The sequence below is a fragment of the Nocardia aurantia genome (assembly GCF_009604425.1).
GTDB lineage: Bacteria > Actinomycetota > Actinomycetes > Mycobacteriales > Mycobacteriaceae > Nocardia > Nocardia aurantia.
In genome coordinates, this window is sequence record NZ_WEGI01000001.1 from 461374 (window position 1) to 692059 (window position 230686).

Annotated in this window: 135 protein-coding genes and 1 tRNA gene (2 of these 136 running past the window's edge); 80 read left to right on the forward strand and 56 right to left on the reverse strand. The window is 69.3% G+C overall.

The annotated features are described in order from the left end of the window. A protein-coding gene (locus tag NRB56_RS02125) for an N-6 DNA methylase (RefSeq protein WP_227837064.1) crosses the window boundary here: on the reverse strand, positions 1 to 1202 show its 5' portion. The gene continues 394 nt to the left of window position 1, outside the view; 1202 of the gene's 1596 nt are visible here — the first part of the coding sequence; it begins with the start codon at positions 1200 to 1202; its stop codon lies off the left edge, out of view. A gap of 559 nt (positions 1203 to 1761) precedes the next feature. Here NRB56_RS02125 and NRB56_RS02130 point away from each other — a divergent pair. Further along, a complete protein-coding gene (locus tag NRB56_RS02130; protein WP_153338741.1) occupies positions 1762 to 1953 on the forward strand; it encodes a hypothetical protein in 192 nt (63 codons plus the stop codon). 167 nt (positions 1954 to 2120) lie between these two features. Here NRB56_RS02130 and NRB56_RS02135 read toward each other — a convergent pair. Next, positions 2121 to 2193: transfer RNA gene (locus NRB56_RS02135), tRNA-Arg, on the reverse strand. Positions 2194 to 2230: 37 nt separating this feature from the next. Beyond that, positions 2231 to 3715, reverse strand: a complete 1485-nt coding sequence (locus tag NRB56_RS02140; RefSeq protein WP_153338742.1) for a flavin-containing monooxygenase — start codon at positions 3713 to 3715, stop codon at positions 2231 to 2233. A 160-nt stretch (positions 3716 to 3875) separates the two neighbouring features. Here NRB56_RS02140 and NRB56_RS02145 point away from each other — a divergent pair, with 160 nt between their 5' ends. From NRB56_RS02145 to NRB56_RS02155, 3 genes are all read left to right on the forward strand, one after another. Next, positions 3876 to 5510, forward strand: coding sequence for a long-chain fatty acid--CoA ligase (locus NRB56_RS02145; RefSeq protein WP_153338743.1), 1635 nt, complete (start codon positions 3876 to 3878; stop codon positions 5508 to 5510). 81 nt (positions 5511 to 5591) lie between these two features. After that, positions 5592 to 6992 carry an AMP-binding protein gene (locus NRB56_RS02150; protein WP_153338744.1) on the forward strand — a complete coding sequence of 467 codons (1401 nt, stop codon included), beginning with the start codon at positions 5592 to 5594 and terminating at the stop codon, positions 6990 to 6992. 122 nt (positions 6993 to 7114) lie between these two features. Beyond that, positions 7115 to 7957, forward strand: coding sequence for an SAM-dependent methyltransferase (locus NRB56_RS02155; protein ID WP_227837065.1), 843 nt, complete (start codon positions 7115 to 7117; stop codon positions 7955 to 7957). 24 nt (positions 7958 to 7981) lie between these two features. Here NRB56_RS02155 and NRB56_RS02160 read toward each other — a convergent pair whose 3' ends face one another. Together NRB56_RS02160 and NRB56_RS02165 are read right to left on the reverse strand one after the other, a co-directional pair. Beyond that, positions 7982 to 8374, reverse strand: a complete 393-nt coding sequence (locus tag NRB56_RS02160; protein WP_153338745.1) for an SCO5389 family protein — start codon at positions 8372 to 8374, stop codon at positions 7982 to 7984. 57 nt (positions 8375 to 8431) lie between these two features. Next, entirely contained in the window at positions 8432 to 9475 is a 1044-nt protein-coding gene (locus NRB56_RS02165) for a nitronate monooxygenase (RefSeq protein ID WP_153338746.1), read from the reverse strand. A 355-nt stretch (positions 9476 to 9830) separates the two neighbouring features. Here NRB56_RS02165 and NRB56_RS02170 point away from each other — a divergent pair, with 355 nt between their 5' ends. The 6 genes from NRB56_RS02170 to NRB56_RS02195 all read left to right on the forward strand — a co-directional run bounded on the left by NRB56_RS02170 (position 9831) and on the right by NRB56_RS02195 (position 39753). After that, complete coding sequence (locus NRB56_RS02170; protein WP_153339027.1) at positions 9831 to 10538, forward strand: M23 family metallopeptidase; 708 nt, start codon at positions 9831 to 9833, stop codon at positions 10536 to 10538. Positions 10539 to 10603: 65 nt separating this feature from the next. Then, positions 10604 to 11587 carry a helix-turn-helix transcriptional regulator gene (locus tag NRB56_RS02175; RefSeq protein WP_227837066.1) on the forward strand — a complete coding sequence of 328 codons (984 nt, stop codon included), beginning with the start codon at positions 10604 to 10606 and terminating at the stop codon, positions 11585 to 11587. 712 nt (positions 11588 to 12299) lie between these two features. Further along, entirely contained in the window at positions 12300 to 19775 is a 7476-nt protein-coding gene (locus NRB56_RS02180; protein WP_153338748.1) for a non-ribosomal peptide synthetase, read from the forward strand. Positions 19776 to 20064: 289 nt separating this feature from the next. Next, positions 20065 to 37245 carry an amino acid adenylation domain-containing protein gene (locus tag NRB56_RS02185; RefSeq protein WP_406603427.1) on the forward strand — a complete coding sequence of 5727 codons (17181 nt, stop codon included), beginning with the start codon at positions 20065 to 20067 and terminating at the stop codon, positions 37243 to 37245. 152 nt (positions 37246 to 37397) lie between these two features. Next, entirely contained in the window at positions 37398 to 38402 is a 1005-nt protein-coding gene (locus tag NRB56_RS02190; protein ID WP_153338750.1) for an alpha/beta hydrolase, read from the forward strand. A 100-nt stretch (positions 38403 to 38502) separates the two neighbouring features. Further along, positions 38503 to 39753, forward strand: a complete 1251-nt coding sequence (locus NRB56_RS02195; RefSeq protein ID WP_153338751.1) for an Nramp family divalent metal transporter — start codon at positions 38503 to 38505, stop codon at positions 39751 to 39753. A 6-nt stretch (positions 39754 to 39759) separates the two neighbouring features. Here the strand turns inward: NRB56_RS02195 and NRB56_RS02200 are convergent, their stop codons facing one another. Then, positions 39760 to 41274 (reverse strand): aldehyde dehydrogenase family protein, encoded by a 1515-nt coding sequence (locus NRB56_RS02200; protein ID WP_153338752.1) that lies wholly within the window; start codon positions 41272 to 41274, stop codon positions 39760 to 39762. Positions 41275 to 41591: 317 nt separating this feature from the next. On the opposite strand from NRB56_RS02200, the gene NRB56_RS02205 reads away from it, so the two are divergent. From NRB56_RS02205 to NRB56_RS02215, 3 genes are read left to right on the forward strand one after another with little or no spacing between them, the layout of a single operon-like run. Next, a complete protein-coding gene (locus tag NRB56_RS02205) occupies positions 41592 to 42623 on the forward strand; it encodes an ATP-binding cassette domain-containing protein (RefSeq protein ID WP_153338753.1) in 1032 nt (343 codons plus the stop codon). Beyond that, on the forward strand, positions 42620 to 43429 hold the full coding sequence (locus NRB56_RS02210; RefSeq protein WP_319942443.1) for an ABC transporter permease: 810 nt from the start codon (positions 42620 to 42622) through the stop codon (positions 43427 to 43429). Before NRB56_RS02205 ends, NRB56_RS02210 begins: the two co-directional genes overlap by 4 nt. A gap of 38 nt (positions 43430 to 43467) precedes the next feature. Beyond that, on the forward strand, positions 43468 to 44286 hold the full coding sequence (locus NRB56_RS02215; protein WP_153339029.1) for an ABC transporter permease: 819 nt from the start codon (positions 43468 to 43470) through the stop codon (positions 44284 to 44286). 758 nt (positions 44287 to 45044) lie between these two features. Here the strand turns inward: NRB56_RS02215 and NRB56_RS02220 are convergent. Next, positions 45045 to 46253 (reverse strand): TetR/AcrR family transcriptional regulator, encoded by a 1209-nt coding sequence (locus NRB56_RS02220; protein WP_153338754.1) that lies wholly within the window; start codon positions 46251 to 46253, stop codon positions 45045 to 45047. 140 nt (positions 46254 to 46393) lie between these two features. Between NRB56_RS02220 and NRB56_RS02225 the strand changes: the two genes are divergently transcribed. Next, positions 46394 to 47197, forward strand: coding sequence for an enoyl-CoA hydratase-related protein (locus NRB56_RS02225; RefSeq protein WP_153338755.1), 804 nt, complete (start codon positions 46394 to 46396; stop codon positions 47195 to 47197). Positions 47198 to 47287: 90 nt separating this feature from the next. Then, positions 47288 to 48313 (forward strand): SDR family oxidoreductase, encoded by a 1026-nt coding sequence (locus NRB56_RS02230; RefSeq protein ID WP_153338756.1) that lies wholly within the window; start codon positions 47288 to 47290, stop codon positions 48311 to 48313. Here the strand turns inward: NRB56_RS02230 and NRB56_RS02235 are convergent. Further along, positions 48260 to 49516 (reverse strand): lycopene cyclase family protein, encoded by a 1257-nt coding sequence (locus NRB56_RS02235; RefSeq protein ID WP_153338757.1) that lies wholly within the window; start codon positions 49514 to 49516, stop codon positions 48260 to 48262. The two genes, NRB56_RS02230 and NRB56_RS02235, sit on opposite strands and share 54 nt — an antisense overlap. A gap of 147 nt (positions 49517 to 49663) precedes the next feature. Between NRB56_RS02235 and NRB56_RS02240 the strand changes: the two genes are divergently transcribed. After that, positions 49664 to 50608, forward strand: a complete 945-nt coding sequence (locus NRB56_RS02240) for an esterase/lipase family protein (protein ID WP_319942446.1) — start codon at positions 49664 to 49666, stop codon at positions 50606 to 50608. A gap of 30 nt (positions 50609 to 50638) precedes the next feature. Here NRB56_RS02240 and NRB56_RS02245 read toward each other — a convergent pair whose 3' ends face one another. After that, entirely contained in the window at positions 50639 to 51115 is a 477-nt protein-coding gene (locus NRB56_RS02245; RefSeq protein ID WP_153338758.1) for a hotdog fold domain-containing protein, read from the reverse strand. Positions 51116 to 51604: 489 nt separating this feature from the next. Between NRB56_RS02245 and rpsJ the strand changes: the two genes are divergently transcribed. The 13 genes from rpsJ to NRB56_RS02310 all read left to right on the forward strand — a co-directional run bounded on the left by rpsJ (position 51605) and on the right by NRB56_RS02310 (position 58893). Then, on the forward strand, positions 51605 to 51910 hold the full coding sequence (rpsJ, locus tag NRB56_RS02250; RefSeq protein WP_003938093.1) for a 30S ribosomal protein S10: 306 nt from the start codon (positions 51605 to 51607) through the stop codon (positions 51908 to 51910). A gap of 20 nt (positions 51911 to 51930) precedes the next feature. Continuing rightward, complete coding sequence (gene rplC / locus NRB56_RS02255) at positions 51931 to 52596, forward strand: 50S ribosomal protein L3 (protein WP_153338759.1); 666 nt, start codon at positions 51931 to 51933, stop codon at positions 52594 to 52596. Beyond that, positions 52593 to 53270: a 50S ribosomal protein L4 gene (rplD, locus tag NRB56_RS02260; RefSeq protein ID WP_319942447.1), complete on the forward strand. Its 678-nt coding sequence runs from the start codon at positions 52593 to 52595 to the stop codon at positions 53268 to 53270. The genes rplC and rplD overlap by 4 nt, the downstream gene beginning before the upstream one ends. After that, positions 53267 to 53572: a 50S ribosomal protein L23 gene (rplW, locus tag NRB56_RS02265; RefSeq protein WP_319942448.1), complete on the forward strand. Its 306-nt coding sequence runs from the start codon at positions 53267 to 53269 to the stop codon at positions 53570 to 53572. The genes rplD and rplW overlap by 4 nt, the downstream gene beginning before the upstream one ends. A 33-nt stretch (positions 53573 to 53605) precedes the next feature. Next, the gene (gene rplB / locus NRB56_RS02270; protein ID WP_153338760.1) at positions 53606 to 54436 is read left to right on the forward strand and encodes a 50S ribosomal protein L2; all 831 of its coding nucleotides are present in this window, start codon (positions 53606 to 53608) and stop codon (positions 54434 to 54436) included. A gap of 14 nt (positions 54437 to 54450) precedes the next feature. After that, positions 54451 to 54732 carry a 30S ribosomal protein S19 gene (gene rpsS / locus NRB56_RS02275; protein WP_153338761.1) on the forward strand — a complete coding sequence of 94 codons (282 nt, stop codon included), beginning with the start codon at positions 54451 to 54453 and terminating at the stop codon, positions 54730 to 54732. Then, complete coding sequence (gene rplV, locus NRB56_RS02280; RefSeq protein ID WP_153338762.1) at positions 54729 to 55184, forward strand: 50S ribosomal protein L22; 456 nt, start codon at positions 54729 to 54731, stop codon at positions 55182 to 55184. The genes rpsS and rplV overlap by 4 nt, the downstream gene beginning before the upstream one ends. Beyond that, the gene (gene rpsC, locus NRB56_RS02285) at positions 55185 to 55985 is read left to right on the forward strand and encodes a 30S ribosomal protein S3 (protein ID WP_153338763.1); all 801 of its coding nucleotides are present in this window, start codon (positions 55185 to 55187) and stop codon (positions 55983 to 55985) included. 3 nt (positions 55986 to 55988) lie between these two features. Beyond that, positions 55989 to 56405 (forward strand): 50S ribosomal protein L16, encoded by a 417-nt coding sequence (rplP, locus tag NRB56_RS02290; RefSeq protein WP_153338764.1) that lies wholly within the window; start codon positions 55989 to 55991, stop codon positions 56403 to 56405. Next, positions 56405 to 56644 carry a 50S ribosomal protein L29 gene (gene rpmC / locus NRB56_RS02295; RefSeq protein WP_019931194.1) on the forward strand — a complete coding sequence of 80 codons (240 nt, stop codon included), beginning with the start codon at positions 56405 to 56407 and terminating at the stop codon, positions 56642 to 56644. Before rplP ends, rpmC begins: the two co-directional genes overlap by 1 nt. Further along, a complete protein-coding gene (gene rpsQ, locus NRB56_RS02300) occupies positions 56641 to 56937 on the forward strand; it encodes a 30S ribosomal protein S17 (RefSeq protein WP_153338765.1) in 297 nt (98 codons plus the stop codon). Before rpmC ends, rpsQ begins: the two co-directional genes overlap by 4 nt. A gap of 146 nt (positions 56938 to 57083) precedes the next feature. Beyond that, positions 57084 to 57677 carry a hypothetical protein gene (locus NRB56_RS02305; RefSeq protein WP_153338766.1) on the forward strand — a complete coding sequence of 198 codons (594 nt, stop codon included), beginning with the start codon at positions 57084 to 57086 and terminating at the stop codon, positions 57675 to 57677. 91 nt (positions 57678 to 57768) lie between these two features. Beyond that, a complete protein-coding gene (locus NRB56_RS02310; protein ID WP_194290693.1) occupies positions 57769 to 58893 on the forward strand; it encodes a DUF6585 family protein in 1125 nt (374 codons plus the stop codon). 43 nt (positions 58894 to 58936) lie between these two features. Here the strand turns inward: NRB56_RS02310 and NRB56_RS02315 are convergent, their stop codons facing one another. From NRB56_RS02315 to NRB56_RS02330, 4 genes are all read right to left on the reverse strand, one after another. Beyond that, positions 58937 to 60175, reverse strand: a complete 1239-nt coding sequence (locus tag NRB56_RS02315) for a hypothetical protein (protein WP_153338767.1) — start codon at positions 60173 to 60175, stop codon at positions 58937 to 58939. 198 nt (positions 60176 to 60373) lie between these two features. After that, on the reverse strand, positions 60374 to 60979 hold the full coding sequence (locus tag NRB56_RS38205; RefSeq protein WP_194290694.1) for a maleylpyruvate isomerase N-terminal domain-containing protein: 606 nt from the start codon (positions 60977 to 60979) through the stop codon (positions 60374 to 60376). A 485-nt stretch (positions 60980 to 61464) separates the two neighbouring features. After that, positions 61465 to 64068 carry a hypothetical protein gene (locus NRB56_RS02325; protein ID WP_153338769.1) on the reverse strand — a complete coding sequence of 868 codons (2604 nt, stop codon included), beginning with the start codon at positions 64066 to 64068 and terminating at the stop codon, positions 61465 to 61467. 200 nt (positions 64069 to 64268) lie between these two features. Further along, on the reverse strand, positions 64269 to 65009 hold the full coding sequence (locus NRB56_RS02330) for a CPBP family intramembrane glutamic endopeptidase (RefSeq protein ID WP_153338770.1): 741 nt from the start codon (positions 65007 to 65009) through the stop codon (positions 64269 to 64271). 180 nt (positions 65010 to 65189) lie between these two features. Here NRB56_RS02330 and NRB56_RS02335 point away from each other — a divergent pair, with 180 nt between their 5' ends. Beyond that, positions 65190 to 67319, forward strand: a complete 2130-nt coding sequence (locus NRB56_RS02335) for an MMPL family transporter (RefSeq protein ID WP_194290695.1) — start codon at positions 65190 to 65192, stop codon at positions 67317 to 67319. 260 nt (positions 67320 to 67579) lie between these two features. Here NRB56_RS02335 and NRB56_RS02340 read toward each other — a convergent pair whose 3' ends face one another. Continuing rightward, the gene (locus tag NRB56_RS02340; RefSeq protein ID WP_153338771.1) at positions 67580 to 68530 is read right to left on the reverse strand and encodes an RluA family pseudouridine synthase; all 951 of its coding nucleotides are present in this window, start codon (positions 68528 to 68530) and stop codon (positions 67580 to 67582) included. Between the two features lie 121 nt (positions 68531 to 68651). On the opposite strand from NRB56_RS02340, the gene NRB56_RS02345 reads away from it, so the two are divergent. Continuing rightward, positions 68652 to 70499: an ABC transporter ATP-binding protein gene (locus tag NRB56_RS02345; protein ID WP_153338772.1), complete on the forward strand. Its 1848-nt coding sequence runs from the start codon at positions 68652 to 68654 to the stop codon at positions 70497 to 70499. Then, positions 70496 to 72235 carry an ABC transporter ATP-binding protein gene (locus tag NRB56_RS02350; RefSeq protein WP_153338773.1) on the forward strand — a complete coding sequence of 580 codons (1740 nt, stop codon included), beginning with the start codon at positions 70496 to 70498 and terminating at the stop codon, positions 72233 to 72235. Before NRB56_RS02345 ends, NRB56_RS02350 begins: the two co-directional genes overlap by 4 nt. 57 nt (positions 72236 to 72292) lie before the next feature. Here the strand turns inward: NRB56_RS02350 and NRB56_RS02355 are convergent, their stop codons facing one another. Next, a complete protein-coding gene (locus NRB56_RS02355; RefSeq protein WP_153338774.1) occupies positions 72293 to 73000 on the reverse strand; it encodes a siderophore-interacting protein in 708 nt (235 codons plus the stop codon). A 109-nt stretch (positions 73001 to 73109) separates the two neighbouring features. Further along, positions 73110 to 73574 carry a hypothetical protein gene (locus NRB56_RS02360; protein ID WP_153338775.1) on the reverse strand — a complete coding sequence of 155 codons (465 nt, stop codon included), beginning with the start codon at positions 73572 to 73574 and terminating at the stop codon, positions 73110 to 73112. Between the two features lie 153 nt (positions 73575 to 73727). On the opposite strand from NRB56_RS02360, the gene NRB56_RS02365 reads away from it, so the two are divergent. The 4 genes from NRB56_RS02365 to NRB56_RS02380 are packed head-to-tail and all read left to right on the forward strand — an operon-like array spanning position 73728 to position 78272. Next, a complete protein-coding gene (locus NRB56_RS02365; protein ID WP_319942449.1) occupies positions 73728 to 75017 on the forward strand; it encodes a SidA/IucD/PvdA family monooxygenase in 1290 nt (429 codons plus the stop codon). Between the two features lie 49 nt (positions 75018 to 75066). Next, positions 75067 to 75402 carry an acyl carrier protein gene (locus NRB56_RS02370; RefSeq protein WP_264766987.1) on the forward strand — a complete coding sequence of 112 codons (336 nt, stop codon included), beginning with the start codon at positions 75067 to 75069 and terminating at the stop codon, positions 75400 to 75402. A gap of 42 nt (positions 75403 to 75444) precedes the next feature. Then, the gene (mbtM, locus tag NRB56_RS02375) at positions 75445 to 77079 is read left to right on the forward strand and encodes a long-chain-fatty acid--ACP ligase MbtM (RefSeq protein WP_153338777.1); all 1635 of its coding nucleotides are present in this window, start codon (positions 75445 to 75447) and stop codon (positions 77077 to 77079) included. Continuing rightward, positions 77076 to 78272, forward strand: coding sequence for an acyl-CoA dehydrogenase family protein (locus tag NRB56_RS02380; protein ID WP_153338778.1), 1197 nt, complete (start codon positions 77076 to 77078; stop codon positions 78270 to 78272). The genes mbtM and NRB56_RS02380 overlap by 4 nt, the downstream gene beginning before the upstream one ends. 130 nt (positions 78273 to 78402) lie before the next feature. Here NRB56_RS02380 and NRB56_RS02385 read toward each other — a convergent pair whose 3' ends face one another. After that, the gene (locus NRB56_RS02385; protein ID WP_153338779.1) at positions 78403 to 79050 is read right to left on the reverse strand and encodes a GNAT family N-acetyltransferase; all 648 of its coding nucleotides are present in this window, start codon (positions 79048 to 79050) and stop codon (positions 78403 to 78405) included. Between the two features lie 127 nt (positions 79051 to 79177). Here NRB56_RS02385 and NRB56_RS02390 point away from each other — a divergent pair, with 127 nt between their 5' ends. Genes NRB56_RS02390 through NRB56_RS02410 form a run of 5 tightly spaced genes read left to right on the forward strand, consistent with a single transcriptional unit; the run spans position 79178 to position 94536 of the window. Then, a complete protein-coding gene (locus NRB56_RS02390; RefSeq protein ID WP_153338780.1) occupies positions 79178 to 79933 on the forward strand; it encodes a thioesterase II family protein in 756 nt (251 codons plus the stop codon). Between the two features lie 19 nt (positions 79934 to 79952). Next, entirely contained in the window at positions 79953 to 81266 is a 1314-nt protein-coding gene (locus NRB56_RS02395; protein ID WP_153339035.1) for a beta-ketoacyl [acyl carrier protein] synthase domain-containing protein, read from the forward strand. Beyond that, complete coding sequence (gene nbtC / locus NRB56_RS02400; protein ID WP_153338781.1) at positions 81259 to 84813, forward strand: nocobactin polyketide synthase NbtC; 3555 nt, start codon at positions 81259 to 81261, stop codon at positions 84811 to 84813. The genes NRB56_RS02395 and nbtC overlap by 8 nt, the downstream gene beginning before the upstream one ends. Positions 84814 to 84850: 37 nt before the next feature. Further along, the gene (locus NRB56_RS02405) at positions 84851 to 89884 is read left to right on the forward strand and encodes a non-ribosomal peptide synthetase (protein ID WP_153338782.1); all 5034 of its coding nucleotides are present in this window, start codon (positions 84851 to 84853) and stop codon (positions 89882 to 89884) included. After that, positions 89869 to 94536: a non-ribosomal peptide synthetase gene (locus NRB56_RS02410; protein ID WP_153339036.1), complete on the forward strand. Its 4668-nt coding sequence runs from the start codon at positions 89869 to 89871 to the stop codon at positions 94534 to 94536. Before NRB56_RS02405 ends, NRB56_RS02410 begins: the two co-directional genes overlap by 16 nt. 60 nt (positions 94537 to 94596) lie before the next feature. On the opposite strand, the gene NRB56_RS02415 is transcribed toward NRB56_RS02410, so the two are convergent. Then, entirely contained in the window at positions 94597 to 95574 is a 978-nt protein-coding gene (locus NRB56_RS02415) for an ABC transporter substrate-binding protein (protein WP_227837068.1), read from the reverse strand. Positions 95575 to 95720: 146 nt separating this feature from the next. Here NRB56_RS02415 and NRB56_RS02420 point away from each other — a divergent pair, with 146 nt between their 5' ends. From NRB56_RS02420 to NRB56_RS02445, 6 genes are all read left to right on the forward strand, one after another. After that, complete coding sequence (locus NRB56_RS02420) at positions 95721 to 96692, forward strand: ATP-binding cassette domain-containing protein (RefSeq protein WP_319942450.1); 972 nt, start codon at positions 95721 to 95723, stop codon at positions 96690 to 96692. Next, entirely contained in the window at positions 96689 to 97459 is a 771-nt protein-coding gene (locus NRB56_RS02425) for an ABC transporter permease (protein WP_319942451.1), read from the forward strand. Before NRB56_RS02420 ends, NRB56_RS02425 begins: the two co-directional genes overlap by 4 nt. Further along, on the forward strand, positions 97456 to 98220 hold the full coding sequence (locus NRB56_RS02430) for an ABC transporter permease (RefSeq protein WP_153338783.1): 765 nt from the start codon (positions 97456 to 97458) through the stop codon (positions 98218 to 98220). Before NRB56_RS02425 ends, NRB56_RS02430 begins: the two co-directional genes overlap by 4 nt. Positions 98221 to 98537: 317 nt before the next feature. Next, positions 98538 to 99701: a glycosyltransferase family 4 protein gene (locus tag NRB56_RS02435; protein WP_227837132.1), complete on the forward strand. Its 1164-nt coding sequence runs from the start codon at positions 98538 to 98540 to the stop codon at positions 99699 to 99701. Further along, positions 99698 to 101818: an amylo-alpha-1,6-glucosidase gene (locus NRB56_RS02440; RefSeq protein ID WP_319942452.1), complete on the forward strand. Its 2121-nt coding sequence runs from the start codon at positions 99698 to 99700 to the stop codon at positions 101816 to 101818. Before NRB56_RS02435 ends, NRB56_RS02440 begins: the two co-directional genes overlap by 4 nt. A gap of 56 nt (positions 101819 to 101874) precedes the next feature. Then, positions 101875 to 102456 carry a Uma2 family endonuclease gene (locus tag NRB56_RS02445; RefSeq protein ID WP_153338784.1) on the forward strand — a complete coding sequence of 194 codons (582 nt, stop codon included), beginning with the start codon at positions 101875 to 101877 and terminating at the stop codon, positions 102454 to 102456. A 19-nt stretch (positions 102457 to 102475) separates the two neighbouring features. Here NRB56_RS02445 and NRB56_RS02450 read toward each other — a convergent pair whose 3' ends face one another. After that, a complete protein-coding gene (locus tag NRB56_RS02450; RefSeq protein WP_153338785.1) occupies positions 102476 to 104500 on the reverse strand; it encodes a M13 family metallopeptidase in 2025 nt (674 codons plus the stop codon). Positions 104501 to 104626: 126 nt separating this feature from the next. Here NRB56_RS02450 and NRB56_RS02455 point away from each other — a divergent pair, with 126 nt between their 5' ends. The 5 genes from NRB56_RS02455 to NRB56_RS02475 all read left to right on the forward strand — a co-directional run bounded on the left by NRB56_RS02455 (position 104627) and on the right by NRB56_RS02475 (position 108164). After that, entirely contained in the window at positions 104627 to 106480 is a 1854-nt protein-coding gene (locus NRB56_RS02455) for an ABC transporter ATP-binding protein/permease (protein WP_153338786.1), read from the forward strand. Between the two features lie 239 nt (positions 106481 to 106719). Then, on the forward strand, positions 106720 to 107088 hold the full coding sequence (gene rplN / locus NRB56_RS02460) for a 50S ribosomal protein L14 (protein ID WP_319942495.1): 369 nt from the start codon (positions 106720 to 106722) through the stop codon (positions 107086 to 107088). Positions 107089 to 107090: 2 nt separating this feature from the next. Further along, positions 107091 to 107405 carry a 50S ribosomal protein L24 gene (gene rplX / locus NRB56_RS02465; protein ID WP_153338787.1) on the forward strand — a complete coding sequence of 105 codons (315 nt, stop codon included), beginning with the start codon at positions 107091 to 107093 and terminating at the stop codon, positions 107403 to 107405. 2 nt (positions 107406 to 107407) lie between these two features. Then, positions 107408 to 107974, forward strand: a complete 567-nt coding sequence (rplE, locus tag NRB56_RS02470) for a 50S ribosomal protein L5 (protein ID WP_153338788.1) — start codon at positions 107408 to 107410, stop codon at positions 107972 to 107974. A 4-nt stretch (positions 107975 to 107978) separates the two neighbouring features. After that, positions 107979 to 108164, forward strand: a complete 186-nt coding sequence (locus NRB56_RS02475; protein WP_153338789.1) for a type Z 30S ribosomal protein S14 — start codon at positions 107979 to 107981, stop codon at positions 108162 to 108164. A gap of 132 nt (positions 108165 to 108296) precedes the next feature. Here NRB56_RS02475 and NRB56_RS02480 read toward each other — a convergent pair whose 3' ends face one another. Continuing rightward, the gene (locus NRB56_RS02480; protein WP_153338790.1) at positions 108297 to 109505 is read right to left on the reverse strand and encodes a Fic family protein; all 1209 of its coding nucleotides are present in this window, start codon (positions 109503 to 109505) and stop codon (positions 108297 to 108299) included. 130 nt (positions 109506 to 109635) lie between these two features. Here NRB56_RS02480 and NRB56_RS02485 point away from each other — a divergent pair, with 130 nt between their 5' ends. The 16 genes from NRB56_RS02485 to NRB56_RS02560 all read left to right on the forward strand — a co-directional run bounded on the left by NRB56_RS02485 (position 109636) and on the right by NRB56_RS02560 (position 165103). Next, positions 109636 to 111510 (forward strand): hypothetical protein, encoded by a 1875-nt coding sequence (locus NRB56_RS02485; protein WP_153338791.1) that lies wholly within the window; start codon positions 109636 to 109638, stop codon positions 111508 to 111510. A 109-nt stretch (positions 111511 to 111619) separates the two neighbouring features. Then, positions 111620 to 111838: a hypothetical protein gene (locus NRB56_RS02490; RefSeq protein ID WP_153338792.1), complete on the forward strand. Its 219-nt coding sequence runs from the start codon at positions 111620 to 111622 to the stop codon at positions 111836 to 111838. Next, complete coding sequence (locus tag NRB56_RS02495; protein WP_153338793.1) at positions 111835 to 112260, forward strand: PIN domain-containing protein; 426 nt, start codon at positions 111835 to 111837, stop codon at positions 112258 to 112260. Before NRB56_RS02490 ends, NRB56_RS02495 begins: the two co-directional genes overlap by 4 nt. A 240-nt stretch (positions 112261 to 112500) precedes the next feature. Continuing rightward, positions 112501 to 112899: a 30S ribosomal protein S8 gene (rpsH, locus tag NRB56_RS02500; RefSeq protein ID WP_019931153.1), complete on the forward strand. Its 399-nt coding sequence runs from the start codon at positions 112501 to 112503 to the stop codon at positions 112897 to 112899. Between the two features lie 14 nt (positions 112900 to 112913). Beyond that, positions 112914 to 113453 carry a 50S ribosomal protein L6 gene (rplF, locus tag NRB56_RS02505; RefSeq protein ID WP_153338794.1) on the forward strand — a complete coding sequence of 180 codons (540 nt, stop codon included), beginning with the start codon at positions 112914 to 112916 and terminating at the stop codon, positions 113451 to 113453. 3 nt (positions 113454 to 113456) lie between these two features. Continuing rightward, positions 113457 to 113873: a 50S ribosomal protein L18 gene (gene rplR / locus NRB56_RS02510; RefSeq protein WP_153338795.1), complete on the forward strand. Its 417-nt coding sequence runs from the start codon at positions 113457 to 113459 to the stop codon at positions 113871 to 113873. A 34-nt stretch (positions 113874 to 113907) separates the two neighbouring features. Next, positions 113908 to 114549, forward strand: coding sequence for a 30S ribosomal protein S5 (gene rpsE / locus NRB56_RS02515; RefSeq protein ID WP_153338796.1), 642 nt, complete (start codon positions 113908 to 113910; stop codon positions 114547 to 114549). 1 nt (position 114550) lies between these two features. After that, positions 114551 to 114736 carry a 50S ribosomal protein L30 gene (gene rpmD / locus NRB56_RS02520; protein ID WP_153338797.1) on the forward strand — a complete coding sequence of 62 codons (186 nt, stop codon included), beginning with the start codon at positions 114551 to 114553 and terminating at the stop codon, positions 114734 to 114736. Continuing rightward, positions 114733 to 115179 carry a 50S ribosomal protein L15 gene (gene rplO, locus NRB56_RS02525; protein WP_153338798.1) on the forward strand — a complete coding sequence of 149 codons (447 nt, stop codon included), beginning with the start codon at positions 114733 to 114735 and terminating at the stop codon, positions 115177 to 115179. Before rpmD ends, rplO begins: the two co-directional genes overlap by 4 nt. A 104-nt stretch (positions 115180 to 115283) precedes the next feature. Then, a complete protein-coding gene (gene secY / locus NRB56_RS02530) occupies positions 115284 to 116603 on the forward strand; it encodes a preprotein translocase subunit SecY (protein WP_319942453.1) in 1320 nt (439 codons plus the stop codon). Further along, positions 116600 to 117145: an adenylate kinase gene (locus NRB56_RS02535; protein ID WP_319942454.1), complete on the forward strand. Its 546-nt coding sequence runs from the start codon at positions 116600 to 116602 to the stop codon at positions 117143 to 117145. Before secY ends, NRB56_RS02535 begins: the two co-directional genes overlap by 4 nt. 5 nt (positions 117146 to 117150) lie before the next feature. Then, positions 117151 to 117951, forward strand: a complete 801-nt coding sequence (map, locus tag NRB56_RS02540; protein ID WP_153338800.1) for a type I methionyl aminopeptidase — start codon at positions 117151 to 117153, stop codon at positions 117949 to 117951. Positions 117952 to 118547: 596 nt separating this feature from the next. Beyond that, positions 118548 to 159191, forward strand: a complete 40644-nt coding sequence (locus tag NRB56_RS02545) for a C2 family cysteine protease (protein WP_153338801.1) — start codon at positions 118548 to 118550, stop codon at positions 159189 to 159191. A 59-nt stretch (positions 159192 to 159250) separates the two neighbouring features. After that, positions 159251 to 160408 (forward strand): type VII secretion system-associated protein, encoded by a 1158-nt coding sequence (locus NRB56_RS02550; protein WP_194290696.1) that lies wholly within the window; start codon positions 159251 to 159253, stop codon positions 160406 to 160408. 39 nt (positions 160409 to 160447) lie between these two features. Next, positions 160448 to 164293 (forward strand): WXG100-like domain-containing protein, encoded by a 3846-nt coding sequence (locus tag NRB56_RS02555; protein WP_153338803.1) that lies wholly within the window; start codon positions 160448 to 160450, stop codon positions 164291 to 164293. Between the two features lie 414 nt (positions 164294 to 164707). Further along, the gene (locus NRB56_RS02560) at positions 164708 to 165103 is read left to right on the forward strand and encodes a hypothetical protein (protein ID WP_153338804.1); all 396 of its coding nucleotides are present in this window, start codon (positions 164708 to 164710) and stop codon (positions 165101 to 165103) included. A 128-nt stretch (positions 165104 to 165231) separates the two neighbouring features. Here NRB56_RS02560 and eccCa read toward each other — a convergent pair whose 3' ends face one another. The 3 genes from eccCa to eccD are packed head-to-tail and all read right to left on the reverse strand — an operon-like array spanning position 165232 to position 172205. Further along, positions 165232 to 169278 carry a type VII secretion protein EccCa gene (eccCa, locus tag NRB56_RS02565; protein ID WP_153338805.1) on the reverse strand — a complete coding sequence of 1349 codons (4047 nt, stop codon included), beginning with the start codon at positions 169276 to 169278 and terminating at the stop codon, positions 165232 to 165234. Positions 169279 to 169312: 34 nt separating this feature from the next. After that, positions 169313 to 170734: a type VII secretion-associated serine protease mycosin gene (mycP, locus tag NRB56_RS02570; RefSeq protein ID WP_227837070.1), complete on the reverse strand. Its 1422-nt coding sequence runs from the start codon at positions 170732 to 170734 to the stop codon at positions 169313 to 169315. Next, positions 170727 to 172205, reverse strand: coding sequence for a type VII secretion integral membrane protein EccD (gene eccD, locus NRB56_RS02575; RefSeq protein WP_153338806.1), 1479 nt, complete (start codon positions 172203 to 172205; stop codon positions 170727 to 170729). The genes mycP and eccD overlap by 8 nt, the downstream gene beginning before the upstream one ends. A gap of 207 nt (positions 172206 to 172412) precedes the next feature. Between eccD and eccA the strand changes: the two genes are divergently transcribed. After that, positions 172413 to 174230 carry a type VII secretion AAA-ATPase EccA gene (eccA, locus tag NRB56_RS02580; RefSeq protein ID WP_153338807.1) on the forward strand — a complete coding sequence of 606 codons (1818 nt, stop codon included), beginning with the start codon at positions 172413 to 172415 and terminating at the stop codon, positions 174228 to 174230. Here the strand turns inward: eccA and NRB56_RS02585 are convergent. The 3 genes from NRB56_RS02585 to eccB are packed head-to-tail and all read right to left on the reverse strand — an operon-like array spanning position 174214 to position 177779. Then, positions 174214 to 175014, reverse strand: coding sequence for a hypothetical protein (locus NRB56_RS02585; RefSeq protein ID WP_153338808.1), 801 nt, complete (start codon positions 175012 to 175014; stop codon positions 174214 to 174216). The genes eccA and NRB56_RS02585 overlap by 17 nt on opposite strands. Positions 175015 to 175025: 11 nt before the next feature. Beyond that, entirely contained in the window at positions 175026 to 176099 is a 1074-nt protein-coding gene (locus NRB56_RS02590) for a glycosyltransferase (RefSeq protein WP_153338809.1), read from the reverse strand. Between the two features lie 39 nt (positions 176100 to 176138). Then, the gene (eccB, locus tag NRB56_RS02595; protein WP_319942496.1) at positions 176139 to 177779 is read right to left on the reverse strand and encodes a type VII secretion protein EccB; all 1641 of its coding nucleotides are present in this window, start codon (positions 177777 to 177779) and stop codon (positions 176139 to 176141) included. 81 nt (positions 177780 to 177860) lie between these two features. Here eccB and eccE point away from each other — a divergent pair, with 81 nt between their 5' ends. Continuing rightward, complete coding sequence (gene eccE, locus NRB56_RS02600) at positions 177861 to 179552, forward strand: type VII secretion protein EccE (protein WP_153338811.1); 1692 nt, start codon at positions 177861 to 177863, stop codon at positions 179550 to 179552. Between the two features lie 85 nt (positions 179553 to 179637). Here the strand turns inward: eccE and NRB56_RS02605 are convergent, their stop codons facing one another. From NRB56_RS02605 to NRB56_RS02690, 18 genes are all read right to left on the reverse strand, one after another. Then, positions 179638 to 179967, reverse strand: a complete 330-nt coding sequence (locus tag NRB56_RS02605) for a hypothetical protein (RefSeq protein WP_153338812.1) — start codon at positions 179965 to 179967, stop codon at positions 179638 to 179640. 40 nt (positions 179968 to 180007) lie between these two features. Beyond that, the gene (locus tag NRB56_RS02610; RefSeq protein ID WP_153338813.1) at positions 180008 to 180346 is read right to left on the reverse strand and encodes a WXG100 family type VII secretion target; all 339 of its coding nucleotides are present in this window, start codon (positions 180344 to 180346) and stop codon (positions 180008 to 180010) included. 63 nt (positions 180347 to 180409) lie between these two features. Next, positions 180410 to 181189: an ESX secretion-associated protein EspG gene (locus NRB56_RS02615; RefSeq protein ID WP_153338814.1), complete on the reverse strand. Its 780-nt coding sequence runs from the start codon at positions 181187 to 181189 to the stop codon at positions 180410 to 180412. Next, a complete protein-coding gene (locus tag NRB56_RS02620) occupies positions 181189 to 182229 on the reverse strand; it encodes a PPE domain-containing protein (protein ID WP_153338815.1) in 1041 nt (346 codons plus the stop codon). The genes NRB56_RS02615 and NRB56_RS02620 overlap by 1 nt, the downstream gene beginning before the upstream one ends. Before the next feature lie 36 nt (positions 182230 to 182265). Continuing rightward, on the reverse strand, positions 182266 to 182571 hold the full coding sequence (locus NRB56_RS02625; protein ID WP_153338816.1) for a PE domain-containing protein: 306 nt from the start codon (positions 182569 to 182571) through the stop codon (positions 182266 to 182268). A gap of 51 nt (positions 182572 to 182622) precedes the next feature. Then, complete coding sequence (locus NRB56_RS02630) at positions 182623 to 183918, reverse strand: hypothetical protein (RefSeq protein WP_153338817.1); 1296 nt, start codon at positions 183916 to 183918, stop codon at positions 182623 to 182625. Further along, the gene (locus NRB56_RS02635) at positions 183915 to 184223 is read right to left on the reverse strand and encodes a type VII secretion target (RefSeq protein WP_319942455.1); all 309 of its coding nucleotides are present in this window, start codon (positions 184221 to 184223) and stop codon (positions 183915 to 183917) included. The genes NRB56_RS02630 and NRB56_RS02635 overlap by 4 nt, the downstream gene beginning before the upstream one ends. A gap of 90 nt (positions 184224 to 184313) precedes the next feature. Further along, the gene (locus NRB56_RS02640) at positions 184314 to 184622 is read right to left on the reverse strand and encodes a YbaB/EbfC family nucleoid-associated protein (RefSeq protein ID WP_153338818.1); all 309 of its coding nucleotides are present in this window, start codon (positions 184620 to 184622) and stop codon (positions 184314 to 184316) included. A gap of 52 nt (positions 184623 to 184674) precedes the next feature. Continuing rightward, the gene (locus NRB56_RS39590) at positions 184675 to 186900 is read right to left on the reverse strand and encodes a BPTI domain-containing protein (RefSeq protein ID WP_153338819.1); all 2226 of its coding nucleotides are present in this window, start codon (positions 186898 to 186900) and stop codon (positions 184675 to 184677) included. A gap of 48 nt (positions 186901 to 186948) precedes the next feature. Continuing rightward, positions 186949 to 187767, reverse strand: coding sequence for an ESX secretion-associated protein EspG (locus tag NRB56_RS02650; RefSeq protein WP_153338820.1), 819 nt, complete (start codon positions 187765 to 187767; stop codon positions 186949 to 186951). Position 187768: 1 nt separating this feature from the next. Beyond that, positions 187769 to 189895 carry a BPTI domain-containing protein gene (locus NRB56_RS02655; RefSeq protein ID WP_153338821.1) on the reverse strand — a complete coding sequence of 709 codons (2127 nt, stop codon included), beginning with the start codon at positions 189893 to 189895 and terminating at the stop codon, positions 187769 to 187771. Further along, a complete protein-coding gene (locus tag NRB56_RS38615) occupies positions 189892 to 190401 on the reverse strand; it encodes a hypothetical protein (protein ID WP_227837072.1) in 510 nt (169 codons plus the stop codon). Before NRB56_RS38615 ends, NRB56_RS02655 begins: the two co-directional genes overlap by 4 nt. Continuing rightward, the gene (locus NRB56_RS02665) at positions 190394 to 191179 is read right to left on the reverse strand and encodes an ESX secretion-associated protein EspG (protein WP_153338822.1); all 786 of its coding nucleotides are present in this window, start codon (positions 191177 to 191179) and stop codon (positions 190394 to 190396) included. The genes NRB56_RS38615 and NRB56_RS02665 overlap by 8 nt, the downstream gene beginning before the upstream one ends. After that, complete coding sequence (locus NRB56_RS02670; RefSeq protein WP_153338823.1) at positions 191176 to 192957, reverse strand: hypothetical protein; 1782 nt, start codon at positions 192955 to 192957, stop codon at positions 191176 to 191178. Before NRB56_RS02670 ends, NRB56_RS02665 begins: the two co-directional genes overlap by 4 nt. A gap of 146 nt (positions 192958 to 193103) precedes the next feature. After that, on the reverse strand, positions 193104 to 193463 hold the full coding sequence (locus NRB56_RS02675) for a YbaB/EbfC family nucleoid-associated protein (RefSeq protein ID WP_194290697.1): 360 nt from the start codon (positions 193461 to 193463) through the stop codon (positions 193104 to 193106). Positions 193464 to 193474: 11 nt separating this feature from the next. Then, a complete protein-coding gene (locus tag NRB56_RS02680; RefSeq protein ID WP_153338825.1) occupies positions 193475 to 193966 on the reverse strand; it encodes a YbaB/EbfC family nucleoid-associated protein in 492 nt (163 codons plus the stop codon). A gap of 12 nt (positions 193967 to 193978) precedes the next feature. Further along, a complete protein-coding gene (locus tag NRB56_RS02685; protein WP_153338826.1) occupies positions 193979 to 194650 on the reverse strand; it encodes a hypothetical protein in 672 nt (223 codons plus the stop codon). Between the two features lie 20 nt (positions 194651 to 194670). Next, complete coding sequence (locus NRB56_RS02690; protein WP_153338827.1) at positions 194671 to 196194, reverse strand: hypothetical protein; 1524 nt, start codon at positions 196192 to 196194, stop codon at positions 194671 to 194673. 201 nt (positions 196195 to 196395) lie between these two features. Here NRB56_RS02690 and NRB56_RS02695 point away from each other — a divergent pair, with 201 nt between their 5' ends. From NRB56_RS02695 to NRB56_RS02710, 4 genes are all read left to right on the forward strand, one after another. Then, the gene (locus tag NRB56_RS02695; RefSeq protein WP_153338828.1) at positions 196396 to 197640 is read left to right on the forward strand and encodes a hypothetical protein; all 1245 of its coding nucleotides are present in this window, start codon (positions 196396 to 196398) and stop codon (positions 197638 to 197640) included. A 159-nt stretch (positions 197641 to 197799) separates the two neighbouring features. Further along, entirely contained in the window at positions 197800 to 198147 is a 348-nt protein-coding gene (locus NRB56_RS02700) for a hypothetical protein (RefSeq protein WP_153338829.1), read from the forward strand. Positions 198148 to 198159: 12 nt separating this feature from the next. Beyond that, positions 198160 to 202218, forward strand: coding sequence for a WXG100-like domain-containing protein (locus NRB56_RS02705; protein ID WP_153338830.1), 4059 nt, complete (start codon positions 198160 to 198162; stop codon positions 202216 to 202218). Then, positions 202215 to 203513, forward strand: coding sequence for a hypothetical protein (locus NRB56_RS02710; RefSeq protein WP_153338831.1), 1299 nt, complete (start codon positions 202215 to 202217; stop codon positions 203511 to 203513). Before NRB56_RS02705 ends, NRB56_RS02710 begins: the two co-directional genes overlap by 4 nt. A gap of 1 nt (position 203514) precedes the next feature. On the opposite strand, the gene NRB56_RS02715 is transcribed toward NRB56_RS02710, so the two are convergent. Next, positions 203515 to 203715: a hypothetical protein gene (locus NRB56_RS02715; RefSeq protein WP_153338832.1), complete on the reverse strand. Its 201-nt coding sequence runs from the start codon at positions 203713 to 203715 to the stop codon at positions 203515 to 203517. 172 nt (positions 203716 to 203887) lie between these two features. Then, positions 203888 to 204586 (reverse strand): hypothetical protein, encoded by a 699-nt coding sequence (locus NRB56_RS02720; protein ID WP_227837073.1) that lies wholly within the window; start codon positions 204584 to 204586, stop codon positions 203888 to 203890. A 661-nt stretch (positions 204587 to 205247) separates the two neighbouring features. Here NRB56_RS02720 and NRB56_RS02725 point away from each other — a divergent pair. The 4 genes from NRB56_RS02725 (at position 205248) to NRB56_RS02740 (ending at position 210734) form a co-directional block, all read left to right on the forward strand. Continuing rightward, positions 205248 to 205643 carry a hypothetical protein gene (locus NRB56_RS02725; RefSeq protein ID WP_194290698.1) on the forward strand — a complete coding sequence of 132 codons (396 nt, stop codon included), beginning with the start codon at positions 205248 to 205250 and terminating at the stop codon, positions 205641 to 205643. Between the two features lie 65 nt (positions 205644 to 205708). Further along, positions 205709 to 208024, forward strand: a complete 2316-nt coding sequence (locus NRB56_RS02730) for an Hsp70 family protein (protein WP_153338833.1) — start codon at positions 205709 to 205711, stop codon at positions 208022 to 208024. A 180-nt stretch (positions 208025 to 208204) separates the two neighbouring features. Continuing rightward, complete coding sequence (locus tag NRB56_RS39595; RefSeq protein WP_194290699.1) at positions 208205 to 210286, forward strand: nucleic acid/nucleotide deaminase domain-containing protein; 2082 nt, start codon at positions 208205 to 208207, stop codon at positions 210284 to 210286. Positions 210287 to 210329: 43 nt separating this feature from the next. Continuing rightward, the gene (locus tag NRB56_RS02740) at positions 210330 to 210734 is read left to right on the forward strand and encodes a hypothetical protein (protein ID WP_153338835.1); all 405 of its coding nucleotides are present in this window, start codon (positions 210330 to 210332) and stop codon (positions 210732 to 210734) included. 132 nt (positions 210735 to 210866) lie between these two features. On the opposite strand, the gene NRB56_RS02745 is transcribed toward NRB56_RS02740, so the two are convergent. The 7 genes from NRB56_RS02745 to NRB56_RS02775 all read right to left on the reverse strand — a co-directional run bounded on the left by NRB56_RS02745 (position 210867) and on the right by NRB56_RS02775 (position 225497). Beyond that, positions 210867 to 211367, reverse strand: coding sequence for a hypothetical protein (locus NRB56_RS02745; RefSeq protein WP_153338836.1), 501 nt, complete (start codon positions 211365 to 211367; stop codon positions 210867 to 210869). Positions 211368 to 211402: 35 nt separating this feature from the next. After that, entirely contained in the window at positions 211403 to 212878 is a 1476-nt protein-coding gene (locus NRB56_RS39995) for a zeta toxin family protein (protein WP_406603428.1), read from the reverse strand. Next, a complete protein-coding gene (locus NRB56_RS02755) occupies positions 212875 to 213861 on the reverse strand; it encodes a hypothetical protein (protein ID WP_153338838.1) in 987 nt (328 codons plus the stop codon). Before NRB56_RS02755 ends, NRB56_RS39995 begins: the two co-directional genes overlap by 4 nt. 52 nt (positions 213862 to 213913) lie before the next feature. After that, positions 213914 to 223699, reverse strand: coding sequence for a zeta toxin family protein (locus NRB56_RS02760; RefSeq protein ID WP_153338839.1), 9786 nt, complete (start codon positions 223697 to 223699; stop codon positions 213914 to 213916). A 27-nt stretch (positions 223700 to 223726) separates the two neighbouring features. Further along, positions 223727 to 224248: a YbaB/EbfC family nucleoid-associated protein gene (locus tag NRB56_RS02765; RefSeq protein ID WP_153338840.1), complete on the reverse strand. Its 522-nt coding sequence runs from the start codon at positions 224246 to 224248 to the stop codon at positions 223727 to 223729. Positions 224249 to 224318: 70 nt separating this feature from the next. Next, entirely contained in the window at positions 224319 to 224636 is a 318-nt protein-coding gene (locus tag NRB56_RS02770; RefSeq protein ID WP_153338841.1) for a hypothetical protein, read from the reverse strand. A 63-nt stretch (positions 224637 to 224699) separates the two neighbouring features. Then, on the reverse strand, positions 224700 to 225497 hold the full coding sequence (locus NRB56_RS02775; protein ID WP_153338842.1) for a hypothetical protein: 798 nt from the start codon (positions 225495 to 225497) through the stop codon (positions 224700 to 224702). A gap of 120 nt (positions 225498 to 225617) precedes the next feature. Between NRB56_RS02775 and NRB56_RS02780 the strand changes: the two genes are divergently transcribed. Both NRB56_RS02780 and NRB56_RS02785 read left to right on the forward strand, forming a co-directional pair. After that, positions 225618 to 226172, forward strand: a complete 555-nt coding sequence (locus tag NRB56_RS02780; RefSeq protein WP_227837074.1) for a hypothetical protein — start codon at positions 225618 to 225620, stop codon at positions 226170 to 226172. A gap of 22 nt (positions 226173 to 226194) precedes the next feature. Beyond that, positions 226195 to 227427, forward strand: a complete 1233-nt coding sequence (locus NRB56_RS02785) for a hypothetical protein (RefSeq protein ID WP_153338843.1) — start codon at positions 226195 to 226197, stop codon at positions 227425 to 227427. Between the two features lie 122 nt (positions 227428 to 227549). Here NRB56_RS02785 and NRB56_RS02790 read toward each other — a convergent pair whose 3' ends face one another. From NRB56_RS02790 to NRB56_RS02800, 3 genes are all read right to left on the reverse strand, one after another. Beyond that, positions 227550 to 228332 carry an ESX secretion-associated protein EspG gene (locus NRB56_RS02790; protein WP_153338844.1) on the reverse strand — a complete coding sequence of 261 codons (783 nt, stop codon included), beginning with the start codon at positions 228330 to 228332 and terminating at the stop codon, positions 227550 to 227552. Then, entirely contained in the window at positions 228329 to 230233 is a 1905-nt protein-coding gene (locus tag NRB56_RS02795; RefSeq protein ID WP_153338845.1) for a hypothetical protein, read from the reverse strand. The genes NRB56_RS02790 and NRB56_RS02795 overlap by 4 nt, the downstream gene beginning before the upstream one ends. A gap of 76 nt (positions 230234 to 230309) precedes the next feature. Beyond that, positions 230310 to 230686, reverse strand: partial view of an Hsp70 family protein gene (locus NRB56_RS02800; RefSeq protein ID WP_194290700.1) — the final stretch only. 1909 nt of this gene lie beyond the right edge of the window; only the last 377 of its 2286 coding nucleotides appear in the window; the start codon falls outside the window, past its right edge; its stop codon occupies positions 230310 to 230312.

Sequence of the window (230686 nt, forward strand, 5' to 3'; positions counted from 1 at the left end):
GTCCGGATGAGCACGTCACCGGCGCGCGGGATGGTTTCCCGGGTGCGGATGGTGAGCGCGCCGACTCGTTCCAGTTCGGCGATGGTCACCGTGGAGTGCCGCGGTGGAGAGTCGGGAGCGGCGAATCGGGGAAGGCCCTGCCCAATCTGCGTGTAGAGAACCTGTAGACGCCGGGTCACGCCGGCGATGTCCTCGGCATCGGCCTCAACTCGAGCCACGACATGGCGCGACGGAAGCAGATTCGTGTCGCCGTCGAGCAACTCCACACGCGCGACCGACCGGGAAATTTCCGGTGAGGCGTCGGTGAAGAGCTGCTGCCATACCGCGCGCTGGTACGGCACATCGCGCGGGTCGGAGACCCCGGACAGGTTGACCATGCGTACAGGGGCGTAGTCGGGTGTGCCGTAGGGGCGGCGAAGCACCCAGAGACAGAGCTCGGTGTCGGGTGAAGGTCCCATGCCCTTCGGCAGCGCGATCACGTCGCGCAATACACCGGAGCGGACCAGGGCGGCGCGAATTTGCTGACCCCAGGCTTGGAAGCAGGTTCGGGCAGAGACGGCGACAACGGCGACGCCACGCGGACGCAGGTAGGCATAGCACTGCTGCACCCAGGCCAGCTCGCTATCGCGACTGGTAGGCACGCCGAACTCCCAGCTTGTCCCGGCGTCCGCCCGCTCGGATGCCTGTTTCGGCGGGTCGAGCGACGGGACGCAGACCGCACCGGCGGCGGCGCCGAGAGGGCTTCGACCGACCGTGTGGACCCGTTCGCCGAACCTGGCGGCGACAGCCTCCAAAAGGGGGGCTGAACCGCCCGCCGGGTCGATGACGACGGGTACTTCGACATCTCTGGTGTTCATGGGTTGTTCCGCGGCTATCGCGCGAGGCAGCAGTGACGCGATGATCCTGGCCAAGAGTTGTTCCGGGGACAGTCTTGGTTCGTCGGTGGCCTCGGCTTCCTGGGCATTGAGGAGGTGGGTACCGGTGTCGGTACGACCGGCCGTCGCAAGCTGCTCGGCCTTCCCTGTCGCGGTCAGCCAGGCCTCGACTTCGGCGCGCGAGAACGTTGGGCTGGCTGAGGTTCCGCCGTTTGGCTGCGGGAAGTCGGGATAGCGCTTGCGCCAGTTCGAGACCGCGGCGCGGCCGACGCCGGCCAGCCGCGCGATGGCGGCCGCTGTCAATGCGTCGGGTTCGTCGAAGCTCATGGCGACGAACGTACACATCCAGAGCTGTGTACGCAAATTAGTTGCATGCTATGGAGAATTCCTGTTGACGCTCATTATCTACGTTCACATCACTGCTGTCGTTTTATCAGGCGGTCCGTCGGCGCCGCCGCCCCAACTCGTCCTCTCCGGACGCCAGATATGAGCATCGAACCACCGCGCTTCGCATCACACGCCAACACCGCGGACACCGCCTCCTCCATGGCTGCCACGGCGAGCTGACCGCGCACCACGGCCGCGACCTCCGGAAACCGCTGCCTTCACTCCAGACCACGCAATTTGCGACCGGCAAGATCCGCTGTTGGTCCAAGCTGGCTATCCGCGAACCAGCGACGGGAACGGCGGTCCAATGAGTGCGTCGCGTGTTCCGGATGGGCATCTGACCAGCTGGTCGCTCGCCGACTTCGCGACTTGCATGAGCGTCGCGGCGGCATCGAATGCCGACGCGCCCGCCATCGCGAAACCTGTTGTCCCAACGCCAGCAGATCTCGATCCTGCGGCAAGCCCACAAGAATGACCCCGACGACCCCTTCACCAAGGAATGCGTGGCGCCTACACCGATCTCGACGCCGAGAAGACCGCCGCACTGTCGGTCATCGCCGCGCTCGACGCCGCCGACCACACCGAACCACATCACCCCGGCATCGCCGACACCGCGCTTCTCGATGCCCTGGCGCTCAACCTTCCCGCCGCGCCGGAACCATTGCTACACAAACTATTTGAGATCAATTAGCTCGCCATCCGGTTGCACGACAACTGTGACCAGGTGACCATCACCATCACACTGCCCGCCGACCACATCCCGGACATCGCCCACACAGCGGAAAGGATCACCACTGTGAACACCACACAACCGACAGCCCCACGCGGCAGAAACAGGTTGTGTAGATCCAGTACGTGTGCCCCCGGCAGGATTCGAACCTGCGGCCTACCCTTTAGGAGAGGGTCGCTCTATCCCCTGAGCTACGGAGGCGGACCCGGTCAGACTACCGGGTGGGGGTCGGCGGGGGCTACAGCGGCAGGTCGGCTGGGGCGGTGGCGGGGTAGGTGTCGTAGGCCGTGGGGTCGAAGCGGCGGGTTTTGCGGCGGAAGAGGACGGTGGCGCCGGGCCAGTTGTTGGTGATTCGGCCGGAGGCGTTGCGGTACCAGCTGGCGCAGAGGTTCCAGGGGGTTCGGGCCAGGCGGGGTTGGAGCCAGTCGTCCCAGGACTGTTCCGCGGTGGGGCGGGCGGCGAGCGATGTCCGGGGGTGGGTGGACAGGTAATCAACGGCCTGACGGATGTAGCGGGCCTGGGCTTCCAGCATGTAGATGATGGAGCCGGAGCCGACGTTGGTGTTGGGGCCGTACATCAGGAACATGTTCGGGAAGCCGGGGACGGACATGCCCAGGTAGGCGCGGGCGCCTTCGGGGGACCAGACGTCGGCGAGTTTGCGGCCGGCGGCGCCGGAGACGGTCATGGGGGCGAGGAATTCGGTGCCCTTGAAGCCGGTGCCGTAGATGATCACGTCCACCTCGTGGTCGACGCCGTCGGCGGTGCGGAGGCCGGTGGGGGTGATCGCTTCGACCGCGGTCGTTTCCACCGTGACGTTGGGCTGGGTCAGGGCGGGGAAGTAGTCGTTGGAGAAGAGGGCGCGTTTGCAGCCGGGTTCGTAGTCGGGGGTCAGTTTGGCGCGGAGTTCCGGGTCGGGGACCTGGCTGGCTCGGTAGCGGTTCGCGATGGCCACCACGGGGTTTCGGAGCCAGGGCATGTCCGTGAGGGCCAGGGCCATCACTTCGAAGAACAGCCAGATCGCGAAGCGTTCGGCCAGGCGGGTGAGGGGGAAGCGGCGGAACATCTTGTGGTGGCGTGGGGTGTATTCGGTGTCGAATTTCGGGAGGATCCAGGCGGCGGAGCGCTGGAAGAGGGTCAGGTGGCCCGCCAGTGGCTGGATCTGCGGAATGTATTGGATCGCACTGGCTCCCGTGCCTATGCAGGCTACTCGTTTGCCGGTGAGGTCTACCTCGTGGTTCCACTCCGCCGAGTGGAATGCCGGGCCCGAGAAGGTGCCTACGCCAGGGATATTGGGGAGGGCGGGGCGGGAGAGCTGGCCCACGGCGGGGATCAGGATGTCGGCGGTGAGGGTTTTGCCGGTGGCGGTTCGGATCTTCCAGACACTGTGGGGCTCATCGAATTCCGCGTCCGTCACCTCCGTGCCGAAGCGGATTCGGGAGACCAGGTCGTATTCCGTTGCCACGCTTCGGATGTAGTCGTGGATGTCGCGTTGCTGCGAAAAGCGCCTCGGCCAATCGGTTCTCGGGGCGAAGGACCACGAGTACAGGGGGGAGGGGACGTCGCAGGCGGCGCCGGGGTAGGTGTTCTCGCGCCACACCCCGCCGAGGTCCGCCGCGCGCTCGACGATCGTGAAACTGTCGATGCCCGCTCGGCGCAGTTCCAGGGCCATGCCGAGGCCGGCGAAGCCGGCGCCGATGATCAGGATGGAGGGGGTGGTGCTCATGTTTCGAAGGGTAGGCCCGTGACCCGGGCTTCCGAAGAGATCCGGGGCCACCGATCGATATTTCCGGCCAGTCTCCTGTCCGACCGGAGCTTCGACTATTCTCGCCGGATGTGACCGGTTTCACTCGATGGGGAGCCGGACCGAAGGAGGACTGACACGCATGTTGAGCACGATGCAGGACGAGCAGCTGTCGCTGGCGACCCTGTTGCGGTACGCCGCCACGTTCCAGGGGGACTCCACGGTCTCGACCTGGACCGGGGACGGGGTTCGCACCATCACCTATCGCGAGCTGGGGGCGCTGGGCGCGCAGCTGGCGCACGCGTTGCGGGGTTTGGGCATCGGTGTCGGTGATCGGGTCGGCACGTTCATGTGGAACAACAACGAGCACATGTGCGTGTACGCGGCGGTGCCCGCGATGGGTGCGGTGCTGCACGCGCTCAATATCCGGTTGTTCCCGGAGCAGCTGGTGTACGTCGCGAACCATGCCGAGGATCGGGTGGTCGTCGTGGACGGGTCGCTGGTTCCGATGTTCAACCAGTACCTGCCGGCGTTGCGGACGGTGCGGGACGTCATCGTCGTCAACGGGGATCCGGCGACCGTGCAGGCGCCGGAGGGGGTGACCGTGCACGCCTGGGGTGAGCTGCTCGGTGGGCAGCCCACCGAGTACGACTTCCCGATTCTCGACGAGCGGTCGGCCGCGGGGATGTGCTACACGTCGGGGACCACGGGGGACCCGAAGGGGGTGGTGTATTCGCATCGGTCCAATTGGCTGCACGCCATGCAGGTGATCTCGCCGAACGGGATGGGGTTCACCGCCGCGGATCATGTGCTCGCGATCGTGCCGTTGTTCCACGCCAACGCGTGGGGGCTGCCGTATGCCGCGATGATGTCCGGCGCCGATGTGCTGATGCCCGATCGGTTCCTGCAGCCGGGACCACTGTTGCAGATGATGGCGGCGCAGCGGCCCACCTTCGCGGCCGCGGTGCCGACCATCTGGGGTGGGGTGCTGGCTCAGCTGGACGCGGCGCCGCAGGACATCGCCCATTTGCGGACGGTGGTGGTCGGCGGGTCGGCGTTGCCGCCGGCGATGATGCACGCCTTCCAGGAGAAGTACGGGGTGCGGTTGCTGCACGCGTGGGGGATGACCGAGACGTCGCCGCTGGGTAGCGTCTCGCATCCGCCTACCGGGGTGCCGGTGGAGGAGGAGTGGGAGTACCGGTACAGCCAGGGGTTGTTCCCGGCCTCGGTGCGGGCCCGGCTGGTCGGTGACGACGGGGCGGTGCTGCCCAACGACGGTAAAGCCGTGGGGGAGTTGGAGGTTCGCGGGCCTTGGATCACCGGGTCGTATTACTCGCCGGACGGCAAGGAGGTCGATCCGGACAAATTCGACGACGGGTGGCTGCGGACCGGTGACGTCGGCAAGATCACGCCGAACGGGTATCTCACGCTGGTGGATCGGACGAAGGACGTGATCAAGTCCGGCGGTGAGTGGATCTCGTCGGTCGATCTGGAGAACGCCATCCTCGGGCATCCCGCCGTGGCCGAGGCCTCGGTGATCGGGATCCCGGACGCGAAGTGGGACGAGCGGCCGCTGGTCGCGGTCGTGCTCAAGGAGGGTGTCACCGCGGAGCCCGCGGAGTTGCGGGAGTTCCTGGCCGACAAGTTCGCGAAATGGCAGCTGCCGGAATATTGGACGTTCATCGACGAGGTTCCCAAGACCAGTGTCGGCAAGTTCGACAAGAAGCGGCTGCGGGCGCGGTACGCGGATGGGGACCTGGAGGTCGTGAAGCTCTGACGGCCGCGGGCGGGACGGGCCGGGGGCGGTTACCCTGGGCCCCGTCCCGCCATCGGCGGCGTGGGGGAAGGAGTTACCGGCGTGAGCGGTCAGGGGCCGGAGGCGGAGCGACCCCGCGGAGGCTTCCCGGGCACGCCCGGCGTGAGCGATCCGGGGGCGCTGGTGAGCCTGGTGCGGGCGCTGGGCCGGCGGGCCTGGGCCGAGGCCGAATATCTTCGACTGTGCGCGGTCGCGGGACTGGTCGGGCCGCGTTCGGTGGGGGCCTATCCGGCGGCTGCCAATGCCCTGTTCCGGTATGGGAGTTTGGTTGCGGCGCTGAGTTTTTCGGCGCAGCGGTGTGGTGGCCGGGCGGCGTTGATCGACGAGTCGGGGGCGTTGAGTTACGCCGAGGTCGACGATCGGTCCAATCGGCTGGCCAACGAGTGGCGCACGCGCGGGCTGCGCGCGGGGGAGACGGTCGCGCTGCTGGTCCGCAATCATCGCGGGCTGTTCGACGCGTTGTTCGCCGCCGCCAAGTGCGGGACGCGAATCCTGTTGCTGAATCCCGATTTCGCGGCGCCTCGGCTGGCCGAGATCGCGGAGCGGGACGGGATGGATCTGCTCGTGTACGACCAGGAGTTCGAGGCGGCGCTCGGCACGCTCAGCCCGCGTCGCGGGGCGTATCGGGCCTGGACCGATTCGCCTCATCTGCGCAGTCTCGAAACCCTCGTCGCCGCGGGGTCTTCCGAGCCGCCGCCGGTGCCCGCGGAGCTGGCGCGGGTGGTGTTGCCGAACGGTGTTGTCGCGGCCGGGGCGCAGGCGTGGTCGTTGCGGCCGCTGGGGGCGTTGCTGAGCCGGGTGCCGCTGCGGGCCCGCGAGGTCACGGAATGTCCGGTGCCGCTGTTCCATTCGCTGGGTTTCGCGATGGCGCTGGTGTCCGTCGGCCTGGGGTCGACGCTGGTGATCCGCCGCCGGTTCGAGCCGCGCCGGGTGCTCGACAGCATGGCCCGCAATCGGGCCACCGCGCTGATCGTGGCGCCGGTGATGTTGTCGCGGCTCACCGATCTGGACCCCTTGTCGTTCACCGAGAGCGATCTGTCCGCCTTGCGGGTGGTGCTGGTCGGTGGGTCGCGGCTCGGTGGTGATCTGTGCCGGCGCACCGCTCATCGGCTCGGCTCGGTGCTGTATCACGTGTACGGATCCACGGCGGCCGGGTGTGTCGCTGTTGCCACGCCCGCCGATCTGGCGGCCGAACCTCGTTGTGCCGGTAGGCCGCTGCTCGGCACGGTGGTGCGGATCGTCGACGAGGCCGGGGACACGGTGCCCACCGGTACCAGCGGCGCCATTCTGGCCGGGAATACCGTCCCGGCGGGGGACGATCGGCTGGTGCCCACCGGCGATCTCGGCCGCTTCGACGCCGCCGGACGGCTTTTCGTGGACGGCCGGGCCGCCGGGGTCACGGGCTCGGGCAATACCGCCGTCCCGGAGGATTCGCGCAGGTAGACTTCGCCGCCGAATGTCCTGGAAGGCGGGATTCGGCCGTGGGTATCCGATCGGCCGAATCCCTGCCCGAAGCCGGCTGGACCGAATACTCTGTTCCACGACCTGCGGCGAAGAGGAAAGCGATGTCGGACAGCCGAACCGGGGCCGAATCCCGGTTGTCGACGAAGGTCGACGTCTCGGTGCCGCACCCGGCCCGGGTGTACGACTATCTGCTGGGCGGCCGCGACCACTACCCACCCGATCGCAATCTCGGGGACGCGATCATCGCCGACGTACCGGACGTCCAGATCGCCGCGCGGGCGAATCGCGCCTTTCTCGGGCGTGCGGTGCGTTGTCTGGTGGGGGAATTGGGGATCACGCAGTTCCTCGACATCGGTACCGGGATTCCGTCCGCCGGCAATACGCACGAGGTGGCCCAGGCGCTGGATCCGGCGGCCCGGGTGGTCTACGTGGATCACGATCCGATCGTGATGGTGCACGCGCGGGCGTTGCTGAAGGGCACGCCGCAGGGGCGGACCTCGTTCATCCACGCGGATCTGCGGGATCCGGAGACGATCCTCGCCGACCCGTGCCTCACCGCGAATCTGGATCTCGAACGGCCGGTGGCGATCATGCTGGTCGCCATCATGATGTACATCCTGGACAAGGATGGGCCGCAGGCGATCGTCGCGCGCCTGCTGGACGCGGTGCCGCCCGGAAGTTGTGTGGTGATCACCCATTTGACCGGTGACACGAATCTCCGGGGCGTGCTGCGCATCGTCGAACTGGGGAAGCGCAGCGGCGTGAACCAGTGCGCGCGCAGTCGCGCCGAGTTCGAGAGTCTGTTCGCCGGAACGGAATTGGTGGCCCCGGGCATCGCGCCGGTGTCGGGCTGGCGGCCGGATCTGGCCGGTACCACCGAGGTCGACCTCGCGGGTGCGGCCGACTCCGCACTGCTCTGGGCGGGCGTCGGCCGCAAGCGCTGAACGTGTCCCGTCAGGACGGGTTCGTCAGCAGTTGCGCAGTTCCGGGCTCTGGTTCAGCAGCTGGGCCCGGGTGGAGATGAAGGTGGAGTAGGTGTCGTTGCCGACCGAGCTCAGGGGGAAGGCCGCGACCCGATGACAGTTCTGGAAGGCGAGTTTCACACCGAAGTGCCGCTCCAGACCGCCGCGGATGGCGTCGGAGGCCAGGGCCCGCAACAGCTGGCCGCGGGCCGCCTCGTCCGGCGGGGCCACCAGGTTGTCCGCGTATTCGTCCGTGCCCGAATGCAATTCGGACACGACGCGGCTGACCACTTCGTAGGCGTAGGGCAGTGAGCTGCGGACGCAGTCGACGAATTCGTCGTCCGAGACCTCACCGCGTTCGGCACGTTCGAGCAGCGCGGATGGAACGTCCAGTGACATAACGCTCTCCTTGTGGGATGGCGGATGATGTCACTCGATTCTAAACGAAAAACGTTGTCAACAAGACTGGAACCGTCGTGAAAGTGCCGCTTCCAGAGCATCTTTCGTTTCGCGCGCGAGCCGGGCCACCAGCTCGCCGGCGGGTGCGTCGGTGATGAGGGTGTGGGTCTGTCCGGACCACATGTTGATGTTTCCGGCATCACCGGCGGCCCGGGCGGACTGTCGCAACGGTCCGGTCGCGTAGTGGATCTCGGGATACGCGGACGGCGCGCTGGGGTGTCCGACGATGAAATCGTTGCGCAGGCCGCGCGCCCGGCGGCCGGTGAATGCGCGCGTGAGCATCGTCGGGATGTCCCGTACGAGCGCTTCGCGGTGCGCCGGCACCGTACCGGCCTCGGGGCAGCGCAGGAAGGCGGTGCCGAGTTGGGCGGCGGCGGCGCCGGCGGCGAGCACGGCGGCGATCCCGGCGCCGGTGGCGATGCCGCCGGCGGCGACGACCGGCCGATCCACCGCCGCGGTGAGTAGTTGCAGCAGTGCCAGGGTCGACAACGGGTCGCGATCGTCGGCGGCGGGATCGTCGGTGAAACCCGCGCGGTGCCCGCCGGCCTCGGCGCCCTGGGCCACCAGTACGTCGGCCCCGGCCTCGATCGCGAGCCGGGCCTCCCCGACCGCGGTCACCGTCACCCACACCTCGGTGCCGGCCGCGTGCAGCCGGCCTATCTCCGCCGCGGACGGGCTGCCGAAGGCGAACGAGGCCACCGGGACCGGCTCGGCGACGAGCGCGTCGAGTTTGGCGGCCCAGTCGTCGGTCTCGAATCGTGCCTCGCCGAGCGGGAATTCGCGGCCCAGCCGGTCGAGGTAGCCGGCGTATTGCTCCGGCGGCGTGGGCGTGCCGGGAACGAACAGGTTGACCCCGAACGGTGCGGCGGTCGCCGCCCGGACCCGGGCGACGCGCCGTGACATCTCGGCGGCGTCGAGGTAGCCGGCGGCGAGGAAACCGAGCCCGCCGGCGTCGGACACCGCCACGGCCAGTTCCGGGGTGGACGGGCCACCCGCCATCGGCGACAGCACGATCGGAATCCGGACATCATCGAGGATCATGCCCACAGTGTTACTCCGGCGGATTGCCTGCTAGGGCACCGCCACGGGGCGCGATTCCGCTCCTACCTGCCGTTATTTCAGAAGGTTGCGAAATGGTCACGACAGAGTACAGTTTCTGTCACAGCGGATGCCGAATCGTTATCGAATCCTGAGTTTGGATCGCTGATCCCCCTGAGGGATTCGAGATTCGGCAGCAGACCGAGTTTGACCGACGCTAGGACGAGCCTTGCCGCAGCACCGTGTTACAGCGAGTTCCGTATCCGTGAAGGAATTGTTGGAGGACCTGCGTGCCGAGGGTGGAGCCGGTCGGAGTCCGCGTCGCCGTCCCGAATCGCGGCCGGGCGACCGCATGCGGATGGCCGCCGGCGCCGCGGTGGCGGCGGGTGCGCTGATCGGCACCGCCGCGCAGATCGCACAGGCCGCACCGCTGTCCAATTACGACGCCGACACCGTGGAGCCGGCCACCGCGGCGCAGCCGGTCGCCGTCCCGCAGGCGAGCGAGATCGCCGATGCCGCAACCGATCTCACGGCCGACCCGGCGGCGGAGCCGAGTCCCTTCGGGCTGCAGAATCTGCCGCCCGAGGTCGCGGGCCCGCTGGCCCAGGCCGAACAGGTCATCAAAAACCTGCAGCAGCAAGCGGTTCCGGCGGCCACCGTGCGGCCGGTCGCCGGTGTGATGACCTCGGGATACGGATCCCGTTGGGGCGCTTTCCACTACGGTGTCGATTTCGCCGATTCGATCGGTAGCCCGATTCATTCCGTCGAGAACGGCACGGTGATCGACGCCGGGCCCGCCTCCGGATTCGGCTTGTGGGTCCGCGTGCAGCACGACGACGGCACGACCGCCGTCTACGGGCACGTCAACGAGATCATGGCCCAGGTCGGGCAGCGGGTGCACGCGGGCGATGTGATCGCCACCGTCGGCAACCGCGGCGATTCGACCGGACCGCATCTGCACTTGGAGATCTGGGATCCCGATGGTTCCCGGATCGATCCGCAGCCGTACCTCGCGGCTCGGGGGGTTGTTCTCTCGCAACAGCAATGGGGTCCCGGACAGGAATAAAGACAATGGTGGGAATCGGAGTAGCCGTCCGTCAGCAGCACAGTCTGATGACGACGAACGGTTCGATGAGTTTGACGAGTTTTCAACAGCTGTTCGAGCATGATTCCCCGCACGGGCGCACCTACGCGGCGCTGGTGGCACATCCGCGATCCACGCTAGCGGAATTGGCGGCCCATCTGGACCGCCCCACCACCGCCGTCGCCGCCTCGCTCGAGGCATTGTGCGAGATGCAGGCCGTAGTGCGCATCGATACCAACGGCGTCGCCGTCTGGGATGCGCATGCGCCGGAAGTGTTGTCGGAGGCGGAATCCCGGCGCCGGCAACAGGAGATCGCCCGGATGCACGCGGCCGCGGCCCGGCTCGGCGAGACCTTCCGCTCGGTGCGGCGTTCGTCGCGCGGTGCGGGCACGACCGCCCCGATCTACGAGATCCGGGACATGGTGGCCGAATTCGAGGAATTACAGCAGTCCGCGCGTAGCGGCGTGCGGCTGGTGGAACGCGGCCCGTTCCTCTGCGAGGGCGAGCGGGCGGAGCGGCTGTTCGAACTGAAATCGGCGCGGATCGCCTCCGGCGTCCGTTATCAGACGCTCTATCAGGACAACATCTATCAGGACGCTGACCGGCTGCGGTTCGCGCTGTCCACCAATTCGGCCGGGGCACAGGCCCGTACCCTGCCGGATCCGCCGCTGAAGGTGATCATCGCCGACGGCGAGCGGGCGGCGCTGATGCTGCACCACGACGAGCGCCGCGGCGATCCGATCGGCATCCGGGTCGGCGCCTCGCCGATGCTGGACCTGCTGATCCACACCTTCGACGTGCTCTTCGCGATGGCCGCGCCGATCTCGGTCAACCCGAACGAGCCGCTGGAGGAACGGGATCGCGCGATCCTCACGCTGATGGGTCTGGGCGCCACCGACGACACGATCGCGCGGCGGCTGGGCATGTCCCGGCGGACCGTGGTGCGGCGCACCGCGGCCCTGCTCGAGCGGCTGGGGGCGAGTACCCGGTTCCAGGCCGGCGTGCAGGCGATGCGGCGGGGCTGGCTGTAGGGGGTGGCGAGTCCGGCGATTCGCCGGGCCGCGGGCGGTACCACCCTGTCGTGCCGGCTCTACGAGCTCGCCGACGGTGATCCCGGCCGTCCCCGGTACTCGCGACCGGCGGCGTGCTCGACTACGCCGAACCGGCCGTGCGGGCGTCGCGGCCGGCCCGGTCGCTGATCGACCGTGGCGTCGCGGCCGGCCCGCTCGCTGATCGACCGTGGCGTCGGCCCGGGGGCCGGCGTCCCGCTCCGGCTGGACCGGGGAGCCGACCCGGTGGTGGTGGTCCGCGCTACGCTCGTCGTGATGTAGATCACGGCGCCGTACCGTACTCGGGGTAACGCCTCACGGTGTCGCCGACGATGGATGATTCGAATGTCGCGGCAGGTCGGACACCGGCATGTGACAGCGGTTGAACGGGCATGTACTGTCCGGACAGTCCGCTGGACGCATCGCGGCTTGTGGTGTGACGAGCAGATGCGAGGCGCCGAATCGTGCGCAGCCCGTACCCCTGCTCGGATCCCGCATGCCGATGTCCATGTGTCGGGCAGGGACTGGTTGGCTACTCACGATATCGGAGCACTTGTGGACTGACGTATGGACTTCGGGGGTCGTCGGGAACTGCGTACGTTGGTCGTTACCCGAACGGTCGGCCGGGGAAACCCGGTGCCGGCGGACAACGCCGCGGTGATCGTTCGATCAGGTCGAGAGGTGAAGCACACGGATGGAAACCGCCGGTCGTTCTGCTCGCGGAAATCGTCGTCGCCGGTCGAGCATTCCGCTGTTCGGGCAGCTGCTCACCGCCGCGGTCGAGTCCGCGGCCGACTCGGTGGCCGTTCGCTACGCGGATGCCGGGAGCCCCGGAGCCGTTTGTGAGCTTACCTATCGAGAGCTGGACGAGGCCTCGTCGCGGGTGGCCCGGGAGCTGATCGCCCGGGGCGTCGGCGCCGGGGACGTGGTCGCGATCGGCATCGCCCGCTCCCTCGAGTCCGTGCTCGCGGTCTGGTCCGTCGCGAAGACCGGCGCCGCCTACGTCCCGGTGGATCCCGCGTATCCCGTGGACCGGATCGCGCACATCGTCACCGATTCCGGTGCGGTACTGGGCCTCACCACCGGCGCGTACCGGCACGGGCTCGGCGACGGCGTGCCGTGGCTGGTGCTCGACGACGACGCCACCCGCGCGTCGATCGCGGCCCGTCCGGCGCATCCGATCTCCTACGCGGACCGCGCGCGCCCGGTGACCGAGCAGCATCCGGCCTATGTCATCTACACCTCCGGTTCGACCGGACGGCCCAAGGGCGTGGTGGTCACCCACACCGGTCTGGGCGGTCTGGTCGCCGCGGAGCGCGAGCACTACCGGGTCGACGCGAATTCCCGTGTGCTGCATGTCTGCTCGCCGAACTTCGACGTCTCGGTGCTGGAGCTGCTGCTGACCTTCTCGGCCGGCGCGACGCTGGTGGTGTCGCCGCCGTCGGTGTTCGGCGGCTTCGAACTGGCGGATCTGCTGCGGCGCGAACGGGTGTCGCACATGCTGATCACCCCCGGCGCGCTGGAATCGGTGGATCCGGCCGGACTGCCCGACCTGCGCGTGGTGGTCGTCGCCGGCGACAAGTTCGGCCCGGAACTGGTGGCCCGCTGGGCCCGGGACGGGCGGCTGTTCCACAACGGCTACGGCCCCACCGAGGCGACCATCCTGGCCACCTCCACCGCGCCGCTGGCCGGGGACACGCCGATCACCATCGGCACCGCGGTCCCGGGCGTCGGCGCCTTCGTACTGGACGGCCGGCTGCGGCCGGTGCCCGCGGGTGTGGTCGGCGAACTGTATCTGGCGGGACCGGCACTGGCACAGGGCTATCTGAATCGGCCCGGCCTGACCGCGGAGCGATTCGTCGCGTCCCCCTTCGAGCCCGGCGCGCGGCTGTACCGCACCGGTGACCTGGTGCGCCGCAACGAATCCGACGGCACCATCGAATATCTCGGCCGCTCCGACTTCCAGGTCAAGATCCGGGGTTTCCGAATCGAGCTGGGCGAGATCGACAATGCCCTCACGGCACATCCCGACCTCGACTACGCGGTGACCATCGGACGGCAGTTGCCCTCCGGCGCCACCGCTCTGGTGTCGTACGTGCTGCCGCGCCCGGACGCGGTGGTGAACATCGCCGCACTGACCGACTTCCTCGCGGAAACGTTGCCGGCGTACATGATTCCGGCATCGATCATGACGCTGGACGAGATCCCGCTGACCCCGGTCGGCAAGCTGGACCGGGCCCGGCTGCCGCAGCCGCGGTTCGCGGTGCGCGAGTTCCGGGCGCCGTCCACCCCCGTCGAGGAGATCGTCGCGGATGTGTTCGCGGCCCTGTTGCTCGGTGAGGACGAGGCGCGGGTCGGCGCCGACGACGACTTCTTCGAACTGGGCGGCAATTCGCTGCTGGCGGCGCAGGCCGCCGCGCGGATCGGCGCCGCGCTGGGCGCGCGGGTGCCGGTGCAGACGCTGTTCGAGACCCCCACGGTGGCCGCGCTGGCCCAGCGGGTGGAGCGGCACGCCGGCGCCGGGGCCGGGCAGCAGCTGCGGCCGATGCCGCGGCCCGAGCGGATTCCGTTGTCCTACGCGCAGCAGCGGATGTGGTTCCTGAACCGCTTCGACCCCGCGGGCGGGGTCAACAACATCCCGGTCGCGGTGCGGCTGACCGGACGACTGGACCTGGCCGCGCTGCGGGCGGCGGTGCGGGATCTGGTGCAGCGGCACGAGGTATTGCGCACGGTGTATCCGGATCTGGACGGGGACGGATACCAGCTGGTGCTGCCGCTGTCGGATCCGCGTGCGGTGCCGGAACTTCCGGTGATCGACGGTACCGACGCGGAATTGCCCAGCGTGATCGCCGAGGCGGTGACCGAGGGTTTCGACGTGACCGCGACCCCGCCGCTGCGGCTGCGCGCGATCCGGCTCGGCGAGGCCGATCACGTGCTGGTCTGCGTGGTGCACCACATCGCGGGCGACGGCTTCTCGATGGCGCCGCTGACCCGGGACCTGATGACCGCCTACCTGGATCGGCTGCGCGGCGGCGCGCCGGAGTGGGCCCCGCCGGCGGTGCAGTACGCCGACTATGCGCTGTGGCAGCGGGAGACCCTCGGCGCCGAGGACGATCCGGAATCCTTGCTGGGCCAGCAGATCGCCTTCTGGCAGCGCGAATTGGCCGCGCTGCCGGAGCAATTGGACCTGCCGACCGATCGGGTCCGCCCGGCGGTGGCCACCAACCGCGGCGCGACCGTCGACTTCGAGATTCCGGCCGAGGTGCATTCCGGCCTGAACGAGCTCGCGCACCGGAACAATTCGACGCTGTTCATGGTGCTGCACGCGGCGCTGGCGGTCCTGCTGGCGCGGCTGTCGGGCACCCGCGACATCGCCGTCGGCACCCCGGTCGCCGGTCGTGGCGACGCGGCACTGGACAATCTGATCGGCATGTTCGTCAACACCCTGGTGCTGCGGACCGCCGTCGAGCCGGGGGCGAGCTTCGAGGACCTGCTGGCGCGGGTGCGCCGCGGCGACGTCGAGGCGTTCGGGCACGCGGACGTGCCGTTCGAGCGGCTGGTGGAACTGCTGGATCCGGCGCGCTCGGCGGCCCGGCATCCGCTGTTCCAGGTGATGCTCACCTTCCAGAACCTCAGCGCGCCCCGGCTGGAACTGCCCGGCCTGGCCGTCTCGGCCGTGGATCTGGCAGTGCCGCTGGCCAAGTTCGACCTGCAACTGGCGGTCGCCGAGCGCACCGACGATCGCGGCGGCGCGCGCGGGCTGTCGGCGGCGTTCACCTACGCCACCGACCTGTACGACGGCATCACCGTGGCCGACTTCGCCGAACGGTTCGGCCGGTTGCTGGCCGCCGTGGTGACGAAACCCGAAGCGGCCGTGGGCGATATCGATCTGCTGGCGCCCGGCGAGCGGGAACTGGTTCTGCACGAATGGAATTCGCCCGGCGTGAAGGTGCCGCCGGTGACGCTGGTCGACTTGATCGGCACCCAGGCCCGGCGCCGTCCGGCCGCGGTGGCGGTCCGTTACGGCGACACCACCGTCACGTTCGGCGAACTGCAGCAACGCGCCGACCGGATCGCGCGGGCGCTGATCGCGCGCGGCGTGGGCCCGGAATCGCTGGTGGCAGTGGCCGTTCCGCGCACCGAACAGCTGCCGGCGGCGCTGCTCGGCGTCTTGGTCGCGGGCGCGGGTTATCTGCCGGTCGACACCACCTACCCGGCGCAGCGGCTCGAGTTCATGCTCGCCGACGCGGCGCCGGCCTGCGTGCTGACCACCGCCGAGGGCCGGGATTCGTTGCCCGCCACCGACATTCCGGTGGTGCTGCTCGACGAACTCGGCGACGGCCCCGGCGGCGCGGTGACCGACGCCGACCGGATCGCGCCGCTGCGCCCGGAGAACCTGGCCTACGTCATCTACACCTCCGGCTCCACCGGCGTGCCCAAGGGCGTCGGCGTGAGCCATCGCAATGTGCTGGAACTGTTCGCGAACACCCAGTTGCGCTTCGACTTCGACGAGACCGACGTGTGGACGTTGTTCCACTCCTTCGCCTTCGACTTCTCGGTCTGGGAACTGTGGTGCGCGCTGGCCAACGGCGGCGCGGTGGTGGTCGTCGACTACCTGACTTCACGCTCGCCGGAACTGTTCCGGGAGTTGCTGGTTCGCGAACAGGTCACGGTGCTGAACCAGACGCCGTCGGCGTTCTACCAGCTCGCCGAGGTCGATCGCGCGACCTCGTCGGCCGGCGACGGCGTGGCCGGCGCGGGCAAGTTCGCGTTGCGCTACGTCATCTTCGGCGGCGAGGCGCTGGATCTGCGCCAGCTGCAACGCTGGTACGACCGGCACGGCGTGGACGCGCCACGGCTGGTCAACATGTACGGCATCACCGAGACCACGGTGCACGTGTCGTTCCTGGCCCTGGACGAGTCGCTGGCCGAACATCCGGCCAGTGTCATCGGCCGCGCGCTGCCCGGCCTCGACACCTACGTGCTCGACGACCGCGCCCATCCCGCGCCGGTCGGTGTGGCCGGTGAGCTGTACGTGGCGGGCGCGCAGCTGTCCCGTGGTTACCTGGGCCGGCCGGGTCTCACCGCGGCACGATTCGTGGCGAATCCGTTCGGCGAGCCCGGTTCCCGGATGTACCGTTCCGGCGACGTCGGCCGCTGGGCCGGTTTCGGCGGCGAGGCGACCCTGGAGTACGCCGGTCGCAGCGACCAGCAGGTGCAGTTGCGCGGCTTCCGGATCGAGCTCGGCGAGGTCGAGGCCGCGCTGCTGGCCTGTGCGGGCGTCAGCCAGGCGGTGGCCGTGGTCCGTGCCGACGAGCACGCCGGCGATCGGCTGGTGGGTTACGTTGTCGGCGAGGCCAACACGTCGCCGGATCCGGCGGCCGGTGGCGCTCCGGACCCGGTGGCGCTCCGCGCGGCGGTCGGCGAATTCCTCACCGGCTACATGGTTCCCGACGTGATCGTGGTGCTGGACGCGCTGCCGCTGACCCCGAACGGGAAGCTGGACCGGAAGGCGCTGCCCGCGCCGGAATTCGCCGGTTCGGCGGGCTACCGGGCGCCGGGCACCCCGATCGAGCAGGCGGTGGCCGACGTGTTCGCGGGGCTGCTGCGCGGCGCCGACGCCGGGCCCGGGGTCGGGCTCGACGACGACTTCTTCGCGCTCGGCGGCAATTCGCTGCTGGCCACCCGCGCGGTGGCCCGGATCAACGAGGCCCTGGACACGCACCTCGCGGTGCGCGAACTGTTCGAGGCGTCGACGGTCGCGGCGCTGGCGGCCCGGATCGTGCCGGGCGCGGCGGCCGGTGCGGTGCGGCCGAAGCTCACCGCGGTGCGACGGCCGGCGGATGTCGCCGAGCGGGCGCGGATCCCGTTGTCGCTCGCGCAGCAGCGGATGTGGGTGATCAACCAGCTCGATCCGCAATCGCCCGCCTACAACATCCCGCTGGCGATCCGGCTCACCGGCACGCTCGACGTGCCGGCGCTGCGGGCCGCGGTCGCGGATGTGGTGGAACGGCACGAGGTGCTGCGCACCCGATACCCGGCCGACGGCACGGGCGGGCTGCCGTACCAGGAGATCCTGCCGGCCGCCGAGGCGCTGTCCGGCGGGCTGCCGGTGCAGACCGCGGCCGATCCGATCGCCCGGATCGCCGAGTCGATGGCGACCGGATTCGACGTCACCACCACGGTTCCGGTGCGGGCCACGCTGATCCGGCTCGACGAGGCCGGCGCGGATCACGTGCTGGCCCTGGTGGTGCATCACATCGCCGGTGACGGCGCCTCCATGGCGCCGCTGGCCCGGGATCTGGTGACCGCCTACGTCGCTCGTACGCAGGGCGGCGAACCCGGTTGGGCGCCACTGGAAGTGCAGTACGCCGACTACGCGCTGTGGCAGCGCGCGGTGATGGGCAGCGAGGACGACGAGAACTCGCTCGCGGCAGCGCAATCGCGGTTCTGGCGGACCGCCCTGGCCGGACTGTCGACCGGTCCGGTGCTGCGGCCGGACCGGCCGCGGCCGGCCGTGCCGTCGATGCGCGGCGCTTCGCTCGGCTCGGTGGTGCCCGCGGCCGTGCACGAGGGCCTGATCCGGATTGCCCGCGACCACAATTCGTCGCTGTTCATGGTGGTGCACGCGGCGCTGGCGGCCCTGCTGGCGCGGCAGTCGAACACGGCCGACATCGCGATCGGCACCCCGATCGCCGGTCGCGGCGAACGGGTGCTCGACGACCTGGTCGGCATGTTCGTCAACACCCTCACCCTGCGGACCGCCGTCCGGACCGCCGACACGTTCGACGCGCTGGTCGAGACCGCAAGGGAGACCGACCTTTCCGCCTTCGCCCACGCCGACCTGCCGTTCGAGCGGGTGGCCGAGGTGGTCGGCGGCGGCGCCCGGTCGGCCACCGCCGCACCGCTGTTCCAGGTGGTGCTGTCGTTCCAGAACACCGAGCAGCCGACGCTGGAACTGCCCGGATTGACCATCGCCGCAGTGGATTCCGACGCGGTCGCGGCGAAATTCGATGTGCAGGTGACGGTGGAGCCGCGGCACACCGCCGACGGCGGCGCGGACGAGCTGATCACCGTCTTCACTTACGCCACCGACCTTTTCGAGGAGTCCACGATCCGCGCGCTGGTGCAGCGGTTCGAGCGGATCCTGACCGCGGTCGCGGCCGATCCGCAGCTCGAGATCGGCGCGATCGAACTGCGCGACGGCGGCGAGAGCGGCCCGGTCGCGGCCGAGCGGGCCGACACCGCGAGCACCCTCGGCACCGCGCTGACCCAGGCGCTGACGGCGGCGGTCGAGGACGATCCGGAGGCCCCGGCGATCGTCGACGGCGAGGACGCGGTCACCTATCAGCAGCTCGACGCGCGCTCGTCGCGGCTGGCCCGCGCGCTGATCGGCCGCGGCGTCGGCCCCGGCACCGGCATCGCACTGCGGCTGGACCGCGGCGCCGACGCGGCCGTGGCCGTGTGGGCGGTACTGAAAGCCGGTGCCGCCGTGGTCGCCGCGGATGCGTCCGAGCCGGCGGCCCGGGTCGGCCTGACCACCTCGGCGGTGCCGGGAACGCACACCTCGGCGGTGCCGGGAATGCACACCTCGGCGGCGCCGGGAACGCACACAGGGGCGGGGCCGGGAGTGCACACAGTGGCGGCACGGACGGCCGGTGACGGCATCACGTGGCTGGCGCTCGACGATCCGGCGGTGGCCGCCGAGATCGCCGGGGAGTCGGCCCGTCCGGTCACCTACGCCAATCGCCTGCGCGCGCTGCGCGGCGCCGATCCGGCCTACGCCGGCGGCGACCTGGTGCTCGGCTACGACGATCTGGCCGGCGCGGTCGATCGGCTGCGGGCCCGCACCGAACTCACCTACGAATCCCGCACCTTCCGGACCGGGCCCGCCGAATCCCCGGCCCTGCTGCTGGAACTCGTGGCGGCGGGCACCGCGGGCGCGGCGGTGGTGGCCGGACCGGCCGAGCCCACCGGCGCGGCGCTGGGCGACGAATGGGTGACCCACCTGATCACCGACGCCGCCGGGCTGGCCCGGATCGACCCGGAACCGATGGCGGATCTGCTGGCGGTGGTCGTCGAACAGGGCGCGGCGCCGGACGGATTCGGCGCCGCCGAGACGGTCGTGACACTCGCCGAACTGCTGCCCGGGGCGGCGGCGAAGCATTGAGCGACCGGCGTCGATGGGCTATGGGGTGACCAGCAGGGCCCGTATCAGGCAATAATGGTCGCCAGTACCGGATCGGGCCGCGCTCGGTCCGGACATGTCAGCGCGGCGGTAACGAGAGTTGCCGCCGCGTGCGATGGATGCAGGTGGCGCTGCGAGGCGCAGGTACCGACGACAGGCAGGGTGAGATAGAGGTGGTTCGCGCGGTCGCACGGCGTTTCGTGGTTCGGGAAGTGGTGCCGGAATGACCCGCTCGACCCGCGTCCGGCCGACGCGCACCCGCAGAGCGCGGGTGACCACCCTGCCGCAGCTCATGGCGACGGCGGTCGAGGCCGATCCGACCGGTCTCGCGGTCGTCCACGCCGACGCCGCCGCGACCCTCGCGGAACTCACCTACGCCGAACTCGACGAACGATCGACCCGGCTGGCGCGTTTGCTGATAGATCGCGGGATCGGTCCCGAAGATCTGGTCGCGCTCGGCATTCCCCGCTCGCTGGATTCCGTGGTCGCGGTCTGGGCGGTAGCGAAGACCGGCGCCGGTTTCGTGCCGGTGGACCCGAACTATCCGGCGGACCGGGTCGCGCACATGGTCACCGATTCCGGTGCGGTGCTCGGCCTCACCGTCGAGGACGTGCGGGCCGACCTGCCCGCCGAGGTGCCGTGGCTGAGCATCGACGCCGCCGACGTGGCCGCGCTGCTGGGCCGCTACCCGGCCGATCCGGTCACCTACGCCGACCGGCTGCGGCCGCTGCGCGCGGAACATCCGGCCTACGTGATCTACACCTCGGGATCCACCGGCCGGCCGAAGGGCGTCGTGGTGACGCAGGCCGGACTGTCGAGCTTCTGCGACGAGCAGCGCGAACGGTACCGGGTCGACGTCGATTCGCGGACCCTGCATTTCGCGTCGCCGTCGTTCGACGCGTCGGTGCTGGAACTGCTGCTGGCCGTCGGCGCGGGCGCCACCATGGTGGTCGCGTCGCCGACGGTGTACGGCGGAGAGGAGCTGGCCGCGCTGCTGGTGCGCGAGGGCGTCACGCACGCGTTCGTGACCCCGGCGGCGCTGGCCTCGGTGGATCCGGCCGGGCTGGACGAACTGCGCGTGGTGGTGGCCGGTGGCGAGGCGTGCCCGCCGGAACTGGTGCGGCGCTGGGTGATCCCGATCGACCCCAACGGGACCGGGATCGGGCCGGACGGTCCCACCCGGGAATTCTTCAACGGGTACGGGCCCACCGAGGCCACGATCATGACCAACATCAGCGATCCGCTGGTGCCGGGCGAGACCGTGACCATCGGCCGGCCGATCCGCAACATCACCGAATACGTTCTGGACGAACGGCTCTCGCCGGTGCCGACCGGCGCGGTGGGGGAGCTGTACATCACCGGCGCGCAGCTCGCGCGCGGCTATCACCGCCGCCCGGGGCTGACCGCGGCCCGGTTCGTGGCCAATCCGACCGGCGGTGGCGAACGGCTCTACCGCACCGGCGATCTGGTCCGGGAGACCGCCGACGGCAGCCTGGAGTATCTGGGCCGCAACGACTTCCAGGTGAAGATCCGTGGTTTCCGGATCGAGCTGGGCGAGATCGACGCGGTGCTGGCGGCACACGACACCGTGGATTTCGCCGTCACGGTGGGCCACACCCTCGACAACGACGCCACCATCCTGGTCTCCTACGTGCACGCCGCGCCCGGCGCGGTGATCGACACCGCCGAGCTGAGCGCGTTCGCCGAGCGCAGCCTGCCCGCGCACATGGTGCCGACGGTGCTGACGGAGCTGGCCGAGATCCCGCTCACCCCGGTCGGCAAGCTGGACCGGGCCGCGCTGCCCGCGCCGGTGTTGCAGACCCGCGAGTTCCGCGCCCCGGCCGGGCGGCTGGAAACCGTTGTGGCCGAGGTGTTCACCGAACTGCTCGGTGCCGCAACGGCATTGGGCGCCGACGACGACTTCTTCGAACTGGGCGGCAATTCGCTGATCGCCACCCGGGCCGCCGCCCGGCTGGCCGCGCGGATCGGGGCCCGGGTTCCGGCGCGCTTGCTGTTCGAGGCCCCCACCGTGGCGGCGCTGGCACAGCGGCTGGCACCGCTCGAGGGCGAGGGCGCGCGGCTGCCGCTGGTCGCCGGGCCGCGGCCGGATCGGATCCCGCTGTCGCCGGCGCAGCAGCGGATGTGGTTCCTCAACCAGTTCGAGCTGGGCCGCGATTCGCCCGGCGCGGGCGACAACATCCCGTTCGCGCTGCGGCTGTCCGGCCGCCTGGACGTGTCGGCGTTGCAGAACGCGTTCGTCGACGTCATCGAGCGGCACGAGACGCTGCGCACGGTCTACCCGTCCGTCGACGGCATCGGCCACCAGGTGATTCTGCCGCTGGAGCAGGCGATTCCGGATCTGGAGCCGGCGCCGCTCGCGGAGACCGGGATCGCCGACTGGCTGTCGCTGTACGCGCTCACCGGATTCGACGTGTCCGCCGAGATCCCGCTGCGGGTCGGCATCGCGCAGCTGGGCCCGGCGGAACATCTGGTCGTCGTGGTGGTGCATCACATCGCCGCGGACGGCGCCTCGATCGCGCCGTTCCTGCGGGATCTGCTGGTGGCCTTCCTGGCCCGCCGCAATCACGCGATCCCGTCCTGGACGCCGCTGCCGGTGCAGTACGCGGACTACACGCTGTGGCAGCGCGCGGTGCTCGGCGAGGAATCCCAGCCGGATTCGCTCGCCGCCCGTCAGGTCGAGTACTGGCGGACGGCGCTCACGGGCCTGCCGGACCGGCTGGACCTGCCCTCGGACCGGCCCCGGCCCGGCGTATTGTCCGGGCGCGGAGCCGAATACGGCTTCACCGTCGACGGCCAGCTGCACGGGCAGCTGGAGGAACTGGCCCAGCGCAGCGGGACCACGCTGTTCATGGTCGTGCACGCGGCGTTCGCGGTGCTGCTGGGCCGGATGTCGAACACCACCGACATCGCGATCGGCACACCGGTGGCCGGCCGCGGCGAGGAGGGGCTGGACAACCTCGTCGGCATGTTCGTCAACACCCTGGTGCTGCGCACCGAGGTGGATCCGCGACGGGCCTTCGGCGATCTGCTCGCGGCGGTGAAACAGACCGACCTGGGCGCGTTCTCGCACGCCGACCTGCCGTTCGAGCGGCTGGTCGAGGTGCTCGATCCGGTGCGCTCGCAGGCGCATCACCCGCTGTTCCAGGTGGCGCTGTTCTTCCAGAACCTGGACCGGCCGCGGCTGGCGCTGCCCGGCCTGACCGTGACGCCGATCGACTTCGACGGCGCCGCGGCCAAATTCGACCTGCAGCTGACCGTGGTGCCCGGCGAGTCCGGGTTGTCGGCCGCGTTCACCTACGCCACCGATCTGTTCGACGAGCCGACCGTCGCGGCCCTGGCCGACCGGCTGGTGCGCGTCCTGGAGGCCGTTGTCGCCGACACCGAGCGGCCGATCGGCGACATCGATCTGCTGCAACCGGCCGAGCGGGTGCGAATCCTCTACGACTGGAACGACACCCGGTATCCGGTGGAACCCGAACTGCTGCTGGACGGGTACCGGCGCACGGTCGCGGCGTTCCCGGACGCGATCGCGGTGGTGTACGAGGGCGAGGAGCTGTCCTACGCCGAATTCGACGCCCGGGTCAATCAGCTGGCCCGCCTGCTGATCTCGCGCGGCGTCGGCCCGGAGACGCTGGTGGGCCTCGCGATTCGCCGTTCGGTGGACCTGGTGGTCGGCCTGTACGCGATCGTCGCGGCCGGTGGCGCCTACGTGCCGCTGGATCCGGACCATCCGCGCGAGCGCATCGCGCACATCCTCGACACCGCCCGCCCGGTGTGCGTGGTGACCACCGTGACCGACAGCGCCGCCATCCCCGACGGCACCGCGCTGCTGCGGGTGGACACCATGGATCTGGGCCGCTTCGATCCGAGCCCGATCCGGCCCGAGGAGCTACTTCGCCCGCTGCGGCGGGACAACCCGGCGTACGTGATCTTCACCTCCGGCTCCACCGGCCGCCCGAAGGGGGTCGCGGTCACCCACGCGGCCATCCACAATCAGGTCACCTGGATGCTCGCGGCCTACCCGCTGGGCACCGGCGACGTGTACCTGCAGAAGACGGCCACCACGTTCGACGTGTCGCTGTGGGGCTGGTTCCTGCCGCTGGCCGCCGGCGCGAAACTGGTGGTGGCCACCCACGACGGCCATCGCGATCCGCTGTACGTGTCGGAAACCATTGCGGCGCAAGAGGTCACGGTCACCGACTTCGTGCCCTCGATGCTCACCGTGTTCGCCGCGCACGCCGAGCCCGGTGCGGTCGGCTCGCTGCAGGACGTGTTCGTCATCGGCGAGGCGCTGCCGCCCGAGACCGTCACGGCGGTGGCCGAACTGACCGACGCCCGGGTGCACAACCTCTACGGCCCCACCGAGGCAGCGGTGTCGGTGACCTACTGGCCCGCCAGCGGCGAGGACCGGCCGACCGTGCCGATCGGCCTGCCGCAGTGGAACACTCAGGTCTACGTGCTCGACGCCCGGCTGCGGCCGGTGCCCGCCGGGGTGCCCGGCGAACTGTATCTCGCCGGTGACCAACTGGCCCGCGGCTATCTGCGGCGGCCCGACCTCACCTCGGATCGGTTCGTGGCCAACCCCTTCGGCGACGGCAACCGGATGTACCGCACCGGCGACCTGGTTATCTGGCGGGACGCCGTCGGCGATCTGCCGCCGCGGCTGGACTACATCGGGCGCACCGACTTCCAGGTGAAGTTCCGCGGGCAGCGCATCGAACTCGGCGAGATCGAGACCGCGCTGCTGGCCCAGCCGGGAGTGAGCCAGGCCGTCGCGGTGGTGGCCGCCGGACCGCTCGGCGATCAACTGGTCGGGTATGTGGTGCCGCTGCCGGGGCAGCAGGCCGATCCGGACCGGCTGCGCGAGGGTGTCGCGAAAACCCTTCCCGGCTATATGGTTCCGGCCGCAATCGTGGTGCTGCCGGAGTTCCCGTTGAACACCAGCGGCAAGCTGGATCGGAAGGCGCTGCCGCAGCCGCAGTTCGCCGGCCGCGAATTCCGCGCTCCCGCAACGGCATCGGAGCAGCTGGTGGCGGAGGTCTTCGCCACCGTGCTCGGCCTCGGGACCGCGGACGACCCGCGGATAGGTCTCGACGACGACTTCTTCGCCCTCGGCGGCAACTCGCTGATCGCCACCCAGGTGGTGGCGCGGCTCGGGACGGCCCTGGACGCCCGCGTCCCGGTGCGCGCGCTGTTCGAGACGCCGACGGTGGCCGGACTGGCCGCCGCGGTCACCGCGCTGCCCAAGGATCGGGCGATGCTGCTGCGGCGCGGCCCGGAACTGGGCTCCCTCGAACGGCCGCAACGGTTGCCGCTGTCGCTGGCACAGCAGCGGATGTGGTTCCTCAACCGGTTCGAGCAGGCCGACGGCCGGGCCACGGTCGGGCTGGCCGCCTACAACCTGCCGTTCGCGCTGCGCCTCACCGGCAGCCTCGACTTCGAGGCGCTGGCGGCGGCGCTGGACGACGTGATCGAGCGGCACGAGGTGCTGCGCACCGTCTACCCGGACACCCCCGACGGCCCGGAGCAGCACATCCTGCCCGCGTCCGCCGCCCGCGTCGCGCTCAAACCCGAACGGGTGCCCGGCGCCGAGGTGCCCGCCGCGGTGATGTTGCTGGCCGCCACCCCGTTCGATGTCACCACCGACACCCCGGTGCGGGTCCGGCTGCTCGAGATCGCCGATCTCGCGCCCGGTTCGCGCCGCGAATTCGTGCTGGCGGTCGTGGTGCACCACATCGCCGGGGACGCGTCCTCGATGGGGCCGCTGGTGCGCGACGTGATGATCGCCTACACCGCGCGGACCTCCGGGACGGCCCCGCAATGGCAGCCGCTGGCGGTGCAGTACGCCGATTACGCGCTGTGGCAGCGGGCCGTGCTCGGCGACGAGCGCGACCCGAATTCGCTTGCCGCGCAGCAGATCGAGCATTGGCGCACCGAACTCGACGGCCTGCCGGATCTGCTGGAGCTGCCCACCGACCGGCCGCGGCCCGCGGTGGCCTCGCTGGCCGGGGCCCGGGTCGGCGTCTCGGTGTTCCCGCCCACCCACACCGCGCTGGCCGAACTGGCCCGCGCCCAGGGCGCCACCCTGTTCATGGTGGTGCACACCGCTTTCGCCGTGCTGCTCGCGCGGCTGTCCGGCAGCGACGACATCGCGATCGGCACCCCGGTGGCGGGACGCGGTGAACGCGAACTCGACGATCTGATCGGCATGTTCGTGAACACCGTGGTGTTCCGGACCCGGGTCGATCGCGGCGAGTCCTTCACCGAACTGCTCCGGCGGCAACGGGAATCGGATCTGCAGGCGTTCGCCTACGCCGACGTGCCGTTCGAGCGCCTGGTCGAGGTGCTCAATCCGCCGCGGTCGACCGCGCACCATCCGCTGTTCCAGGTCGGCTTGTCGTTCCAGAACATGGCGCGCGCCGCGCTGGAACTGCCGGGCCTGAGCGTCGAGGGCGTCGACGCGCTGCTGGACGTGTCGCAGTTCGATCTGCACCTGATCGTCGCCGATCAGTACGGCGAGGACGGCGAGCCCGCCGGTATCGGGGGCTTCCTCACCTACGCCACCGATCTGTTCGACGAGACCACCGCCGCGGGTATCGCGGCGCGGCTGATCCTGCTGCTCGGCGCGGTGGCCGCGAATCCGGACACGCCGGTGGGCGATCTCGACATCCTCACCCCCGAGGAGCGGGATCAGCTGCTGCGCGCCCGCAACGAGACCACCCGCGAACTGCCCACTCCCGCCCGCCGCCGCGGCGACAACACGCCGCGGCCCGGCACCGGCCGGGACCTGGCCTGGCTGCTCGACCGCGCCACCGCCGTCGCGCCGCAAGCCGTTGCGCTGGTGGCGGATTTGGCCGACGGGTTCGAGGAGCTCAGCTACGCCGAACTGGACACCCGGGTCAGCCGGCTGGCCCGGCACCTGATCGGGCTCGGGGTCGGCCCCGAGTCGCGGGTCGCGCTGGCGATGCGGCGCTCGGTGGATCTCGTGGTCGCCATGTACGCGGTGGTGCGAGCCGGCGGCGCCTATGTGCCGATCGACCCGGACCAGCCCGCCGAACGCATCGGCTACATCCTCGACACCGCGGATCCGGTGTGCCTGCTGACCAATTCGGATACCGCCTTCGGCGGCGAGAACGAGCCCGGTCTGCGACTGTCGCCGAAGCGCTCCGGCGAACCGGCCCCGGCCGGCCGGCCGCGGCGGCCGCGCTCCCGGGTGGTGGTCGTGGACGAGCTCGACCTGTCCCGGCAGTCGTCGCTGCCGATCACCGACGCGGATCGCAACGGCCCGCTGCGGCCGGAGAACACGGCGTACGTGATCTTCACCTCCGGTTCCACCGGCCGGCCCAAGGGCGTGGCCGTCCCGCACAGCGCGGTGATCAACCAGTTGCTGTGGAAGAAGGCCGAATTCGGGCTCGACGCGGACGACGCGGTGCTGCTGAAGACCGCCGCCACCTTCGATCTCTCGGTGTGGGAGTTCTGGTCGGCGATCGTGTGCGGCGGCCGGTTGGTCATCGCGACGCCCGACGGACATCGCGATCCCGGATATCTCCACGACCTGATCACCCGCGCCGGGGTGACCACGCTGCACGTGGTCCCCTCGATGCTGGACGCGCTGTTCGCCGACGCCGCCGGCCGGTCGGTGCCGGAGCCCGCGGCGGTACCCGCGGTGCCGGTGTTCCCGGACCTCGGCATCCCGCACGATCCGGCCGACGCGCCGACCATCACCGTGCCGCTGGAGATGATCTTCGGTTCGGTCCGGGTCGGCGACGAACCGGACGCCGGAACCCGGGGCCGGCCCGGATCCCGGGGCGCGCCGGGCGGCGACACGGACCGCTCGACCTGGTCGCTGGAGCGCACTTCCGCCGCGGGCGCGCGTCGTTCGGCCGCCGAGACCGCGGCGGCCGGAGCCCGGTCCGCGGCGCGGACCGGAACCGGATTCGCTGGTCTGCGGCGGGTGCTGGCGATCGGCGAGGCCCTGCCCGGGGCGCTGGCCCAGCGGTGGCTGGCCGCCTATCCGGGCAGCCCGCTGTTCAACCTGTACGGCCCGACCGAGGCGGCGGTGTCGATCACCAGCCACCGGGTCACCGAGGCCGACCGGCCGGCGGTGCCCATCGGTGTGCCGGAATGGAATTCGCGGGTGTACGTGCTGGACACCCGGCTGCGGCCGGTGCCGGCGGGGGTCTCCGGCGAGCTGTACCTGGCCGGCGCGCAGCTGGCCCGCGGCTACTTCGGCCGCGCGGATCTGAGCGCGGACCGGTTCGTCGCCGACCCGTTCGGCCCGGCGGGCGCGCGGATGTACCGCACCGGCGATCTGGTGGCCTGGAACGCCGGTGGTGAGCTGGAATACCGGGGCCGCACCGACTTCCAGGTGAAGATCCGCGGTTTCCGGATCGAACTGGGCGAGATCGAGGCCGCGCTGCTGGCGCTGCCCGAGGTGGCGCAGGCCGTGGTGCTGGCCCGGACCGATCGGCGCAGCGGTGACCGCCTGGTCGCCTATCTGGTGCCGGCGCAGCCGGAACTCGATGTGGCGCAGGTGAAGTCGGAGCTGTCCGGCGCGGTGCCGTCCTATATGGTGCCGGCCTCGTTCGTCGTGCTGGACGCGTTGCCGCTCAACGCGAACGGCAAGCTCGACCGGAAGGCGTTGCCGGAACCGGAATTCGAGACCGTGGCCTTCCGTGCCCCCGCGACCCCGATCGAGGAGATCGTGGCGGGCGCGTTCGCCGAGGTCCTCGACGGCGGCCGAACCGGTGGCCGGCGGATCGGGCTCGACGACGACTTCTTCGCCCTCGGCGGCAATTCGCTGCTGGCGACCCAGGTGGTCGCCCGGATCGGCGCGGCCCTCGGCTCCCGGGTGCCGGTGCGCACCCTGTTCGAGGCCGCGACCGTCGGCGCGCTGGCGGCCGCGGTGGAACGCGGCGCCGGTTTGCACCCGCGGGTGCCGCTGGCCGCCGGGCCGCGCCCGGATCGCGTCCCGCTGTCGTTCGCGCAGCAGCGGATGTGGTTCCTCAACCAGTTCGATCCGGCCGCGGCGGTCTACAACATCCCCGCCGCGATCCGGCTGTCCGGAGCGTTGAACGTCCCGGCGTTGCAGCAGGCGGTGGCGGATCTGGTTGCCCGCCACGAGATCCTGCGCACCCGATACCCCGAGATCGAGGCGGGCACGCCGGTGCAGCAGGTGCTGGCGCCGGTGGACGTGCCGCTCGATCTGAGCCCCGAACGCCTGGGCGAGGAGCGGGTGGCGCACGAGGTCACCCGGCTGGTCGCCACCGGATTCGACGTCACCACCGACATCCCGTTCCGGATCCGGCTGTTCCAGCTCACCGCGACGGAATTCGTGCTGGTGTTCGTCGCCCACCACATCGCCGCCGACGGCTGGTCGATGGGCCCGCTCACCCGGGATCTGATGGCCGCCTACCTGGCCCGCTCCGCCGGCGCCCCGCCGACCTGGGCGCCGCTGGCGATCCAGTACGCCGACTACGCGCTGTGGCAGCGCACCGTACTCGGCGACGAGAACGATCCCGAATCCCTGGTCAGCGCCCAATTGGCGTACTGGACCAAGGAATTGGCGGAACTGCCGGACGAGCTGAACCTGCCCGCGGACCGGCCGCGCCCGCCCGCCCAGTCCAACCGCGGCGGCCGTACCGATCTGGTGGTGCCCGCGCCGGTGCACGCCGCGCTCACCGAACTGGCCCGCCGGCACAACGCGACCCTGTTCATGGTGGTGCACACCGCGCTCGCGGTACTGCTGGCCCGGCTGTCCGGCACCGAGGACATCGCGATCGGCACCCCGATCGCCGGCCGCGGTGAGCGCGAACTCGACGACTTGATCGGCATGTTCGTCAACACGCTGGTGCTGCGCAGCCGGGTGACGCCGGGCGGCAGTTTCGCGGAGCTGCTGGCCGCCAACCGGGAAACGGATCTGCGCGCCTTCGCGCACGCCGACATCCCGTTCGAGCGGCTGGTCGAGGCGGTGGATCCGGAGCGGTCCGCCGCGCGGCATCCGCTGTTCCAGGTGGCGCTGTCGTTCGAGAATCTCGCCGCGACCGGATTCGAGCTGCCCGGACTGAGTTTCACCGCGCTGGACCCGGCCGCCGACACCGCGAAATTCGATCTGCTGCTGACGATCCGGGAACAGCGCACCGCCGAGGGCGCCGAGGCCGGGCTCGCGGCCGAATTCACCTTCGCCCGTGACCTTTTCGACGAGGCCACGGTGGTGTCGATCGGCAACCGCTTCCAGCGGGTGCTGGCCGCGGTGGCCGCCGACGCGACCGTCGCGGTCGGCGATCTGGACATTCTCGACGCCGCCGAGCACGCGGATCTGGTCTACCGGGCCGGCGCCCCCGCCGTGCCGCCGCGCAGCCTGCCGGAGCTGATGGCCGCCGCGGTCGCCACCAACCCCAACGGGGCCGCGGTGGTGGCCGGCAACCGCAGCTTCACCTACAGCCAGCTCGACACCGCGTCCTCGAAGCTGGCCCGCCAGCTCGTCGCCTACGGCGCCGGGCCGGATGTGCTCGTGGCCGTGGCGATTCCGCGATCGGTCGAGGCGATGGTGGCGCTGTGGGCGGTGGCCAAGACCGGTGCGGCGTTCGTGCCGGTCGACCCCACCTATCCGCCCGACCGGATCGCCCATATGGTGTCGGATTCCCGTGCGCCACTGGGCGTTACGGTGCGATCGGTGCTGTCCGCGCTGCCCGCCCTGGACGGCGGCTGGATCGCGCTGGACGACCGTGCCTTCGCCGCCGCCGTCGACGAGTGGTCCGGCGAACCGCTGACCCCCGCCGAGCGGCACGGCGAACCGCGACCGGCCAACGCGGCGTACGTGATCTACACCTCCGGGTCCACCGGCCTGCCGAAGGGTGTCGTGGTCACCCACGCCGGTCTCGCGAACTTCGCGGCCGAGCAGGTGGAACGCTACGGCTTGAGCCGCACGTCGCGGGCGCTGGCGTTCGCGTCGCCGTCCTTCGACGCCTCGATCCTGGAACTGCTGCTGGCGCTGGGCGCCGGCGGCGCGCTGGTGCTGGTGCCGCCGCGCACGTTCGGCGGCGAGGAGCTGGCCGAGCTGATCCGGCACAACCGGGTCACCCACGCCTTCCTCACCCCGTCGGTGCTGGCGTCGCTGGACTCGGCGGCGCTGGGCGGGATGCAGGCGATCGTCGCCGGCGGCGAGGCCGTCCCGGCGGATCTGGTCGCCAAATGGGGCGGCCGCGGCGCCGGCCGCGCGTTCCACAACGGCTACGGCCCGACCGAGACCACCATCATGACCAACATCAGCGATCCGCTGACGCCCGGTGCGCCGGTCACCCTGGGCGGGCCGATCCGCGGTATGCGGTCGCTGGTGCTGGACGCGCGGCTGCGGCCGGTGCCGGACGGGGTGGCCGGTGAGCTGTACCTGGGCGGAATCCAGCTGGCCCGCGGCTATCACGACCGGCCGGGCCTGACCGCCGCGCGGTTCGTCGCCGACCCGTACGGCCCGCCGGGTTCCCGGTTGTACCGCACCGGCGATGTCGTGCGCTGGCGCCGGGGCGCCGCGCGGCCGGAGGTGGAATACCTGGGCCGCAACGACTTCCAGGTCAAGGTGCGCGGCTTCCGGATCGAGCTCGGTGAGATCGACGCCGCGCTCGCCGCCCAGCCGGGGGTCGGCTTCGCCGTCACCCTCGGCCGCGAAACCGCTACCGGCGCAACGATTCTGGTGTCCTATGTGCGGCCCGCGCCGGGTGCGGTGCTGGACACCGCGGCGCTCACCGCGGAACTGGGCCGCGGCCTGCCGGACTACATGGTGCCCACCGCGATCATGGTGCTGGACGAGATCCCGCTGACCCCGGTGGGCAAGCTCGACCGCCGCGCGCTGCCGGAGCCGGTGCTGGAGACCCGCGCCTACCGCGCCCCGGACACCCCGGCCGAGCGGGTCGTCGCCGAGGTGCTCGGCGAGGTCCTGGGCGTCGACCGGGTCGGCCTGGACGACGATTTCTTCGCCCTCGGCGGCGACAGCATCATGTCGATCCAGGTGGTCTCGCGGGCCCGGGCCCGCGGCGTGCACTTCCTGCCACGCGACGTGTTCACCGCCCGTACGGTGGCGGCGCTCGCGCGGGTCGCCGAGGCCGCCGCGGAATCCGCGGTGCCGCAGACGGGTCCGCTGCCGCTGCTGCCGCGCGCGGTGCGCCTGCTGGCCGTGGATCCGGCCGCCCGGGAGACCCGGGCCATCACCCTGGACGCCCCCGCCGACTGTGCGGCGGAACGGATCTGCGCGGTCGCGCAGGCCCTGCTGGACCGGCATCCGATGCTGTCGGCGCGCCTGGATCGTCAGGGCGACGAGGCGCGGCTGGTACTGCCGGAATCGGCCGGCGAGGTGGTACTGCGCGGCTTCGACCCGGCTCCCGACGGTGGTGAGGCCGCCGTCCGCGCACTCACCGCCGACCTGGACGTGTCGAGCGGCCGTAACGTCGCGTTCGGCCTGATCGCTCCCGCCTTCGACGGAACCGGTTCCGGCACACAGGTTCTGGTGGTGGTGGCGAACTGCCTGGTGGTCGACGACACCGCCTGGCGGATCATCGTGGACGAACTGTGCCTGGCCTGGTCGGGCGGTCACGCCGCACCGGCCGCGGCCGAGACCGGGCCCGCCGGGCCGACCCGCGCGCTGGTCGCGCGCGCGACCGCGCCCGCGACCGTCGCCGAAGTGTCCTGGTGGCAGCGATCTCTCGCCGGGCATCCGGCGGAACTGCCACTGCCGGGCGTGGATCCGTCGCGGCGCGGCCGGGTGTCGCTGGTGATCACCGCGGAAGGCGCGCAGGCCGTCGAGAAGGTCGCCGCCGCTTACCACACCACCGCCGAGGACGTGCTGCTCACGGCGCTGGCCCTGGTGCTGCGCCCCGACCCGAGCGGTGCCGCGGCCGAATCCATCGGCACCGTGGTGCAACTGCTCGCCGACGGCCGGACCGCCGCCGGGGGCACACCCGGCGACACCGTGGGCGGATTCACCGCCGCCTACCCGCTGGTGCCGAACCTCGCCGGGATCGACGTGGACGAGGCGCTGGCCGGCGGCCCCGCCGCCGGGCAGGCCCTCGCCCGGGTCAAGGAGCTGCGCCGGGCGGTGCCCGCGGGCGGCGTGAACTACGGCCTGCTGCGCTACCTCAACCCCGCGACCGCACCCGAACTCGCCGCACTCGCCCAGGGCCGCATCGCGTTCCGTTACCGGGATCTGCTGCCCGCACGGGTGCACCCGGAGCCGGCGGCACCGGATGTGTTGCTGGACATCACCGTCGACGCCACCGACGACGGGCTGCTGGCCCGCTTCGACCACGCCGACGACGTGCTCGACGTGGAGGCGGTCAAGGAACTGGCCGGGCACTGGGTGCGCGCGCTCGGCGGCCTCGCCGAACACGGAATGCGGCCGGACGCGGGCGGTTTCACACCGTCGGACTTCCCGCTGCTGGCGCTGACCCAGCCGGATCTGGACCGCCTGCGGGCGGACTACCCGGCCCTGGCCGACGCCTGGCCGGTGACCCCGCTGCAATCGGGCATGCTGTTCCACGCGCTGCTGGCCGACGCCTCGGTCGACGTCTACACCGTGCAGTTCACCGTCGATCTCGCCGGCAATCTGGACGTGCGGCGGCTGCAGGAGGCCGCGCAGGGTGTGCTGGACCGGCACGACAACCTCCGGGTCGCGTTCGCCTCCGACGCCGAGGGCAATCCGGTCCAGGTGGTCCTCGACCGCGTCGAGGCGTCCTGGCGGCTGATCGACCTGAGCCGCCTGGAACCGGTGGCGGTCGAGGCCGAACTGGCCCGCATCCAGGAGACCGACTACGCGACCCGGTTCGATATGCGCTCCGCGCCGCTGCTGCGGTTCGCGCTGATCCGCCGGGCGCCCGGCTCGTTCCGGCTGCTGGTCACCAGCCACCACATCCTGCTCGACGGCTGGTCGATGCCGTTGCTGATGCTGGATCTGCTGACCCTGTACGCCGTCGGCCCGCGCTCGCGGCGGCTGCCCAAGGTACCTTCCTACGGCGAGTACCTCGCCTGGCTCGTCGCTCAGGACATGGACGCCGCGCGCGCGGCCTGGCGGTCGGCGCTGTCCGGGCTCACCGAGCCGACGCCGCTCGCGCCGGTCGATCCGAGCCGCGAGATCTCGGCGGGCGTGGGGGAGACCGGTTTCGAGTTGTCGGCGGCCGACACCACCGAGCTGTCCCGCCTGGCATCCCGGCTCGGCGTCACCGTGAACACGGTGGTGCAGGCGGCCTGGGGCCTGCTGCTGGGCCGCAGCACCGACCGGGACGACGTGGTGTTCGGCGCCACCGTCTCCGGCCGGCCGCCGCAGCTGCCCGGCGTGGAGACCATGGTCGGCCTGTTCCTCAACGCCATTCCGGTGCGGGTGCGGCTGACCCACACCGACACCCTGGCGGGGCTGCTGCGCCGCCTGCAGGCCGAGCAGGCGGCCCTGCTCGACTACCACTACCTGGGCCTGCGCGACATCCAGGACGCCGCCGGGGTGGACGGGCTGTTCGACACGCTGGTCGTGTTCGAATCCTTCCCCGTCGATCGCGACGGGCTGGACAAGGCCGGCTCGATCGACGGCATGACCGTCACCGGCGTCGGCTCGGTCAACGGCACGCACTACCCGGTGACGGTGATGGTCGTGCTGGACACCCAGCTGCGGATCTCGCTGAAGTACCTGCGCGACGTGTTCGACGAGGCCACCGCGACGGCGCTCGCGCATCGCCTGGCCGCGCTGATCGGCCGGTTCGTGCGCACGCCGCAGGCCCGGGTGGCCCAGGTGGACGCGCTGCTGCCCGCCGAACGCGCGGATCTGGCGGCGCGCAACACCACCGTGGTGCCCGACCTGCTCGACGACGCCGGTCTGCTCGACCTGTTCGACGCCCAGGTGGCCCGCACGCCACAGGCGGCCGCGGTGCGGTTCGGCGCGACCACGCTCACCTACGCCGAATTGGATTCGCGCGCAAGGGCTCTGGCGCTGCTGCTGGCCGAGCGCGGGGTCGGCCCGGAAACGCGGGTGGCCGTGGCCATGCGGCGCTCGATCGAACTGGTGGTGGCGATCTACGCGGTGCTGCGCACCGGCGGCGCCTACGTGCCGATCGATCCGGACCATCCGGCCGACCGCAACGAGTTCGTGCTGGCGAACGCGGCGCCCGCGTGCGTGCTGACGCACAGCGCGCACGGCTTCGGCACCGCCGCCGCGATACCGGTTTTCGCGGTCGACACGCTGTGGCTCGACGAAACCGCTGTGCGCCACCGGTTCCCGGCCGTGCATCCGGACAACGTCGCCTATGTGATGCACACCTCCGGCTCCACCGGCCGGCCCAAGGGCGTCACGATCACCCACCGGCAGATGACCAACCAGTTCCGGTGGGCGCAGCGCACCTATCCGCACGGCCCGGGCGACGTGGTGCTGCACAAGACCCCGATCACGTTCGACATCTCCACCTGGGAGTTGTTCTGGCCCTTGCAGACCGGCGCGGCCGTGGTGATCGCCGAACCGGACGGTCACCGCGATCCGGCCTACCTGTCCCGGGTGATCGCCGAGAACGCCGTCACCACGGTGCATTTCGTGCCGTCGATGCTCGACGCCTTCCTCGATCCGGCGGCGAATCCGGCGCTGCGCGACACGCGTTCGCCGCTGCGCTGGATCTTCGCGGCCGGTGAGGCGCTGGCCGGGGACACCGCGGCGGCGGTCGCGCGCCGGCTGCCCGGCGCCGAACTGGTGAACTGGTACGGCCCGGCCGAGGCCACCGTCGTCACCGCGTACCCGGTGACAGGTCCGGTGGGCGCCTCGGTCCCGATCGGCGCGCCGGTGGCCAACACCCGGGTGCACGTGCTGGATCGGCAACTGCGCGCGGTGCCGCCGGGCGCCCCCGGTGAGTTGTACATCGCCGGTGTGCAATTGGCCCGCGGATACCTCGGCGCTCCCGCGCTCACCGCGGAACGGTTCGTGGCCGATCCGTCCGGCGCGGCCGGTGAACGGCTCTACCGCACCGGCGACGTGGTGCGCTGGCACGGTGGCGCGCTGGAGTACCTGGGCCGCAGCGACTTCCAGATCAAACTGCGCGGACAGCGGGTCGAGCTCGGCGAGATCGAGGCCGTGCTCGCCGCGCACGCGGCGGTCCGGCACGCGGTGGTCGCCCTGGTCCGCGAGGGCGGCGACCGGCTGGTCGCGTACGTGGTCCCGGCCGCCGGCGCGGTGCTGACCGCCGCGTCGGTCCTGGAATACGCCCGAAGGTCGTTGCCCGGCTACATGGTTCCGTCGGCGGTGGTGCTGCTGGGGCAGTTGCCGCTGAACGCCAGCGGCAAACTCGATCGGAAGGCGCTGCCGGCGCCGCCGCCGGTGACCCGGCCGTACCGGGCGCCGTCGACGCCGCTGGAGCAGGCCGTGGCCGGCGTGTTCGCCGAGGTGCTCGGCGCGGACCGGGTCGGCCTGGACGACGATTTCTTCGCGCTCGGCGGCAATTCGCTGATCGCGACCCGCGCGGTCGGCCTGCTGCGGTCGGTCACCGGCGCCGACGTCCGGGTGCAGTGGTTCTTCACCGGATCGACGGTGGCCGAGCTGACCCAGCGGGTGCTGGCCGCGCTGGCCGGTGAGCACGACTTCGACCTCGGTTCGGACGCGGCGCTCGAGGTGCTGCTGCCGATCCGGGCCACCGGCACCGGCGATCCGCTGTTCTGCATCCACCCGATGTACGGATTGTCGTGGAGTTACGCCGGTCTGGCGCGGTACGTGACGGACCGGCCGATCCTGGGCCTGCAATCGCCGGCGCTGTCCGAGGACGGCTATCTGCCGGTGTCGCTGCGGGACATGGCCGCCCGCTACGTCGCCGAGATCCGGCTCGTGCAGATGCGCGGCCCGTACCGGCTGCTGGGCTGGTCGCTGGGCGGTGTGCTGGCCCACGCGGTCGCGGCCGAATTGCAGGCCGACGGCGAGGAAGTCGCCCTGCTGGCGATGCTCGACAGCCATCCGGACATCGACGTCACCGATTTCCGGGCGGCGATCCGCGAGGCCCTCGCCGAGATCGGGATCGGCGCCGAGACACTCGTCGGCGACGACATCCACGAATTGAGTGACGAGGCCGTGGCCGCATTGCACGCGACCATCCCGGCGGACATGGCGGTGCTGACGCCGGACCGGGTGCGCCGCATCTATCGCAGTGCGGTCCGGTCCGCGGAACTGATCGCCGATCATCGGCCGTCCGTATTCCGCGGGCGCCTGGACTATTTCAGCGCGTCAGGGCATACGACCGCCGCGGCCGGGTGGCGGGACTACGTCGCCGGTGCCATCATCGATCACCCGATCGGCGTCGGTCACGATCAGATGACGTCGCCGACCGCACTGGCGGAGATCGGTCCCCGGCTGACCGACCTGCTCGCCTCTCCCGGCGCGGAACACGCCGGGGGTGACAACGATTCGGACACGGCCCGTCGGGCATGATGGGACGATCGCCGAGCGGTGCGAGCATGTGCCGGGACCCGGAAACGCAGAGCTGACAGTGAAGGTGTGAAACATTGATTCGTCGACACGTCCGGCGCAGCGGTCTACGGGCCGCCGCCATTTTCGCGGCCACAGGGATCCTCGCGGGAGTCATGACGGGCATCGGCGCGACCAACGCCTCCGCGACCGATCCGATCATCGCGTCCAAGAGCCTGCTCTCCGACCCAAGGTCCGCGGACGGGTCGTACATCAGCAAGGCGACCTACAAGGACGACCGCAGCATCCGGCTCTACGTCTACTCCGCGGCGATGGACCAGACCTTCCCGGTCGATGTGCAGCGGCCCGCGGACGCCTCGGTACCGCGCCCGACGCTGTATCTGCTCAACGGAGCCGGCGGCGGTGAGGACGACGCCTCCTGGCAGAAGCGCACCGATATCGTCAACGGCTTCCTCACCGACAAGGACGTCAACGTCGTCCAGCCGATCGGTGGCAAGTGGAGCTACTACACCGACTGGATCGCCGACGATCCGGTGCTGGGCCGCAACAAGTGGAAGACTTTCTTCACCGAAGAGCTTCCGCCGCTGATCGATTCGTCGCTCGGCACCAACGGCATCAACGCGATCGCCGGCCTGTCCACCTCCGGTACCGCGGTGCTGAACCTGCCGATCGCCAAGCCGGGGCTGTACAAGGCCGCTGCGGCGTACTCCGGGTGCGCGCAGACCGCCGATCCCGTCGGCCAGACCTATGTGAAGCTCGCCGTCCAGACCTGGGGTGGCGGTGACACGCTGAACATGTACGGCCCGGACAACTCGCCCGAGTGGGCGGCCAACGATCCGTTCATCCACGCGGACGAGTTGCGCGATCTGGACCTGTACCTGTCGACCGGCAACGGGCTGCCCGGCGTGTACGACACGCTCGACGGCCAGTACGCGCTGGCCGGTTCCTACGGTCTGGCCAACCAGATCCTGGTCGGCGGCATCATCGAGAGCGCCGTCAACCAGTGCACCCACAACATGAAGAACCGGCTGGATTCGCTGGGCATCCCGGCGACCTACAACTTCCGCAACAGCGGCACCCACTCCTGGGGTTACTGGAAGGACGACTTCAAGGACTCCTGGCCGGTGCTCGCCCACGGTATGGGCCTGGAGCAGGACTGATCCCGGCGATTCGGAAGCCCCGGCACCTCGGTGACCGGGGCTTCCGGCTTTTTCCGGGGGTTTGCTCGTACAAAATTTCGGCGAACCGTAAAATATTTTCATGAACACCGTAGTTGCCGCGTCGCGATCGAGGTTGCGTCGTGCCCGCACCGCGTCGACCCTGCTCGGGCCCGCGTTCGTGGCCGCCGTCGCCTATGTCGATCCCGGCAATGTGGCGTCGAATGTCAGCGGCGGCGCGCGGTACGGGTATCTGCTGGTGTGGGTGGTGGTGCTGGCCAATGTGATGGCCGCGCTGGTGCAGTATCTGTCGGCGAAACTCGGGCTGGTCACCGGGCGCTCGCTACCCGAGATGGTCCGGGAGCGGGCCGATCGGCCGGTGCGGCTGGCCTATTGGGCCCAGGCCGAGCTGGCGGCGATGGCCACCGATCTGGCCGAGGTGGTCGGTGGCGCCATCGCGTTGCAGCTGTTGTTCGGGCTGCCACCGCTGCTCGGCGGCCTGATCACCGTGGTGGTGTCGATGTTGTTGCTGGTGGTGCAGAACCGCGGCGGCCAGCAGCCGTTCGAGCGGGTGATCATCGGCCTGCTGGCGGTCATCTCGGTGGGATTCGTGGCGAGCGTGGTGCTCTCGCCGCCGTCGTTGTCGCACACCGTGAACGGACTGCTGCCGCGCTTCGACGGCACCCGGAGCGTGCTGCTGGCCGCGGCGATCATCGGCGCCACCGTCATGCCGCACGTCATCTATCTGCACTCCGGACTGGCCCGCGACCGGCACGGACATCCGGCGCCGGGGCCGCGGCGCCGGGTGCTGCTGCGGGCCACCCGCTGGGACGTCGCCGTGGCGATGCTGATCGCCGGGATCGTCAATCTCGCGATGCTGCTGATGGCCGCGCACACCTTCGGCGGCCGCGGCGACGTCGACACCATCCAGGCCGCTCATGCCGCGGTGCGCGACGCGCTCGGACCCGGTGCGGCCCTGCTGCTGGCGGTCGGGCTGCTGGCCTCGGGCCTCGCCTCCACCTCGGTGGGCGCCTCGGCGGGGGCGATGATCATGGCGGGTCTGCTGCGCCGCCGGGTGCCGCTGCTGGTGCGCCGGATCGTCACGCTGCTGCCCGCGCTGGTGGTGCTGGTCGCGGGCGTCGACACCACGCAGGCGCTGATCGTCTCGCAGGTGGTGCTGTCGTTCGCGATTCCGCTCGCGCTGATCCCGCTGGTCCGGTTCACCGGCGACCGCGGCCTGATGGGCGACGACGTCAACCACCGGCTCACCACCGCGGCCGCCTGGGTGATCACGACGGTGATCAGCGGGCTGAACCTGCTGCTGATCTATCTGACCGTCACCGGCCGGGACTGATCCGGCTCACCCGTGCCGCATCCGGAAGATGGCCTTGGCCATCCGCAGATGCCGCGGATGCCGGTCGAAGGTGGACAGGTTCACCGGGGCGCGGTAGCGGCGCTGCGCGATCGCGAGGGTGCGGCTGAACTCCCGCAGACCGGCCTCGCCGTGGGTGTGGCCGCGGCCGTACTCGCCGATGCCACCGAACGGCATGGCCGGGATGCCGGCGTAGGCCATGGACGAATTGAGTGTCACCACACCGGTTCTGAGACGCTCGGCCAGTTCCGCGCCGAACTTGGTGTCGCGGGTGAAGATCGAGACCGTGAGGCCGTGGTCGACGGCGTTGATGCGCGCCACCGCCTCGTCCATCGTCGGCACCGCGTTGATCACCAGCACCGGGCCCACCGATTCGGCGGTGATCGCCAGCCCGTCCTCGGGGACGTCGGTGAGCACGATCGGCTCCACGTACGGCTCGCGGATCGACTCCAGGCCGCCGACGACCGTGCGGCCGCCGCGCGCGATGGCGTCCTTGACCTGCCGCCGCACCTCCTCGGCCTGGGTCTCGCGGACCATCGGCCCGTAGGACGCCTTGCGATCGCCGCCGGGCCGCAGCCCCCGCGCCAGCTCCGCCACCTTGTCCAGCATCGGCTGGTACACCGACTCCGCGACGTACACCCGCTGGATTCCGGACGGGCTCTGGCCGGCGTTCGACATCGCGCCGAAGATCGCGGATTCGGCGGCGGCGTCGAGTTCCGCGTCCACGTCGACCACCATGGCGCCCTTGCCGCCGCGCTCCACCACGACCGGGGTCATGGTGCGGGAGCAGAGGGCGATCACGTCGCGGGCCCCGGCTTCGGAACCGGCGTAGGCGATCTTGTCCACGCCCGCTTGGCAGAGCGCGGCGCCGGTCGAGTCGTCACCCGTGATCGCTTGCAGCACCGGCTGATTCGGCGCCAGCCGACGCCAGCTCTCGGCCAGCCAGATGCCGACGCCGGGGGTGAGCTCACTGGGTTTGAACACCACCGCGTTGCCGGCGGCCATCGCGGTGGCGATCGAACCCATCGGTGTGAACACCGGATTCGTCCACGGCCCGAGCACACCCACCACGCCCAGCGGCAGATAGCCCACGGAGGCACGCTGATTGCGCGACAGCCAGCTGGAACCGAGCCGGCGCCGGCCCAGCGAGCGCTCGGCGTGCCGGGCCACCCAGTCCAGATTCTCCACTGCCAGCATCACTTCGATGGCGGCGTCGGCCTCCGGCTTGCCGGTCTCCGCGCAGACGAGCTCCACCAGCTCGCCGATCCGGCGCGCGACGGCACCCTTCCATTCCAGCAACCAGCGTTTGCGGTCGGCGAAACGCAGTGCCCCCCACCAGTTCTCGGCCGCGCGCGCGGCGCGGACGGCGGCCGCGACGGCGTCGGCCCCGGCGATGGGGTAGCTGCCGACGGATTCGCCGGTGCGCGGATCGTAGGACGTGAGTGCCGGGACTCGGCCCGGACCGGCTTGCGCCGCCGTGTGCGGCTGCGCAGACTCGACCATGAGGTCACCTCTCTGGCGATGATTGCGCCAGATTATGGGCGGTGCTGGTCAAGCGACAAGGAACCCTTATCCACGCAGACCGATCGGTTCGGCCCGGGACCAGCGCCGATTTACTGGATGACCGTCCGGTCCGTAAATTTGTGACGAAAGCCACATTTCGTGAACGAAGGCGGGCGCGACCGAGCGCCGGACCCCACGCCGATGCGGTTCCCGCCCTCGGGCCAGTAACATCGCGCGAGGTGGATGGGATCACCAAACCGGGGCGCGTGCGCGACTCGGATCGTCCGGTCGCCGCCCCGACGGATAGTGGAGAGTGGATGCCGAGCCTCGAGAAAACCGGCGCAGTGGATTCCGGCGCTGTCGATTCCGGACCCGTGCGGGCCGCCGAACCGGCGGTGCGGGTCGTCGACGTGCACAAATCCTTCGGTGAGGTCCATGCGTTGCAGGGCGTGAGCTTCACCGCCGCCCGCGCCGGTGTCCTCGGCATCCTCGGCCCGAACGGAGCCGGCAAGACCACCACGGTGAAGATCCTCTCCACCCTGCTGCGACCCGACTCCGGTACCGCCGTCGTCGCCGGGCACGACGTCGTCCGCGACGCCGCCGGCGTGCGCCGGTCGATCATGATGACCGGGCAGTACGCCGCACTGGACGAGAACCTCTCCGGCCGCGAGAACATCGAACTGTTCGGCCGCCTCATGGGTCTGACCCGCCGCGCGGCCCGGGGCCGCGCCGACACCCTGCTCGAGGAGTTCGACCTCGTCAGCGCCGGACGCCGCGCGGTGCGGCACTACTCCGGCGGTATGCGCCGGCGCATCGATATCGCCTGCGGCCTGGTCGTGCGCCCGGAGGTGGTCTTCCTCGACGAGCCGACCACCGGCTTGGATCCGCGCAGCCGCCAAGGCGTCTGGGACCTCGTCACCTCGCTCAAACGACAGGGCATCACGGTGCTGCTGACCACGCAGTACCTCGAAGAGGCGGACGTGCTCAGCGACAACATCATCGTCATCGACAAGGGCACGGTCATCGCCGAGGGCACCGCCGACGAGCTCAAGGAGCGCACCGGCGGCAGCTACTGCGAAGTGGTACCGCTGGATCCGACCCGGCTCGGCGCCGCCCTCACCGCCCTCGGCGACCTGGTCCCCGAGGCCGTGCGCAACGATGCCGCGAGCCACAGCGCCACGCAGACCGACCGGGTGTCCATCCCCGCCCCCGACGGCGCGAGCACCCTCGCCGAGGCGCTGCGTCGGCTGGACGCCGCCGGAGTCGAACTCGCCGACATCGGCCTGCGCCGCCCGTCGCTCGACGACGTGTTCCTCTCCATCACCGGACATTCGGGCGGCGGTCGGTGACCGTCTCGACCGCTCCCGCGGACGGGCTGTTCGACGCGTTGCCGCCGGCCCGGCCATCCTCCTTCGCCCAGTGGCGGGCCCTGACCGGCCGCATCGTTCGGACCATGGTCCTGCGCGGGGAACTGGCCTTCGCGGTGATCACCCCGCTGGTGTTCACGCTCGGCTTCTACCTGCCGCTGCGCTACGTCATGCGATTCCGCGGCATCGACTACGCGCAGTTCGTCATGCCGATCATCGTCCTGCAGACCATGTCGTTCACGATGATGTCCAACGCCCAGCTGGCGGCCTTCGAATCGCTGACCGGACTGCACAGCCGATTGCAGACCATGCCGATCGGCAGCCTGGTGCCGCTGGGCTCCCGGGTGTCCGCAGGCCTGGTCCGCTCCATCAGCTCGCTGGCCGCCGCCATCGGCTTCGGCTACCTGATCGGATTCCGGTTCGTCGCCGGCCCCGCGCAGGCCACGCTGTTCTGCGTCTCCTCGCTCGCGGTCGGCACGGTCCTGGCGATCGGGGCCGACGCGCTCGGCTCCCTGACCAAGAGCCCCGAGTCGCTGAGCCAGGCACTGACCCTGCCGACCCTCATCTTCGGCATGCTCTCCTGCGGATTCGTCCCGGAAAGCGGCTTCCCGCACTGGATCCGGCCCTTCGTGCGCAACCAGCCGATCTCCCAGTTCTCATTCGCGTTGCGGGACATGGCCGCCCACGGAGTGACCTGGCAGGTGGCCTGGGTACCGCTGGTGTGGCTGGGCGGCCTGGCGGTGCTCTTCGTGCCGCTGGCGATCTGGGCGAGTGTGAGGCGATCGTGAGCATTGTGCAGGAAATCCCCTCGTCGGCAACCGAATTCATGCTGTCCAAGCGGTCGGCGCTGCCGGTAGTGCAGGTGCGCTCCGAGCGCGCGCTGTCGACCTGGGCGCGGCACAGCGTGATCCAGTGCGGCCGGCTGCTGCGAGTGTGGAGCCGCGACACCATGACCACGGTGCAGACGCTGCTCTATCCCGCGTTCACCCTGCTGATGTTCCGGATCGTGCTGGGTGATTCGATCACCTCGGCCACCGGAATGCCCAGCGTCTACGGCACGGTCCCGATGATCACCCTCGTCGCCGCGATGGCCGGCGCGATAGTCAGCGCCCTGGGCTTCAAAGTGGAGAAGGCCGCCGGCCTACTGAGCCGATTCCAGACCATGCCGATCCACCGCGCCGCGGGCCTCACCGGCCGGCTGCTGGCGGAAGCCGTCCGAGTCCTGATCACCACCCTGTTCGTGATAGTCGTAGGCGTAGCGATCGGCTTCCGCTTCTGGAACGGATTCTGGGCCTCGATGGCGATGATCGCCATCCCGGTCCTGTTCGGCGCCGGTTTCGCGGTCCTGGTCACCGCCCTCGCCACCATCTCCGAAGGCGTAATGCTGATCAACATCTTGGGCATCCTCAACACCCTCCTGATGTTCTTCAACTCCGGCTTCGTCCCAGTGTTCGCCTACCCACGCTGGCTGCAAACGACGGTAGAGAACCAGCCGATGAGCACAGCAATCGACGCCATGCGCGGCCTGGCCTGGGACGGCCCGGTAACAGCCCCTCTACTGAAGACCCTGGCCTGGACCCTGGGCGCCATAGTCCTCTTCGCCTACCCCGCCATCCGCGGCTACCGCAAAGCCGCAGAAGGTTGAGCCGTTGGGCTAGGTGACGGGCTGTATTTTTGGCCTCCGCTTCGCTCCGGCGGGTTCGCGGCCCCCAAGTCTCGATCCTTCCCTCCTCCGGCTCCTCCGCTTCGCTCCCCCGCCTCCGTCAGTCCAGGATCGAGACGGGCCGCGAACAGGAGTGTTGGGCCTGCGAATTGGTGACCGCTGTGTTTTTGGCCTCCGCTTCGCTGCGGCGGGTTCGCGGCCCCTAAGTCTCGGTCCTTCCCTCCTCCGGTCAGTCGCTGCGCTCCCTCCCTCCGTCAGTCCAGGACCGAGCCGGGCCGCGAACAGGAGTGTTGGGCCTGCGAATTGGTGACCGATGCGCAGGTGCACCCCGGTGCCCGGTGACCCGGTCACCGTTCCGCAGCCGCACGTACCCCTGTTGCCGGGACTCGGTCACCGTTTCCGCAGCCGTGTGTACTCCACTCCCCAGGACCCGGTCACCGTTCCGCAGCCGTAACCCGCACCGTGGGTTTCGGTCACCGATACGCAGGGGTAACCCTCCTGTTCGCGGCCCGGCCCGATCCTGGACTGACGGAGGCGGGGGAGCGAAGCGGAGGAGCCGGAGGAGGGAAGGATCGGGCCCGCAGGGCCGCGAACCCGCCGGAGCGAAGCGGAGGCCAAAAACACAGCCTGTCACCCCCAAGCAGGCCCAACACCAAGCCAGCACCCCGCCCCCATCCGCACCCACACACAAGCCCGGACCCAAGACCCAAACCCCGCGACCCCCCCGCAGCGAAGCCAAGTTACAGCAAAGCTGCCGTCATCAAAGCCTGCACCCGAGCCAAACTCGCCGGCCGACTGTCATACCGAATACTCCGCCCAACATCAATCACCTGCGCAATCGCAGCATGCACCCGAAAGCGAGCCTCGATCGGATCCCCATCCAGCAAATGTGCCCACTCCAGCACATTCTGCCGCTGGATAGCCCGCAACTTCTGCTGTTCCGCCGCAGGCAGATTCGAGAACTCCGCAAAGTACACCGGCAAAATCTCCGGCATAGCAAAGGTGAGCCGAGCAAACCGAGCAGCCATCTGCACCGCCGCATCGGCCCGGCTGGACGCCTCGGCCAGCGCCTCGGCGTTGGCGATGGCCAGCCGTTCCCCGGTGCGATAGAAGGCAGCAGCCAGCAGATCCGACTTACTGGGAAAGTACCGATAAACGCTCGAGGCATTGATCCCCACAGCCGCCCCGATCTCCTCGATCCCGGCCTCGTGGTACCCCTGCCGCCCGAAGATCCGAATCGCCTCGACCAGCAACTGCTCCCGCTTGGAACTGGGCGGCAGCCCGCGGACCTCCGTGGTCGGCCGAGGTTCGGCAGGCGCCGGAGACAGTTCGGTGCGCGCGATCGACCACCCGATATCCGTCAGCAGATCGGTCAGCCGAGCAGCCGCCAGCGCCGTGTGATGAGCGGTGATACTACCGATCGCCCCCAGCACAGCCGTGCCCAGCAACTGGATATCCCCGGCCCCGCAGTCCGGCCGATTCGCCGCGATGGCGGATTCGAACACCCGGTGCAGGGTCTCGTAGCGCACCCGCACCCGCGCGCGATCGGCCGGCTCGAGATAACGCCCCTCCCACCGATACAGCCCGCCCCCGCGCCGAGCCTCGATCGTGTGCGCCGTGGCCGCCCGGATCAACGTGGTGAGCCGCGTTTCGGGCTCGGCAACCGGTTCGTCAGCGGCCTGCACGGCGTCGAGCAACGTCTGCGCGCCGAGTTCGGCGGCCGCGACCAGCAGCGCGTACTTGTTCGCGAAATGCCGATACAACGCCGGACCGGATATGCCCACCTCGGCCGCGATCTCGTCGACGCCGACCGGGTGGTAGCCGCGCTCGCTGAAGGCCCGGGCCGCGACACCGACGATTTGTGCCTTCCGGTTCTTCGGTCGCCGACGCGCCGGCGAACTGCCCGGTCGCGGGGTAGCGAGCGCGGACTCACTGCGATCCGCGACCATGCACCTCTCCTCCAGTTCGTCGGGCCCCAGCCTCCGGGGCCGTTGACAGCTCCGGGCGGTACCCTTTAAGTTAACCACAATTCGCTAATGTCCACGATTTCGCGCCGATGCGGGCGCGACGACGCCGCCCGGGGGCAGCCATGAGTACTGTCGACAATCGGACCACTCCGGTCGGGTTCTCCGCGATCCGGGACGACCGGGTACTGCGGGTCACGCTGACCAATCCGTCGCGCAAGAACGCCATCAACTACGACACCATGGTCGCGCTCGGCGATCTGTTCGGCACCGTCGGTACGGATCGCGCCGTGCGCGCGATCGTACTCAGCGGCGAGGGCGGCGATTTCTGCACCGGCGCCGATCTGGCCAACGCGCCCGCCGAAGCGCAGCGCGGCATCACCCCCGAGATCACCATGGACGCCGCGAATCGCATGGTGCGGGCCGTCGTCGACGCCCCCGTCCCGGTGGTCACCCGGATCCGCGGTGCGGCCGCCGGCATCGGGGTCGCGCTGGCGCTGGCCGGCGATCTCGTCTACGCCGCCACGGATTCCTATCTGCTGCTGGCCTTCATCAACGTGGGCCTGATGCCCGACGGCGGCGCGGCCGCCATGGTCGCCGCCGCCGCGGGCCGCGCACGGGCCGCCGAGCTGGCGCTGCTGGGCCAGCGGCTGCCCGCCGCCGAGGCCGCGACCTTCGGCCTGATCACCCGCGCGGTGCCGGATGCGGAACTCGACGCCACCGTCGAGGCCGCCGTTCGGAAGCTCGCGCACGGCCCCCGCCGCGCACTGGAACTCACCAAGCGTGCCCTGAACGAGGCCACGCTGTCCGCCCTCGACACGGCACTGGCCGCCGAGAAGAAGGGCCAGGCGGAACTGCTGACCTCGCCCGATTTCGCCGAGGGCGCGACCGCGATGCTGACCAAGCGCAAGCCGGTCTTCGGCGACTGACGCCGAAAGCGGGCCCGTCCAGCCCCGTGCAGTGAATTCTTCGCAACCCTGCCGAAAGTCCGATCCAGGGGTGCGGGATAGTCTTGCGCCATGGTCTACCTGGTCACCGGGGCCTCCGGTTGCCTCGGAAGGTATTTCGTCACCGAATTGCTCAAACGTAGCGGTGATGTGCATGTGCTGGTGCGGCCGGGCGCCGATTCCGCGCATCGGTTCGATCGGTGTGCCCGCGCGTGGGGCGCCGGTGACCGGGTCCGCGCGGTGCCCGGCGACCCGGCCGCGCCCGGACTCGGTATCGACCCGGAATGGCTTGCCGCGCATCGTGGTTCGATCGATCACGTTTTCCATCTCGATACCGGTCGCGATACCGTGCGACCGGGCGGCACCGCCGGGGTGGTCGAGATCGCCAACCGGCTGTCGGCCGGTGTGCTGCACCATGTTTCGAGCGTCGCGGTGGCCGGGGCGATGACCGGTCTGTTCACCGAGGACATGTTCGACGTGGGCCAGGTGCTGCCGACGCCGTATCACCGCGCGGTGTTCGAGGCCGAGCGCACGGTGCGCGACCGGTGTGCGGTGCCGTGGCGCAGCTATCGGCCGTCGATCGTGATCGGTCACTCCCGCACCGGCGAGATCGATCGGATCTCAGGTCCCTATCACTTCTTCGGGCTGTTGCGGAAGGCCGCACAGCTGCCGCGACTGCTGCCGCTGCTGGTGCCCAAGCTCGGCGAGACCAACATGGTGCCGGTCGATTTCGTGGTTCGCGCGCTGGACCATCTCGCGCACCGGCAGGCGCCCTCGGGCGCCACCTACCACCTGGTCGATCCGCGCCGGCAGGGCGCGGCCGAGGTGCTGAACCTGTTCGCCGACGAGGCCGGCGCGCCACGGCTGATCGAGGTGATGCCGAAGCGTTCGCTGGAGTCGATGTTGCGGACCCCGGGCCTCGGCTGGGCGCTGGGACATCTCGGTGCGCCGCCGGAAGTGTTGCGGCACAGCGAGTTCGACTGCTGGTTCGACGACCGCAACACCGCCGCGGCGCTGGCCGGGACCGATATCCGGGTGCCGCCGTTAGCGGCCTACGCCCCGATCGTCTGGAAGTACTGGATCGAGAACCGGTTGTGAGCCCGGGCCGCCGATCGGATGCGCGGCGTAGTAGCCCGACCACCGGCGGCGGTTCGTCCAGCCGACCAGGTCGTAGCGCCAGCGGAACGGCCAGGTCCGCGCGACCGTCAGGAACAGGGCCGCGCCGAGCGCCGCGTAATCGTCGTGGGCGGACAGCAGCGCGCGCTGCTGCCGCCCGGTGGCGGTGAAGAAGGCCTCGAACATGGCGATCGCCTGTCCGGCGGTGAGCCGGCCCATGCCGTGCAGCCCGCGGGTGCGCATCCAGTACACGAGCCGGGCCTGCCAGGGCCACAGCGCAGCCACCGGATCGCGGCCCGCCCGCAGCGCGTCGACCGCCGTGTCCACCAGTGCCAGCGAGGCGGCCACGCTGTAGCCGGTGCACGGATGCATCATGCCGCCGCGGGACCCGAACGGGATCGCCGCCGCGGATCGCGCGCCGGACACCGCGGTCGGCGGCGGCTGATCCAGCGGATAGTGCGCGGTCTCGGCGCGTTCGTCGCCGCGCAGCCGAACCCCGTGCACCGCAAGGCGATTCATTGTCCGGCGGCGTAACTCGCGTTGTGGCACACCGCCGCCGAGGCCCAGGCTGGTCTCCTCGAAGATCACCGTCCCGTCGCCGACCGGCACCGCGTAGAGGAACGACGGTGGCTCGTCCGGCCCGGCGCCGTTGTCCGGCCGCCAGTCCAGCAGCAGGCCGGAGTCGTCGGCCACCATCGGCGCGGCGAGCTCGGCATCGACGAAGATGCCGTGCGCGGCGGCCGTCGGCCGGGTTCCCGGCGCCGGCAGGCCCCGGGCGTCGACGACGGCCGCCGCGGTGACCGACGAACCGTCGGCCAGTTCCACCCGGTGGCCGCCGACGGACGCGGCCCGCCCGGTCAGCACGGTCACGCCGTCGAGCGGAAGCGCTTCGCGCAGAATCGCTTTGGACAGCACGCCGTACGGTCGATCGATCCGCAGCGGGCGGGTGGTCCACACCGTCGGCGCCGCGATGCGCGAGGCGACGACCCGATCGGGCAACCAGCCCGGCAATTCGTCCACCCAGCAGCCGTAGGTCGGGCCCCATACGCGCTCCGGTCGCGGATCCACCGCCACGACCGAGAGCCCGGCCAGCCCGGCTCGGTGTGCCAGGGCGCGTCCGGTGGGACCGAGCCCCACCACACACAGATCCGCGTCCCGGACATGCTGAGCAGTCATGTGTTTCATTCAATCAGCCTCGGTCGGGCATTCCGGGAATTCGGTCGGCGCCACGACGCGCGCGGCTCGATCGCTCGAAATTAACCGAATGATCGACCGTTTGCGCCGCGCGTGTCCGGGAAACCGGCAGTCGTGGGACATCTATTGTGGCCAAACGTGTCTCCCAAGCGACTGTCGCTCGTGTTCACGGTGGCGTGCGCGTTGATTGCTGCCCTGGCGGTGATGCCCCGGGGTGCGGCGGAGCCGGTACTCGGCCCGGCCCCGGACCTCGTGGACGGTCCGGCCGGGGCGAACGACTGGTCCTGCCGGCCGTCGGCCGCCGCGCCGAATCCGGTCGTTCTCGTGCACGGCGCGGGTACGGACGCGGCTCAGAGTTTCGCGCAACTGGCCCCCCGGCTGCACCGGGCGGGCTACTGCGCGTTCACCGCGAATTTCGGCCGCCCCCGGCTGGTGTCGGGCCCGGCCACCGGCCCGGAACGCCTGGACTGGCCCGGGACCGGACCGATGGCGGCCGCGCTGACCGGGCACGTCGTCTACGGCGTCGCCGATATCGCCGCGACCTCCGCGGAACTGGCCGCCTTCGTGGACCGGGTCCGCGCCGCGACCGGCGCGAAGCGGGTCGCGCTGGTCGGGCATTCGACCGGCGGCACGGTCATCCGGGAATTCCTGCATGCCCATCCCGCCGCGGCCGCCACGGTGGTCACCCTCGCCACCCCCTATCGCGGCTCCACCTACTCCGGTCTGGCCGCGCACTATCCCGACCTGGCGGCGCTCGGACTCGACGGGCCGCAGATCGCCGCGCAGGTGTACGGCACCGCCGGCGCCGAACAGGCCGTCGGCTCGCCGGTCATGACCCGGCTCGACGCCGAGGGCGAGACCGTGCCCGGGGTGCGCTGGACCGCGATCGCCAGCCGGGCCGACGAGGTGATCACGCCACCGGAGTCCGCCCTGCTCACCGCGCCGAAGGCGGCGGACCGCAACATCTGGGTCCAGGACACCTGCCCGGGCGATCCGGTCGCGCACGCCGACCTGCTCACCGACCCGCACGCCCTCGACCTCGTAGTGTCCGCGCTGGCCGATGCGCCGCCGGCGCGCTGCTGAGTCGTCCCGGAACGATGATCGCGTCCCGGCTCACTTCGGCGTGATCCAGATGGTGATGTCGGCGTGCACGACCTCCGCGCCGGACCGATCGTGGATCTCGACCGGCACCACCAGTTCCCGGCCCTCGGTCAGCGTCGCGAAATCGGGGACTTCCGGCAGCGCCGCGGTGGCGCGCAGCCCGGACTGCGCCTTCGCCAGGTACCGCACGCTCATCCCCTTCGGAATCCAGCGATGCGTGGTCGGGACGGTGGCCTCGCTGAGCATGCCCATCGCCACCTCGGCCAGATTGCAGGCGGCGATGGCGTGGAAGGTCCCGATGTGGTTGTGGATGCCGAACCACTTCGGCGCGACCACCTCGCAGTAGCCCGGTTCCAGCCGGATCACCGTCGGCAGCACGGTTCCGAAATACGGCACCCGGGCGACCATGCCCAGGGAGAACAGGGCATGCCCCAGCCGATTGTCGGGCAGTTTCTTCCAGCCGCGATAGGCCGCGGTCTCCTTCGTCATACCGACATCTTACTTTCGGGTAAGTTCGGTGGCGATACCCTTTCTCGAACGGATCGGCGCAGGTGGTGGCCGTGACGGCCGACACGGGGACCCCAATTTGGAGTCCGCGCCGGGGCTCGGGCATACTGTTCGGGTTGCCTGCGTCGGGTGGCGCATGTCTTCGGGCATGTGTGATCCATGATCGCGGGCGAGCAGTACCCACTCGTGTACACCGCCGGGTTCGGCGGGTACCTCCGGGACGGCGTTCCGAGGCCTGCGGGAATTTATCCGAGGCCGAAGAATGAGCGAGAAGGCGACACGCCCGACCGCGTGGACCGGAAGAACCATGACAGATGAACAGCGGCGAAGCGGATCGGGCACGTCCCGGTCGTGGTCTGAATGGATGCGTCTGCTGTTTTTCTTCGGGTTCGGGCATGCACAGAGGGTGGTCTCCGGAACTTTCGGACCACCGTCACACCGGAGCAACAAGCGGAGAAAAGGACACTCAGCGTGGCGGGACAAAAGATCCGCATCAGGCTCAAGGCCTACGACCATGAGGCGATCGATGCGTCGGCGCGCAAGATCGTCGAGACCGTGACCCGTACGGGTGCGCGTGTCGTCGGCCCGGTGCCGTTGCCGACCGAGAAGAACGTGTACTGCGTCATCCGCTCGCCGCACAAGTACAAGGACTCGCGCGAGCACTTCGAGATGCGCACGCACAAGCGGCTGATCGACATCCTCGACCCGACGCCGAAGACGGTCGACGCGCTCATGCGCATCGACCTGCCGGCCAGCGTCGACGTCAACATTCAGTGACAGTGACGGGGACAGCACACATGACTGACAACAAGAGTCGTCCGGCCGCCGGCATCCTGGGCACCAAGCTCGGCATGACCCAGGTCTTCGACGAGAAGAACCGCGTCGTTCCCGTGACCGTCGTCAAGGCCGGTCCGAACGTCGTCACCCAGATCCGCACGGTGGAGCGCGACGGCTATTCGGCCGTCCAGCTGGCCTACGGCGCGATCGACCCGCGCAAGGTGATCAAGCCCGTCGCCGGGCAGTTCGCGAAGGCCGGCGTCACCCCCCGCCGCCACATCGCCGAGATCCGCATCGCCGACGCCTCGCAGTTCGAGGTCGGCCAGGAACTCAACGCCGAGGTCTTCGAGGCCGGCACCTACGTCGATGTCACCGGCACCAGCAAGGGCAAGGGCTTCGCCGGCACCATGAAGCGCCACGGCTTCAAGGGCCAGGGCGCCTCGCACGGCGCGCAGGCCGTGCACCGCCGTCCGGGCTCGATCGGTGGTTGCTCCACCCCGGGCCGCGTCTTCAAGGGCATGCGGATGTCCGGCCGGATGGGTAGCGACCGGGTCACCACGCAGAACCTCTCGGTCCACAAGGTGGACACCGAGAACGGCCTGCTGCTGATCAAGGGCGCCATCCCGGGCCGCAACGGCGGCCTCGTGATCGTCAAGAGCGCAGTGAAGGGTGGTGCCCACGCGTGAGCACTGAGACCGAAACCAAGACGAACCTGACCCTCCCGGTCAAAGAGGCGGGTGGCAAGACCAACGGCACCGTCGACCTCCCCGCGGAGATCTTCGACGTGACCGCCAACATCGCGCTGATGCACCAGGTCGTCATCGCCCAGCAGGCCGCGGCCCGTCAGGGCACGCACGCCACCAAGACCCGGGGCCGCGTCTCCGGTGGTGGCAAGAAGCCGTACCGGCAGAAGGGCACCGGCCGCGCCCGTCAGGGCTCGACCCGTGCGCCGCAGTTCACCGGCGGTGGCGTCGTGCACGGCCCGCAGCCGCGCGACTACACCCAGCGCCTGCCCAAGAAGATGAAGGCCGCCGCCCTGCGTGGCGCCCTGTCGGACCGCGCCCGCAACGAGCGCATCCACATCGTGACCGAACTGGTCGCCGGGCAGACCCCGTCCACGAAGTCCGCCAAGGGCTTCCTGGCCGAACTGTCCGAGCGGAAGAAGTTCCTGGTCGTCGTCGGCCGTGAGGACCTCACCGCGTGGAAGAGCGTGGCGAACCTGCAGAATGTGCACGCCATCGCGCCGGATCAGCTGAACACCTACGACGTGCTCTACAGCGACGAGGTCGTCTTCAGCGTGGAGGCCCTGAACACCTTCGTGCACGGCCCCGCCGAAGCTGCACAGGAGGAGAGCAAGTGACCACCATCGCCGATCCGCGCGACATCCTGCTGGCGCCGGTCATCTCCGAGAAGTCCTACGGGCTGATCGAAGACGGCACCTACACCTTCGTGGTGCACCCGGACGCGAACAAGACGCAGATCAAGATCGCCGTCGAGAAGGTGTTCGGCGTGAAGGTGACCAGCGTCAACACCGCCAACCGTCAGGGCAAGCGCAAGCGGACCCGCTTCGGTTACGGCAAGCGCAAGAACACCAAGCGCGCGCTCGTGACCCTCTCGGCCGACAGCAAGCCCATCGAGATCTTCGGAGGCCCGGTCGCGTAAGCGGCAGGGGCTCCAGAAAGCAGAGAAGAACTCATGGCAATCCGTAAGTACAAGCCGACGACCCCGGGTCGCCGCGGTGCCTCGGTCTCGGACTTCGCCGAGATCACCCGCACGACCCCCGAGAAGTCGCTGCTGCGCCCGCTGACCAAGTCCGGCGGTCGTAACGCGCACGGTCGCATCACCACCCGGCACAAGGGTGGCGGCCACAAGCGTGCCTACCGTCTGATCGACTTCCGTCGGCTGGACAAGGACGGCATCCCGGCCAAGGTCGCGCACATCGAGTACGACCCGAACCGCACCGCGAATATCGCACTGCTGCACTTCGCCGACGGCGAGAAGCGCTACATCATCGCGCCGAAGGGCATCACGCAGGGCACCCGCATCGAGTCGGGTCCCGGCGCGGACATCAAGCCGGGCAACAACCTGCCGCTGCGCTCGATCCCGACCGGTACCACGATCCACGCCGTGGAGCTGCGGCCCGGCGGCGGCGCCAAGATGGCCCGCGCGGCCGGTATGAGCATCCAGCTGCTGGGTAAGGAAGGCGTCTACGCCGTCCTGCGTATGCCCTCCGGCGAGATCCGCCGCGTCGACGTGCGCTGCCGCGCCACCGTCGGCGAGGTCGGCAACGCCGAGCAGTCGAACATCAACTGGGGTAAGGCCGGCCGTATGCGGTGGAAGGGCGTCCGCCCGACCGTCCGCGGTGTCGTCATGAACCCGGTCGATCACCCGCACGGTGGTGGTGAGGGTAAGACCTCAGGCGGCCGCCACCCCGTATCCCCGTGGGGCCAGCCGGAAGGCCGGACCCGTAAGCCCAATCGCCCGAGCGACAAGCTCATCGTCCGCCGCCGCGGCAAGAAGCGTTGAGGAGGAGGTTAGACATGCCACGCAGCCTGAAGAAGGGCCCGTTCGTCGACGAACACCTCCTCAAGAAGGTGGACGTCCAGAACGAGAAGGGCACCAAGCAGGTCATCAAGACCTGGTCGCGTCGCTCGACCATCATTCCCGATTTCATCGGCCACACGTTCTCGGTGCACGATGGCCGTAAGCACGTGCCGGTGTTCGTGTCGGAGAACATGGTCGGGCACAAGCTCGGCGAGTTCGCGCCGACCCGGACGTTCAAGAGCCACATCAAGGACGATCGGAAGAGCAAGCGGCGATGAGCGAAGCGAAGAGCGAAGCGGCGCCGACGAGCGCAGCGAAGAGCAAGCAGGCTCAGCCGGCTGAGCCTCAGAATCCGACCGCGCGCGCGACGGCGAAGCATGTTCGCGTCACCCCGATGAAGGCTCGCCGGGTCGTCGACATGGTTCGCGGCCGCCGGGTCGAGGACGCGCTGAACATCCTGCGGTTCGCGCCGCAGGCCGCCAGCGAGCCGGTCGCCAAGGTCGTCGCCTCGGCGGCGGCCAACGCCCAGAACAACCTCGGCCTGAACCCGGCCACGCTGGTCATCTCGACCGCGTACGTGGACGAGGGCGCGACCCTGAAGCGGTTCCAGCCGCGGGCCCAGGGCCGGGCTTTCCGGATCCGCAAGCGGACCAGCCACATCACCATCGAGGTCGAGAGCGTCGCCAGCGCCGCCCCGGCTCGCAATCGCCGGAAGGGAGGGGCGAACTAAATGGGACAGAAGATCAATCCCCACGGCTTCCGCCTCGGCATCACCACCGACTGGAAGTCGCGCTGGTACGCCGACAAGCAGTACGCGGACTACGTGAAGGAAGACGTCGCGATCCGCAAGTTGCTGGCCACCGGCATGGAGCGGGCCGGCATCTCGAAGGTCGAGATCGAGCGCACCCGGGACCGCGTGCGGGTGGACATCCACACCGCGCGTCCGGGCATCGTGATCGGCCGTCGTGGCGCCGAGGCCGACCGCATCCGCGCCGAGCTGGAGAAGCTCACCGGCAAGCAGGTGCAGCTGAACATCCTCGAGGTCAAGAACCCCGAGTCGGATGCGCAGCTCGTCGCCCAGGGTGTCGCGGAGCAGCTGTCCAACCGGGTGGCGTTCCGTCGCGCGATGCGCAAGGCCATTCAGTCGGCCATGCGTTCGCCGAACGTCAAGGGCATCCGGGTGCAGTGCTCGGGCCGCCTCGGCGGCGCCGAAATGTCGCGCTCGGAGTTCTACCGCGAAGGTCGGGTGCCGCTGCACACGCTGCGCGCCGACATCGACTACGGCCTGTACGAGGCCCGCACCACCTTCGGCCGCATCGGCGTGAAGGTGTGGATCTACAAGGGCGACATCGTCGGCGGCAAGCGTGAGGTCACCGCGCCCACGGCTCCGTCCGGTGACCGTCGCGAGCGTCGCGAGCGGCCGAGCCGTCCGCGGCGGTCCGGTTCGTCCGGCACCACGGCGACCAGCACCGAGGCCGGCCGGGCCGCCACCGCGGTGGCCGAGGCGCCGGCAGAGAAACAGGAGGGCTGACCAATGCTGATGCCCCGCAGGGTCAAGCACCGCAAGCAGCATCACCCCGGTCGTTCCGGCATGGCCAAGGGCGGCACCGCGGTGACGTTCGGCGAGTTCGGCCTCCAGGCACTGGAGCCGGGCTACATCACCAACCGGCAGATCGAGTCCGCGCGTATCGCGATGACCCGCCACATCAAGCGTGGCGGCAAGATCTGGATCAACATCTACCCGGATCGGCCGCTGACCAAGAAGCCCGCCGAGACCCGCATGGGTTCCGGTAAGGGTTCGCCGGAGTGGTGGATCGCGAACGTCAAGCCGGGTCGCGTGATGTTCGAGATGTCCTACCCCAACGAGGAGACCGCTCGCGAGGCGCTGCGCCGCGCGATGCACAAGCTCCCCGTGAAGTGCAGGATCGTGACCAGGGAGGAGCAGTTCTGATGGCTACCGGGACTCCGGCCGCAGACCTGCGCGAGCTCACCGAGGACGAGCTCGTCGCCCGCCTGCGCGAATCGAAGGAAGAGCTGTTCAACCTGCGCTTCCAGATGGCTACGGGTCAGTTGCAGAACAACCGTCGCCTGCGCGTCGTTCGTCACGAGATCGCGCGCATCTACACGGTCATGCGCGAGCGCGAGCTCGGCCTGGCCTCTGGTCCTGCGGACAAGGGAGATGCGGCATGAGTGACGCGAAGGGCCCGGCGAAGACGCCGGCCAAGGAGACCGAACGTGGCAGCCGCAAGACGCGGGTCGGCTACGTCGTCTCGGACAAGATGAACAAGACGATCGTCGTCGAGCTGGAGGATCGCCACCGGCATCCCCTGTACGGCAAGATCATTCGCACCACCTCCAAGGTGAAGGCCCACGACGAGAACGAGATCGCCGGCATCGGCGACCGCGTTCAGGTCATGGAGACCCGCCCGCTGTCGGCCACCAAGCGCTGGCGGCTGATGGAGGTCCTGGAGAAGGCCAAGTAGGCCGCTCCACGGCACAGGTCGAATACGAAGGCCCGCTTCCCTTTCGGGGGAGGCGGGCCTTCGCCGTCGCCCCGGTTGTGATGTATGCGATTGCGGCGCCGCACAATTGGCGCAGTGGACGCTTGATCGGTTAACTTTGACGGGCTATGAGGAATGCTGCGACGACTTCCGGGGCCTGGCGGACGATCGACGGAGAGGCGGTGTCGTTCCGCGACGCCTCGGTGGCGTGGGCGCTCGCCGCGCACGAGGCGCTCGCCGAAACCGCCACCGGGTACGGACATTTCGTGACCATCGAAGAACTGGCCGAGCGGGTCCAGGAGATGTCGGGGGTGCGGACCACCGCGCCGACCCGCACCTGGATGGACGCGATCCTGCGCAAGGTGGCCCGGCGCTGCCACCGTGCGGGTGAGCCGCCGCTGACCGCGCTGTGCGTGCGCGCGAACCACACCGCCACCGACAGCTACAAATACGTCCTCGAGCTCGCGGCCCTGCCGATCCCGGACGATCTGGAAGTGCACGCCGCCTACGCCCGGTGGCAGTGCTACGCCACCCACGGCACCGACGTGCCCGCGGGCATTCCGCCGCTGACCCCCAAGGTCGCCGCCCGGCGCGCGGGCACTACCGCGAAGGTCCGCGCCGAGGCGCCGGTGGTCACACAATCGCGAATGCAGTTGTGCGAGGAGTGTTTCATCCAGTTGCCCGCCAGCGGCGTATGCGGGTTCTGTCATCCGCAGCGATAGCCGGAAAACGAATAATTCGGTCCAGCACTAGCGGTACTCGGACAGGTGGAATACGCTTCGGCGCGGAGAAATACCGCCTGATGGAGGATTGGTGACCACCCCGAGTACGCAGCGCGGCGCCGGGGGAACCGACGGCCGGCGAACGGTGCCCCTGACGCAGTTGATTCATTTGATGTCCTCGTTCGAGAACCTGGGCGAGCATCGGCAGACCTATCTGCGCGCTCCGGCCAGCGGGGATCCGATCGTGCGCGGCTGCGGGCTGGTGGCCGCCGGGCTCGCGGCGGTGAGTGTGCTGTGTATCGTCGCCGGCGCGCCGGCGGCCGCGGTGGTGGTGATCCTGTTCGCGTTGATTCCGACGGGATTCGCCGCCCTGCGTAATCGGCGTGGCCGGGATTCCCGGTTGGATCTGTTCGACCGCGGCCTCACCGTGTATCGCTCCGGTGAGAAGGTCGCCGGGTTTCACTGGACTACCGTCGAAGTCCGGCAGCAATCGATTCCGCTCAGCCAATCCGCCACGGCGGCAACCGATTACGCATTCGTGTTGTCCGGACCCGACGGAAGCCGCGCGGAGTTCGACGAGGGCGAGTTCGCCAATGCCCGGGAATGGGGTCCGCTGATCCAATCCTCGGTCACCGCCGCACAATTGCCCGGCATCGTGGCCGCCATCGACGGCGAGCAGACGGTGCGATTCGGTGATCTCGCCGTATCGCTGCTGGAACTGGCGCACGATGGCGCCCGGTATCCCTGGGAACGGATCCAGACCATCGACCCGCGTGGCGGAATCGTCCGCATCAAGGTCGACGGCCGCTGGATCTCGCTCGGCCCGGTCGGCGCCATTCCGAATTTCTATATCTTCAACGAGGTCATCGAGCGTCTGCGGGTCGCGGCGGTCGAATATCCCGATCCGTACGGGCCCCGCGCGGTGGTCGGCGCGCCCGCGGGCGATACCGCTACTTCCGCCGCGCCGGATGGGGGCGTGGGCGAGAACGGCCCTGAGGCCTCCGCTGAGGCCGGTTCGGAGACGGTTGCCCAGTCGGTCTCGCCGGCCGATACGGAACTCGGCAGCGAGGCCGCTGGCGACCCCGGCGCGGAGGCTGCCGGCGAGTCCGGTCCGGAGGGCACGGCCGAGCCGAGTCCGGAGCCGGCGGATGCGGAACGAATCATCGAGCGGCGCCACGAGATCGCGGTCACCGCGGGCGGTCGTTCCCAGAGCTGATCGCGTCGTGGTGAGCGCGGACCGCGAGTCAGCCCCCGCGTGACTATCCGGTGATCGCGTAATGCGGTCCGAGTTTGCGAGCCGAATCCAGGACCCGGACGACTGCCGCCCGGGACAGCCCGGTTTCGGTGCTGATGCTGGTCGGCGACGCGGATTGGTCAGCGAGTGTGAGGATTTCGGCCAACTGCTCGACCGGCAGGGTGGACATTCCGCGGTCGGAGATGGCACGCGCGGCCGTCCACCACTGGACGTCCTCGCCCTCCGGGATCGAATCGTCGAAGTCGTCGCCGACCGCGGCGAGCACCCGGGTGTCGGCATCGGCCGCGGTATCCGGACCGCGACCCGATCCGGCGGCACGCGACTTGCGCCGACCGGCCGCCGAAGCCGTTGCGGGCAGCGCGTTCTCGGTGATCGCGGCCCGATCCGCTTCGAGTTCGAGTTCGGCGAACAGGTCCGGTTCGGCCGGGAAGATCCGGTCCGAGCGCACGGTCGTGGCCGCCACCGGGGGTGTGGCCGGCTGCTCCGTCAATTCGGTGATGCCCTCGATCAACATCGCGTAGCGCGCGGAAACCCAAGCGTGCAACCAGATCACGACGCCGACCATGATCGGCGCGACCGCCGCCTCGGCGGCGTGGGCGATCCGGCCGGCGGCGATGTGCGGCCCGGCGTTCAACGCGATGGTCACGCCGAGCAGCCCCGCCTCCAGCAGAACCACCCGCCCGCGGTTGACGTCGCGCCCCCAGCGAGCGGCCGTGGTGGTGACCATCATGATCGTGATGATCGGGATCGAGATCATCGCCTCGAATCCGTAACTCAGCCAGTACAGCGGGTCGGTCATATCCCCGCTCGGTACCAGGTTGTGCTGCACGTTCACGCCCGCCCACACCATGCCGATGACGACCACGCCGATCAGCGCGCGCGACGACCATTCGGCCCGCCGGAACAGCTGTGCGAGACGGGCATCCGGACTGGAGACCCGCCGCCGGGCCGCCAGCGCCCGGCGATGCCAGCGATCGTCGGCTTCCTCGGAACGCCGGATCGAATCGGCCACCCGCCGATCCCGCCGCTCGGCGGACAGCTCCGCTTTCAGCGCGTCCCGGCGCTGCCGCCGCCGCTTCTCCCGCGTCCACTCGGCCAGCTCGCGTTCCGCGGCGAACTCGTCGTCCGACAACACATCGAAGAGTGCGGCATTCTGCTGCAGCGGCAGCTTCCCGCGTGCTGTCTTGACCTGCTGAGCCAGAGCAGCGATCTCTTCTTTGCCGGTCGGTTGGTCTTCGCGCATCGCTGGCCTTCCTGAGGCACCCGCGCGGGACTCCCGGTCGTCGAATCGGAGTGACCGGTGGAGCCCCGTTCGGGTGTTTGTCGAGCTACCCGGGGTCCTATGCTGCCCTCGACCGGGCGGCATCGCAATCGTTAACCGACCCATGACCCTGTTGCGCCTGTTCACTCCTGTTTCGGAAGATGCGATATCCGCCGAAGGTCAACCCAGAATCGGCGGCAGCGGCTCGCCGGTCCGCCCCGCGGCGGATTCGATGAACGCCACCGGATCCGGCACCGCGGCCAACACCTCGACGGTCCGCCGCACCCCGTCCCGCGGCGCCGGCGGCCCGCCGACCGCCGCGATCAGATCCAGCAGATGCACCGTGGCCTCGACGATCGAAACCTCGACGAGCGCACCGAAACTGACGCTCCCCACCTGCGGGTAGACCAACCCCACCGCCGAATCCACCTCCCGCAGCACAACAATCACCTCCGGCCCGGTGACCGTGAAGTACCGCAACAACCGCGCCGCCCCCACCCCACCCGCTTCCCGCGCGGCCGCGGCGATGTCACCGGCCCTCTCCCGCACCACCCCATCCGCGGCGTGAATGCGCCGCAGCAACCGCGCGCCCTCGGTGACCGCGGGCTCCGCCACGCGCGGCCCGCGAAAGAAGTCCAGCACCTTCGGATCCGGCGCCACATGCGCGAACAGATCCCGCACCGCCCACCCCGCCAGCCGCGTCGGCCGCTCCCACTCCGCACTGCTCAGCACCGCGCCCCGCTCGGCCCACGACCACCAGACCTGCTCCAGCACATCGACATCCATAGATCCCCCACGTCGTCGGATTCCGGCCGGCCCGACCGCACATCCATGCCACCACGTGTTTCGAAGCGTCGCAACGAAGTTCCCCGGGTGTCGGGCAGTACCTGCCGTCAGCCGCGATATGGAGTTTCTGCGCCTTTCCGCGCAGCCCGACGTCCCGCGCCACGGAGGCGGATTTTCGATCGAACCGAAGCGAACTACCGGACGGCCACCGCGATATTCTGCGCGGTCGATCGACCGCGCAGCCGACGTCTTGGTCGCGTCGTAGTTTCCGGCACGGTTCGGATCTCGGCAGTCGCGATCTCTGCCCGTAATTGCCGGTTTGCCCCAACGCTGTGTCCGGATCACGCCGCCGACCGCCGTCGCGCCGTGCGGACCGCTATACGTGTCGGCAGGATACCGACGAGGCGGACTGCTGTCCGGATGGCGGGGCCACCAGCCGTGCGGCATTGGACGCAGCCGTACGGCATTGGACGTCGCAGACAAGGCTAACCGCTGTAGGCGGCGGCACGGAGCCGGCGGGCTGCTTCCAAGATGCGGAGCACCGCGGAACCGGACATGCCGACCTCGGCGCCGATCGCGGCCGGGGTCCACGATTGGTCGGCGAAGGTGAGGATTTCGACCAGTTGCTCGACGGGCAGTCTGGACATTCCTCGGTTCGAGATGTCCCGGGCCACCGACCAGATCTCCACTTCGGCGATGTCGGTGTCGAAATCGTCGCTGTCGGAGTAGAGCGTGTCGGCGGGGATCGGGAGTGGCTGCGCGATCGAGCGGTCGGCCTCGGCCGTCCGTCGGCGACCGGTGGTGGGCTCGGATGTGGTGCGGGCGGCGGGCGGCTCGTCGGAGGAAACTCGGTCGGCGCGATCCCGCCGCGAGGGGCGCTCGGATTCGGCCGGGGCCGGACGCGGATCGGTCTTCTTGCGGGTGGGCCGCTCCTCCCGAGCGGGCATCTCGAGGCCGGGGAGTGCGGCCGGCTCCGGCTCTCGGGGTGCGCGCGGCGACTGACGAGTCTTCGATGCCGGAGCGGCGACTGCTACCAGCTGCGGCTCCGCGGTGACCGGAACCGCCGGCCGGACCGGTGCGGTGGCGGACTCCGGGGCGTCCGCGATCGCTACAGCCGTGTCGGTCCTGGAGAATGCAGCGGCCGGATTGTGGTTGTATCCGTTGGCTTTTCGCTCCGGGGCGGATTCGGCCACGAGGTGGTCATCCGTGGTGCGGCCGGTGCTGTGCGCCGACAGCCCGTGAAGTTCGTTGCCGCCGTTGATCGCTCGGCCGTTCTGTCCGCCAAGGCCGTCGTGGGCGCTCCGCTCCGATTCGCCGGCCCGGCCGGCATCTCGGTGATCGGATCCGTTGCGGCTGCTGCCGCCGCGGTAGTCGTGGTCACCTTCGCTGTTGCCGGCGACGCTGTTCGGTACGTCGTAGTCGCGACCGTTCGGGATCTGGCGAGCGGTGCCGTCGTTGCCGCTGTCCCGATCATCGTTCGCTCCCCGGCCGTTTCGGCCGCGATCCGCACGGTTGCCGATGTGGTCGTCTTGCTCGTCGCGAAACTCGTTGTGGCTGTGAGTTTCGCGGTCGACGTCGCTGATCGGGCCGGTATCGATCCGGTCGCTGTCGTAGGCGAGGCCGTTCGCTGCTCCGTGGCCGGTTCGGCTTTCGTGGTTGCTGGGTTCCTCGCGCTGCCACAGGCGGTCACTGTCGAAACCGTTGTGGCCGTACGACATGTCGACGTCGTACCCGTGGTCATCGTGAGCCAAGCCGTCGAGGTGATGTCCGTTGTGGTTGGGATGACTGCTCCCGTGGCGGCCGCTTCCGATATCGGTGAACGGAATGCCGTTCGGTCGGCCGTCGTGGCCGTCGTGGCCGTTGTGGCCGGTGCGGGTGTCGTGCCCGTTTGTGCTGCGGCGGTCCATGTTGCGGCCGTCCTGGCGGGCTCGGTCGCTCGAATCATGCAGGCCCGCGGGGTTTCCCTCTGGGTTGTGACCGTTCGGGCGGGCGTTGCCAGTGCGTGTGCCGAGGCCGTCGTACCCGTGACCGTTGGTGCCGCCATGGCCGTTGCGCGACGGGAAGTGGATCGGATCGCTCACCGGCCTGGGCAGGTCGGTCATGGGGATCGGATCGATCAGGCCGCTTCGGATGGTGCCGTTTCTCGGTTCGATCGGGAGGTGTCCGGCCGGGGGATCTTCGGGGGAGTGCGACGGCGTGGGGGCGGGGTGCGCGTGCCGATCGTCGAACGTGGTCGGAGTGTGGGGAATCGGGTGGGGGCGGTGCGGGTGCTCGGCGGGGACGGTCACCGGCCGGGGGTGCGGCGCGGGGCCGACGTGGGTGTCCACGACCGGGGCGCCGTCGATGAGGGTGGCGTAGCGGGCCGCGACCCAGGCGTGCAGCCAGATGATGACGCCGACCATGATCGGGGCGACCGCGGCCTCGGCGGCGTGCGCCATGCGGCCCGCGGCGATGTGCGGGCCGGCGTTGAGGGCGATCGTGACGCTGAGGAGGCCGATCTCCAGGAGGACGACCTTGCCGCGGGCCACGTCGCGGCCCCAGCGGGCGGCGGTCGTGGTGACGACCATGATGGTGATGATCGGGATCGAGATCATGGCTTCGAAGCCGTAGCTGAGCCAGTACAGCGGGTCGGTCATGTCGCCGCTGGGGACGAGGTTGTGCTGGACGTTGACGCCCGCCCAGATCATGCCGAGGACGACGACGGCGATGAGGGCGCGGGACGACCATTCCGCGCGCCGGAACAGTTGGGCCAGACGGGCATCGGGGCTGGAGACGCGGCGGCGAGCGGCGAGGGCGCGCCGGTGCCAGTGCGCGTCGGCCTCGTCGGAGCGGCGAATCGAGTCGGCCACCTTGCGATCACGCTGCTCGGCCGCGAGTTCATTCGTGACCGCGCGCCTGCGCTGCTGCCGCCGCTGGGCCCGGATCCATTCCGCGAGTTCGCGTTCGGCCGCTATCTCGGAATCCGACATGGCCTCGAGCAAAGCCGGATCGGTTTGCAGTGGCAGTTTGCCCCGGGCCGTTGCCACCCGCTGCCGCAGCTCGGCGATCTCAGAACTGCCGGCACTTCCGGACGACTGGTCGTCCACCATGGCGGGGGCCTTCCCGGAGCAGGTACAGTATCGACTATCGAAAATGTGTTCGTTCGAACATATGTGTGATCGGCAGTGAGAGTAATCCGTTACCTGTCGGTGGTCAACGCTTCCGTCGTTTCCGCAGCGTCCGAAGTACTTGTGGCGCGCCGTAATCGGCGTGGATGAGCGATTCGCGATATCGGAATTCGGGCGAGTCGTCAGCGCGCGGCGACATGCCATGCGAGCGCGGCGGCGAGGGCGCCCGCGCCGTTCAGCGACCAATGCAGTGCGATCGGCGCGAGCAGACTTCCGCTGCGCCGCCGCAGCCAGGTGAAGACGAATCCGGCGGCGCCCGTCGCCAGGACGGCGAGCAGGATGCCGCAGAGTTGCCCGACGATGCCGCCGCCGAGAATTGCGCTCAACCCGCGATTGCCGGAGGTGAGCCCGAACGAGGAAGTCACGTGCCACAACCCGAACAGCAGAGAGCCGGCCGCGAATACGCCACGAGCCCCGTACGCGCGGTCGAGCGCGCCGTGCAGGACCCCGCGGAAGGCGAATTCCTCGGGGATCACCGTCTGCAGCGGGATGAGCACCAGCGAGGCGAGCAGCGCGCTTGAGACGGTGGCGTACCGGTTGTTCAGGAAGAACGGCCGGGTGAACGGCAGTAGGATGCCGAGTCCGACCGCGGCGATCACGATCGCGGCCGCCACCAGCGCGTATGTGGTGCCGCGACGCCAGTGCCGGCGCCCCAGGCCGAGCTCCGGCCAGCCGATGCCGCGCAGCCGCATCAGCGCCACCAGCGCGGTCGCCGCGACCGGCACGGTGATCATCCCGGCCACCGCGCCGGCGGTGTGCGCGATCAGTTCGGTGCAGGTCAGGACGGCCACCACGACCATCACGTCGAGATGGGCGCGCAAGCGGCCCGGCCGCGGCCGGGCGTCGTGACTGCTCCGAGACATCGAGGTCAGTGTACGGACGATTGCCCGAAATCTGCCAGATCGGCTGAAAGGGGTGCGGTCGGCGCATTTCGGAAATACGCACCGGGTGCGGGGAAATTGCTGACTCTATACGTATATGTATACGTAGAGTGGCGGTGGGCGGAGTAGCCCGCGTCACAGGTTCTGGAGAGGAAACCGCACATGTTCGCACGGCTGGGCGCTCTGGTCGTCCGAAGGCCATGGCTGACGATCGGGGCCTGGGTGCTGATCGTGATCGTCGTCGCGCTCTCGGCACCCAAGTTGACCGCCACCACCGATCAATCCGCTTTCCTGCCTTCGCATTACGAATCCATTCAGGCATTGCAGTTGCAGGAGAAGGCATTTCCGAATGCCGAGTCCCCCGCGGCGATCGTCGTGTTCGAGCGCGCGGACGGTGCGCCGCTGACCGACGCCGACGCCGCCACGGTCGCCGCCGTCACCACGAAGCTCGGTGACGCGCACATCAAGGACGTCACCGGTATTCAAGCGGTGCCGCCGTCGGGCAACCGGCTGATCCAGATCGCCTCGGTCCAGATGACCAAGATCACCAGCCAGTCCGACACCCGGCAGAGCGACGCGGTGAAGGCGCTACGCACCGACCTGCGGGCCGGTATCTCGGGCACCGAGTTGAAGGCGGGTGTCACCGGCCAGGCCGCCCAGAGCCTGGATGCGCAGGACTCCTCGACCAAGGGCCTCGCGATCATCGGCATCACGACGGTCGTGCTGATCCTGGTGCTGCTGCTGCTGATCTTCCACAGCCCGGTGATCGCGCTGTTGCCGATCATCGTGATCGGCGCGGTCTCCAGTGTGGCCGACGGCCTGATCGCCATGGTGAGCAAGCTGTTCGACCTCAAGATCGACAATTCGATCAGCTCGATCCTGGTGGTGGTGTTGTTCGGCGTCGGCACCGACTACATCCTGTTCCTGATGTTCCGGTTCCGGGAGCGGCTGCGCGCCGGTGAGGACCCGAAGACGGCGATGGTGAACGCCGTGACCAGGGTCGGCGAGGCCATCATGTCGGCGGCGGGCGCGGTGATCATCGCGTTCATGGCGCTCACGCTGTCCACCCTGGGGATGTTCCGGGCGATGGGGCCGGCGCTGGCCATCGCCGTGGCGGTCGCGCTGATCGCCGGGCTCACCCTGGTGCCGGCGATCGTCTCGCTGCTGGGCACCAAGGTGTTCTGGCCCTCGAAGGCCTGGCGGCATCAGCCGCAGGGCACCCGGTTCGCGGCGGTGGGCGGTGCGCTGGGCCGCCGGCCCGCCCTGTTCGCGGTGGTGTCGGGTGGTCTGCTGATCGTGCTGGGCCTCTTCGCGCTCGGCTTCAACCCGACCTTCGACCTGACCTCCGGATCGACCTCCAACGCCTCGGAATCGGTGGTCTACAACAAGGAACTGCTGAAGGGCATGCCGGCCGGGGTCACCCAGCCCTCCGATGTGCTGTTGCAGGGTTCCGCTCCGCTGGATCCGGCCGCGTTGCAGGCGTATCGCGCGGCGCTGTCCCAGGTGCACGGCGTCGGTCAGGTCGCGGAACCGCTGCTGTCCCAGGACAAGACGGTCGCCGACTTCCGCGTCACGCTCGACTCGGCGCCGGAATCCGATGCGGCGCTGGCCACCGTCCGCGGCCCGCTCCGCGATGCCGTGCACGCCGCGGCGCCACCCGGCACCACCGCCGTGGTGGGCGGTCTGACCTCGATCTTCGTCGATTTCCAGGCCGCGATGAACCGGGACTACTCGATCGTGTTCCCGGTCGCCGCGATCATGATCATGATCGTGCTGGCGCTGTTGCTGCGCAGCCTCGTGGCACCGTGGTACCTGATGGCCTCGGTGTTCCTGGGCTTCGCCGCGACCCTCGGCGCCGCGGTGCTGGTGTTCCAGCGCTTGCAGCACGAGACGGGGCTGATCTTCACGCTCCCGGTGATCATGTACCTGTTCGTGGTGGCGCTCGGCACCGACTACAACATCCTCATGGTCGCCCGGCTACGTGAGGAGGCGCGCGACGGCAACGAGCCGAAACAGGCTGCGGCACTGGCGGTCCGGCACACCGGTCCGACGATCGCCGCGGCGGGTGTCATCCTGGCCGGCACCTTCGCCTCGATGATGCTGGCGGGCAACACCGTGCTGTCGCAGATGGGTTTCGCCATCTCGGTCGGCATCGCGATCGCGGCCTTCGTGATGGCGATGTTCTTCACCCCGGCGCTCACCGCGCTGATCGGTCACCGCGCCTGGTGGCCGGGACACGGTGACGCCCGGCGTGATCCGGAACCGGAACCGGTTACCGTCGGCCGTTCGTGATCGGGAGCCGGGCCGTCCCGTGGGGCGGCCCGGCTTCACATCTCCGGTGGGGTGGCCCGGCTCGCACCGCGCGGGGCTGCCCGATCGCGCGGGTCGACCCGCGTGCCGCCGCCCGTGAGTGGTTCGGCCGCACACCGCGAGAGGCCCGGTTCACATTGCCCGTGGTGGGCCCAGTGTCGCGCCCGCTGAGTCGGCCGGGCCTCGCACTTCTTGCGGAGTGCCCCGACTCCGCACTCGGACCGGGCAACTCCGCCGGGTGTTCAGCGCGGTGCGGCACCGTCGAATGTCGCCCACCGCAACGGATCCGCCCACGCCTCCAGTGTTCGCGTGGTATCGAACCGCCGTGGCTCCCGGCTCACCGGATCGGTGAATTCCAGTGTCGCGGCGAGTAATTGGAGCGGCCGGGTGAAATCGCCGACCGGTTTGTCGGTGAGTTCGGGATAGAAATCGTCGCCGAGGATCGGAATGCCCAGCGAATTCATGTGCAGCCGAAGCTGATGCGTCCGCCCGGTGTGCGGAATCAACCGGTACAGGCCGAGCCCGCCGCGCTGCTCCAGCAATTCCACCCGCGTTTCGGCATTCGGCTCGCCCTCGGTTTCGAAGGCGCGAATAATATTGCGTTCCTTGACGATCCGGCTGCGAATGGTCAGCGGCAGGGACAGCAGCGGATCCACCGGCGCTACCGCTCGATACTCCTTGTGGACCCGCCGCCGCTGGAACAGCGTCTGATACGCGCCCCGGCGCGCGGGATCGACCACGAACAGCACCAAGCCCGCGGTGGCCCGGTCCAGCCGATGCGCCGGCACCAGATCCGGTAGGTCCAGGTCGCGGCGCAGCCGGACCAGGGCCGTCTCGAGGATGTGCTGCCCGCGCGGGATCGTGGACAGGAAATGCGGCTTGTCGATCACCAGCAGATCCGCGTCGCGGTGCACGATCGTGATCTCGAACGGCACCGCCGTCTCCTGCGGCAGATCCCGGTGGAACCACACGGCCCCGCCCGGCATGTACACCGCGTCCGGCCCGATCGGCCCCTCGAGCCCGACGATGGATCCGGCGGCCAGCATCTCATCGATCCGCGCGGCGGCGACCCGCGGCAATCGCTCGACCAAATGGTCGCGGATGGTCGCCCACGAGCCCTCCTCGGGCAACCGCAAGCGCGCCGGGTCGAGACCGTGGCGCTTGGGGAGCGGGGGGACCTGCCTGCGTCGCATCATCTCGACGGTAGCCGCGGTCCGTTTCCCGCGTGCATCCGGGCTGGAGAAGTTAGCCTAACCTATCTTGACTGCCCGGATTGTGTGATGATGAGGGTGATTCGGCAAGGAGGCACATGTCATGACGGTAGAGGCCGCACCGCTGCCCGCGGCGGAAACGGGGAACCGGCCACCGCGATCTGTCGTGAAGGCGAACAAACGCCGGGAAGCGGAGGCGCGCAAGGAGATTCTGGCGCCGGTGCACCGGACGATGACGGGGGCGGCCGTGATCGTCGTCCTCACCTCGATCGGTGCGGTGGTCCCGTTCATCCTGATCGTCGAGGCCTGCCGGGAGTTGCTGGCCGCGCACATCGACACCGGCAAGGTGTGGCGCCTGCTCGGCGCCGCGGTCGTCGTGCTCGTGGTGCGGGCGCTGCTGCAGGCGGCGGCGCTGACCTGGTCGCATCTGTCGGATGCGCGGTTCCAGCTGGCGGTGCGCCGCTCGCTCGCCGCCAAGCTGACCCGGGTGCCGCTGGGCTGGTTCGAGCGCACCTCCGGTGAGGTGAAGTCCTACCTCCAGGACGATGTGGAGGCGCTGCACTATCTGGTGGCGCACGCCCGGCTGGATTTCGTCGCGGCGGTGACCGTCCCGCTGGTGAGCCTCGCCTACCTGCTCACGGTCGACTGGCTGCTCACCCTCGTGCTGCTGATCCCGCTGATCGTCTACGCGGTGCTGTACAGCCGGATGGCGGACGCCGACGCGCGCGACCGCACCGCCCGCTACCTCCGTTCCGAGCGCCGCACCCAGGAGGCCGTGCTCGAATTCGTCGACGGCATCACGGTCGTGCGCGCGTTCGGCCGGGCGGGCAAGGCGTACACCGCGTTCCAGGACGCGGTGCGGGAGCAGACCACGCGGCTGCGGCAGATGAAGATGCCCATCCTCACCGTGCAGTCGGTCTCCGATGTCGTGATCGCCCCGGTGTTCGTGATGTTCGTGGTGGTCGTGGCCGGTCTCGCGTTCGTGGGCATCGACTGGGTGGACGCGGTGGACCTGCTGCCGTTCATCCTGGTCGGGCTCGGCATCGGCAGTTCGCTGCTGGGCCTGGCCTACAGTTCGCAGTCGCTGCGCGCGGCCGGTGCGGCGGCGCTGCGACTGCACGAGTTGCAGCAGACCCCGGAACTGAGCGCCGGGGCCGGCACACCGGAACCGCGCGGCGACGAGCCCGCGGGAACGGTGCGCTTCGAGCACGTGAGCTTCGGCTATCGCGCGGATCATGAAGTCCTGCACGATATCTCGTTCGAACTGACGCCGGGGACGGTGACGGCGCTGGTGGGCCCGAGCGGTTCGGGCAAGTCCACCGTCGCCAAGCTGCTGCCCCGCTTCTACGACGTGGATTCCGGACGGATCACGCTGGGTGGCATCGACATCCGGGACTACTCCACCGAAGAGCTTTATCGCAGTGTGGGTTTCGTCTTCCAGGACGTGCGGCTGATCCGCGCCGGCATCCGGGAGAATCTGCGGCTGGCGCGGCCCGACGCCGACGACGCCGCACTCGAGCGGGCCGCCCGCGCGGCCCGCATCCACGATCGCATCGCGGCGCTGCCCCGCGGCTACGACTCGGAGATCGGCGTCGACGCGTCGCTGTCCGGCGGTGAGGCGCAACGACTCTCGATCGCCCGCGCCCTGCTCGCCGACACCCCGGTGCTGGTGCTCGACGAGGCGACCGCCTTCGCCGACCCGGAATCCGAAGCGGCGGTGCAGGATGCGCTGGCCACCCTGGTCGCCGGCCGGACCGTGCTGGTCATCGCGCACCGGCTGCACACCATCACCAATGTGGACCGCATCCTCGTGCTGGACGACGGCGCCCTGGTGGAACAGGGCACCCACGACAGCCGGCGCGACGCGGGCGGCCTGTATCAGCGGCTGTGGGAACTCAACGAGGCCGCCCTCGGCGAGGTCACCCTGGTCGGCACGGAGGAGAACCGATGATCCGCACAGTGTTGAGCCTGATCCCGGCCGAATACGCCCGGCTGACACCGCGTTTCCTGGCGGCGGTGGTGGCGCAGGCGATCTGCCAGGCCATCGCCTATGTACTGCTGGTGCCCGTCCTGAAGTCCCTGTTCGGCGACGACCAGGCCGCCGCCTGGGCCTGGGTGGCGCCGATGCTCGTCGCGGTCGTCGGCGTGCTGGTCCTCGGCTATCTCCAGTCCCTGCTGGGCCTGCGGATCGGCGTAGGAATGCAGGCCGACCTGCAGACCCGGCTCGGTGATCAGCTGAACACCCTGCCGCTGGGCTGGTTCGAGGGCCGGTCCGCGGCCGCGCTGTCGCATGTGGTCGTCGACGACGTGCGCGAGGTGCAGGGGCTCGTCGCCTACCTGCTGGCGAAGGTGATCGCCGGGGTCGTGGTGCCGCTCGGCGTGGCCGTCGGAATGTTGTTCGTGGACTGGCGGATCGCGGTGACGATGTTCGTGGCCGCGCCGGTCCTGTTCGCGGTCAACAGCATCGCGGGGCGGCTGTACTCCTGGTCGGACCGGCGCATCCACGACGCCGCGGTCGAATCCGACACTCGCGTGGTCGAATTCGCGCAGGCGCAGCCGGTGCTGCGGGCCTTCGGCGCGGTCGGGGCGCGCAATCGCGCCCTCGACGCCGCGCTGACCGGGCAGCGTTCGGCCATCGTCCGGATGGTGTTCACCGCCGTGCCCAGCCTTTTCGTGTTCACCATCCTGGTGCAGGCCGCGTTCCTGGTGCTCGCGTACGTGGCGGTCGAGCGGGTCACACACGGCCCGTTGTCGGCCGCCGCGGCCGTCGCCCTGGTGGCCGTGGGTTCGCGGTTCATCGAACCACTCACGCAGGCAGCGCAATTGGGCACCACACTGCGGTCCGGCGCCGCGGCGGTCGACCGGATCGCCGGTCTGCTGGCCGAGCCGGCGCTGCCCGAGTCCACCACCCCGGTGAACCCGGGCGCCGCGACGGTCGGCTTCGACACCGTGTCCTTCGGTTACGAGACCGGAAAGCCGGTGCTGGAAGACATCTCGTTCACCGTGCCCGCCGGCACCACCACCGCGATCGTAGGCCCCAGCGGTTCGGGCAAGTCGACGCTGCTGCGCCTGGTCGCCCGCTATCACGATGTGACGCGGGGCCGGATCGAGGTCGGCGGCGCCGATGTCCGGGAACAGCCCACGGTCACGCTGCTGGGTCAGCTGGCACTGGTGTCGCAGCAGGTGTACCTGTTCAACCGTTCGGTGATCGAGAACATCCGGGTCGGCCGGCCCGACGCCACCGACGAGGAGGTGCGCCGCGCCGCCGCGGCGGCCCGGGTGGACGAGATCGCCGAGCGCCTGCCCGACGGCTGGGACACGGTGGTCGGCGAGGGTGGTGCGTCGCTGTCCGGCGGTGAGCGCCAGCGCATTTCGATCGCCCGCGCGCTGCTCAAGGACGCGCCGGTGGTGCTGCTCGACGAGGCGACCAGTGCGCTGGATCCGCACAGCGAGGCGGTCGTGGTGCGCGGCGTGCATCAGCTGAGCCGCGGGAAGACGGTGCTGGTGGTCGCGCATCGGCTGGCGACCATCGCGCACGCGGATCAGATCCTGTTCCTCGACGGCGGTCGCATCCTCGAGCGCGGCACGCACGACGAATTGCTCACCGCCGGTGGCCGTTACGCCGATTTCTGGAACGAGCGCTCGCGGGCGGCCGGGTGGCGCCTGGAGCCGGCGCCGGTGGGCTGACCCGATTCCGGCACGACACATCGCCGGTGGCCGCGGAATTCGCGGCCACCGGCGATGTCATTTCCAGTACCCGCGCGCCTTGACGGCCGACTTCGGCAGCTCGTGGGTGGTCTGCAGGGTCTTCGCGATGGACCGGGTGGTGAAAGCGTCGCACGCGGCCCACACGAAAGCGTCCTTCGGGCAGTCGATGTCGCGCGCCAGTTCACGCATGAGCCGGCCGTCGTCGACGCGCTGGACCCAGGTCAGCTGATCCTTCGGCCCGGTGCGCACGGGCAGCGTGGTGTCGGATTCGTACTGCCACTCCAGCCAGATCCGGGCCGGGATGTCGCCGATCGCGTCGAGCAGCGAATTGACCGCCGGCAGCGAGGCGGTGTCGCCGAAGATCAGGAATTCGGCGGGCAGCGGATCGGGCAGCGTGAAATCCGAACCCATGACGGTGCATTCGACCTGGTCGCCCACGGCCGCGGCCCGCGCCCAGTTGGCCGCCGGGCCGTCGTGCAGGGCGAATTCGATCCAGAACCGGTCGCCGTCGGGATCCTGATCGATGATCGTGTACCCGCGGTGGTGCAGCGTCTCGCTGCCCTCCTCGGGAATCCACATGCGGACGAACTGGGTGGGGTGGACCGGATGATCCTTCAACAGGCCGCCGCCGGCGAAGCCGAGCCGCACATATTTGTCGGTCAAGGCCTCGGTGCTGGAGACCGTGAGCCGGTAGTCCTTCGCCCGCATCATCTTCAGGACGAAGCCGTTGTATCCCTTACCCATGGTGATTAGGTTAGCCTAAACAAACGCACCAGTCATCGGGCAATCCGGGCGAACGCATGCCGCCCCGGCGCCGAGTGCGGCGCCGGGGCGGCATGTGACGTGCGCCGCGTCAGCAGGACCCACCGACCGCGGCGCCGATCGTGCAGACCGAATCCTGGCTCAGCTTCCAGGAATCGCCGACGCGGACCCAGTGGATGGGGTACGAGAAGTCCGGGTAGCCCGGGGTGATCACGCGCAGGGTGGCGTCGATGCGATCGCCGGACTGCTGCGCGCCGACGACGTCCCAGTGCAGGGTCGAGGGCGAGATGGCAAGCGCCGCAGCGACCTTGTCCATGACCGCCACGCCGGCGTCGCCGGACTCCAGCTCGTTCGCCCGTGCGCCGCGCGATGCCGAGGAGTCGATCGCCAGGCCGAGCTTGCCGGTCAGCTCGCCGTCGCCGGGGGCGCCGGCGTCGGTGTGGACGATCGTGACCACCGGTGCCGCCGTGGCGAAGCCGGCCGCCCCCACCAGCGGCAGGGCGGCTGCGAAGGCGATCGACAGGAGGCGAATCGAGGACTTGTGGCGGAGGTTCATGCCGTACTCCAGATGATCTCGTTGCTGCGTACCCGTCTCCGGGTTTCGTGTACCACTGTGCAATATAAGGTAAGCCTATGCAAATATAGAAGGGCGGGGCGCCGCCGCGGATCGGTCGATCGCGGAACGTGGCACGAGGAAAGTGGAGATCGCGTGGAAACACTTCTGATAGTCGGCGCCGGCCCGAAGGCCCTCGCGGTCGCGGCGAAAGCCCGGGTGCTGCACGACCTCGGCCTGCCCGCGCCCCGGGTGGTCGTCGTGGAACGGCATGGCGTGGCGGCGAATTGGCTGCCCGACGGTGGCTGGACCGACGGTCAGCACCGGCTGGGCACCAGCCCGGAGAAGGATGTCGGTTTCCCGTACCGCTCCACCTGGGCCCGCGGCCGCAATCAGGACATCAACTCCGCGATGACCGCCTACAGCTGGACCTCCTTCCTGATCGAGCACGGCACCTACGCCGAATGGGTGGACCGCGGCCGGCCCAATCCGTATCACCGGGTCTGGGCCCAATATCTGCGATGGGTGGCCGGCCGGATCGACCTGGAACTCGTCCGCGGCACCGTGACCGGCGTGCGCGCGGCCGCCGACGGCTGGCAGGTCACCGTGACCGATCCCCGCTCGGGCGCCGACCGGCTCGATGTCGATCGGCTGATGTTCACCGGCCCCGGCGACAGCGGTTCCGCGCTGGCGGAACATCCACGGGTGCTGAGCATCTCGCGGTTCTGGGAGCTGGTCGGGCAGCGGCGCCTGCCGGTGGCCTCGCGGGTCGCGGTCATCGGCGGCGGCGAGACGGCCGCCGCCGCGCTGGAGGAGCTGGTCCGCCACGACATGCTCTCGATCGGCGTGATCTCGCCCACCCCGACCATCTACACGCGTGGCGAAAGTTATTTCGAGAACGTGCTGTTCAGTGATCCCACGGCGTGGACCGGGCTGACGGTGGCGGAGCGGCGCGACGCGATCCGCCGCACCGACCGCGGGGTGTTCTCGGTGAGCGTGCAGCGGAGTCTGCTGGGGGACAACCGGGTTCATCATCTGCAGGGCCGGGTGATCCGGGTGGCCGACCGCGGTGACACGGTCGCGCTGACCCTGCGCAACCAGTCCCGGTCCGATCAGATCCAGGGTTTCGATCTGGTCGTCGACGCGACCGGCGGTCAGCCGCTGTGGTTCCTGGATGTTCTGGAGCCCGGTGCGGCGGATCTGCTGGAGCTCGCGGTCGGCGGCCGGACCTCGGCGGCACGCATCGAGGCGGCGATCGACTACGACCTGTCGGTGCGCGGGCTGCCGGCCAAGCTGTACCTGCCGAATCTGGCGGGGGTGGCGCAGGGGCCCGGTTTCCCGAATCTGAGCTGCCTGGGCGAACTTTCGGACCGGGTGCTGGGCGCCCCGGTGCGCCCCGGTCGCGCCGACGCCGTGAACCGGGCCGGGGCGACCGCCGGACGATAGCGAAAAGTATTAGATTAGCCTATCCTTACCCGAGTGCTCGGGCCGCCCGATGAGCGTGCCGCCGATCGGCATTCCGCACGCCGCGACCCCCGAGCCGATGTCAATCGCATGGAAGGCACGGATCTTGGCAAGCAACAACGCCGGAATCAGCGAGGCGCTCGAGCAGATTCTCCGCGAGGAACTGCAGATCGACACCAGCCGGTTCTCCCGCGAATCGCATCTCATCGACGAGGTAGGCCTGGACTCCGTGGGGTTCGCCGTGGGCATGGTGGCCATCGAGGAGCGGCTGGGTATCGCGCTCTCGGAAGAGGACCTGCTCAGCTGCGATACCGTGGGCGACCTCGACGACATCGTCACCAACCGGGCGACGGAGCCCGCGCGCTGAGCGCGTGATCCGTTCCGCCACCGCGCAACCCGAGAGTGAACGATGAGCACGAGCACCTTCGCGGCCTCGAATCCGCTGGCCGCCGGTATTTCCCGAGTCCTGTCGACCTCCACGGCGGATCTCCGCGTCCTGGATCAGGAGACCGGGCAGTGGCAGCGTCACCCCTGGCCGGAGATCCAGGCCAAGGCCGAACGCATCGCGTCCGAGATCCTGGCCCGCGCCGGGCATGAGGTCGGCCGCGTCGGCCTGGTCGGCGAACCGACCCCCGAACTGGTCGCCGCGATCCAGGGCGCCTGGCTGGCGGGCACGACCGTGTCGATCCTGCCCGGACCGGTGCGCGGCGCCGATCCGGCCGCGTGGGCGCGGACGACGCTGAACCGCTTCGCCGAGATCGGTGTGCGCACCGTGTTCAGCCACGGCACGATCCTGCGGCTGCTGACGGGTGTCGAAACCCCTTTGCACGTCCAGGATGTCGCCGTCGCCGGGCGCAGCGGACGGTCGGCGGCGTTCACGCCGCAGGTGTCCGGGGACGGCGGCAGCCTCGCGGTGCTGCAGGGCACGGCGGGCTCCACCGGCACACCCAAATGGGTTGAGCTGTCCCGTGATACGGCGGTGGCGAATATCGACGCCGTGGTGGACCGGCTGGGTCTCACCGCCGCCGATGTCGGCTGCAGCTGGCTGCCGCTGTATCACGACATGGGCCTGACCTTCCTGATGAGCGCGTTCGTCACCGGCATCCCGCTGTGGCTGGCGCCGAACTCCGCCTTCGCTACCGGCCCGTTCAAGTGGATCGACTGGATGGGCGAGGCAGGTGCGACCTACACGGCGGCGCCGAATTTCGCCTACGACATCGTCGGCCGGTACGGGCGGCTGCTGAAGAACGCGGATCTGAGCCCGCTGCGCATCGCGATCAGCGGCGGTGAACCCATCGACTGCGCCGGATTCGGCCGATTCCTCGCCGAGACCAGCAAACTGGGTTTCGACCCCGCCGCCGCCGTGCCCGCCTACGGGCTGGCCGAGTCGACCTGCGCGGTCACGATGACCACACCGGGCGACGGCTTGCGCATCGATGAGGTGGAGGTGGAGGACCGCGGGGACGGCACCACGACCACCCGGCGCTATGCCCTACTGGGCGAACCGATCCCGGGCACCGAGGTGCGCATCACGCCGTCCGCGGTGCGGCCGCAGACGGTCCGCGGCCGCGAGGTCGGTGATGTCGAGATCCGTGGAACATCCATGATGGAAGGCTATTTCGGCGACGAGCGGCTGCCGGCGGAGCGCTGGTTCAAAACCGGTGACATCGGTTATCTGGTCGACGGCGCTCTGGTGGTCTGCGGCCGGGCCAAGGAGCTGATCATCGTCGCGGGCCGCAACATCTTCCCGACCGAGATCGAGCGCGCCGCCGCCACGGTGGACGGCGTGCGGGGCGGCCGCGTGGTCGCGATCGGCACCGGCGAGGGCGCCGCCCGGCCCGGCCTGGCGATCGCCGCGGAATACAAAGGCGCGGACGAGAGTTCGGCGCGCGCCGCGATCATCGAGCGGGTCGCGTCGGAGTGCGGCATCGTGCCCTCGGAGGTGATCCTGGTTCCGGCCGGTGGTCTCCCGATCACCACCTCGGGCAAGCTGCGGCGGCTGGAGGTCAAGAAACTCGTGGAATCGGCAGGAGCGGTCGGATGACGGAAACAGTTGTCGCCGAACAAGAGCCGGCGTCGGTGCGCAGCCTGGACGAATACCGCGAACTGCTGCGCGAGGTGTTCGACGAACAGGTCACGGCCTGGACCGAACAGGCCGAGGCCGACGAGCGCTTCCCGCGTCCGCTGATCGAGAAGCTCGGCCGCGCCGGTGTTTTCGCCGACAAGTGGGCCGCCGGAGCGCATCCCGATCTGCCGAAGCTGTTCGAACTGGCCTTCGCGCTGGGCCGGTTGGGTTCGGCCGGAATCGGCGTCGGTGTCAGCCTGCACGATTCGGCGATCTCGATCCTCCGGCGCTTCGGCCGGTCCGACCACCTGAAGTCGGTGGCCGAGCAGGCGATCCGCGGCGAGGCGGTGCTGTGCATCGGCGCCTCGGAGGCCTCCGGCGGCTCGGACCTGCAGATCGCCGAGACCGAGATCCGCAGCAGCCGTGGCGGTTACGAGGTGCGCGGCCGCAAGAAGTTCGTCTCGCTGTCGCCGATCTCCGATTACCTCCTGGTGGTGGGTCGCGATGTGAGCCAAGAGAGTTCGGCCGCGCACGGCAACGTCGCGCTGGTGCTCGTGCCGACCGCCCAGGTCACGGTGCTGGACCGCTACCGCAAGGTGAGCGCCGGTCCGCTGGACACCGCGCCCGTCGAGATCGACACCTGGGTGCCCGCCGAGGCCCTGATCGCCCGGCCCGGAACGGGTCTGGCGATGGTGAGCTGGGGTCTGGCACACGAGCGGCTGTCGATCGCCGGTCAGGTGGCGGCCTCCTGCGATCGTGCCATCGGTATCACGCTGGCCCGTATGAAGGACCGGACCCAGTTCGGTCACAGCCTGTACGACCATCAGGCGCTGCGGCTGCGGGTGGCCGATCTGCAGGCGCGGGTCGACGTGCTGCGGCACGCGCTGACCGGTATCGCGCTGGACAAGCAGATGAATCTGCGGACCGCCGCGGCGGTGAAGGTGACCGCGGCGCGGCTGGGCGAGGAGGTCATGTCGGAATGCATGCACATCTTCGGCGGCACCGGATTCCTGATCGACGAGACCCCGCTCGGCCGCTGGTGGCGGGACATGAAGCTGGGCCGGGTCGGCGGGGGCACCGACGAGGTGCTGTGGGAACTGGTCGCGGCGTCCATGAAGCCGAACATCGAGGAATACGCGTCCTGGGGCCTGACCGATACCCGGCGTGGCTGAACGGATCCGCCGCCGGGCCGCCCGTCCGGCGGCGCGGTGGGATCGGATCCGCACCGGTCCACCCGGGCCGTGGCAGGGCCCGCGGCCGAGCACCGATACGCTCGGCCGCGAAAACGGCCGCCGCCGAGCACTATTCGGGCCGGTGCCCGGGGATGTCGGCGGGGGTGCGGGGCAGCACGTACAGCGCCATCTTGCGATTGGTCATCTGATGCTCGCCCAGGAACGCGCACCCGGCGTGCTCGCAGAGCCGTCGCGCCTCGATATTCCGGTGATCCGGATCGAACATTATGCGGCGGCAATCGGATTCGAGTTCGAACAGCGCGGAGACGATGCGCGGCAACAACAACGGGCCGAAACCGCGCCGCGCCATCGCCTCGTCGGCGATGGCCGCGTGAATTCCCAGATCGAACGGATCGGCGGCATATCGCGGCGCGATGGAATCCTGTGCGGCGCGATAAATTTCGAGATATCCGATGGGCTTGTCCCGGAATACACACAGCACCGGTCGCGAATACGAACCGTCGGTCTGGGCCTTCAGGTGGCGGTACCACCTCTCGGTGGGCCAGTCCTGCTCCCAGCCGGCGATCAGCCGCGGCATGCGCATCCACTCCGCGATCAGCTCGGTGTCGGCGCTGTCCGGGTCGACCGTACGCAGCCGGAACGAGCCGTCGAGCGGGGGAACCGGCGGCGCCGGAACGGCCAGGACTTCGGGAGCCAGCCCCTCGCGCAGTTGCCGGGGCAACACATGGTCCGTCGTCACTGGTGTCGGGCGGGTCATCGGTGTCGGCTCCGTTCGGTCGGGATTGCAATCCAACGATTAATAAGGATAGCCTAGGCTAAGGTAGCCGGGCTCGGGTCACCTGGAATTCCACCCGGAGACCGGATGTCGATGTAGGAGAGTGGAAATGGCACAAGGACTCGGCTGGCTCAGGCAATTCCAGGCGCCGGGTTCCGCGTCGTGTGGTTCGCTGTTGATTTTCCCGCACGCGGGCGCCGGAGCGTCCACCTATCGGGTGCTGGCCAAGCGGCTGGCCGCCGAATTCGATGTGGTGGTATTCCAATACCCCGGCCGGCAGGACCGCGCCAAGGAGCCGGTGCCCGAGCTGTTGCCGGAGTTCGCGGCCGGCGCGTTCGAGGCCTTCCGCGACTCACCCCACCAGCGCGGGCTGCCGCTGACCCTCTTCGGGCACAGCATGGGCGCGCTGGTCGCCTTCGAATTCGCCCGGCTCGCCGAGGCCGCGGGACTGCCGGTGCGGCTGGTGGTCGCCTCGTCCTCCGCGTCGCCCGGCCGCACCGCGGCCATGCCCTCGCATCCCACCGAGGACGAGGCGCTGATCGACCGGTTGCTCGCGCTCGACGGCACCGATCCCACCGTGCTGGCGAACCGGGACATGCTGAAACTGGCGCTGCCCGTGCTGAAAGCGGATTACGGCGCCGTCGACCGATACCGGTGCCCGGCCGATATCGCCCTCGACGCACCGATTCTCGCGATCCGCGGTGATGCCGACGATTTCGTCACGCGCACCGAGGCCGAGGCCTGGCGGACCCACACCTTCGGCGATTTCCGGGTCTCCGAATTCGGTGGCGGCCATTTCTATCTCAACGAGCACATCGACGGGCTCGCGGATCTGCTGATGCCGCGCACCACCGCGTCGGCCTAGCGTGAGCACGAAAGACATGATGCGGACATCGATCCCGGACGACCCGATCGTGGTCGTGGGCATGGGGGTCGAGGCCCCCGGCGATATCGAGACATTGCCGGAACTCTGGTCGGTGCTGATCGAATCCAGGGAAACGATCGGACCGTTCCCGCGTGATCGGGAGTGGCCGCTCGGGCGGCTGCTCGGGCTCGGCGACCGATCCGGCTGGGGCGTGGTCCAGGACGCCGGTGGATTCCTCACCGGCGCAACCGAATTCGATCCGCTGTTCTTCGGCATCAGTCCGCGCGAGGCCGCGGCCATGGATCCGCAGCAGCGGGTGGCGATGCGGGTCGCCTGGCGGGCGCTCGAACACGCGGGACTCAATCCCGCTGCGCTGGACGGTGATTCGGCCGGTTGCTGGATGGGCGTCTCGCCGCTGGAATACGGCCCGCTGATGGCCGTGGCGAGCGAGTCCAGCGGCTACCGGCTCAGCGGTACCGCGCTCGGCTCGGTGGCCGGCCGGATCTCGCACGCGATCGGCCTCGCCGGCCCGTCGATCAGCGTCGACACCTCGTGCGCCTCCGCGCTGACCGCGATCCATCAGGCCGCCGCCGCACTGCGGGCAGGCGAATGCGACTGGGCGCTGGCCGGAGGGGTCTGCGTGATGGGCGCGCCCGGACCGTTCTACGACTTCGCCAAGAACAACGCGCTGTCCTCCGACGGCCACTGCCGGCCGTACGCGGACGAGACCACCGGCACACTCTGGGGTGAGGCCGCCGGGATGGTCGTGCTCGAACATCGTTCCCGGGCAGAACGTTCCGGCCACGTGATCTACGGGCAGCTGCTCGGCTCCCGGGTCAACCACAACGGCAAGGGGGCGCCGATCGCGGTGCCGCGCGCCGACGCCCAGCACCGCCTGATCGACGACACCCTCGCCGCCGCCGGCATCGACCCGGCGCTGATCGGGCTCATCGAGGGACACGGAACCGGTACCGCCGTAGGCGATCCCGTGGAGCTGTCCGCGCTGATCGGCACCTACGGGTCGGCCGCCGGGCAACCCCGGCTCGGCTCGGTGAAGTCCAACATCGGCCACACCCAGGCCGCCGCGGGCGTACTCGGCCTGCTCAAGATGCTGCTGTGCGGTGCGCACGGCACCATCGCCCCCAGCCTGTGGGCGGACACGCCGACCACGGCGGTGGACTGGTCCGCCACCGGACTGCGCCTGGCGGCCGCCGTCGAGCCGTGGGAGGCGATCGACGGTATCCGCTACGGCGCCGTCTCCGCGTTCGGAATCGGCGGCACCAACGCGCATCTGATCGTCGGCATGCCCGAGCTGGAGGAGGAGTATGTCTGACCATCGTCTTCCGGACGGCCGCACCGCGATTCTGCTGTCCGCCGACCGCGCCGAGGGGCTGCGGGCCGAGGCGCGCGCGATCCTGGACTATCTCGAACGGCATCCGCAGGTGACCCCGGAACGCGTGGCGCACATGCTGTTCCGTACCCGGATCGCCCGCCGGCACCGGGTCCTCGCCATGGTGAGCTCGCGCGCCGAACTGCTCGACGCGCTGCGTGCGGTGGCCGGAGGGACGGCGCATCCGGCGCTGGTGTCGGCGGCCGCCGCCGGCCGCCGCATCGGCTTCGTGTTCCCCGGCCAGGGCGGCCAGCGTCCCGGGCCGGGCAAGCTGTATTACGCGGTGTCCGAGGTCTATCGGGCCCGTGTCGACGAGTGCGCCGCGGCCTTCCGCACCGCGTTCGGGCACGACCGGCCGCTGCACTACCTGCTCGACGACACCGGCGAATACCACGACGTGGTCTCCGAGATGCAGCCCGCGATCCTGTTCCACATGCTGGGCCTGGCGGCCCTGTGGGAGGCGGCCGGGGTGCGGCCCGCGGCCACCGTCGCGCACAGCCTCGGCGAACTGGCCGCGATGGTGGTGGCCGGTGCGATGCCGCTGCGGGCGGCGATCGTGGTGGCGGGGCACCGATCCCGGCTCGCCGAGCAGCTGCCCGGCGCCGACGGCTACACCATGGCGGTGCTCGGCATCGACCGCGAACAGTGCGAGGAACTGCTCGCCCGGCAACCGGGCTGGGCCGAACTCGCCGTGATCAACGCGCCGAATCTCGTTGTGGTCTGCGGCGAGCGGGACACCGTCGACGCCCTGATCGCACAGGTGCAGGGCCGCAAGCGATTCGCACGCGGCTTCACCCTCCGGTTCCCCGCGCACACCTCGCTGATCACCGGTCTGCGCACCGAGTTCGAGGCCGCACTGAACGCGGATCTGCCCGGCGCGACCTTCGCGCCGACCGATGTCGCCTGCTACGGCTCGACACTCGGCGCCGCGATCGAACCCGATGTCGCACAAGCGCAGTACTGGTACTGGAACCTGCGCAACCGGGTGCGTTTCGACAAGGCCGTGGCGGCCGCGGTGCGCGACGGCGTCGACACCCTGATCGAGATGTCGGACCATCCCGTGCTGCAACTGGCCGTGCAGGACAACCTGTCCGCGCTCGGCGCCCCCGACACCCTGGTCCTGGGCACCTCGCTGCGCAGCGCCGCCGATCTCGGCGAATTCTCGCGCAACCTGGCGAGTCTCGCCGTCCACGACGCGAACTTCGCCTGGGACGGGCTGCGAGTCGGACCGTCGGAGCCGATGCCGTTGCCGCTGCGCGACTTTCCGCACACGCAGTGGGACCGCCGCCGGATCTGGGCCCCCTATGCCGCCGATACGGACACTAGCCCGGATCCCACCGCCGTTCGCCGGGTCGTGGAACACTGGCGGCCGATTCCCGTTCCGGCACAGACCTCCCCGCACCGCGTCCTGTTCGTGGACCACACCGGCGATTGCGCGGACCTCGCCTCCACCCTCGCCGCCGCCGCGGCCCGCCGAGGTGACGTGGCCACCGTGTTCACCGCCGGGCAACTCGCCGACGGTACGGCACCCCCGCGCGGCCAGGATCGCGTTGTCCTCCTGATGCCGTCGCCGCCAAACGGCGAAACCGACTCGGCGACAACCCAACTCACGGAATTCTTCGTCCAGCGGCGATGGCTGCCGGCGCTGGACGCGCTGCGTGGCGACGGCCAGTGCTGGTTGTTCACCGTCGCGGGCGAAGAGGTGGTGGTCACCGACTCGGTCGCCGGTCGCGGAGGCGACGCCATCGATCCCACCGCCCCGCACGCGGCACTGGCTGCCGGTTTCCGTTGTGTCGCAATGGAACGGCCCGGCCTGTTGTTGCGGCACCTGGATCTGGCTGGTATCGAGATCCACTCGGAGACAGCCGATCTGGTGGTCGCCGCTCTGTACACCACGGGGGAGTCGGAGCTCGCTGTGCGGCGGGGCACGTTGTTCGTCAAGCGGCTCGCGCTCGAGACGGCGGTGGCTACCGCGCCGGGCGAGCTGGATCTGAGCCATGTGCTGATCGTCGGCGGCACCGGCCGATTGGGTCTGCGCTGTTGTGAACACTTGGTCCGGTCCGGCGCTCGTCGGGTGACACTGCTCAGTCGCAGTGGCGAAACCGCTGACACGGCAACCGCTCTGACGCAGATCCGCCGGCTCGGGGCCGCCGAGATCGTGGTGGCTCGCTGTGATGTGACCGATCCCGGCGCGGTCGCCACGTTCGCCGCCGGCCTCGGCGATCAGCCGGTGACCCTGTTGTTGCACACTGCCGTCGGTTACGTCGACGCGCCGCTGGCCGAACTCACGGCCGCGGCTGTCGAGACCGCTGTGGCGGCGAAAGTCGTGGGCGCCGAACGGATTGTCGCGGCGGTACCGCGGTCCCCGGACTGCCGCGTGGTGCTGTTCTCCTCGGTCGTCGCGACGTTCGGTGGCGCCGGTCAGATTCTGTACGCCGCGACCAATCGCCTGCTCGACGTCGCCGCGCGCCGCTGGCGGGAGCGCGGTGTCGACTGCGTCTCGGTGCAGTGGGGTCTCTGGAATGCCGCGGGCCTGCTCGACGAGAACGGCTGGGCCCGGATCAAAGCCACCGGCCTGCTGCCGATGTTTCCGGCCGACGCCATCGCCGCTGGGCTGACACCGCGCGGCGGCGACGCCATGGTCCTGGCCGCTGACTGGCCACGGCTGTTCCAGGTCTTCGGCGCTTTCGGGCAGGCGTCGGTGCTGGCGGATCTGCTACCGGCGCATTTCCCCGGTGCCGGTGCCGGTGCGGCAGGCGGCCCGAACCGCTCAGGTATAGCGAACTCCACTGTGACGGACGCGTTTTCGTCATCGCCAACCGCCATCGGTGCGTCGCCGGGCGCGTGGGATACCCGGACCGCCGGCTCGGATACCGCCGGCACCAATCCTGCGCCGGCAGGCTCGCGCTCCGGCGACCGCGTGAGGACCGGTGGGGGCTGGAGCAATTTGCCTGGAGGTTTGCCAGGTGCGCCCGGGCCGCGCTCCGGCGACCTCATGGGGACCGACGGGGGCTGGGGCAGTGTGCCCGACGGTCTGCTGGGTGTGCCCGGCGCGCGCTCGGGCGACCTCGCGGGGACCTACGGGGGGCCGAGCAGCCTTCCCGGAGCTTCGCCGGGGTCGCGTTCCGGTGGACCGGTGGGCATGTCCGGCGGTTCGGTGACCGGTCCCGACGGGCTGGTGGGTGGGCGTGCGCCGCATCCGTCGCCCGGCCACGGCGGCGAAATGGCTTCGGCGGCAGGCGGAGCCGGGTCGGATGTTATGGGGGTCGGGGAGCGGGTGCGCGTCGAGCTCGAGGCGGTGATGGGGGCCGACGGCGAACTCACCGACGGCACCGTCCCGTTGGTGGCGCTCGGGCTGGACTCGGTGCAGGCGTTGGAGTTCCGGCGGCGCATCCAGTCCGTGCTGGATCGCGACATCCAGGTGGCGGACATCCTCGGCGGGGCGTCGCTCGACGATGTCGTGCTGATGGTGGCCGGTGCCGGTGTCTAGGACAAGTTTTCAATCAGGGCAGAGGAAGCGCAGAGATATGTCGGACAGCGACGCCACCGAAGCCGGTGTGGGCACACTCGATCGCCGGATGGCGCTGCTGCGTCGCCGCATGCGGGAGCAGGGACTGGCCGGCGGCGAGGCGCCCGCGGCGCTTCGGGCGCGTGCCGGTGAACGTCGGCCGCTGAGCGCGGGCCAGCAGCGGATGTGGTTCCTGCAGAGCCGCGATCCGGAGGACACGACCCTCAATGTCTGTGTGGCGTACCGGCTCACGGGACCGCTGGACGAGCGCCGGCTGCACGCGGCGGCCGGCGCCGTCGTGGCCCGGCACGCGATCCTGCGCACCACCTACGGCGTGGATGAGGCCGGTGAGCCCTATCAGGTGTTCGCCGACGATGTTCCGCTCGCCTGGCAGGTGCACGACCTCTCCGGCCTCGCCGCCGACGACCGGGCCCGGCGGGTCACGGTGCTGGCCCGCCGCGAGTTCGGCCACGCCTTCGACCTCGGCGCCGAGGCGCCGGTGCGGCTCACCCTGATCCGGGTCGCGGACACCGAACACGTCCTGGTGTTCGTCGCACACCACATCGGCTGGGACGACGACTCCTGGCAGGTGTTCTTCGCCGAACTGAACGCCGCCTACCGGGGCGAGCAGCCTGACGGCGGCGTGGCCGCGCAATTCGTCGACCTCGCCGTCGATTCCGAGGAGACGGCCGAGGCCGACCTCGACTACTGGCGTACCACGCTGCAACCGATCCCGGAGGCGCTGGAGCTGCCGGGCCTGCCCGTGCTCGCGCCGTCGACCCAGGCGCAGCGGCACGCGCTCCGGCTGCCGGACGGATTGCTGGACCGGGTGGACGTTTTCGCGCGCGCACATCACGCCAGCCGATTCATGGTGCTGCTGGCGGGATTCGGGGCGCTGATCAACCGATACACCGCCGCAACGGATTTCCTGGTCTCGGTGCCGGTGACCGAGCGGCGCGGCGCCGACGCGGAGGCGCTGATCGGCTACTTCGGCAACACCCTGCTGCTGCGCCAGACCGTCCGCGCGGCAGACGATTTCGGCGCGCTCGTCGCGGCGACCCGCGAGGTCTGCCTCGGCGCTTTCGCCCACCAGCAGCTCGGAATCGACCGGGTGGTGCGGGAATTGAACCCGCAGCGACTCGGTGGCCGCGACGGCGCCGAGCGGCTGGTCCGGCTCGGTTTCAGTGTCCGGCGCGACGCGTCGGGTTTCGATCTGCCCGGGATCGCCGCCGAGGTGATCGACATCGGCGCGCCGGTCGCCGCGCAGCTGCCGCTGTCGCTGACCGTGGCCGCCGACGCCGCGGGTGATCTGGTCGAGGCCGAATACTGGGTCGAGCGTTTCGATGTCGCGCTCGTGGAGCAGCTACTCGCGCACTATGTGCAACTGCTCCACAGCGCGCTGGCCGATCCGGCCCGGCCGGTGCGCACGCTCGACCTGCTGGGCGCCGGTCGCGAGACCGTGCTGGCCCGTTCGCACGGCCCGCGCGTCGACAGTCCCGCCGCCACCCTGGTCGATCTGGTGCAGCAGCGGGTCGCCGCGGACCCGGACGCGCTCGCGCTGATCTCCGACCACGAGAAACTCAGCTACAGCGAGTGGAACCGGCGTTCGAATCGCTTGGCGCACTGGTTGATCGGCTCCGGAATCGGCACCGAGGACATCGTGGCACTGCCGATGAGCGCATCGGTGGAATTCCTCGTCGCGGCGATGGCGGTGCTCAAGGCCGGCGGCGCGTACCTGCCGATCGATCCCGCGCATCCGGCGGACCGGATCGCCTACATGATCGAGGATGCCGCGCCCGCACTGGTTCTCGACGTGGCCGAACTGCGCGCCGCGGAGTCCGCGGCGGCGGGCCTCCCGGAAACCGATCCGGTGGACGGGGATCGGGTCCGGCCACTGCGGCCGGGACATCTCGCCTACGTCATCTACACCTCCGGATCGACGGGCGCTCCGAAGGGTGTGCCGGTGGCGCACCACGCCATCGCCGAGCACATCGCCACCTTCAGCGCCGAATGGGGCGTGACCCCGGACGAGCGGTGCCTGCAGACCGCGTCGGTGAGTTTCGATGCCTCCCTCGGTGACATCTTCGTCACACTGACCGTCGGCGGCTGCCTGGTCATCCCGAAACCCGGTGCGCTGGGCGACATCCGGTACATCGCGGACCTCATCACCACGCACGGCGTGACCGGTATGCAGATGGTGCCGTCGATGCTCGGCACCCTGCTGTTGCTGCCCGAGGTCAGCCGGTGGCGCTCGCTGCGCCGCGTCCCGGTCGGCGGCGAGGCGCTGCCCGGCGAGGTCGCCGACCGGTTCGCCAAGGTCTTCGACGCCGAACTGCGCAACCACTACGGCCCGACCGAGGCCGTGGTCTGCGCGACGCACCTGCGGGTCTCGGGCCCGCAGGGCGCCACGATCGTGCCGATCGGCGTCCCCAACGCCAATGTTGATGTCTACCTGCTGGATCAGTCGCTGCAACTGGTGCCGGACGAGGTGGTGGGTGAGATCTACCTCGGCGGTGACCAACTCGCGCGCGGCTACCTCGGCCGGGCCGGGCTGACGGCGGAACGGTTCGTCGCCGACCCGTTCGCGCCCGGCGCCCGCCTGTACCGGACCGGTGATCTGGCCCGCCGCAACGTTCGCGGCGAGATCGAATTCATCGGCCGCGCGGACGAACAGGTGAAGGTTCGCGGTTTCCGCATCGAGCTCGGCGAGATCGAGTCCGCGCTCACCACCCATCCGCACGTCGGCCACGCCGTCGTGACGGTGGTCGACGATCCGGTCGGCGGACCCGCACTGGCTGCCTACGTGGTGGGCGCCGGCGGCGCGGCCGTGGATCCGGAGCGGGTGCGCGCCCACGTCGCGGCGACGCTGCCGGAATACATGGTGCCCGCCTCGGTCACCGTCATCGATCGAATTCCGTTGACGGTCAACGGAAAACTCGACAAACGCGCGCTGCCGGACCCGGCGCCCGCGGCCCGCCGGGAATACCGCGAGCCCGCCACCGAGACCGAGCGCCGGATCTGCGCGATCTTCGCGGAACTGTTCGACCTCGACCGGGTCGGCGCCGACGACTCCTTCTTCGAGCTCGGCGGCCACTCGCTGCTGGCCGCGCGGCTGACCGCGCGCATCCGCGCCGACCTGGGCGTGGAACTGCCGGTGCGCACCGTTTTCGACACCCCGACCCCGGTCGGCCTGGCGGCCCGGCTCGACAGCGACCCGGACCGCGACCGCACCGGCGTCGAGACCGAGGCTCTGCACCGGGTCCGGGCGACCCGGCAGCCGGTGCTGGAACAGCCTCGCCCGGAACGTATTCCGCTGTCGTACGCGCAGCTGCCGATGTGGTACCAGTACCGGCTGGCGGGCCCGAGCCGGCTCGGCAACATCCCGTTCTCGGTGCGGCTCGAGGGGCCGGTGGACACCGCCGCGCTCACGGCCGCCATCGGCGACGTGGTCGCCCGGCACGAGTCACTGCGCACCGTCTTCCCCGAGGACGGCGGAATGCCGTACCAGGAGGTGTATCCGGCGCTGGACGTGCCGCTGCCGATCACCGAGATCACGCCGGACGACCTGGCCGGCGCACTGGCCGAGATGGCCGACCATCCGTTCGTCCTGGACAAGGAACCGCTGATCCGTACGGCCCTGTTCGACCTCGGCGGTGAGGTGCGGGTGCTGTCGATGGTCGCCCATCACATCGTCATCGACCACGCGTCGCTGAGTGTGCTGATGTTCGATCTGGTCGCCGCCTACCGGACCCGGATCGGCGCGCCGACCCCGCCGCGGCCCGAATTGCCCATCCAGTACTCCGATTACGCGCTCTGGCAGCGCGACGTGTTCGATCCGGACGGGGACGGCCTGCCGGTCGGCGCGTACGGCCGGGAGCTGGTCGGCTACTGGCGGACCGCGCTGGCCGGGCTGCCGGAGGAGGTGTCGGTCGGTCACGACCGGCCGCGGCCGGGCCTGCTCGGCAAGCGCGGCGTGATCGCGGTCCGCGGCATATCCGCGGACCGGCGTGCGGCCCTGGTGGCGCTGTCGGAACAGTCCGGCGCCACGGAATTCATGGTCTACCAGTCGGCTTTGGCGACCTTGCTGCATCGGCTCGGCGGCGGCCCCGACATCCCGATCGGCACGCCGATGGGCGGTCGCGTCGACGAGGCGGTCACCGATCTGGTGGGCCTGTTCGCGAACATGGTGGTGCTGCGCAACGATGTGTCCGGCGAGCCGACCCTGCGCGAAATGGTCGGCCGCGGCCGGGATGTCGTGCTCGACGCGCACACCTATCAGGAACTGCCGGTGCAGCGCCTGATCGAGGTGCTCAACCCGCAACGGTCGAGTTCCCGGCAGGCCCTGTACCAGACCATGATCCAGTTCCGCGGGGCCGACTGGGCCCCGGCCTCGGTCGATCTCGGCGGTAACGGGTCCACCACGCTGATCCCGTTGCCCGTCACGCTCGACATCGCACTGGTCGATCTGAACGTCAGCCTCGACGTCCGCGCCGACGGCGGGCTGGATGTGCTGATGGTCGCCAATGCCGATCTGTACGAACCGGATACGGCCGGCGTGCTGGCGGACGCGCTGGTGGACGTGCTGAGCGCGTTCGCCACCGTTCCCGACCGCCGGATCGGCGAGATCGAACTGCTCGACCCGGCCCGGCTGGAAGCGCTGCTGGCGCCGCCGGTGCCGCGCGCGGCGCCCGAACGGAGCACGGCCGCAACGAGTTCCGGTGAGACCCAGCGGAAGCTGATCGCACTGCTGGAGGAACTGCTCGACATCACCGGCGTCGGGCCCGGGGACGGCTTCTTCGCCCTCGGCGGCGACAGCGTGATCTGCGTGCAGTGGTCGTCGCGGGCCGCCGAGCGCGGCCTGCCGCTCACCCCGCAGCTGGTGTTCGAGCACGCCACCATCGCCGAACTGGCCGCCGCCGTGGATGCCGAAGCGGCGCAGGAGGTTCCGGCCGAGGTGGCGCGGCCCGCGGACGAGCGTCACGAGGCGATGAGCGTATCCGGCTTGGACGCCGCCACCCTCGCCGCCCTCGAATCGTCCTGGGAGGATCAGTGACCAAGCCCCGTATCGAGGATGTGCTGGCGCTCAGCCCGTTACAGGAGGGCCTGTACTCGCTGTCGTCGATGACCGGTGACGGTATCGACCTGTACACGATGCAGTTCGTCATCGACATCGACGGCCCGCTGGACGTGGCGCTGCTGCGCCGCAGCGCGGCCGAACTGCTGCTGCGGCACCCGAATCTGCGCGTCTCGTTCCGCGACCGCGACCTGCCCCGCCCGGTGCAGATCGTGCCCTCGCACGCCGAACTCCCGTGGTCGGAGCGGGACGCGGCGCCGGCGGAGTTCGCCGGCATCGCCGCCGCCGAACGGCGTCGCCCGTTCGACCTGAACCGCGGCCCGGCGCTGCGCATCGTCCTGCTGACCGTGCCCGGTGCCGAGCCGGCCCGCCGGCGGCTGATCCTGACCGCCCACCACATCCTGATGGACGGCTGGTCCACCTCGGTCTTCATCGGCGAACTGTTCGCCGTGTACGAGGCCGGCGGCTCCGCCGAGGCCCTGCCGCCCGCCCGGCTGTACCGGGACTTCATCGGCTGGATCGCGGCCCAGGACGCCGCGGCCGCCGCCGCGACCTGGCTCCGATACCTCGGCGGTATCGAGTCCCCGCTGATGCTCGCGGAGGGCGCCGTGCCGACCGGAACGGCGGTGCCGGAGAAGGCTTTCGGCACGCTGACCGCCGAGGAGACGCAGCGCCTGCAACAGTGGTCCCGCGCGAACGGCCTGACCCTGAACACCGCGGTGCAGTATGCCTGGACGGTGCTGCTCGGCCGCCTCGCCGACCGCGGCGACGTCGTCTACGGCACCACCATTTCCGGTCGGCCCGAACAGCTTTCGGGCGTCGAACGGATGATCGGCCTGTTCATCAACACGGTTCCGGTGGTGTGCCGCATCGACGACACCAGCGTGGTCGAGCAGTGCCGTCGCCTGCAACGCGATTCCGCCGCCATGCGCGACATCGGTTACGTCAGCCTGTCGTCGGTCCAGCGGGCCACCGGCCACGCGGCCCTGTTCGACACCCTGTTCGTCTTCGAGAACATGCCGATCGGCGACGCCATCAATCCCGTGACCAGCTCGACCGGCGTCACCTTCCGCCCGGTCGAGCTGGAGAGCCTCGCCCACTACCCCCTGACCGTGGTCTCGCACCTGTTCGGCCCGGAACTGGTCGTCGTCGTGGAGGCCCTCCCCGGCGCCCTCCCCGAACTGCCGTCCGCCGAACTCGGCGACCGCCTCCTGGCCATCCTCCGCCAACTCCCCGGCATCGGTGACGCCACCCCGGATGCACTCGATATCCTCACGCCCGCAGAGCGTTCCGAACTCGCCGCCGCCGCGAACCGCCCCGAATCCGTTCCGACCGCCCACACGCCGCGGGCGACCGACGCCACGTCCGCCGAATCGGCCACTCCCACCGCCACCGGGCAGCCCGACCGCCAGGCTGCCCGGTTCCGCGGCGAATCACCGTCGTCCACGCTCGAATCCGAGCTCGGTGGCACGGCGTGGAATCTGTTCGAGCGGCAGGTGCGGGCCACGCCGGACGCGGTGGCGTTGTCCTCCGGCGCGGGGGACCGCTATACCTACCGGGAGCTGCATGCCGCGGCGGCCCGGCTGGCGGACGAACTGGCCGACCGTGGTGCCGGACCGGAAAGTGTTGTGGCACTGGCCTTGCCGCGCTCGCCACGGTCGATCGTCGCGCTGCTCGCGGTGCTGGGTGCGGGGGCGGCCTATGTGCCGGTGGACATCACGCTGCCGCCGTCGCGGATCGGGTCGATCCTGCGCCAGGCCGGCCCGGTGCTGTCGATCGCCACCGCCGATACCGCCACGCTGCTCGCCGAATCGGGCAGTCCGATCCTGATCCTCGACGATCCGGTTGTCGTGCGGCGCATTTCCGAGCGGGATCCGCTCGCGCCCACGGTGATCCGCCGCGCCGGGCACGCCGCGTACGTGATCTTCACCTCCGGATCCACCGGCGAGCCGAAGGGCGTCATCGGCACGAACCGCGCGCTGGCAGCGTATTTCGCCGACCACCGCGATCGCGTCTACGCCCCGGCGACGGCCCGGCTGCACCGGCCGCTGCGCATCGCCCACGCCTGGTCGCTGAGCTTCGACGCGTCCTGGCAGCCGATGGTGGGCCTGTTCGCGGGCCACGAGATCCACCTGTTCGACGCCGACGAGATGCGCGACGCGCACCGATTGGTCTCGGGCATGGCGGAATTCGGGATCGACATGATCGACACCACCCCGTCGATGTTCGCGCAACTGGTCGCGGCCGGTCTGCTCGAAAACGCTCCGGCGGTGCTGGCGCTCGGCGGCGAGGCGATCGAGGCGGCGCTGTGGAGCCGCCTGCGCGCCCTGCCCGGCACCGCCGTCTACAACTGTTACGGGCCGACCGAGACCACCGTCGAGGCGGTGGTCGGCGCGGTCGCCGCGACCACAGCCCCGGCCATCGGCACCCCCGCCGTCACCGTCTCGAGCTACGTCCTCGACTCGCGGCTGCGGCCCGTCCCGCACGGCGTGGTCGGCGAGCTGTACCTGTCCGGCGGCCAGCTGGCGCGCGGATACATCACCCGCGCGGCCGGTACCGCCGAGCGGTTCGTGGCGGACCCGTTCCGGCCGGGCCGCCGGATGTACCGGACCGGAGATCTGGTGCGGCACCGGCACGACGGCGCGATCGCGTATCTGGGCCGCGCCGACGACCAGGTCAAGGTGCGCGGCTACCGCATCGAGATCGGCGAGATCGAGACGGCGCTGAAGCGATTGCCCGGGGTCGGCACGGCCGCCGTCGCGGTGATCCGCCGCGCGGGCAGCGCGACTCTGGTCGGGTTCGTGGTCCCGGTCGCCGGACGGACCCTCGACCCGGTGCGGCTGCGCGCGGCGCTGACGGACCGGCTGCCCGGATACATGGTCCCGGCGCGGGTGGCGGTCGTCCCGAAACTCCCGGTCACGGTGAACGGCAAACTCGACGGCCGCGAACTGATCCGGCGTGCCGAGGCGCTCCTGATCGGCGACGGCGCCGGTGCGGGCGCGGCGGCGGAAACCGAGACCGAGCGGATCCTCTGCGAGGTGTTCGCGGAACTGCTCGACGGCCGCGTGCCCGGTATCGATGAGGACTTCTTCGCCCTGGGGCTGGACAGCATCGTCGCGATCTCGGTGGTCAACCAGGCGCGGCGGCGCGGTCTCGCGCTGGGGCCGCGAATGGTGCTCACCGCGCCGTCGGTGCGCGAACTGGCCGCGGTGGTCGATGCGGCGGCGCAGGCCCCGACGGCCGAGGCCGGCGCCGAGCTCGGTGAGGTGCCGCCGCTACCGATCGTGTCGTGGCTGCACGAGTACGGCAACTTCCGCCGATTCACCCAGACCGTGCTGGTCCGGCTGCCCACCGATATCACCGACGCCCGCATCGCCGCCGTATTGCAGGCGTTGCTGGACAACCACGCGGCCCTGCGGTCGCGGCTGGTCACCACCGAGGCGGGCCCGCGGCTGGTGATCCGGGAGGCCGGCGCCGTGCGTGCCGAGGATCTGCTCACCCGGGCCGAATTCCCCGCTGCCGTAAGCGCTGCCGAGGACGCGATCCTGGCCGAATCCCGTGCCGCCTTCGACCGGATCGATCCGGAGCGCGGCGACATGGTGGCCGCGGTCCGGCTGGTCCGCGGCGGGGGACCCGATCTGCTGCTGCTGACCGCCCACCATCTGGCCGTCGATGTCGTGTCCTGGCACATCATCCTGGCCGGGCTGGCGGAGGCCGGGGCGCGGCTCGAGGCCGGTTCGCCCGCCGGGCCGCTCCCGGAGTCGACCTCGTACCGGCAGTGGTCGCGACTGCTGGCCGAGCGCGCGTCGGCCCCGGAAGTGCTTGCGCAGCGCGACTATTGGGCCGGCCGCCTGGCCGCCCACGATCCCGTGCTGGGCTCCCGGCTGCCGGATCCGGTCCGCGACACCTGGGCGTCGCTGCGGGTCACCCCCGCCGTCACGCCGGTCGAGGTGACGGCCCGGCTGCTGGCCGGTGTGACCAAGGCCGAGGGCATGCGGGAACTGCTGCTGACCGCACTGACCCTCACCCTCACCGGCTGGCAGCGAGAAGTGCACCGGGACAACGGATCCGGAGCCCTGATCGCGCTGGAGGGGCACGGCCGCGCCGACGCGCTGCTGGGCACCGATACCGCGAACACGGTCGGCTGGTTCACCAGCGTGTACCCGGTCCGCCTCGGCGCGGGCCCGGCCTCGGTGGATGTCGAACGCGCGGAAGCGGATCCGGCCGCGGTGCAACTGCTGCTGAAATCCGTCGCGGGTGAACTGGCGGCACTGCCCAACGAGGGCCTGGACTTCGGCCTGTTGCGCTACGGCGGTCCGGCGGCGGATCTGACGGCCGCGCCGCAGGTCGAGTTCAACTACGTCGGCCGCACCGATCTGGCCGGGCAGGGCGCGGCGGACTGGTCCCTGTGCACCGGACCGCTGCTCGACGCCCTGCCGCTGGATCCGGAGCCGGAGCTGCCGCTGCGGTACGCCCTCGATGTCATCTCCGCGGTCGCCACGACGCCGGAAGGTCCACAGCTGCTGACCAATTGGCGCTGGAGCGACCGGCTGTTCACCGAGGGCGACGCGCGGCGGCTGACCGAGCTCTGGCACCGCGGCGTGGCCGCGGTCGCCGCGGCGCTGCCCTGACCACCCACGCGTCGCGTCGGCCGCGAAGGCCGGGTGCCGCGATCCGCGCGCGTGCGGCCGTCAGGCGGCGGCCGCCGCGAGCGCGGGCTCGATCTTGTCCAGCAGGTACGGCAGCGACAGCGCGGTCGGCTGGTTGATACCGGCGATGTCCTGGGTGGTCAGTTCCGCGACGGCGTGCTTGCGCACGGCCGGCAGATCCGCGTACCCGGGCAGGTGCCGGTAGGTGTCCTCCAGGCCCGGCGAGGAGGCGGCGAGCAGCAGATCCGCCTGGAGTGCGTCGACCCGCTCCGGCGACAACTGGCTGCGACCGCCGTTGTTCGGCAGCTTCGTCAGCTGCTCCGGGATGTGCAGGCCGAGCTGGGTGAACAGCGTGGTCGAGCCGTCCTTCGGATCGATCAGCACCATCAGCTGATTCGGCGAGGCCAGCCAGGTGCTGGCGAACGTCCTGCCCTGCAGGCCCGGATACTTCTTCGCGAGCGCGCCGACCCGGTCGGTGACCTTCGCGACGGCGGCCGCGGCCTCGTTCTCCTTGTGCAGCACCTTGCCCAGCGCGGTCATCTGGTCCTGCCACGGCGTCACCATGGCCTTGCTCAGCGCGGGCAGCGTCGGCGCGATCTTGCTGAACGTGGCGTAGATCTTCTCGTCGGCGTAGAGGCCGTCGGCCAGGATCAGATCCGGGTTCAGCGCCGCGATCGACTCGGCGAGTCCGTTGTTGCCCAGTTCCTTGGCCTGGCTCAGCGAGGCGGGCTCCCAGGCCGTGCGGCTCTTGCTGACCTGGGCCACGTTGTCGATGTAGCCGACCGGCGTGACACCCAGCGACAGGGTCGCGTCGAGCCATTGATTGCCCAGCGCCACGACCCGTTTCGGCACCTGCGGGACGGTGGTCTCGCCGTAGGCGTGCGTGACGGTGACCGAGCCGGCGCCGGAATCGGCCTTGTCGCTGCTCGAGCCGCAGCCGGCGATGCCGAGAACGGCCAGGCCGGCGAGGATTCCGGCGGCCGTCCGCGCCCGGGCTCGGGACATTCGGGCAGATCTCATGGGTGGCACTCACTTTCCTTGCTCTGCGAGGCCGGTGTGCGCGGATCGGATCGCCCTGGCGCACCGGCTGTTGTTTAGGTTAGCCTTACCATTGATTTTCGGAGAAGCGCTGGGCCGTATCGGTCGGCGCGGGACGGAGAAACCGGGTGTCGGGATCAGGCGCGGCCGCCGAGGCCGCCATCGTGGTCGAGTCGGTCGAGAAATCCTTCGGTGACGTGAAAGCCTTGCGCGGCATCAGTTTCCGCGCGCCCGCCGGCAGCGTGCTGGGCGTGCTGGGCCCCAACGGCGCCGGGAAGACCACCACCGTCTCCGTCCTGTCGACGCTGATCCGGCCGGACGCCGGCCACGCGCGGGTCGCCGGTCACGACGTGGTCCGCGACGCGGCGAAGGTGCGCGCCGCCATCATGCTGACCGGGCAGTACGCGGCGCTGGACGAGGTGCTCACCGGCCGGGAGAATCTGGTGCTGTTCGGCCGCCTGCTGGGCCTGCGGCCCAAGGAGGCGAAGGGCCGCGCCGACGAACTGCTGGCGCGCTTCGAGCTGACCGAGGCGGCCGACCGGCGGGTCGGCCAGTACTCCGGAGGTATGCGCCGGCGCATCGACATCGCCTGCGGGCTGGTGCGATTGCCGAAGGTGGTCTTCCTCGACGAGCCGACCACCGGCCTCGATCCGGTGAGCCGGCAGGGGGTGTGGTCGCTGGTCCGCGAGCTGCGCGACCAGGGGGTGACGATCCTGCTCACCACCCAGTACCTGGAGGAGGCGGACGCGCTCAGCGACAACATCATCGTCGTCGACCGCGGCATCGTGATCGCCGAGGGCACCGCCGACGAGCTGAAGGCCCGGTCCGGCAGCAGCTACTGCGAGGTCGTGCCGGTCTCCGCCGGCGACGTCCCGGCGGTGGTGGCGGCGCTGTCCGGGCTGGGTGCGGTCGCGGTCGCCGAATCGGCCGACCGGGTGTCACTGCCGGCGCCGGACGGCCCGGCCACCCTCACCGAGGTGCTGCGCCGGATCACCGAGGCGAAGATCGACCTGATCGACATCGCGTTGCGCCGGCCGTCGCTGGATGAGGTGTTCATCGAACTCACTCGCGGTGGCGACAAGGTCGGAGCGGCCTCGTGAGCAGCGACGCGCAGTGGCACGTCTCCCCGGTGCAGCAATGGGCCGCGCTCAGCGGCCGCACGGTGCGGGCCGCGGTGCGCCAGGGCGATCTGCCCTTCGGATTCCTCGCCCCGATGATCTTCTTCGTGTGTTTCTATGTGCCACTGCGGCATTCGATGGAGACCGGCGGCGGCCGGTACGCGCAGTACCTGCTGCCGGTGATCGTGGTGCAGGGCATGTTCTTCACCGCGATGTCGGCCGGTGATCGCGCGGCCCGGGACACGGCCGGCGGCATGGGCACCCGGCTGCGGTCGCTGCCGGTCGGGGCCTGGCTGCCGGCGGCGGCGCGGATGTCGGCCAACGTGTTGCGCGGGGTGGCCGCGATCGCGGGCGCGCTGGTGATCGGCTCGGCCTTCGGCTTCCGGTTCCACGGATTCGGCGCTGCTGTCGTATTCGTCGTCCTCGCATTGGCTTTCGGCCTCGCGCTGGTCATCGGCGCCGATCTGCTCGGGGTGGTCACCGGCGATCCGGGCACCGGCGCGACCGTGCTGCTGATCCCGCAGTTGCTGCTGGTCATGCTGTCCACGGGATTCGTTCCGGCACAAGGCTTCCCGGGCTGGATCCAGCCGTTCGTGCGGAATCAGCCGGTCTCCCAGGCGGCGGCCGCGTTGCGTGGGCTGGCCGACGGGAAATACGTTGCGGCCCTGCCGATCACCATCGCGTGGATCGCAGGCCTGACCGTCGTGTTCGGTGCGGCAGTGGTGCTGGTGGAAGGGCGGCGGCGATGAGGGCCCTGATCTCGCAGACCCTGGTGGAGGCCGGTCGCCTGGTGCGCCGCTGGCCCCGTCAGCAGGATGTGCTCACCGCCACCCTGATCTTCCCGGTGCTGTTGCTGCTCATGTATCAGCTGGTGCTCGATCGGGCACTGACCGCCGCCTCCGGCACCGCCGCGGTGTACGGCTTCGTCCCGATGATCGCCGTCACCGGCGCCATGTACGGGGCGATGGGCACCGGCATGTCGCTGCACGCCGAGGCCGAGAGCGGCCTGTTGCGGCGGTTCTGGGTGCTGCCGATCCATCGCGCCGCGGGTCTGGCCGGCCGGCTGCTGGCCGAGTGCGCGCGCACCCTGGTGGCCACGGCGATCGTGCTGCTGCTCGGTGTCGCACTGGGACTGCGGTTCCAGCACGGCTGGTGGGGGCCGCTGGGCCTGCTACTGGTGCCGGTGCTGCTGATGCCGGGATTCGTCGCGCTGGTGGTCGCCGTCGCGGTGGGCAGGGCGGGCGCGCAGATCGTGCAGCTGTTCTCGGTGCTGATCCTGCTGGGGATGTTCTTCAACTCCGGCTTCGTCCCGGTCACCGATTATCCCGGTTGGCTGCAGCCGGTCGTCCGGGCCCAGCCGATGAGCTGCGCGATCGAGGCGATGCGCGACTTCATCCTCGGTGGCCCCCTCCTGGTTCCGGTGTCGCAGACCGCGGCGTGGTCGGCCGGGCTCGCACTGGTGTTCGGTGGGTTCGCGGTCCGCGGATACCGCAGGGCCGCGGCGGGGTGAACACGCTCGCGGTGAACGCGGGGGCACGATTACGAAACGCGCTCCGGCATATGTGCCGGAAAACGGGTCCGCATATTCTAAATTAAAACGCGAGAATTTGCGATCTTCACACCAGCTTCGGGAGCAGGCATAATTAGCACTCGTTGCACCGGAGTGCTATCGGTTGTGTTTCCTCAGTGAGGAGGATCATGAGCCCCCAGTTCTCTGCTTCACGATTGAATCGGCCGTCCGCGGCGGTCCCGTCGCCGCTCTCGCCGTTCGACAAACCGGCGGTCGGTGAGATCCTCGCCGATGCCCGGGCGCCATTGCACATCGCGATGGTGGTGCCACCCTATTTCGACGTTCCCCCCAAGGCCTACGGCGGAGTGGAAGCCGTCGTGGCCGATCTGGTCGACGCCCTCGTCGACCGCGGCCATCGGGTGACCCTGCTCGGCGCCGGTGAACCAGGCACCAAGGCCACCCGTTTCGTCTCGGTCTGGGACGAGATCCAGGCCGAGCGGCTCGGCGACCCGTTCCCGGAGGTGCTGCACGCACTCAAGATCCGCCGCGTACTGGAGGACATCGCCGCGCGTGACCGGATCGACATCGTGCACGATCACACCTTCGCCGGGCCGATGAACGCGGCGTTCTACCGAGACCTGAACGTGCCCACGGTGATCACCGTGCACGGGCCCGTCGACGGCGATTGCCACACCTACTACAGTGAGCTCCGCGATGACGTGGCCATGATCGCGATCAGCGATCGGCAACGGGAGATCGCGCCCGACCTGAGCTGGGTCGGACGCGTGCACAATGCGCTGCGGGTCGACGATTGGCCCTTCCAGCCGCAGAAGAAGGACTACGCTCTCTTCCTGGGTCGCTACAACCACTGCAAGGCGCCGCACCTGGCGTTGCAGGCCGCGCACGCGGTCGGTATGCCACTGGTGCTCGCCGGCAAGTGTTCCGAGCCGCCCGAGAAGGCGTATTTCGAGCAGGCGGTCCGGCCACTGCTCACCGAGGTCGACGTCGTGTTCGGCATGGCCGACGCGAACGACAAACGAAAACTGTTGTCCGAAGCCAGATGTCTGTTGTTCCCGGTGCAGTGGGAGGAACCGTTCGGCATGGTGATGATCGAGGCGATGGTCTGCGGGACGCCGGTGGTGGCGTTGCGCGGCGGTGCCGTATCCGAGGTGATCGTGGACGGCGTCACCGGGCGCATCTGCGACGATCCCGCCGAATTGCCGGCGGCGATCCGCGAGGTGCAGACCTACGACCCGCAGGCGTGCCGGGACCACGTCGTCGCCAACTTCGGCGCCGACACCCTCGGCCGCGGTTACGAACAGTGCTATCGCAGGGTTTTGCGGCAGCAGCGGGTTCCGCAGAGCACGCGCGATTTCACCGCTTTCACCCCCTGGCCGGTCGGCATAGTCCAGCCGGGTTCGTCGTCCGTCGTGCCCGGCGCGCCTGCCTTCACGGGCGGAATGGCGGGTGATTCGGCGTGACCGATGCCCCCGCCGCGCTCAATGCCGGTGAACCGGCGGGCCTCGGTGGCTGGGTCGGCCCGGTCACATTGGTCGAGGGAAGTACGTTCTGCCTCTCGGATCGCATCGGTGATGTCGAGCCGGGCACCTCGCACGGGTTGTTCTTCCGCGACGCGCGCGTGGTGTCCCGGTGGGAGTTGCGGATGGACGGGCAACGGCCCGAACCGTTGTCCGTGCTGAGTCCCGAGGCGTTCACCGCCCGGTTCGTGCTGCGCCGGCCCCCACGGGCCGGCGCGGCCGACAGCACGCTGCTGGTGCTGCGCGAGCGCCTGGTCGCCGACGGGCTGCGCGAGACCATCGTGCTGGAGAACCTCGGCCGCGAACCCACCGCGGTCGCGCTCGATCTGTATGTCGACGCCGATTTCGTCGACCTGTTCGCCGTCAAGGAGGGCCGCACCGGGCACGGCCGCGCCGAGGTGCTGGTCACCGACAACGAGTTGCTGCTCAACGACCGCGCGGATCGCACTCGCGGACTGTCGATCTCGTCGTCGGAGGTGCCGGTGATCCTGCCCGGCTCGCTGTCGTGGCGGGTGGTGGTCAAGCCCGGCGAGCGCTGGCAGACCGAGGTGCTGGCGCAGCCGACCCTGGCCAATCAGCTGGTGCACGTACAACTCCGGCCCGGTGAGCACTACGAATCCACCGAACCCGGTCGCAAGATCGAGGCGTGGCGCGACACCGCGACCACGGTCACCGCCGGCAACCCGCTGCTGTCGACGGTGCTGCAGCGCACCGAGAGCGATCTCGGCGCGCTGCGCATCCACGACGACACCCGCGAGGGCCGCACCTTCGTCGCCGCCGGCGCGCCCTGGTTCATGACCCTGTTCGGCCGCGACAGCCTGCTCACCGCGTGGATGGCGCTCCCGCTGGACATGAGCCTCGCGCTCGGCACCATGCAGCAACTGGCGGAACTGCAAGGGCAGCACGAGGATCCGCTGACCGAGGAGGAACCCGGCCGGATCATGCACGAGATCCGCCGCGGCCCCGCCAGCGGCGCGGTGCTCGGCGGCGAGACCTACTACGGCACCGTCGACGCCACTCCGATCTTCGTGATGTTGCTGGCCGAGGCGTGGCGCTGGGGCGCGGACCCGGAGGTGATCCAGCCCCTGCTGCCCGCGGCCGACGCCGCCCTGCAATGGATGACCCAATACGGCGACCGCGACGGCGACGGATTCCTCGAATACCAGCGCGCCACCGACCGCGGCCTGGTCAACCAGGGCTGGAAGGACAGCTTCGACGGGATCAACGACGCCGCCGGGCAGATCGCGCACAGCCCGATCGCGCTGTGCGAGGTACAGGGTTACGCCTACGCGGCCCTGCTGGCGCGCGCCGAACTGGCCGACGAATTCGACGATCCGGACATGGCCGAGGCGCTGCGCGATCAGGCGGCGGTGCTGCGCACCAAATTCGCCGAGGCGTTCTGGATCCCCGAAAAGGGCTGGTACGCGGTCGCGTTGGACGGCAACAAACACCGGATGGACGCGCTGACCAGCAACGTCGGGCACTGCCTGTGGACCGGCATCGTCCCCGACGAACACGCCAATCTGCTCGTGCGGTGGCTGTCCAGCGCCGAGATGAACTCCGGATTCGGTTTGCGCACATTGTCTTCCAACATGGGCGCGTACAACCCGATGAGTTACCACAACGGCTCGGTGTGGCCGCACGACACCGCGATCGTGGTCGCCGGCCTGCTGCGGTACCGGCACATCCCCGGCGCGATCGAGCTCGCCACCCGCCTCGCCGACGGGCTGCTCGACGCCGCCGCCTCCTTCGGCGGCCGGTTGCCCGAATTGTTCTGCGGTTTCCCGCGTTCCCGGTTCTCGGCGCCCGTCCCGTACCCCACCTCGTGCTCGCCGCAGGCCTGGGCCAGCGCCGCCCCGCTACTGCTGGTTCGTTCGTTCCTGGGCCTCGAGCCCGACGCCCCGCACCGCACCCTCACCGTGCTGCCCCATCTGCCCGCCCGCTGGGGCCGGATCGCCCTGACCGAACTCCGCCTGGGCGGCGCGGTCATCGATCTCGCGGTCGAGGGCAACAAGGTCACCACCGCCAACCTCCCCGACGACTGGCACCTCATCACCTAGGGAACCGCGAGTTCCGGGTGGCCCGGATGCGGGGTCCGGCTGGGTAAGCTCCGAGTATGCCGATCCAGCCGTTGGGTTCGCTGCCGCATGTGATGTCCGAGGAGCAGTATCGGCAGTTACCCGAAGCCGTCGCGCGTGAGATCGAGGTCGTCCATGGGCATGTGATCGTCTGTGAGTCACCCACTCCCGAACACAACCGCATTGCACGGCGGTTGGCCAACGAGCTCGAGCGGCTGCCCACGACTGAATCGTGCATCAGGGTGGACACCGATGTCGACGTCGTCCTCTGGCGGGTTCCGCGGTTCACGTTCCGTCGGCCCGACGTGGTCGTCTACCGGTGTCTGGACGAGCCCGGCAGCCAGCCGGAGGCTCACGACGCGTTGATCGTGGTGGAGGTGTCGTCGCCGTCCACCGCGGCCGAGGATCTGCTGGACAAGAAGGCCCAGTATGCCCGAGTCGGAATCCCGCTGTACCTGGTGATCATGCTGAACGAGAAGTACGAAATCGGTGAAGTGCTGGAATTTCGGCTCGACGCGCACGCCCGTGAGTACCGCTTGCACCGATTGCACCGCGACGGTCTGTTGCGATTGGAGCATGTCGTCGTGGGTGAGATCGTGCTCTCGGACCTCGTGCGGTAGGTTCCGAAACAGCTGCGGCTCAGAGGGTTACGCGCTGGTCCGGGGGGAGGTACATGCGGTCGGTCGGGCGGACGTCGAAGGCCGTGTGGAATTCGGGGATGTTGCGGACCACCTGGTTGCAGCGGAATTCGCCGGGGGAGTGCGGATCGGTGGCGATGCGGAGTTCCAGCGCCTCCGGGGTCTGCTGTTCCCGCCAGTTGCGGGCCCAGGCGCGGAACAGCGCGGGATGGTCCGGGGCGACGCCCGCCCGCTGGGCCGCGCGGCGATAGGCGGCCACCGCGATCGTCAGACCGCGGAGGTCGGCCAGATTCTCACCGACCGTCAGGGCGCCGGAGACGTGGTGGCCGGAGGTGAGGCCGGTGGGGACCAGCGCGTCGTACTGGGCGATCAGTTGCGCGGTCCGCGCGTCGAAGGCGGTGCGGTCCGCCGGGGTCCACCAGTCGCGGCGATTGCCGTCGGCGTCGTATTTGCTGCCCTGATCATCGAATCCATGGCCGATTTCGTGGCCGATCACCGCGCCCGCGGCACCGTAGTTCGCCGCCGGCGCGGCATCGTGATCGAAAAACGGGGGTTGCAGGAATGCGGCGGGGAAGGTGATCTGATTGGCGGAGGCGGTGTAGAACGCGTTCACCGTCTGCGGCGCGACCGGCCATTCCGATCGGTCCACCGCGCCACCCAATTTCGCGAAACCGCGCTGCGCCTCGAAAACCTCCACCGCGCGCAGGGATTCGACGAGTCTTCCGCGGGTGACGCGCAGCGCCGAATAATCGATCCAGGTGTCCGGGTAGCCCAGCCGGGCCTCGATGCGTTCCAGTTTCGCGACCGCCGCCTCCCGCGTTTCCGGCGACATCCAGCCCGTATTCCGGAAACTGTCTCGATAGGCGGCCACGATATCGGTGACCAGCTCCTCGGCCCGCTGTTTCGCGGCGGGCGGGAAATGCCGTGCCACATACAATGTGCCGAGTTGCTGGCCGATCGTCTCGTTGACGGTGCCGATCGCCGACCGCCAGAGTTCCGGGCGTTCCCGCATCCCGCCCAGTGCCGTGCCGAAGAAGGCGAAATTGGCGTCCGAGATCGCCCTCGGCAGATACCGGGCGTAACCGCGGATCAGGCTCAGTTTCAGATAATCCCGCCAGGCGGGGAGATCGGCCTCCGACCACAGGCCACCGGCCGCGCTGACGAACGACGGCTCGCCCACCACGACCGTCCCGAACAGTCCGGCGGGCCGGTCGGTGCAGCCGGCCAGCCATGCGTCCCAATCGAAACCCGGTGCGGTACCGGTCAACTCGTGCCAGGACATCCGGTTGTAGGTGGCGTCGTAGTCGCGGGTGCGGACGTTGTCCCAGAAGCCCGCCGCGATCTGCCGTTCCAGCCCGAAGACCCGCTGCGCGGCGCCGTCGGGATCCGGCAGCCCGGCGCCGGCGGCCAGTTGCCCCAGCAGCGCGCGGTAGCCCGAAAGCTGTTGCGCGAATTCGGGTTTGCGGTAGTACTGCTCGCCCAGGCCGAGGCCGGACTGACCGATCACCGGCAGGTGCCCGGCGGAGTCGCGGCGGTCCACCGAGACCCGGAGCCGGATCAGTCCGTCGATCGGCAGCCGGCCCATCACATGCGCGAGCTCCGAGCGGGTGGACGCGGCGTCGATCGTGTCGAAAAGATCCGCCAGCGGCGACATTCCGAGCCGCTCGATGGCCGCGAGATCCAGCCGGGCGTCGTAGATGTCCCGAATCTGCTGTTCGGCGCTGCCCGCGCGCGGATCGCGGATGCCCTCGACGATGTCGTGCAACTGCCGCTGCACCAGATCCGCCACCTCGCCGAAGGTTCCGTAACTCGCCTTGTCCGGCGGCAGCCGATAGTCGGCGAGCCACCGGCCGTTGACGTGCCGGAACAGGTCGTCCTGCGGGCGGATCGCCGCGCTCACCGCGGACGCGTCCGGTTCGGTGCGGGGCGCGGGCGGCGCGGAACATGACAGCAAACCGGCGGCGGAGGTCGCGCCCAGCGCGACGAGGAACGAGCGGCGGCTCGGCTGAACCGGACGACCGGACATCGGTGCTCCTCTCCGAACGGCGGATTCACGACAGCTCGACCCCTCGACGAGGCTACTGCCATGCGGCCCCGCCACCCGGCGGTTACACTCGCGAAACTTGCTGAAGATCGCTGATGGGAAGCCTGAATGGAAACTTCGCGGGACTGGGGAAACGAATTTCAAGAAACCTTGAAATGGCTCCTCATCACCTTCGCGATCACGGCCGTCGTCTTCGTGGCGATCCTCGCGGTGCTGTTCGCGACGACCCGCTGGGGGCGTCAGTTCTGGCATCTGAGCCGCGGGTTCTTCACCGGCCCGGGGGCCTGGAAGAACATCGGATTCGTGGGACTGCTGTTGCTGTCGGCCGCCGGTGCGGTCCGGGTGAACGTGCTGATCTCCTACCAGAGCAACGACATGTTCTCGGCGCTGCAATACGGCGCCCAGGCGATAGCCAAGAAGGACAGTGACGGGCTGAGCGCCGCCGAACACGCCTTCTGGCAGTCGATGGTGGTCTTCGCGATCATCGCGACCATCCATGTGATCCGCTCGCTGATCGACTACTACATCGGTGCGGCCTTCGAGGTGCGCTGGCGACTGTGGTTGACCGACAAGGTCGGTACCGACTGGCTCTCGGAACACGCGGACTACCGCGGCCGGTTCATCGATGACACCATCGACAACCCGGATCAGCGTATCCAAGAGGACATCACCACCTATGTGCAGCAGAGCCGGGCGCTGTCCATCGGGGCTGTGACGGCGGTCATCACGGTGGTGTCGTTCACCCAGATCCTCTGGGATCTGTCCGGTCCGCTCACCGTGTTCGGCGTCGAGATCCCGCGCGCGATGATGTTCCTGGTCCTGACGTACGTGCTGATCGCGACGGCGATCGCGTTCTGGATCGGCCGTCCGCTGATCCGGATCAACTTCTCCTATCAGCGGGCCACCGCGAGTTTCCGGTACGCGCTGGTGCGGGTACGCGACCACGCCGAGAGCATCGCCTTCTACCGCGGTGAGAATGTCGAGCATCGCGGCCTGGTCGGCTGGTTCGACGGGGTCATCAGGGCGTATTGGTCCCTGATCTTCCGGACCCTCAAATTCAGCGGCTGGAATCTCTCGGTCAACCAGACCGCGGTCGTGTTCCCGTGGATGTTGCAGGCGCCGCGCTTCTTCGCGGGCAACGTCACGCTCGGTGGCATGCAGCAGACCGCGTCGGCATTCGGCAACATCCACGATTCGCTGTCGTTCTTCCGGGAGAACTACGACACCTTCGCCGCCTATCGGGCCGCGTTGATCCGTCTGGACGGCCTGCAGGTGGCCAACCAGCAATCTCGGAGTCTGCCGACGATCTCGACCGCCGATCTGGCCGACGCGGTCGAGCTGGCCGGCATCGAGGTGCGCCGCCCGGACGGCGAGGTGCTGATCGAGGGCCTCGACCTGCGGCTGGTTCCGGGCGACGCGATGGTGGTGAAGGGCGATTCCGGCAGTGGCAAGACCACACTGCTGCGTACCCTCGCCGAGCTGTGGCCGTACGGTGCCGGCGAGTTCCGCCGGCCGGCCGGCAGCGGGACCTTGTTCCTGTCCCAGCTCCCGTACCTGCCCCTGGGTGATCTGCGTACGGTGGTCAGCTACCCCGCCGAACCCGGTGACTTCTCCGACGAGACGCTGCGTGAGGTGCTGAACAAAGTGCACCTCGGCCACATCGCCGACCGTCTGGACGAGGAAGCCGACTGGGCCAAGATCCTGTCCCCGGGCGAGCAGCAGCGCATCGCGTTCGCGCGCATCCTGCTGATCCGCCCGAAGGCGGCGTTCCTGGACGAGGCCACCTCCGCGGTCGACGAGGGCCTCGAACATTCCCTCTACACCCTGATCCGCGCCGAGGCCCCGGACACCATCCTGGTCAGCGTCGCCCACCGCAGCACGGTCGACCGCTTCCACACCCGCCGCCTCGACCTGGCCGGCGGCGGAGCCTGGACCACCGGCGAGATTCCGGCCCCGGCGTAGGACCTGTGCCGCGGCGAAGCCCCAGGTGCGACCCGATTTGGGCCGCACCTGGGGCTTCGCTACACTTAGCCGGTTGCCTGCGGGACACGTGTGCCCGCACTCCGCCCGTGAACCCGCAGCGTTCCCCGCTCTGAGCTGGGATTTTCGCGCTGACAGGCGCGCGTTTGGAGGGCAACTGACCATGTCCGTCGGGTCGGCAATCCGGCGTGCATATCGTCCAGGTCTTAGGAGGAGCTGAAGTGATTCAGCAGGAGTCGCGACTGCGCGTCGCCGACAACACGGGTGCCAAGGAGATTCTCTGCATCCGCGTGCTCGGCGGTTCGTCGCGTCGCTATGCCGGCATCGGTGACATCATCGTCGCCACCGTCAAGGACGCGATCCCCGGCGGCAACGTCAAGAAGGGTGAAGTCGTCAAGGCGGTCGTCGTGCGTACCACCAAGGAGCGTCGCCGCCCGGATGGTTCCTACATCCGGTTCGACGAGAACGCCGCGGTGCTGATCAAGGCGGACAACGATCCGCGCGGCACCCGCATCTTCGGCCCGGTCGGCCGTGAGCTGCGCGACAAGCGCTTCATGAAGATCGTCTCGCTGGCCCCGGAGGTGCTCTGACCATGAAGGTGCACAAGGGTGACACCGTGATCGTCATCTCGGGCAAGGACAAGGGCGCCAAGGGCAAGGTCATCCAGGCCTTCCCGGAGCGCAGCCGGGTCCTGGTCGAGGGCGTGAACCGGATCAAGAAGCATGTCGCGAACTCCGCGAACCAGCGCGGCGCCAGCTCCGGCGGCATCGTGACCCAGGAGGCGCCCATCCACGTCTCGAACGTGATGGTTGTCGACTCCGACGGCAAGCCGACCCGGGTGGGCTACCGCACCGACGAGAACGGCAAGCGGGTGCGTATCTCCCGTCGCAACGGGAAGGACATCTGAGCATGACTTCGACCGAGAACAAAGTGCAGCCGCGTCTGAAGCTGCGCTACCGCGCGGAGATTCGCGACGCGCTGAACAGCGAATTCAACTACGCCAACGTGATGCAGATCCCCGGCGTGGTGAAGGTCGTCGTGAACATGGGTGTCGGCGACGCCGCCCGTGACGCGAAGCTGATCAACGGCGCGGTCGCCGACCTGACCCTGATCACGGGCCAGAAGCCGGAGATCCGCAAGGCCACGAAGTCCATCGCGCAGTTCAAGCTCCGCGAGGGCATGCCGATCGGCGCGAAGGTCACCCTCCGCGGCGACCGCATGTGGGAGTTCCTGGACCGCTTGATCTCCATCGCGCTGCCCCGTATCCGCGACTTCCGTGGCCTGTCCCCGAAGCAGTTCGACGGCCACGGCAACTACACCTTCGGCCTCTCGGAGCAGTCGATGTTCCACGAGATCGACGTCGACCGGATCGATCGCCCCCGCGGTATGGACATCACCGTCGTGACCACCGCGACCAACAATGAGGAGGGCCGCGCCCTGCTCAAGCACCTCGGCTTCCCGTTCAAGGAGAACTGAGCATATGGCTAAGAAAGCCCTCGTCAACAAGGCCAACGCCAAGCCGAAGTTCGCGGTGCGTGGCTACACCCGCTGCCAGCGCTGCGGCCGGCCCCACGCCGTCTACCGCAAGTTCGGCCTGTGCCGCGTCTGCCTGCGCGAGATGGCCCACCGCGGCGAACTCCCGGGCGTCCACAAGTCCTCCTGGTAACAGCCTGCCTCACAGCTCCAGCCCGCAGACCATAGGTCTGCGGGCTGGATGCGTTGCGCTGGTGGCCTTTTCGCGACGGCTTTCTCCCCGAACGCAACCCGGTCGAACGTCGGACGGCATCGTGCCGACGGATCAGGCGCCGGCGCCCAGTTCCTGATCGATATCGTCGGCGGGCAGCGGACGATCGCTGCGATGCCCCCCGGTGGTCGGTTTCGAATGCCTGGTTGCCGAGTCGACCAGTTCGTAAGACGTGTTGCGGCCGCCGGATTCGGATCGGCGCAACATTTTCAGCTCGACCAATTCGTTGATGTCACGCAATGCCGTGTCCTGCGAGGTTTTCGTGATCACCGCCCATTTGTGGGTGGTGAGTTTGCCGGTGAAGCCGTCCAGGAGGCGGTTGAGCATGGTGGTTTGGCGGGCGTTCATCGGCACCGAGCCCCAGCGCCGCCAGAATTGGGCCTTCACCAGCACGGCGTCGATGGTGGTGTCGGCGTGGGCGATCGCGCGCTCGAGGGCGCCGAGGAACCACAGCAGCCATGCCGTGACATCCAGCGTGCTCTTCTGGGTTCGTTCGAGAATGGTGTAATAGTCGTTGCGTTCTCGCTGAATTTGCGCCGAGAGGCTGTAGAAACGTTGCGGGCTGCGATCGGCGCGGGCCAGCCAGAGGTCGCCGAGAGCCCGTGCGATACGACCGTTGCCGTCATCGAACGGGTGGATGGTCACGAACCGGAGATGCGCCAGAGCCGCTTTCACCAGTGCCGGCTCGCCGGTGTCGTTGTTGAACCAGTCGAGGAATCGCTGCATCTCCGCGTCGAGCCGGGCCGCCGGTGGCGCCTCGAAATGAACCTTCTGCCGCCCGTAGGCCCCGGACACGACCTGCATCGGCCCGTCCGAGTCGGAACGCCAGGCGCCGATGGTCAACCGGGAGATCCCGGAATATCCAGTGGGGAACAATCCGGCGTGCCAGCCGAACAGGCGATCCGCCGTCATCGGCCGGCCGTAATGCACCGTGGCGTCCAGGATCATCTCCACCACGCCGTCGACATGCCGGTCGGAGGGCACCGCGGCGCCGATGTCGACTCCGAGTCGGCGGGCCAGTGAGGACCGCACGGATGCGGCGTCCAGCAACTCACCCTCGATCTCGCTGGTCTTCACGACGTCTGTCGTGAGAGCGGCGAGTCCGGCCTGTTCCCGGACGTCGGGATCGGCATCGGACAATCGGCCGAGCAGCCGTCCGTGCCGGTCGGCGACCTCGGTGAGCGGGCCGATCACGCGGGCTGCGTCGTATCGCAGGCTCGGCCAGTCCGAGTCCTCCCAGATGTACTTCCGATGACCCGTCATGCGTCGATTGTACGTGTATTCACCGCATAATCTGCGGTGAATGTCGCCGGATCAGGCATCGCACCGGCTGCAACCGGTGCGATGTAGTTTCCCGGTGCCAACGGCGTGGGGCGCGTCTACCGTGGCTTTCGTGCGGACGCATTTCGAGCTGGATGAGAACGACGAGTACCTGGCGGCTCGCGCGTTGCTGGTGCGACGGTGCATGACGTGGGCGCGAGAGGAAGGATTGCCGGCCGATTCGGCGGTCATCGGGGCGGCGCTGGATTCGCGGCACCACAGCCGGGACGGACGGCTGGCGTATTGGACGCCCGAGTCGGTGCGGGTGCTGTTGCTGGACTGGTTTCCCGCGATGGTGCCGGCCGATCGGACGCCGGTCGGTGACGTCCTGCCTGCGGTGGGCACGCTGTTGCGTTATCTGGCGGCCGTGCGGCTGCTCGATCCGCGTGGTGCCGCGCTCGAGCCGTTGCTCAACGAGATCGCAACGCTCGAACCGGAATTCGTTGCCACGATGCGGGTTGCGAAACCGCACGGCAGGCCGGATCGGGTCGGCATGTCCGCCTTCGAGCAGGCGATCGCCGAGGTGGAGGAGCGGTTCGGGGATGTTGTCCGCGGTCCCGGGGTGATCGGCGGCGGGCAGCGGCTGTTCGCTCAGCCGCCGGTGGTGCTGCCGTCCCTGCGGCGGCAGGCGGAACTGGCAGCGGCGTCGCCGCTCGTGCACAAGCTGGGTGAACTGGTGGATTGGGTCGGCCCGGGCGGTCGTGGGCTCACCGGCACGGGGCAATTGCGGTTGGCCGATGCGCGGGAGGCGGTCGCCAGGCTCGAGACCGGTGACGAGATCGCGGACATCCGCAGCAGCGCCGAGTTGCCCAGGCTGTCGCTGCTGCTGGCGTGGGCCAAACAGATCCGGCTGATCCGGGTGGTCAAGGGCCGACTGGTTCAGGTGGCGAAGGCCCGCCCGCTGTTGAAGAATCCGTTGATGTTGTGGCACAAGGCATTCGAGGCGATCTGGGAGCTGGCCGACTTCATCTGCCTGCCGCTGTGGGCCGGTGAACCGCTCTCGATCCTGCACAACCTGTTCGATATCTCGGTCCCGGACATGCTGGCCGGCGTGTACGGCATGCCGCTGCCGGTGCCGCTGCGGCGGCTCGAACAGCCGTTGTGGCTGGAGGGCCTCGAACTGTTCCGGCTGTCGGACGCACCGGCGGAAGTACTTGCGGCCGAGCGGATTCAACTGAATGTCGACCTGCTCGCCGTTCTCGACGCGTTCGTGCGGCTGGGCGCGGTCGAGATCACGCACGGAGTGCCCGACGAGATGTATCTGTCCGATCTGGGCGAGGAGGGGCCGTGGTCGGATGCCCAGCTGTCCCCGGCGGAACTGCGCGAATTGAGGGCCGACCTGAGCAAGCCCGGCCCGCTGGTGGCATTCACCGAACTGGGCCTGGTAGCCATGCGGGACCGATTACTGGCCGAGGGCCGCGAGGCCGGTGTGGTGGGCGAACTGGTGGACGCGGGCCCGGCCGAGTTGCTGGGAGTCGTCGCGGACCACTACCCGGAGGACGCCGCGCGACTCGAGATCGGCGGCTGGCTCGATGCGCACGGCGGCGATGTGGAACCACTGTTGCAGGCGATCCGCGAGTGCCCGTTCCGGCTCCGCGCGGCCGCCATGCTGCACATGCTCGCGGCGGCGCTACCGGCCGAACGCACCCTGCTCCGTCGGCTGCGCGCCGATCCGGAACTCGGGCCGCTGGCCCTGACGGCCCTGATGGAGTCGGGTGAACTGGGGATGCCGGACCTGACGCCCGCCGAGGGCATACTCTGCACCGCCGAAAGCTTCCTGCAACTGAACGAATTCGGCGGTGCCGAAGCGGTGCGTGCGGAGCTGGAAGGTGTACCCGCGGCCGCTCGCCGAGATCTGGTCGACGCGCTGCGCGGGTCGGGTCATCCGGCGGCGCAGGCGGTGGGCGAGGTGACCGCGGCAATTCGCCGCCCGGCTCGAAAGCGCTGAGCGGCAAGGTATTTCGACTTCGATAGGACGACCTGGGCCTGTCTCCGGTGACCGATTCGGTCGTCATCCGGAGGTGGGGCTACCTCGCGTATCCCGGTATACTCGTGGTATGTCTGACATGACGACGATCAAAGTGCCCAAGTCCGTCCGTGACCGGCTGCAGCAAGTCGCCGCGTCGAACGATCTGACCCTGGCCGGCGCGATCGACCTTCTGCTGGAGAAGGCGGGTACTCGCCCGAAACCGACCACGGGGGGTTATCGCAGCGACCGGCCGCTGTCCGCCGAGGACATTGATCGGGAACTGGCCGGCGGATTCGGTGCTCGATGACGATCGTCGTGGACACCAGTGCGATCCTCGCGCTCTTCGATGAGTCGTACGTGGAACACAAGGACTTGGTACGAATCATTGATGCCAACGATGAACGGCTGGTCGTCTCTCCTCTGGTCGTAGCCGAAGCCGATCACATGCTGTACACGCGACTCGGCTCGCGGGCGGCACGCGATTTTGCGTCGGATGTGGCCGGTGGTGCCTATGAACTGGCCGAATGGACGTCCAATGAGCATGCCGCGGCGCTTGCGGTCATCGGGCAGTACCGTAACGACTATGTGGGCGTAGCAGATGCGTCGAATGTGGTCATTGCGGATCGCGAGCGCACCGATCGGATCATGACCCTCGATCAGCGGCATTTCCGGACCCTGCGCCCGCTGTGGGGTTTCTCCGCCTTCGTTCTCCTGCCGTACGACGCGTAACGTGCGGGGGTCTCGGGACCCCGATTTTGATGCCGCTCGGCTATTGCCTACACTTGACCGGTTGCTCGGGCACTGTCATGTCTGCGCGCGGATGCGCGCGGCCTCTGACCTGGTCCGGGTGGCTGTGCAGCATCCGGTCGGGCAGTCCCGGCCGGACCGACCGAATTGTCGTAGGCCCACGACCGCCGTTCTTCGACGGTGTTGTATGGGAACCGCGGCGAGAAAGGTAACGGTCAATCCATGACCATGACAGATCCGATCGCAGACTTCCTCACCCGTCTGCGCAACGCCAACTCGGCGTACCACGATCAGGTCAAGGCTCCGCATTCGAAGCTCAAGGCGAACATCGCCGAGATTCTGAAGCGTGAGGGCTACATCGCCGACTACCGCGTCGAGGACGCGCAGGTGGGCAAGACCCTGATCGTCGACCTGAAGTACGGGCCCAGCCGCGAGCGCTCGCTCGCCGGTGTGCGCCGGGTGTCCAAGCCCGGTCTGCGGGTGTACGCGAAATCCACCAACCTGCCCAAGGTGCTGGGTGGCCTCGGCGTGGCGATCATCTCCACGTCACAGGGCCTGCTCACGGACCGTCAGGCCAAACAGCACGGTGTGGGCGGGGAAGTCCTCGCCTACGTCTGGTAAGGGAGGTAGGAACAATGTCGCGTATCGGTAAGAAGCCGATCCCGGTTCCCGCCGGCGTCGAGGTGACCATCAGCGGTTCGACCGTGTCCGTGAAGGGCCCCAAGGGCACCCTCTCGCACGAGGTCGCGGCCCCGATCACCGTCGGCAAGGCGGACAACGGCGAGCTCGAGGTCGCCCGGCCGAACGACGAGCGGCTCAACCGCTCGCTGCACGGGCTGACCCGCACCCTGATCAACAACATGATCATCGGCGTCACCCAGGGCTACGAGAAGAAGATGGAGATCTTCGGCGTCGGTTACCGCGTGCAGCAGAAGGGCTCGAACCTGGAGTTCGCCCTCGGCTACAGCCACCCGGTTCCCGTCGAGGCGCCCGAGGGCATCACCTTCGCGGTCGAGGCTCCGACCAAGTTCTCGGTGTCCGGCATCGACAAGCAGAAGGTCGGCCAGATCGCCGCGGTGATCCACGGCCTGCGCAAGCCCGACCCGTACAAGGGCAAGGGCATCCGCTACGCCGGCGAGATCGTTCGCCGCAAGGTCGGAAAGACGGGTAAGTAAGCCATGTCGAAGAAGGTTCAGACCGAAGCTCAGAAGGCCGCGCGCAAGCCGCTCGGCAAGGACGCGTCCACCCGTCGCCGGGTTGCCAAGGGCAACCGGCACTTCCGACTGCGCAAGAAGGTCGAGGGCACCACCGAGCGTCCCCGTCTGATCGTGTTCCGCTCCGCGCGGCACCTGCACGTTCAGCTGGTCGACGACTCCGTGGGCAAGACCATCGCCGCCGCGTCCTCGATCGAGGCCGACGTGCGTTCCCTCGAGGGTGACAAGAGTGCCAAGGGCGCCAAGGTCGGCGAGCTGATCGCCGCCCGCGCGAAGGCCGCCGGTGTGGAGGCCGTGGTGTTCGACCGCGGTGGCCACGACTACCACGGCCGCATCGCCGCCCTGGCCGATGCCGCTCGCGAAGGTGGGTTGAAGTTCTGATGACCGAAATCAAGCGCAACGGAAGGAACGTCTGATGCCGGGACGTCAGCGGCACGGCGGAAACGGACCCGCCGGACAGAACAGCGGTGGCCCCAACGAGGGCGGCCGCGGGGAGCGTCGCGGCCGTCGCGACGATCGTCGTGACCAGAATTCCGCTCAGGAGAAGAACCAACTCGAGCGTGTTGTCGCGATCAACCGCGTGTCCAAGGTCGTCAAGGGTGGCCGGCGCTTCAGCTTCACCGCCCTGGTGATCGTGGGCGACGGCAACGGCCTGGTCGGTGTCGGTTACGGCAAGGCCAAGGAAGTTCCGGCGGCGATCCAGAAGGGTGTCGAGGAGGCTCGCAAGGGCTTCTTCCGCGTTCCGATGATCGGCTCCACCATCGTCCACCCGGTTCAGGGTGAGGCGGCGGCCGGTGTGGTCATGCTGCGTCCGGCCTCGCCCGGTACCGGTGTGATCGCCGGTGGCGCGGCGCGTGCCGTGCTGGAATGCGCCGGTATCCACGACATCCTGGCCAAGTCGCTCGGTAGCGACAACGCCATCAACGTCGTGCACGCCACCGTGGCGGCCCTGAAGCAGCTGCAGCGTCCGGAGGAGGTGGCCGCTCGTCGCGGTCTGCCGATCGAGGACGTCGCTCCTGCGGGCATGCTGCGTGCGCGCGCGGGACAAGGAGCCTGACATGGCACAGCTGAAAGTGACCCAGGTCAAATCCACGATCGGCGCCAAGCACAATCAGCGCGAGTCCATGCGCACCCTCGGTCTGAAGGGCATCCGGCAGACCGTTCTGCGCGAGGACACTCCGCAGACCCGCGGGCTGATCAACGTCGTGCGCCACCTCGTTGCCGTTGAGGAGGTTCAAGCATGACCGTCATCAAGTTGCACCATCTGCGCCCGGCGCCCGGCTCCAAGACCGACAAGATCCGCGTCGGTCGCGGTGAGGGCTCCAAGGGTAAGACGGCGGGCCGCGGTACCAAGGGTACGAAGGCTCGCAAGAACGTCTCGCCCGCCTTCGAGGGCGGTCAGATGCCGATTCACATGCGGCTGCCCAAGTTGAAGGGCTTCACCAACCCGTTCCGCACCGAGTACCAGGTCGTAAACGTCGGCGATATCGCCGAGCGTTTCCCGGCCGGCGGCGCGATCGGCAAGGCCGAGCTGGTCGAGGCGGGCCTGGTCCGCAAGAACGAGCTCGTGAAGGTCCTCGGCGAGGGTGAGATCGGCGTGGCCGTGCAGGTCAGCGCCGACAAGTTCTCCGGCTCCGCCAAGGAGAAGATCACCGCGGCCGGCGGCACCGCTACCGAACTGGCCTGACAGGTTAACTCGACGTCGGACGGGTGAGAGCCCGTCCGGCGTCGCTGTTAGAGTGCAAGTATCGCTTGCCGTCTTTCCCCCCATGTCGTTTGCCAGGAGGATCTGTGCTTTCCGCCTTCGCGTCGGCCTTCCGGACACCGGACTTACGGCGGAAGATTCTCTTCACGCTGGGCCTGATCGCGCTGTATCGCATCGGCGCGTCCCTGCCCTCGCCAGGGGTGAACTACAAGGCGGTGCGCACCTGTATCGACATCGTCTCCGGCGGTGACTCGGCGGGTATCTATCAGCTGATCAACATGTTCTCCGGCGGCGCGCTGCTGCAGCTGTCGGTATTCGCGATCGGCATCATGCCGTACATCACGGCGAGCATCATCATCCAGCTGCTGACGGTGGTCATCCCGCGCTTCGAGGAGTTGCGCAAGGAGGGCCAGGCCGGTCAGAACAAGATGACCCAGTACACCCGCTACCTGGCCGTCGCGCTGGCCGTGCTGCAGGCCACCGGCCTGGTGGCGCTCGCCGCCCGCGGCCAGCTGCTGCGCGGCTGCCCGCAGGACATCCTGGCCGATACCAGCGTTTTCGGCATGATCATCATCGTGCTGGTGATGACCTCCGGCGCGGCGCTGGTCATGTGGTTCGGCGAGCAGATCACCGAACGCGGTGTGGGCAACGGCATGTCGCTGCTGATCTTCGCGGGTATCGCGGCGCGCATCCCCGGTGAGGGCAAGTCGATCCTGGACAGCCGCGGCGGCCTGATCTTCGGCCTGGTCTGCGTGGCGGCCTTCGTGGTCATCGTCGGCGTCATCTTCATCGAGATGGGCCAGCGCCGGGTGCCGGTGCAATACGCCAGGCAGATCGTGGGCCGCAAACAGTACGGCGGCAGTTCGACCTATCTGCCACTGAAGGTCAACCAGGCCGGCGTCATCCCGGTCATCTTCGCGTCCTCGCTGCTGTACCTGCCGAACCTGGTCGCCCAGCTGACCCAGAAGGGCTCCACGAAGCCCAGCTGGTGGCAGGAGATCATCCAGAAGTACCTGGTCAACCCCGGCAATCCGGTCTATGTCGCGATCTACTTCATCCTGATCGTCTTCTTCACCTACTTCTATGTGGAGATCACGTTCAATCCGCGGGAGCGCGCCGACGAGATGAAGAAGTTCGGCGGCTTCATCCCGGGCTACCGTCCGGGTGACAAGACGGCCGACTACCTGAGCAAGGTGCTCAGCCGCCTGCTGCTGCCCGGCTCGATCTACCTGGGCGCGGTGGCCGTGCTGCCGAACCTGTTGCTGCACATCGGCGCCGGCGGTGGCGCCTCGAACCTCCCGTTCGGCGGTACCGCGGTCCTCATCGTCGTGAGCGTGGGCCTCGATACGGTCAAACAGATCGAGAGCCAACTGATGAACAGAAATTACGAAGGGTTCCTCAAGTGAGACTCGTACTGCTCGGGCCACCGGGTGCCGGCAAGGGCACACAGGCCGAATTGCTGTCGGACCAGCTGGGTGTGCCGCACATCTCCACCGGGAACCTGTTCCGCGCGAACATCTCCCAGGAGACCGCGCTGGGTCTGGAGGCGAAGAAGTACCTCGACGCCGGCGATCTGGTCCCCAGCGAGGTGACCAACCGCATGGTCGAGGCGCGCATCGCCGAGCCCGACGCCGTCAACGGCTTCGTGCTGGACGGCTACCCGCGCACCGTCGATCAGGCGGAGGCCCTGGAGAAGATGCTGAAGGAGTCCGGGCACGAGCTCGACGCCGTGATCAGCTTCGAGGTCGCCGACGACGTGGTGGTTCAGCGCATGCTGGGCCGTGGCCGCGCCGACGACACCGAGGACGTCATCCGCAACCGGATGCGGGTGTACCGCGAGGAGACCGAGCCCCTGCTGCAGCACTACGACGGCGCCATCGTGTCCGTCGAGGGTGTCGGCGATGTCGGCGAGGTCAACGCCCGAGTGCTGCGCGCCCTGGGTCGCTGACGCGAATGGTCTTCGGCCGCAAGCAGAAGAAGGTGGTGCCGTTCCGCACCGCCGGTGAACTCGACGCGATGGCCGCCGCCGGCGCCGTCGTGGGCCGGGCGCTGGTGGCGGTGCGGGCGGAAGCCAAACCTGGTGTGTCCCTGCTGGAGTTGGACGAGGTCGCGGAGCAGACCATCCGCGACGCGCACGCGGTGCCCTCGTTCAAGGGCTACCACGGTTTCCCGGCGTCGATCTGCGCGTCGGTGAATCAGGTGGTGGTGCACGGGATTCCGACCGCGGATCAGGTGCTGGCCGAGGGCGATCTGCTGTCGATCGACTGCGGCGCCATTCTCGAGGGCTGGCACGGAGATTCGGCCTGGACATTCGGCATCGGCGACATCATCGAGGCCGACCGGCTGCTCAGCGAGGCGACCCGATTGTCGATGGAGGCGGGTATCGAGGCCATGGTGCCCGGTAACCGCCTCTACGACGTGTCGCACGCGATCGAGCGGGGCACCCGCGCGGCCGAACGGGCGCACGGGCGCGCGTACGGCATCGTCGAGGGCTACGGCGGTCACGCCATCGGCCGCGAGATGCACATGGACCCGTACCTGCCCAACGAGGGCACGCCCGGGAAAGGTCCACTGCTGCGGGTGGGTTCGGTGCTGGCGATCGAGCCGATGCTGACCCTGGGCACCACCCAGACCCGGGAACTCGACGACGGCTGGACCGTGGTGACGGTCGACAACAGCCGGGCGGCGCACTGGGAACACACGGTGGCCGTCACCGAGGACGGCCCGCGCATCCTGACCCCGCGCCCGGAGTAGTTCAGACGCGCCCGCGGGAGTGGCGGGTCATGGTCGTCAACGGTACTGTCCCCGTCCAGCCGCAGGGCCGATCGCAGCTGGCGACGACGGTCCCCGGATTGCTGGGTGTGGCGGATGCCTGTGCGGGGTAACCACATTCAGGGCACTTGCCGAAGAAGTCGAGAATTTCGGTGGACGGGTGAGCCGCGGTCGGCTCGGTGGGCTTGCGCATTGTTCGTTCTTCCTGGCCGCGTGCGGCGGCGGGCGTCGGTGTTCGAGTGCTTGACTGCCCTGTCCAGTATTCCTGTGGTTTTCCGGCGACACGCCGAGCGACTCAGGGCCGCTGGATATTTCACAACGGACCCGCAAATCCCCTGGGTATTCACGATTCCAGACGGCCGGCGGCCCTTGGCGGTGTCGGCGTACAGCACGACCCGACATCATCGCAGTGCGGTGAACGCAGGACCAATTCCGCGTCGGCGTGGCGCCTCGGGTCGCACAAGCGCCACAATGTGAATTATCGTTTTCAACGAATGTCACGACACTGCTGGAGACCTGCCGCACGGCTCGACTTGGTTGGAGGACCCGTGACTGCGGTCGGTTTCGGTGCGTGAGCCATGAGTATCGATCTGCCTCCCGCGTTACAGCCGGTTTCCTATCTGGCGGGCGCGAAATGGCCGGACGGCGACGAGGACAAGATGTTCGCGCTCGCCGATGTGTGGCGGGAGGCGGCCAAGGCGATCTCGGGCGGCTCCGGAGATCTGGTATCCCAGGTCCAGACAGTCGAATCGGCGATCGAAGCCGCGTATGTGTCCGGCCCGGGCCGGGATTCGATGATGACGACCCTGAAGGGCATCACCGACGCCTCGAGTCAGCAGTCGCTGCAGGCCGTCGCGAAATCGCTGAACGATATGGCGGACTCGTGCGATCAGGTCGGTTGCGCGATCCAGTCCAACAAGATTCAGATCATCGTCGGCCTGGCGATCCTGCTGATCGATCTGTCCTGGGCCTTCCTGGCCGGACCGGGCGCACCGGCGCTGGAGGCCGCTGAGATCTCGGCCACCCGCGCGGCGTTGATGATCGCGCGGCGGATCGCGATGGAGATCATCCAGGCGGCCGCGGTCGGTGCGGTCACGCAGGCGGTCACCGATGCGCTCATCCAGTTGATCCAGATCGCACAGCACCACCGGAAGTCGTTCGACTGGAACGAATTCGGCATGGCCACGACCGCCGGTGCGCTCGGCGGCGCCTTCGGTTACGGCGTCGGCAAGGCGCTGAGCAAGACCTTCAGCAAGACGCTCGGCAACGCGATGGAGAACCAGTTCGGCGGCCGGGCGCGCGTGATCACGGAGAACGTGATCATGGGTCTCGGTGGCGGCGTGGGCGGCATGGTCGGTGGTTCGCTCGGCGCGATGGCGTTCACCGGTCATTTCGAACTGACCACGGTCGGTCTGCTCGGCGGTGTGGCCGGCGCCATGTCCGGCGGTGTCCGCGGATACCGGATGACCGCCGGGTCCGTGCACGTGCCGCAGGTCGAGGTGCCGAAGATCAGTGTGCCCGGACACGAGTCGATCCTGAGCGGCGGCGGTCCGCGACCCGAATCCCTCACGGTGCCACCGCCGGAGAAGCCGGGATCGATCGGCTCGCTCGGCACCGACGGATCCGGGAGCCCGAACGGATCCCTCGGCAGCACCAACGGATCGGACGGACTCGGTGCGCAGAACGGCGACACGCTCGGGGGCGGTAAGAACGGCACCGGTGGCAACGGCGTCGGTGGCAACGGCGTCATCACCGCCACCAACGGGAACCGTTCCGGCACCAGCGGATCCGTCATCGACGATCCGGCGGTCGTCAACGGCACCAACCGGGTGGAGACCGGAAGCCGGTCCACGCCGTCCGAATATCAATCGCCCACCGAACCGGTTGTGACGACGAATGGTGAGGCCCTCACCGGCAATCGTTCCGGCACCGGCGGTCTCGGCACGAACGAGACGAACACACCCGGCACCACGGGCAATCGGTCGGGGACCGGTGGCGGTCAGAACGAGCCGGTGCGCGAGCAGCCGTCCACCCCGGTGTCGAGCAGTGATTCGGTCGCCAAGCCGCCACCCGCGTCGCGCAACGACCTGGGCGGGCAGAACAGCATTCGTGCGCAGGACAGCACGTCCGGGCAGCCGAACCAGTCGCGTTCGACCGACAACTCCTCGGAATCGCCGTCGGCACAGCAGCAGCGGACGGGGACCGGCGCGTCCGGTCCCAGCCGCGCCGCTTCCTCGACGAACTCTCCCGAACCGAGTCCGTCGATCACCGCTCGCCGCAACGAGAGCACACCGACGGTCGGAAAGCGCGAGACCGATCCCGAGCAATCGCTGACGGTGAAGCAGACCAACGACGATGTGCCGAACCAGAACCGGTCCGAGCAGCGCGGTAATCAGTCGCGGCCCAACGAGGATCAGCGCGGTAACCCGCTACGGTCCACCGACGATCAGCGCGGTAACCCGTCGCGGCCCAACGAGGATCAGCGCGGTAACCCGCTACGGTCCACCGACGATCAGCGCGGAAACCCGCTGCGGTCCACCGACGATCAGCGCGGAAACCAGCGGTCGAGCGACGATCAGCGGATACGGGATCGTGACGACCCGGCACGTACTGTCGACCGAACCCCGAACAAGCCGACTCCGCCGTCCGAGACCACCCGCGGCCTCGGTAGACGCGACGAGCCGGAGTCCTCGGCCAATCGGTCCCTCCCACCGAGCCTGGACGATCAGCGACCGAGCGCCGCCGTGAAAACCGGTCTCGGCGACGACCACTCGATCCCCGGCGGCAAGCGCACCGACGACGATCGCGCCTCGATCGCCTCCGGCCACTCGGAGACGGTGGGCACACCGGGCCGGCCGTGGTCCGAGGTGACGGTGGGTGGCGAGCGGCCGATGGTCGAGCGCGGTACCGACGAATTCGTCCGGGAGCTACCGGAATTCAAAGGCACCGCACTGCTCGGCGACTCGGAGCACCAGAAGTTCACCGCCCACATCGACGAGCATCGGGTGCAGGTGTTCGATCACGACGGCAACCCGGTGCAATCCTTCGGTAAGTCGAATCCCAGTGGCCTGGCGGGCTTGGCGATTCTGCTGGAGGACCACGGCATCACCACCGTGAAGACGCTGGCCGGCGACCATGGGACCACCCCGGGGCAGATCAGACCGGCCGGCGGCCAATCGTATCGGCCCGGTGAGAAGCCCGGCGGCGCCCCGCCGCGCGAGGAGCATCGGCCGCTGTCGGAGGTCAACCGGCCGAAGCGGTCCTGGAAGGACAGTGCACGGGCGACCGGCGGGTCCGACAACGGCCACAAGACGCACAGCACAGACGGTTCGGGCGAAATCCACCGCAGCACCGGGTCGGTGGCGAAGGAGATGCTGCTGCGCATCCCCGGTGTCGGCCGGCTGTTCCGTTGGCTGTCAAGGGTTTTCGAAAGCGACCCCGCGAACCGCAAGACGCATTTCGACGGAACCGAGGATCCCGTACCGCCCCGGCGCGAGGATCCCGCGCACGAGAACGAGAGCTCGCAGCCGCTGCGCAATCGCCCGGACGGCAAGCCCGGCACCGGATTCCCGGAACCCCTGTTCCTCGACACTCGGGACGCCGAGCAGTTCCGCGTCGTCGCCCACGACGGCAAGCTGTACAGCGCGCGCACCGGCAAGCTGGTGCACACTCCCGACTCCCCGGCCACCCGATGGCCGACCCGCACCCGGCAGCACATGCTCATCCGGGACATGAACGACAACCTGTATCTGGCACCGGATCTGGGCTGGGTTCGCACGCATCAGGCGTTCGACAAGCTCGGGGTGCACACGGCCGCCACCGCGGAGGTCCACCGCGGTGTCCTGCAGTCGGTCACCGACCACTCCGGCGCGTACGTCCCGGACCGCGGCCGGGTGAACGACCTCGTGCACAACATGCTCGGCGACGTCGAGAAGGCCGACAGCTTCGAGCATTTCGACTACAACGGCAAGCGGGTCACCGAGAGCGACGACCACGCCTCGCAGCAGAGCCCGGAAAGTCACGACAGTCCGGGCCCGCACGACGAACCCGGTCACGACGACGGGCCGCCCCGGGATTTCCACGACGAAGCCCGGCAGGTGCTGGAGAACCACGAGAACCACGGCTGGAAGGATCTCAGCGACGAGGAGTTCGGTCCGGCCGTCAAGAACGCGCTCGAGCACGGCAGTGAGCACGAGGCGATGGCGGCCGCGATCGAGGTGATTCGCCGCGACACCGGTAAGACCCTGTACCGGCCGCAGGTGATGGCCGTGCTCGCCATGCAGCACGGGCCGATCGATATGGCCGCGGGTGAGGGTAAGACCCTGGTGTTCCTCGCGGACTCCATGATGAAGTCGTCCAAGGCGAAGGTCGTGCAGGTGTTCACCACCCGCGACAGCCTCGCCCGGGAAGCCTTCGACATCTACAAGAAGGCGCTGGAGCCGCTCGGATTCGACATCATCCGGATGAATCCGGATCGCGCCTACGAGCCGCCGGTCGAAGGCAAGCCGACGATCTACATCGGCACCCAGAACGACGCCGGATTCGGGCAGTTGCGCGGAAATATCGTGCCCGGCCGCCGGGCCGCCATCGATGAGATCGATGAGGCGCTGGTCCACGCCGACACCACCTACATCCTCTCCGACGGTCCGGCCACCGCCGCGGACGAGGGCACCGTCACCCAGGTCCGCAACACCCACGATTTCGTGGAACGGAACGTCGACGAGGGCAAGCTCACCCCGGCCGACTTCGGCCGGGCCGACGGGCAGATCGGCGGACGGGCGGTGCTCACCGACGCCGGGCGCGCCAAGATCGAGGAGCTGACCGGGCAGAAGCTGTCCGAGGCCGACGAGCAGCGGATCAACATGGCCGCGTCGGCCAAGTGGGAGTTCCTCGAGAACGACCACTACATCGTGCACGAGGGCCGGGTGCTGATCATCGATCAGACCACGCACAAGGTGATGTTCGATCCGGAGACCTCCACCGAGAGCCGCTGGAACGGCGGGCTGGCACAGGCGGTCGAGGCTAAGCACGGGCTGACGATCCGCTCCGACTCGGCGAGCTCGAAGAGCCTGACGGCGAGCGAGATGTTCTCCAAGAAGAACTACGACGAGCTGACGGGCGCGTCCGGTACCGCGAAGGGTGTGGCCGGCGAGCTGAAGGCCAACTTCGGCATGAACGACGTCGTCCAGATCCCGCGCAACAAAGAACTCGCGCTGAAGATCGGCGAGGACGCCGTGGCCAAGGACATGGCCGACAAGCACCGGATGATCGCCGACGACGTCGCCGAGAAGCAGGCCGCCACCCGGCAGCCGCAGTTGGTCATCGCGAACCGCAACAGCGAGGTCGCGCATATCTCGAAGCTGCTGGACGACCGCGGGGTCGAGCACATCGCCGTCGACGCGGCCTGGTTCGCGAAGCACGGAGCCAAGGCCGAGGACGACTTGCAGGAGATCTTCCACCAGGCAGGCGAACTCGGCAAGGTGCTGGTGATCAACCGGCAGGGTGGCCGCGGTGTCGACATCCCGGTCGACAAGGCGGTGAGCGAGGAGCAGGGCGGCCTGCACGTCATCATCACCAGCCGGTCCGCGGAATCCCGCGACATCGACATCCAGGCGGAGAACCGCGCCGCGCGTGGTGGGCAGAACGGTAGTGCCCGTTACTATGTCGCGGCCGACGACGACCTGTATGTGCAGACTGACCAGAGTCACGTCAAGACCGCGATCATCCGATACACCAACGCGACCAAGGCGCACGAGGAATCTCCCACGGCGGCCACCGAACAGGCGTTGCGCGAATCGGAAGAGCAACTGCGGAAACTGGTTCCGCAACTCCAGCATTCCGGGGCGGCGCGGCCGACGTCCGTCCGGCCGCCGGTCGTGCAGCAGGACGAGCCGGAAGCGACGCCGCCACAGTCGATCGTGGACGAGGAGTCGCTGCCGGAACCGGAACCGATTCCGCCACCGCCGGTGAACGATCAGTCGGGCACGCCTGCGATGAAAACGGTTGTGTCGCAGGATTCCTCGGCCGTGCAGGAGCCCGAGCACTCGCAGTCGCCGGTGTCGCCGGTATCGCCGTTGCTGTACCCGGAGTCGGATCTGCCGGTGCTGCCGTCGCCGGATTCACTGCTCGACGGACGGCCCGGGCCCGACTTCATGGGCCCGCCGCATCCGTTCGCGCTGCAGCCGCATTCATCGATGTCGGACGTCACCCAGCCGTCGCCGGTGTCGCCGGTGTCGCCGTTGGAGGCGCCGGTGCGGCAGCCGTTCGATTCCCCGGTGGCGGTGCCGACCGAGTTCTCGCAGTCGCCGCCGGGCTCCTTCGTGACGCATCCGACGGAGTCCCCGGTGGTGCATCCGACGGAATCCCCGCTGTCGCAACAGCCGAACTCCCCGGTGATCCAGCCCGCGACCACGCCGCTGATCCAGCCGCCGACCAAGCCGGTGATCCAGCCGCCGACGACGCCGGTCATCCACCCCGGCGAATCACCGGTGATCCAGCCGTTGGACTCGTCGGTGACGCGGCCCACGGAGACTCCGGTGATCCAGCCGGGGGAGTCCCCGGTGATCCAGCCGTTGGACTCGTCGGTGACGCGGCCCACGGAGACTCCGGTGATCCAGCCGACGGACGACGCGCTGGTGCCGCCGCCGGTCCCGGCGCACCAGCCGGTGCCCGAGACGACGGCCTCCGGTGCGCAACCGACCCGGCCGGCCGATCATCCGGCACCGGGCAATACCACCGAACATCCTGCGGTCGTGGGCAATCCGGCCCGGCAACGGACGAGCGTGGCACGCTTCCTCACCGAGGGTGTGCCGAATCAGCAGCTCGCCAGGGCGATCGGGCTCGATCATCGCGGCGCTGGTGCGCTCACCGGCCTTCTCCAGGATCCCGGGCCGCGACTGCAAGCGCTGGAAAACCTGCTCACCGATCTGACCGGCGCCGTGCCCACCGAGAAGAAGGCGCAGGTGCAGGAGCTCACCACCGTGCGGCGCCTGACGGATCTGCTGCGGGACGAGGGAATCGTGCGCGGGTCGACGGCGCCGACCGTCGCTCACGTGGACCGGCTGCTGCACGAATTCCACACCGGAGTCGTCGGCGGCGAGATATCCCCGCTGCACCGCACGCTGCTGCTCGACGTCCTGGACAAGCTGAAGGTGAAGGGCCAGGCGATCACGGTCACCCAGGCCCGCGACGCCTACCGGCAGTTCCTCACCCGGCCCGCCGCCACCCTCGGCGGCCGGGTGGTGCAGGTCCGCGATCTCCCGGCCGAATTCGACCGGCTCACCGCGTCTTCGGCGGTACTCCCGGCCCGACTGCTCATCGCGGGAGTCGGCCGCGACGGCCTGCGCCGGGTACAGGACCGGATGACATCGGATCTGCTGCCGAAGCTGCGCGCCGCCGATCCCGCTCTGGTGCACGAGATTCCGAAGGAGATGAATTTCGCCTGGCTGGGTGGTGAGCTCAGCCCGACAGCGCTGGCCAACATCAAGTCGTGGCTGAAGTCGGCGGGTGATTCGAACTGGTCGTTCACGCTGTGGACGCAGGGCGGCTACGACAAGGTCCGCGCCCAGCTGGCCGGGGACCCCGAACTCGCCGCCGCCGCGGACAAATTCATCGTCCGCGACGATCTGCGCGACATCGTCGCGGACATCGGTGGCGACGAACTGGCCGCCATGTACGAAGTGAGCCTGCAGGCCGGTGCGTTCAACCTGGTCTCGGACATCGGCCGTTACGCGGTGCTGAAATTGCGCGGCGGCGTGTACGCCGACGTGGACCTGGCCCCCGGTCCGGTGAAGCTGGCCGACCTCGCGCCGATGTATCTGCACGAGGACGACGTCCCGGTGTTCGGCCCGCTGATTCGCGACGGAAAATCCTTGAACCGCAAGGAATATCAGGACCTGCCGGTCGAGGAGAGGCTGCGGCGCGAGGTCGAGAATCAGTACCGGGACGGCTGGATGGGCAACCACTTCATCGTGGCGCCGCCGAATTCCCGGTACCTGGCCGATCTCATGACGGCGATTCCGGAAAAGCTCATCGAGCAGTACCACCGGTCGGACGCGGCCGCGATCCGCGCCGACCGCGAGCAGCTCGAGCAGATGTTGCGCGGATTGCTGCAGGCCGAGATCGAGAAGGGCCACAACGACTTCACCCGGGAATACCGGCAGTTGCTGGAATCGCTGCACAGCGGTGGCATCGGGGCCATTCCCGCCGCGGTGCTGCGCCTGCAACAACTCGCGACGCTGCGCGGCGCGCAGCCGCAACTGGCCCGCTACGCCGCCCATATCAGCGGCCCGCTGCTGATGCGGACCCTGAAGGGGCCGGCCGAGACCGTGCACGGCACCATCGCGAACTACGCCGCCCGGGTGTTCGGGTTGAACGCGCTGGTCTCGGCGGATTACGCGGCCGCGATGGATCCCGGCATCCTCGCCGCGTTCAAGGCCCTGGGCTGGCTGACCGCCGAGAGCGACGTGCAGCTCGACAAGACCACCACGACCACGACGACCACCTCGACGGCGACCCCGGCGACCGGCCCGGTCCACACCGCGCCGGTGGTCCCGGTCACGGCGACCACGGCCCACCTCCCGCCGGCTCCGGCCGTGCCGATCACCACCACCACCTCGACCGCGACCCGGCCCCCGGCGGCTCCGCTGGTGTCGCCCACCCACGATCAGCGCCGGGACGAGGCCCGGCTGCTGTTCGACGGCAAGTTCTCCGGGGCGCTGGACGTGGCCCGGCAGCGCGGCCGTGGCGCGGTGATCGACCTGCGGGACAACCTGTCCCGGTCGGCGGATCCGGTGGCGCGGGCGGCCGCGGCGGCGCTCACCCGGCTGCTCGCCGCGCCCGATCCGGAACGGGCCTTCACCGAACTGCGTGCCCGGCGCTGGTCCCCGACCGCGGCGCAGTTGCAGGCGTTGCACGCGGCCGGGCTCGAACCGGCCATGGTCGAGGCCAACGGGAACTGCCTGTTCGAATCCTTCGTGATCTCCTCGGGCAGTACGAAGGATCATCTGACCGTCCGGGACGAGGCGGTCGGCCACATCGTGGCGAACCGGGCGACGTTCCTCGCGCTCTATCACCCGGAGGGCGTCGCGGAGCAGGATCGCGCGGTGAGATTCGATCGGGACCTGCGGCAACTGCGGTCGTCCGGGGTCTACAACAACGATCTGGCCGATCTGTTGCCGCGGGCGATCACGGAATCGCAGCACACGACGATCGCGATCATCGATGATCGATGGCCGGCGCCGATCGGCGATCCGGCGACCGCCGGCGCGGTGCTGGTCCGCGTCGATTACGGTGGCGGCCATTATCACGCCGGCGTCCGGCCGGCGGCCGCCGATCTCGGCGGGCAGCGCGCTCGGCCCAGCGGACCGGCGCCGTCCACCGCGCCGCGGTCCGGTCCGGCATCCTGGCAGCCCATGGGCGATGTCGCCGATCCGATGTTCACCACCCTGGCCCGGATGTTCAATGCCGGTTCCGCGCACCAGGTCCGGTCGATGCTCGCCGCCGAACTCCAGCAGAATTCCGCGCATCATCGGCAGACGATGCTGTCCGAGCGCGCGCTGGCCCAGTGGGCCGCCGAGCGCACGCAACGACAGCGGTTCGACGCGCGCGCCGCTACCGACGCGGCGTTCGCGGCGGCGAACAAGGCGGCGGAAGATCAACGGCGGCAAGCGTTCGACGCGAATTTCGCGCGGGAATCCGATGCCCGGCTGCGCCGCGCGATCGCCCAATTGCACAATCCGGCACACGATTTCGAGCGGCATCCCGTCCTCGACGCCGACCTCACGCATCGGGAGTTGCTGGTCCTCGCGGGTCATCGGTTCGGTGTCAACCTGGTCCTGGAGCGGCCCGCCGGCCCGCCGGCCCGGATCGCGGAACCCCACCGGCGGCAGACCTTCCACGTGCGCCGCGCCGCGCCCGGCCGCTACGAGATCGGACTCAACGCCGACGGCTCGCTGTTCGCGGCGGTGCGTCCGATCGAGCCTGCCGCGCAACCGATTCCGGGCGCGATCCCGCGCGAGGAGATCCCGGCGCCGTTGACCCGGGTGCTCGCGTCGCGGGGGGTCCCGCTGCTCGACGGCGCGGTGCTCGGGCCCAACTACGCCGGGGAGAACCGGCCGATCCGGACCGTCACCCAGCTCGATCTCGGCCTGACCGAACGGGAATGGGCCGATCGCACGTCGAAGCTGAACACGCCGAAGTTCCAGTTCTCGACCCCGACCCACTACATGACGGCGGAGGAACGCGAGCAGCATCGCATCTTCGTCGGGCCGGACGGCCGGTTGTACCAGGCGCGCGACGGTGCTCCCTTCACCACCCCGGGCGCGAAATTCGTCATGGACGAATTCGGCAACCTGTACTCGGGCAACACCACGGTGGTGACGTTCCACTCCTCGTTCCTCGGCGGCCGGACCGTCACGGGCGCCGGGTATCTCGTCGTGGACAACGGCGTGCTGCGCGTGATGACCGACCACAGCGGCCATTACCGCCCGCGGTACGAGATGAACGACTACGCCTTCGATCTGCTGCGCCGCCAGGGCCTGGTACCGGCCTCGAACTTCGAACGCCGCGGCTTCGATCCGACCCATCGCACCGGCCTCGCCGGGCCGGTGCGGGAACGGATCGGTGAGCAGGCGCGGCAGGCCGCCGAGGTCGCCCGGTTGCGCCGGGTGCTGCTCGCGCAGGACGCGGTGCTGAGCCGGCGCGAGCGGCTCGCGAATTCGCCTGTGGTGCAGGGACAACTACAGATGGAGCGCGAGGAACTCGCGGCCCGCGACCGCGACCTCACCGCCTGGACGCAACTGCTGGCGCAGGGCAAGGTGCGGCCCTCGGTGGATCTGGACCTGTGGGCGCATCCCGCGCCGGCGTCCGAACAGGATCGCATCGTGCCGCCGGGGTTCCCCGCCCCGTCGCGCACCGTGACCGACGTCCGCACCCGCACAGGGGAACTGGTGACCTGGTGGCAGACCCACGGCCGCCGGTGGTGGCACGATCTGCACGTCACCGACCTCGCCCCGGAATACCAGCGCCGGCTGGCGATCGACTTCCCGGAACTGCGCAATGCCGAGGGCATTCCGGCCGAGGTCCGCAACACACTGAACCGCCTCTACATCGATGCGGAACTGGCGCACCTGGACGGAAGACCCAACCTGTCGCCGATGGAACAGCAACGGCGGCAGAACCTGCGGAACACGCTCGGCGCCCTCTACGACGCCGGGCTGGAGGCGTGGCTGACCGCCGGGCAGGCCGGGCTCGACCCGCCACCGGTCCACCTGCTGCGCTTCGAACCGGACGCGTTCGACGGGCGCGGTGTGGTGGTGCTGGGATTCGGTGACATCGATCTCGCGAGTTCGGTCGCCTGGCACGCGACCGGTCTCCAGGCCGCGCCGGTGTCGATGTCCGGTGAGTTGTCCACCGGCATGGCGCATTACGTCGAGACCGCGAAGGCGAATCCCACCGGAGAGTCGGCCGCCGTGGTCTGGCTGGACCATGGTGGAGCGACCGGATCCGGTTCGCGGACAGCGGTTTCCGGGACGCCACAGCAGGAGCGGGCCCGCCGGTTGCGGACCGCCTTGACGACCTTCGACAAGGCCCGCCGGACCGCCGCGGGCGGCGAGCCCGGCGTCCGGGTCCAGGTGTTCGACGGCGCCACGGCGACGAGGGGTCAGGTGACCGGCGCCAACGGCGCCACCGTCGGCGTGCACTACGCGGTCGCGGAGGTGATCTCGGAACTCGAGCGGCACGGCCATGTGGCGATGCCCGCGCTGAACGACACCGCCGATACGACGATCCCGACCGGCACCCCGGCGCCGGCGCAGTCGCATCCGAACCCGTCGCAACAGCACGACGAAGCGCCGCAGGTCGCCGGTGACACCGGTGCGCCGGCGCAGCAGCTGCGGAACTGGTTCGCGCGCAACGTCTTCAACGACGCCTTCGACCGGGCCGTACGCGGGCGGCCGGTGCGCGACGGCACGGTCACCGATCCGGAGCGCACCGATCTCACGGGCCTGTCGCGGGACGCGCTGGAACCGGTGGCGGGCCCCGGCCTGTTCACCGAGGGAACTCCCGAATCCGGCGCCGCCTGGCAGGATTACGAGGTCGCGGACTTCTTCCACTGGATGGAGACCGGTATCGCACCGGCCGACGCGATACCCGCGCCGCAACGCCACGACGGAATCGCCGCACCGGTCGCCGCCGCCACCGGGCAGCCGACTCAGCCGCACTCACAGGCGATTTCGTTCGACAACCTGCATCGCTACATCGCCCCCGCCGTCGAGGAGTGGATACCGGGTGACCGCACGGTGGTGCTGGACGACAACGGCACCGCGCACCGATTCGACGGCGACGGCTGGCGGCGCGTCGCCGGCCCGACGATCACCGCGCAGGGCACCGGCCGCGAATACATCGGCCTGGTGCCCTGGGATCAGGAGAACGACGACAACCCGATCTGGGTGAGCAAGGGAATCGTCGCGCGGGCCTTCGAGGAGCAGAAGGCGGGCTGGTTCTCCTCGAAGAAGTATCTGATGCCCAAGGCGGGCATGTTCTTCGACGGCGACGACGGACGCGTGGTAGCGCTGCCGCCGGGATCCCCGGTCACCGTCCGGCCGGTGGAGCTGTCCGACGGCACAGTGGACACGAGCCGGACCCTGGTCCGGGATCCCGGCGACCGGGACCCCCGTACCGCGTGGCGCCGGATGCCGACGGCCGTCACGGGGATCCGGATGTCGCCGTTGCGTACCTTCACCGATCCGCTGTGGGGTCCGCAGGGCCCGCGGGAATCGGATGTGCGCCAAGGCGAATTGGGCGACTGCTACCTGATCTCGAACATGATCGAGCTGTCCCGCAGCCCCGAGCTGCTCCAGGAAATGATGCGCGACCTGGGTGATTCGGTCGCGGTGCGGTTCTTCGACAAGAATCGCGACGAGGTCTGGATCAAGGTGTCCAAGGACCTCTACCTCACCCCTCGCGGCACCGCCCGCAACGCGGACGTCCGCGGCGGGGCACTGTGGCCCGCGATGCTGGAGAAGGCGTACGCGGTGTTCCGCGGCGGCGAGAAGGGTTACGTCGGAATCGACGGCGACTCCTCGCACGCCGCCGCCGCGGCCCTGATGCCGGAGACTCTGCCGGGCAGCGCCCGGCCGCGTCCCGGACGCACGGTGGGCGACAGCTATTTCCTGCATCCGATGCGGCTGGATCTCGACACGCTGCACCGAACACTCGGCGGCGACCTGGAATTCGCGCGCGCGATCGGTTCCATGCAGATCGAATGGAACGAGGCGATACAGGCGCACGTCGCCCGGGAACGCAATCCGTTCGGCCTCGAAGAGGACGAAGAACGGATGCAGTTGCTGCTGGCGCAGCACGGCGGTGATGTGTCCGCGGCCGTCCACGCCTTCATGGACCACATCCGATGGCAGAATCCGGCGCTCAGCGACGCGTTCCGGAATTTCGTGCAACGGCGGCTCACTCCGGATCAGCTGACTCGGTGGGCCCCGCAGATCGAACGGCTCGTCGGTCTCGCCGCCTCGGACGAACAGTGGCGCACCGCCACACCGGATCCGGTCGTGACGCAAACGGTCGCCGAACGCGTCCAATATGCCCTGGACCGTGGCGATCTGGTGATGATCGACACCCGGAGGTGGGGCGCGCGCCGCGAGGACCTCGTGGAATTCCCCGGCCTGGTCAGCACACACAGTTACGCGGTGCTCGGGGTCGAGCGGAACGCCGCCGGGGATCCGGTGTCGCTGGTCCTGCGCAACCCGTGGCGCCGGCACGCGCCGATCGGGGCCGCACCCGCGCAGCCGATGCCCGGAATCCGGTACGGCGCCGACGGTCTGCTGTACGTGGGGCTGGAACATCTCGGCAAGTTCGGCGGGATCACGGTCAGCGGCGCCGGCGCCCGGGGCCTGTTCGGCATCGACCGGGTGGCGGAGACCACCCTCGATCGCGCGGTGCGCACCGGCACCTCACCGGCCACCGCGGTCGGCGTTGTGCCGGCCGTGGCAGCCGAAACAACGCCCGGCCGTACGAGTTTGGCGACCTTCCTGTCCCGGGGCACACCGGAACAGCAACTGGCGAAGGCGATCGGCCTGCACCATCACAGCGACCGGATCACCGGCCGCTTCCAGGATCCGGGACCGCGGTTGCGGGCGCTGGAGTCGCTGCTCACGGACCTGGGCGGTGTCCCGGCCGGCGACGCGGCGCGGGTCCGGGAACTGACCATCGTCCGGCGACTGTCGGATCTGTTGCGGGACTCCGGAATCGTGGCCGGTACGACGGCCCCGGCCGTGGCGCACGTCGATCGGTTGATCTCCCGATTCCACACCGGGACTGCGCTCGGACCGGTGACCGACCTGCATCGGACGCTGCTGCTGGACGTGCTCGAGGCCGTGAAGGTGCCGGGACAGGCGACCTCGGTCGCCCGGGCCCGCGCCGCCTACTTGCAGTTCCTCACCAGACCCGGTGCGGTCCTGGGCAACAGGCGACTGACGGTCGCCGACGTCGTCACCGAATTCCCGCGGTCGACGGCCACGAGCGCCGTACTGCCGGCCCGGTTGCTCATCGCCGGTGCGGCGCGAGCCGGTCTCACCCGGACGCACGCGCGGATGTCCGCGGAGCTGATGCCGCAGCTGCGCGCCGCCGATCCCACTCTGGTGCACGAGATTCCGAAGGAGATGAATTTCGCCTGGTTCGGAGGTGAGCTCAGTCCGTCGGCACTGGCGAACATCAAGTCGTGGGTGAAATCGGCGGGCGACTCCGACTGGACCTTCACCCTGTGGACCCAGGGCGGCTACGACCGGGTCCGGGCCCAGCTGGAGCGGGATCCGGAACTCGCCGCAGCCGCGGGCAAATTCGTCGTCCGGGACGATCTGCGCGACATCGTCGACGACGTGGGCGGCGGCGAGTTGGCCGCGATGTACGAATTGGGTCTGCGGACAGGCGCTTTCAACCTGGTCTCGGACATCGGGCGCTACGCCGTGCTGAAACTGCGCGGTGGCGTGTACGCCGATGTGGACCTGGCGCCCGGGGACGTGAAACTCGCGGACCTCGCGCCGATGTACCTGCACGAGGACGATATCCCGATTCTCGGCCCACTGATCCGCGACGCGTCCGGTCTGGAGGATATGGATCAGACCCTGCCCCGCGCGGAGCAATTGCGGCGCAAGGTCGAGGAGTCCTACCGGGACGGCTGGATGGGTAACCACTTCATCGTGGCGCCACCGAATTCCCGGTACCTCGCCGACCTGATGACGGCGCTTCCCGGTCAGATCCTCGCCGAGTACCACCCGCAGGATCAGGGCCCGTTCCTGGCGGATCAGGCGCAGCTCGAGCAGATGCTGCTCGACGTGGTGGAGGCCGAGAGCAAGGGACAGCTCACCGACGTGGGCCGGGAATACAAGCAGTTGCTGGAGGAACTGCGCACCGGCGGGATCGCGGCACTGCCGGCCGCGCTGCTGCGCCTGCAGACGCTGGCGGCGCTGCGCGGGCTGCCGGTCGAATTGGCCCTGCTCGCCGCGTATCTCACCGGTCCGATGCTGATGCGGACCGATATGGCCAGGCCGGAGGCGCTGCACGGCGGCATCGCGCACTACGCCCGCCGGGTGTACGGACTGACCTCGATGTCCGACGCCGACTACGCCGCGGTCATGGACCCCGGCGTCCTCACCGCGTACCAGGCGCTGGGCTGGCTGACCGACGAGAGTGAGGCGCAACTCGGCAAGCAGGCGTCCGCGGCCGCCGGCACCGGACAGCCGGCGGCGGCGGTCGCCGCGACCGCGGCGGTGACGGCCACGACCACCGGTCATCCCGAGGCGGACTGGGTGGCGGCGCCCACGGCCGACCACGACGATCGGCGGGCCGCGGCGCGGTCGCTGTTCGACGGCGACTTCTCGCAGGCGCTCGCGTTGTCCCGCGGTCACGGTCGCTACAGCCTCGAGATCCTCCGGAACATCCTCGCCCGGCGCGGCGATGCCGAGGCCGCGGTGGCCGCCGCGGCGTTGGAGCGGATCCTGCGCGCCGACGACATGGACCGCGCGTTCGACGAGTTGCATTCGCTGGTCTGGGCTCCGGACCGGGCCCAGCTCCAGGCCGTGGCGGCCGCCGGCCTACAGCTGAAAACCGTTGAACCGGACGGCAATTGCCTGTTCCAGTCGTTCGTCGCGGCATCCGGCAGCCGGAAGGCCCATCTGCAGGTCCGCAACGAGGCGATCGCGCACATCCAGGCCGACCGAGCCGCCTTCTTCGCCCTCTACCATCCGCAGGGGGTGGCGGACGCGGACCGGGCCGCGCACTTCGACCGGGAACTGGCCGAGCTGCTCAGCAGCGGCGTCTACAACAACAACCTGGCCGACCTGCTGCCCAAGGCGATCTCCGAATCGCAGCGCACCACGATCGCGATCCTCGACGACCGCTGGGCCACCCCGATCGGCGACCCGGCCACGGCGACCGCCGTGCTGGTGCGCGTGGATTACGGTGGCGGCCACTATCATGCGGCGGTCCGGCCGGAGGTGGAACAGACCACGCCGGTGACCGCGCCGGCGACCGGCCCGGCGACCTGGGAGCCGGTGACCGCCGCGCGTGATCCGCTGTTCACCACGCTGGCCCGGACCTTCAACGCCGGTACCTCCGACGACGTGCGCTGGGCGCTCGCCGAGACCCTGGAGCAGGATTTCCGGAACTACCTGGACACCCTGCAATTCGGTCCGCTCGAGGCCGCCTGGGCGGAGGAACAGCGCCGCCGGCAGGAGTTCGACGACTGGGTCGCCGCCGAACCCGGCACGCGGGCACCGTATCTGGACGGGGAACGCCATCAGCGGGAGCAGTTCGATCGCGACCACTGGTTGCAGTCCGCCGACCGGATCCGGCAGGTGATCGCGTTGTTGCGCGATCCCGGCCACGATTTCGAGATCCACTCGTCCCGCAACGCCGATATGACGCATCGGCAATTGCTGATGCTCGCGAGCCACACGTTCGGCGCCAACATCGTCGTGGACCACGGCGCCGGGGCGGGCACGGTCGTGTCGGAGTTCCCGCAGGGCAAGACCGTTCATCTGCGCAGCACCACTCCCGGCAGCTACGAGATCGGGCTCAACGCGGACGGATCGCTGTTCTCGGCGGTCCGCCCGCGCGAACCGGCAGCGCATCCGGCGCCGGACGCCATACCGCGCGAACAGATTCCGGCCGCCTTCGACAAGGTGCTGGCGTCCCAGGGAATTCCGCTGCTCGACGGCGCGGTGCTGGGCCCGAACTACGCGGGCGAGAACCGGCCGATCCGAGTGCTCACGAATGTCGAACTCGGCCTGACCGATGCGCAATGGGCGGCGCGCACCGCGACGCTGAACACCCCGAAGTTCCAGTTCTCCACGCCGACGCACTACATGACGGCGGCGGAGCGCGAACAGCATCGCCTGTTCATCGGCCCGGACGGCCGCCTGTACCAGGCGTTCGACGGCGCCCCGTTCCACACGCCCGGCGCGAAATTCGTGATGGACGAATTCGGCAACCTGTACGCCGGTGACACCACGGTGGTGTCGTTCCATTCCTCGTTCCTCGGCGGCCGGACGGTCACCGCCGCGGGCTATCTCATCGCGGACAACGGCCGGCTGCTGGTGATGACCGACCACAGCGGCCACTACCGGCCGCGGCCGGAGATGAACGACTTCGCCCTGGACCTGTTGCGGCGCCGCGGTTTGCAGATCCCGCCGGGATTCGAGCGCCGGGTCTTCGACGAGACGCACAACGGCCTCAACGGCGCGGTGCGCGAGCGGACCGGGGAACTGGCCCGGCAGACCGCGGAGGTCGCGCGATTGCGGCGTCTGCTGGCCGCACAGGGCCGGGTGCTGCGGCAACGCGAAAGGCGTGCCGGCACACCGGAAACACGTCTGCAACTGCTGACGGAACGCGCACGGCACGAGCGCTCGCAGCAGGACCTCCAGGACTGGTCGCGACTGCTCGAACGCAATCAGGTGCGTCCGTCGACCGAGGTGGACCTGTGGTCGCATCCCGAACCGGTGTCCGAACAGGACCGGATCGTGCCGCCGGAATTCCCGCGCGCGGCACGGTCGAATCCGGACGCGGCCGACCGGACCCACCGGCTGGCCACCTGGTGGCGGCAGCACGGCCGGCAGTGGTGGAACGATCTGCGGTTCGCCGACCTGTCCCAGGAGTACCAGTACCGGCTGGCCCTCGATTACCCGGAACTCCGCAATGCCGACGGCATTCCGGCGGTCGTGCGTGACACGCTCAATCGAACCTATCTCGAGGTGGAGCTGCGCAAGCTCGCCGAGAACGCCACGCCGACACCGCGGCAGGGACTACGGCAGCAGAACCTGGAGAACATGCTCGGTGTCCTGTTCGACGCCGAACTAGAGGCCCGGCTGACCGCCGCTCGCACCGGAATCGCCACGCCGCCGGTGCATCTGCTGAAATTCGATCCGGACGCGTTCGACGGTCGCGGCGCGGTGGTGCTGGCCTTCGGCGACATCGACACGGCGTCCGCCGTCACCTGGCACGTGACGCGCGGTGACACCCCGCCGACCACGATCGCCCCGGAAACGGCCGCCGCGATGGCGCAGTTCGCGCGGGATTCGGGCGGGCCGCCGATCGCGTCGGTGGTGTGGTCCGACCATCGAGGGACAGGCGGAACTCGTTCGCCGGCAACATGGTTCGGAACCTCGCCGGCGGCCCGCACGAGCGCGTTGCGGAATGCGTTGTCCGCCTTCGGCGCGGCCCGTCGCGCGACCACGATCGACGAGGACGATGTCCCGGTGCGGATCGTCGACGCGACCATCGGTGCCGGCCCCGCGCGCACCGGAACCGAGGTGACGGATCGGGCCGGCGATCCCGCCGGGATCCGGTCCGCCGTAGCCGCTGGGGTCACGAAAACCGAAGGCGCACCGCACGTCACGGCATCCGCACCGTCGTCCGACCATACCGGGAGTACCGTTCCCGCGACCGCCGACGAGGTATCGGCGGCGATCGAATCGGCCCGTGGCCGTGGGTTTTCCGTGAACTTCCCGTCCCGCGCCACCTCGGACCGGCAGCTGGCCGAGGCGATCGGCCTGCACCACCGGCACGACCGGTTGACGGGCCGGTTCCACGATCCGAGACCGCAGCTGCGGGCGCTGGAGAATCTGCGCGCGGCCCTGTCCGGGCCGGCGCGTGCCGACCGGGCGGAGCATGTCCGGGACCTCACCACGGTCCGGCGCCTCGCGGATCTGCTGCGGTCCGAGGGCATCGTGCGCGGTTCGGCGCTGCCGACCGTCGCGCACGTCGATCAGCTGCTGGCCCGATTCGACACCCGCCGCACCGCGACCCCGATGCAGCGGGCCCTGCTGCTCGACGTGCTGGATCGGCAGAAGGTCCCGGGCCGGCGGCTGACGGTGGTCGAGGTCCGAAATGCTTACCGGCAGTTCGGCACCCGTGCGGTCGGGTCCCCACAGCGGCTCACCGTCGACGGTGTGTCCCGCCGATTCGACCAACTGACGGCCAGCGGCGCGGTGCTGCCGGCGCGGTTGCTCATCGCGGGTGTCGACCGGGACGGCCTGCGGCGGCTGCGCGATCTGATGACCGCGAACCTGATGCCGCAGTTGATCGCCGCGGACGCGAGCCGGGTGCACCCGGTACCGCGGGAGATGAATTTCGCGGTATCGGGGCGTGCGCTGACGCCGGCGGAGCTCGCCAATATCAAGGCGTGGATGACGTCGGCCGGTGAGACCGGATGGACCTTCGCGCTGTGGACCGAGGCCGGCAACGACCGGCTCCGCGACCAGTTGGCGAACGACCCGGAGATGGCCGCGTTCGCCGGCAGATTCACGGTGCGCGACGATCTGGCGGATGTCGTCGCCCGGGTCGGCGATCAGGCGCTGGCGGACACCTACCGGGCGGCCGTGAGCTCCGGCGATACGCGCGTCACGGCGGAGATCGGCCGCATCGCGGTGTTGCTTTCCCGCGGTGGGATATTCGCCGATCCCGGCCTGGCGCCCGGGGCCGTACGGCTGGCCGATGTCCAGCCGATGCAGTTGCACGAGAACGACATTCCGATCTTCGCGCCGATGCTCTTCGACCGCCCGGTGCCATCGGAGATCGAGGGGCTCACCCATTCGGAGCAGGTGCGGCGGGAGGTCGACCTGCAGTATCGGCGCGGGCAGATGAACGACCGGTTCATGGTCGCGCCGCCCGGTTCGCGGTACCTCGCCCACCGCCTGGCGATGATCGTGGCGGATCCGAACACCACCCAGCAGGCCGATTTCGACGTCGTCGCGAACACGATCTCGGACTACGTGCTGGACGTGTTCGGGCTGACCCTGGCGTCCGGGGACCATGCCGCCACGCTCGACGCGACGGTTCTCGCGGCGTTCAAGGCGTCGGCCTGGTCGACGAACAAGGGGACGGTGCCGTTCGCCGCGGTGGCGGCCGCCGATGCGGCTACGGCGACCGACACCACGCCCGCTTCGGTCACCCCGGCCGCCGTGAACCCCGTCACCCCCACGGCGCCGGTCACGACCGGGCGCCCGGTGTTCACCGCCGGGCCCGAACAGCTCCGGGACGCGGCGCGGGCGCTGTTCGACGGCATCTACTCCGGGCCGCTGGACCTGGCCCGGCGGCAGGGCCGCGACGGCCTCGTCACGATGCGGGACACGATCTCCCTACTCCCCACCTCCGAGGCCCGTGCGGCCGTCGCGGGCCTGGATCAGCTCCTGAACGCGACCGACCTCGAGGCCGCCGTCGCCGAATTGCGAACCTATCGGTGGGCCCCGAGTCACTCGCAGACCGCGGCACTGCGGGCGGCGGGCCTGACGCTGACCGAGGTCGCGGCCGCCGGCAACTGCATGTTCCAATCGTTCGTCGTCGCCTCGGAAAGTACGAAGCACCACTTGACGATTCGCGACGAGGCGCTCGACTACATCGCGGCGAACCGTGCGGTCTTCCTGGGGCTCTACCATCCGCGCGGCGTGGCCGACCAGAACCGCGCGCGGACGTTCGACCACGAACTGAAGCAATTGCGCACCGCCGGTGTCTACAACAACGATCTGGCGGATCTGCTGCCCCGGGCGATCGCGGAATCACAGGGAAAGACGATCGCGATCATCGACGAACGGTGGCCGACCCCGGCGGCCGACATCGCCGCCGCGGACGCCGTGCTGGTTCGAATCGACTACGGCGGCGGTCATTATCACGCGGCGGTGCGCCTCACCGCCGCGGCGGCCACCCAGCAACCGGCCACGGTCGCCCCGCGGTCCGGTCCCGCGGCCTGGGAACCGATGGGTATCACCGCGGATCCGATCTTCGCCACGCTGGCGCGGATGTTCGACGTCGATTCCGTGCGGGAGATACGGCGACTGCTCGCCGCCGAACTGCAGCGAAATCTTCCGCACTATCGGCAGACGATGATCTCGGAGGCTGCGGCCGCACAATGGGCGGCCGAACGCGTCCGGCGGCAGAACCATCTGGTCCGGGCCGCCGCGGATCCGGCCTGGGCCGCCGCCAACGCCGGCCTGGAGCGGCAGATCCGAGATGTGTTCGACCAGAATTTCCGGGACCGGACGAATACCCGCCTGCAACGCGCGCGCACCCAATTGCTCGATCCCACACACGATTTCGAGCCACATCCGGTGCGCGAGGGCGATCTCACGCACCGCGAGTTACTGGTGCTGGCGTCCCGCGCGTTCGGCGCCGATATCGTGCTGGAAAATTCCTCGGGACCGCCGATCCACGTCACCGAACACGAACGACGGGGCACTCTCCATCTGCGCCGCACTGCGGCGGGGCAGTACGAGATCGGTGTGAACGCGGACGGTTCGCTGTTCTCGGCGGTTCGCCCGATCGAGCCGGCCGCGGTGCCCGTGCCGGGAGCGATTCCGCGCGAGCAGATTCCGCCGCCCTTCGATCGGGTGCTGGCGTCGCAGGCGATCCCGCTGCTCGACGGCGCGGCGCTCGGGCCGCACTACGCCGGCGAGAACCGCCCGGTGCGGGTGCTCACGGATCTGAAACTCGGCCTGAGCGCCAGACAATGGGTCAAACGCACTGCGAATCTGAAACCTCTCCGGTTCCGGGGCAAACCCCCGACTCATTACATGACGCCGGAGGAGCGCGAGCAGCACCGTATCTTCGTCGGCCCGGACGGCCGGCTGTATCAGGCGCGGGACGGCGCGCCCTACCACACCACCGGCGCGAGATTCGTCATGGACGAATTCGGCAACCTGTATTCCGGGGACGGCGCGATGGCGCGATTCCATTCGTCGTTCCTCGGCGGCCGGACGGTCACGGCCGCAGGGTATCTGGCGGTGGACAACGGCTCGTTGCGCATCATGTCCGACCACAGCGGCCATTACGCGCCCCGGGCCACGATGAACGACTACGCCCTGGATCTGCTGCGCCGGCGCGGACTGCGGCCGGCGCCGAACTTCCAGCGGCGGCGCTACGACGACTCACGGCGCAGCGGTGTCGGCGGGCCGCTGCGCGAGCGGAGGGGGGAGCGCGCCCGGCAGACCGCCGAGGTGGCCCGCCTGCGCCGGATCATCGCCGCGCACGACGCGGTGCTCAGCCGGCGTGAGCGGTCCGCCGCCACGACGACGGTGCGCGGGCAACTCGCCACGGAACGGGGAGCGCTCACCGCCCGCCAGGCCGACGTCGACGCCTGGGCGGCCCTGTTGCACCAGGGGCGGGTGCGGCCCTCCGCCACGGTCGATCTCTTCGCGCACCCCGAGCCGGCCTCCGAGCGGGATCGCATCGTCCCGCCGGAATTCCCGATGGCGGACCGGAAGCTGACCGATGCGCGGGCACGCACCGCGGAACTCGCGAAGTGGTGGCGCGAACACGGCGAGACCTGGTGGGAGCATCTGCAATTCACCGATCTGGCGTCGGAGTACCAGCGCCGCCTGGCGATCGATTTCCCGGACCTGCGCAACGGTCACGGTATCCCCGCGGCGGTGCGAAACACCCTCAACCGCGCCTACATCGACGCGGAGTTGCGCAGGCTGGACGGGATCGGCACGCCGTCGCGGGAGCAGACGCAACGGCGGCGGAACCTGGAGACCGTGCTCGGCGTCATCTACGACGCCGAGCTCGAATCCTGGCTGAACTCCGGCCGGACCGGAACCCAGCCGCCGGTTCAGGTCCTGAAACTCGCCCCGGACAACTACGCCGGTCGAGGTGCGCTCGTACTGGGTATCGGCGACGTCGACCTCGCCGACACGATCGTGTGGCGGGCCGCCGCCAGCGATACCGCGCTGGCCTCGATGTCGCGCGAATTGTCCGCCACCATCGACCATTACGTCGATGTCAAGCAGTCGAATCCCGCCGCCGAGACCGCCGCCGTGGTGTGGGTGGACCACCGGATCCCGGCCGGAGCCGGCTCGCGCGACGTACCGCGGTCGCAGCGTTCCCGCCGGCTGGACAACGCGATGACCGCCTTCCGTGAGGCGCGCGTGGCCAATTCGACGACCGAGCCGACCATCCACCTGTTCGACGCGGGCCTCAACGGGAAGACCACCGCGAATCCGTTGCCCGGACAGGTTTTCGACGGCACCGGCAAACCGGTCGGAACGCACTTCGCGGTGGCGCCGGTTGTGCCACGCGACCGTGTGCCGGTGGCCCCGGTGGCGATTCCGCTGTTCCCCGGAATGACGCGGCCGGAAGACGACGAGCAGGATCTGTTCGAGGTGGTCTTCGCGACCACTGCGCTGCGAAGCTTGTTCGCGCGCAACGTGTTCAACGACCCGTTCGATCGGGCGGTGCGCGGCCGGCCGATGCGGGACGGGACCGTCGCCGATCCGGAGTTCGCGGACATGTCCGAGGACGCGCGGAATCCGCTGGCGGCGAAGGGTTTGTTCGTCGACGATCCCGCAACCGGTACGCAGTGGGGCGACAACGAGATCGCGGATTTCTTCGCCCGGGTGGAAGCCGAGGCCGGGCCCGCCACCACGGCACCGCAGGCCGCCCCCGCCACACCGGCGCCGTCGATACCGGCTGCGCCGCAGACCGAAGAGTTGCGGAAGCTGACATCCGTCACCGTTCTGCCGGCCGGCTGGAAGGTTCCGGCCGATCGAATGCTGGTGCCGGACATGACCGGTGCCACCCACCGATTGGATGTCGGCAGCCGCTGGCGGCGGACCGCCGGCGCACCGATCACCGACGCCGTCACCGGTCGCACATTCGTCGGACTGGTTCCGCTGCACCAATCCTCCGACACCAACCCCATCCTCGTGAACGAGGACATCGTCGCGATGGCGTTCACGACACCGAAGAACTGGTCCGGCGCGGATCATCTGGTGGCCACGTCCGGGATCTATTTCGACGACGACGGCTGGGTATCGTCGGCGGCGCCCGGCACCAAGATCCTGATCCAGCCCGTGGAGCAGCCCGACGGCACGATCGACAGGGACACGATCATGCTCCGCGGCCCCCGGTCGACCGGGTGGCGGCAGACACCGCGGCAGATCGTCGGGCCCACGATGCCGCAGTTCCTGAAAGCCACTGCCCCGCTGTGGAAATCGGGCGGTCCGAGCGTGATCGATGTCAGGCAGGGTGCTCTCGGTGATTGTTACCTGATCGCCAACATGCTCGAACTGGCGGGTCGCCCCCACATGGTCATGGACATGATGCGTGATCTGGGCGATTCGGTGGCCGTGCGGTTCTACAAGGCGGATCGCACCGAAGAGTGGATCCGGGTCTCCAAACAGCTGTACGGGAATGCCGACGGCACAGCCCGGCACGCGGCGGTCCGCAACGGAGTGTTGTGGCCGGCGATATTGGAGAAGGCGTACGCGGTGTTCGCCGGTAAGGACGAGGGCTATCGCGGTATCGACGGCGGCACGACCGAAGACGCCGCCGCCGCGATCGTGCCCGATCTGCTGGCGGGTTCGCTGCGCCCGCGTCCCGCGCGCACGGTCTACGATTCGTACTTCCTGCACCCGATGCGGATGGACCCGGATACGCTGCGCCAGTTGACCGGTGGCACCGGCGAATTCGCCGAATTGATCGAATCGTTGCAGGACGAGTGGGGCAAGGCTCTGCACGATTACTCCGTCCGGGAGAAGTACCCGACCGCGAACATCAGCGACGGCATCCTGATGCTCACCCTGTTGACGCAGCACAACTTCGACATGACGGCGGCGTCCCAGGACTACATCCAGCAGATCAAGAAGGACAATCCGGCGACCGTCGCCGGCTTCCGGAGCTTCCTGCAATGGCATCTGACCGCGGCCCAGCAGACCCGCTTCGCCACCGAGATCGACCGGCTGGTCGACTACGCCGGCCTCGAGGAATCCTGGCGCACCCGGACGGCGGATCCGATCGCCGCGCGCGTCGTCGCCGAGCGCATCGAATACGCCCTGGCAAGTGGCGATCTGGTCACACTCGGCACCCGCAACTGGGGTACGGCCGCCGAGGACATCGATGAATTCCCGGGCCTGGTCGGCGGACACGGATACGCGGTGGTCGGCGTCGCGCGTGACAACGCCGGTGATCCGGTGGGCCTGATCCTGCGGAACCCGTGGCAGCGGCACACTCCCGACGGCAAGGCGACCGCCACGCTGATGCCCGGCATCACCCACCAGGCGGACGGCGTGCTGACCGTGGGCCTCGAACACCTCAACAAGTTCTACGGATTGACCGTCGCCGGCTCCGGCGCCCAGGCACTGTTCGGTATCGATGTGGTGGCGCCGCACACGGTGCGCGCGATCTCGAGTACGCCCGGCGCGGCGCCGGTCACCGGGGCCGGCGCACCGATTTCGCAGCAGGCGCCCGACACCGAGCGAGCCGGGCCGGTGGATGCCCTCCACGCCGCGTTCCGGGCACGACCGGCGACCGCCCCCAGTGCCCGGACCTTCGACGCCGATGCGATCCGGGCGGCGATAGCCGACCGGGCCCCGGCCCGGATATTCGACGGCACCGGCGTTCTGGACGAGCTGAACGCGGCGATGCGGCAGGCGGCGGCGCAGCTCGACCGGGAGCGGCTGGTGGCGATGCCGTTGCACACGCAGTCGCGGTCCGACCGGCGGGCGGCGAAACACCGTATGCGGCAAGCGGTCGCGACCGGGCGGTTACGAGAATGGCTCGACCGCAACCTGTTCAACGACGCGTTCGATCGTGCGGTGCGGGGGCGGGCGGTGCGTGACGGTGCGGTCACGGATCCGGAGTTCGCGGATCTGGCGGGTGTGTCGGCGGATGCGCGGAATCCGTTGGCGGGGGCGGGGTTGTTCGTCGATGATCCGGCGGCGGGTGTGTCGTGGGGTGACGACGAGCTCGGTGACTTCTTCGGCCGCGCCGAGGCCGAGGCCGGGCACGGCTCGGCAGGCCCGGCCGGGTCGGTTCCGGTCACGATGCGGGCCCGAGCGATACCGGCTGCGCCGCAACTCGAATCGTTGCGGCAGCTGCCACGGTCCACTGCGGTGGCCGTCCAGGAACAGGTACCGGCCGATCGGCTGGTGGTGCCGGACATGTCCGGCACCGCACGGCGTTTCGGTGTCGGCAGCCGCTGGCGGCGGATCGCCGGTGCGCCGATCACCGACGCGAGTACCGGTAGCCGCTACGTCGGATTGGTTCCGCAGCACCGGCAATCCGATGCCGACCCGATCTGGGTGCACGAGAGCATGGTCGCGCAGGCCTTCACGACCTCGCGATCCTGGTCCGCGCCGGATCATCTGGTGGCCGGCTCCGGCATCTGGGCCGACGACAACGGCGTCCCCGGATCGCTGGCGGCCGGCACGAGCGTCCTGGTCCGGCCGGTGGAGCTCGCGGACGGCACGCTGGACCCCGACCGGATCCAGATCCGCGAGCATTCGGGCACCCGATGGCGGACGATGCCCCGGCGGATCTTCGGAAACACCGCGCCGCGACTGCAATTCTTCGATGTCCCGCTCTGGGGGCCGGACGGCAACCCCAGCATCGCCGACGTCCAGCAGGGCGGGCTGGCCGACTGCTATCTGATGGCGAACCTGCTCGACCTGGCGCGCCGCCCCGCGTTGCTGACCGAGATGATGCGTGATCTCGGCGATTCGGTGGCCGTGCGGTTCTACGACGAGGCGCGCGCCGAGCACTGGATCCGGGTGTCCAAGCATCTGTACGCCGGTCCCGACGGCTCGGCCCGGCACGCGATCGTCCGCAACGGGGCGCTGTGGCCCGCCATGCTGGAGAAGGCCTACGCGGTATTCGCCGGCCGGGACAACGGCTACCACGGCATCGACGGCGGCCGGACGGAACAGGCGGCCGCGGCGATCATGCCGGATCTGCTGCCCGGTACCGTCCGCCCCAGTCCGGCCCGGACGGCGGAAGATTCCTATTTCCTGCATCCGATGCGGATGGACGCGGACACGCTGCAGTCGCTGGCCGGTGGTGACCGGGAATTCGCCGAACTGATCGAATCGCTGGAGGAATCATGGGCGCAGGCTCTGCAGGATCATCTGCACCGGGAGCGGAATCCCTTCGCGAATTCGCACGACAACCAACTGATGTCGAACCTGTTGCAGCAGAACAAATTCGACCTGGATGCGTCGCTCGAGGGCTATCTGCGGCAGATCCGGGCCGATAATCCGGCGCTCGCGGGCGGTTTCCGGAGCTTCCTGCACGACCATCTGACCCCGGAGCAGCGGGCCCGGTGGGCCGACGAGACGGATCGGTTGATCGACCACGTCGGCCTCGACGAATCGTGGCGCACCCGAACGCCCGCTCCGGCCGTGGCGCGAATTGTCGCCGAGCGCATCAAATACGCTCTCGATCGCGGTGATCTGGTGACGCTCGGCACCCGCAACTGGGGGGCGACCGCCGAGGACACGGCGGAATTCCCGGGCCTGATCGGCGGTCACGCCTACGCGGTGATCGCCGTCGGACGCGACGCCGCGGGGGAGCCGGCGGCGCTGGCGTTGCAGAACCCCTGGCGCCGGCACACCCAGGACGGAACTCCGCTCGGCACGCTGATGCCCGGCATCCGCCACGATCCCGGCGGCGTGCTGATGGTGGGGCTCGAACATCTCGGCAAGTTCATGGGCGTGACGGTCAGCGGTTCCGGGGCGCGCGGCCTGTTCGGTATCGACCCCATCCCGCGAGATACGTTGGACCGCACGGTGCGTACCGCCGCCACCGCCTCCGACGAGACGCCCGGAACCGCCGCGGATACCGAGGCGCTGCGGAACTGGTTCGAGGGCAACGTCTTCAACGACGCGTTCGATCGTGCGGTGCGGGGCCGGGCGGTGCGCGACGGTGCGGTCACGGATCCGGAGTTCGCGGATCTGGCGGGTGTGTCGGCGGATGCGCGGAATCCGTTGGCGGGGGCGGGGTTGTTCGTCGATGATCCGGCGGCGGGTGTGTCGTGGGGTGACGACGAGCTCGGTGACTTCTTCGGCCGCGCGGACGCCGAGGCCGCGCTGACCGCACCGGTGCAGCAGCCCGCCGCCACGGCGCCGGCGGCCGCGAATCAGCAAGCACCACAACGAACCACGTTCGACGACCTGCACCCGTACGTCGCGCCGGCGATCGAGGAGCGGGTGCCCGCGGATCGCCTGGTGGTGCTCGACCGGGCCGGCGTCGCGCACCGATTCGACCTGGGCAGCGGCTGGCGGCGTGTCGCGGGGCCCCCGATCGTCGCGCCGGACGGCCGTGAGTACGTCGGGCTGGTGCCGCTGGACCGTCGCGGCGACCGCGACCCGATCGTGGTGAGCAAGAAGATCGCCGATCGGGCCTTCGTGGCGGAAGCATCCGGCGGATGGTTCTCGTCGACGAAATACCTGCTGGCCGGCTCGGGTATCTGGTTCGACGACGCCGCCGGGAATCCGGTGCACCTCGCGGTCGGCGACAAGGTCGCCGTCCGCCGGGTGGAGAACCGCGACGGCAGCCTGGATCCGGACACGATCATGATCCGCGACCCCGCCGACAAGAACCCGGCCACCGCGTGGCGCCGAATTCCCGCGCCGACGGCCGGAATCCGGTTGACCGCGCTGCGGAAGATCGACGCGCCGCTGTGGGGAGCGGAGGGGCCTCGGGATACCGATGTCGCACAGGGGAATCTGGGCGACTGCTACCTGATCACCAACATGATCGAGCTGGCCCGCACGCCCGGCCTGCTGCCCGAGATGATGCGCGATCTGGGCGATTCGGTGGCGGTGCGGTTCTTCGACAAGGATCGCAACGAGGCCTGGATCCGGGTGACCAAGGACCTGTACCTGACCCCCGACGGGACTGCGCGCAACGCTCCCGTCCGCAACGGGGCGCTGTGGCCGGCGATGCTGGAGAAGGCGTACGCGGTCTTCGCGGGCATCGACAAGGGTTACGTCGGAATCGTCGGCGGCACCTCGGATCTCGCCGCCACGGCACTGATGCCCGATGTGCTGCCGGGCGGCTTCCGGCCGCGGCCCGCCCGGACCGTCGGCGACACCTACTTCCTGCACCCGATGCGGCTGGATCTGGACTCCCTGGGCCGATTGACCGGCGGCGACGAGGAATTCACCCGCACGATCGGCTCGTTGCAGGGCGAATGGGGACGGGCCCTCCAGGCCCACGTGACGCGGGAGCGCGATCCGTTCGCGAATACCGAAGACGGCGAACTGATCCAGATCCTGACCGATCAGATCGGGCCGACCCTGGCGATGCAGGAATACCTCGCCGTGGTCAAGTGGCACAATCCGGCCCTCGGCGACGGATTCCGGAACTTCCTGCAGAAGCGGCTCACCACCGACCAGCTTGCCCGCTGGGCGACCCGGATCGACCGGCTCGTCGAGCATGTCGCCGTCGAGGAGTCGTGGCGGACCTCGACCCCGGATCCGGTGGTGTCCCAGGCCACCGCCGAACGCGTCCAATTCGCCCTGGATCGTGGCGATCTGGTGATGTTGGACACCAGGAAGTGGGGGACGGGCACCGAGAACATCACCGACTACCCCGGTCTGGTCGGCGGTCACGGATTCGCGGTCCTGGGGATCGCGCGCAACGGCGCCGGTGATCCGCTGTCGCTGATCCTGCAAAACCCTTGGCGGGCACACGTACACGCCGGCGAGACACCGGTACGGCCGATGCGCGGAATCCGCCACTACGCCGACGGCGTGCTGACCGTGGACCTGGAACACCTCAACAAATTCAACGGGCTCACCGTCAGCGGTGCCGGGGCCCGCGCGTTGTTCGGGCTCGACGAGGTCGCGGCGCCGACCTTCGATCGGCTGGTCCGCACTGCCGCCGCTACCGAACCTGCCGAAACAGCCACGCCCACAACCGGTCCGGCTCCCGTCGCCGACACCGTGGTGGCCGAGGCCGGCGCCACCCGGGCCGGTCGCTGGAAGCGGATGTTGCAGAGCGCGTTGCGCGCGATCCGATTCCGCGGACCACGGGTGCCACCCGGGCCGACCGCGGCCGTCGCGAACGACGCCGGCACCTCGGCCGCGGTTCCGGCCGAGACCGCCGAGTCGATCCGGTCGCAGACGGACGACACGCACACCGATCCGCTCGACGGACTCACCTCGGACGGTCGGCCGATCCGGTTCTCCGCCGCCGACGTGATCAGTAGTCCGCTGGTGGACAAGGACGGCCGCACCATCGGTGTCACCTTCATGCAGGGCCGGGACCTGACCTCGATGCTGAACTGGGCGAAGGCGCCGGCGGGACACGACATGGTGCTGAAGTCCCGGCCCGGTGACGACGACATGGTGGAGGTGGCCCGGCGCGGACTGGTGCCGGGCAAGTCGCTCGTCATGGCGCCCTGGGCGAAGGATTACGCCGCTCAGCAGACCACCGCCGGATACCGCGGTCCGGTCTACCTCGACACCCACGCCGGTGCGGACGGCTTCGCGGTCCACCTCCGGTCGGGTGTGAAGGTCTTCGTCGACGGCGCCACCTATGCGGCGATCGCCCGGTCGACGCGATCCTTCGAGGACGCGGTCGACGGCCGTACCGACACCTCGTTCGTGCTGCTGTCCTGCACGGCCGCAGCCGGTTCCGAGGCCGGAGACTTCTACGACGCGATCCGGGCGAACTTCCCGAGCACTCGCGTGTACGCGTCCGAGGGCATCGTCAGCGGATTCAACGCGCCGGGCGTCGGCGGTCTCCTCGGCGCCCACGACAACGCCGGGTGGGTCTCCTTCCACAACGGCAAGGGCACCCGGCACGGCAGGACCCGGTACCAGCAAGCGGATCTGGATGCCTTCGCGGCCGAAGCCACTGCGGCGCAGACGGTTCCGGACGCAGCGCAGACGGCGGCCACCGCGGCGACCGCGCCGGTCACGACCGGCGACCCGGATACCGCGACGATGGTCGCCGCCGCGCAGCCGGCCGATACCGGGCCCGTCGCGGCGGATACCGCGTCGGTCGCCGGCTCCGTCGCGGACGAAGTGGTGTCCGCACTGTCGGGCACCCGCGCGGTGGGCTGGCGGACGTATCTGAATTCCTGGCGCCTGCGCGAGGATTCGGGCAGCCTGCGCGGCACCAACTTCGCCGGCCTGCCGGTCCGTTTCCGGGCCGAGGATGTTGCCGCCCACACCCTGGTGAACAAGGACAACGCGGTCGTGGGCGTCACGTTCACCCACACGACCAAGGATGTCGACCTCGCGAAGAAGCTCATGACGGCCGACGCCGGGCTCGACCGGGTGTATCGGACGCAGCGCGCCCGGGGCTGGCGCGGCTGGATCGGCCGTTCCGTGCGCGGCCAGGCCGTCGCCGCGCCGTGGTACATGGACTTCTTCGGCGGCGGCGACGGCCCGGTCTTCCTCGACGCTCATGCCGAGGCGGACGGCTTCGAGATCCGGTTGAAATCCGGTACCACCCTGGTGATCGACGGGCGCACCTACGCGAAGGTGGTGGAGCAGAGCGCCGCGGTGCGGGAAGCGCTGAAGTCGAACCCGTACAAATCCTTCGTCCTGCTGTCCTGTAAGCCGGGGAAGGGCACCGCCGCAACAGATTTCGCGGCGGCGATGCGAAATGCGTTCTCGGGCGGCAACGCGATCCACGCGTCGTCCGCCACCGTGCGAACCGGCTGGCGGCTGTTCGAATCCGGCCGCACCGAGGCGACCATCAGCGCGGACAAGAACCGTGGCTGGACGTCCTATCTGTTCGGTAACGCGCTCGACAATCCGAACACCCGATATCCGGCGGCGACCACGGCCGCGGCGACCACGACCACGGCCGCCGCGACCGTGACCCCCGCGGCGGCCACGACGACCGAGCACCCGCCGACGACTGCCGCCGCTGCGTCGACATCGCCTGTCGTCGACGAGATCACGGTCGCCAAGTCGCTGTCGTCGGCCTGGTCGACCCGCAGCGCGCGCTGGCAGGCCGTGCTGAATTCGTGGCGGCTGCGCAAGGACTCCGAATCCGTCCGGGGTACCGACAGCTGGGGCCTGCCGGTACGGTTCCAGCTGAAGGATGTCGTCAGCTACCCCCTGCTGAACAAGGCCGACAACATCATCGGTGTCACCTTCGGGCACAAGCCGAACGAGGTGCTGCTCTCGCAGCGGTGGGCGGCGGCCGACAGCGGGCACGACCGGGTGTACAAGACGCGGTTCGACGAGGCGACCGGAGAATACGTTCAGGGCGACAATATCGCGGCGCCTTGGTACCCGGACTATCTGAACGGCAAGGACGGCCCGGTATTCCTCGACACCCATGCGGAGCCCGACGGTTTCCAGGTGCGGCTGGCTTCGGGTCTCACCGTGATGGTGGACGGGCGCAACTACGCGAAGATCGTCGAGAAGAACAACGCCGTGCGGGAGGCGTTGCAGTCCAATCCGTTCAGGTCGTTCGTGTTGCTCTCGTGCAAGCCCGGAAAAGGCACCGCGGCAAACGATTTCATGGCCGCGCTGCGTAACGCGTTCTCGGGCAACACCATCTATGCGTCCGCGGGGACCGTGCGGGTCGGTGTCCGGGAGTTCACGTCCGGGCGGACGGAGGCGACCGTCTCGGCGCTGAAGAACAAGGGGTGGACGACCTACCTGCTCGGGAAGACGCTGGACAATCCGCGCACGCGATACCCGGAGACCGCGAAGCAGACGGTGGCGCAGCGGATCCTGGGCGGCAGCACCGGGAAACCCTCGGCCGCTGCTGGTTCCGTCACGGAGGTGCAGAAGTCGGCGTCCTCGGCGCTGTCGAAGGAGGGGGCGCGCTGGCGGGGCTTCCTGGATGCGTGGCGGATGCGCAAAGATCCCGATGCCATCGAGGGGATCGACGAGTTCTGGGGAGCCCCGGTGCGGTTCCGGGCCGAGGATGTCGTCAGCCGTTCCATGGTGAACAAGGACGGCAAGGTACTGGGCCTGTCGTTCATGCACCGGGTCGACTCGATCGACCTCATGCGGCGATGGGCGGAAGCCGACAGCGGACACGACACGGTGTTCCGGACGGAGCGTGACGCGAAGGGTAACTGGGTCAAGGGAGACCAGGTATCCGCGCCGTGGAGCCCGGATTACGCCAACGGTGGCGACGGCCCGGTCTTCCTCGACGCCCATGCCAATCCGAGCTCTTTCCACCTGCGGCTGAAATCCGGCCTCAACGTCATGGTGAACGGCCGCAACTACGCGAAGCTGGTGCGGCAGAGCAACGCGGTCCACGAAGCGCTGCAGACGAACCCGCACAAGTCCTTCGTGTTGTTGTCCTGCGAGCCGGGCCGGGGAGCCGCCGCCGACGATTTCTCGGCAGCCATCAAGGACGCCTTCTCGGGCAATACGGTGCACGCCTCCGAAGCCGTCGTGGTGGCCGGCGTGCGCAAGCGCAACGGGCGGTCCATCGCGACCATCGCCGCGGAGCGCAACAAGGGCTGGCTGACCTTCCAGGGCGATCGCGTCCTGGGCAACCCGCGGACGCGCTATCCGTTCACCGGTGCGAACGCCGCACAGCCGGCCGCCGCCATCGCGGCTGTCGACACTGCGGCTGTCGACACTGCGACCGCAACCATGCCCGTCACCGCGGCAACGGTGAGCGCCTCGAACACCGAGGGCGTCGACGCGGCCCGTGGTCCGGGCGCCGTGGACCGGCCGATTTCGCACGGCATCGGCAGCACGGTGTCGTCGAAGCTGGGCTGGAAGACCTATCTGAATTCGTGGCGGTCCCGCACCGCCGCTGATGCGCTGCAGGGCAAGAACTTCCTCGGTGTGCCGGTGAATTTCCGCATGGCGGACGTGATCTCGCATCAGCTGACCGGCTCCGCGGGCAATCCCATCGGCCTCACCTTCGCCCACCTGCGCGACGAGGTCGATTCGCTGCAACGCTGGGCCCGCGCGGAGCGGCTGAACGACAAGGTGATTCGCACCCAGCCCGGTCAGCGGACACAGCAGGCGTTCGACGGAACGCTGCGTCACGGGCAGGAGGTGGTCGACGCGCCGTGGGCCTCCGACTACGGCGCCTACGCCAAGGGCCCGTTGTTCGTACAGGCGCACGCGGGTCCGAACACCTTCGAGATCCGGCTGCGGACCGGCACGACCGTCGAGGTGTCCGGTGCCACGTTCGCGAAGATCGTGGAGCAGTCGCAGTATTTCCACGATGCCGTGAACGACGAGGCCGAATGGGCGCGCCCGACCCGTTCCTTCGCGCTGATCGCGTGCAAACCCGCTCGTGGCACCGCCGCACGGGATTTCACCACGACGATGGCGAAGTCGTTCCCGTACCTGCGGGTGCACGCGTCGAGGGCCACGGTCTCCACGACGACGATGCGGAATACCGCGACCGGTGCCGAATCGCGACTGATCGGCGCGAAGGGCAACGCGGGCTGGGAAACCTTCACCCCGAACGGGGCATCGACGGTGGCCGAGGCGACCCGCCACCAACCGGCGGCCGTCGCGTCGCGGGCCACGGCGGCGACCACCACGCCGGCCACCCTGCCGAACACCGCCACCGCCGCCACGGGCACGGCGGCGAAGCCGGTGGTGTCGACGAGGTCGTCGGCTCGCGGTCCCGGATCGGAATGGGCGGCCCGGGGCCTCGGCCTGCAGGCGTATCTGAATTCCTGGCGGCTGCGCAAGGATTCCGACGCCGTCCGCGGCACCGACGCCTTCGGAATCCCGATGCGGTTCCACGCGGCCGACGTGGTCAGTCATCCGTTGCTGAACAAGAACGACAAGATCATCGGCGTCACCTACACCCACAAGGTTTCGGAAGTCCGGGTGACGCAGCAGTTCGCGGCCGCCGAGTCCGGGCACGACACGGTGTACAAGACGCGGCGGCCCACCTGGTTCTTCGGTCGCTCGACTCGCGGCGAGGCCGTCACCGCGCCGTGGAGCATGGATTACGCGGGCGGCGGTGACGGTCCGGTCTTCGTCGACACCCACGCCGAGCCGGACGGTTTCCAGCTGCGGTTGAACTCCGGAACCACGGTCTTCGTCGACGGTCGCAACTACGCGAAGATCGTGGCGCAGAGCAACGCGGTCCAGGAGGCGTTGCGGTCCAATCCGTACAAGTCCTTCGTCCTGCTGTCCTGTAAACCCGGAAAAGGCACCGCCGCAAACGATTTCGCGGCGGCGATTCGGAACACGTTCTCGGGCAACGCTGTACACGCTTCGGCCGCGACCGTCCGCGTGGGCTGGGCGCCCACCCGCGACGGGGAGCGCCGGGCGGTCATCAGCGCGGACAAGAACAAGGGCTGGAAGACCTACATGTTCGGCCGGTCGTGGGAGGTCGCCGGAACGCGCTATCCGGATGCGAAGGCCGGCACCGCGAAACCGAAGTCCGGGCCGGCGACGGCCACCGCACCCGCGACCGCCACGGTGAGCAAGACGGCCGGCACGGTGTCCTCGGGCCGGGCGATCTCCCACGCCGATCCCTCGAAATTGTCGCTGGCGCTGGGCTGGAAGACCTACCTGAACTCGCTGCGGGCGGGCAAGGCGAGCGATGCGCTGCGGGGCAAGAACTTCCTGGGCGTGCCGGTGAATTTCCGCATGCAGGACGTGGTCTCGCATCAGCTGACCGGCTCCGCCGGCAACCCCATCGGGGTCACCTTCATGCACAGCGCGGACGAGGTCACGTCCATGCAGCGCTGGGCGCGCGCGGAGCGGTTGAACGACAAGGTGGTCCGGACCCGACCGGGCCAGGATCCGCGGCGGGTGTTCGAAGGCGACCTGCGCGACGGGCAGGAGCTGGTCGACGCGCCCTGGGCGAGCGACTACGGCGCCGGCGCCAAGGGACCGTTGTTCGTGCAGGCGCACGCCGGTCCGAACCGGTTCGAGATCCGGTTGAAGACCGGGACCACCCTCGAGGTCGACGGCGCGACCTTCGCGAAGATCGTGCAGCAGTCGGCGTACTTCGACAACGCGGTGCGGGACGAGGCGGAGTGGGCCCGGCCATCACGTTCGCTGGCGTTGATCTCGTGCAAACCCGCACGCGGCACGGCCGCCCGGGATTTCACGACGACGATGGCGCGGGTGTTCCCCTACATGCGGGTGCACGCGTCCAGGGGAACGGTCACCACCACCACGAGTTGGAACAGCGCCAGGCCGGGCGTCGAATCGCGGCTCACCGGCGCCAAGGGCAATGCGGGCTGGGAGACGTTCACGCCGAACGGCAGATCGACGGTGCTGGAAGACACCCGGTATCAGCCGGCGGCGCAGGCCACGACGAACAATGCCGCACCGCAGACGATTTCGGCGGCGTCGCGGAACGGGCCCGGTACCACGGTCACCCCGGCCGTCACCTCGGGCCGCGGATCGAGGTGGTTCTCCGGCGGCCTGTCCCGGCAGAACTTTTCGACCTCGGCACGGCCGCTGACCACGGACACCGGAACGCCGGCACCGGTGTCATCACCGAAAACGCAGTCGCACAACGATTCCGATGCGATCGAGGGCGCCGACCAGGCCGGTGCGCCGGTGCGTTTCCGGGTGGCGGACGTGGTCAGCAACGTCCTGCGCCGGCCGGACGGCACCGTCCTGGGCGTGACCTTCACCCATACCGGCAAGAGCATCGGATTCGCGAAGCAATGGGCCAAGGCCGACAGCGGGCACGACACGGTGGTCCGGACCCGCCGCGGCTGGTTCGGCCGGTCCGTAGCGGGCAAGAATGTCCCGGCGCCGTGGAGCGTGGACTATCTCGGCGGTAAGGACGGGCCGGTCTTCCTGGACGCGCACGCGAGTCCGGACCGGTTCCAGGTGCAGTTGAAGTCCGGCACCCGGCTGGTCGTCGACGGCCGCAACTACGCGAAGATCGTGGCGGGTACGGCCGCGGTGCACGAGGCCCTGAAGTCGAATCCGCACAAGTCGTTCGTGCTGTTGTCGTGCCGGCCCGCGGCGGGCACCGCGGCGGCGAATTTCGCCGCCGCGATCCGGGGGGCGTTCTCGGACAACATCGTGCACGCGTCGACGGCCGATGTGCACGTCGGCCGGCGGGACTATCTGTCGGGCCGGACCGAGGCGGCGACCTTCGCGCTGAAGAACGCCGGCTGGACATCGTTCTCCGCGGCCGGGCGGGCGGTCGATCCGGGCACGCGCTATCCCCCCGGTGCGGATGTGACGTGGTCCCGCCGGTTGCTGCCGTTCGGCCTCCGGCGCGGCCGGGCCGCCGCCACCGTCCGGACCACGCCCGCCGGTGACCGGATCGTCGCGACCACCGGGGACGCCCGGGCGGCCGACGAGGCGTCCGGCGCCACGACACCGCCGCCCGCGATGCTGCGTGGCCGGGACCGCGACGGCAAGTCGGTCTACTTCCGGGCCGCGGACGTGGTGGCCAACCCGCTGACCGGATCCGACGGGGCTCCGGTCGGCGTCACCTTCATGTACCGGCAGGACGAGATCGACCTCGACCAGCAGTGGGCCCGCGCGGACAACTGGCGGGACATGGTGGTCCGGACCCGGCGGGGCGAGCGCACCCGGCACGTCTTCAACCGGCCGATGCGGCCCGGGGTGGAGGCGGTCGAGGCGCCGTGGGCCCAGGACTACCGCGCCGGGGCCGGGCCGGTGTTCATCAGCGTGCACGCCGATCCGGACCTGTTCGCGATCCGGCTGCGCAGCGGGGTGACCGTCGATGTCGACGGCGCCACCTTCGAGAAGGTGGTCGAGCAGTCGCAACTGTTCCTCGCCGCGACGAGTGCCGGGACGGCGACGGCCGGCTCGCCGCGCTCGATCGTGCTGCTCGCCTGCCGGGCCGCCGACGGTTACGCCGCAACGGATTTCGCGGCCTCTCTGCGCAACAACTTCCCCGCCACCAGGACCCACGCCTCCCGCGCCCGGGTCGGCGCGACTGTCCTCACCGATCCGGCGGGCAACGTCTACCGGCTCACCGGCGCTGACGACAACGCCGGGTGGGACACCATCCGCCCCGACGGCAGCAGGCGACGCAACAGCGGTACCCGGCATTCGCGGAACACCGAGTCCGGCAACGGTTCGCGCACCGTCGATCGGGCCGTCGCGAACTCCGGTGGTACCCGGACCGCGGGATCGGTGCGGTCCGATAGCGGCCCGAAGTTGTTCTCGCGGTTGCTGTCTCCGAAGGATCCGGGCTACGTGCCGCTGGACATCGGATGGAAGACGTATCTGAACTCGCTGCGAGCCGGCAAGTCGGGCGATGCGTTGCGGGGCAAGAACTTCCTCGGCGTGCCGGTGAATTTCCGCCTGGAGGACGTGGTTTCGCAGGCGTTGATCGGATCCGACGACAGGTCGATCGGTGTCGCCTTCATGCATCGCCGCAGCGAGGTGGCGGCGAATCTGAAGTGGGCGAGGGCGGACGGCTACCGCGACAAGGTGATCCGCGTGCAGCCGGGCGAGGACGCGAATGAGGTGTTCCGGCGGCCGAAGCGGTTCGGGGGCGAGATCGTGGACGCGCCCTGGGCCGATCGGTACCGAGACGGGAGCGGGCCGTTGTTCGTGCAGGCGCACGCGGGCCGGAACACCTTCGAGATCCGGTTGCGGACCGGGACGACGGTCGAGGTGAGCGGCGCGACCTTCGCGAAGATCGTGGAGCAGTCCCGGCATCTGCACGACGCGGTGAATGCCGGACAGCAGCCGTCCCGCGAATTCGTCCTGATCTCGTGCCGGCCGGCGGCCGGCACGGCCGCCCGGGATTTCACGACGACGATGGCGCAGACGTTCCCCGGACTGCGCGTGCACGCCTCCAAGGGCACCGTCTACACATCGGTGTCGTGGGACAAGGCCACACCCGACGACCGGCGCCGGCTCATCGCCGCCGAGAACAACGCCGGGTGGGAGACGTTCGCCGAGGACGGCACCTCGACCGTCGCCCAGGGCACCCGCTATCCGGGGACGACGGCGACCGCGGCGCCGAGTGCCGCGAACACGGCCGTCACCACGGCCGTCGCCGCGACCGTCGCTGCGGGGAGGCCGGACCGGCCGGCGTCCGCGAAGACGCTGTGGCGCGACGATCCCGCGGTCGGCAGGGGCACCGATCGCGCCGGAGCCCCGGTGGTCTTCCGGGTCGACGAGATCGAGAGCACTCCGCTGCGGAACAAGAACGGTGCGGTCATCGGGGTGACGTTCGCGTACCAGGACTCCGAGATCAAGTACCTGACGCGGTGGGCGAAGGCCGACGGCGGGCACGATCAGGTGACCAGGACACGCCACGGCTGGTCCGGCAGTTCCGTCGCGGGCAAGAAGGTCTCGGCGCCGTGGAACGTGGACTATCTCGGCGGCAAGGACGGCCCCATCTTCGTGGACACCCATGCCCGGCCGGACCGCTTCGCCGTGGCGTTACGGGACGGCACCCGGCTGTTGGTCGACGGAGCCAACTACGCGAAGATCGTGACGGCCAGCGCCGCGGTACACGAGGCCCTGAGGTCGAATCCGCACAAGTCGTTCGTCCTGTTGTCGTGCAGCCCCGCGAAGGGCAGCGCGGCGGTGGATTTCGCGACCGCGATCCGTCATTCGTTCTCGGGCAACACCGTACACGCGTCGGCGGCCGTGGTGGGCCTGGGTGTGCGGACCACGGACGGACGTCTCACGGCGACCGCGACCGCGTGGCAGAACGCCGGCTGGGTCTCCTACTCCGCCGCCGGTTGGCGCGACAATCCGCAGACGCGCTATCGGCCCGGTAAGGATCAGATCTGGAGCCGCCGGCTGCTGTCCCTCGGCCTCCGGCGCGGCCCCGGTCACCCGGCGCCGTCGGCGGCCACCCGCGATCCGGGGACGGCGGGCCCCACGACGACCACTGCGTCATCGACGAACGGTGCGGCGCAGCACAATCCGTCACCGGTACCGCACACCGCGCCTCAGCAGCCGGTCGCGCCGACCCGGCCCGCCACGCCCCTCTCGGCCGGTGCCGGTCCGGCCGGAACCGTCGTGACGCACGCCGCGGTGACGCCGACTCGGCCCGCCGCAACCGTGACTCCGCCGGCGCCCCTGGCGGGCGAAGTGGTCGGCGCGGTCGTGAGCGCCCGTGGCCGGAGTTGGCGAGAAGCGTTCCGGCGCATGTTCCCCGCTCTCTTCGACTCCGGGCCCGCACCGGTCACGGAGGTCGGCAGCGGTGCGCTGCGCGGAATCCTGCCGAGCGGCAGGCCGATTCGGTTCGATGCCGGCGATGTGGTGACAAATCCGTTGCGGGACAAGGATGGTCGCGCGATCGGTGTCACCTTCGACACCGGTGAGATCCTCGAGCTCGAGCAGGAGTGGGCCGCGGCGCAGGCGGGGCACGACGGGGTGTTGCGGACCCTGCCCGGCGCCGTGGAACCGCCGTGGGTCGAATCCCTCGACCGGCGACCGGGCGGCGAGCTGGTCGCGGCGCCGTGGGCGGCCGAATCGAACGACACGCGCACCGATCCCGGATATCACGGGCCGGTCTTTGTCGACGGGCACGGCCGGCCGGACGGGATGCGGGTGGTATTGAAGTCGGGGCGCACGGTGACGGTCGACGGCGCGACGTACGCCGCCGTCGTCCAGGCGTCCGAGTCCTTCCGGGAAGCGTTGAACGGGCGAACCGACAAGTCGTTCGTGCTGTTCCCCTGCGAGTCCGCGGCCGGATCCGCGGCCACGAACTTCTACCACGCGATGCGCCGGACCTTCCCCGACGCCACGGTCTACGCCTCGGCGGGCAAGGTCGCCGGATTCGCGGTGGACGGCAAGGCATTCCTGAGCGCCTTCGACAACGCCGGCTGGGTGTCGCTGCACAACGGCACCCGGAGACGACTCCCCGAGACCCGCTACAGCCGGCAGGAGATCGAGGACATCGCGGCGGGAAAGGTTCCGGCCCCGCCCACCGGACCGCCGGTCGAGGTGATCGCGAATTCCGATTTCACGGCCGTCGGCCGGGCCGCGCTCGACAACGCCGGATGGCTGGCATTCCGGTACGGAAGTACCAACCCGGAACTCGATCCACCCACCAGAACCTGACCCGGATGCAGGGCCGCGACCGTGGTTGAATGCACCCGACGACGAGAAAAGGCACGGTAATGACCGACGAACAGACAGATCCGCGGACCGACCCGGAGTGGGTGTTCCTGATCGATCCGGCCTGGCAGCCCGCCGAGGAGGGTGACCGCCCCCCGGCCGAGGCCGTGGTCGGTGGCTGGTTCGTGGACGCCGCCGGGGAGGTCGGCCGGTTCCATGCCAATCCGGACTACGAGCCGTCCACCGAGACCTCGCCCACCGATCCGGTCGACGCGACCCTGCAACTGGTCACCCAGGGCAAGGCCGGATCCGACGAGCTGATGTCGACACTGCGGGAGGCCGTGGTCGGCGTCGCGGTCGACGAGGACGACAATCCGGTGGTCGACGCCTCGCCGGACGGAGTGCCCTGTGTGCTGGTCACCACGGCGCCCGCGCACCGCGATCGCATCGAAGTGCAGCGGTGGGCCGAGGTGCACGCGGTGGAACTCGCCGCCGCACTGCCCGACGAGGGCATCGACGTGCTGCTCAATCCCGGCGCCCCGGCCTCGATGCGGCTGATCGCCTCGGCCGTGAAGGAGGCGTTCGAGGGGATGCCGATACCGGAGCCGGAGCCGGATTTCGCTGCGCCGCCGGAGGATCCGATCGGCATGCTGTGCGAGTCGATCTCCTACGTCGGCGAATTGTCCGACGAGATGATGGGGCACGCCGCCGACGATCTGATCGACCGGGTGAGTTACCCGGCGACGGTCGAGGAGTTCTATCCGGCGCTGCGGGAGGTGGTGACGGCGGGCGCGGTGCCCGGCGAGGCACTGGCCCGGGTCGGTGACCACGACGAGCCGGAGGTACTGGATTTCCTGAGCCGGCTGACCACCGAGCTGGAACGGCGGCAGCCGTGGCCGACACCCGCGCTGGTCATGGTCGACGGCCGGGACTGGCCGTCGCCGGGGGCGAGCGTGCCCATCGCGCAACTCGACGTCCCGCGCGACGAACTGGAGACCGCGGTGCACGCGCGGTTCACCGCCACCGGTGACGTCCCGTTCATGGTGCTGCGGTTGCGTTCCGGGCAGGTGGTCGGGCTGGCCGGTGACGGCGGAGCGGAGCAGTCCCGTTTCACCTTGCTGCTGCCGGATCTGCCGGACGGCATGGGATCCGCCGATGTCATCACCTACCTGGCCAGATATACCGGGCTGGAACCGGTGGCCCTCGGCGCCGGGCAGTAACAGCACCCGGTAACGGGCAGCGTCGACCGTGGACCCGAGATGATCGAGTTCCCCGACAGCCTGAAATGGGTCGGCTGGCTCGTCGGCATCGATCCGCCGGACGGCAACGAGGATCTGATGTTCGACATCGGCCGTGCCTGGAACGAAGCCGCGAAACAGCTTCAGGCACAAGTCGATCCGATCGCCGCCGCGAAATCCGCCGCGACCTCGGCCTATCCGGCCGGTGAGGGCGCGGACACCATCGCGCAGATGTTCGCCGAACTGCTCCAGGGCGACACCTCGCTGGCCACGCTCGCCAAGGCCTTCGACGAGATCGGCAATGCCGCTTTCGATTTCGGCACGAACATCCAGGAGGCGAAATGGATGATCATCGCGTCGTACATCCTGCTCGCCATCGAGATCGCCTGGGCCTGGATGTTCCCGCCGACCGCACCGGCGGTGGAGGCCGCGGCCGTGGCGGGCACCCGATCCGGCCTGCGCTGGCTCGAGGACGTGACGATCGACAAGATCGCGCAACTGGTCCTGAAGTTGCTGGGCCGCAGCGCGAATCAGCCGTGGACCAAGCTGGTCGTGAAGAACCTCGCCACCTACGCGGTCAAGGGCGCGGTGTCCGGCATCCAGGCGGTGCTCGTGGACGTCATCGTGCAGGGCGCGCAGATGGCCAACGGCACCCGCCGGCACATGGACGGCAACGAGGTGCTGGTGTCGTTCGGCGCCTCCTACCTCGGCGGCATGATGGGCCGCGCCGCGGGACACTGGGGCGCGATCGGGTTCGATGCCTCGATCGGCCGCTTCACCAACAACTTCGGGCGGGTCAGCGGCGCGTTCCGGGGCGTGATGGTCGGTGCGTTCGCCGGTGAGGTGAGCGTGATCGGCGGCGCGATCGGGTCGGCGCTGAACAGCGGCGACTGGCAGGGCGCGTTCAGCCCGGAAAGTCTGCGGGTGGGCGCGATCGGCGGCGCCTTCCGCGCCATCGGCCCCGGCATCGTCCGCGGCGGCGTCAGTCTCGCCCGGGTGCCGAGAACCTCTGCGGAGCACGGCTTCCGGCGGCACTTCCAGGTCGACGCCGAGGGCAACATCTACACCCGGGCGACCGAGGTGGAGGGCGCCGTCGGCGTGACGAACAACGCCGGGCTCGTGCGCCCCAATCCCGTGGCCCGGCCGGCGGTCAACGGCGCGCCCACCCCCGAGCAGCGCCGGCAGACGGCCGCGTTCGACCGCCAGGACGCCGCCGCACTGCGAAACCACGAGGCGCAGGTGCGCGCCGTACAACCGCTGCTCCGGGCCCAGCCGGACCCCGCCGTCGCGAATCCGCCTCGCGCTCAGGCCCTCGGCGATCCGGCGGGCCTGGCCACCGCGAACCGGCAGCCCGCCTGGGGGATGCGAATGGGCGGGCGCGCAAGAGATTTCGAGAACGAGGCGATCGCGACGCAGCGCACCGCCGACGCGGCACAGGTCCGGGCCGACACAGCGCAGCAGCGGGCCGACGGCCAACAGGCCCGTGCGACCGGCGCCCAGGCCGGCGTGACCCGCGCCCGCGCGGATCTGGTTCGCAGCCAGCGGCAGGCGCAGCAACTCCAGAATCAGTTGCAGACCGAACGGGCGCGACCGGCCCCCGACCCCAACCGGGTCGCCGACCTGCAACGGCGTTATCAGGCCGCGCAGAATGTGCAGGCCCGGGAGATGCAGAATCTCACCAACGCCCAGCGCAACGTCACCAACCTGCAAAGGCAGGCGGATCACGAACAGGTTCGCGCCGACGGCGTGCAGCGGCAGGCCGACGCCGCGCAGCGAGCCGCCGACCGGGCGCGGATCGTCCGGATCAATCGCGACACGGTCAACACCAGAGCGGATGCCGAGCGCACCAAGGTCTCCGCGCCCGGCGCCGACGAGGACACCTGGTGGAAGCGCGGGCTCATGGGCAGCGAACGCCTCGGCAAGCGTTACGGCGCGGGCGGCCCCGACGCGGACCGCTACATGACCAAGGGCACCGAGGTCCGCAGCAAGACCCGCCCGAAGCTGGAGAAGTACGTCTTCCCGATGATCGAGGAGTACCACGCGCCCGAAGCGCCACCCGAATCCGCCTGGGGGACAGTGGACTCGGGCACCGGAACGGGTTCGGGCGGGACCTCCGATTCCGGTTCGGGCACCGGCACGGGCGGCGGCCCGGATTCCGGATCCGGCAGCGGTGGTGGTTCAGGTTCCGGCGCGAGCACCGGTTCGGGCGCCGGCTCCGGCTCGGGCCACGATTCCGGTTCGGGTTCCGGTGCCGGTTCGGGCTCGGGCCACGATTCCGGTTCGGGTTCCGGTGCCGGTTCGGGCTCGGGCCACGATTCCGGTTCGGGTTCCGGTGCCGGTTCGGGTTCCGGCCTCGGCTCGGGCTACGGTTCCGATTCGGGTTCCGGTGCGGGCAGCAGTTCCGGCGCGGGTTCGGATGCGGGTTCCGGTTCGGGTTCCGGCACCGGGCACGGTTCGGGCCTCGGCCACGACTCCGGTTCCGGCTCGGGCGGTTTCGGTCACAGCTCCCATACCGGTTCGGGCTCAGGCGGATTCGGCCACGGCTCTCATACCGGTTCGGGCTCAGGCGGTTTCGGCCACGGCTCTCATACCGGTTCGGGTGGCGAAGGGCCCGGCCGAGCCGGACCGGGATCCGGCGGCGTCGAAGGCCCGGGCCGCGCGGGTCCGGGCGCCGGTGGAGGTCCCGGTCCGGGTGGCGGTGGCCCCGGCGGTGGCCCTGGTGGTGGTGGCTCGGGGCCCGGCGGTGGTGGCCCTGGTGGCGGTGGCCCCGGTGGCCCGGGTGGCCCCGGTGGCCCCGGTGGCCCGGGTGGTGGCGGTGGCCCCGGTGGCCCCGGTGGTGGTCCCGGCCGCGCCGGCCCTGGGGGCGGTCCGGGCGGTGGCTCTAATCCTGTTGGAGGCCCGGGCGGTTCGGGTGCCGGCGACCAGAGCCCGGGCACCGGCCCTGCTTCAGGCGACGGACACGGTCATGGTCACGGGTCGGGCTCAGGCGTCGGTTCGGGATCCGGCTCGGATTCCGGAAGCGGAAGCGACGGGCAGGGCGACAGCGATCAGCCGGACGATTGTGACGACCAGGGCGGTAGCGGTCCGGACGATTGTGATGACCAGGACAGTGGCGGTCCCAACGATTGTGATGACCAGGACAGCGGCGGTCCCGACGATTGTGATGATCAGGGCGGTAGCGGTCCGGACGATTGTGGCGATCCGGGCGGTAGCGGTTCGAACGGCGGAGAGGACTCCAGGGATCCCGATCATCCCGACGATGACGACGGCAGCCTGGACGACGGCAGACACGGCGACGACGGTCACCGTCACCATCGCGGCCATCACCACGCCGACAGCAGCCACCACGACGACGGCCATCACCACGCCGACAGCAGCCATCTCCACGGCGGTGGCCATCACCACGGCGACGGCGGCCATCACCAACTCGACGACGACCGCAGCCGTCACCACGGCAGTGGCAACAGCCGAGGTGACGGCAGCGGCAGCACCGCCGGCGATGTCCCGAGCGACACCCGTGGATACCACGGCGGTGCCGGCGGGGGATCCGGCGAAGGTCACGGCTCGACACACGATGGTGGTTCCGACCCGAATCCACCTGCCGGCTCGGGTAGCGGCAACGAGGGTCGAGATGCCGGCGGCCCGGGAGATTGTGGTGGCGAGCACAATCAGGGCTCGGGCAACCTCGGATCCGGCCCCGGCGGTCGAACCGGGCCCGTTATTCCTGGCCGCGATAGCGGCGAGTCTGAAAGTTCCAGCAGTACATCGGGTTTCGATGACGGCGGCCGTTCGGGCAACCGGGCCGGTACACCCGCAGACGGCGACAATCCCGATATCCTGTTCGACCCTGGGAATCTGATGCTCTGACCCGTCGGTCGTGAACCGGTGACCGGTGACAGACGGCCCGGCTGTCAGCCGCGAACCGGCGCCCGGAAGCCCAGGTGATCGGACCCGCCGATTGAGAACCCGGCTATCGGACCCGTCGGCTGGGAGGCGGTTTTCGGTCCGCTCATTGGGAGGCGGTTCCTGGATCGTCGGGTGTGAGGCGGTTTTCGGCTGGTTGGGAGGGGGTTCCCCGGACTGCCGGGTGGGAAGTGGCTCTCGGACCGCCGGTTCGAAGCGACGATCGGATCCCCACCGGCCGCGCGGAGATGCCTCGCGGACCGAGAAGCGCTGTCCCACCGAATGTTAAGACGCTGTTTCGTCCTGCGCCACCGGTGCCTTCGGACCGGGTTCGACGCGCGTGCGACCGTGACCCGGTAGCCGAGTGAAGAGGGGACCATGGCGCAGGAAATCATCATTCAGCCGGAGGAACTGCGCACGGCCGCAACGGAGATGGAGGCTGCGGCGACCGCCGTGCACGCGGCCGTCACCACCCTCTACGAGACGCTCACCAGGCTCGGTGACCCGATCAGCGTCACCGAGACCACCGCTGACGGTGTCCGGACCGGGACCGTGTCGGCCAACGCGAGTTCGAATCCGCCGTGGGGCCATGATTCCTACGCCAAGAAGTTCGCCAACGGCGACCAGGGTTACACCAAGGCCAGCGTGAATCTGCTCCAGGGCGGCTACGACATGGCCGCTACCCTGGCCGAATTCGCCAAGGGGATGCACCAGGCGGCCGAGGGCAGCAGTGACACCGAGGATGTCTCCACCAGTGCATTCAGCGGCGAATGAACCTGTTTCGCGTTCTCGGATGACCTGCTTCGCGTACTCGAGCCCGCGGTGATCCGAGCGTAGGGCAATGGGCCGGGACGTGGGACCGGGCGACCGGTCGGCGTCGGAATCGACCGGCCGGCAACGGTTCACAGTGGCGGTAGGTGGCTGATCTGGATCAGTTCCCGGCCCCGGCTGCGGGACACCAGCATGCCGCGGCCGGGTGGGTAGATCGCGGGGCGTACGTCGCCGAGCAGGACGCCCTCGTCCTTGGGCGTGCTCATCAGGATGCCGTCGACCGACATGTCCTTCATCGGCCCGAGCACGTTGTCGTAGAGCGCGCGGCTCGCGCCACCGGCGCGGCGGGCGATGATGAGGTGCAGGCCGATGTCGCGGGCCTGCGGCAGCAGTTCGATCAGCGGTACCAGCGGGTTGTTGGACGACACCATGTCGTAGTCGTCGACGATGACGTACACCTCGGGCCCGGTCCACCAACTGCGTTCGCGCAGCTGCGCGGGGGTGATGTCGGCGCCGGGGATGCGCTGCCCGACGAATCCGGCCACCTCCTTGATGGTGCCGATCGAGGTCTGCGACGAGGTCGAGTACCCGGCCAGATGTTTGCCCTCGATCGCGCCGAGCATGGTGCGCCGGTAGTCGATGAGGATGATGCGGGCCTGACTGGCATCGGAGTTCTCCACGATGCCCATCGCGATGTTGCGCAGCAGCGTGGTCTTGCCGGAGCCGACGTCGGCGAAGACCATCAGGTGCGGTTGTTCCTCGAAATCCAGGACCATGGGCTGCAATTCGGATTCGCCGAGGCCGATCAGCACGCGCCGGTGGTCGAGGACCGTGTTCTGTTCGCGCGCCGTCGCGAGCACCCGCTCGCGGGGCAGCTCCAGCGGCAGCATGCGCACCGGGGGGGCCTTCCGGTCGCCGTACATCGCGGCCATCCCGGCCTTGGCGGCGGCGACTCCCTCGGACAGGGTGGACGGGTCGACCGACGAGTCCAGTCGCGGCAATCCCAGCAGCATGTGCAGTTTCTCGCGGGTGATACCGCGGCCGGGCCGGTTCATCGGCACGTTGACGGCGGTGCGGCGGTCCATCTCGGAATCGGACGGATCACCGAGCCGCAACTCGATGCGGGTACCCACCTGATCCTTGATGGCGGCGCGGATCTCACCCCAGCGGTTGGCGCCGAACATCACGTGGATGCCGTAGGACAGGCCACGGGCGACCAACTGCTGGACCGCGCCCTCCAGCGCCTCGTAGTCCTCGCGGAAGCCCATCCAGCCGTCGATCACCAGGAACACGTCGCCGAACAGGTCCTCCGACAACGGATCCGCGGCCCGCTCGGCCGCCGGCTTCGTGGCGAGGTCGGCCTTGAGCCGGCGGAAGTCGCGCATGTTCTCGATGCCCAGCCGCAGGAACCGGGCCTCGCGCTGGCGCAGCAGCGCGGACAGTTCGGCGATGGTGCGGCGCACCCGGTCGATCTCGAGCCGGCTGGCCGCCGAACCCACATGCGGCAGATCGCCCATCGAGGCCAGGGTGCCGCCGCCGAAGTCGAGGCAGTAGAACTGGGCCTGCTCGGGGGTGTGGGTGGCCGCGGCGGCCATGATGATGGTGCGCAGCGTGGTGGACTTGCCCGACTGCGGGCCGCCGACCACCGCGACGTGCCCCTGCGCGCCGGACAGGTCGATGGTGAGCACGTCGCGCTTCTGCTCGTAGGGCTTGTCGATGATGCCGATCGGCATCCACAGCTTGCCGTGCCGGTTGCCCGGTGCGCGCCAATCCGGTTCCGGCAGCAGCATATCCACGGTCGGCGAGACGTCCAGCGGCGGCAGCCACACCTCGTGCGCGGGCCGCCCGTGCCCGGTGAGCCGCTCGACGACCACCTGCAGCAGCGTGCGTTCCACGCCGCCGGCGACCGGCGGCGGATCCGCGAGCAGCGCGTTCAGATCCGGCAGCGCCACCTCGACCGGTTCGGCCGGCTTCTCGGGAACCGTGGCGGCGACGGTCGCGGCGGTGAACACCTCGACCGTGCCGGACGCGGCCGTCACCGCGCCGCCGCCGCCGGAGGTGCTGGTGACCGGCGGCGTGTACGGGCCGGAGACGTAACTGGCGTTGAACCGCAACGGTTCCGCCGCATCGCTTTTCAGGTAGCCGGCGCCGGGCTGGCTGGGCAGGTGGTAGGCGTCGGTGATGCCGAGTACCTGCCGGGATTCGCTGGCGGAGAAAGTCCGCAGGCCGATCCGGTAGGACAGGTGGGAGTCCAGGCCGCGCAGCCGGTTCTCCTCCAGTCGCTGCGAGGCGAGCAGCAGGTGCACCCGCAGCGAGCGGCCGAGGCGGCCGATCATCACGAACAGGTCCGCGAAATCCGGTTTCTGCGAGAGCAGTTCGGAGAATTCGTCGACGATGACGAACAGCGCCGGCAGCGGATCGAGCTGGGCGCCGTTGGCACGGGCCTTCTCGTATTCGGTGACGTTCGCGAAATTGCCCGCGGCGCGCAGCAATTCCTGGCGGCGGTTCATCTCGCCGGCCAGGGCGTCGCGCATGCGGTCCACCATCGAGAGTTCTTCCTCGAGGTTGGTGATGACCGCGGCGACGTGCGGCAGCGGGTCCAGGCCGAGGAAGGTCGCGCCACCCTTGAAGTCGACCAGCACCAGGTTGAGCAGGTCGGGGGAGTGTGTGGTGACCATCGACAGCACCAGCGTGCGCAGGAACTCCGATTTACCGGAACCGGTTGCGCCGATACACAATCCGTGCGGGCCCATGCCGTTCTCGGCGGATTCCTTGATGTCGATCTCGACCGGGGTGCCGTCGGGGGTGATGCCGATCGGCACCCGCAACCGTTCCCGGGTCGAGCGCGGCCGCCACACCACATCCGGATCGATGGCCGTCGCGTCCGGGATCCGCAGCAACGACATCAGGCCCGGATTGGCGACGGTCTCGTCACCGAGGTTCACGATCTGCGCGGCGGAGGCGATCCGGTAGCGGGACATGCCGCGCGCGAAGGTCGCCGCCTCGGCCGGGCTGACCCGGTCGGGCCCGGCGAACTTCTCCACCGTGCCGCCGGTGCGCGCGCCGATGATGCTCTCCTCCACCACCAGTTGCAGGCCGCGGCGCACCGCGAGGCCGGTCTGCGGCGCGGTCAGGTCGAGGACGGTCACCGAATCCAGCCCGGCGTCGCTGACGGTGCGCTCGGCGCCGTTGACGTAGCCGTCGTCGATGACCACCACCAGGTGCAGCCGTCCGGGGGTCGGCGGCGCGTTGCGCAGGAACCGGCCGCGCTCCTGCAGATCCTCGGTGAGCGCGGTCTCCAGTTCCGACAGCGACTCGTAGACCATCCGGCTGCTGCCGATGCCGTCCTTGTCCCGCGGATGTTGCAGGTGCGGAAGCCATTTTGTCCACGCCCAGTCCTCGGAGTCGGGTTCGGCGGTGACGATCGCGAACACCATGTTGTCCGGGCCGTGGAAGATGGCCAGTTCCAACATCATCGAGCGGATCAGCGCGCGGCTGTGCACCCGCGGGCCCTCGATGTTGATGGCGGGGAAGGCGCGCAACGAGATCGCGGTGGGCAGGCCGTGCACGACGGAATGCGTCCGGACGAACCGGCGCAGTGCCACCGTCGACACCGGCTCCAGATCCTCCAGCGGACCGGTCTCCGGCCGCGCCAGCTTGGTGGCCAGCCGATGACTGCCGATCCCGATTCGCACATGCCCGAAATCGGGGTCGCCCGGCCGGCGCTCCCACATCCGCCGGGTGCCGATGAGGGCCTGCAGGTCGACCGGGTGCGGATGACTCCACGCCAGGGCCAGTCGCTGGGCCTGACCGGTGTGCCGGACATCCTTGCGCACCTGGTCCAGGTAGCGGAAGTAGTCCTTGCGTTCCTCGTTGAGCTCCGCCGGCCGTTTGCCGTTGCCGCCGCTGCGGCCCGCGAACATGCCGACCATAGACATCAGCATCATCATCGGGAACATCATGGTCAGCGGATTGCTCAGCATGGTCCGGCCGCCCATGGTGAACATCAGGCCCATCATGCCGACCGTGCCGACGATCATCACCAGCGGCATCAGCCGCTGCCACAACGGATTCGGGATCGGCGCGGTGATCTCCGGCGGCGCGTTGAGGATCACCTCGCCACCGGGCGAGCGGGGTGGCGCGATCCGGGCCAGCCGGACGAAACCCAGGGTACTCATGGCTATTCCTCGGTCGGGGTGCGGTCGGCGCGGGTCACAGGTCGTCGTCGCCGGGCAGGACGAGCGGGCGGCGGTGTTCGCGGCGGAACGGGATGGACACCGCCATCACGACGGCCAGCAGCGCCAGACAGATCAGCGCGCCGCCGACGCCGATCCGCAGCGGCCACGGATCCACCCGCGGCGGTGGCAGCGGCGCCGGAATGGCCCGGCCCGCCCCGGCCGCGCGGACGTCGCCGGGCGCGGGCAGGACCGCGGACAGTGCGGCCACCGGATCGATCAGCCCGGCGCCGATGCGGTCGTCGCGGCCGGGTCCCGGCCCGTGTGCGGTGCGCACAATCCGGTCCATGACCTGCGGCGCGGTCAGCGCGGGAAATCGGGAACGCACCAGAGCGGCCACCCCGGCGACGAACGCGCTGGAGAAGCTGGTGCCGTCGACCGGCGCCACCGGCCCGTCGGTCTGCGGGGTGCCGTTGACCAGGCCGGTGCCGCCGGGGGAGCTGTCCAGCGACATCAGGTTGCTGCCCGGCGCGGCCACCGAGACCCACGGCCCGTACAGGGTGTACGGCGAAGGCGCCCCGTCGAGTTCGACCGAGCCGACCGACAGCACGTACGGCGCGAACCAGGCCGGGGTCGCGATGGTCTTGACCGTATCCCAGCCGGCGGTGCCGTTCTGCGCCTTGCACGCGCCCTGGCTCTCCAGGTTGCCGGCCGCGGCGACCACCACCACGTCGTGGTCGTAGGCGTACTTCAGGGCGGCGCCGAGGGCGCCGTCGGCGGGGTTGTCGCCCGCGGAGGTGCAGGACACCTCGGAGATGTTGATGACGGTGGCGCGCATGTCGACCGCGTGCACGATCGCGAAGGCGAGGGTGGTCACCGTACCGTAGCCGCCGGCCGACATCCGGCCCTGCTTGTCGGCGCTGGAGGTGCCCTTGACCTCGTAGGCGAGGCTGGTCTGGCGGATGCTCAGGACGGCCGCGTCGGGGGCGACGCCGGAGAATCGGTCCTCGGGCGCGGGATGTCCCGCGATCAGGCCGGCCACCAGGGTGCCGTGGCCGTCGCAGTCGGTGGTGCCGTCCGAGTCCGACACGTAGTCGCCGCCGGGGACGAGCGACAGCCGGGGATGGTTGTTCACGCCGGTATCGATGACGGCCACCAATTGCCCTGCGCCCCGGCTGAATTGCCACGCCTGTTGCAGGCCCAGCGCCTTCTGCACGGGTGGCTCGGTGACCGGGGCGTTGCCGGTCCAGACCGGATGCGAGCAGACCAGGTGCTGCTGGCTGGGTTCCGGCGGCCGCACCGGCGCGCCGAGCACCAGCGCGTTCGGGTCGACCCCGGGCGGCCCCACCGCCTGCGCGCCGGGCATCGGCCCGCAGATCAGCAGCGCGACCACGCCCAGGGCGCACCCACCGCGCACGGCTGCGCCGGCGCGCTGGAAACGTGGTGCGCGACTACGCATTGCGGGCCATGCCGTAGATGTCGAGCACCCAGAAGGCCAGCGGTCCGATCACGCAGATGAAGAAGTATTCGAGGATCTCGCCGAACCGCTGCACCACCGGTGAGACCTCGACCCGCGGGCCGACCACCCCGAGCAGCACCGCGCCGGCCGAGAACACCAGCAGCGCACCGGCGGCGGGCAGCGCCAGCCCGTGCTGCCGCAGCCCGAGCAGGATCGGCAGGGCGACCAGGATCGCGCACCCACCCACCACCAGCGCCCCGGCCTGGGCCATGTCCGCGAACGCGCGGGCCCGCCGGGCCAGCACCAGGCCGGTGGCGACCGCCAGAGCCGCTCCCTGCCAGCGATGTTCGGGCGTGGCCGCCGTGAGAAGCGCACCGGTCACGACGGCCAGCACGATGCCGATCACCATGCCGGACTGGTATTCGTTGGCCAGTTTGGAGCGCAGGCCCAGCCCCGCCGCGGACGGGATCGCCGTCGCGCCGATCGCGCCGATGCCCTCGATGGTGGGCCGCTGTTCGTGGTCGCGCGGGTCGATGGCGCCACCGGCGGTCGGCACCGGGGGCACCGGCAGCCGGGCCGTCGCGACGGCCACCCGCGGCGCGAGCGTGATGCCCAGCAGGCCGCAGATCACCGCCACCGCACCGACTTTCGGGGCGTCGACGTGCCAGACGGCCATGACCCCGGACCCGGCGGTGCCGAACACGGCCGCCGTGATCAGCGTCGCGAACATCGCCGTCCCGGTGTTCACCAGGCGCAGCACCGGCACCGTCAGCAGCAGGGTAGCGGCGCAGCCGAGCAGGACGTGCGGGGTGCCGAGATCGCCGGGGACCATCAGCGCGGCCCCGGTTCCGGTGAGGATGAGACCGCACAGCGAAAGCGCGGTGGCCGTGCGGGTGTCGGCGTACATGCGCGCGGCGAGCGTGGCGGCCACCAGGGTCAGCAGGCCGGCGCCGAGACCCGTGGCGCCGGCCGCGATACCCCAGCCGTGCACGGTCGCCACGACCAGCAGCAGGGCCACGCCGAGGCTGCCCGCGATCGCGGCGCCCAGTCCGGTGCGCCCGGCGGCGTCGGAACTCCAACCGTGGAAGGAACTTTCGGTGAGTCGCGCGACCGCGTCGATCACGTCGTCGAACAACGCGGGCGCCTCGACCGTGTCGATCGTGCGCAGCACCAGCAGTTCGCCGTCGAAAACCTCTGCCTCGGTCAGTGATCGGTGCGGTTCGATCGGTTCGTGGCCCAGCCGGGACAATGTCCAGTGCTGTGCCTGCAGCGGGCCGCCGCTCTCGTCGTGTTCGGACAGATCCGGATTTCGGGATGCGATGATCTCCACGACATCCGGGATGAAATTGGCGATCGGTATCGCGGCCGGCAATGCCATGTCGACCTGTGTGTTGCCGCCGATAATCGAAACCCGGCACAGCTGTGGCTCGATAGCCGTTGACTCGATCACTGGACGTACTCCCGATGTCATGCCGGTCGTGCGTTCTGCAAGCTATCAGATGCCCCGGCGCCGTGCCGGACGGAACCCGGCCCGCGTGCACCGGAATCCAACCGTGCTGGGCACATTCGCCTCCGGCGTGGCAAAATTCATGTGCCGGGTTCACTTTTCACCTTAACCATAGGTGAACTGTGGGTGCCGGCCGGAGATTTCGGTTCACCTTCAGGGAGAGTTTCGAGTATGTCCGCCATTCGGCAAGCGCAACAGGTATTCGATGCGGGCGTGCTGTCCCTGGGTCTGATGGTCGACGGCCAGCAGGCCGCGAAGGATCTGGAGTACGCCAAGATAGCGTTCCGGCGGGCGACCGAAGTCGACCCCACGATGTGCGACGCGTGGCTCGGCCGGGCGGCCGCGGGCGATGTCACTCGTGAGGTCCTGGCCCAGCTGTACCGCACCTCGGCCACCGCGCTGCTGCGCGAGCAGCGCCGCATCGGGCTGGCGCCACGACAGCTGGTGGGCCGCTTCCAGATCGGTCAGTACATCGAATATCCGATCGCCAGCCTGGCCGAGATCTGGCTCGCCTGGGCCATGCAGCTGATCAACGATCAGGAGTACGACGAGGCCGAGAAGGTGCTCGACGAGCTGGCCGAGCGCCGCCGCGCCATGACCGACGATCCCGACCGCGCCATCGACGACCGGGTGTGCGCCTACACCCGCGCGGTGCTGCACTTCAACACCCAGCGCTGGCCGGACGTGATGTCGGTGCTGGCCGGTTCGGCGGAATGGCCCGACACCTATCTGGCGTCCGGCGCGCACATCATGGTCGGCACCGCGTGCGCGCACCTCGGGCTGTTCGGTGAGGCGATCCGGCGGCTGGACCTGGCCCAGAACGGACCGATCCCGGCCGCCCGCACCGCCGCCATGTACTGCCGCGGCCTGTGCCTGCGCGAACTGGGCAACGAGGACGAGGCGCGGGCCATGTTCGAGAAGGTCTACACGCAGGTCCCCAATTTCGAGTCGAACGCGCAGGCCATGCGCGATCCCAAGTTCCGGATCGTCGTGACCACCCGGGAGAACATCGAATCCCGCACCGACCGTTGGGATCCGGCCTCGGCGCCCTCGCTGGAGGAGGTCGCCGAGCAGGAGCATCAGGACAAGGCGGAGGCGATCCTGGCGGCCGCCCGCGCCGAACTGGATCAGCAGATCGGTCTGGGCGCGGTCAAGGTGCAGGTCGCCAAGTTGCAGTCGTCCGCGACGCTGGCGAAGATCCGCGCCGAGAAGGGGCTGTCCAGCATGCCGCGCGGTCAGCACCTGGCCTTCACCGGCCCGCCCGGCACCGGTAAGACCACGATCGCCCGCGTGGTCGCGAAGATCTACTGCGGACTCGGACTTCTCAAGACCGACAAGGTGATCGAGACCAAGCGCTCCGATTTCGTCGGCCAGCACCTCGGTTCCACCGCGATCAAGTCCAATGCCCTCATCGACTCGGCCATGGACGGCGTGCTGTTCGTGGACGAGGCGTATACCCTTATCCAGCAAGGACTTTCCGGCGGCGACGCGTTCGGCCGCGAGGCCGTCGACACCCTGCTGGCCCGGATGGAGAACGACCGCGACCGGCTGATCGTCATCATCGCCGGCTACGACGGCGAGATCGACCGCTTCCTGGCCGCCAACGACGGTCTGGCGTCCCGCTTCGCCAAGCGGGTGAAGTTCGACTCCTACACCCCGGACGAACTGTGCGACATCGGCCGGCTGATCGCGAAGAACCGCGATTCCACCGTCTCCGAGGACGCGATCGATCTGCTCCGCCACGCCTGCCAGGAACTGTTCGACGCCGAGCGGGTGGACCAGAGCGGCCTGCCGCGGCGCGGTATCGACATCGCGGGCAACGGCCGCTTCATCCGCAACGTGATCGAGAACGCCGAGGAGGAGCGGGAATACCGCCTCGCCAGCGACGACAGCCTCGATCTGCGGAACCTCGACGATGATGTCCTGATGCGGATCGAAGCCGCCGACATGGCCAAATCGCTGGAGAACCTGCTCAGTACTCTGGGATGACCGGGCCTCCGACCGGAGCGGGGAACAGGAACGGCTCGCCGAAGACGTGCAGCCACAGGCGCTCACAGAAGTAGCCGTGGGCGTCGGCGCCGATCGCGGCCTGGCGCATCCGGACCAGCGCCCGCTGCGGCAGCTTGGCGATCAGTGGGTTGCGGACCGCGAAAATGGCGCCGTAGCAATGTCTTCCGATCAGGTGCTTGGCGCACTCGTCGGCGAGGTCGGGCAGTTCGCACATGCTCAGGAAGTGCGCCATCATGTTGACGCCCTCGGGCAGGCGGTGCAGCAGGCGGTAGGTCCGGCCGATCCGCTCCGAGCCGGGATCGACCCATTCCAGCGTGGTCCAGGTGCACAGCGAGTACAGCTCCTCGCGCACCCGCAGACCCGGTACCTGGGACCGCTCCGGGGTCAGCAGGGTGCTCGGCGGATGCCCGATGTGTTCCTTCCAGGCCCAGCTCAGCCCCTGCACATCGGACCAGGTGTCGGCCCGGTCCAGCAGGGCCAGGAAATCCGGGCTGTGCTCGAACGGGTCGCCCTGCGCGAAGACGGTGTATTCGCCTGCGCCCGGCCCGTATTCGAGCATGTGGGTGAGGTAGGTGTCGGATTCCCGGCCGGCGTTGCGCAGCGGGAGGTACGTGGTCGCGCGCTCCAGGATCTCCATCGGCAGGTCCGGGCCGCCCTTGTTGTAGATGTGCAGGCGGAAGTTCTCGGGCACCCGCAGTACCCAGTCCAGCGGCTCGTTGTAACGAGCGATCACCAGATCGTGCGTGCCGGCGTTGTCGGTCATGGATTCTCTCCCTACATCGTGTAGAAGCCGTCGTCCCAGAGGGTCTGCAGCCTGCGGAAGTAGTAGTCGTACTGCGGCGCGATCGCCTCGGTGGAGAACTTCGACACCGCGTAATCGCGAATTCCCTGGTAGTCCAGCTTGTCCACCGATTCGGCGGCGTCGGTGAACTCGCGCAGCGTGCGGCATCGGAAGCCCTGGACGCCCTGCTGCACGGTCTCGCTGTAGGCGCCCCAGTCGGTGGTGATCACCGGTGTGCCGCACAGCATCGCCTCGACGTGCACGCCGCCGAACGGTTCCAGATACAGCGAGGGCGCGAAAACCGCACGGGCGCGGCTCATCAGCTCGCCGCGGCGCGCGACGTCCACGATGCCGACGTGTTCGCCGTAGGTCGGCGGCCGGCCGGCGCCCGCGAGCAGCAGGCGCGCACCGATCCGCCGGCACGCGTCGACGGCGATCTGGACACCCTTGGCCTCGATCAGCCGGCCGACGAACAGGAAGTAGTCGTCCTTCTCGGCGGAGAACGGAAAGTCGGCCACCTCGAAGTAGTTCGGGATCACCGCGTCGTAGAACTGGCCGCGATCGGACATGATCTTGGCCACGGTGCTGCGCGCGCCGTGCACCGCGTGCATCCAGGCGTAGCTCTCGAACACCCGGTACTTGGCGAACACCCCGCTGTAGCCGACGCCGAATTCGACGGTCTGCATCTCGGGGAACGCGTCGGCGATCGGCTTCTGCCCGGAACCGCCTATCACGCAAAGGAAGTCGCGCGGCTGCCGGCGCTTGCCGATTTCGGCGATCATCCGGGCGTTGGTGTGGATCCAGTGCCGGTCAGCGGGATTCCAGGAGAACCAGTCGAAGCCGTCGGCGAGGGTCTTCTCCCCGAACCAGTCCAGCTGATCCGCCTTCGTGAAGACGGTGACCAACTCGGTGCAGGCGGCCTCGTTCTCGTCCCCGGCGTACAGGTACACCTCGTGGCCGAGGCCCGTCATCATGTCGCAGAATTTGCGCACCTTCTGCGTGTACGCGCACGGCGTGTAGTACTTGGTGGTCTGCGTATACGGCAGCGCGGCTACGTGGAATCTCATCCGATCACTCAGGGTTGACGGGTCAGGGGGACAAGCGGCTCACGGGTTCCCGGTCGCGCCGCCGGGGGGTGAATCCTGGCTCGGACCACCGGTGTTCGGCGGCGGTCCGGAAGGTGGTGCGGTTCCGGGTGCGGGCGGTGCGTTTCCCGGACCCGGCGGGCCGCCCGGTCCGGGTGCGGCAGCCGCCGGCGGCGCGGCGGGTGCGGCCGCGGCGGGCGCCGCCGGTCGCGGCCCCGCCGGGTCGGCCGGGGCGTCCGCCCGGCCGGAACCGAGGGTGTCGTGGGCGACCAGGGCGGCCTGCCGGTCCAGCATCGGCCCGGCGGGCAACTGGTTCAGGATCTGCCAGGGCGCGAGTTTCGGCTGGGACAGGCCCAGCACTCCCGCGGTGTTGGCGTCGGGAATGCCGAAACGCACCCCGGTGTCGGTGACGTAGAACATCGTGTCGCGCCGCGTGCTGTCCGGCTCGATCCCGATCACCTGCACGAATTCGCCTGTAGCGGGCGGGATGTAGGCGGCGTCGGCGCGCTGCCCGTTCCCGCCGTCGACCAGCGTGACCGCGTGCGTGCCCTCGGCCAGCGGCACCTGCTTGCCGACCAGCAGCCCCAGCCGGGCGACCGGATCACGCCGCCCGCGGGCCCAGGTGACACAGGCCACGGGCTGGTCGTCGGCGGTCACGACGTGCGGCTGCTCGGTCGGGAACTGGTCCAGCGGAACGGAATTCAATACCGGGACGCCGCTGAGCGCGTCCGGCGGCACCGACGCGATCTCGGTCAGCCCCATCGAGCTCACCGAGCGCATGACCTCCGCGGCGAACGGCGACAGTTTCTGCACGCCGTTGGGGAGCACGAGGTACAGCTTGCTGGCGTTGAAGCTGTCCACCCGGATCACCGAGCCGACCATGAGCTTTCCCCAGCGCACCATGCCCTGGGTGCCGGGACCCGGGAGCGCCGGCACGGCCAGATCCGGCACCGCGACGGTCGCGTTCAGCACGCCGTCACCGACCGGCCGCGCGCGCATGCCACGCACGCCCAGCGCCTCCACGATCGCGGTGTTGCCCATGTCCACCCGCGCGTGCTTGCCCTCGTAGATCAGGTAGTTCACGCCGTTGCGGGTCACCAGCAACGCCTCGTCGGGCGCGGCCGCGCGCACCGCGGGCCCGAGCCGCGGCGGCCCGGCCACGACCGTGGTCTTCAGGCCGCCGGAGACGTCGTCACAGAGCGTCCAGGCGGACAGATCGTGGTCGGCGGTGCCGGGCAGCGCCGCGGGCACGCCCGGGACGCCCAGCAGCGGCCCGCGCGGCATGGCGGCCAGCTTCGAGTCCTTGACCGAGGTCGGCGATTCGGCGCTACCGGTGATCAACCGTGCCGACGCGAGATTCAGTACGGGGTGCAGGGTTTGGTCGACGACGGCGTAGAGCGCGCCGGACTCGGACCCCATCACGATCTTCGACTGCCCGACCTGTCCCTGCGGCCGGATGAACGACAGGATCGCGCAACCGGCCGTGAACAGTACGGCGAGCACGAGACCCGTTATCAGGGAACGGTATTGGATCCGCATCGGGTCGTGCAGCATCCGCACGTCGCGCCGCACCATCGCATGTTCGAAGCGCTGCAATAAGAATCGATAACCATTGACCTGCGCTCGGGTGGTCAACTGTGCCGGCACTGCAAACTCCTCCACCGAACCCAAGACACACAAATGTGGCAGCTGTGTGAGAGGCTACCGTAATGCGGGAGTGAGTGCCGATGGGAGATATACCGAATGGTTGACCAGTTGACATCCGGTGATCGCAGTGTTTTTCATCGGCTGCCGCTGTCCGTGCTGCTGCCCGCCGCCGCGGCGGGAACTACGGTGGGCACCATCATGATTGCCGCGCATGTCATGCTCCCGGCGGCGATCGCGACCGGCGTCGCGGTGATGCTGCTCGGAACGGTCCGTTTCCGCGGGAGAAATATCTGGCGAATTGTGGGAATGCGCTGCGCACTGCGGTGGCGGAAAATGCGCGGGAATGCTAGGGCGGCAACTTCCGAGCCATTCGATGTTCCGGTTCCCGAGGCCACCGGCGCGGTTTACGGAATGCGCTGGGACGGTGGCGCGCTGGTCACCGTCCTGCAGGTGGAGCCGCCCGGGGTGGCGGCGACGTTGCTGGCGCCCACCGAGATCCGCACACCCGACGAGGTGCCCCTGGCCGAGGTGGCACAGTGCCTGTCCCAGTTCGATATTCGGCTCGCCGCCGTCGACGTGATCGCGCTGGGGGTGCGCTCGCGCGGCACCCACGACGCGATCCGGATGTACGAGCGGATGCTCGGGCCGCTGCCCGCCATCGCCACCCGGACCGTATGGCTGGCACTGCGTTTCGACCCGCTGGACAACGCGGAGGCCATCGGCAACCGCGGCGGCGGGACCGAGGGCACCGTGCGCACCGCCCTCGTCGCCACCCGCCGGGTGGCGAATCGCCTGGCGCGGCACGGTGTCCGGTCCCGGGTACTGACCGCGGCCGAGATCAGCGAGGCGGACGCCGCCGCGTTGTACGGCGGCGCGCCCGAGCAGTGGCGTGAGGAGTGGGATTCGCTGCGCGGCACCGATATCGAGATGACCGGTTACGCGGTCCGGCCGGATCGGCTGAATTCCGAAGTGCTGGCCGGTATCTGGGCGGTGCCAGGCCTGTCGACCATGGTGCGGCTGCGGGTCGCCCCGGCCGCCGCGCGGCCCGGCGTCCGGCAGCCGGACAAGCGATTCGCGGTCACCGCGCTGGTCCGCCACGACACCCTGGGCGCCGATTCCGGCGCCGCCCGCAAGGCGCTGACGGCACTGGGCCTGCGGCCGCTCACCGGCGTGCAGCGACAGGTGCTGCTGGGCGGTGAGCAGCATCCGGACGCGGCCCACGGCTCCGCCACGACGCTGCGCCGGCTGGCCGTGCCGGCCGGCGGCTGCGGTCAGGTGATCGGCGCCACCGCGGACGGTTTCGGCGTCGCCGTGCCGGTGTTCGGGCCGAAGGTGCGGCGGGTGGAGGTGGTCGGCAGTCTGCGGCTGGCCCAGCAGACGACGTTGCGCGCCACCGCGATCGGCGCCCGGGTGATCGTGCACAGCAACCGGCCGGAGGCATGGGAGCACATGGTCGGCCTGGTCGGTGTGCCCGAGGCGCTGTCGGTGTCCTCACCCGGCGGCGGCGCGCAGCACACGGCCGCGGCGACCCTGATCGTCTACGACGGCGTCGCGTCCGCGGGCCAGGTCTCCGAGGCGACCGTGATGCACGTGCGCGAGCCCGGCGAGCTGACCGCGGTGATCCTCGGCGCGGACGTGATTCTCGTCGAATCCGAGGACGATCCGGACGAGGTGCACGTCCGCACCGGATCCGGCGAGTGGACGGTCCGGGTGGTGTCGATTCCGGACGAACTGCGCTACCTCGGTGGCGCGGATCCGGCCGCCGAGCGGCCGATGCAGACCGTCTGAGCCGCGGAACGACACCGCACCCGGCCCGGCGTGCGGTGACGGCGGGAACCGGGTGCGGCGGCGGGGAACGTCGCGGCTGTGGGTGTTACTCGTACTGCGAGAAGGAGTTCGAGACACCACGGTCGGCGGCCTGAGCGTTGGCCAGGGCGGTGCGCACCGCGTCGGACAGCGCCTGGATCATGCCGAGGGCGGTCTCCGTGCTGGTGTCGCCCTCCGCGCCGAACTGCCGGTCCCACTTGCCCACCGAGATCTGGAACGCGGACAGACCGGAGTTGCCCTGCCAGGCGGCCTCCAGCTTCTTGGCGGCGCCGTGGAAGTTGTCGGACTCGGCCGACAGGTCCTTCTTGAACTGGCCGAGCAGGTCGGCGAGTTCGGTCAGGACCGCTTCTTCGTACTTCATGTATTGGCTGGTCATGGCAGTCTCCCGAGAAAGGTCGAATGGAGGTGGCGGTCGATTAGGAGGACAGCGAGGTGTAGGCCGAACCCGAGTCGGTCTCGAGCTTGGTGAAGGTCTGGGTGTTGTCGCCTTCCAGACCGGTGTAGCTCTTGTTGCCGTGGCCGACTTCCTGGGTGATCTCGTCCAGGATGGTGTTCAGCTTCTTGGCCTCGTCGTCCCAGTTGGTGGCGGCCTTGGCGCACGCCGCGAAGGCGTCGCCCTGCCAGCCGCGCTTGGCGTCGTCGACGGCCTGGGTGATCTTCGCGATCTTCGCGCGCAGGGCGTCGACGGCGTTACCCATCTCGGTCTGCGCATTATTCGCACTTACGTCATAACTGATCTGGCTTGCATCGGCCATTGCGGCTACCTTCTCTCGGATCCGGTGCTGACATTCGGAATTCGAATGCCCCAGCAGGTCGTGCTAGGGCATCCACCTGCCTTCCGGCAACGATTCGACGAGCGAGGCGATCACCTGCGCGAGTCGACCGTCGGTGCCGGGGGCGAGCGTGGTCCAGGGGCGGCCGTCGGCGGTGACGCTGCCGCCGCCGATGATGCGCCCGGAGGCGGTGTCGTAGACGGCCGCCGCGGCCGCCGAGCGGACGGCCAGGCCGTCGTGATGGCTGTAGCAGACGAGCTCGGTGGTCGAAACTCGCTCGCGCAGAGCCAGTCCCAGGGTGACGGCATCCGCCTCCGGCATGCCCAGCCCGTACACGGCCTCCGTCACCTCGGCGGAGTCGAGCCGGTCCCGCAGTTCCTCGGTCGGCGCGCTGAACGGCGGAACATCGGCGGGCGCAACGGATCCGAGCACGGACAGCAGCGGCCGGGCCAGCGTGGCCGGGTCGTCGCCGGCCCAGACGGTCGAGACCTCCAGGTCGTCACCGGTGCGGACGGCCACCCCGTGCTCCAGCCCACGGCGGGCGAGGCAGAAGCGGATCAGGCTGTCCCCGCGCTTGATTCGCGCGACCAGCTGTCGTTCCGGCCGGGCCAGTACGAACAGCGCGGCGGTCAGTTCGTCGTCGCGCACCTCGCCCTCGCGGTCCAGGATGCCCCGGCCGGACAGGTCGGCGACGGCCGCGGCCCGGGCGGCGACGAGGTCGGCGTGCGCGGTGTGCCGGGAGCGCACACCCAGCACGGTCGGGAACGTCTGGACGCCGAGTGCGGCGGCGACGGCCAGCATGCCGTCGGTGGTGAGGGTCGCCATCAGGCCCCCTCGCCGGAGCTCGCGACCTGACTCGCGGTGCCGCCGAGAACGGCTGGGGCGGTGGCGAATCCGGCGTTCACCAGGATCGTCTCGCCGCTGTCGTCGGCCTCGGCGGAGTCGGCCCGGACCACCGAGGTGTCGGCGGGCGGCGCGACGGCGGCGGCCGGCGCCATGACCGGCGGCGGCGCGGTCATCGGCTGCGGCTGCACGGCCACCTGCGGGGTGGCGGCCGCGGGCGCGGTGGGCAGGGCGCCCGGCACGGCCAGTGGCCGCATCGCCAGCGCCTCGCTACCGACCGGCACCGTCGGGACCGGGGCCGAGGGCTGCAACGCCGAGAGGTCGATATGCGGCAGATCGGGTATCGCGGGCTGCCGCTGGAGCTGTTCCGGGCCCGCGACGCCGTCGGTCGGGGCCGAGCCGCCGGACCCGGCTCCGTCGCCGCCACCGTCGCCGCCGGGCTGTTCGGCGAGGAAGGCCGCGCCGTCGGACACCTCCGGCGCCGGCTCCTGCTGCCAGGGCCGGGCCAGATGTTCACTGGCCTCCTCGTACGCCTGCATGACGCGGACCGCCTGCTGCCGGACGGCGTCGAGTTGTTCCTCGGCGGCGTCCAGCAACCCGGCCAGGGGCGGGCCGAGCAGGCTGCCGCGCACCAGATCCTCGGCCGCGCGGACCGCCTCGGTGATCTCCACGATGTGCGGGAGGGTGTTGCGGGCGACCTCGTACGCGGCCGCCTGCCGGGCCGCGATCGCGGCGTTGGACCGGGCGGCGGCGGCGATCTTGTCCAGCCAATCCGACAGCACCGCAAGCTGATTCAGCCCGTCCTCGCTGGACGAGGAACCCCAGGCGTCGCCCATGACCGAGAGGATCGCGCGATACTCCGTGGCGGCCTCGCCCAACCCGACCGCGAGTGCGGCGTAGGCGAGGCCGGCCTCGACCGTCGGGATTCCGCCGGGGCCCGTGGTCAGTTCACGGGCCAGCTGCTCGGGCGGGACGGCGTCCCACACCGTGCCGGTGAAGCCGGTCTGGGGTGGTTCCACCATGGTCTCCTCGGTCCTGTGGGTCTTGCCCGGCAGTGGTCAGGACAAGCCGCGGAACACGTCGACGGCGTCGGAATCGGTGTCGCCGAACGAGTCCGAGTGCGCGCGCATGTTGGCGGCGATCTTGCGCAGTTCCCGCACGCCGCTGAGATACGAGTCGCGGAACGAGCCGCCGACCTCGTCGAGGGTGTCGCCGGTCCGCGCCGACACCGGGTCGATGGCGGCGGGCGCGGGGCCGAGCGAGTGGCCGGCGTTGGCGAGGCCGGCCTCCAGCTCGTCGGCGAGGGCGTCCAGACGCCCGGCGGCCTGCTTGGCCAGCTCGTGGTCGAAGGCGATCTTGCTCATGGCGTTCTCCTTGCCGGGGTACTGCGTAATCGGGTCGTCACGGTCGTCGGATCACAGGCTGAACGGGCTGTCGGGGTTGTCGGCGGCGGTGGTCACCGCGCCGATGACGGGGGCCGCGGCCTCGTCGGCATCGTCGCCGACCAGTTCGTCGCCGTGCCGGGCGTTCACCAGGCCGTCGGCGGTGCTGTGCGCCGCGCCGGCCCGGTTGGCGGCGGCCATCGCGGCACCACCGCCGGGGACGAACGGCGGCAGCGCCTCCTCCGTCACCGTCTCGCCGGGGGGCGGGCCGCCGGCGCCGAGCGGTGCGACGGCCGCGGTCTCCACGACGGTCTCCTCCTGGTAGGCAGCCAGCGGCGCGGGTGCGGCCGCGGCGCCGAATCCGCTGCGGGCCAGACCCGCGGCGGCCAGTGCGGACGCGGCGGTGCCTGCGAGCGCTCCGGATACGGCGGCCCCCAGCGCACCGGTGGCGGGTGCCGGGGCGGTGGCGGCGGTGGCCGGGGCGGCCACGGCACCCGCGATGGGCGACTTCGACACCGTCGTGCCCACCTGCTGCGCGGCCGAGATCAGCGGCTGCACGAACTGCTGCACCTGCTGTACCTCCGAGAGCAGTTGCTGCAGTGCGGATTGCGAGCCGGTCGCGGAGGATCCGTTGACGGTCACCGACGAACCGGCCTGCGACATGGTCGTGGAGTGCGCGGCCAGCTGCGCCTTGGTGCGGGCGGCGATCGCGCTCGCCTCCGTGCCGGACTCCAGCGCCGCGGCCAGCAGCGCCGCCTGTCCGGCCGGCGTGATCAGGGCCGGGCCGAGAGCCAGTGTGGTGGCGAGGAATCGGGCCGCCACCGCGGCCATCTCGGCGGCGCCGTCGGCGACGGTCAGCGAGGCGGCGCCGAGGACCGAATGGATCTGCCCGGCCTGGGTGGAGACCGCGGCCGAGCTGGCCTGGGTGGCCAGTCCGGCCGAGGTGGCCGCCTGGGTGCCCGAACCCTCCATCGACTGCAACAGCGACAGGCCCTGCTGGGCCCACTGCGCGACCGTGCTCAGGGTCTGAACGACGTTCTGCAGCAGCGACTGTGGATTGAAGGCGCCGTCGGCGCCGAGTTGGCCCGAGCCGAACCCGCTGAACAGATCGGTGATCGGCTTGACCAGCGCCCCGGGATCCAGCGGCGGCAGTGGAGGCAGCGCCGGAAGCGGTGGCAGAGCTGGCAACTGCGGCAATTCGGGCAATCCCATGGTCGCCAGGATCTGCTGAACGGGCTGGCCCAGCAGGGGCGCGGCCGGAGTGTTCTGCAGAGCGTCGAGAACCGTGGGATGCAGTGGTGCCGCCAGAGTTTCGGCGGCCTCGGTCACAGCGCCGCGAAACCTTCCGAGCTGTGCGCTTCGGCGTGCTCGTAGGCGGCGGCGGCTCCGTGCGAGGCCTGCGCGGTACCGGCCATCACGTTCGCCAGCTGGGTCACCGCGGTGAGGTGATTGTTCTGGGCGAGCGCGAAACTGGCGAGGAACTCCTGCCCGATCAGCCCGAAAACCGGCACCGCCGCGGCGATGCTGCTCGCCTGATCGACGGCGCCCGCGACGGCCACCGTGGCCGCGCTGCCCTGTGCGATATCGCCGTACTGCCGGAATACCTGGGGGTCCACCTTCAGGATGTCCACCACGGCTCCTCCTAGAGCTTGTTCACGCAATCAGAAAAGCAACGCACCGGTAATGTTAACGTGCCCAGTGGTTTCGGCAACTCCTACGGATGCTCATCGCTGAGAGTTCATCTGCCCGTTAAATTCCTCGATCAACGCTGCGCGCCTGGCCAGTGCCAGTCGTGCTGCCGCGGCTGCGGTATCTGTCACAGTGCGTGCGAACTCCGTCGGTGACATTTGTGAAATGTATTCCGACAGTTCGAGATCCAGTAAATTCGCGGCGCCGTCCACGGTGACCGTGACGCTGCCGCCCGCGGCGGTGTGCCGGATCCGGATGTCCGCGAGATCATCGGAGAGCTGCCGGATGTGACCCAGCCGCGCGTGCGCCGCGGCCTCCAATTGCGCCCACTGCTCACCGATCATCAACGCGTCCTTTCATATTCGATTTCACGGCCGCGGGCACCACCGGCGTTCCTCATCGATCGATGATCGAGCGCACACTCAGCGGATCGTCGCCGAGCGCCTCGTCGATGCCCTCTTTGCCGTCCAGATAGGAGGCGCGCTTGCGCTCCTTCTGCTGGTTCTGGCCACCGGCGCCCATGCCGCCCATGGGCATCCCGCCCATCGGCATGCCGCCCATGCCCGTCGGGGACATCGACGGATCCTGCGCTGCCGCAGCGGCTCCCGCGCGCGACGTGGTCGAATCACCCAGCGGGTCGGCGGCACCGCCGGTGGTCGAGGCGCGCGGGAACAGCTTGGAATCGGCGAGCGAATCCGTCCCCAGCCCACCGGGCCCGAGGGCGCCCCCACCGGCGCCCGCTCCGCCACCGCCACCGCCGCCGAGCGCCTCGGCCAGGTCGGACAGCGCACCGGAAGCGCCACTGCCGCCGTCGAAGTCGAACGGGCCGGTGATGCCGGAGGCGCCGAACGGTCCCGAGATACCGAACGGCCCGGACGCGCCGAACGGACCGGTGATGCCGGACGCGCCCAGCAGATCCTTCAGCGCCTCGAGCGCGCCGCTGGCGCCGCTGCCGCCGAGCAGATCCCGCAACAGCGAACTCAGCGGCCCCGAGGCCGCGGCCGCCGCGGCGCCGAACGGGGTCCCGAGGCTACCCAGCGACGAGGTGGGAGTCGAAGTGTCCGTGGGAGTTCCGACGCCACCCGCGGTACCGCCGCTGCCGGTGTCGCGACCGCCGGTGCCGCTGGCACCGAGGCCGAGATTGCCGAGGTCGCTCGGGCTGAGGCCCTTGCCGCTGGGTGCCCCCGCGCCGGATTGCCCACCGCCGCTGCCGGTTTCCCCTCCGCCGCCGCCGGTGCCGCTGGCACCGAGGCCGAGATTGCCGAGGTCGCTCGGGCTGAGGCCCTTGCCGCTGGGTGCGCCCGCGCCGGCGGAGCCGGCGCCGGATTCCCCTCCGCCGGTTTGGCCGCCGCTGCCGGTGTCTCCGCCTCCGCTGCCGCTGTATCCGCCGGTTCCGCTGCCGCTGTTGCCGTTTCCGTTGTTGCCGTTTCCGTTGTTGCCGCCGTTGTTGTTGCCGCTGCCGCTGCCGTTTCCGCTGCTGCCGCTGCCGTTGCCGGTGGAGCCGGTGCCTTCGCCGGGGTTGCCGGTGCCGTATTCGCCGGTGGCGCCGGCGGCGGTGTCTTTGTTGGGGTCGGCGAGGGTGGGGATGTAGGCGGCGATTTTGGGGAGGGCGGGGACGTAGATGGTGTTCCAGTGGTTTTGGACGGTGGAGAGGTTGTTGTCGTTGCCGGAGCAGCCGCCCCAGTGGCCCCAGTAGACGTCGGACCACCATTGGGGGAGGGTTTTGTAGAGGTTGGCGAAGAGGTCGGTGAGGTAGGACTCGGCGGTGTAGATGGATTTCATGCCGGTGCCGAGGTCCTGGGCGGATTGGTAGTAGTTGTCGACGGCGGTGAGGGCGGCGGCGGAGCCTTCACCGGACCAGGAGGCGGTGTCGGTGAGGGTGTTGTAGGTGGAGTTGTAGAAGTCGTCGGTGGCGGTGTTCCATTTGGTGGCCAGCTGCGACCATTGGGTGGCTTCGAGGGCGAGGGTGGGGTTGTTCTGTTTGATGGACATGGCCATGAAGTAGAACTGGGCGAGGTTGAACATGCTGCCGGGTTCTGCTTCGCCTGCGACGGAGGCGGCGTGGGGGTCGGCGTGGAAGTTGTGGTTGACGCCGGTGGGTCCGGAGGCGGCTTCGTTGGGCCAGTTGTCGGCGTTGGGGGTGAGGGGGTTGTTGGTGTCGAAGGTGATGGGTGTGGTGTTGGCGGGGTCGATGAGGTGGAAGTTGTCGACGTTGACTTGGTTGGCGGTTTCGTAGGCTTTGGCGGCGGCGGCGAAGGTGTCGCCCATGTCGGTGACGATTTTTTTGTGCTGGCGGAGGCGTTGGGCGAGTTCGCCCCATTTGTTTTGCAGGAGGTGGCGGAAGCTGGTGGCCGAGCCGATGGTGTCGTTGTCGGTGTGGAGGGTCGGGGGGTGGAGGTTGCGGGTGTTGTAGGCGTCGGAGGCGTAGGTGATCAGCGGTTTGGAGGGGGTGTGGAGGCTGGTGACGGTGGCGAGCAGGGATTCGATGGTGCCCAGCAGGGTTTGGCAGGCGGTGATGCAGGCTTGTGCGGAGCTGGCGTCGAACAGCAGTGATCCGTCGTTGGCGTTGCTCAGCAGCGTCGGCCACTGGGTCGTATCGGTTATCCCACCACTCGCACTCACCGCACACCTCGTATCTCGGCCCGCATACCAACCGTGGTTCTCTGATGGTCAGGCGTCGAAGACGCTCTCGCGCGTCAATTGCCGGGATTCGTCCTGCACGACGAGCAGCGTCTCCGAGATCGCGCGATCGATGCGGGCCCGCAGGCCCGCGGAGTCGACCCCGACCGCGGCCATCGGCGGTGCCAGGTCGATCACGTAGCGGCCGTCGCCGGGATGGTCCTCCCAGAACATTCGCGTCAACGACATACCGCGCGGGCCGAATTTCGAACGGCCCTGGCGGATCTCGATGATGCCCACCAGGGACTGGCTCGCCTGCTGCCAGTTCTGGCTGCGCCGGTCGACGTCGTTGTCACCGGTGTCGTAGAACCCGCGCTTGCTCCAGTGGTCGACCGTCTCCTCCTGGCCGTAGGTGAGCAGGTCCACCCGGGACTGCGACCCGGCCGTCATCTCCGGCAGCGCCTCGACGACCATCGACGACAGCGATTCGGCGGGTGCGTCGACGATCCGGTAGCGGTCGAAGGTGTCGACACTGTTGTCGCTGTAGCCCTGGACGAGGATGGCCCGATCGGCACACCGGTTGCCGACGAGGAAGAAACGCTGGCTGAGATCCTCCATGTTCGTGCTGTGCCAGGTCCGGACCTGTACTCGCACATCGGGATTCGCGGCCTGGGTGATCGCGTCGATCAGATTCGGATCCCACCGGGACTGCAGCGAGCGCCACACCGCCGACTTCAACCGCTCGAATTCCGCGTACGTGGTCAGCCTCGGATTGACGTACGTGAACGGGTAGGGCAGGTCGCGGTGCAGCACCCTCTCGCGCAGCACCAGGAATTCGAGGTCGGACAGGTGCCAGGTCTGTTCGCTCATCTCAGTTGCCTTCTTCCAGCTTCGTCAGCCTGGCCGGTTGGGTGGGGGTCACCGGCGTGACCGGCGTTTCCGGGGTACCCGCCACCACGTGGTCGTGGACCACGGGCTGTAGCGGCTCGATCGGGGCCGAGGCGCGCGGGAAGTAGTGCCCCGGCTCCTCCGGGCCGGTCGGGCCGACCGGCTCGGCCCGGCTCTCGAATTCGACGGGGGCGCCGTCCTCTTCCGCCGGCGCCAGGCCCAGTTCCACGGCCAGCCGCCGGCTCGCGCGATCGGTGGAGGTGCTCAGTTGCTGGATGTCGTCGCCGACCTCGGTCGCCGCCGCGCCCATGGCCTGCTGGAAGGTGAGCATGCCGTTCTGATAGGCCAGGCCGAGTTGCTGCAGGTCGGACGGAAGTTGTTGCAGCAGTTGGGAGGCCAGCTGCTCCAGGCCCGGTATCGACGAGGACAGCATCTGCAGGATGTCGCCGAACAGGCTGAGCAGATCCAGCGCCGCGCCGCTGGCGCCGGAGGCGCCGGACACACCGATCCCACTGGCGCCGAAACCGCTTGCCCCGGAGGCCGTTCCGCTGGCACCGGCACCCGCGCCGCCGCCGGTGGTGCCACCGCCGGTGGTGCCGCCACTGCCGTCGCTGGGTGTGCCCTGGCTGCCGCCTCCGCTGCCGGAGTTGCCACTGGAGCCGAGACCGCTGGTGCCCGAACCGGATCCGGTCTGGCCGCTACCGCTGGAACCGCTGTTGCCGCTGGAGCCCAGGCCGCTGTCGCCGCCACCGCCGGTCGGGGTGCCCTGGCTGCCGCCTCCGCTGCCGGAGTCGCCGCTGGAGCCGAGGCCGCCGGTACCCGCGCCGGTTTGGCCGCCGCTGCCGGTGTCTCCGCCTCCGCTGCCGCTGTATCCGCCGGTTCCGCTGCCGCTGTTGCCGTTTCCGTTGTTGCCGTTTCCGTTGTTGCCGCCGTTGTTGTTGCCGCTGCCGCTGCCGTTTCCGCTGCTGCCGCTGCCGTTGCCGGTGGAGCCGGTGCCTTCGCCGGGGTTGCCGGTGCCGTATTCGCCGGTGGCGCCGGCGGCGGTGTCTTTGTTGGGGTCGGCGAGGGTGGGGATGTAGGCGGCGATTTTGGGGAGGGCGGGGACGTAGATGGTGTTCCAGTGGTTTTGGACGGTGGAGAGGTTGTTGTCGTTGCCGGAGCAGCCGCCCCAGTGGCCCCAGTAGACGTCGGACCACCATTGGGGGAGGGTTTTGTAGAGGTTGGCGAAGAGGTCGGTGAGGTAGGACTCGGCGGTGTAGATGGATTTCATGCCGGTGCCGAGGTCCTGGGCGGATTGGTAGTAGTTGTCGACGGCGGTGAGGGCGGCGGCGGAGCCTTCACCGGACCAGGAGGCGGTGTCGGTGAGGGTGTTGTAGGTGGAGTTGTAGAAGTCGTCGGTGGCGGTGTTCCATTTGGTGGCCAGCTGCGACCATTGGGTGGCTTCGAGGGCGAGGGTGGGGTTGTTCTGTTTGATGGACATGGCCATGAAGTAGAACTGGGCGAGGTTGAACATGCTGCCGGGTTCTGCTTCGCCTGCGACGGAGGCGGCGTGGGGGTCGGCGTGGAAGTTGTGGTTGACGCCGGTGGGTCCGGAGGCGGCTTCGTTGGGCCAGTTGTCGGCGTTGGGGGTGAGGGGGTTGTTGGTGTCGAAGGTGATGGGTGTGGTGTTGGCGGGGTCGATGAGGTGGAAGTTGTCGACGTTGACTTGGTTGGCGGTTTCGTAGGCTTTGGCGGCGGCGGCGAAGGTGTCGCCCATGTCGGTGACGATTTTTTTGTGCTGGCGGAGGCGTTGGGCGAGTTCGCCCCATTTGTTTTGCAGGAGGTGGCGGAAGCTGGTGGCCGAGCCGATGGTGTCGTTGTCGGTGTGGAGGGTCGGGGGGTGGAGGTTGCGGGTGTTGTAGGCGTCGGAGGCGTAGGTGATCAGCGGTTTGGAGGGGGTGTGGAGGCTGGTGACGGTGGCGAGCAGGGATTCGATGGTGCCCAGCAGGGTTTGGCAGGCGGTGATGCAGGCTTGTGCGGAGCTGGCGTCGAACAGCAGTGATCCGTCGTTGGCGTTGCTCAGCAGCGTCGGCCACTGGGTCGTATCGGTTATCCCACCACTCGCACTCACCAAACGCTCCCGTCTCGATCGAGCCAGCTGCGCGGCTCGTATTCGTGGTCGTTCTCGTCACCGATCTCGGTCCGCTCCACCACATCCGGGGTCGGGAGGCCGAGTAGATCCAGGGCTCGTTCCTCGAACCCCAGCGCCGTCAGTTGGGTGCGCCGGGCCAGCCCGGCGCGGTTCGCGGCCAGCTTGCACAGCCGCAGCAGATCGTCGGCCAGATCCGCGGGATCGCGGCGCAACTGCGCCGGGTCGACGTGCAGTGCCATCGGCAGACCGGATTCCGTTGCGGTCACCAGGATCTCGCCGCCGCGCAGTGCCGCCTCGCCGGTAGTGTAGGTCGTGAAGACCGGTTCGTCGGGCGACGCTTCGGATTCGGGTTCCACCGGCTCGGCGGCGCGATCGTCCTCGGGCTCCGCCGATTCCGGCTCGGCGCCCTCGTAGACCGCGCCGTCGTGGAACGCGCCGGGGTATCCGTCGCCCTCGTCCTCGGGAAACCAGGTTCGGTCAGGCACTGCGCTCGTCCTCCACTGTCTGCAGCACCTTGGCGATGTCGGAGCCGATCATCGCCGCCAGCCGATGCGGGTCGGCCGCCACGGCGACCGGGGTGGCCGTGTCGCCGATCGCGTATCGGCCGTCGTCCACCAGATCTCGCCAGAATATGCGATGGCGGGTGATCCCGCGCGGCCCGAAAATCGAACTGCCCTGGAAGGTTTCGATGACACCGAGAACCCGGATCGGCAATTGCAGCCAGGCGTCGCTGCGCCGCTGCAGTTCGGTGTAATTTTCGTGCACTTCGGAACGCCCGTACCAGTGATCGGTGTCGCTGTTGTCCGGTGAACTCACCATCGGGGTGTCGGGCAACCGCCCCGGCGCGCAATCCGGCAGCGTTCCCACGATCGCGCCGGCCAGCCGCTCGGCCGTGCCCATGGTGATCACGAATCCGCCACTGTGCCACATGGTTTCGCCGGGAAGTTGCCGGATCAGCACGGCCACCGCGCCCTGCCGCGCGCCCAGCGCCCGCACCCGCGCCGCGGAGTTCTCGGCATCGGCCGGATCGACACTGTGCGCCAGCACCCGGACATCGGCGTGCGCCACCCGGCCGAGCGCGTCCTGCAGCGAACCGTCGTGCCGCTCCCACAGTTCGTTCCAGGTCCGATCGGCCATGCGGCGGTAGTCGTCGGCGTAGTGCTCACTCAGCAGCGCGCACAGCGGCGAGGGCAGCCGTTCGTCGAACAGCCGCTCCCAGGCGACGACCAGTTCGGCGTCGGTGAGATTCCAGGTGACGCTCACCGGTCCAGCACCGGACGGATACTGGGATCGAGTTCGCCGATCGCCTCGTCCAGATGCTCGGTCGAATTGAGCAGTTCGGAGCGCTTGCGCTCCTTCTCCTCGTCCTTCTTGCCGGCGGGCGAACCACCGAACGGGAAGTTCGGCTCGCGGCCCTCCACCGCCCCGGCCCGGCCGAGCCGCTCGCCCTCCAGCGACAACTTGGAGCGCGGGAACAACTTCGACTCCTCGCGCAGCAACTTCTCTTCCGCCGCAAGCGGATTCCCGCCGCCCAGGCCGCCCTTGCCGCCGAGGCCCGACAGCAGGCTGCGCTCCGCCCGCGCGAGATCGCCGGCCGCGCCGCCGAGCATGGGGTTGCCCATCATCGGCATCCCGGGGAACTCGGCGGACGGGTCGGCCAGCGGGTCGGTCGGGAGCGTCGGCAGGCCCTCGGTGCCGGTATCGGGGTTCGTCGCGAGGGCGTTCGTCAGTGGATCGGTGAGACCCGGGTCCGTGGTCTCGCCCGAGGTGTCCGTCGGAAAGACCGGCGGGTTCTCGCCTGTGCCCGTACCGCTGTCCCCGGTGCCGGACTCGCCGCCGCCCGGAATCGTGCTGCGCGTGGTGGTGGCCGGGTCGCCGGTGCCGGCGCCGGTGTCCCCGGTGCCGGTGTAGCCGCCGGTATTGTCGCCGGTGTTGCCGGAGTTGCCGTTCGACGGCGTGTACTCGGTGTCGGGCGGTGTCGTGCTGCCGTAATTCGTGGTGAAGTCGTCCGGATTCGCGTTCGTGATATCCGGGTTGCCGTTGTTCACGGTGCCGTCGGTCACGTCGGTCGCCTCCGAGAGCTTCACGACGTTGCTCGTGGTACCGGTGAAGTTGTCGTGGTAGTTCGTGGTGAACGCGGTCTGGTACTGCTGCAACATGGTTTCGACCGCGGCGGGCGTGAGCTGATGGCCGGTGCCGTCGGTGGTCGGCGGATTCGGCGTCGGCGGCGCGGTGAGCTTGGTGTTCTGCAGCCAGTCCGCGGTGAAGATCAGCAGGTCGCCCAGCTTGTTCATGTCGTCGGTGAGCACCTTCGACTGGGACGTGTACTTGGTGGTGGCGTTGATCGACGCGGTCGCCCCGTTGCCGGTCCACTTGTCCCGCACCGACGTGATCTTCGAGTTGAGCTTCGTGAAGACGGGAGCCAGCGCGATCTGCGCCAGCCAGTACCAGACGCCGCCCGCGTTCGCGACCGCCTGCGCGTCGATGCTCTGTCCGATCGAATACAGCTGCTGCCAGCTGAGATTGGTGCCGTGTTCGGGTGTGATGGAGATGCTGTCCATCGGGGTGTCCGGCCAGTTCGGGGTACCGCGCGGCGGGAGCGCCTGCACGAACGGCGCACCGGGCGGCGTCGTTCCGGCGGGATCGTTGAACGAGATGTTGGACAGGGCACTGGTGGCGCCGAAGTTCTCCGCGCTGGTGCCCTCGGCCGCCGCGTAGGCCTTCCCGGCCTCGACGAAGGCGTTGCCCATATCGGTGAGGATGGTGCGGTGCTTCTCCATGCGCTGCACCAGATCGGTGGCGATCTTCTTGTGGAAGACTCCCGCGAGGTCGGTGCCGGACGTGGTGTTCGCGACCGTGGGGCTGGCCGTCTGCAGGTTCTGCTGGATCCAGCTCTGCACGCCGACGATCGAATTCAGCGCGTCCTCGACGAAAAGCGCCGCCTGCTCCGCGATTCCGGGTTCGAGCATGAGATCGCCATTTTTCGCCGTCGTGCTGAGGCCGGCCCAACCGGTGTCGTCGACGAGGTTCGGATTAGCCACGGTCAACTCCCACGTGCGTTCTGTATGGACTATGTATCACAGGCCCGGCACAGACGCGCGTCGTGGGCCCAGTGCGTACCGCCTGTTAACCCACTGTTCCGCAGCGGATTTCGTGACCGCCGCCACTCGCGACGGAAATCCGGTGGCTAGCGGTTCAGGTCGCGCAGCGCGGCGATGTCGGCCAGCGTCTCCTCCAATCCGACCCGTCCGGTCGTTTCCACCGCGATCGGCGCGAACAGCGCGGTGGTCTGGCGGGCCACGTCCGCGACGGCATGCCGGGATGCCTCCGTGATCGCGGCGGCGATCTCGTCGTACTCCAGATCGCCGATATCGGAAGAGAATTTGATGTCGATCACAATTCCGTCGGCGTTGACCGTGACGGTGACGCGACGCCGTTCGGCGGTGCCGGTGCCCATCAGCCGGGTGCGTTCGTCCTGCAACCGGCCGATTTCGGCGGCCTGCTCCCGGAACTCCGCGACGCTCGCGGTGAAATCGTTGTCGGACAAGGCTTTCCCCTTCAGCGGTCGAAAGTGCCGCGAGGCGTGGGCCGGTATTCGACCGCGTCCTCGAATTCCGGTCGTGCCGAATCGTTCTCCCGCTCACCGGGTGGTGTCAGCGGCGCCGGCGGCGGCGTGGCGAGGCCGTCCTGCAACGCGGGCAGGCCCTCGATGAAATCGCCCAGCTTCGGCAGGCTCGCGCGGGCGGCGAGCAGGGGGGCCAGCAGTTCGTCCGCCTTGCGCTTGACCTCGGCCGCGGCCTGCTGCGCGGCGGTCACCGTGGCACGGGCGATCTGGCCGTAGCTCAGATCGTCGATGTCCTCGGAGAAGGTCGTACGCACGATGGACCCGGATGCGTTCACCTCCACGGTGATTCGCCCGCGTTCCACACTCGCCGACGCGGTGAGCTCGTCCCGTCGCTGCCGCGCGTCGATCATCTGCGCCATGACGTCGTGGAAGGAATCCAAGAACTGGGCGAAATCCGTGACCAGTCGTTCGTTGGGTCGCGACACGGAATCAGTACATCACAAATCGGACAGCATGGTGAAGGTCCGCTCGACGCCCTCGGTGCGCACCGGCAGGCCGGTGTACTCGACCAGATAGTCGAGCACCTCGGCGGCGTCGCGTTGTCCCTCGGCGTCGGGCAGCGTCACGACGAATCGCGCGGGCCGGGGCGTGGTCTCGCCGATCAGCGCGACCAGCTGGCCGCCGCGCAGCCGGAGCACCAGCACCGGTGCGCCCTCGCGGCCGGGCTCGTCGAACGACGCCTTCACGGCGTGCTCCACCAGCGCCATCGACAGCTCGAGCCAGCCGATCGGCACACCGGAACCGGGCGAGGGCCAATCGTCCGGATCCGCTTCCGCGAAAACCGGTTCCGGCCAGGGCCGCCGCCGCTCCAGTTCGGCCAGCAGTTGCCGCAGGAAGGCCAGGATCGACACCTCGTCGTGCCCGTCCGCCGCCGTCAGCGCCGCCGCCGGCACCGTGGCGGACGTCACGGCCCGGGTGAAGGCCGGATGGAAGTCGTCGACGGTGGCCCAGTGGCTGATGCGGTCGATCAGGTCGGTCGCGGCCCGGCTCACCAGCTCGGCATCGTCGAGATCCGCGACTTCGCCCATCGCGGCGCAGAATTCGGCGAGCAGGGTCTCCTGCCACTCCAGCTCGTCGAACGACTCCTGAAGTGACGGTTCGGGATTCACGCGTTCAACCTTCCGGGGGATCAGGTGCCGGGTGGCTTCGACCAGCCCGACTGCTCCCAGATGCCGCTGCCGGTGCCGCCCTCGGGTTCGGGCGGCTCGAATTCGGCGGACTGGGTGGGTTTCGTGGCTTTGCGCTTCTTGCGTTCGGATTCCGTCGAGCGGGCGCCGGAACCGCCGCCGGCGCCGCCCGGACCGTACGGCATACCGCCGGTCTGACCGAGGCCCGCGCGGTTTCCGGCCGCCGAGCCGCCCGCGGTGCCCTTCGCCAATTGCTCACCCTGGAAGGGGCCCTGCGGATTCGAGGACGCACCGGGTGCGCCGCCGCCGGCGCCGCCACCGCTCTGGCCGGAGCCGGTGGAGGTGCCGCCACCCGCGGTCGCGGACCGGCTCAGCGCGTCCTGGTTCCCCGCACCGCTACCGCCGTAGCCGCTGTAGGGGCCGCCGGGCCCGTAACCGGGGAGGGGTTTGCCGTCGGGGCCCAGTGGTGTGCCGTCGGGGGCGTAGCCGTAGGCGCCGGGGAGGGGTTTGCCGTCGGGGCCGAGCGGTGTGCCGTCGGGGGCGTAGCCGTAGGCGCCGGAGAGGGGTTTGCCGTCGGGGCCGAGCGGTGTGCCGTCGGGGGCGTAGCCGTAGGCGCCGGGGAGGGGTTTGCCGTCGGGGCCCAGTGGTGTGCCGTCGGGGGCGTAGCCGTAGGCGCCGGCCAGCGGTTTGCCGTCGGGGCCCAGCGGCGTTCCGTCGGGGGCATAGCCGTACGGTCCGCTGGCGCCGAGTGCGGCCGCGGAGTAGCCGGGATCGGCGCCGCTGCCCGGGTAGTCGCCCGCGCTGCCGAGGGCACCGTCGCCCGAACCGGTTCCGTCCGAGCCGATTCCGCCGGAGCCCGGGCCGCCGGAGCTCAGGCCGCCGGCACCGGACCCGAGCGCGCCCGCGCCGAGGCCCGAACCCGCCGGCCCGGCACCGGATCCGAGGCCGCCGAGCGATCCCGCGCCGGGACCCGCACCGGCGCCGAGGCTTCCGGCACCCTGGCTGCCGCCGGCGGAACCGGCACCGAGACCGCCTCCGGAATTTCCGGCCCCGGCACCGCTTCCGCCGGAATTGCCGCCGCCCCCACCGGAATTGCCGCCACCGCCGTTCGCTCCGCCGTTGCCGTTGCCGTTGCCCCCGTTGCCGCCGCCGTTGTCACCGCCCCGGTTTTCGCTGATCTCCCGGATGCGTCGCTCGCCGAACGAATCCTCGTGTTTCTGGAAGGCATTCGCGGCATCGACCAGATCGGCGCCGTAGGTACTGAAGAGATTCTCGTAGGAGACGAAGGCGCCGTCCGGGCCCAGCAGGTCGTCGCGGGAGGCGATGTAACCGGTCGCGCCCTCGGAGAACTTCTTGCCCATCTCGTCGTGGCCCCAGGGTTCCCCGAGCCCGTTGAGGCCCCCGGTGAGCGTGGACACGATCGAGGCGAGCGTGTCCTTCAGGGCCTCGAAATTCTTACCGGCCCTGCGCAGGTCGTCGATGTGGACCTCGAGTGTCTCCGACGAGTCGGGCGAATCGCTGGACACGGGACCTCCTTGCGGGCAAGACGGGCAACGCCATCACACCACGAATACGGAGACGGCGCGCAACGAGCCGATGAAGGCCCGGCGAACTCGTGATCGAACCGCCGAATCGTGCGTGAGCACCGCCGGAAGCCGTGCTTCGCTGTATCAGGATGGCGATGGCCGACACTGTGTTCCGGAACGTGGACGAGGAGACCCGGCGACGTGACCAGTTCCGACGGCGACATGTCCAGGGCCGTGCCTGTCGACGCCGATGTGCCGTTCCTGCTCGGCGAACTGGGCGTCGATCCGCTGGCCGGCGAGGCTCGCACCGAAGCTGTTGTGGTCACGGACATCTCGCCGCGGGAGGCCGCGGCCGGGAGTGACGGCGAGCGCACCGCGCGGCTGCGCGAACTGACCGCGCGCATCTGTCGTGGCCTGACCGCGCTCGGTCCCGAGGGATGGACCCGGATGGAAGCGGTGTTCGCGCTCACGGTGGCGGCCGAGGCGGGGTACGTCGGCTTCGTCGACGATCAGGAGCGCGTGGCCCGGGTCGAACCGCCCGGCGACGTCCTGGCCGCCCTGCGCGAACACCGCGCGCTGTCGGCGGCCGACGGCGACGGGCCGTGGTGGCGGCTGCTGATCGGGGCGGACGCGCAGGGCGCGGTGGAGCTGCTCCCGGACGCGGGCGAGGACCCGTTCCCCGACGACCAGTTGTTCGAGCCCGAGGTGTATCGCGAGGATCTGCGGGTCTTTCCGCGCCGGCGGCTGCCGGTCTGGCTGGCCGCCTACGTGTGGCACGACGGCCGCCAGGTGCGCACGCCCCGGCAGGCGGCCGCCGCCGCGCGGTCCGCGTCCGCGCCGCCCACGCCGATGTCCGGGCTACCCGATCTCCCCGCGCTGTGGGGCCGGTGGGCGGTGATCGCGGCCGCCTTCCTGGCGATCGGCTCGCCGCGTGGTCCGGGAGTGGCCCCGGCTCTGGCCTGGTACGAGGACGAATGGCGCAGCGGCTCCTCACTTTTCGTGCTGCCGGACGGCCGGGCGGTACTCTCCGGCGGCGTGAGCGAGGCCCCGGAACTGGACGCCGCCTACAACATCGGCGGTGCGCTACCGGATCTCTATGCCGGCGCGCCGGTGTGGGTCGCAGATCCGGTGCTGGACCCGCGATCGCGGGCCGGCCTGCTGTCGTTCTGCTACTGGTGGACCGGTGACCGCTGGTATCGCGGTGGCGCCGAGAGCGATCCGGGCCCCGCCCTGCCCGCGGTGCACGGCGCCGCCGCGGCCGCGGCCGCGCTCGCCGATCTGCTCGAAACGAAAGTGCCTCCGGTCGAAGCGATTTCGAATCTGATCGGTGCGGCCGAGGCCCGGCGGGTGCGGCGACAGGACCTGGCCGCGGTGTTCGCGGACCCCGACCACGATCTCGACAGCGCCTACTACCAGCTGATCATCGCCGGGGTCACCGTCGACTGACCAGGTGGTTCGCGGTCCGGACCGGGAAATCACACCGATTTAACGCCGTTGTCCCATCGGGACATATCGGAATGGCTACAGTCCGGAAATCGGGTGACATCGAGATGGCCGGTGCGGCAATCTCGTGTGAATCACAGGTGAGTGATCGGAGCAGTTGTCATGACGAGCGGCGCGATCGTGGTGTATCCGGACCGGCTGGCGGATGCCGGCCGTCGGCTCAGCGGCAGTGGAACCGGTTCCGCGCAGGGCGAACTCGCCGCGATCGTCGGCGATCTGACCACCAGGCTGGACAACTACGGGTCGCAGACCTGGGGCGACGATTCATACGGTAAGAAGTTCGCCGACGGCCACGACGGCTATCTCGCCGCACGGGACAATCTGCTGACCGGCGGCACCGAGATGGCGGCCGCGATCGGTTCCGTCGGTCGTGGATTGATAGCTGCCGCAGGCAATTTCACCGACAACGAGGCCTCGGGCCGCGACCGTTTCCGGAACCTGCGCGGCTGACCGGTCCCCGTCGTGTCGCTGTACCTGCCGGAGGGTCTGCGCTGGCTGGGCTGGGTCACCGGCGCGGAATGGCCCGCCGGGGACGAGGATCGCATGTTCGCGATGGCCCAGGCGTGGCTGGACGCCGCGGACCGGATCGAACGCGAGGTCGTACCGCTGTTGTCGACCGCCGGAACCGGCGTCGCGGCGGCCTATCTCGACGGTGACGCCGTGGCCGCGGTGAGCGCGGAAATGCGGCAACTGCTCTCGGGCGACAATTCGGTCGAGAAACTGGTGGCGGACTATCGGCAGATCGGGCATTCGACCCGGCACGCCGCGACCACCATGGAACAGACCAAGATCATGATCATCATGGCGCTGACCACGTTGCTGGCGCAGATCATCGGGGCCTGGCTGTGGCCGCCCACCGCCCCCGGGGTCGAGGCCGCGGCGATCGGCGCCACCCGTGCCTATCTCTATCGGGTCACCGGCACGGCACTCGAGGCGATCGAGCGGATCCCGGGTATCGGCGGATATCTGGTGAAGACCATAAAATTCGTCCCGGTCATCGGAGACCAGCCGGGAAAACTCGCGGGCATCGTCGCGAAACCGTTCACCGATCTGGTCGCGAAGGCCGCCCCCGGACTCGCCGGTGCCGCCGGTCGGCTGGGCGCCGACGAGGCGCTGGCCCTGTCGCTGGCCAAGATGCCGGAACAACTCACGAAATTCCTGATCGAAAAGGCCGTCAACAACACGATCTGGGCCGGCGGCCAGGACGTGCTGGTGCAGGGCATCCAGATGGCCGAGGGACATCGGGACGAGTTCGACGCCAAGGAATTCGGCATGTCGGTGACGGCCTCGATCGCCGGCTGGTATGTGGGCGCGACGGTCGCCACCTACGCCGAGAGGGGCGCCGCCGCCTGGCTGAAATCGCTGGGAAAGGACGCCACCGCCGGCGTCTGGGGCGCCGCCGCCGGCGCCTTCGCGGGTGTCATCTCGACCGAGGCCGCCTCTGTGGTCGGCGCGGGGGTTGCCGCCGCCTGGACGGGGACCTTCGACGTCACCGGACTGTGGCACGGCATGATCGGCGCCGCGGCGAGCAACAGCATCATGGGCGCGCAGCGCGGCTACATCGGTGAATTGGGCGCTGCCCCAGGCACCGGAGCGCGTTTCGACGCCGAGGCGCTCGGCCTGCATCCCCACGGCGAGGACGAGATCGTCCCACCCGCTCGCGCGCCCGAGCGGATCGGCTCGTTCGACGAGATCCGGGACCAGATGCGGCAACGCCACGCCGAGGAGTTGCGTACCGCGGGCCCGGACCGCGCCGACGTCGCGGACCGGCAACGCGTGGAGATGTTGCGCCTCAACCGTTCCCAGGTCGCGGAGAAACAGGCCGAACTGGATGTCGCGCGGGCGCGCGGGCGGGCGGTCGCCGCGGGCGCGGCGGCGCCCGACGAACATCCGGCCGTGGTGAACGCCAGAGCGCAGCTCACCGAGGCCCGTCGCACCGCGATCCGGGTCCGCGCCGATCTGCAACGCGCCGAAAACCCCGGTGGCGCGGCACGTCCGGCGCCACGCGCGGCGCACGAGGAGGTCGAGACCCGGGCACTGCGCGGCCGCGGCGCGCTGACCGACGACGAGGTGGCCGTACTGGGCCGCCTGGAACCCGAACTGCCGCAACGCTATCGGGGTCAGGACGCCGGCGCCCACCGCTATGTCCGGGACACCATCGACGAACTCCACCGCCGCGGCGCCGAACTCGGCAACGCCGACGCCGAGGTACGCCGCCGCTACGCCGCGATCGGCCCCGAACTCCACGAACTCGGCAACACGCGCGCCGCGCACGAGGACACGCTGACCGAGGCCCAGCGGGAACACACCGCGGCGGGTGATCGAGTCCGGCAGCGGCAGCGGGCATTCGACGAGGCGGACACCGATGCCGCGCGCGACCATGCCCGGCAACAGCTGCGCGCCGCGACGGAGGACGAACGGACCGCCGCCCGCGCCGTCGACAACGCCAAGGCTCGCCTGGAAGTGACCGATCGCCGGCTGGCGGCGCTGCGCGGCCGCGACGACCCCGGCGGCGTCGCCGATCTGGATACCGCCGTACATCGTCAGTCGGCCGCCGTCGATCGGGCCGATCGAGCACACGACGAACTCGATCGGGCGCTACGCCAATCGAATCGCCAACTCGCGCATTACCAGCGCGAGCACGCCGACCTGGAGGCCGAACGCCGGGACCTGGTGGACGCCCAGGCGAACACCCGAGCGCGGATCCGCGAACTGGATGACGCCCGCGCCGGCACCGCCCCCGAGAATCGCGCCGGAATCGACGACCTGACCCGCCGGATCCGCGCGCTCGACGCCGAATCCGACCGCCGTGCCGCCGAAATCGACGACCGCACCGCCGCACTCGACCGCCTGGCCGAGGCCCGCGCCCAGCTGATCGACGATCGTGCCCGTGCCCGCGCCGCGGTGGAGCGCCTCGACAACACGAACCCCGCCCGGGACGACCTGCTCCTGCGCTCCGGCACCACCGAGACCCGCCTGCGCCGCGAACTGGCCGAACTCGACAAGAACCTCCGCTTCGAACGACAGTTGATCGACGGCGGCTACATGAGCGGTAAACCCAAGGCCCGCAAGCACGCACTCGACCAGACCATGCCGGACCCGTTCGTCGTCCTGACCCCGCCTCCGGAGACCTTCTGGCTGGACCCCGCCGACACCGGAGCGGACCCCGGGCAACCGGGCGAGGACCCGGGCGACGACGATCCGGATGGTGGCGGTTCGACCGGCAGCGGCTCGGGTGGGGGTGCTTCGACGGGAAGCGGATCGGGCGGCCCGAGTGGAAGTGGTTCTGGCAGTGCCGGTTCGGCGGACGCCGGTGCCTGCGGGAGCGGGCAGACCGGAAGTTCCTCCGATGGTGGTGGTTCCGGCGGTGGAAGCCCGGCCGGCGGTAACGCGGGCCACGGCGGTTCGACGGGTAGCGGGCCGGGTGGTGTTCCGCCCGGCGGTGGTTCGGGCCATGGCGGGCCTGTCGGTGGGGGTTCGCCTGGTGGTGGTTCGGGCTATGGCGGACCGGCCGGTGGCGGGTCGCCCCATGGAGGTTCGGGTTATGGCGGGCCGGCCGGTGGTGGTTCGTCCGGTGGAGGTTCGGGCTACGGCGGTTCGTCCGGTGGTGGGCCGGCCGGTGGTGGCTCGGGTCACGACGGTGGCTCGGCCCCGGCCGCATCCGGGGGTGGCTCGGTTGGAGACGGTGCGGGCCACAGTGGCTCGGGCCGTGGTGGTCCGGCCGGAAGTGGTTCGCCCGCCGGCGATTCGCACGGCAGCGATCCGGACGCGAAGGGCTCCGGCGATGAGGATTCGGCCGGTTCGGACGGCCCGGCCGATGCCGATCCTGACTGTGGTGCTCCCGACGATCCGCTCGAGGACGGCCCCGATGACGGCGGACCACCGGAAGACGGCCTGCTCGAAGACGATGTCGACGGAGACGATCCGCGCGGGTGCGATCCGAGCGACCGCGGTCCGGGTGCCGATTCGGCCTTGAGTGGCCGGGAGGACGGTGTCGACGGAGACGATCCGTCCGGGTGTGACCCGGGTGACCGCGGTCCGGGTGCCGATTCGGCCTTGAGTGGCCGGGAGGACGGTGTCGACGGAGACGATCCGTCCGGGTGTGACCCGGGCGACCGCGGTCCGGGTGCCGATTCGGCCTTGAGTGGCCGGGAGGACGGTGTCGACGGAGACGATCCGTCCGGGTGTGACCCGGGCGACCGCGGTCCGGGTGCCGATTCGGCCTTGAGTGGCCGGGAGGACGGTGTCGACGGAGACGATCCGTCCGGGTGTGACCCGGGCGACCGCGGTCCGGGTGCCGATTCGGCCTTGAGTGGCCGGGAGGACGGTGTCGACGGAGACGATCCGTCCGGGTGCGATCCGGGTGACCGCGATCCGGGTGCGGGCCTGGCCCTGAGCGGCCCGGATGGGCATGGCCGGGATCGTGCCGATCCGGGCGGGGATCGCGACGGCCCAGCGGGCGGCGATCCGGCCGGAGGCGTGGACGACGGTGGCCCGGACGTGGAGGAGACCGACCGATGAGCGACAACGAAATCGACGTCGAGGCACTGCTGATCGCGACGGCGAGCCCGGACATCCCGTTCAGTATCGGCACCGCGCCCGGCACCGCGCCCGGCACCGCGCCCGGCACCGCGTCCGGCACCGCGCCCGGCACCGCGCCCGGCACCGCGCCCGGTGCCGCGGCGGTCGCGGCGACACGAGCCGGGGCGGACTACGATCCGCACGCCGACATCCGCCGCTACGCCACCGAACTCGCCACCGACATCACCGACGTGCTGCTGCCGGACGCGCCGCCGGACTGGCGAGAACTGACCGTGACCGGCACGGTCACCGTCGCCACCACGGCGGGGGAGGCGGTATTCGTGGATGCGGCAGGCGAATCCACCGGCGCCGCGGTGCCGGAGGCGGCGGCGGGCCTGCTTCGCCTGCTGCGCACAGTGACCACGCCGTTGTCCGCGCATCCCTGGTATCGGGTCCGGCTGCACCGCACCGTAACCGGGCCCGCGAGTTACGAATTCGACTACGGCGAGCGGCCGTTCCCGATGAGCCAGCTGCTGTCCCCGGCCGACTACCGCGCCGACCTCGAAGCCTTTCCCCGGGAGCGCCTCCCGGTATGGCTCGCCGCTCACCTCGACGAGGCCCGCCCGCAGTTGCGCACGCCCCGGCAAGCCGTGGTGCGGGCCCGCGTCGATCGCGATTCGGGCACGGTCCCGGCCCCGGTGCGATTCCTGCACCCGGACCTGGTGTGGGCCCGCTGGGCAACCACAGCGGCGGCGGCCGTGGCGATCGGTTCCGACTGGGGTCCGCGAATTCTCGGCGCCACTGCGGTGTTCGAGGCGACCACCGGCAACGGCGCCACGCTGCACCGGCTTCCCGGCGACCGCGCGGTGCTGTCCGGCGGCGTCTGGAACGCCCCCGAACTGGACGCGGCCTACAACGACGGCGCGCCCATGCCCGATTACTTTGCCGGGGCGCCGGATTGGGTGTCCGCACCCGTGCTGAACCCGCGCGCGTTCACCGGTCTGCTGTCGTTCTGCTACTGGTGGGACGGCACCGGCTGGTACCGCGGCCGGTCACCGGCACCGGCGCGCATCGGCGCGGCGATCCCCGGGCTGTGGACCGCGGACACCGTCACCGATGTGGTGTGCTCGGTGCTGGGCGAGAACGTCTCTCGCCCAGCGGTTCACGACCTGGTACTCGCCGCCGAATCCGCCGCGGTCACCCGCGACGCGGTAGCGACGGCTTTCGACCCGGCCGAAGACCACGATCTGGTCGGCGCTTTCGCCCAATTCGCGCTGGCCGGCCTCACGGTCTGAGTCAGCTGGCCACCCGGGTGTCGTCGTCGGTCGGCCCGAACCGCGTCGACAGCCGGTAATGGCCTGCCGCGACGAGCGTGTCGAGCGCCGCGCGCCGGCTCGGGCACGACCGCGGACAGGCACGATGTACCTGCATCAGCCGATGCGCCTCCTCTAGATCCGCTGGCCGTACATCCGCAGTACAGATCTGTTCGTCGGACACGGTGGTCCACCTCCCCGCCGGAAGCTGAGCGTCACTGAACAGGACGCTTGTATTCCATGATCGCGCCAACCGGACGGCGACGCAGAGCCGAAATCGACCCGTTACCAACTCTTTACGTGGTCACGGGTCGCTCGTTGCCTTGTGGTCGCCTAGGATCGCTGCCGTCCGCTGCTCAGGTGAGCCGGAAGTTGTAGGTGGCGTACCGCGGATTGTCGCTGCCCGCATCCTCCCACGAGTAGCCCTTGCGGCCGATGTGGTTCAGCCGGATCCGGGAATCGGCCAGGATCTGGAAGCCGCTGCGCCGCGCGCGCTCGCAGAACGCGTAGTCCTCGCCCAGGTACCAGTGGTTGTTGCCCTCCGGCAAGAGCATCGGCAGGAAATACGGCACCGTCACCCGCCCGAACTGTTTGTTGCACCACGGCAGTCCCTCGTGCATCCGGATCGCCTCGTACACGCCGCGATGGGTGAACAGGAAACCCGTTGCCGCGTACTTGATCTCCAGCAGCCCGCCACCCTCGCCGAACAGGACGTTCTCGGTGCCCGGCTGCAGATGGCAGGCCAGCTCCCGTACGCCCTTCTTCACGTAGATGCCACAGACCAGCGGAAGATCGTGCGCGAGCAGCAGATCCACGGAGTCGGCATCGAAACCGATGTCCGCGTCGATCCACATGATGCTCTCGAAACCGTCCTGCAGCGCGTCGGTGGCCATCTGGCTGCGCGCCTGATCGATCGCGGCGTAGCCGGTCACCACCCGCACGGTGTACCCGCGCCGCTCGAGTTCGTTGAGCCCGCGCCCGCAATCCGGCTCCAGATACCCACTGCACGGAACCAGTACGACGCAGCGACGTGGATCCATCGTTGTCCACTCCATCCTCGAACCGTCCGATCGCGGGCGAACCCCGCAGACAAGATCGTAGGCAGGTCGCCGGACAGTGCGAAACCGTCCGTACCGCACCGATACACACCGATTCCGGTATCGGCCCGGACAACGTCCGATGCCGCTCGAATCGAATCGCACGGAGTTCGCGTACCGGATCGTGGGGAACACGATGAAGATGAGCGCTCCGGGCAATTGCACCGCGCCGCGGCGCATTAGGATTTCGATGGCCGGAACAATTCTCGCACAGGCCGCTTCCCGGCACGCGGAATGAGCAAAGCGCGCGGAACGCCGCCGACGATTCCGTGTGCCGGGTGCGCAACGGTCGGGTACGGTGTTGCCAGGCATAGTGAAAAGGGGGCGTGTCGAGGTGGGCGACAAGGGTATTCGCAAAGTGTGCACAAACTTACTTCCGCTTTCCGGCGAACGGGCGGCGACCGGTGCCGGTGGGCAGCAGCGCCGGTCATCCGCTACAACCGTGTAGAAGCTCATAGCGAACGCGTGCCGCGTCCGGCAGGTCGCGGTAATGCGGTAAAAGACAGCGGCTGGTAGCCGCTGCTCGACCGGCGGGTCCGCGCACCCCTCGGCGTGGACTCGCCGGTCGGGATTCTCCGGCTACCATCCACCGAAAAGCACAGCAAACCCTAGGATTTCGATGACCGACTCCATCGCCGGCAACGGTGCCCGGCCGCTGCGCCTGGCGCGCGTCTACAGCGGACGTGACGATACCGGCCGGCCGATCGTCGATCGGCCCGCGATCGACACCGAATTGCGCGAAGCGCTGCTGACCTATCTCGAATCGGCGCCGATCGTGCTGGCCGCCCGCAGTTTCGCCGTCGACGAGTTCATCCCCGCCGAACGCGACGTCCCCATGAACTATCGCACCGACGGTGCCTGGATCTGGTCCGGCTCGGTTTCGCACTATCTACGCAAACACGGACTCTCCCCGGAACCCGAACTGGTGCTGCACATCCTCGACCGCAATTTCCACCTCGGCGAGGTCGACGACACGACCAAGGATCTGGCGGTCTCGCTGATCACCGGCGGCTGAGGTCGCGTGCGTCGCCGCCGCGACCGCGTTACGATCGGCCCCGGCGCGCACACAGAGAGGCCGGCATGGTGGGGGTGGACTCATCGGGGTGGTTGTGCGTCGACATCGGCACCGCGGATACGGCGGCGGCGCTGGGTTACGGTCCGCACGGCGAGCCGAAAGCGGTGCCCCTCACCGACTCCGGCGCACGGTTGCCCTCCGCGGTATTCGTCCACTCCTCGACGGCGATGGAGGTCGGCGCCGAGGCGCTGCGCCGATCCCGCACCCCGCGCGACGGTGTGCTGATCGCGCCGAAGCAGCGAATCGCGCACGGCGACACCAGCTTCGAGGTCGGCTGGAGCAGCGTCCCGCTGCGATCCGCCGTGGCGGCCCTGCTGCGCGCGGCGATCGCGCGGGCCCAGACGGTCGCGCAGCGCCCCGTGACCGGGATCGTGCTCACTCACCCGCAACTGTGGTCGCCGCAACAAGTACAGATCCTGTCCGCGGCGGCCGCGGACATCGGCCTGCCGCAACACCGCATCCGCACCGTCCCCGAACCCCTGGCCGCCGTCCGGTTCCATCAGTCCGGCGCCCCGATTCCCCCTGGTCGCCGGGTCGCCGTCGTCGACTTCGGCAGCGGCTCACTGGATGTGGCGGTCCTGATGGCAGCCGCCGACGGATCCTTCCCGTTGCTGTCGGCCCGCTCCGACGAAACCCTGCATCTGGCCGCCATCGACACGGCCGTCCGGCACTGGATCGCCGATCGCCTCCGCGACCTGGATTCGGATCTCGCCGTCCCCTCCGCCGCCGACCCCGAGGCCGACGACCCGTCCTTCGCCGAGACCATCCGGCTCGCCAGAGAACGCCTGTGCGCCACGGACAGTGCGACGCTGGTGATCTCCTCCGGTGACGAGGACGAGAAACTGAACCTGACCCGGGACCGATTCGACACCCTCGTCCATCCGTTCGCGGTCCGGGCCGGCGATCTGGTGCGGGAGGCACTGGAACTCGCCGGGGTGCGCGCCCGCGACGACCTCCACGCGATGTACCTGACCGGCGGCGGATCCCGAATCCCGCTGATACGGGACCGCTTACGGAGCCTCGGGCCGATCACTCGCGACGACGAGCCGGAAACGGTGACCGCTCGCGGCGCCCTCCGGCATCCGGAACTCGGCTCCGCCGCGACGCCGATCGGAACCCTGCCGCCGGTCACCAGCCGGGCCCCCGAATCCGGCAGCCTGACCGGCCCACTACGCCGCCTGCCACCACTACAGGTGTGGCAGGCCGACAGCGCCGGCCCGGACGCGGCGCCGCCGGACGCGGCATCTCCGCGACTCGAAGAGGTGATGGCCGAACGCCCTGCTGCCCCGGGCATTCGACGTCTCCTGCTGCCCGCCGGGATCGTCGTCGTGATGGTGCTGATCGCCGGGATCGCCGCGCTCCTCGTGACGCGGCCCCGCCCGGTCACCGGCACCGCATCCGCGCCCGCCACCATCGCTCCGGCGGTACCGGCGATCCGGGCCACCGTCCCGGTCGGAAACGGACCCTCCGACGTGGCGGTCCGCCACGGCTCGGCCTATGTCCTCGGCGCGGACGCCACCGTCTGGATCATCGACCTGCGGACCCGGGCGCTGCGCAGCGTCGTCCCCCTCGGCGGCAATCCCACTGCGCTGGTCACGGATTCGCGCTACCTCTACGTCTCGGCCGACGACCGCCGCGGACACGGCTCGGTCCTGGTGATCGACGGGGCCACCGGCGCCCCGCAGGCCACCATCCCGGTCGGCCCCGGCGCCCGTCGCCTCGCGATCGATCCCGACCGCCACATGATCTACGTGACGACCTCGGACGACCGCAACGCCGAACTGGTGGCGATCGACACCGAAACCCGAACGGTCACCGGCAGACTGCGCCTCGAGGCCGGTGCCCGCGACATCGCGATCAACACCTTCACCCACACCCTGTACGCCCTCCCCACCCCCGGCGGCGCCGACCGGGCCCTGCGCGTCATCGACACGACCACCCTCACCGTATCGGGCACGCTCCCCACCCCGGGCGGCGCAACGGGTTTGACGCTGAACCCGAACGTCCACACCGTATATCTCACGCCCCCAACAGGTTCCGCGACCGAGGTCACCGTCGTCGACACCGACTCGGGCGCCGTCACCACCACCGTCCCGACCGGCCCGCCCGCCACCCGCGTCGCCCTCGACACCGGCAACCACACCGCCTACCTGGCCGTCACCGACCAGGCGGCCGCCCGGCTCACCGTCATCGACACGGTCTCCGAAAAGGTCACCGCCACAGTCCCACTCGACAGGCCCGCCACCGCGGTCACCGTCGACCCCACCGACCACACCGTCTGCGTGGTCGCCGACGGCGTCCTGTGGATCGTCGGCAGCTGACCGGTTGGCGTCGGCCGCCACACCCTGCACAATGTGTGACCGAGGGGTTCGGATTGCCGGGTCTCGCGCCGCTGAGCATCCGGAGGACGCGCAGCGGAACGCAACAGCAGGGGGATGAATCGAATGTGGTTTCCGCGACCCGGTTTCGGCGCATCACGGATAGGACGCGCCCGCGTACTCGTGGCCGTCCTGCTGGGCATGGTGAGCCTGGCCGGCTGCACCGTACTGCCCGGCCACCCCGAAGCCCGGTCGAACACCGCGCCGTTCTACCTCGCCGTCGCGAACCTGTTGAGCCAGCCGGTGATCCACTACACCGGCACGTCGCAGGACCAGAGCTCCACCTGGGACCTGCGCGCCACCGACAGCGGTGAATCCCTCGGCGCGCTGAACCAGGGCAGCCGCCGAACGGAAATCCTCACCGCCGGAAACCGCACCTACGCGAAACCGCCCGAAGGATCGCAGCCGGCCCTGCCGAGCAGCATCAGCCCGGCCGCGGTGGCGGGCCGATGGCTCACCGGCACAGACACTCTCACGGCCGGCCTGCCACCGGGTTCATGGTCCCCGCGCACGGTCGGCACGGCCCTGATGAACGCCCTCGACACCACCCCCGAATTCCCCCGAATCGGCGACCCGACCGTACCCGTCGGCAACGACCGAGCCGTCGAAGTAGCCACACCGGCAGGCGTCCTGGACGTCTCCGCCACCGCCCCCTACCGCGTCCTGCAACTGAAACCGCTGCCCTACAACGCCCGAGTGACCCCCACCGTCCGCCCGGCACCCACCACGACCACCGAGGACGGGGACGCCCCGGTCCAGTCCTACGCGGTCAGCGACTCACCGCTGACCGACGACATCGGCCCGATCGTGTTCGTGCCCATGTCCTTCGCCGACATGGACCGGACATACACGGACCTGATCGACCGGACCCGGACCCTCACCGACGCGGTGGACATCGGCGTCGCATTCCACTTCGACCAGTCCGGCGCGCTGAACTGCAATCCGACCAACTGCACCGTCACCGCCAACGCCACCACATCGACCACCGCGACCCGCCCGGCCACCCTCGCCGGCACCGTGACCGCGTCGATGACGGCCACGGTGACGGTCAACACCCGCCCCGCCGGCGTCTGCACCGACACCCGCTCCCTCCCCATCAACGGCTCCGGCACCCTGACCTGCGTAGCCCCCGATGTAGCCGCGGTGGTCGCCCAGATCAAAGCCGAGGTCGAAGCCCAGGCCAACGCCCAGGCCAGAGCAGTCGGTCACAACGTCCAAGTGCCCTACACGCTGAACTACAACGCCCACATCGAGATCGCGGCGATAGCCGGTGTCCGGGCCGAAGTAGATCTCATGGTCTCCACCGAACAGGGCGAACAACGCGCAGCGCAGAACCGCGCGGGCCCATGCTCCCGCAACAGTTTCGCAGCCGGCACCACCGTCCTGATGGCCGACGGCACCACCCGCCCGATCGAAACCATCACCGAGGGCGCCGAAGTCCGCAACGCAACCCCCGGAACCATTGCGACACAGACGAACCGAGTTGTCGCCGTCCACCGCACCGACGACGACCACGATTTCGTCCGCCTCACGATCCAAGGTGAATCCGGCACCGGCACAATCCAAACCACCGCAGGCCACCGCTTCTACGACGCCACCACCTCCACCTGGATCGAAGCCCACGCCCTCACCCCCAGAGACGTCCTGCAGACCACCACCGGCGCCGCCGTGGTCCGGGCAGTGGACCCCTACACCGCCACCACCCGCACCTACAACCTCACTGTCGCCGGCACCCCCACCTTCTTCGTGGTCACCAACGGTATCGCCGTCCTGGTGCACAACTGCACCTTCGCGATGGTGCCGTACAACCAGGACGAGCTGAGCCGGGCGGCGTACAAGGCCCGGGTCGCGGCCGGGGTGCGGGAGGGCAAGAACGTAGCTGTTGCCCGAGTGCCCGGGTGGAACGACGCCGCCACCGGCGATCTCGTCATCGGCTTCAGCAAGACCCAGCGCGGCGGACCCACCGTCCACTCCGAGGACGACATCATGGCGCAGTTGAGCGCCAGGGGATTCGGAGCGGATCGGATCGTCGCGCTCTATTCCGAACGACAGCCCTGTTCGGAGAGCTGTCGGCCCATGCTCATGGAGCACCTGAATCCGGATGTCCCCGTGACATATACCGTGCCCTGGGGTGACGATGCCATACTCCGCGCGGCGGCGAACGACCTGCTGGAGCGTCTCATCGCCGAGGCCGGTGGATCGTAGTCGACGGAGCCCGGCTCACCGATTTCGTTGATAGGGTTCGGTTATGGCAGGACACGAGCCGCTTTCCGCCGACGAATTCGCCCGCCGCCACCGCCTCGCAGATCGGATCGTCGGCGAACTCCGGCGTGCCGGACTGCCGGCACATCTGTTCGACCTCTCCGACCGCCGCCCGGGCGCGGCAGTCGCCGTGGAGAAGGAGGCAAGTGAGCCGAGCTCGGTGTGGGTGAATTGGTATGTGGACCCGGATCTCGCGCGAGCCGCCGAAGACGCCATCCTGCACAGCCGTTTCGATTCGTTCGAAGCACGACATCGCGGCCGAATCGCCGTGCAGATGGGCGAATCAATCGCCGGAATACTGCGATCGGCCGGTTTCCGGACCGAAGTCGGGGTCGACGACATCAGCCCTACCACGGTCTATGTAGTGGGCGACAACGAATCCGGTGATTGAGTGACATGCCGCGTCGGCACACTCGGATTGAACGACATCAGCCCGACCACGGTGTACATCCGGACCGGTACCAGCGGGCCGGATTCATTCTGACAGGACTGTGCGATGGTCGCTGAGTCGGGGACCGACCGTTCAGGTGTGGTTCGGATGCGGGACGCCGGCGAACCGATACAGCTCGGCGAGAGTCGGCAGGTGTCGTTCGGTGGCTGCCGCGGCGACGAACCCGAACAGGTGTGCCTGGCTGGTCTGGAGCGTTCGCGCCCGGCGGATAGCTTGTACGGGGGTCAGTTTCGCGGCGTAGGCATCCCAGAAGCGTGATACCCACAGCCCACCGGCCATGCGGCCGGCCTCCCCGGCGACCGCTCGTGGCAGATAGCCGGCACTGGTACCGTCGTCCGCGGCCGAGATGTAGCCGACCACGGAGTCATCAAGAGTCACCGGGAGAAAGGTGACGCTCCCCGCGGTCGACTCGGGATAGGTCGGCGGAACCACGGTCCGCAGATCGCCCCAATGTTCCTCGGCCGCATCGATGTCCGCGTCCTCGGGGGTGAGATTGCCGCGCCGGGAAATGTTGTTCAGTTGTACCGCCGGCGGCTCGTCGGAACGAATTCGGTGCCATGACGATTCGCTCAATGCCATCCCCTCCCCGCAGATGCTCCGTCCGTACTCTACTCGGCGAGGGCCCGCCAGTTTCCGTGGCGGCAATGGAACCGCAGGGTGGCGTGCAGGGTGGCGAGGGCCGGTGGTACCGCCATCACCTGTACCTCCACTCGGTATCCCTGGTCACCGAGCAAGGCGGCGAATTCCTCGGTGTCGCGGTCGGAGGTGAGTTCGAGCAGGATGTCCGCGCGCGCCCGGGACACATGTTCGGCCGCCAGCGTCGTCCAGCCGAGCGCATCCCACATGACGACGTCACCGGCCCGCGGATCGTCGGCGAGAGTCAGGTCCCAGGCGCGGGGGTGGTAGGCGAACAACAACTCGGGGTCGATCACCACGGCTCGCGGGCGCTCGGAACACAGTCGCCGGATCACGGTGGTCTTTCCGGATCCCGGCGGCCCGGACACGATGACCGCCGTCGGAACGGCTGCGGCGGTGAGGTTTCCGTAGAGTTCGGGGACGATCTTGTTGCTGAATACCCATTGATGATCGCCGCGCGCGAGCCGGAACCGGTCGGGGTCGTCGCGCGGCACGACGGTCGGCGCGGCGCCCAGCGCGGCAAGCTGCGCGCCCCGTACGCGAATCGTCTCGGTCACCGTGGCCGGGTCCGCGGGGTCGAGTTCCCCGAGGTCCGACAGATACTCCCGCCGAAGCCGAACGGGAACAGCGGGAGTGCGGAGATCCGCGGGACCGCCGTGCTCGGCGAGCCATTCGACGGCCGAGGCCGCTGACATCAGGCTGCCCAGAATGTCCACGGCCGCTTCGTAGTAGAGGCCACGGTCACGAGGGGATTCGGCCGGTGCGGTGGCGGCGTCGGGTTGTGGCGATCGGCCGGTGATCAGATTCTCGACGGCATCGGTGTAGCGGGCGATCGCGGCGAGAGACGCGGCGGCGCCTTCCCAGGACTTGTTGCGCTGCACCAGATGTTGCTGTAGCCGCAACGCGCGGGCCTGTGCGGCAGGCCAATCGGCGAGCATCGCCGAGACCTGCTCCACCCATCGGTCGACCGGCACCGGCGCCCGGAACGATTCGAGCACCAGGGGAGGTCGCAGCTCGGGCGGAAACTGTTCCCGGTCAGCCAGATACATGCCGATTCCGCTGTCGGCGGGAACGAGTACGGGCACGCCCAGCATCACCGCCTCGAGACCCAGCAGGCCGAATCTGCCGGTCTGACCGGGCATCACGAGCAGGTCCGCGGCGTGCAGGTCTGCGGCGAGAGCGGCCCGATCCTCGGTGGGCGGCAGCACCGTCACCTCCCGTCGGGCCAATGTCGACAGTGTCTGCCGCACCGGCACGATCACCGAGGCGTCCACCCCTCGAATCGTGAGGGTGACATCGAAGCCACGTTCGTTGAGGCTCCGTACGATCCGCGCCGACTCGGTGGCGCCGCCGCGAGAATCCTCCGCCCGCGCGAAGGCGATGATCGTCAATGGTGCGGCGGACGGTGGCACGGCGACTCCCTGGCTCGGAAAGATGATCGGCGTCAGCCGAGTACGGTCTGGGACAGCAGATTCCGCGCGAGCTCGTCCGCGACCGCGGCGAGTGGAATTCCGTCGCGGCCGGGTCCGAACGCCGCACCCGGGCGCAGGCGCAGGGACAGCTCGGTGAGCAGTGCGGCGCAGGCCATCGCTCGCGGTTCGCCGAATTCCAGGTTGAAATCGCCGTCCTGTCGCTCGTCGACGGCACGGTCCGCCGCCAGACTTCGGCGGGCGCGCTCGGCCTCTTCGAGCAGAAGGGTGGGCGGACGCTTCAGGATGGCCGCTGATTCCAGCGACCAGAGCAGATGACGCGAAGCATCACCGGGGATGCGGCCGGGCCGAGTCCGGAGCTTCGGTATCGGCCCGCGCACGGCGCGGTGCAGGGCCTCCAGCGCCGCGTCTCGGGCGTGCGGATCAGTGGAGGTACGCACCACGTCGAGTGCGGCGGCCCGCAGCTCGCGGGCCTCGGCGACCGGATCGACGTCGGTGGGCAGCGGCATCGGCGTCCGTTTCGCCCAATCGCTGTGCGAATAGCCGGATTGCGGGTCGTTCAACCACGCGGCGATATCCAGCGCGGCGATCGCGAGATCCGTACCGTCCGCGCCGATGCCGAACGCCTCGCCGGGTGCCAATCGACTCCCCAACTCGTACAGCAGATTTCCGATGACGAGGCCGCGCATCGAAGTGATGACGACGGCGTCGTTGGTGGTGTGGCCTTCCTCCTCCAGCATCGACCGGATATCCAGCGCTCGCTGCGCGAGCGGAATCGGCCGGCCCAGAGTGCCGCGATAGTCGACCGCGCCGAGGCTGTGCCGGGCCGGATCGAGGACCGGCGTCGCGGAGTCACCGCCGATCACGGGAATACCGGACAGTGCCCGGTCGAGGTCGGCCAGGGCAGCGGATCGGCCGGATTCGTCGTGCGCGTCGAGAACCCGGATCGCGGCACGTCGCAATTGCGGATCGTACTTGTCGTCGTTCACGACATCGTCCACGCAGGCCTCCTCGAAATCCGCCGATCCGTCCGGGCTCGAACGCCGATCGGTATCAATCCTGCCCCATCTCGGATGGGCGTGATGAGCTCGGTTCGGACGGTCGGCCGTGGTCGTCCGGTTCGAAGATCACCGGATATTCGCGTGGCGGCACCATGCCGATCGCATCGATGAGCGCGGCTCCCGCCGATTCCCATGTGAAGTTCCGATCGCGCATGATCTGCTGGAGCAACAGCGCTCGATCCCACGCGATGTCCTGATTCGACAACTGAGCCTCCAGAATGTCGGCCCAGCGGTCGACGGAAACATGATCCTCGACTCCTTGTTCGACGAGCATGCCGTCGGTGACTTCGTTCGGGAACAATGCGTGATCACCGAAGAATCTGCCCGCGCCGCTACTGCTCGGCACCACGATCGGAACCCCCGCTCCCGCGGCCTCGGTGGCGACGAGTCCGAAACCTTCGGCGCGCGATGGCATCAGCACCACATTCGCGTCGTGCATATCGGCGAGGATATCGCCGCGATCGAGTGTGTACGGCCGCACATCGACGTCGCGGCCCGCCGCTGTCACGAGGAGCCGATGCTGATCCTCGAGCTTCGCGACCGGTACGCCGCGCACGATCAGATCGACATCGACACCTCGTTCGTTCAGCTCGTTGACCATCTTCGCGGCCTGCATCGCGCCTTTGACCGGATCGTCGGCCCGGCCGAACACCAGCATCCGCATCGTCTGCCGATCGCCCGGTGGCCGCACTTGATCGAAGAATTCGATGCCGGGGATCAGCTGATGCAGAACCGCGTCGCTTCCGGTCAGCTCGGCCAGCCGGGTGGCCTCCTCGGCGAGCGTGGGGCCCACGCCGACAGCGACATCGGCAGCCGACACCATGTCCGCCTCGATCCGGCGATCGGTGACGGCACGATCGAACTCGCCCTTCACCCGGGCCAGCGAATCGGTGACCATGTGCACCATGTGCACCAGGGTGGCCTGCGGATACATCGTGTTCCGTACCTGTGCCGCGGCCGGACCGGAGAAACGACTGTGCCCCAGCACCACATCGACGCCGGGCGGCAGATCGCGCATATCGATCACCGTATTCCCGCGCATCGAGTTGTCCGCGGGATCGCGGGGCGGGATCAGCGTGACCTTCTCGGCACCCTCGTTGCCGGTCACCGGATGCGAAACCCGGACGAAGATTTCGTGACCGAGGTCGGACAGTGCCTCGCAGAGATTCTTGTTCACGGAAATGACACCGCCCTTGCTCGGATGCCATTCATCGATGAGCGCGAGAATCCGCAGGCCCGCCTTGTCGGAAGCCGATGACAGGTCGACGATCTCGTGCGCCCGCGCGTAGTTGGCGCGAATTCGCTCGTGTAGTTCGGGTGCGGCGCCGGCGAGGTCGTGCCGTTCGGCGGCATGCAGAAATTCGTGCTGCTCGACCGCGCCGGCGCCAACGTGCTGCGCGGCCTCCTGCGTCCGGGTCTGCCGGGCCGCGGCCTCGCCGGGCTCCGGCACGGCGGTGTCACGCGGCGGACCCGTGTGCTCCTGATGCGGGAGAGCCGCTGTCTCAGCAGGGGACTCGAGTCGAGGCCGGGCCAACGCCTCGGTGTCCCGGAGCTCGCGATGCAATGTCGTCAGGGTCGCCGATTCGTCGGGCCGCAACTCCGCCATCTCGGCGATCCGCCGGCGCACGTCCGCCAATTGCTCCCGATAGCCACGTTGTTCGGCGGCGGTCCAGGCGCGCTCGCGTTCGTGTGCCAGTATTTCCTCGGCTCGCGGCGGCGCGGCCCACCGCCCGTCCGGCGTGCGCGTGTTCTCGAACAGCACACCGTTCCGGTCGCGGACGGTCAGTGCCTCCACCCGCGCCGGCGGGTCGGCCGACTCCAATTGCCGGACCATCTCTTGTGATCCGGTGTACGACGCGTCGTGCAACGTCGGCGGTGTGTACCGATGCACGCCGTTGTCCACCCGCTCACCGAGATATCGGGAGATCATCGACAACCGGCTCTGCGATTCGGGAACCGCGATGACCTCGGCCCGTGCGGTGTAGTCGTGGTCGATGAAATTCCGCATCGTGGCCGCCTCCGACACGGGGTCGGCCATGGCCAGCTCGAGGATCACGTGCTGCCGATTCTCGATGGCATGATCGATCGCCATCCCGAACCAGTGCACGATATCCGGAACGAGGTGCCGGATGCCGTCGGCGTCGACACCCCTCATCAACTCCGCGTATCGCGGATGAAATTTGAAGAAGTCGTCGCCGGACAGATGCAATACGCCGCCGCGCTCGGCGAAGGAATTCTTGATCTCCGCGATCATGGTCGATTTTCCGGCGCCCGTCTGGCCGCCGATCACGACGAGTTCCGGTTTTTCCGAATGCGGTACGGATGCGGCTTCCGACAGCAGTTCCGGGACGATCTCCTCGTAGAAAATCCGATGGCCGCGCGCTGCTTCCACCCCGGCGTCGTAATCGCCGACGTAGCGCCCGGCGCCGGGTTCGTAGCGAGAGCCCACGGCCGCCGGGTCGTACGCCATGAACACGACATCCGGCCGGCCCCCGTTGAAGGCGTGGAAAGTGTCGTAATCCCATCCGGGCGGGGCATATTCGTCGTTCCAGCGCACGCGGGCGACCGGTACGAAGCCGGATTCGGCATAGAGTTTCGGCAGTACGGTGTCGAAGCAGTCGAGGCGCCGGCCACCCAGTTCCACGGCGATGCCGATCAATGTGCCTGCCGCACCGGGATATTTGGACGGGCGCTGGGCGAAAGCGGATACGATCTCGTCGCCTTTGAGTGCCACGCCCGCCCGGCCGTCATCGGTGACGAGCAGTCGCATGGCGCGGTAGTCGTCCACCTCGTAGACGTGGACGGAGGCGGCGAAGCGATTGCCTTCCCGCAATTCGAGCATCTTCTCACGGAAGAGGTCGGCATCGGCGGGATTCAGTTCGTGCAATTCCGGTGTGGATTGGCCGAGTTCGCGCAGCCGCGCCGCTTCTTCGGCCGCCAGCGTATGGGTGGCCTCGGGAACAACGACGCGGTCGCCGATCTGCAATCGCTGCGCCGCTTCGGATCGGTGCGGCTCGGTACCGTCCGAACGTCCGGCTTCGGGGGCCTCCGACCCGGTATGCGGTTCGTCGGGGGTCAGCCCCCGTGATACTCCGCCATGACGATCGCCTCGTCCGGCCACTCCCGCTCGATCGCCGACCTCTGTTCCTCCGGCAGATCGGGTCTCCAGCCCCGGCGACGCCAGAACATCTCGCGCTCGGCGCGGGTCAGCGGCGGGATCTCCTCGGCCATGCTCGGTGCCTCCTGTGGTTCGGGTTCGAGTATCGTCGCCGGCCCGCGGCGCCCGATCGCCGGGTTCGCCGTCGGCCGCGCGCTCCCGCGCGGCGGCGGGATCGAGACCGGACTTGTGCGTTTCAGGGGTGAACGGCGCGAAGCCGTCGGCGCTCGTGCGGATGCTCGTGCCGTCGGGAGGGAAAGTCTCCCAATGACCGTCCGGTGGAATGCGCGGACGGCGGTTGCCGTAGGCGTCCACCTCGGGGGCCGAGGTGTAGACCCGGCCGTGGTTGTCGGTCCACGCGCTGTGTGTGGGAGCCGTGACATCGACGCCGAGATGACGAGCCAGTTCGGCGGCGAAACCGTTGGTGGCGCCGTCGCAGCCGAGAAGCCGGATCGGTTCGCGTCCGGTCCACATGCTGCCGTGGCGGAGCAGGTTGGCGTATTCCGTTGCGGTGTATCGGTGTCCGCCGATGACGGCATGGCCGTCGGGGGTGAGGTGCACATCGGCGGTGAAGTGGAAGTGGTCGGGCGGGACCAGCCGCGCGTGATGGCGCAGACCTGGATCGTCGTGGTGCGAGACACCGGCGGGAGTGCGCTCGCCGGTGGTGTAACCGGCCTCGTGGACGGAGGGGCGGTATTGCGCCGGATGCTGCGCGGCGTCGATATGTTCCCCGAGTTGTCGCAGTTCGTGGGGTGCAAGGCCGTGGCCGCGGTACGGCTCGGGTCCCAGTCCGAGTTGTGCCCGAAGATGATCGGCCAGCAACCTGGGATGGTTCCGGGGCTGCCAAGGTGCGCCCTGCTGGGGATCGGCGTGGATGTGCAGGTGTGCCGCGGCGGCGTCGGAGGTGTGGACCAGATCGACCAGCAACCGATCGCCGGACGGTAGCAACCTGCCATGGTTGAACGCGGTGTCGCAGGCGAATTGCGTGTTCTCCCAGAGCCGATTCATCTCGTGGCTCGGCACTCGGGAATCGACCGTGACATGCGCGCGGACGGTGACGACGGTGATCGGCCCGCCGGGGGCGTCCGTGTGACGCCGCACCTCGAATGCGAGACGGCCGCCGGAACCATGCCGCGGGACCTCTGTGACACTGCCGTGCTCGGGTGGCACCGGCCGGAACCGCTCGCGTGCCTGGCGGGCGTGCTGGGCCTGCTGTAGCTCGTGTTGCGAGTAAGGATGTGCGGGAGTGTGCTGCGCCGCGGATGCGGGCGGATGCGAATCCGCTACTCGGCCTTCCGGTCTCGCTCCTGGTCGATCCGGCGGAGCTCCGACTCGCCCCACGCCCGCCAGATCTCGGCCTGTTGCTCCGTCGCGGGCCGGCGCCCGGCTGCTTCCCGTTCCTCGATGAACGCCATGTTGCGGTCGACTATCGCCTGGCTCTCGGGGGACAGCGGGGGCTGGGTGACGTTGTGCTCCTCCACCTTCCGCATGATTGCGTCCCACTCCTCCGGTGTGATGGGCATCGGCGTTCCTTCCGAGATCCTCGAGGTGAATGTAGACCTTGCCGTCGCGTGGAACAACGGTTCGCACCCGGAACTCGGTCCCCGGCGGAAAGACCACCTCGTCCTGCCAGGTGGAGGCCCAGGAGATGTCCTTGCCGGAGCGGGAATCGATGATGAGCTCGATATTTCCGCCGATCAGCGAGGATTCTTTGTCGGCGGACGCGAAGCCGCGGTCCGGGACGATATTGCCCTGCCGATACTCGTCCATGAATTTGGTGAGCTTTGCCGGGTCGTCGATGTACAGCGATCGCAATACCCGGCCCTGGTGATCGGGCAGCTTGTTGTAGGCGTTGATCAGGGCGCGGATCTCGGTGTCGTGTCTGCCGAGTAGCGTGCTGTCGCCGTCTCGGGTCGCCTCGTTCACCGCCTGATTCAGGTTCACATCCTGATTTCGCCGAATGATGGCGATATCCGCGTCCGACAGCCGGGCGATCTCGGGATGGTCCACCGCATTGTCGGCCCGAATCCGGATGGCTTCGTCCAGCTTCGCGGTCCGCGCGTATTCGCGCTCAGCAGCCGGGTCGCGGTATTCCGGATTACCGTAATACGGTTTGTCTTCGACCGGTAGCCGCTCGGTCAGGCCTGAATCCCGCCCCCTCCAGGCCAGATCCGGTCGGTCGTGTGCCGAGTCAGGATTCGGGCGGCCACCTTCGTCAGCAGCGGGTCCGATCGACCGTCCCCCGCTGTCACGGCCTCGTCTTCCTTGCGGATGGTCAGCTCTCGATCCAGGGTCGTTTCGCTGTTCCCGAACCGGTACGTCACCTCGGCCGGGGTCTCGGCGGTCTTCCGGTAGACCAGGTACAGTGCGATCGGTCTCACCCCATCTCTCGTGGTTCTCGCCGGTCCGGCCGGGAATCCGATTCTCCCAGTGCGCCTTCGAATTAGCGTACTCATGGGCCTCCCGATAACTGGCATCCGGATACCGCCGCAGGTAATCCGCCTCGGCCAGTTCGTGTTCCAGTAGCGTGACATCGGGCGGCAGCGGTTCGCCGCGGGACAGGCGCATCCATGCCTCGGCGATATCCGCATCGGCGTCGAAACGGCGTTGTTCGTATCCGACGACGGTGCCGTTGTCGTCGAACACGCTCAGTTTGTGTTCATCGACGAACAAATGTTGCTTGATCGCAGCTATCTCCGTCGCGGTGAACCCGATGGAACCGTCGGCACGTACCACCCCCGACAGATTCGCGACGGCATCGCGGACGTCGGTGTCCGAGGCGCGAATGGTGCTGTAGGCGTCGTCGGCCCACGCGCGTTGGGCGGGTTCGTCGAGCGGGTTGTGCGGTCTGGTCGATCCGCCGGTCTGAATATCGGCGGCAGGGTCGTGGTGGCGATTTTCCGGCGCTGCGTCGTGATCAGGATGAGAGGTCTGCTCGTGTCGATCGGCCGGGCCGTGACCGGACCGGTCCGCTTCGTTCAGTACTCGAATGTCGCCCGGGTCGGCCAGGTTCCGTCGCGGCGATATCGGTTCTTCAGCCGATTTCCGAGCTGGCTCGTCGCCGAATTCTGTGGAGTCAGGGAATCGGTTTGCTTGTCGATGGCCAGGTGATAGTCGTCCATCCGCTGGTCCGGATTCTCCAGCAATTCGGTCTCGACCAGGTAGGTCACTCGGGTGGGTTCGTCGCTGATCTGCTGCGCTCGCACCCGGATCGTCGGCGGGTAGATCCGGCCGCCCAGCATGCGGGTACCCTCCTGGATCGCCTTCGTGTACCACTCGGCGGTGGTCTTTACTCCCAGGCTCGGGAACTGGGTGATCACCCCTGTCCGGGCGTCGAGTACCAATCGACTCCTCCCGACCTGCCGCGGTCCGGCCTGCTCCTGCTCGGTCGGGTTCCGGGTGCATATCCAGCCGAGTTCGAACTGGTACATCTGATAGGTCTGAGTGGAGCCGAGGGCCTGAGCCAGGTACTCCCGTGCTTCCTGAGTGGTGCGAATCGGCAACGGCACTAAAGGGACTCCCGTCGGGTAGGAGGACGATTACTTCGAGACTCATCGATCCGTCCACCAGATACGTCGGCGGATGGTCGGAAGTCAACGACAACTGCGGATCCCACCAGACCGGGCCTTCGGCTTCCAATGGAAACACGACGAGGCTGGCGTGGCTGTCCTCGGGCATCGGGGTTCCGTCGCTGTGATAGAGCGGAGCCCCGGTGTTCTCGTCCACCGCCTGCCACTCGTTCACCACCATCGCCGAGGTGCCCGGCCCGAGCTCGTGGACGAAATCGTGCAGCGCCTGGAACTGATCGGCGATCGCCATGTCCGGGGGGAATTCCTGCCAATTACCACCGAGCCAGTTCCCGGCCCGATCCATGCCCCCTGCCTCGCCGGAGTCGTAATCAACAGTTCCGTCCGCGAATTCGTCCAGGTACCTGGGCAGCGCCACCTGTGGATCGCCGTGGAATGTGGACAGCGCCGCCAGGCATGCCTCGACGCAGTCGTTGCCGCGGCCGGCGACCTCCGGTCCGCCGTCGTTGATTTCCTCCCCCATCGGATGCGTGCGAGGGTCGGCGCCGATGACGAAATGGTCGTCCTCGCGGCACGAGTCTCGCAGTTGTTCCTGGTAGGCGGGATGCTCGAGGTCACGTAGTTTGCCGGGGCCGAATTCACGCGTCTCGGGCAGACCGTGCAGGGCGGGTGCGGTATTCGAGACACTGATCCGGTCGGTGATCGCCCGCAGATCGCCCGCACTCAGTTCGGCGACGCCGGAGTCCGGCAGACCGAGGTGGTCACGCAGCTGTCGTATCGCGGCATCGGGGGAAAGACCGGCGGCGCTGTCGGCTGGAAGGTGCAGATCGGCGTGGGCCGGGTCCTCGACGAATCGAACGCCGAGTTCGAGCCGATCACCATGGAGCAGACGCGGATCCGAGCCGGTCATCGCCTCGGTCGCCTGCCGGAACGCCGCATCGGCGTGATCGCGCTGCGCTTCGCCGAATCCTTCCGGAAAGTGCACTCGGACAGTCAATTTCGTGACGCGGTCGCCGTTCTCGTCGAATGTGCGATGTGTCTCGTAGGGCAGCTCCGTAGCCGCCGTGTCCGCGCTCTCCGGTGATGTGACACCGCCGCCGGTCGATTCGTGATGTCCGGGTGCGACCTCGTCGGGGAGTTCGGCCGGTCCGGCAGGCCGGCGTCGATCGGCCGCGTTCTCGGGACGCTCGCCCGGAACGGGCCGCGCGGGCGAGTAGGACGGACTCTTCGCGCCGTCGGTCCGGCGTTCCGTCGCCCGGCGTGAATCCAGTCGGCTGTCCGCGGGCCGTGGTTCGACGTGCGGTGTCATCGGCAGGGCCGCGGCGACCGAAACCGGGGTGGAGCCGTCGCCCGTGGGCCGCGTGCTTCGGTTCTCGTTCGCGGCGACCGCTTCGCTGGTGCGCCCGGCCTGGACGCCGCTACGAGGCTGCTCGGCGTAGGGCAGCTTCTCCGGACTCGCGCCGCCGCGTGACTCCGGCGCGGGCCCGGCGGCTGTCGGCTGCCGGACCTGTTCCTGCCCAACCGGTTTCGCGGCACTTCCGTCGGTGACCGGAGTATCCGCCCGGGGAGATTCGAGGCCGACCGGGCCGCGGGACTCCATCGGTATCGCTGCGGCCGGATGGCTCGCGCCGGGTGCGGGCAGGTGGGCCGCGGCGTCGGTGGGCCGCCAGGGCGTGACCGCATCGATGCCGGTGAGGGTCGCGCTGATGCGTTCCAGGCGCGGCTGTTCCGCTCGCCCGGCACCGTTGCCGTGTTCTGCCGGGACGGTGTAGCTCCCGTCCGTGACGGGCCTGGCGGTGTGCCCGCCGTTCGAATCGGCCGGCCCGGCCCGGTTCGCCGTCTTCGAATCCCCGCCGCGCACAGCCGTCTCCGGACGGTTACCGCGACCGTCGGTGGTTCCGTCCGCCGGTTCGGCACGGTTGCCGCGAGGCGCGCCGGATTCATCCGTGGCGTTGCCGCTGTGTCGTGACTCCGGTTCCGGTGCGCCCGTTCGGCTTTCGTCGACAGCATGGGCGCGGTCGCTGCCCGACGCGGCGCTGTTCCCGGTAGCGCGGCCGGTATGGTCCGCCGACGTCCCGGACCCGTCGCCCCCCGGCGCCCCGCGCATCCCGTGGCGCAGACCGCCTACGCCACCCAGCGCCGCACCACCGACGAGCAACTGCGGGCTGAGCGACCAGTCGATCGACTTGCCGTTCTGGAAGTGGTCGTAGATCTGGTTGCCGAGCCCGCCCGCGTACATGCCGACACCACCGGCCATGCCCCCGAGTCCGCCGGAGAGCAACCCGCCCAGCCACTTCGGCGTCCCTCGGTTGTTCAGCAGATCCGCGATCTTCAGGTGCGCCGGGCCGCCGACCAGTCCACCGGCACCCCATTCGACCGAGGTCTGGAACGTCTTCTTCAGGTCGAAACCGTCGTCGAGATGGTGTTCCCCGAGCTGGATGGCTTGGACGCCGGCATCCACGCCGGCTCCCATAACGCCCATGGCCGCCCCACCTCGCAAACCGGTGGCGAGCAGCCTCGGGGTCGATGCCGCAACCCGCTCGGCGAGTGGAATCACGACTTCCTTCGCGATCCCTTTCGCCAGGGTGCGGGACGCCGCACGGGCGGCGATCGCCGCGATCCGTTGCATCATGGTGCGGGCGAACACGGCCAGCGCCTCGCGTGAGATGGCGAGCACGGGCGGCACCGCGAGCGAACCGTAGAGCGTGGTCATCAGTTGCAGGACCGTGTACAACGTGAGCAGGGCGAACAGCTCGGCCTGGATCTTGGTGTACTCGATTTCCGCCGCTGTCGAGCGGGCGTCGTGCCCGAGCTGGTTCAGGCTGTCGACCAGCGCGGGCAGGGACGTGTCCGAACCGTCCAGCAGCGCGGCGAATTCGGCGAGGATCGCCTCGGCGCCGGCGCCGGTGTACGACTGCGACAACCCACCGCTGACGTGCCGTAGCTCGGGCTCGAGCTGCTCGAGTTCGGCAGCCGCCTTCTTCCAGGCGTCGCCCAGGGCGAACAGCTCATCCTGATTACCCTTCGGATAGGCCGAACCGAAGTTGAGCCCAGCCATCAACCAGCCGGGGAGGGAATCCCCGATCCACGTCAACCATGGCACCGGATGCCCCGAACCGTTTCATTCCCACACTGGAGCAGCGATACCCGACTGCTCGCGTTTCGCCGGATCATGCTCGTACTCTTCGACTTCCGTGAATCGGACAGCATTGCCGGACGCGTCGGCGACGCGATCCGGCGACCCCGGCGGGGATGTGGGCACCTCGGGAGGTGTGGGGATCATGGACCGAATGTCCGGCATCATCGGGAAGAATTCGGACATCGACGGCATCCGGGCCTGTTCCCGCTGCAGGTCGGCCATGAGCCGCTGAGCCTGCTGCCGGACCTGGGCCGCCGCGTCCTGGGTCGCGGCGGTGACCGCGGCGGCGATCTCGGAATACGTGAGATCGTCGATGCTGTCGGAGAATTCGGTTTTGATCACCACACCGTCGGCATTGACGGTGATCGTCACCCGCCGACCGGCGGCATGTGCTGCCGCGGTGAGTTGTGCCCGCTGTTCCTGGGCATGCGTGATCGAGACGAAAGCGCCCTGTACCAGATCTTTCAGCCCGGCCAGCTGTGCCTTCTCGGCTTCGTTCGCCATCCTGTACTGCCTGTCCCCGCCCTCTGAGCAATCCTTATTCGTTGCGCCGCATGGATAGTCGCGTCGAACGTCAGGACCGGAAACCGTCGGTGTTGTCGGTTTCCGTGGTTTCCAGGGCTGTCGCACCGTCCTTCAGGCCCTGGGCGTCGGCCACCAGCCGTTGCGCCTGCTGTCCGAGAACGCCTTGCAGGGACACATTTCTGGCGTTGTAGCCGTGGTCGCCCTCGGCGAAGGGGCGGCCGAACTCGTCGTCGCCCCAGCACCCGTCGTACGAGGCTGCCGTCGAGGCGATCTCGGAGTGAATCGCTCGAATCCGACTCGCTACGTCGTCGAGTCCGCCTGCGGTAGAACGCAATCCGGCTATCTCGACCTGCACCTTGCCTGTCATGGCACCCCCGCCATCGGTGATCAGAAAAACTTTCACTCATCATACATACGGCGGCGAGGTGATTCACTTTGTCTCCCTTCGCCGCTCCGCCTCGGCCAGATCCCACCACTCCGCCAGTTCCCAGCCCCGCATGATGATCATGTCCCGGCCGTTCCCGAACTCGAAAAGCACGTCGACCCCGGGGAGTGTGCATATCTGCTCCTGCACTTCCCGGCCCGAAATGCTGCGCCGTAGCCATGGATTAATGTCGGCCGGTAGTCGCTTGGATGCGGTGAAGACGCGCAGCACCCTCGATCCGTCGGAGAATCTCCGCAACGGCCACTCCCGGCCCAGTGGATCATCCTCGCGGAGGACCATGATCACCTCACCGTTCCCGAACGCGGTGATGAAGCTGCGCACAGTGCCGAAGCCCGAGACGAAGCGCCACAGTACGAGTTCGAGGGGTGTCTCGAAGTAGTCTCGGCGCAACGACTTCGGCAGCGGTGTGAATGCGGGATTCAGCCACACCTCGCTGAACCCACCCTCGTCGTCGGCCAGGCGCCCACCGAGAATGTTGGAATTCTGCACGGCGGAGTCGTCGGCTCCGGGGTCCACGTAGTATCGCCATTCGCCGGGATGCGCTCGCGCCCAGACCGAATCGGCGTCCGTCGGTGCGGGCAACGGTGACCTGTCGTCAGCGAACGGTGTCCCGTCGAGGCCGTGTCTACTTCGCAGCGCCGGATACCTCGGTTGCGCACCCGCAGTGCGGGTACCGGAATTCCCTTCCGGCTCGACGGTCCGGGCCTCTTCCTGCTCGAGCCGGCGCATGACCGACTCGTCCCAAGCCTGCCAGGCATCTGCTCGATCGTCGGTAGGCATCATCGAACCTCCTGCTCGGGGATTTCGGTGCCGCTCCACGGATCCCGGGCCCCCGCCGTCGTCTATCGTGTGATCGACCGCTGCCACGATAACGCGGTCGACGACGGGGGAGGGAAGAGAGTCGTGCCCGAGGCGCTGCCACTGGCCCGGACCAACGCCGAGGCCCGGCTGTTTCTGCAATTGCAGCCGTGTCCGCGCTGTGGATCCGCCGACTGCGTGTTCCGCAGCACCGTGGTGACGGTCGACGGCGTGCTGGCCGGCCGCTATCGCGGCGACTGCCCGGGCTGCGGGACCGTCCGGACCTACGAATTCCGGGTCCCTGACGAGGTTCTGCCACCGCCGGCGGGCACGGTCCGGTTCGGCGCCGACATTCCTTCCGAGCTGATGGATCCCGGTGTGTGGCTGTGGTATTCGGACATCTGTGGCAGCCGCGTGCCGGCCGACGCCGATACTCTCGACGAGCAGGGCCGGCGCGCCGCCCGGCATGCTCTCGCGACCGCCCTCGCCGCGGTCGAGGAAGTCCTGAAATTCCTGCCCTCAGGAGTCGAGCGCCTCACCCGATCGGCCTGCACCACCGAGCGCGGCCGGGCAATCTACGATCGGGAGCCGGCTCGCCTCACCAGGACTCGCTTGGAGGCGGTCCGGGATGCCTACGCGCAGCGGCTGGAGGCATGGTGATCGATGAGGAGCACGCGAATACATGAATGATCCTGCGGGGGCGGGCCTTACCGGCGCGGATCAGCGAAGTGTATTGCCGGACGTCGGTTTCACACTGGGCACCAGCGCGCCTTCACCTCGAGCGGAACCGCCCGCCCCGCCATCGATCGGTGACGAACAACAGGCCGGCGACCTGGCCCGCACGATCGCCCGCGGATTGGCGGCCGCCGGTCCGCCGGGCTGGCAGCGGCTGGAGGCCGTGTTCGCGCTCACCGTCGCCGCAGGAGTCTCGTTCGTGCACTACGTCGATGGCTCCGATCGCGTGGCGCGGTCGGAGCCGGCACCCGAGACGCTCGCCGCCGCCCGAGCCCATCGACAGATCTCCGCCGGCCTGGGCGCCGGGCCGTGGTGGCGAATGCTGTTGCAGCTGAACCGATCCGGGCAACTCGAGGTCGATTTCGACTACGGCGACGAGCCGTTCCCCGAAGGCCAGTTGCTGCCGCCGGAGGCATACATCCAGGACCTGGAAGCGCACCCGCGCCCGCGACTGCCGACCTGGCTGGCCGCGTACATCGGTCACGCCGACCGCCAGCGGCGAACCGCGCGCACCGCCGCGGCCGCGGCCGAGGCCGACCGCGCGGCCGGGACGATGCCCCGGCCGGTCACCGACCTCCCGCCGCTCCCCGCGATGTGGGCCCGCTGGGCCGTGATCGCCGCGACCTTCAAGGCTGTCGGGTCGCCGATAGGTCCACGAATGCTGCCGTCTCTCGGCTACTTCGAGGGGGCACACCGCAGCGGTTCGACGCTGTACCTCCTGCCGGGCGGCCGCGCCGTCCTCTCCGGTGGAGTCTGGAACGACCCTGCGCTCGAGGCCGCATACAACGACGCCGCCCCGATGCCGAATTACTATGCGGGAGCCCCGGAGTGGGTGGCGAACCCGGTCCTGGATCCACGGGCGGGCGGTGGACTGCTGTCCTTCTGCCACTGGTGGGACCGCGACGGCTGGTACTGCGGGCAATCGCCTGCGACAACGCAATTGGGTGAGGCACTGCCCGGCATCTGGACCGTGGCGACCACGGTCGACATCATCTGCGGTCAGCTCGACGGGCGGCAGAACGTCGAACGGCGAGATGCGGCAGAAACATTGGTGGCGGCAGCCGAAGCCGGCAGCGCCACCCGCCATCACCTGGCGGACCTGTTCGGACCGGACGCCGATCTGGCCAGCGCGTTCTACCAACTGACCCTCGCGGGATCGACGCTCGAATCCCGGGCCTAGAAGAGGCGCAGTGAGATGCGCGGCGACCAAGTGGTCCGGCGCGGGAGCCGCCGCCGCGTCCGAGGACACGGTCGATCCGATAGCCCGCGAAGATCTGGCCGATCGACAAGTGGGCCGTCATGCTAACCGCGTTCCTCGCGGATCGCCTTGACTATCGCGGCGATCCGCGAATTGATCAGGCCCTTCGTTCGGTCGGCATCCGCGGTCACGGCCACGGTCGGATTCTCGTCGGCGACCACATAGCGGCCGTCGTCGTCCAGATCGCGCCATCGCAGCAGGTATTGCATCGTGCCGCGCGGTCCGAATGCCGAACGCCCCTGGACGATGTAGATCTCTCCGACACTGCCGGCGGCGGTGGACCCGAAGTTTAGGGATGGACGGCCCATCGAATCGGGGGAGTCGTCCAGAACGGCCGACCGGCCGAACTCGTAGTCGAACTCCTCGTCGCCCTTGGTTTTCAACACGATCTGCTCGCGTCTACCACCCTCGGCGAAAGGGATGGCTGCCACAGCCTGGTCCGCGAGGGTCAGCGGATCACATTCCGCGATTACGTAACCTCCACTGTACCAATAAGAGTGGCCCGGCAGCTGCGTGACCACGTATCCCTTCGCCCCGCGCCTGGTCGCCAGCACTCTGAGCTTGGTCTCCGACGCGAGCGGCTCCCGGGCGTTCCATCCGTAGATCAGCAGATACAGATCGGGATTGTGGACCGCTTCGAGAACGTTCCGTATCTCCCGGTCCCCGTTCGAATTCAAACGCGACCTCGTCGCGTGCAGTTCCGCGTCGAACTCGTCGGCCGAGCCGCTTTCCGAAGTGAACAGGAAAGGCTCCGGCAGGGCGTCTTTCGCGAAGTCCTGCCACAGCACGTAGAACTCCATCGGCGAGAACCGCCACCGATTCGTCACTTCTCCACCACCGGCCGCACCGCACCCGGTGCATCGCCCAGTGCCTCATCGAGATTCTCGGTTGTCTTGAGGTATTCCGGCCGCTTGTGCTCCTTGTTCTGCTGCCCGTGCCCGCCGCCGTGCGCGCCCGGGCTCATGCCCGGCGCCCCGGCACTCGTGGCGGCGGAGGAAGCCAGACCGGCGCGTCCGGTCGTGGCGGAGTCCGTGGTCGCGGCAGCAGCGCGGGGGAAGAGGCGCTGGGTGGCGGCGCTGTTTCTCGGACCTTCGGCCGCGGATCCCGCGCCTAGACCCGCTCGCCCCGACCCGGCGCCACCGCCGGCCGCGCCACCACCGGCACCGATGCCGGACTTACCCAATTCGTCAGCGGCTGTATTGGGCAGGCCGGCGGCGAGAGCGGCGGCCTGAGTCGATTGCTGAGCGGCTTGTTGCAGCGCCTGCTGTGCCGTCTGGGCGGCGGTCTGCAGACCCTGCTGGATTGCCGATGCTCCCTGCTGCGCCACCTGTGAACCTTGCTGTGCCGCCTGCTGCAACGCTTGTGCGCCTTGTTGCAGCATGCTCTGCAACTGCTGGGACTGGTCGGGCTGTTGTGTTTGTGGTTCGGTGACGGGCTGCTGGTCGGCCGCCGGATCGCCGGGTTGGTCGACTTTCGGCGCGCCGTCGAGGCCGGGGCCACCACCGAGAGACCCGGGATCCAGCGCTGCCTTCTGATCCCCCGACCCCGAACCCGACAGCGCCGAAACCGGCGATACCGGGGCAGTGGGCGGAGCCACGGGGGGAGCGACCGGTGGCACCACCGGATTCGGCTGTGAGGGGACCAGCGACGAAGTATTTCCCCCTTGCGGAAGTGGCATCACGGGAATCGCCGCACTCGCCGATTGCGCGCCCTCCACATACCATTCGGTCCATTTTGTCCGGTACGCGTTGAGCATGCTGTCCAACAGCTTGGGTGTGTAACCGACCTCGGCAGCCTTCTGCTCGAAGGAAACTTCGGGAAGATATTCTTGCAGTTTCGTGAGCCAGCCGACCGAGTCCGTCAGATTGTCGCTGATGATCTGCATAGCGCGGGTGAGGGATTCCAGCTCATTTCTGACATATCGCCCGATCGCTTCGCGGGCGGCTGTGCTCGAATCGCCGTGCCAATATTCGTTGTTGTTCAGGATGGCGGTCGCTTTTTCCTGGAATATGGCTCTTCCGGTGTGCAGGACGTTGACGAAGCCGAGCCAGTCCTGCGCTGCCTGTTGAATCTTGCCGATCTCGCCCGACATGACCTTGTAATGATTGAAGAAATCGTTCCAGACCAGGTCGCTACTTCTTTCGAGGTTGACCGGCGACCCGTCGGGAACCACTCCGATCGCACGCATCTCGTTTGCGAGTTGCTCCAACTCGGGCAGGCCCTTGAGTTTGTCATCGAAGTCCGGCAGGTACGAAAGTTTGCCGTTCGAAACTTCCAGAGCTCCGCTGTCGGGCTGGTGAAAGGGTGCGGCGTTCGGGGACTTGGAGTCGACCCAGCGCGGAACATGCACGCTTCCCGGCGTGAACGACTCACCGGCCGGAAGTGAGTTGGACCGCATCTTGGTGAATACGTCTGCGCTCTGGTCCTCCGTCTCGTACAAGACTTTTCCGGCCCAGATGAACGTCTGTGCCAAGTTCTCGAGGATGGCCAGATGTTGGGCGACGACACCATCGCGGAGTTGGGATGCGGCATGCCTGAACTTTTCGCCGAGCTGATGCCCGGACGGCACCGGGCTGAAGTCAGGAGTGGCCAGCACGTGATCGAGGTTTCTGGTGACCTGGTCGAAAGACTCCGTGAAATCGACACAATAACCGGCCATCTTCGTTGCGGCCGCGTTGTCGAAGACGACATCTCGAATGGACGACCAACCGTCCTCTATCCCACCCATGGAAATTTCCCCTCCGGATCCAATTTTTCAATCGAGACGGTGTATTCGGCCAACCGCCGGTGGCGCTCAGGTTCGCTCACGGCCCGATCACCGTCAGCGAGTCGGCTCCCAATGCGTACAAGGTGTGCGATGCCGTATCGACGGCAAGTTGCAGACTTTCGATCATGGTGCGACCCGCCGGTATTCTGGTGACGATCGCGGCGGAAGAGGTGTCGAGTACCAGGACGAGGCCCCCGGCGGACGGAGTTCCTATACAATCTCCGATGAACTCCGCATCGATCGACGGATCGAATACAATGCTGCCGGACCCGGATCCTGCGGCAATGATTTTCGTCGCGGCTCGGCCCCTGATGTCGACGATACTCAGAGACAAATGATATCCAGGATCGGTGGGCTCGCCGCGGCCGGGTGCGGAAAGAACGTGAAGGGTGCCATTCGTGGGTTCGACAGCCA

Bases quoted from the DNA above. Each gene is read 5' to 3' on its own strand.
- NRB56_RS02130 (WP_153338741.1), top strand. From the start codon at position 1,762: ATGCGTGGCGCCTACACCGATCTCGACGCCGAGAAGACCGCCGCACTG.
- NRB56_RS02140 (WP_153338742.1), bottom strand. From the start codon at position 3,715: ATGAGCACCACCCCCTCCATCCTGATCATCGGCGCCGGCTTCGCCGGC.
- NRB56_RS02145 (WP_153338743.1), top strand. From the start codon at position 3,876: ATGTTGAGCACGATGCAGGACGAGCAGCTGTCGCTGGCGACCCTGTTG.
- NRB56_RS02155 (WP_227837065.1), top strand. From the start codon at position 7,115: ATGTCGGACAGCCGAACCGGGGCCGAATCCCGGTTGTCGACGAAGGTC.
- NRB56_RS02160 (WP_153338745.1), bottom strand. From the start codon at position 8,374: ATGTCACTGGACGTTCCATCCGCGCTGCTCGAACGTGCCGAACGCGGT.
- NRB56_RS02165 (WP_153338746.1), bottom strand. From the start codon at position 9,475: ATGATCCTCGATGATGTCCGGATTCCGATCGTGCTGTCGCCGATGGCG.
- NRB56_RS02170 (WP_153339027.1), top strand. From the start codon at position 9,831: ATGGCCGCCGGCGCCGCGGTGGCGGCGGGTGCGCTGATCGGCACCGCC.
- NRB56_RS02175 (WP_227837066.1), top strand. From the start codon at position 10,604: ATGAGTTTGACGAGTTTTCAACAGCTGTTCGAGCATGATTCCCCGCAC.
- NRB56_RS02180 (WP_153338748.1), top strand. From the start codon at position 12,300: ATGGAAACCGCCGGTCGTTCTGCTCGCGGAAATCGTCGTCGCCGGTCG.
- NRB56_RS02190 (WP_153338750.1), top strand. From the start codon at position 37,398: ATGACGGGCATCGGCGCGACCAACGCCTCCGCGACCGATCCGATCATC.
- NRB56_RS02195 (WP_153338751.1), top strand. From the start codon at position 38,503: ATGAACACCGTAGTTGCCGCGTCGCGATCGAGGTTGCGTCGTGCCCGC.
- NRB56_RS02200 (WP_153338752.1), bottom strand. From the start codon at position 41,274: ATGGTCGAGTCTGCGCAGCCGCACACGGCGGCGCAAGCCGGTCCGGGC.
- NRB56_RS02205 (WP_153338753.1), top strand. From the start codon at position 41,592: ATGCCGAGCCTCGAGAAAACCGGCGCAGTGGATTCCGGCGCTGTCGAT.
- NRB56_RS02215 (WP_153339029.1), top strand. From the start codon at position 43,468: ATGCTGTCCAAGCGGTCGGCGCTGCCGGTAGTGCAGGTGCGCTCCGAG.
- NRB56_RS02220 (WP_153338754.1), bottom strand. From the start codon at position 46,253: ATGGTCGCGGATCGCAGTGAGTCCGCGCTCGCTACCCCGCGACCGGGC.
- NRB56_RS02225 (WP_153338755.1), top strand. From the start codon at position 46,394: ATGAGTACTGTCGACAATCGGACCACTCCGGTCGGGTTCTCCGCGATC.
- NRB56_RS02230 (WP_153338756.1), top strand. From the start codon at position 47,288: ATGGTCTACCTGGTCACCGGGGCCTCCGGTTGCCTCGGAAGGTATTTC.
- NRB56_RS02235 (WP_153338757.1), bottom strand. From the start codon at position 49,516: ATGAAACACATGACTGCTCAGCATGTCCGGGACGCGGATCTGTGTGTG.
- NRB56_RS02245 (WP_153338758.1), bottom strand. From the start codon at position 51,115: ATGACGAAGGAGACCGCGGCCTATCGCGGCTGGAAGAAACTGCCCGAC.
- rplC (WP_153338759.1), top strand. From the start codon at position 51,931: ATGACTGACAACAAGAGTCGTCCGGCCGCCGGCATCCTGGGCACCAAG.
- rplB (WP_153338760.1), top strand. From the start codon at position 53,606: ATGGCAATCCGTAAGTACAAGCCGACGACCCCGGGTCGCCGCGGTGCC.
- rpsS (WP_153338761.1), top strand. From the start codon at position 54,451: ATGCCACGCAGCCTGAAGAAGGGCCCGTTCGTCGACGAACACCTCCTC.
- rplV (WP_153338762.1), top strand. From the start codon at position 54,729: ATGAGCGAAGCGAAGAGCGAAGCGGCGCCGACGAGCGCAGCGAAGAGC.
- rpsC (WP_153338763.1), top strand. From the start codon at position 55,185: ATGGGACAGAAGATCAATCCCCACGGCTTCCGCCTCGGCATCACCACC.
- rplP (WP_153338764.1), top strand. From the start codon at position 55,989: ATGCTGATGCCCCGCAGGGTCAAGCACCGCAAGCAGCATCACCCCGGT.
- rpmC (WP_019931194.1), top strand. From the start codon at position 56,405: ATGGCTACCGGGACTCCGGCCGCAGACCTGCGCGAGCTCACCGAGGAC.
- rpsQ (WP_153338765.1), top strand. From the start codon at position 56,641: ATGAGTGACGCGAAGGGCCCGGCGAAGACGCCGGCCAAGGAGACCGAA.
- NRB56_RS02305 (WP_153338766.1), top strand. From the start codon at position 57,084: ATGAGGAATGCTGCGACGACTTCCGGGGCCTGGCGGACGATCGACGGA.
- NRB56_RS02315 (WP_153338767.1), bottom strand. From the start codon at position 60,175: ATGCGCGAAGACCAACCGACCGGCAAAGAAGAGATCGCTGCTCTGGCT.
- NRB56_RS38205 (WP_194290694.1), bottom strand. From the start codon at position 60,979: ATGGATGTCGATGTGCTGGAGCAGGTCTGGTGGTCGTGGGCCGAGCGG.
- NRB56_RS02325 (WP_153338769.1), bottom strand. From the start codon at position 64,068: ATGGTGGACGACCAGTCGTCCGGAAGTGCCGGCAGTTCTGAGATCGCC.
- NRB56_RS02330 (WP_153338770.1), bottom strand. From the start codon at position 65,009: ATGTCTCGGAGCAGTCACGACGCCCGGCCGCGGCCGGGCCGCTTGCGC.
- NRB56_RS02335 (WP_194290695.1), top strand. From the start codon at position 65,190: ATGTTCGCACGGCTGGGCGCTCTGGTCGTCCGAAGGCCATGGCTGACG.
- NRB56_RS02340 (WP_153338771.1), bottom strand. From the start codon at position 68,530: ATGCGACGCAGGCAGGTCCCCCCGCTCCCCAAGCGCCACGGTCTCGAC.
- NRB56_RS02345 (WP_153338772.1), top strand. From the start codon at position 68,652: ATGACGGTAGAGGCCGCACCGCTGCCCGCGGCGGAAACGGGGAACCGG.
- NRB56_RS02350 (WP_153338773.1), top strand. From the start codon at position 70,496: ATGATCCGCACAGTGTTGAGCCTGATCCCGGCCGAATACGCCCGGCTG.
- NRB56_RS02355 (WP_153338774.1), bottom strand. From the start codon at position 73,000: ATGGGTAAGGGATACAACGGCTTCGTCCTGAAGATGATGCGGGCGAAG.
- NRB56_RS02360 (WP_153338775.1), bottom strand. From the start codon at position 73,574: ATGAACCTCCGCCACAAGTCCTCGATTCGCCTCCTGTCGATCGCCTTC.
- NRB56_RS02370 (WP_264766987.1), top strand. From the start codon at position 75,067: ATGAGCGTGCCGCCGATCGGCATTCCGCACGCCGCGACCCCCGAGCCG.
- mbtM (WP_153338777.1), top strand. From the start codon at position 75,445: ATGAGCACGAGCACCTTCGCGGCCTCGAATCCGCTGGCCGCCGGTATT.
- NRB56_RS02380 (WP_153338778.1), top strand. From the start codon at position 77,076: ATGACGGAAACAGTTGTCGCCGAACAAGAGCCGGCGTCGGTGCGCAGC.
- NRB56_RS02385 (WP_153338779.1), bottom strand. From the start codon at position 79,050: ATGACCCGCCCGACACCAGTGACGACGGACCATGTGTTGCCCCGGCAA.
- NRB56_RS02390 (WP_153338780.1), top strand. From the start codon at position 79,178: ATGGCACAAGGACTCGGCTGGCTCAGGCAATTCCAGGCGCCGGGTTCC.
- NRB56_RS02395 (WP_153339035.1), top strand. From the start codon at position 79,953: ATGCGGACATCGATCCCGGACGACCCGATCGTGGTCGTGGGCATGGGG.
- nbtC (WP_153338781.1), top strand. From the start codon at position 81,259: ATGTCTGACCATCGTCTTCCGGACGGCCGCACCGCGATTCTGCTGTCC.
- NRB56_RS02405 (WP_153338782.1), top strand. From the start codon at position 84,851: ATGTCGGACAGCGACGCCACCGAAGCCGGTGTGGGCACACTCGATCGC.
- NRB56_RS02415 (WP_227837068.1), bottom strand. From the start codon at position 95,574: ATGAGATCTGCCCGAATGTCCCGAGCCCGGGCGCGGACGGCCGCCGGA.
- NRB56_RS02430 (WP_153338783.1), top strand. From the start codon at position 97,456: ATGAGGGCCCTGATCTCGCAGACCCTGGTGGAGGCCGGTCGCCTGGTG.
- NRB56_RS02435 (WP_227837132.1), top strand. From the start codon at position 98,538: ATGGTGGTGCCACCCTATTTCGACGTTCCCCCCAAGGCCTACGGCGGA.
- NRB56_RS02445 (WP_153338784.1), top strand. From the start codon at position 101,875: ATGCCGATCCAGCCGTTGGGTTCGCTGCCGCATGTGATGTCCGAGGAG.
- NRB56_RS02450 (WP_153338785.1), bottom strand. From the start codon at position 104,500: ATGTCCGGTCGTCCGGTTCAGCCGAGCCGCCGCTCGTTCCTCGTCGCG.
- NRB56_RS02455 (WP_153338786.1), top strand. From the start codon at position 104,627: ATGGAAACTTCGCGGGACTGGGGAAACGAATTTCAAGAAACCTTGAAA.
- rplX (WP_153338787.1), top strand. From the start codon at position 107,091: ATGAAGGTGCACAAGGGTGACACCGTGATCGTCATCTCGGGCAAGGAC.
- rplE (WP_153338788.1), top strand. From the start codon at position 107,408: ATGACTTCGACCGAGAACAAAGTGCAGCCGCGTCTGAAGCTGCGCTAC.
- NRB56_RS02475 (WP_153338789.1), top strand. From the start codon at position 107,979: ATGGCTAAGAAAGCCCTCGTCAACAAGGCCAACGCCAAGCCGAAGTTC.
- NRB56_RS02480 (WP_153338790.1), bottom strand. From the start codon at position 109,505: ATGACGGGTCATCGGAAGTACATCTGGGAGGACTCGGACTGGCCGAGC.
- NRB56_RS02490 (WP_153338792.1), top strand. From the start codon at position 111,620: ATGTCTGACATGACGACGATCAAAGTGCCCAAGTCCGTCCGTGACCGG.
- NRB56_RS02495 (WP_153338793.1), top strand. From the start codon at position 111,835: ATGACGATCGTCGTGGACACCAGTGCGATCCTCGCGCTCTTCGATGAG.
- rpsH (WP_019931153.1), top strand. From the start codon at position 112,501: ATGACCATGACAGATCCGATCGCAGACTTCCTCACCCGTCTGCGCAAC.
- rplF (WP_153338794.1), top strand. From the start codon at position 112,914: ATGTCGCGTATCGGTAAGAAGCCGATCCCGGTTCCCGCCGGCGTCGAG.
- rplR (WP_153338795.1), top strand. From the start codon at position 113,457: ATGTCGAAGAAGGTTCAGACCGAAGCTCAGAAGGCCGCGCGCAAGCCG.
- rpsE (WP_153338796.1), top strand. From the start codon at position 113,908: ATGCCGGGACGTCAGCGGCACGGCGGAAACGGACCCGCCGGACAGAAC.
- rpmD (WP_153338797.1), top strand. From the start codon at position 114,551: ATGGCACAGCTGAAAGTGACCCAGGTCAAATCCACGATCGGCGCCAAG.
- rplO (WP_153338798.1), top strand. From the start codon at position 114,733: ATGACCGTCATCAAGTTGCACCATCTGCGCCCGGCGCCCGGCTCCAAG.
- map (WP_153338800.1), top strand. From the start codon at position 117,151: ATGGTCTTCGGCCGCAAGCAGAAGAAGGTGGTGCCGTTCCGCACCGCC.
- NRB56_RS02545 (WP_153338801.1), top strand. From the start codon at position 118,548: ATGAGTATCGATCTGCCTCCCGCGTTACAGCCGGTTTCCTATCTGGCG.
- NRB56_RS02550 (WP_194290696.1), top strand. From the start codon at position 159,251: ATGACCGACGAACAGACAGATCCGCGGACCGACCCGGAGTGGGTGTTC.
- NRB56_RS02555 (WP_153338803.1), top strand. From the start codon at position 160,448: ATGATCGAGTTCCCCGACAGCCTGAAATGGGTCGGCTGGCTCGTCGGC.
- NRB56_RS02560 (WP_153338804.1), top strand. From the start codon at position 164,708: ATGGCGCAGGAAATCATCATTCAGCCGGAGGAACTGCGCACGGCCGCA.
- eccCa (WP_153338805.1), bottom strand. From the start codon at position 169,278: ATGAGTACCCTGGGTTTCGTCCGGCTGGCCCGGATCGCGCCACCCCGC.
- mycP (WP_227837070.1), bottom strand. From the start codon at position 170,734: ATGCGTAGTCGCGCACCACGTTTCCAGCGCGCCGGCGCAGCCGTGCGC.
- eccD (WP_153338806.1), bottom strand. From the start codon at position 172,205: ATGACATCGGGAGTACGTCCAGTGATCGAGTCAACGGCTATCGAGCCA.
- eccA (WP_153338807.1), top strand. From the start codon at position 172,413: ATGTCCGCCATTCGGCAAGCGCAACAGGTATTCGATGCGGGCGTGCTG.
- NRB56_RS02585 (WP_153338808.1), bottom strand. From the start codon at position 175,014: ATGACCGACAACGCCGGCACGCACGATCTGGTGATCGCTCGTTACAAC.
- NRB56_RS02590 (WP_153338809.1), bottom strand. From the start codon at position 176,099: ATGAGATTCCACGTAGCCGCGCTGCCGTATACGCAGACCACCAAGTAC.
- eccE (WP_153338811.1), top strand. From the start codon at position 177,861: ATGGTTGACCAGTTGACATCCGGTGATCGCAGTGTTTTTCATCGGCTG.
- NRB56_RS02605 (WP_153338812.1), bottom strand. From the start codon at position 179,967: ATGACCAGCCAATACATGAAGTACGAAGAAGCGGTCCTGACCGAACTC.
- NRB56_RS02610 (WP_153338813.1), bottom strand. From the start codon at position 180,346: ATGGCCGATGCAAGCCAGATCAGTTATGACGTAAGTGCGAATAATGCG.
- NRB56_RS02615 (WP_153338814.1), bottom strand. From the start codon at position 181,189: ATGGCGACCCTCACCACCGACGGCATGCTGGCCGTCGCCGCCGCACTC.
- NRB56_RS02620 (WP_153338815.1), bottom strand. From the start codon at position 182,229: ATGGTGGAACCACCCCAGACCGGCTTCACCGGCACGGTGTGGGACGCC.
- NRB56_RS02625 (WP_153338816.1), bottom strand. From the start codon at position 182,571: ATGAGCAAGATCGCCTTCGACCACGAGCTGGCCAAGCAGGCCGCCGGG.
- NRB56_RS02640 (WP_153338818.1), bottom strand. From the start codon at position 184,622: ATGATCGGTGAGCAGTGGGCGCAATTGGAGGCCGCGGCGCACGCGCGG.
- NRB56_RS02650 (WP_153338820.1), bottom strand. From the start codon at position 187,767: ATGAGCGAACAGACCTGGCACCTGTCCGACCTCGAATTCCTGGTGCTG.
- NRB56_RS02700 (WP_153338829.1), top strand. From the start codon at position 197,800: ATGACGAGCGGCGCGATCGTGGTGTATCCGGACCGGCTGGCGGATGCC.
- NRB56_RS02710 (WP_153338831.1), top strand. From the start codon at position 202,215: ATGAGCGACAACGAAATCGACGTCGAGGCACTGCTGATCGCGACGGCG.
- NRB56_RS02720 (WP_227837073.1), bottom strand. From the start codon at position 204,586: ATGGAGTGGACAACGATGGATCCACGTCGCTGCGTCGTACTGGTTCCG.
- NRB56_RS02725 (WP_194290698.1), top strand. From the start codon at position 205,248: ATGACCGACTCCATCGCCGGCAACGGTGCCCGGCCGCTGCGCCTGGCG.
- NRB56_RS02730 (WP_153338833.1), top strand. From the start codon at position 205,709: ATGGTGGGGGTGGACTCATCGGGGTGGTTGTGCGTCGACATCGGCACC.
- NRB56_RS02740 (WP_153338835.1), top strand. From the start codon at position 210,330: ATGGCAGGACACGAGCCGCTTTCCGCCGACGAATTCGCCCGCCGCCAC.
- NRB56_RS02765 (WP_153338840.1), bottom strand. From the start codon at position 224,248: ATGGCGAACGAAGCCGAGAAGGCACAGCTGGCCGGGCTGAAAGATCTG.
- NRB56_RS02770 (WP_153338841.1), bottom strand. From the start codon at position 224,636: ATGACAGGCAAGGTGCAGGTCGAGATAGCCGGATTGCGTTCTACCGCA.
- NRB56_RS02775 (WP_153338842.1), bottom strand. From the start codon at position 225,497: ATGATGCCTACCGACGATCGAGCAGATGCCTGGCAGGCTTGGGACGAG.
- NRB56_RS02785 (WP_153338843.1), top strand. From the start codon at position 226,195: ATGAATGATCCTGCGGGGGCGGGCCTTACCGGCGCGGATCAGCGAAGT.
- NRB56_RS02795 (WP_153338845.1), bottom strand. From the start codon at position 230,233: ATGGGTGGGATAGAGGACGGTTGGTCGTCCATTCGAGATGTCGTCTTC.